General features: G+C 40.1%; 191 protein-coding genes, 1 tRNA gene, 8 pseudogenes and 1 CRISPR repeat array (1 of these 201 cut by a window edge). Of the genes and pseudogenes, 105 read left to right on the top strand and 95 right to left on the bottom strand.

The features are described 5' to 3' along the window. Window positions 1-838: direct repeats of the CRISPR family, unit length 37 nt; unit sequence GTTGCAACTTTTATTAATCCCTATTAGGGATTGAAAC; it reaches 2251 nt to the left of the window's first position. Window positions 839-1140: 302 nt separating this feature from the next. From RS893_RS01000 to cas6, 7 genes are all read right to left on the bottom strand, one after another. Then, window positions 1141-1716 (bottom strand): IS630 family transposase, encoded by a 576-nt coding sequence (locus RS893_RS01000; RefSeq protein ID WP_315785248.1) that lies wholly within the window; start codon window positions 1714-1716, stop codon window positions 1141-1143. Next, window positions 1707-2213, bottom strand: a complete 507-nt coding sequence (locus tag RS893_RS00995) for a helix-turn-helix domain-containing protein (RefSeq protein ID WP_315785251.1) — start codon at window positions 2211-2213, stop codon at window positions 1707-1709. The genes RS893_RS01000 and RS893_RS00995 overlap by 10 nt, the downstream gene beginning before the upstream one ends. A 31-nt stretch (window positions 2214-2244) precedes the next feature. Next, window positions 2245-3153, bottom strand: coding sequence for an IS4 family transposase (locus RS893_RS00990; RefSeq protein ID WP_315789398.1), 909 nt, complete (start codon window positions 3151-3153; stop codon window positions 2245-2247). A gap of 398 nt (window positions 3154-3551) precedes the next feature. After that, the gene (gene cas2, locus RS893_RS00985) at window positions 3552-3824 is read right to left on the bottom strand and encodes a CRISPR-associated endonuclease Cas2 (RefSeq protein ID WP_315789397.1); all 273 of its coding nucleotides are present in this window, start codon (window positions 3822-3824) and stop codon (window positions 3552-3554) included. A 108-nt stretch (window positions 3825-3932) separates the two neighbouring features. Further along, complete coding sequence (cas1d, locus tag RS893_RS00980; RefSeq protein ID WP_315789396.1) at window positions 3933-4937, bottom strand: type I-D CRISPR-associated endonuclease Cas1d; 1005 nt, start codon at window positions 4935-4937, stop codon at window positions 3933-3935. Between the two features lie 127 nt (window positions 4938-5064). After that, window positions 5065-5658: a CRISPR-associated protein Cas4 gene (cas4, locus tag RS893_RS00975; protein WP_315789395.1), complete on the bottom strand. Its 594-nt coding sequence runs from the start codon at window positions 5656-5658 to the stop codon at window positions 5065-5067. A gap of 74 nt (window positions 5659-5732) precedes the next feature. After that, a complete protein-coding gene (gene cas6 / locus RS893_RS00970; RefSeq protein WP_315789394.1) occupies window positions 5733-6590 on the bottom strand; it encodes a CRISPR-associated endoribonuclease Cas6 in 858 nt (285 codons plus the stop codon). 43 nt (window positions 6591-6633) lie between these two features. On the opposite strand from cas6, the gene RS893_RS00965 reads away from it, so the two are divergent. After that, the gene (locus RS893_RS00965; RefSeq protein WP_315789393.1) at window positions 6634-7038 is read left to right on the top strand and encodes a hypothetical protein; all 405 of its coding nucleotides are present in this window, start codon (window positions 6634-6636) and stop codon (window positions 7036-7038) included. A 7-nt stretch (window positions 7039-7045) separates the two neighbouring features. Here the strand turns inward: RS893_RS00965 and cas3 are convergent, their stop codons facing one another. From cas3 to RS893_RS00945, 4 genes are read right to left on the bottom strand one after another with little or no spacing between them, the layout of a single operon-like run. Further along, window positions 7046-9325 (bottom strand): type I-D CRISPR-associated helicase Cas3', encoded by a 2280-nt coding sequence (cas3, locus tag RS893_RS00960; RefSeq protein ID WP_315789392.1) that lies wholly within the window; start codon window positions 9323-9325, stop codon window positions 7046-7048. A 2-nt stretch (window positions 9326-9327) separates the two neighbouring features. Next, window positions 9328-10074, bottom strand: coding sequence for a type I-D CRISPR-associated protein Cas5/Csc1 (cas5d, locus tag RS893_RS00955; protein ID WP_315789391.1), 747 nt, complete (start codon window positions 10072-10074; stop codon window positions 9328-9330). A 3-nt stretch (window positions 10075-10077) separates the two neighbouring features. Then, window positions 10078-11097, bottom strand: a complete 1020-nt coding sequence (gene cas7d / locus RS893_RS00950; protein WP_315789389.1) for a type I-D CRISPR-associated protein Cas7/Csc2 — start codon at window positions 11095-11097, stop codon at window positions 10078-10080. Window positions 11098-11114: 17 nt separating this feature from the next. Then, entirely contained in the window at window positions 11115-13808 is a 2694-nt protein-coding gene (locus RS893_RS00945) for a CRISPR-associated protein Csc3 (protein WP_315789388.1), read from the bottom strand. Window positions 13809-13990: 182 nt separating this feature from the next. On the opposite strand from RS893_RS00945, the gene RS893_RS00940 reads away from it, so the two are divergent. From RS893_RS00940 to RS893_RS00915, 6 genes are all read left to right on the top strand, one after another. After that, entirely contained in the window at window positions 13991-14854 is an 864-nt protein-coding gene (locus tag RS893_RS00940) for a transcriptional regulator (protein WP_102152232.1), read from the top strand. A gap of 695 nt (window positions 14855-15549) precedes the next feature. Then, window positions 15550-16083, top strand: a complete 534-nt coding sequence (gene infC / locus RS893_RS00935) for a translation initiation factor IF-3 (RefSeq protein ID WP_009458803.1) — start codon at window positions 15550-15552, stop codon at window positions 16081-16083. 461 nt (window positions 16084-16544) lie between these two features. Further along, complete coding sequence (locus tag RS893_RS00930) at window positions 16545-19568, top strand: MFS transporter (protein ID WP_315789385.1); 3024 nt, start codon at window positions 16545-16547, stop codon at window positions 19566-19568. A 163-nt stretch (window positions 19569-19731) separates the two neighbouring features. Next, entirely contained in the window at window positions 19732-20016 is a 285-nt protein-coding gene (locus RS893_RS00925; protein ID WP_315789384.1) for a four helix bundle protein, read from the top strand. A gap of 26 nt (window positions 20017-20042) precedes the next feature. Then, the gene (locus RS893_RS00920) at window positions 20043-20471 is read left to right on the top strand and encodes a cyclic nucleotide-binding domain-containing protein (RefSeq protein WP_315789383.1); all 429 of its coding nucleotides are present in this window, start codon (window positions 20043-20045) and stop codon (window positions 20469-20471) included. Between the two features lie 289 nt (window positions 20472-20760). Beyond that, window positions 20761-23577: a hypothetical protein gene (locus RS893_RS00915; protein WP_315789382.1), complete on the top strand. Its 2817-nt coding sequence runs from the start codon at window positions 20761-20763 to the stop codon at window positions 23575-23577. Window positions 23578-23707: 130 nt separating this feature from the next. Here the strand turns inward: RS893_RS00915 and RS893_RS00910 are convergent, their stop codons facing one another. The 8 genes from RS893_RS00910 to nrdJ all read right to left on the bottom strand — a co-directional run bounded on the left by RS893_RS00910 (window position 23708) and on the right by nrdJ (window position 36052). Then, on the bottom strand, window positions 23708-25114 hold the full coding sequence (locus tag RS893_RS00910) for a cobyrinate a,c-diamide synthase (protein WP_315789381.1): 1407 nt from the start codon (window positions 25112-25114) through the stop codon (window positions 23708-23710). Between the two features lie 72 nt (window positions 25115-25186). Beyond that, complete coding sequence (opcA, locus tag RS893_RS00905) at window positions 25187-26557, bottom strand: glucose-6-phosphate dehydrogenase assembly protein OpcA (RefSeq protein ID WP_315789380.1); 1371 nt, start codon at window positions 26555-26557, stop codon at window positions 25187-25189. A 98-nt stretch (window positions 26558-26655) separates the two neighbouring features. Next, window positions 26656-28185 carry a glucose-6-phosphate dehydrogenase gene (gene zwf, locus RS893_RS00900; protein ID WP_315789379.1) on the bottom strand — a complete coding sequence of 510 codons (1530 nt, stop codon included), beginning with the start codon at window positions 28183-28185 and terminating at the stop codon, window positions 26656-26658. 112 nt (window positions 28186-28297) lie between these two features. Continuing rightward, on the bottom strand, window positions 28298-29443 hold the full coding sequence (gene tal / locus RS893_RS00895) for a transaldolase (RefSeq protein ID WP_315789377.1): 1146 nt from the start codon (window positions 29441-29443) through the stop codon (window positions 28298-28300). A gap of 120 nt (window positions 29444-29563) precedes the next feature. Next, on the bottom strand, window positions 29564-30616 hold the full coding sequence (fbp, locus tag RS893_RS00890; protein WP_315789376.1) for a class 1 fructose-bisphosphatase: 1053 nt from the start codon (window positions 30614-30616) through the stop codon (window positions 29564-29566). Window positions 30617-31056: 440 nt separating this feature from the next. Further along, window positions 31057-31332: an RNA-binding protein gene (locus tag RS893_RS00885; protein WP_315789375.1), complete on the bottom strand. Its 276-nt coding sequence runs from the start codon at window positions 31330-31332 to the stop codon at window positions 31057-31059. A gap of 664 nt (window positions 31333-31996) precedes the next feature. Then, window positions 31997-32215 carry a hypothetical protein gene (locus RS893_RS00880; RefSeq protein ID WP_315789374.1) on the bottom strand — a complete coding sequence of 73 codons (219 nt, stop codon included), beginning with the start codon at window positions 32213-32215 and terminating at the stop codon, window positions 31997-31999. 312 nt (window positions 32216-32527) lie between these two features. Next, window positions 32528-36052 carry a ribonucleoside-triphosphate reductase, adenosylcobalamin-dependent gene (gene nrdJ / locus RS893_RS00875; protein WP_315789373.1) on the bottom strand — a complete coding sequence of 1175 codons (3525 nt, stop codon included), beginning with the start codon at window positions 36050-36052 and terminating at the stop codon, window positions 32528-32530. A 1001-nt stretch (window positions 36053-37053) separates the two neighbouring features. Here nrdJ and RS893_RS00870 point away from each other — a divergent pair. Together RS893_RS00870 and RS893_RS00865 are read left to right on the top strand one after the other, a co-directional pair. Then, window positions 37054-37509 (top strand): pentapeptide repeat-containing protein, encoded by a 456-nt coding sequence (locus RS893_RS00870; RefSeq protein WP_315789372.1) that lies wholly within the window; start codon window positions 37054-37056, stop codon window positions 37507-37509. A 644-nt stretch (window positions 37510-38153) separates the two neighbouring features. After that, complete coding sequence (locus tag RS893_RS00865; RefSeq protein ID WP_315789371.1) at window positions 38154-38594, top strand: CAAD domain-containing protein; 441 nt, start codon at window positions 38154-38156, stop codon at window positions 38592-38594. A gap of 126 nt (window positions 38595-38720) precedes the next feature. Here RS893_RS00865 and RS893_RS00860 read toward each other — a convergent pair whose 3' ends face one another. From RS893_RS00860 to petH, 3 genes are all read right to left on the bottom strand, one after another. Beyond that, window positions 38721-39713 (bottom strand): S-layer homology domain-containing protein, encoded by a 993-nt coding sequence (locus RS893_RS00860; RefSeq protein ID WP_315789370.1) that lies wholly within the window; start codon window positions 39711-39713, stop codon window positions 38721-38723. A 384-nt stretch (window positions 39714-40097) separates the two neighbouring features. After that, a complete protein-coding gene (locus tag RS893_RS00855; RefSeq protein WP_396336479.1) occupies window positions 40098-41408 on the bottom strand; it encodes a homoserine dehydrogenase in 1311 nt (436 codons plus the stop codon). Between the two features lie 136 nt (window positions 41409-41544). Continuing rightward, window positions 41545-42828 (bottom strand): ferredoxin--NADP reductase, encoded by a 1284-nt coding sequence (petH, locus tag RS893_RS00850; RefSeq protein ID WP_315789368.1) that lies wholly within the window; start codon window positions 42826-42828, stop codon window positions 41545-41547. Window positions 42829-44373: 1545 nt separating this feature from the next. Here petH and RS893_RS00845 point away from each other — a divergent pair. From RS893_RS00845 to RS893_RS00820, 6 genes and pseudogenes are all read left to right on the top strand, one after another. Continuing rightward, a complete protein-coding gene (locus tag RS893_RS00845) occupies window positions 44374-45378 on the top strand; it encodes a phosphoribulokinase (RefSeq protein ID WP_315789367.1) in 1005 nt (334 codons plus the stop codon). 296 nt (window positions 45379-45674) lie between these two features. Further along, window positions 45675-46937: a methionine adenosyltransferase gene (metK, locus tag RS893_RS00840; protein WP_315789366.1), complete on the top strand. Its 1263-nt coding sequence runs from the start codon at window positions 45675-45677 to the stop codon at window positions 46935-46937. 360 nt (window positions 46938-47297) lie between these two features. Next, the gene (locus RS893_RS00835) at window positions 47298-49022 is read left to right on the top strand and encodes a HAMP domain-containing sensor histidine kinase (RefSeq protein WP_315789365.1); all 1725 of its coding nucleotides are present in this window, start codon (window positions 47298-47300) and stop codon (window positions 49020-49022) included. Between the two features lie 562 nt (window positions 49023-49584). Beyond that, a complete protein-coding gene (locus RS893_RS00830) occupies window positions 49585-50991 on the top strand; it encodes an ammonium transporter (protein WP_315789364.1) in 1407 nt (468 codons plus the stop codon). A 208-nt stretch (window positions 50992-51199) separates the two neighbouring features. Beyond that, complete coding sequence (locus RS893_RS00825; protein ID WP_315789362.1) at window positions 51200-52027, top strand: SGNH/GDSL hydrolase family protein; 828 nt, start codon at window positions 51200-51202, stop codon at window positions 52025-52027. A gap of 141 nt (window positions 52028-52168) precedes the next feature. Continuing rightward, a pseudogene (locus RS893_RS00820) lies at window positions 52169-53376 on the top strand (4-hydroxy-3-methylbut-2-enyl diphosphate reductase). Window positions 53377-53630: 254 nt separating this feature from the next. Here the strand turns inward: RS893_RS00820 and RS893_RS00815 are convergent. The 3 genes from RS893_RS00815 to purE all read right to left on the bottom strand — a co-directional run bounded on the left by RS893_RS00815 (window position 53631) and on the right by purE (window position 57565). Further along, window positions 53631-54167, bottom strand: coding sequence for a GAF domain-containing protein (locus RS893_RS00815; RefSeq protein WP_315789361.1), 537 nt, complete (start codon window positions 54165-54167; stop codon window positions 53631-53633). 216 nt (window positions 54168-54383) lie between these two features. Beyond that, window positions 54384-55988, bottom strand: a complete 1605-nt coding sequence (locus RS893_RS00810) for an ammonium transporter (RefSeq protein ID WP_315792149.1) — start codon at window positions 55986-55988, stop codon at window positions 54384-54386. Between the two features lie 1058 nt (window positions 55989-57046). Then, window positions 57047-57565, bottom strand: coding sequence for a 5-(carboxyamino)imidazole ribonucleotide mutase (gene purE, locus RS893_RS00805; RefSeq protein WP_315789360.1), 519 nt, complete (start codon window positions 57563-57565; stop codon window positions 57047-57049). A gap of 236 nt (window positions 57566-57801) precedes the next feature. On the opposite strand from purE, the gene nagA reads away from it, so the two are divergent. Beyond that, window positions 57802-59007 (top strand): N-acetylglucosamine-6-phosphate deacetylase, encoded by a 1206-nt coding sequence (nagA, locus tag RS893_RS00800; RefSeq protein WP_315789359.1) that lies wholly within the window; start codon window positions 57802-57804, stop codon window positions 59005-59007. 132 nt (window positions 59008-59139) lie between these two features. Here nagA and RS893_RS00795 read toward each other — a convergent pair whose 3' ends face one another. Beyond that, window positions 59140-60264, bottom strand: coding sequence for an LEVG family PEP-CTERM protein (locus RS893_RS00795; RefSeq protein WP_315789358.1), 1125 nt, complete (start codon window positions 60262-60264; stop codon window positions 59140-59142). A 419-nt stretch (window positions 60265-60683) separates the two neighbouring features. On the opposite strand from RS893_RS00795, the gene bchM reads away from it, so the two are divergent. The 5 genes and pseudogenes from bchM to RS893_RS00770 form a co-directional block, all read left to right on the top strand. Further along, window positions 60684-61370, top strand: a complete 687-nt coding sequence (gene bchM, locus RS893_RS00790) for a magnesium protoporphyrin IX methyltransferase (RefSeq protein ID WP_315789357.1) — start codon at window positions 60684-60686, stop codon at window positions 61368-61370. Between the two features lie 38 nt (window positions 61371-61408). Beyond that, entirely contained in the window at window positions 61409-61828 is a 420-nt protein-coding gene (locus RS893_RS00785) for a hypothetical protein (protein WP_315789356.1), read from the top strand. Window positions 61829-62057: 229 nt separating this feature from the next. Beyond that, on the top strand, window positions 62058-62543 hold the full coding sequence (locus RS893_RS00780; RefSeq protein WP_315789355.1) for a hypothetical protein: 486 nt from the start codon (window positions 62058-62060) through the stop codon (window positions 62541-62543). Window positions 62544-62563: 20 nt separating this feature from the next. Next, window positions 62564-62944: a DUF423 domain-containing protein gene (locus RS893_RS00775; RefSeq protein ID WP_315789354.1), complete on the top strand. Its 381-nt coding sequence runs from the start codon at window positions 62564-62566 to the stop codon at window positions 62942-62944. Window positions 62945-63529: 585 nt separating this feature from the next. After that, window positions 63530-63838, top strand: a pseudogene (locus RS893_RS00770) (AAA-like domain-containing protein); the annotation flags it as partial. On the opposite strand, the gene RS893_RS30170 reads toward RS893_RS00770, so the two are convergent. Both RS893_RS30170 and RS893_RS00765 read right to left on the bottom strand, forming a co-directional pair. Beyond that, the gene (locus RS893_RS30170) at window positions 63789-63911 is read right to left on the bottom strand and encodes a hypothetical protein (RefSeq protein ID WP_396336403.1); all 123 of its coding nucleotides are present in this window, start codon (window positions 63909-63911) and stop codon (window positions 63789-63791) included. The pseudogene RS893_RS00770 and the gene RS893_RS30170 overlap by 50 nt on opposite strands. Before the next feature lie 49 nt (window positions 63912-63960). Next, window positions 63961-64914 (bottom strand): annotated as a pseudogene (locus RS893_RS00765) (ammonium transporter); the annotation flags it as partial. Window positions 64915-65341: 427 nt separating this feature from the next. Between RS893_RS00765 and egtC the strand changes: the two are divergent. After that, window positions 65342-66130: an ergothioneine biosynthesis protein EgtC gene (gene egtC / locus RS893_RS00760; RefSeq protein ID WP_315789352.1), complete on the top strand. Its 789-nt coding sequence runs from the start codon at window positions 65342-65344 to the stop codon at window positions 66128-66130. After that, the gene (locus RS893_RS00755; RefSeq protein WP_315789351.1) at window positions 66105-67589 is read left to right on the top strand and encodes an ergothioneine biosynthesis protein EgtB; all 1485 of its coding nucleotides are present in this window, start codon (window positions 66105-66107) and stop codon (window positions 67587-67589) included. Before egtC ends, RS893_RS00755 begins: the two co-directional genes overlap by 26 nt. A gap of 386 nt (window positions 67590-67975) precedes the next feature. Here the strand turns inward: RS893_RS00755 and RS893_RS00750 are convergent, their stop codons facing one another. Both RS893_RS00750 and RS893_RS00745 read right to left on the bottom strand, forming a co-directional pair. Next, complete coding sequence (locus tag RS893_RS00750) at window positions 67976-68416, bottom strand: hypothetical protein (RefSeq protein ID WP_315789350.1); 441 nt, start codon at window positions 68414-68416, stop codon at window positions 67976-67978. 136 nt (window positions 68417-68552) lie between these two features. Further along, window positions 68553-69008, bottom strand: a complete 456-nt coding sequence (locus tag RS893_RS00745; RefSeq protein WP_315789349.1) for a Spy/CpxP family protein refolding chaperone — start codon at window positions 69006-69008, stop codon at window positions 68553-68555. Between the two features lie 260 nt (window positions 69009-69268). Between RS893_RS00745 and RS893_RS00740 the strand changes: the two genes are divergently transcribed. Together RS893_RS00740 and RS893_RS00735 are read left to right on the top strand one after the other, a co-directional pair. After that, window positions 69269-70489, top strand: a complete 1221-nt coding sequence (locus RS893_RS00740; RefSeq protein WP_315789348.1) for a sensor histidine kinase — start codon at window positions 69269-69271, stop codon at window positions 70487-70489. Beyond that, window positions 70486-71139, top strand: coding sequence for a response regulator transcription factor (locus RS893_RS00735; protein ID WP_315789347.1), 654 nt, complete (start codon window positions 70486-70488; stop codon window positions 71137-71139). The genes RS893_RS00740 and RS893_RS00735 overlap by 4 nt, the downstream gene beginning before the upstream one ends. A 13-nt stretch (window positions 71140-71152) precedes the next feature. On the opposite strand, the gene RS893_RS00730 is transcribed toward RS893_RS00735, so the two are convergent. Together RS893_RS00730 and RS893_RS00725 are read right to left on the bottom strand one after the other, a co-directional pair. Then, the gene (locus RS893_RS00730; protein ID WP_315789346.1) at window positions 71153-72025 is read right to left on the bottom strand and encodes a HEAT repeat domain-containing protein; all 873 of its coding nucleotides are present in this window, start codon (window positions 72023-72025) and stop codon (window positions 71153-71155) included. Window positions 72026-72419: 394 nt separating this feature from the next. Further along, a complete protein-coding gene (locus RS893_RS00725; protein WP_315789345.1) occupies window positions 72420-72845 on the bottom strand; it encodes a nucleoside deaminase in 426 nt (141 codons plus the stop codon). Between the two features lie 142 nt (window positions 72846-72987). Between RS893_RS00725 and RS893_RS00720 the strand changes: the two genes are divergently transcribed. The 3 genes from RS893_RS00720 (at window position 72988) to RS893_RS00710 (ending at window position 76259) form a co-directional block, all read left to right on the top strand. Beyond that, the gene (locus RS893_RS00720; protein WP_315792148.1) at window positions 72988-73785 is read left to right on the top strand and encodes an ion transporter; all 798 of its coding nucleotides are present in this window, start codon (window positions 72988-72990) and stop codon (window positions 73783-73785) included. Window positions 73786-73887: 102 nt separating this feature from the next. After that, window positions 73888-74541 (top strand): OmpA family protein, encoded by a 654-nt coding sequence (locus RS893_RS00715; protein WP_315789344.1) that lies wholly within the window; start codon window positions 73888-73890, stop codon window positions 74539-74541. A gap of 113 nt (window positions 74542-74654) precedes the next feature. Continuing rightward, the gene (locus RS893_RS00710) at window positions 74655-76259 is read left to right on the top strand and encodes a DUF1565 domain-containing protein (protein ID WP_315789342.1); all 1605 of its coding nucleotides are present in this window, start codon (window positions 74655-74657) and stop codon (window positions 76257-76259) included. A gap of 476 nt (window positions 76260-76735) precedes the next feature. Here RS893_RS00710 and RS893_RS00705 read toward each other — a convergent pair. The 3 genes and pseudogenes from RS893_RS00705 to hpf all read right to left on the bottom strand — a co-directional run. Then, window positions 76736-76936 (bottom strand): annotated as a pseudogene (locus RS893_RS00705) (PIN domain-containing protein); the annotation flags it as partial. Between the two features lie 13 nt (window positions 76937-76949). Further along, window positions 76950-77243, bottom strand: a complete 294-nt coding sequence (locus tag RS893_RS00700; RefSeq protein ID WP_315789341.1) for a hypothetical protein — start codon at window positions 77241-77243, stop codon at window positions 76950-76952. 223 nt (window positions 77244-77466) lie between these two features. Then, window positions 77467-78126, bottom strand: coding sequence for a ribosome hibernation-promoting factor, HPF/YfiA family (gene hpf / locus RS893_RS00695; RefSeq protein WP_315789340.1), 660 nt, complete (start codon window positions 78124-78126; stop codon window positions 77467-77469). Between the two features lie 555 nt (window positions 78127-78681). Here hpf and lipB point away from each other — a divergent pair. The 3 genes from lipB (at window position 78682) to RS893_RS00680 (ending at window position 82328) form a co-directional block, all read left to right on the top strand. Continuing rightward, entirely contained in the window at window positions 78682-79368 is a 687-nt protein-coding gene (gene lipB / locus RS893_RS00690; RefSeq protein WP_315789339.1) for a lipoyl(octanoyl) transferase LipB, read from the top strand. 90 nt (window positions 79369-79458) lie between these two features. Continuing rightward, window positions 79459-80649, top strand: a complete 1191-nt coding sequence (locus tag RS893_RS00685) for an MFS transporter (RefSeq protein ID WP_315789338.1) — start codon at window positions 79459-79461, stop codon at window positions 80647-80649. Between the two features lie 1229 nt (window positions 80650-81878). After that, window positions 81879-82328, top strand: a complete 450-nt coding sequence (locus tag RS893_RS00680; RefSeq protein ID WP_315789337.1) for a hypothetical protein — start codon at window positions 81879-81881, stop codon at window positions 82326-82328. A 134-nt stretch (window positions 82329-82462) separates the two neighbouring features. Here RS893_RS00680 and RS893_RS00675 read toward each other — a convergent pair whose 3' ends face one another. Then, window positions 82463-83971: a phenylacetate--CoA ligase family protein gene (locus tag RS893_RS00675; RefSeq protein ID WP_315789336.1), complete on the bottom strand. Its 1509-nt coding sequence runs from the start codon at window positions 83969-83971 to the stop codon at window positions 82463-82465. A gap of 146 nt (window positions 83972-84117) precedes the next feature. Between RS893_RS00675 and RS893_RS00670 the strand changes: the two are divergent. Together RS893_RS00670 and RS893_RS00665 are read left to right on the top strand one after the other, a co-directional pair. Further along, window positions 84118-85826: pseudogene (locus RS893_RS00670) on the top strand (protein kinase domain-containing protein). Window positions 85827-85901: 75 nt separating this feature from the next. Further along, window positions 85902-88037 (top strand): annotated as a pseudogene (locus RS893_RS00665) (protein kinase domain-containing protein). Window positions 88038-88118: 81 nt separating this feature from the next. Here RS893_RS00665 and RS893_RS00660 read toward each other — a convergent pair. Further along, window positions 88119-88757 (bottom strand): Uma2 family endonuclease, encoded by a 639-nt coding sequence (locus tag RS893_RS00660; protein ID WP_315789335.1) that lies wholly within the window; start codon window positions 88755-88757, stop codon window positions 88119-88121. A 369-nt stretch (window positions 88758-89126) separates the two neighbouring features. Here RS893_RS00660 and speD point away from each other — a divergent pair, with 369 nt between their 5' ends. The 5 genes from speD (at window position 89127) to RS893_RS00635 (ending at window position 96239) form a co-directional block, all read left to right on the top strand. Continuing rightward, complete coding sequence (gene speD / locus RS893_RS00655) at window positions 89127-89567, top strand: adenosylmethionine decarboxylase (protein WP_315789334.1); 441 nt, start codon at window positions 89127-89129, stop codon at window positions 89565-89567. A gap of 18 nt (window positions 89568-89585) precedes the next feature. Further along, on the top strand, window positions 89586-90533 hold the full coding sequence (locus RS893_RS00650; RefSeq protein ID WP_315789333.1) for a fused MFS/spermidine synthase: 948 nt from the start codon (window positions 89586-89588) through the stop codon (window positions 90531-90533). 1069 nt (window positions 90534-91602) lie between these two features. After that, window positions 91603-92586 carry an RNA polymerase sigma factor, RpoD/SigA family gene (locus RS893_RS00645; protein WP_315789332.1) on the top strand — a complete coding sequence of 328 codons (984 nt, stop codon included), beginning with the start codon at window positions 91603-91605 and terminating at the stop codon, window positions 92584-92586. A gap of 482 nt (window positions 92587-93068) precedes the next feature. Continuing rightward, a complete protein-coding gene (locus RS893_RS00640) occupies window positions 93069-93869 on the top strand; it encodes a hypothetical protein (RefSeq protein WP_315789331.1) in 801 nt (266 codons plus the stop codon). Between the two features lie 639 nt (window positions 93870-94508). After that, window positions 94509-96239 carry a bifunctional diguanylate cyclase/phosphodiesterase gene (locus RS893_RS00635; RefSeq protein WP_315792147.1) on the top strand — a complete coding sequence of 577 codons (1731 nt, stop codon included), beginning with the start codon at window positions 94509-94511 and terminating at the stop codon, window positions 96237-96239. Here RS893_RS00635 and RS893_RS00630 read toward each other — a convergent pair. Together RS893_RS00630 and shc are read right to left on the bottom strand one after the other, a co-directional pair. Further along, window positions 96234-97049, bottom strand: a complete 816-nt coding sequence (locus RS893_RS00630) for a phytoene/squalene synthase family protein (RefSeq protein WP_315792146.1) — start codon at window positions 97047-97049, stop codon at window positions 96234-96236. The genes RS893_RS00635 and RS893_RS00630 overlap by 6 nt on opposite strands. Before the next feature lie 284 nt (window positions 97050-97333). Further along, window positions 97334-99244 (bottom strand): squalene--hopene cyclase, encoded by a 1911-nt coding sequence (gene shc, locus RS893_RS00625; RefSeq protein ID WP_315789330.1) that lies wholly within the window; start codon window positions 99242-99244, stop codon window positions 97334-97336. 801 nt (window positions 99245-100045) lie between these two features. On the opposite strand from shc, the gene RS893_RS00620 reads away from it, so the two are divergent. Next, entirely contained in the window at window positions 100046-101254 is a 1209-nt protein-coding gene (locus RS893_RS00620; protein WP_315789329.1) for a NupC/NupG family nucleoside CNT transporter, read from the top strand. Window positions 101255-101321: 67 nt separating this feature from the next. Here RS893_RS00620 and RS893_RS00615 read toward each other — a convergent pair whose 3' ends face one another. The 4 genes from RS893_RS00615 to RS893_RS00600 form a co-directional block, all read right to left on the bottom strand. After that, complete coding sequence (locus RS893_RS00615) at window positions 101322-101777, bottom strand: hypothetical protein (protein ID WP_315789328.1); 456 nt, start codon at window positions 101775-101777, stop codon at window positions 101322-101324. A 183-nt stretch (window positions 101778-101960) separates the two neighbouring features. After that, on the bottom strand, window positions 101961-102515 hold the full coding sequence (locus RS893_RS00610; RefSeq protein ID WP_315789327.1) for a Rho termination factor N-terminal domain-containing protein: 555 nt from the start codon (window positions 102513-102515) through the stop codon (window positions 101961-101963). Window positions 102516-102752: 237 nt separating this feature from the next. Then, window positions 102753-103444, bottom strand: a protein-coding gene (locus RS893_RS00605; protein WP_315784082.1) for an IS1 family transposase whose coding sequence is annotated in 2 segments (ribosomal slippage) — window positions 102753-103120 and window positions 103120-103444 — 693 coding nt in all. Because the reading frame shifts where the segments join, the coding sequence is not laid out codon by codon here. Between the two features lie 28 nt (window positions 103445-103472). Then, window positions 103473-104780 (bottom strand): AAA family ATPase, encoded by a 1308-nt coding sequence (locus tag RS893_RS00600; protein WP_315789326.1) that lies wholly within the window; start codon window positions 104778-104780, stop codon window positions 103473-103475. Between the two features lie 306 nt (window positions 104781-105086). Between RS893_RS00600 and RS893_RS00595 the strand changes: the two genes are divergently transcribed. From RS893_RS00595 to RS893_RS00585, 3 genes are all read left to right on the top strand, one after another. After that, entirely contained in the window at window positions 105087-105227 is a 141-nt protein-coding gene (locus RS893_RS00595; RefSeq protein WP_315789325.1) for a hypothetical protein, read from the top strand. A gap of 150 nt (window positions 105228-105377) precedes the next feature. Further along, complete coding sequence (locus tag RS893_RS00590; protein ID WP_315789324.1) at window positions 105378-107393, top strand: glycoside hydrolase family 10 protein; 2016 nt, start codon at window positions 105378-105380, stop codon at window positions 107391-107393. Between the two features lie 248 nt (window positions 107394-107641). Then, on the top strand, window positions 107642-108349 hold the full coding sequence (locus tag RS893_RS00585; RefSeq protein ID WP_315789323.1) for a M15 family metallopeptidase: 708 nt from the start codon (window positions 107642-107644) through the stop codon (window positions 108347-108349). Between the two features lie 74 nt (window positions 108350-108423). Here RS893_RS00585 and RS893_RS00580 read toward each other — a convergent pair whose 3' ends face one another. The 7 genes from RS893_RS00580 to RS893_RS00550 form a co-directional block, all read right to left on the bottom strand. Then, window positions 108424-108897 carry a TspO/MBR family protein gene (locus RS893_RS00580; protein WP_315789322.1) on the bottom strand — a complete coding sequence of 158 codons (474 nt, stop codon included), beginning with the start codon at window positions 108895-108897 and terminating at the stop codon, window positions 108424-108426. A gap of 178 nt (window positions 108898-109075) precedes the next feature. After that, a complete protein-coding gene (locus RS893_RS00575) occupies window positions 109076-109549 on the bottom strand; it encodes a TspO/MBR family protein (protein WP_315789321.1) in 474 nt (157 codons plus the stop codon). A gap of 161 nt (window positions 109550-109710) precedes the next feature. Next, on the bottom strand, window positions 109711-110160 hold the full coding sequence (locus tag RS893_RS00570; protein ID WP_315789320.1) for a DoxX family protein: 450 nt from the start codon (window positions 110158-110160) through the stop codon (window positions 109711-109713). Window positions 110161-110349: 189 nt separating this feature from the next. Further along, window positions 110350-111090, bottom strand: a complete 741-nt coding sequence (locus tag RS893_RS00565; protein WP_315789319.1) for a cobalt-precorrin-6A reductase — start codon at window positions 111088-111090, stop codon at window positions 110350-110352. Window positions 111091-111292: 202 nt separating this feature from the next. Beyond that, window positions 111293-112372, bottom strand: a complete 1080-nt coding sequence (gene cbiD / locus RS893_RS00560) for a cobalt-precorrin-5B (C(1))-methyltransferase CbiD (protein WP_315789318.1) — start codon at window positions 112370-112372, stop codon at window positions 111293-111295. Between the two features lie 114 nt (window positions 112373-112486). After that, window positions 112487-113530, bottom strand: coding sequence for a 1,9-bis(guanidino)-5-aza-nonane synthase (locus tag RS893_RS00555; protein WP_315789316.1), 1044 nt, complete (start codon window positions 113528-113530; stop codon window positions 112487-112489). A 34-nt stretch (window positions 113531-113564) separates the two neighbouring features. Then, complete coding sequence (locus tag RS893_RS00550) at window positions 113565-113711, bottom strand: hypothetical protein (RefSeq protein ID WP_315789315.1); 147 nt, start codon at window positions 113709-113711, stop codon at window positions 113565-113567. A 269-nt stretch (window positions 113712-113980) separates the two neighbouring features. Between RS893_RS00550 and rpiA the strand changes: the two genes are divergently transcribed. The 6 genes from rpiA (at window position 113981) to RS893_RS00520 (ending at window position 118996) form a co-directional block, all read left to right on the top strand. Continuing rightward, the gene (gene rpiA / locus RS893_RS00545; protein WP_315789314.1) at window positions 113981-114691 is read left to right on the top strand and encodes a ribose-5-phosphate isomerase RpiA; all 711 of its coding nucleotides are present in this window, start codon (window positions 113981-113983) and stop codon (window positions 114689-114691) included. A 486-nt stretch (window positions 114692-115177) separates the two neighbouring features. Beyond that, entirely contained in the window at window positions 115178-115402 is a 225-nt protein-coding gene (locus RS893_RS00540; protein WP_315789313.1) for a ribbon-helix-helix domain-containing protein, read from the top strand. Continuing rightward, a complete protein-coding gene (locus RS893_RS00535; RefSeq protein ID WP_315789312.1) occupies window positions 115389-115694 on the top strand; it encodes a type II toxin-antitoxin system PemK/MazF family toxin in 306 nt (101 codons plus the stop codon). The genes RS893_RS00540 and RS893_RS00535 overlap by 14 nt, the downstream gene beginning before the upstream one ends. A 66-nt stretch (window positions 115695-115760) precedes the next feature. Continuing rightward, on the top strand, window positions 115761-117536 hold the full coding sequence (locus RS893_RS00530; protein WP_315789311.1) for a serine/threonine-protein kinase: 1776 nt from the start codon (window positions 115761-115763) through the stop codon (window positions 117534-117536). 784 nt (window positions 117537-118320) lie between these two features. Beyond that, window positions 118321-118554, top strand: a complete 234-nt coding sequence (locus RS893_RS00525; RefSeq protein ID WP_315789310.1) for a hypothetical protein — start codon at window positions 118321-118323, stop codon at window positions 118552-118554. A 106-nt stretch (window positions 118555-118660) separates the two neighbouring features. After that, a complete protein-coding gene (locus RS893_RS00520) occupies window positions 118661-118996 on the top strand; it encodes an HNH endonuclease signature motif containing protein (RefSeq protein ID WP_315789309.1) in 336 nt (111 codons plus the stop codon). Between the two features lie 81 nt (window positions 118997-119077). On the opposite strand, the gene RS893_RS00515 is transcribed toward RS893_RS00520, so the two are convergent. Beyond that, window positions 119078-119221 carry a hypothetical protein gene (locus RS893_RS00515; protein WP_315789308.1) on the bottom strand — a complete coding sequence of 48 codons (144 nt, stop codon included), beginning with the start codon at window positions 119219-119221 and terminating at the stop codon, window positions 119078-119080. A 146-nt stretch (window positions 119222-119367) separates the two neighbouring features. On the opposite strand from RS893_RS00515, the gene RS893_RS00510 reads away from it, so the two are divergent. After that, the gene (locus RS893_RS00510) at window positions 119368-119592 is read left to right on the top strand and encodes a hypothetical protein (RefSeq protein ID WP_315789307.1); all 225 of its coding nucleotides are present in this window, start codon (window positions 119368-119370) and stop codon (window positions 119590-119592) included. Beyond that, a complete protein-coding gene (locus tag RS893_RS00505) occupies window positions 119592-119771 on the top strand; it encodes a type II toxin-antitoxin system HicA family toxin (protein WP_315789306.1) in 180 nt (59 codons plus the stop codon). The genes RS893_RS00510 and RS893_RS00505 overlap by 1 nt, the downstream gene beginning before the upstream one ends. Window positions 119772-119889: 118 nt before the next feature. On the opposite strand, the gene RS893_RS00500 is transcribed toward RS893_RS00505, so the two are convergent. Continuing rightward, entirely contained in the window at window positions 119890-121287 is a 1398-nt protein-coding gene (locus RS893_RS00500; RefSeq protein ID WP_315789305.1) for an amidohydrolase, read from the bottom strand. Window positions 121288-121370: 83 nt separating this feature from the next. On the opposite strand from RS893_RS00500, the gene RS893_RS00495 reads away from it, so the two are divergent. Both RS893_RS00495 and RS893_RS00490 read left to right on the top strand, forming a co-directional pair. Then, the gene (locus RS893_RS00495; RefSeq protein ID WP_315792145.1) at window positions 121371-122141 is read left to right on the top strand and encodes an isochorismatase family cysteine hydrolase; all 771 of its coding nucleotides are present in this window, start codon (window positions 121371-121373) and stop codon (window positions 122139-122141) included. 74 nt (window positions 122142-122215) lie between these two features. Next, the gene (locus RS893_RS00490) at window positions 122216-122668 is read left to right on the top strand and encodes a cupin domain-containing protein (protein WP_315789304.1); all 453 of its coding nucleotides are present in this window, start codon (window positions 122216-122218) and stop codon (window positions 122666-122668) included. Window positions 122669-122948: 280 nt separating this feature from the next. Here the strand turns inward: RS893_RS00490 and RS893_RS00485 are convergent, their stop codons facing one another. After that, window positions 122949-123320: a GxxExxY protein gene (locus tag RS893_RS00485; RefSeq protein ID WP_315789303.1), complete on the bottom strand. Its 372-nt coding sequence runs from the start codon at window positions 123318-123320 to the stop codon at window positions 122949-122951. A 77-nt stretch (window positions 123321-123397) separates the two neighbouring features. Between RS893_RS00485 and RS893_RS00480 the strand changes: the two genes are divergently transcribed. Then, window positions 123398-124996, top strand: a complete 1599-nt coding sequence (locus RS893_RS00480; protein ID WP_315789302.1) for a CocE/NonD family hydrolase — start codon at window positions 123398-123400, stop codon at window positions 124994-124996. Window positions 124997-125099: 103 nt separating this feature from the next. Further along, the gene (locus tag RS893_RS00475) at window positions 125100-125582 is read left to right on the top strand and encodes a YcxB family protein (RefSeq protein ID WP_315789301.1); all 483 of its coding nucleotides are present in this window, start codon (window positions 125100-125102) and stop codon (window positions 125580-125582) included. Window positions 125583-125806: 224 nt separating this feature from the next. Here RS893_RS00475 and RS893_RS00470 read toward each other — a convergent pair whose 3' ends face one another. From RS893_RS00470 to RS893_RS00435, 8 genes are all read right to left on the bottom strand, one after another. Continuing rightward, window positions 125807-126148 (bottom strand): cupin domain-containing protein, encoded by a 342-nt coding sequence (locus RS893_RS00470; protein WP_315789300.1) that lies wholly within the window; start codon window positions 126146-126148, stop codon window positions 125807-125809. 50 nt (window positions 126149-126198) lie between these two features. Beyond that, window positions 126199-126777 carry an HdeD family acid-resistance protein gene (locus tag RS893_RS00465; RefSeq protein ID WP_315789299.1) on the bottom strand — a complete coding sequence of 193 codons (579 nt, stop codon included), beginning with the start codon at window positions 126775-126777 and terminating at the stop codon, window positions 126199-126201. After that, entirely contained in the window at window positions 126774-127943 is a 1170-nt protein-coding gene (locus RS893_RS00460; RefSeq protein WP_315789298.1) for a zinc-dependent alcohol dehydrogenase, read from the bottom strand. The genes RS893_RS00465 and RS893_RS00460 overlap by 4 nt, the downstream gene beginning before the upstream one ends. Before the next feature lie 83 nt (window positions 127944-128026). Continuing rightward, window positions 128027-128668, bottom strand: a complete 642-nt coding sequence (locus RS893_RS00455; protein WP_315789297.1) for a hypothetical protein — start codon at window positions 128666-128668, stop codon at window positions 128027-128029. Window positions 128669-128771: 103 nt separating this feature from the next. Continuing rightward, window positions 128772-129941 carry a zinc-dependent alcohol dehydrogenase gene (locus RS893_RS00450; RefSeq protein ID WP_315789296.1) on the bottom strand — a complete coding sequence of 390 codons (1170 nt, stop codon included), beginning with the start codon at window positions 129939-129941 and terminating at the stop codon, window positions 128772-128774. A gap of 75 nt (window positions 129942-130016) precedes the next feature. Continuing rightward, window positions 130017-130715, bottom strand: coding sequence for an SRPBCC family protein (locus RS893_RS00445; RefSeq protein ID WP_315789295.1), 699 nt, complete (start codon window positions 130713-130715; stop codon window positions 130017-130019). Window positions 130716-130873: 158 nt separating this feature from the next. After that, window positions 130874-131959, bottom strand: a complete 1086-nt coding sequence (locus RS893_RS00440; RefSeq protein WP_396336478.1) for a DJ-1/PfpI/YhbO family deglycase/protease — start codon at window positions 131957-131959, stop codon at window positions 130874-130876. A gap of 91 nt (window positions 131960-132050) precedes the next feature. Then, complete coding sequence (locus RS893_RS00435; protein WP_315792144.1) at window positions 132051-132452, bottom strand: DUF2267 domain-containing protein; 402 nt, start codon at window positions 132450-132452, stop codon at window positions 132051-132053. A 580-nt stretch (window positions 132453-133032) separates the two neighbouring features. Here RS893_RS00435 and RS893_RS00430 point away from each other — a divergent pair. Beyond that, window positions 133033-133509, top strand: coding sequence for a DUF6335 family protein (locus RS893_RS00430; protein WP_315789293.1), 477 nt, complete (start codon window positions 133033-133035; stop codon window positions 133507-133509). A gap of 152 nt (window positions 133510-133661) precedes the next feature. Here the strand turns inward: RS893_RS00430 and RS893_RS00425 are convergent, their stop codons facing one another. Further along, window positions 133662-134537, bottom strand: coding sequence for a glucose 1-dehydrogenase (locus RS893_RS00425; protein WP_315789292.1), 876 nt, complete (start codon window positions 134535-134537; stop codon window positions 133662-133664). Between the two features lie 213 nt (window positions 134538-134750). On the opposite strand from RS893_RS00425, the gene RS893_RS00420 reads away from it, so the two are divergent. The 9 genes from RS893_RS00420 (at window position 134751) to RS893_RS00380 (ending at window position 140558) form a co-directional block, all read left to right on the top strand. After that, complete coding sequence (locus RS893_RS00420; RefSeq protein WP_315789291.1) at window positions 134751-135242, top strand: orange carotenoid protein N-terminal domain-containing protein; 492 nt, start codon at window positions 134751-134753, stop codon at window positions 135240-135242. 171 nt (window positions 135243-135413) lie between these two features. Beyond that, window positions 135414-135641: a hypothetical protein gene (locus RS893_RS00415; RefSeq protein ID WP_315789290.1), complete on the top strand. Its 228-nt coding sequence runs from the start codon at window positions 135414-135416 to the stop codon at window positions 135639-135641. A 113-nt stretch (window positions 135642-135754) separates the two neighbouring features. After that, entirely contained in the window at window positions 135755-136267 is a 513-nt protein-coding gene (locus RS893_RS00410; RefSeq protein ID WP_315789289.1) for a hypothetical protein, read from the top strand. 369 nt (window positions 136268-136636) lie between these two features. Further along, window positions 136637-137077: a hypothetical protein gene (locus tag RS893_RS00405; RefSeq protein ID WP_315789288.1), complete on the top strand. Its 441-nt coding sequence runs from the start codon at window positions 136637-136639 to the stop codon at window positions 137075-137077. Next, complete coding sequence (locus tag RS893_RS00400) at window positions 137074-138288, top strand: Nramp family divalent metal transporter (protein ID WP_315789287.1); 1215 nt, start codon at window positions 137074-137076, stop codon at window positions 138286-138288. The genes RS893_RS00405 and RS893_RS00400 overlap by 4 nt, the downstream gene beginning before the upstream one ends. A gap of 6 nt (window positions 138289-138294) precedes the next feature. After that, a complete protein-coding gene (locus tag RS893_RS00395) occupies window positions 138295-138669 on the top strand; it encodes a hypothetical protein (RefSeq protein ID WP_315789286.1) in 375 nt (124 codons plus the stop codon). Then, the gene (locus RS893_RS00390) at window positions 138656-138991 is read left to right on the top strand and encodes a hypothetical protein (protein ID WP_315789285.1); all 336 of its coding nucleotides are present in this window, start codon (window positions 138656-138658) and stop codon (window positions 138989-138991) included. The genes RS893_RS00395 and RS893_RS00390 overlap by 14 nt, the downstream gene beginning before the upstream one ends. A 146-nt stretch (window positions 138992-139137) precedes the next feature. Further along, window positions 139138-139857 carry a 5'/3'-nucleotidase SurE gene (gene surE, locus RS893_RS00385; protein ID WP_315789284.1) on the top strand — a complete coding sequence of 240 codons (720 nt, stop codon included), beginning with the start codon at window positions 139138-139140 and terminating at the stop codon, window positions 139855-139857. A gap of 23 nt (window positions 139858-139880) precedes the next feature. Then, window positions 139881-140558, top strand: coding sequence for a YqiA/YcfP family alpha/beta fold hydrolase (locus RS893_RS00380; protein WP_315789283.1), 678 nt, complete (start codon window positions 139881-139883; stop codon window positions 140556-140558). Window positions 140559-140583: 25 nt separating this feature from the next. Here RS893_RS00380 and RS893_RS00375 read toward each other — a convergent pair whose 3' ends face one another. Together RS893_RS00375 and RS893_RS00370 are read right to left on the bottom strand one after the other, a co-directional pair. Then, window positions 140584-141138: a hypothetical protein gene (locus RS893_RS00375; protein ID WP_315789282.1), complete on the bottom strand. Its 555-nt coding sequence runs from the start codon at window positions 141136-141138 to the stop codon at window positions 140584-140586. Window positions 141139-141953: 815 nt separating this feature from the next. Next, on the bottom strand, window positions 141954-142574 hold the full coding sequence (locus RS893_RS00370) for a GNAT family N-acetyltransferase (protein WP_315789281.1): 621 nt from the start codon (window positions 142572-142574) through the stop codon (window positions 141954-141956). 757 nt (window positions 142575-143331) lie between these two features. On the opposite strand from RS893_RS00370, the gene RS893_RS00365 reads away from it, so the two are divergent. The 7 genes from RS893_RS00365 (at window position 143332) to RS893_RS00335 (ending at window position 153994) form a co-directional block, all read left to right on the top strand. Further along, window positions 143332-146808, top strand: coding sequence for a response regulator (locus RS893_RS00365; protein WP_315789280.1), 3477 nt, complete (start codon window positions 143332-143334; stop codon window positions 146806-146808). Between the two features lie 123 nt (window positions 146809-146931). Beyond that, on the top strand, window positions 146932-148161 hold the full coding sequence (locus RS893_RS00360; RefSeq protein ID WP_315789279.1) for a hypothetical protein: 1230 nt from the start codon (window positions 146932-146934) through the stop codon (window positions 148159-148161). A 52-nt stretch (window positions 148162-148213) separates the two neighbouring features. After that, window positions 148214-148284 (top strand) — tRNA-Gly (locus RS893_RS00355). A 434-nt stretch (window positions 148285-148718) separates the two neighbouring features. Continuing rightward, window positions 148719-150905: a glycine--tRNA ligase subunit beta gene (gene glyS / locus RS893_RS00350; protein WP_315789278.1), complete on the top strand. Its 2187-nt coding sequence runs from the start codon at window positions 148719-148721 to the stop codon at window positions 150903-150905. Window positions 150906-150989: 84 nt separating this feature from the next. Then, a complete protein-coding gene (murD, locus tag RS893_RS00345) occupies window positions 150990-152450 on the top strand; it encodes a UDP-N-acetylmuramoyl-L-alanine--D-glutamate ligase (RefSeq protein ID WP_315789277.1) in 1461 nt (486 codons plus the stop codon). A 230-nt stretch (window positions 152451-152680) separates the two neighbouring features. Then, window positions 152681-153550 (top strand): DUF5895 domain-containing protein, encoded by an 870-nt coding sequence (locus tag RS893_RS00340; RefSeq protein WP_315792143.1) that lies wholly within the window; start codon window positions 152681-152683, stop codon window positions 153548-153550. Window positions 153551-153826: 276 nt separating this feature from the next. Beyond that, complete coding sequence (locus RS893_RS00335; RefSeq protein ID WP_315789276.1) at window positions 153827-153994, top strand: hypothetical protein; 168 nt, start codon at window positions 153827-153829, stop codon at window positions 153992-153994. 699 nt (window positions 153995-154693) lie between these two features. Here the strand turns inward: RS893_RS00335 and RS893_RS00330 are convergent. The 3 genes from RS893_RS00330 to RS893_RS00320 all read right to left on the bottom strand — a co-directional run bounded on the left by RS893_RS00330 (window position 154694) and on the right by RS893_RS00320 (window position 157263). Next, complete coding sequence (locus RS893_RS00330; protein WP_315789275.1) at window positions 154694-155395, bottom strand: acyltransferase; 702 nt, start codon at window positions 155393-155395, stop codon at window positions 154694-154696. Window positions 155396-156155: 760 nt separating this feature from the next. After that, window positions 156156-156278, bottom strand: a complete 123-nt coding sequence (locus tag RS893_RS00325; RefSeq protein WP_016871480.1) for a hypothetical protein — start codon at window positions 156276-156278, stop codon at window positions 156156-156158. Between the two features lie 361 nt (window positions 156279-156639). After that, window positions 156640-157263: a hypothetical protein gene (locus tag RS893_RS00320; RefSeq protein ID WP_315792142.1), complete on the bottom strand. Its 624-nt coding sequence runs from the start codon at window positions 157261-157263 to the stop codon at window positions 156640-156642. Window positions 157264-157333: 70 nt separating this feature from the next. Between RS893_RS00320 and psbP the strand changes: the two genes are divergently transcribed. From psbP to RS893_RS00295, 5 genes are all read left to right on the top strand, one after another. Beyond that, entirely contained in the window at window positions 157334-157876 is a 543-nt protein-coding gene (gene psbP, locus RS893_RS00315; protein WP_315789274.1) for a photosystem II reaction center PsbP, read from the top strand. Window positions 157877-158033: 157 nt separating this feature from the next. After that, complete coding sequence (locus RS893_RS00310; protein WP_315789273.1) at window positions 158034-158636, top strand: nucleoside triphosphate pyrophosphatase; 603 nt, start codon at window positions 158034-158036, stop codon at window positions 158634-158636. Window positions 158637-158910: 274 nt separating this feature from the next. Next, window positions 158911-159567 (top strand): Npun_F0813 family protein, encoded by a 657-nt coding sequence (locus tag RS893_RS00305; RefSeq protein WP_315789272.1) that lies wholly within the window; start codon window positions 158911-158913, stop codon window positions 159565-159567. 135 nt (window positions 159568-159702) lie between these two features. Further along, on the top strand, window positions 159703-160629 hold the full coding sequence (locus RS893_RS00300) for a hypothetical protein (protein ID WP_315789271.1): 927 nt from the start codon (window positions 159703-159705) through the stop codon (window positions 160627-160629). 25 nt (window positions 160630-160654) lie between these two features. Then, on the top strand, window positions 160655-161623 hold the full coding sequence (locus RS893_RS00295) for a transposase (RefSeq protein ID WP_315789270.1): 969 nt from the start codon (window positions 160655-160657) through the stop codon (window positions 161621-161623). Between the two features lie 282 nt (window positions 161624-161905). Here the strand turns inward: RS893_RS00295 and RS893_RS00290 are convergent, their stop codons facing one another. Beyond that, the gene (locus RS893_RS00290) at window positions 161906-162463 is read right to left on the bottom strand and encodes a DUF721 domain-containing protein (protein WP_315789269.1); all 558 of its coding nucleotides are present in this window, start codon (window positions 162461-162463) and stop codon (window positions 161906-161908) included. 168 nt (window positions 162464-162631) lie between these two features. Between RS893_RS00290 and RS893_RS00285 the strand changes: the two genes are divergently transcribed. Both RS893_RS00285 and RS893_RS00280 read left to right on the top strand, forming a co-directional pair. Beyond that, window positions 162632-163843: a hypothetical protein gene (locus RS893_RS00285; RefSeq protein WP_315789268.1), complete on the top strand. Its 1212-nt coding sequence runs from the start codon at window positions 162632-162634 to the stop codon at window positions 163841-163843. Window positions 163844-163914: 71 nt separating this feature from the next. Beyond that, entirely contained in the window at window positions 163915-164619 is a 705-nt protein-coding gene (locus RS893_RS00280; RefSeq protein WP_315789267.1) for a PspA/IM30 family protein, read from the top strand. 49 nt (window positions 164620-164668) lie between these two features. Here the strand turns inward: RS893_RS00280 and RS893_RS00275 are convergent, their stop codons facing one another. Next, window positions 164669-164863, bottom strand: a complete 195-nt coding sequence (locus RS893_RS00275; protein ID WP_315789266.1) for a hypothetical protein — start codon at window positions 164861-164863, stop codon at window positions 164669-164671. 115 nt (window positions 164864-164978) lie between these two features. On the opposite strand from RS893_RS00275, the gene RS893_RS00270 reads away from it, so the two are divergent. From RS893_RS00270 to RS893_RS00260, 3 genes are all read left to right on the top strand, one after another. Beyond that, a complete protein-coding gene (locus RS893_RS00270) occupies window positions 164979-165773 on the top strand; it encodes a PspA/IM30 family protein (protein WP_315789265.1) in 795 nt (264 codons plus the stop codon). A gap of 380 nt (window positions 165774-166153) precedes the next feature. Next, the gene (locus tag RS893_RS00265; RefSeq protein ID WP_315789264.1) at window positions 166154-166483 is read left to right on the top strand and encodes a thioredoxin family protein; all 330 of its coding nucleotides are present in this window, start codon (window positions 166154-166156) and stop codon (window positions 166481-166483) included. A 68-nt stretch (window positions 166484-166551) separates the two neighbouring features. Next, the gene (locus RS893_RS00260; RefSeq protein WP_315789263.1) at window positions 166552-167787 is read left to right on the top strand and encodes an LL-diaminopimelate aminotransferase; all 1236 of its coding nucleotides are present in this window, start codon (window positions 166552-166554) and stop codon (window positions 167785-167787) included. Window positions 167788-167789: 2 nt separating this feature from the next. Here the strand turns inward: RS893_RS00260 and RS893_RS00255 are convergent, their stop codons facing one another. From RS893_RS00255 to RS893_RS00240, 4 genes are all read right to left on the bottom strand, one after another. Next, on the bottom strand, window positions 167790-168416 hold the full coding sequence (locus RS893_RS00255) for a TenA family protein (protein WP_315789262.1): 627 nt from the start codon (window positions 168414-168416) through the stop codon (window positions 167790-167792). A 175-nt stretch (window positions 168417-168591) separates the two neighbouring features. After that, a complete protein-coding gene (locus RS893_RS00250) occupies window positions 168592-169362 on the bottom strand; it encodes a pentapeptide repeat-containing protein (protein ID WP_315789261.1) in 771 nt (256 codons plus the stop codon). Between the two features lie 167 nt (window positions 169363-169529). Then, entirely contained in the window at window positions 169530-170657 is a 1128-nt protein-coding gene (locus RS893_RS00245) for a Gfo/Idh/MocA family oxidoreductase (protein WP_315789260.1), read from the bottom strand. A 528-nt stretch (window positions 170658-171185) separates the two neighbouring features. Beyond that, on the bottom strand, window positions 171186-171515 hold the full coding sequence (locus RS893_RS00240) for a hypothetical protein (RefSeq protein ID WP_315789259.1): 330 nt from the start codon (window positions 171513-171515) through the stop codon (window positions 171186-171188). Between the two features lie 418 nt (window positions 171516-171933). Here RS893_RS00240 and RS893_RS00235 point away from each other — a divergent pair, with 418 nt between their 5' ends. The 3 genes from RS893_RS00235 to RS893_RS00225 all read left to right on the top strand — a co-directional run bounded on the left by RS893_RS00235 (window position 171934) and on the right by RS893_RS00225 (window position 178709). Continuing rightward, window positions 171934-175437 carry a PAS domain-containing protein gene (locus RS893_RS00235; protein ID WP_315789258.1) on the top strand — a complete coding sequence of 1168 codons (3504 nt, stop codon included), beginning with the start codon at window positions 171934-171936 and terminating at the stop codon, window positions 175435-175437. 328 nt (window positions 175438-175765) lie between these two features. After that, the gene (locus RS893_RS00230; protein ID WP_315789257.1) at window positions 175766-176512 is read left to right on the top strand and encodes an ABC transporter permease; all 747 of its coding nucleotides are present in this window, start codon (window positions 175766-175768) and stop codon (window positions 176510-176512) included. A gap of 337 nt (window positions 176513-176849) precedes the next feature. Continuing rightward, window positions 176850-178709, top strand: a complete 1860-nt coding sequence (locus RS893_RS00225) for a bifunctional serine/threonine-protein kinase/formylglycine-generating enzyme family protein (protein ID WP_315789256.1) — start codon at window positions 176850-176852, stop codon at window positions 178707-178709. Between the two features lie 60 nt (window positions 178710-178769). Here the strand turns inward: RS893_RS00225 and RS893_RS00220 are convergent, their stop codons facing one another. Then, the gene (locus RS893_RS00220) at window positions 178770-178994 is read right to left on the bottom strand and encodes a helix-turn-helix transcriptional regulator (protein ID WP_315789255.1); all 225 of its coding nucleotides are present in this window, start codon (window positions 178992-178994) and stop codon (window positions 178770-178772) included. A gap of 178 nt (window positions 178995-179172) precedes the next feature. Here RS893_RS00220 and RS893_RS00215 point away from each other — a divergent pair, with 178 nt between their 5' ends. The 4 genes from RS893_RS00215 (at window position 179173) to RS893_RS00200 (ending at window position 181360) form a co-directional block, all read left to right on the top strand. Then, a complete protein-coding gene (locus RS893_RS00215; RefSeq protein ID WP_315788854.1) occupies window positions 179173-179382 on the top strand; it encodes a hypothetical protein in 210 nt (69 codons plus the stop codon). 88 nt (window positions 179383-179470) lie between these two features. Beyond that, window positions 179471-180136: a ComF family protein gene (locus tag RS893_RS00210; protein WP_315789254.1), complete on the top strand. Its 666-nt coding sequence runs from the start codon at window positions 179471-179473 to the stop codon at window positions 180134-180136. Between the two features lie 105 nt (window positions 180137-180241). Next, complete coding sequence (locus RS893_RS00205) at window positions 180242-180703, top strand: PPC domain-containing protein (RefSeq protein WP_102152886.1); 462 nt, start codon at window positions 180242-180244, stop codon at window positions 180701-180703. A gap of 210 nt (window positions 180704-180913) precedes the next feature. Beyond that, entirely contained in the window at window positions 180914-181360 is a 447-nt protein-coding gene (locus RS893_RS00200) for a thioesterase family protein (protein ID WP_315789253.1), read from the top strand. A 13-nt stretch (window positions 181361-181373) separates the two neighbouring features. On the opposite strand, the gene RS893_RS00195 is transcribed toward RS893_RS00200, so the two are convergent. The 3 genes from RS893_RS00195 to menA all read right to left on the bottom strand — a co-directional run bounded on the left by RS893_RS00195 (window position 181374) and on the right by menA (window position 184975). Further along, a complete protein-coding gene (locus tag RS893_RS00195; RefSeq protein WP_315789252.1) occupies window positions 181374-182768 on the bottom strand; it encodes a 2-succinylbenzoate--CoA ligase in 1395 nt (464 codons plus the stop codon). 94 nt (window positions 182769-182862) lie between these two features. Beyond that, window positions 182863-183918 (bottom strand): o-succinylbenzoate synthase, encoded by a 1056-nt coding sequence (locus RS893_RS00190; protein ID WP_315789251.1) that lies wholly within the window; start codon window positions 183916-183918, stop codon window positions 182863-182865. Window positions 183919-184066: 148 nt separating this feature from the next. Continuing rightward, entirely contained in the window at window positions 184067-184975 is a 909-nt protein-coding gene (menA, locus tag RS893_RS00185; RefSeq protein ID WP_315789250.1) for a 2-carboxy-1,4-naphthoquinone phytyltransferase, read from the bottom strand. Between the two features lie 298 nt (window positions 184976-185273). Between menA and RS893_RS00180 the strand changes: the two genes are divergently transcribed. Continuing rightward, on the top strand, window positions 185274-186689 hold the full coding sequence (locus RS893_RS00180) for an isochorismate synthase (RefSeq protein ID WP_315789249.1): 1416 nt from the start codon (window positions 185274-185276) through the stop codon (window positions 186687-186689). Between the two features lie 1201 nt (window positions 186690-187890). Here the strand turns inward: RS893_RS00180 and RS893_RS00175 are convergent. The 6 genes from RS893_RS00175 to RS893_RS00150 all read right to left on the bottom strand — a co-directional run bounded on the left by RS893_RS00175 (window position 187891) and on the right by RS893_RS00150 (window position 195027). Continuing rightward, window positions 187891-189201, bottom strand: coding sequence for a glutamate-5-semialdehyde dehydrogenase (locus tag RS893_RS00175; protein ID WP_315789248.1), 1311 nt, complete (start codon window positions 189199-189201; stop codon window positions 187891-187893). Between the two features lie 395 nt (window positions 189202-189596). Then, a complete protein-coding gene (locus RS893_RS00170) occupies window positions 189597-190034 on the bottom strand; it encodes a ubiquinol-cytochrome c reductase iron-sulfur subunit (protein WP_315789247.1) in 438 nt (145 codons plus the stop codon). Between the two features lie 514 nt (window positions 190035-190548). Next, a complete protein-coding gene (mazG, locus tag RS893_RS00165; protein ID WP_315789246.1) occupies window positions 190549-191394 on the bottom strand; it encodes a nucleoside triphosphate pyrophosphohydrolase in 846 nt (281 codons plus the stop codon). Window positions 191395-191465: 71 nt separating this feature from the next. After that, window positions 191466-191717, bottom strand: coding sequence for a hypothetical protein (locus RS893_RS00160; protein ID WP_315789245.1), 252 nt, complete (start codon window positions 191715-191717; stop codon window positions 191466-191468). A 6-nt stretch (window positions 191718-191723) separates the two neighbouring features. Next, window positions 191724-192026 (bottom strand): hypothetical protein, encoded by a 303-nt coding sequence (locus RS893_RS00155; RefSeq protein WP_315789244.1) that lies wholly within the window; start codon window positions 192024-192026, stop codon window positions 191724-191726. Window positions 192027-192102: 76 nt separating this feature from the next. Next, entirely contained in the window at window positions 192103-195027 is a 2925-nt protein-coding gene (locus RS893_RS00150) for a zinc-dependent metalloprotease (protein ID WP_315789243.1), read from the bottom strand. 616 nt (window positions 195028-195643) lie between these two features. On the opposite strand from RS893_RS00150, the gene RS893_RS00145 reads away from it, so the two are divergent. Continuing rightward, window positions 195644-197338, top strand: coding sequence for a pentapeptide repeat-containing protein (locus tag RS893_RS00145; protein ID WP_315789242.1), 1695 nt, complete (start codon window positions 195644-195646; stop codon window positions 197336-197338). Between the two features lie 236 nt (window positions 197339-197574). After that, a complete protein-coding gene (locus tag RS893_RS00140) occupies window positions 197575-197886 on the top strand; it encodes a hypothetical protein (protein ID WP_315789241.1) in 312 nt (103 codons plus the stop codon). A gap of 336 nt (window positions 197887-198222) precedes the next feature. Here the strand turns inward: RS893_RS00140 and mnmH are convergent, their stop codons facing one another. Further along, window positions 198223-199269: a tRNA 2-selenouridine(34) synthase MnmH gene (gene mnmH, locus RS893_RS00135; RefSeq protein ID WP_315789240.1), complete on the bottom strand. Its 1047-nt coding sequence runs from the start codon at window positions 199267-199269 to the stop codon at window positions 198223-198225. A 276-nt stretch (window positions 199270-199545) separates the two neighbouring features. Between mnmH and RS893_RS00130 the strand changes: the two genes are divergently transcribed. The 7 genes from RS893_RS00130 to RS893_RS00100 all read left to right on the top strand — a co-directional run bounded on the left by RS893_RS00130 (window position 199546) and on the right by RS893_RS00100 (window position 206625). Continuing rightward, on the top strand, window positions 199546-199902 hold the full coding sequence (locus RS893_RS00130) for a four helix bundle protein (RefSeq protein ID WP_315789239.1): 357 nt from the start codon (window positions 199546-199548) through the stop codon (window positions 199900-199902). Between the two features lie 144 nt (window positions 199903-200046). Beyond that, window positions 200047-200505: a M67 family metallopeptidase gene (locus RS893_RS00125; RefSeq protein WP_315789238.1), complete on the top strand. Its 459-nt coding sequence runs from the start codon at window positions 200047-200049 to the stop codon at window positions 200503-200505. A 78-nt stretch (window positions 200506-200583) separates the two neighbouring features. After that, window positions 200584-201756: a molybdopterin-synthase adenylyltransferase MoeB gene (moeB, locus tag RS893_RS00120; RefSeq protein ID WP_315789237.1), complete on the top strand. Its 1173-nt coding sequence runs from the start codon at window positions 200584-200586 to the stop codon at window positions 201754-201756. Window positions 201757-202127: 371 nt separating this feature from the next. Next, entirely contained in the window at window positions 202128-203195 is a 1068-nt protein-coding gene (locus RS893_RS00115; RefSeq protein WP_315789236.1) for a metal ABC transporter substrate-binding protein, read from the top strand. Window positions 203196-203213: 18 nt separating this feature from the next. Further along, the gene (locus RS893_RS00110) at window positions 203214-204056 is read left to right on the top strand and encodes a metal ABC transporter ATP-binding protein (protein ID WP_315789235.1); all 843 of its coding nucleotides are present in this window, start codon (window positions 203214-203216) and stop codon (window positions 204054-204056) included. A 25-nt stretch (window positions 204057-204081) separates the two neighbouring features. Beyond that, window positions 204082-204939 (top strand): metal ABC transporter permease, encoded by an 858-nt coding sequence (locus tag RS893_RS00105; RefSeq protein ID WP_315789234.1) that lies wholly within the window; start codon window positions 204082-204084, stop codon window positions 204937-204939. Between the two features lie 225 nt (window positions 204940-205164). Beyond that, a complete protein-coding gene (locus tag RS893_RS00100; protein ID WP_315789233.1) occupies window positions 205165-206625 on the top strand; it encodes a glycoside hydrolase family 13 protein in 1461 nt (486 codons plus the stop codon). 76 nt (window positions 206626-206701) lie between these two features. Here the strand turns inward: RS893_RS00100 and RS893_RS00095 are convergent, their stop codons facing one another. Together RS893_RS00095 and RS893_RS00090 are read right to left on the bottom strand one after the other, a co-directional pair. Next, window positions 206702-207121: a fasciclin domain-containing protein gene (locus RS893_RS00095; RefSeq protein WP_315789232.1), complete on the bottom strand. Its 420-nt coding sequence runs from the start codon at window positions 207119-207121 to the stop codon at window positions 206702-206704. A 471-nt stretch (window positions 207122-207592) separates the two neighbouring features. After that, the gene (locus RS893_RS00090) at window positions 207593-207865 is read right to left on the bottom strand and encodes a GlsB/YeaQ/YmgE family stress response membrane protein (protein ID WP_315789231.1); all 273 of its coding nucleotides are present in this window, start codon (window positions 207863-207865) and stop codon (window positions 207593-207595) included. A 245-nt stretch (window positions 207866-208110) separates the two neighbouring features. Between RS893_RS00090 and RS893_RS00085 the strand changes: the two genes are divergently transcribed. After that, the gene (locus tag RS893_RS00085; protein ID WP_315789230.1) at window positions 208111-208278 is read left to right on the top strand and encodes a hypothetical protein; all 168 of its coding nucleotides are present in this window, start codon (window positions 208111-208113) and stop codon (window positions 208276-208278) included. A 1-nt stretch (window position 208279) separates the two neighbouring features. Here RS893_RS00085 and hetF read toward each other — a convergent pair whose 3' ends face one another. Then, window positions 208280-210790: a cell division protein HetF gene (gene hetF, locus RS893_RS00080; protein WP_315789229.1), complete on the bottom strand. Its 2511-nt coding sequence runs from the start codon at window positions 210788-210790 to the stop codon at window positions 208280-208282. A 2035-nt stretch (window positions 210791-212825) separates the two neighbouring features. Here hetF and RS893_RS00075 point away from each other — a divergent pair. After that, window positions 212826-212996: pseudogene (locus RS893_RS00075) on the top strand (Uma2 family endonuclease); the annotation flags it as partial. A 28-nt stretch (window positions 212997-213024) separates the two neighbouring features. Here the strand turns inward: RS893_RS00075 and RS893_RS00070 are convergent. The 4 genes from RS893_RS00070 to RS893_RS00055 all read right to left on the bottom strand — a co-directional run bounded on the left by RS893_RS00070 (window position 213025) and on the right by RS893_RS00055 (window position 216360). Further along, window positions 213025-215070, bottom strand: a complete 2046-nt coding sequence (locus RS893_RS00070; protein ID WP_315789228.1) for a ribonuclease R — start codon at window positions 215068-215070, stop codon at window positions 213025-213027. Between the two features lie 284 nt (window positions 215071-215354). Then, the gene (gene rpsR / locus RS893_RS00065) at window positions 215355-215570 is read right to left on the bottom strand and encodes a 30S ribosomal protein S18 (protein ID WP_009453779.1); all 216 of its coding nucleotides are present in this window, start codon (window positions 215568-215570) and stop codon (window positions 215355-215357) included. A 6-nt stretch (window positions 215571-215576) separates the two neighbouring features. After that, complete coding sequence (gene rpmG, locus RS893_RS00060) at window positions 215577-215771, bottom strand: 50S ribosomal protein L33 (RefSeq protein ID WP_071589147.1); 195 nt, start codon at window positions 215769-215771, stop codon at window positions 215577-215579. 43 nt (window positions 215772-215814) lie between these two features. After that, window positions 215815-216360 carry an RDD family protein gene (locus tag RS893_RS00055; protein WP_315789227.1) on the bottom strand — a complete coding sequence of 182 codons (546 nt, stop codon included), beginning with the start codon at window positions 216358-216360 and terminating at the stop codon, window positions 215815-215817. A 190-nt stretch (window positions 216361-216550) separates the two neighbouring features. On the opposite strand from RS893_RS00055, the gene RS893_RS00050 reads away from it, so the two are divergent. The 5 genes and pseudogenes from RS893_RS00050 to RS893_RS00025 all read left to right on the top strand — a co-directional run bounded on the left by RS893_RS00050 (window position 216551) and on the right by RS893_RS00025 (window position 226435). Next, window positions 216551-217744, top strand: a complete 1194-nt coding sequence (locus RS893_RS00050) for an acyltransferase (RefSeq protein WP_315789226.1) — start codon at window positions 216551-216553, stop codon at window positions 217742-217744. Window positions 217745-217959: 215 nt separating this feature from the next. Further along, window positions 217960-218352, top strand: a complete 393-nt coding sequence (locus tag RS893_RS00045; RefSeq protein ID WP_315789225.1) for a DUF2358 domain-containing protein — start codon at window positions 217960-217962, stop codon at window positions 218350-218352. A gap of 38 nt (window positions 218353-218390) precedes the next feature. Next, window positions 218391-219578, top strand: coding sequence for a TRC40/GET3/ArsA family transport-energizing ATPase (locus RS893_RS00040; RefSeq protein WP_315789224.1), 1188 nt, complete (start codon window positions 218391-218393; stop codon window positions 219576-219578). 491 nt (window positions 219579-220069) lie between these two features. Further along, window positions 220070-222597: pseudogene (locus RS893_RS00035) on the top strand (GAF domain-containing protein); the annotation flags it as partial. A gap of 523 nt (window positions 222598-223120) precedes the next feature. Then, window positions 223121-226435 (top strand): GAF domain-containing protein, encoded by a 3315-nt coding sequence (locus RS893_RS00025; protein WP_315789222.1) that lies wholly within the window; start codon window positions 223121-223123, stop codon window positions 226433-226435. Between the two features lie 12 nt (window positions 226436-226447). Here RS893_RS00025 and RS893_RS00020 read toward each other — a convergent pair whose 3' ends face one another. The 4 genes from RS893_RS00020 to dnaA form a co-directional block, all read right to left on the bottom strand. Beyond that, window positions 226448-226987: a DUF6022 family protein gene (locus RS893_RS00020; RefSeq protein ID WP_315789221.1), complete on the bottom strand. Its 540-nt coding sequence runs from the start codon at window positions 226985-226987 to the stop codon at window positions 226448-226450. Between the two features lie 42 nt (window positions 226988-227029). Beyond that, window positions 227030-227473 (bottom strand): SRPBCC family protein, encoded by a 444-nt coding sequence (locus RS893_RS00015; protein WP_315789220.1) that lies wholly within the window; start codon window positions 227471-227473, stop codon window positions 227030-227032. Between the two features lie 74 nt (window positions 227474-227547). Beyond that, a complete protein-coding gene (dnaN, locus tag RS893_RS00010; protein ID WP_315789219.1) occupies window positions 227548-228714 on the bottom strand; it encodes a DNA polymerase III subunit beta in 1167 nt (388 codons plus the stop codon). A gap of 598 nt (window positions 228715-229312) precedes the next feature. Beyond that, window positions 229313-230686, bottom strand: a complete 1374-nt coding sequence (dnaA, locus tag RS893_RS00005) for a chromosomal replication initiator protein DnaA (RefSeq protein WP_315789218.1) — start codon at window positions 230684-230686, stop codon at window positions 229313-229315.

The raw sequence follows: 230686 nt of genomic DNA, 5'->3' as shown, positions 1-230686 counted from the left end.
TACGTTGCAACTTTTATTAATCCCTATTAGGGATTGAAACAATGCTGCTTCTGGCTTAACAATTGAGGAGATACGTTGCAACTTTTATTAATCCCTATTAGGGATTGAAACTTGGAACCCCTATGCGATCGCTCTATGTATTATGTTGCAACTTTTATTAATCCCTATTAGGGATTGAAACAAAACCTCCAGCCTGGTAGCTTTGGGATGCTGGTTAAGTTGCAACTTTTATTAATCCCTATTAGGGATTGAAACCGGTTTTAACGCCTGACCGATTCCACAGGTTAAGTTGCAACTTTTATTAATCCCTATTAGGGATTGAAACCGTTCACGCAAAGATTTTCATTACAAAACCGCTCGTTGCAACTTTTATTAATCCCTATTAGGGATTGAAACAGCAAAGCTTTAACGGCAAAAAACCAAGCAAGGAAGAGGTTGCAACTTTTATTAATCCCTATTAGGGATTGAAACCTGATGTTCGTGGGGAAGCTGAGGGCTGGTGGAGAAAAGTTGCAACTTTTATTAATCCCTATTAGGGATTGAAACTTTTACGAATCGTGGCGTAGAACGGCTATAAACTGGGTTGCAACTTTTATTAATCCCTATTAGGGATTGAAACCGGTTGTGTTTCTACCTTCCCAATTTTTGTAAGGTTGCAAGTTGCAACTTTTATTAATCCCTATTAGGGATTGAAACAAATATTCCCAATACAAACTTGTCTGTAAAAGTCGTTGCAACTTTTATTAATCCCTATTAGGGATTGAAACAGCGTGATTGGAGATACCTCTGGCATTGCCATCGGTTGCAACTTTTATTAATCCCTATTAGGGATTGAAACGGTTGACAATTACTTCTTTCCCTCATCGTACCATGTTGCAACTTTTACAGCAGATTTCATCTGAGTGAGGTACTTCAAGGGGCGACAAGCGAGCTAAAGTGCTTGCTGTATAAGTTTCATAGCCCTTAAACCTCGCTGATAATATGCTTGCTTATTGCGAATGGAACTAACCAGTTCCTCGACCCATGCTTGACCAAAATGCCAAGCAACTATCCAATTTTGACCATATAAACCTATCCAAAAATTACTGTGTCGTTTAGAGGTTCTACTTTTTTCTTGTGTGCGACAAATATAATACCAATTCAAAAAATGTTTGCGACAGATAAGGCATTGAGGATGAAGTCATAACCAGTCAAAGAAGCAGCAATTTGAGGAGTGAGGAGAGCTAGGAGTTGAGCAACCTTGGTTTGCAGATGCTCCAGGTGATCAAATAGCTCCCATTTCAAGTCTTGCTTGAGATATTCCCAAACGCGCTCTATGGGATTCAGTTCAGGAGAATGAGCAGGCTGGAACAAAAGAACAATATTCTCTGGAATTTGTAAACGTTTAGCTTTATGAAATAAGCCGTTATCAACTTGGAGAATGTTAAGTGATTTGGGATAACAGGCAGCGAACTCGTTCAAAAATTGTTGGTAGCATTCGGTATCAACATGAGAAAACTGCCAAAATAAACTTTCCCCAGTAAGTGGTTCAACTGCTCCATATAGCCAGAACGCTTTAAATTGCCACTGCCAATCACCAATAGGCTTAACTCCGGGAAGAGTAATTTTACGTCCTTCAATGGTTTTGAGTCCAAATCGACTCTCATCTTGTACAAAATAACGAATATTTTCGTACTGGGGCAAGATAATGGCACTGTATTGAGCAATTAATTGCAAGTCATCACCGAGTTTTTTTTAAAAGACTCTAGTTTTTCTTCGTCCTGTTTTCGGTTACGCGGACGTGGGACTTTCAGCTTGGCTTTGAGCCTGTAACGTGCCAGATGATGTACAGTTGCGTACTCAGCTTGCACACCCAAGGTTTTTTCTAACCAATGTTGTATTTGTGTGTACCGTTGAAACCCACCTTCTGGTTGTTCGAGTTGTTTTTTCAAACTCGATACAGCCCAATCTGGTATTGCTCTTTTTCGACCTGAACTCGTTCCAAATTCAACAACCGCCTCAATTCCTCCTTCTCGATAATCTGCCAACCATCGATGTACTGTAGCTCGATGTTTTCCCAAGATTTTAGCAATCTCACTTACACTCATTTCTTGCCCTTTAATCAGATATAGGGCTTGTATACGTTCTTTGCTCCGAGACTGTTTTTGATGTCTGAGCAACTTCTCTAGTTCCTCGACACTATCAACTATCTCGATCTGTGTTACCCCTACCATCACATACCCTGAATGCTACTTCTGTCTATTTTTACCATCTGTCGCATTCTTTTTTCAAATTGGTATAAGATTCTTGTTTTTGAAATTTAGTTCTTTGTCCATATAACCAAGCACTCGTCATGGCCAAAGCAATTAAGAAAATTAAACGCACAAGTCTATCAGGGTTGGCTTTAGAGCCTTCAAGATTATAACCCCCTGTTTTGCAATCACCGAACATAGCTTCAATACCAAAACGCTGTTTGTAAATTTTGATAGCAGTTTCACAATCGGGTAGATTAGTTAGTAAATACCAAGGTGATGATTCTTGTTTATTTCGATATTTTCGCCTCCAATAGACTGCTAAATTAAATCTAGCAAATCCTCGTTTTTGAGTGATACTGACTCCAGAATAAAACTGTTGGATTCCCGGATAAACTTCAATACTCTTTAACGGCTGAAAGGAGCGTCTTTTTTGGCGAAAAGTGGTATCCTGTTTTTGGCGGAATACAAAGCCTACATTCTGTTTGTGCAGCCAATTTGCTAGTTCTATACTGTGAAATTCTCTATCCCCAATAATAACTAATTTGTATTTTTTTAGGAGTCGAATTACTGGACGTAATACTTTTTGCTGTTCAGTGAGATTACTGCTACCATCTTTTTCTAGTAAGCACCAATATATTGGCCACGCTCTTTTTTGGTAAATCACACTCACCATTAACACGTTATTTTCTTTCCATTGTGTTCTGTCCAGTGCGACAATCACTTGTGAGCCAGCTTTAGAAAGCCTACTAATTATTTCTTTAATGATGGGAAACCATAGCAACACTACACTCAAGGTATTCAGCTTTAGAAACCTTTGTAAATACCGTCTACGACTGTTTTGTTGTATAGGTAAAGGTAGTGTGGCTGCTAGTCTTTCTATTCTTACTTGCTTTTGATTTTGTAGTAACCACACCAACATCGAGAGCGTAATTAACTGTGATTTATTTAGATTCTTTTCTAGGAACTCTTGATAAAATGAGGGGAACATTATAGTGACGGTCTTGTTTAATGGACGAGACCGTTCTTTTTTACCATCAAACTGTCCCCCATAGATAAGTGCTTAATAGCTGCACAGTTCATTGTCAATAAGCTACATTTTTTTGAGAGTGTCTGTTACTTCAAACCCTTTACCTATAGTACTTTAGCGGGTATTGTCGCCCCCTGAAGTGAGGTACAGAAGAACCCCACCCACGCTTAGGGTTAGGGAGGGGTGTACTCCATCTAGATACAAAGCGCTGTATCTTACTTCTTAAGGAGATCATTTATCTTAGTGCCATTCAGTTTCTTCTCTCAAACACCTAATTATCAACGCAAACTCTAAGCAAAAAACACTGTAGTATCCATTGGCATTTCGCCGCCAATGCGCTCAATCTTACCCTGACAGCAAGCACAAAGAAAATAGAAGCGGATGCTGTCTTCATCGGCTTTAATGAATTTTGCTAGCCGCGCCCTCAGTTTAGCATACTGGGTTTCAGTTAGGTTGCACTCAAACACAGAATACTGCATCCACTGTCCATAAGACTTGAGAACTTTGTGGATTTTGGTACGACGTTTATCTTCTGGGATATCGTAACTGACAACAATAAACATGGGAGGTGGGGAGGTGGGGAGTGTGAGGGGTGTGAGGAGTAGTAAACCACTAACTACTAATGTACAGACGCGATTAATCGCGTCTCTACTAACTACTAACCAGATTTATTACTTCATTACCAATGGCGGATATTTTTCAATTTCGCCCATGAGGTATTTTGCAAGTAATCTTGCTTGTATTTCAAAAGATTCTTGATAAGTGTATTGCTTTTGCATGACAGGATGTTTAAACTTTGTTTGCTTCTTTTCTTGATATAGTCGTAAAAATTTATGTAAGCCTTCTTTAGTAAGAGAAACAGCATTACTGACTGGTTCGGTAATAAAGTCTGTAGGTACAAGAATGCGACGATTGATTGCTGCTAATACTACTGCATCGACAATTACAGGACGAAATTCTTCCATTAAATCTAGTGCTAAAGATGGTCTGCCATAACGCTCTGTATGTAAATATCCTAAATATGGATCGAAGCCAACAATATTAATTGCACCCTGCACATCATGACGTAATAATGCATAGCCCAAACTTAACAAAGAGTTGACTGGATCAGTGGGAGGACGACGGTTGCGAGTGTGGAATTGAAAATTCTCAACGCGAATAAGTTGATTAAAACAACTAAAATACGCGGCACTACCTGCACCTTCTAAACCCCGAATAGAATCAATAGATGTAGCTTGAGCGAGATTTGCGATCGCACTTTCTAACTGAGTGATACCAGCACTTAAATTCAGTTCTGTATATCGGCGTTGTGCTTGTAATAAACTTTGGCGATAGTTCTTTAACTTTCCTCTCACAAATCCTTTGCTAACATGAATCGCTTGTGTTGATTCTCCCATAGCTTTCCACTGGGCAGAACGTAAGAAAATATTCTTACTCATTTCTGGTTCTAAACGAGCAATATATTTACCCTTATTTGTCAAGAAAGTTAGAGGAATTTTGTAATTAACTAATTCAGCAATCGTAGCAGGAGAAATACTTGCTCTTCCCATAACTACCAAACCATCAATTTTGATTAAAGGCACATCTAAAATTGTTTTTTTCTCATATTTAACGTTAAGCCTTTCATCAACTTTACCGATAAAAGCATCTTCTTGTGTAATATATACTGTACCCATGATTGATTTTAAAATTATGTGAAGGAATTAGAGGCGGGGAGATGGGGGGCTAGGGGTCCCCACTTTGTGGGGTTGGGGGGCGATGGGGAGTGTGAGGAGTGTGAGGAGTAAACTACTAACTACTAACTTAAATATCTTCTTGATACCGCCTGACTTTTTCTGCTACTTGTGGTAAACATTGGTTGTAAAAACTGCATCCTTGGCAACGTTTGCTATAGGTTGCTGTTGGCATGATGCCAGTTTCTAGGAGATTTTGTACTGATTTAATTGTGGCGATCGCACTTTGTCTTAATTCCTCAGAAATCTCCACTAATTGACGCTGATGGGAATGGGCATAATAAATATATCCTGTGGTGACAGATTTTCCTGTCATCTCTTCTAAACACAACGCTTGGGCGCATACTTGTAACTCATCGTTATCCCATTCACCTTTAAGTCCTTGCTTATATTCTATGGGATACCATTCACTATTTTCTAATTCAATTAAGTCTGATTTTCCAATGAGTTGATATTTTTCGGATTTCAAATAAATTGCTCGAATTTGCCAAGTATCTTCCCGATTGCTATCACCCAAAGTATGTACACGTTCATGTAAACTTGTACCTTCAATTGTATATTGGTTATCAATAAATTCTTCTGCACAAAACATCCGCCAGCAGCGATGCGGACAATAAGCATATTGATTTAATGCCGCAATCGGAATATATTCTGTATTATTCATAAGTATTAGGGATTGAGAAACGTGGAACTCGTGGCCCTTTGGGGATTAGGGACGAAGGGACTAACTACTAACTACTAACCATTAATCCTACGTGTCATACCCATACCCATCGTTGTTTTTCGTCCAACTCCAGCATATAAAGCAAAGTCAGCTAAAGTGTTAATTTGCTTGATTTGGATGGGTTCAGCTTCTCCCAAAATCCGATAATTAACTTCTCCAACAATGCCAATAAATTTACTGCGAGAGTCTGCTAAGATTTCTGTATGAATGTTGACAAAACTGGGAAATATAGGATCAAGAAAAAGATTTGCAAACTCAATACCACTATATTTATTCCAGCGCCCTAGTAAAGAATTAAATACGCATTCTCTCGTCGGGAGAGTGGTATCATACTTTCCTTGGCGGAAGGCGGTGGGTGTGGTGAAGGTAAGGGAAATTGTGCGATCGCTCTCACTTGCTTGCTCATATAATTGCTTGTAAGTACAAGCATTAGCCCAAGGTTGAGTTGATTGGGGAGTACCGAGAATACTAGTAATGTACAAATCCGCAGAACCCAAGTGCCAACCATGTTCGGGATTAATATTCAGCCAAAGTGGGGTGAGTTGGCTAAAAAGAGTGTCGTCTAATAGGGAGATACGCCACCAACAGGGAGTACCTGGGGGAATGGGTTTATCTTGTTGCCATTGCAGAGTGTAATTTTTTTGGTTTACATATCCTCGCTTGCCACTACCATTGCCTGTATAACTTGACTTCACTTGTAAAGGGGAAAGAGTAAAAGCTTTGTCGGCGGTGGAGTCGTGGAGTAAGTCACCCAAACTTCTATCAACCGAACTCACAAGATTTAAAAACAGTGCGTGGTAATGTCTACCAGTCAGATAATTAGGATAGATGGGAGACTTGGGAATGAGATTCAGAACAAGACTGTGTGGCATGAGATGCTTCTAAATTGGAAAAAATCACTAAAGGGGAAGACAAATGATTATTGACAATTATGATGCAGCAGTTGCCTTGACAGAAAAATTGCAAGCAAGCTTACCAATTAAAGCACGGGCGGGAAAAGAGTTTCTAAAAACCTTAAAACAACGAGGAGAAGCAACTGATCCGGATCAAGAGTTTTTGATTGACTCCGTGAACTATTCCGGCGATATGGGTGGGATTATGTGCGCCTTAGCATCCAATACAGAAGAAAAAGAACGTTATGTCGTCTCCATTACTCATCTCATTATTGATCCTAATCATCCCCTTGCTGCTGAAGTGCAGAAATACCAACGCCAGCGTACTCGCAAACTAATGCCGGAACATCAAGAAGGTTTTAGTGCAGAGTTGCTGGCGCAAGCATCAGCGAAGAAAAGAAAACGTACTTCGGGTTTTGGGAAGTGATTAATTTCTAACCAGCGATAAACACTTCATCATCTGGGAGACGTAGCTGTTTAAATTTCATAGCCATTGTTAAGATTCCTGACAAGCCTGAAAAAAATCTATATTCTTTCTCCGCGTCATTGCAAATAATTGCTATTAGGTAAGAAGTAATTCCTTGCCTGTTTAACTGAAAAATTACAGAAGCGTTTGTTCTTGGGCAAATAATTACGCCTGGTAAAAGATGTTTGTTTAAAGCTTTTATTAGGGGCGTTGGGTGTATTGCCCCTCCAGCGCTACGGATAATTTGACAATTTTTGAAGGCTGTTAATTTGTTAAGTTGTGTACTAATAAACTCTTGCCAAGTATCATGATAACGTAGTCTAAAACTCAATTGATAGGTTTCAGTAGCACGGCTGGTTACTTCAATATAGTCACCATTTTGGGCAAATTCGTAATAGCGCAATAGATGAAAAGGATCTAATTGAGTTACTTCCGATTCATCTAGCACTAAACCATGAGGATCACAAATGGGAAGGCTTTCAAAAAGACTATAGCGAAAACTAAATAATGGGGCATAGCTTGTACTAAAAACTTCAGCAAATTCTTTTAAATGCGCTAGTGCTTCATCATCTTCTTTAAACAGGTCTTCGTACGCGTCTAAAGTTGTACGTCCAGCTTGTAAATCATCCCAATCTTCAGGGAATTTAGTTTTAATAAATGTTCGGACAAAAGCCTGGCCACCTTTGATGTATTTCCAGTCTTTTTTTAATTTTTCTAGAGACTCTTTAGCTATAGTTTCAGCACCCCGTAAAACTTTCATTCTGTGGCGATAGTATTCCCAAGTACGATTTCCTCCCAAAACTGATTTTAAAGTCTCAAACAGTTTAGAAATTAATTCAGCACCTCCTAGATTTTCAAAAACTTCTTCCAATTCCAGTAAAGGACGGGCAATTTCTAGAAATGCTTCTGAACGCCAGTAAGCTGTTAAAAAAGGCTTATCCAGACAGGGAAGTGTATCAAGTACATCTTTTAGTGCTGTACGTCCTCTAGTGGTATTAAGAGAAGTTAAGCCTTCTTCCCAAGCGTTAGCAGGTAAGTAAGCAATAGCCTCTGAGTCAACGTTAGTTTCAGTTTTACCTAAAACACGCCCTACTCTACCAATTCTCTGCCAAAATGCGGCGCGATCGCGTGCCGAAAAAATTAACCAGTCTAAATTTTGTCTTGTTGGTTCAGGATTTCTTTCAAAGTTAAATCCTACATCTACAGTGCTAGTAGCCAATATTATTTGACATTGCATAGCCTTTTGTCTATCTGGTTTGGGTGCAGGGCCTGTAATGCGTCCGATATAATCAGTAAGTCCTTGATTGTCCAAAACTTTTTTGAGAAGATTAATATTATCGAGAGAATCAAGAATTACCGCACCATTCTCATTTGGTCTTTCTCGCAAACGATGGACAACTTCTGTTGCTAACTCTGCTATCCACTCTTCCTTACTATCTGGTTGGGGTCTTAATTCCAAATTCACTGCTGTTTGTGATGGTAAAAGATTATTATTACCTGCTTCTCCATCAATTCTCGCTATCTTCACACCAGCCTGTTTCAAATTTTCCAATGCTAATTCACAAGCTGGTTCTGGTGTTGCTGTCAGCAACACTACCTTACGTCCATTTTGAAAAAAGCGAAAAACGTGAGAATAGGCAAGATAAAACAGCATTCCTACTAGCTGTTTAGCATCGTAGAGATGAAATTCATCAAAAATGACTGTAGAAAATTTGGTGTAAAAGCCAGCAGCAATATTACCTTTATCTAGCTTGTGATATGCAAAGAAAGTTGCATAATAGAAAATATCAGGATTTGTGACCAAGAGAATTGGTGTGTTTGCCCCCACATCATCAAAAACTGTTGTGGGATTTCGCAAAACATTATATAGTTTTTCTCCTGAACGTCTGCCGACTTTCTCGTTAGGCCAGCTTTTAACATCTTTAGCCGAAGCAGCTTTCACAACATGAGGTAAATTAGCATCCTGTACAAACTGTTTTGCTGCTTCTGTTTGTTGTTCAATTAAAGCATTAGTTGGAGCAATGTAAACAGCACTTTTATTCGGCTGATGTTTTAATACTGCTAATCCTGCTTTGGTTTTACCTGTGCCAGTTGGTGCTAAATCAAGGATAATATCTGCATCTTTTGATTGTTCAAATACATCTAGTTGATGTTGTAGTGCATTCTTGATAAATGGTATTTTATCTGTTGATGCACAAGCTGAAATACTACGAGGTTCCAACCTAATAACTAATTTTTGATTACTCATTGCTACTCTCTACCGCAAAAATGTAATCCTGCTGGTACAATCATTTCTCCAACCTGCCAAGCAGCACCTCGAAAACGCAGATTTTTAATGATAGGTGCAGGTGGAATAGAAATTAAATCGAAAGCTAATGTTTCTATTTGCTGTGGTAAATCAGCAGCATTTAGATAATATTGACTTTGATATTCACCTTCTGGTAGTGAAGTTACTGGTAATTCATTTAGTACATTCACTTTGACTTTACTCATGAATTTACCAATGCGAATATAAGCAGGTAATTGATGATTTCCAAATACTAAAGTTTGGAATTTATTACCGCGTTCAATCATTCGCAATCTTCCAGTTTGGGGAAAATTACTTGGTCTGAAAGAATTTGGTTTTTTCCCTTGACGTTGTAATGGTAAATCTTCTCTTGCTGTCGCTACCCGGTTATTAGTCATTGCATACCAATAAGCATCAGAAAGAGCATTGAAACGTTCAAATCTAAATGTCACTCTGCCAATGGGTGAAGCTGGTAAAATATAAAAATCCTGTGCTATTGGTTGTAAATCTTCTTTGTAGGTTGGTCGTCCTGTAGCCTGCCCTTGGAGGCGATAGGGGGAATTTACTTTACCTAAAGCATAGGTAAGAGCATAATTCCCAATTACCCCCTCAGTGTAATAGGTATCAGACAACTCCCTAGAGGCAAAAAAGACTGGTTCAAGACAGTATAATTCAACAAGTTTTGCCTGCTGAAAAGGAATTGTTGACATAATCTAACTCTCTACTTCAACTGGTGTATTTTTGCCTTTACCTTTAGCTTTTTTCTTCTCCGCCGCTACCTGACGGAAAGGTTCATAAGATTGGCTTAAACATTTGAGGAAATTATCACGTTCTGCTTCTGACCAATGAGTTTCTACATCAGCAATTAAATCTGCTATTTCTGCTTCAGATAAATGCACAGATACGCCTCTCTTGTTTTGCCAATTGGTAATGACTTGTTTGCTGGCTGTAATTAATTGGTTAGTATTTAAAGGGTGTTCTAAGGGTTTGCCTAAAACATCATACGTAGCTTGTACAAGTTCCAAAGAACTAGGAAGTTCTGTAATACTGCCAAATATGCCTAATATTTGGTTTTCCATGCGTCCCACACGGCTGGACACTGCACCGTAACGACTGGTGAACAGAATATTTCCGATGATGTATCGTAGTTCATCAGATGTGACATCTTTTAAGGTGACAACATCTAGAAAATGCACACCTGGTTTGATATATTCGCTAGTATTTAAAGCGGTCGAAGCGTTACCTTTTTCATCGCGCATTGTGCCATTTTCATAGATGGCGTTAATTGTGCGATCGCCTACAACATCGGTAGCAGGTAAAATACTAAAAGCGTCCTCAGTCCAAATGCGGCTTTTTTGTGCGCCACCTCCACCAGCAGCGAAACCGTAGAGAAAACAGTCTACACACATTTCGCAAGGTGAATTAGTATTTAACGAACAAAGAGAACCATCTTTAATATTGGTGTATAAAAGCTCATGCGCTCTTAAATGTTCTCTTCCGTAACGTCTTTCTGGTGCAATTTGTTTACGTTTAGTCATTACCAAACGTTGAATAATATTGTCATTATTAACACCAGCTTGCACAAACTCACTACACATTGGTTCACCAGAACCTTCTGTGCGAAAGATAGTTTCAGAATGAGTTGTTCGTAAAACTACTAAGGTAATAAAACGCCCTTTTGGGAAGTTTTCATAAGTAGCTGCGAGAACTGATGAAAGCTTTTGAATGGACATAACAAACTCCTAATTAATTACACTGTTGTAGTTGTTTCAGTTGAATTATCTTCCGTTTGGCTTTTAAGCTGCTTACGCGCTTCTTCAAGGAAAAATAAATAAGCAGCTTCTAAAGTTTTTTGGTCAGATAATAACTTTTCAGGACGTGCTGAATAAATTTCCTCATATAGCTTTCGCAAAATATCGTAATAACGCTTGACTTGCTCTAGTTTTGTTGCACCTACCCCGTGTTCACGAATACGGTCTAAGCGGGTATGATATTGCTGTATTAAAGCCGCAAAAATAATCTCTAAATCTAAATGAGATTTTTGAGAACGAATTGCAGAAATAAAAGCTGTAAAAGGTTCTGTTTGAGCAGTTCTTTTAAAAGAACTACCCCAGATTTTTCCTTCTGCTGCAATTTGAGCAGCTTCTTTGAGATACTTAGTTAATAAAGAACTTTCATTTGGCATAAGGCTCTCCAATAAAGTATTTAATGGCTCACAAATCCGATTCCAAATAACGCTTAAGTTTGGTTCATCTTGTTCTCGTAAAATCCAACGTAGCAATACAAAATAAAGTTCAATTGGTCTAACACAAGCGCGAGCCAAATCATATAAACAATCATCGGCTTTTTGAATACTCACGACAGATGTTGCTAGTTTGCCAATGCAGCGCAGTCTCTCTAGAATTTTTTCTGCATCTTCACTCTGCTGATACTGTCCACTTCCGAATAAAGGTTGTAGTGCAGCAGGTATTCCCTCTACTCGTCCATAAACATCATCAAATAACTCAACTTCTAAGTTGCTACTAAGAGTAAAAGGAAAGCCAATATCTAAAGACAAAGATATTTCTAAACCTAGTCTCAGTGATTTTAGTAAAGCTAAAGAAGCATTAACATCCCCCCAAACTAAAGGAATAATAACTGTTGTATGTACAAACTCTGAACGTTTAGGTAACGCTGCACCAACTACTTTATTAGCTTTAAATTCAAGCTTGTTATCTCGATATAACTGAAGTTCATCAACAGTGACAGTACCACCGTCACCATTTGTTGCAGCAATTTGTCGCAGAAGTTCACGCCAAATTCTTAATAATTCCGGTGCGGAACCTTTAGGTAATGCTAAGTGTAAATAAAGTGGGTCTCGTTTTTTAACAGCCGGAAAATTTGCACCAACTGCTATCAATTGATAAGCTAAAGCTGCAATTGAATCTGCTTGTCTTTTAGGTTCTGCACTAATCCCCCCTGGTAAGCGGTTAGAAAAAGCTTGTACTTTTGTACCAGGAGGCATATTATCTGAAATTAGCTCATCTATATCAGTAGATGTAGAACCTAAAGAGCATCTTTGTTTAGGATTAGCTTCTACATAAGCATTTAAATCATTGACTCCATTTAACTGAATAGTGAAAGGTAAATTTACTATTCTGTTAACGGCTGCAACCATTTCCTCAGATACTTCTACTTCTTCGGAGGTTTGTGTACTTTCTTTTCTTAATTGGAAAGATTCTTTGAGAGCTTCTTTAATACCCTCAATCCCATTAACAGCAGCCTTAGCAGCAAATAAAGGTCGTCCATACTGACTGTTAAATGGCTCAATTGCTATACGTTGCTGTTCTGAAATCCCTGTATGATGAGCGATTTTATCCCAAACTTCTTTAGGGCTTAATCCAGCCTCACGGTAGCTGAGATAAACTGCTTTTAGTCCTTCAGATACAGCAAATTCTTCTGCATTACTTACAGGTATTAAATCAAGTTCAGATGCTTTTTGTAGTGCATCTGCACCAGCCGCATCACCCCACTTAGTTACATCTTTAGCAATCTTGTCTGATTTGTAACTAGCTTTTTTCTTTTCTAAAAGAGCCTCTATATTTACTAAAACTTCATCAATATTTTGTTGGATAGCTTGTTGAGTAACCTTAATACCATCCTTTGTAGGTCTAACAAGTCTTTCAATGTTATTCCCAAAAACTTGGTCAATTTTACTTTGCCAAACAGCAGCTATCTCTTTTGTCAAATCTGCATTTGGTAAAACTTCACCTTCAAATAATGCCCCATCAGGAAAGATAGCTAAACAATGTAAGCCATATTTTTGTAAAACTTCTTCGCAAGCACCCAGCAATAGGGCTGTTATATAACCTTTATCCTCAGAAAGGCTCACTCTCAACAGGTTACAGCTTCGCCCAAAAGCAACAGTTAATTCTGTTTCCAGTTTGCGAAAACGTTTTTCATCTGGAATTCCCAAATCAAACAAGTCAGCAGCTGTAAGCATCGCCGCCCAACGTTCAATATCTGGATCTTCTGGTAGAAATCTTGCTCCGTCGCTGACGTTGTGACCTGAATGACGTTCAATTAGCTTTCTAACTAACTCTAAATCATCTTCTGTTACCACAAAGCTAAGTACACAAGCCTTTTCTAGCTGTTCTCTTAAAAAGTCTTGATTTCTAGCTAAGGTTTTGACATTGCGCCCTTGAGTATCTAATTTATTGAGGTCATGAACAGCTGTTGCAGCTAGTAACAAAGGTCTTTTATCTTCAGATACTGCTGCTCTATGACTGACTGTTAAAATGAATTGACACGCAGAGTCAAGATGTTCTGCAAGGGTTGTCCCTTTCCTTACCCCATACTGATGATGATGTGCATGATTTTCGTATAGCTGGGGACGAATTTCGCTAAAATAACGCTCCTCCAGGCTTTTGGGAGGGCGATTTAAAAGCCTATTGCGCTTAATCATATACAGTTATTTCAATCCAAAATCGAGTCTATGTTACCAAGCAAACTTTTGAAATGAGTGTTTATACTGACACAGCCTTACAACTTCAGGCTATGTCACTGCACTTTTTTGCAGCAAGGCTATTTATAATTACATTTATGAATATGACACAAATAATTTAAAAGTGCAAGTACATTTTGTAAATGCCGAGAAAAAAAGAAACAATTACACTGTCAATTCCGCCTGGAACCAAGGAGCAATTAGAAGCGATCGCTCGCAATCTCAATATATATTGGGGCAAAGACCCCAGTATTTCTGGCTTAATAGTGGCGATCGCTCAACAATCTGTAGAAGTCGGAAAGCCTTTTACCCTAGACTCAAACCAAGTTAATGCCTTGCAGCAAGCTATCAAAGCCCTCAGTGATGCAGGTCGTATTGGCGAAGCTCAAACTGTAATTACACTTTTACTAGAACGAGGAAATTTAGATGCTGCAATCCGCCAATCTTTACTCAAACAAGCAAGTAAACTCGTACAAGCATGGCGACGTCAAATAGATGAATATAGGCAAAATCAACAGCCTTTTTACCTACTCTATGAAAATTCTCAAGGACAAGAACTACAGTATACAGTACGTTATGCAGAACCACGCTTCTTTGATAAACGCTTTTATTTAATGATTTGGTGTGAAGAAACAGAAGATGTAGAAAATTTGATTCCTGATTTGCCAGAACTTTGGCACAACCGCAGTTTAATCTTTGATAAAATCCGCTCAATTGTACCCGCAAGCGGCGAATGGCGAGAGGGATTAGACTATCTCAAAGTGTACTTACAATTTCGAGGGTGGATGGTAAAGTCTTATCAACGTAGGGAAGATGACTTAGAAGACGAAATAATTGGAGATGTACGTCAAGTAGTGCGAAGGGTTGTCAACGAGTTTTGGCTAATTCGAGAAGTTGCACGTTATTGGGACGAATGCGTAATCATCTCACCTGAACCCATACGTGATCGCTTAAAGCAAAAACTCCTTAGCCTCTGCATTTTATACGATATTGAAATCAGGAGCTAGATTTTTTAAAACCACTATATTGAGTCAAGGCTTGTGCGATCGCTCGTCCGTGAAAAACTCCAAACCCTGTGTCAGCGCTATGATTTGAACCTTAATTCCTAAGAATACAAGCGTAGAACAGTTATCAGTTTTTAACTGTTAACTGTTAACTGTTCACTGATTTCAGGGTGTAGGGTTTTTATTCCCCTTTACTCTTGCCCTTGCTTATCAAGGATTTTTCGCTGAAACCTCAGTAATAATACTGGAAATTACTACTCTAAAATTGTTTTCATTAACTCAAATCTATGATTCTCTGCTCAGTTCAAGACTACCTATGCCATTCTTCTGTTCTTTGCGTTCTTTGCGGTTCGTTATATACTTTCTGGACAAAAAGAGAATTATAAATTCTGAACCCTTAGATTTGGCATTTGTATCATTACCAAATATACTGAAACATTAAGGTGTCAATAATATGACAAACAAATGCTACAATAGTTAACAAATGCTGCGGATGTGTAATTTAGGTTAACTATTGGATAGAAATTCTCTCAGAATGAGTAGAATGACAGAACAGTTACAATTACTCAAGGGCTATCCTATGGATTAGCTACCCTAGATATAGACCATTATTTTAGTCCTCAGATATTTTTAATGTTCCTGAGGTAGATTACACAATACCAAACTCAATTCTTAACAAAGAGCTGCCACAAATCATAATGCCAGTGACTGAGAAAAAAAGAACTCGCGATTTGCCCCAAATTAATGAGAGAATTCGCTTTCCGAAAATTCGGGTCATCGATACCGATGGAGCCCAGTTGGGGATTCTGTCCCCACAGGAAGCGCTGCAACTAGCCGAGGAAAAAGAGCTAGACCTAGTGCTGCTCAGTGACAAGGCCGATCCGCCGGTTTGCCGGATTATGGATTATGGGAAGTACAAATTTGAGCAGGAGAAGAAAGCGCGGGAAGCCAGGAAGAAGCAGCACACAGCTGATGTGAAAGAAGTGAAAATGCGCTACAAGATAGAAGAACACGATTACAACGTCCGTGTTAAGCAAGCAGAACGTTTTCTCAAAGATGGCGATAAAGTGAAAGCCACCGTCATGTTCCGGGGTCGAGAAATACAACACAGCGATCTGGCAGAAGATTTGCTAAAACGGATGGCAACCGATTTAGAAGCAGTTGCAGAGGTGCAGCAAGCACCCAAAAAAGAAGGACGAAACATGATGATGCTTCTTTCTCCGAAGAAATAATTTAATTTTGTTGTTTGGTGTTTGTTGTTTGATGTTTGTAATCAGTCAACAACCAACAAGCAACAACTAACAAATTCACATAAATATTGATAGTCCTGAGTTCTGAGTGGGAAAAATAATACTCGGTTACTCAGGACTTTTGCTATGTACTCACTTTGAGGTTCAAGGGCAAAGGGAAAGGGTTTTTTAATTAACTCTTACCCCTACCCTACGGCAAAGCCTTACGGCGCATGGGCAGTCGTTTACGCGTCTACACCTTTTCCCGATTTTTGCAATAAGTCTAATACTGGTCATGCAGAACTGAGTAACTAAGGTTTTGTGTTGTGTGTTGTCTGGTGTTTGGAATACCAACAATCAACAACCAACCCTTCGGGTTCGCCAGTCCCCCATCGTGACGGGAACCGCCTTTTTGGGGGCTGGACTCACCACCAACCATCAACAACCAACTATTTTAAAACTGCATGGAACTGAAAAATTACTGGACTACTCCCAAAAAAGGCATTTTGTCGCAATTACTTAAGTGGGTAAATCTTCGACCAGAGGAAGGCGATCGCACTTGGTTAATGTTCGCTTTTTACACCAGCACATCAATAGGATTACGGTGGTCAGAAGACTCCACAGTAGCACTGTTTCTGGATCAGTACGGGGCTAAATCCTTACCTTGGATTTATATCGCCAGTGCCATTATGGGTGCAGTTTTGGTCATGTTATACTCCTGGTTGCAAAAGATTTTTCCCTTGCGGCGGGTAATTATAGCGATCGCCCCTTGCATGTTCTTGCCACTAGTTCTGTTTCGTATCGGTTTACACGTTTCCTATCTTTCGGTAGTTATCATATTTCTCCTACGGTTATGGGTGGATGCATTTTACGTAATCAACGACCTTAATACCTCGATTGCTGCTAACCAACTATTTAACATTCGGGAAATTAAACGCGCCTTTCCCCTGATCAGTAGCGGTATTTTAGTAGCTGATGTCATTAGTGGCTTTAGTTTGCCATTTCTATTGCTATTTGTAGGATTAGATAACGTAATTATGCCCATAGCTGGTGTATTCATCGGCTTAGGGGCCTTTATTCTTTTTTATCTCAGTAAAAATTATCCCCAGGCTTTTCCTGATACTCCCCAAATCGAAATAGAAGCAGCACAATACTCTCAAAAACGCCGCCTGTTTGGACCGATAAAGCGTTACGCCTGGTTGCTGTTTGCATTTTTCGCTCTTTTGCAAGCAATGGGAGTATTGATTGATTTTCAATATCTTACTCAGTTGAATTCAAATTTTCAGGGTAAAGATATTGCCAGCTTTTTGGGTTTATTAGGTGGGATTACGGGATTATGTGAGTTGGGAATGCAGTTATTTATTTCCAGTCGTGCCCTTGAGCGCTTTGGAGTATTTTACACTGCTGCAACTTTACCAGTCACCGTAGGTTTGTTAATGCCTTTAACTATACCCTTGTTAGGTTTATTGCCCTGGGGCAATTCCTATAATCTTTTATGGGGTCTAGTAATTCTGAAATTCCTAGACGAACTTCTACGTTACACCTTTGTTGTCAGTAGTGGACCTCTACTTTTCCAACCCATCCCAAATAAAATTCGTAGCCATGTTCAGTCATTAGCAGGAGGCTTTGCTGATACCTTTGGTGCAGGAACAGCAGGTTTTGTAATTTTATTTACCCTATGGTTAGGCAGAAAACTGCTACCTATACACGCTTCAATTTTGGTGTTAGAAACCGTACTTGTAGCTTTGTGCTGCTTGGTAGTAATTTGGTTTTTGCGATCGCGTTACGTTAACTTGTTAGTTTTAAGTGCAGGACAAGGGCAACTTAGTGCTACAAATGCAGACTTACGCGCATTCAAACAAGCAGTCGTTCAAACCTTGGGAGAAAAAGGTACTCAGACAGATAAACGCTCTTGTATTGAACTTTTATCTCAAATTGATCCCCAAGGTGTAGGTGAAGTCTTAGCTCCTTTACTAGTCAAGTTACCTCCTGGCTTGCAAAAACCTAGTTTGGAAGTAATGCTTGCAGCAGGTGTAAATCCTGCTTACTTGCCAGCAGTTCGTGCTTTATTGGAACTACCCCAAAATAGTGTTACTCCAGAGATATTTGCTCTTTCCCTACGCTACGTTTGGTTGGCTGAGTCAGATCCAGATGTCAATCAATTAGAAAAGTATCTTACAGAAGAACACTCTATCATCCGTGCTACAGCTGCTGCTCTATTGCTGCGCGAGGGAACACCCATGCAAAAATTAGCGGCGACCAAGACTTTGCGACGGATGCTGACTCATCACCAAGAAAAAGAACGGGTGAATGCAGTAAAAGCCTTGAGTGAAGCAGTTCATTTGCAAGCGCTGCGAATTTATATTCCCAATTTATTGCAAGATGAATCCCTACGAGTGCGTTTTGCTGTCATAGAAATGATTGCCGCAACTCATTTAGAGGAGTATTATCCAGCTTTATTGGGAGGACTTTATTACAAATCAACCCGCAATGCAGCAATGCAGGCTTTGGTAAAACTGGAAAATGAAGCCCTACCAATGTTGGTTGAGTTAGCTACTAATATCTATAAGCCAGAAATAGTGAGAATTTACGCTTGGCGTACCATTAGTCAAATCCCCAGTTTAGAAGCGATAGATACTTTATGGCAGTTTTTAGAAACCTCACGGGGTAATAGCAGAGATCATATTCTCCGTGCTTTACTCAAAAGGTTACAAAATGAAGGCATTCTTGGTTTAGTAGAACAGTTTTATGAAATCAAAGTCAAGGCATTAATTGAGCAAGAGCTATATTTTATTGGTGAACTTTATGCAGCTTACATAGACTTTGAAAATCAATTGGAAATCTATAATCAATATATAGATTTAAAAACACAAGAAACTATAGATACTTATCATTCTGGTATTAGAATTATTGCTGTTATATCTTTATTAAACCGTGCCATATTAGAATTAGAAGGTGATATTAAAGAAAGATTATTATTGCTACTACAGCTACTTTATCCCATCGAAAAAATCCAAGCAGCAGCTTTTAATTTACGTTCGGCATCAGCAGTAAATTTAGCACGAGGATTAGAAATTTTAGAACATACTATAAATTTGCCAAATAAATCCTTACTGCTTAATATTTTAGATCAGCGATCGCCAGCCGAAAAACTGCAATATCTTATAGCAGCAGAGATGGCAGAATACCAACAAATGGCAGTTAACGAACGTATTCGTAGTTTATTAATACATAAACATTTACTTTCTGACTGGTGCTTGGCTTGTTGTTTCCATTTTGCTCAAGTTGCTCGCATCCGTCTCACCACAGAACAAGTCTTAGAAAGCTTCAGCCATCCCACAGGTTTTGTCCGAGAAGCAGCGATCGCCTATTTAAGTGTAGTATCACCCCGCATCCTAATCAAAATATTACCCCAACTACAAAAAGATCCCCATCCGCTTGTCATTAATCAAGTCAAAGAGTTAATGAAGTTAGTGGTTAGTGGGTAGAGACGCGAGGAACATCGCGTCTGTACATTAGTGGTTAGTGGTGGAGATATAAAAATGCAAAAATCGAGTGTTGAGGATTTACAGGTTTTCCAATTAGCTGAGAAGCTGGCAGATATGATTTGGGATATTGTAATCAGTTGGAGTTACTTTGAAAAAGATACACTTGGCAAGCAAATTATCCGTTCTGTCGATAGTTATAGGTGCAAATATTGCAGAAGGAGCAGGACGTCATAATTATCAAGTTAATCAACGTTTTGTCAAAATTGCTAGAGGCTCTTTACATGAAACTAAATACTGGTTAAAACGGGCATCTTCTCGTAAATTAATGACAAATGAGCAATTAAATAGACTTGCTCCTATTATTAATGATCTATCACCAAAGCTAAACGCATATCTAAATTATCTTGATAAAGCTGCAAAAACCCAAAAACAAAATAATATCCACTAACCACTAACTACTAACCACTATTTATTATGCTAACTACCGTTGAACGTTTATTATTTGTCCGCAGAGTACCGATTTTTAAAGAACTACGCGATGATTTTATCGTCCGATTAGCTTCTGTCATGGATGAATTATCGTTTCCAGGACATTACACCATTTTTAACGAAGGAGACGAAGGGCGATCGCTTTATATTGTCGTTTCCGGTAAAGTCAAAGTCCATATTGGTAAACAACAACTAGCTATTTTCCCCAAAGGCGAATCCTTTGGCGAAATGGCAGTATTTGATGCTCAACCACGTTCTGCTTCCGCCACCACTTTAGAAGCTTGTGAATGCTTAGAATTAACTCAAGAACAGCTTTACGAAGCAATTGATGAAACTCCTGAAATTGCCGTGAATATTATTGGTATTCTCTCCCGACGAATTCGAGAACTCAACGACAAAATGAATGCAATATGATTTTCTTTTCTCCCTTTACCAAAAAATACCCTCTTCGTGTACTTTGCGTATTTGCGATACCCTGCGGGTAGACACGAAGTGGCTTCTGTTCCCTGAAATTCCCGAAGGGTAAGTAGCCTATGAGCGCGTCTATATGACTTTATTGCCATATTGTGCAACATCCAAAGCTGGATTAGCGATCGCAAAAAGGTAAATTTATTTTCTCTAAAAATTAAGTGCTTTTTTAACTAAGACTAAAATATGATAATAAATTAACTCATTTGCAATGAACAAGGTGCATTCACAAAATATGCAACACTTACCTGAGGTGGAACATAAGACAACTAATAAAACTTTATCCCAAGAAAAAAACTTCCTGAAACTAGCCCAAGATCATTACCTTTTAGCTGAAGTCGCTTTGGCAAAAAACAATTGGCATTATGCCAAAAGCCTAGCTCAAACAGCATTAGAATTTTTATCTACTTACCAGAACAGAGAACATTGGCAGCAAAACTCCCTCCCTACTCCTTCTTCTCTAACGGGTTTCTTATTTATTAAAAGTTCCTGTCTATTTATTCTGGCGGAAACCCAAGAGCAATTAAACGAAATTCTAGCAGCTATCAGCAATTTAGAAGCTGCTAAACAAATTGGTATCACTGACAATAATCCATATCTTTACATTAGTATTTTAAATAGTTTACAGAGACTATACAAACAGCAAAAACAATATCTGAAAGCCTTTTCTACCAAGTTTGAACAACGTGCAGTTGAACAAAAATATGGCTTACGGACGTTTATTGGTGCAGGTAGCTTAGCAGCTACACAGCAAGCAAAGTTGATTACAACTGTCAGGAAGCAACTTATCCCATCCCAAGAAGAGAATATAGCACCAGAAATCACTGCCTCTGGTCGCCAAAAGGATGTAGAACAGTTGCTTGAGCGCATTAGTAGTGAGGACTACAAATTAATAATTATTCATGGAAAATCTGGTGTTGGTAAAAGTTCGCTATTAAATGCAGGATTAATTCCAGCTTTAAAAAAGAAAGCGATCGCTAATCAAGATAACTTAGTTGTGCCAATACGAGTTTATGATTACTGGATAGAAGAGTTGGCACAGCAATTAGAACAGAGAGTAGGAGAATTAGAAATAAGAGAAGACACACACACCCAAGAATTTACAGATATAGAAAATAAAGACAATAGAAAAAATAACTATTTGAGTTCAGAACTCGAAACTTCTACTTTAGAATTTGAAATCTCGGCTGTAGAACTTGAAACTTCTATCTCAAAACTCGACACTTCGACTTTAGAGGTTAAAACTTTAGCCTTAGAACTTGCAACTTTGACTTCTGAACTCGAAATTTTGACTTCTGAGTTTGACACTTTAACCTCAGAACTCGAAATTATTCCAGAACCTCAAACTTTCCCTATCTCTTCCTCCCCCACTCTGCCAAAATTCCACTTCCTACTAGAGCAACTACACTATAATTACCAGCACAATCTTCGTACAGTACTGATTTTTGATCAATTTGAAGAATTTTTCCTGATTCACACACAACCAGAACAAAGGCGACAATTTTTTGAGTTTCTGGGAGAATGTCTAAATATTTTGTCTGTAAAAGTAATTCTGGCACTGCAAGAAAATTACTTACATCATTTGCTGGCGTATAATGATTTACCTAGCATGGAGATCATTAATAATGATATTCTCAGTAAAAATATTCTTTATAAATTGAGAAACCTTACACCTGCTAATGCGAAAACTCTTACCGAAAGTTTAACCGCAGGTACTCGTTTTCAACTTGAGCCTGCATTGATAGAACAATTGGTACAAGACTTAGCAGGAAAAGTGGGTGAGGTGCGCCCAATGGATTTGCAGATAGTCGGCGCGCAATTACAAAAAGAGAATATTACAACCTTGGCTGAATATCACCAGTATGGTGAAAAGGCAAAAGAAAAACTAATTCAGCATTATTTAAATGAAGTAATAGAAGACTGCGGTAGAGAAAATAAAAAAGTAGCAGAACTTGTACTGTATTTCCTCACAGATGCAGAAGGTAATTGTCCTCTCAAAACTCGTGCAGAATTAGAACGGGATTTACAGCAACACTTAATCACTAGTGTGGAAAGACAGCAATTATCACTTGATTTAGTGTTGCAGATATTAGTTACATCCGGCATAGTAATCTTATTGCGAGACAACTCTACTAATCGCTATCAACTAGCCTATGATCATTTAGTAGCTTATATTCGTCAGCAACAACAACCAAAGTTAACACAGCTAATCACACAACCCGAAAGAACAACAGAATTAAAAGAAGCTAGTAAAACTAGATTCAATCATTTTTTCAAACACATACTTGTCGGTTCACTTACAGCAGGATTTGTGTTAACTGTTATGGGAGTTGTAGGTTTTAAGGGAATCCGACTTCAAAAAAATGTCGAACTCAGCGAAATCTATCTGATGCAAGGTGAAAAGTTAGCCAGAGAAGGCGACTTTGAGAATGCTGTTAACAGCTTCCACAAAGCCCAGCAGTGGAATACTGACTTAAAGTTTGACTCTAAGGCAAAAGCACAAGAGTTTGTTAACAAAGGCAAAGCAGAACGCTTGCTTGTGGAAGGACAACAACGCCTACAAACACGTGAGTTGGAAGGCGCAGTCGCTAAGTTCCAAGAAGCATTGAAACTGGATACTCAAATTGGGCGGTTGGCGGCTCCAGTTTTAATGTATGAAGGAAACAAAATTATGAAACAGGGCAAGATTAAGCAAGCAGTGATAGCTTATACCAATGCCCAAAATTTAGATCCCAAAGTAGAAATTTCTGCTGATGCGTGGAGAGAACTTTGCCTACAAGGTAGCCTGAAAAAACAAGCAGCAGATGTCATGCCAGCTTGTGAAAAGGCTGTACAACTTGCTAATAATAATCAAAAAATTCGAGTTGTGCGTGGTGTTGCTAGAACATTAACTGGCAACAAGCAAGGAGCGATCGAAGACTTTGAGGCATACATCGCCGCAACCGATAGTAAAATAGGAAAATTAAAAGTACGACGTTGGATCAAAGATTTACGCACTGGTAAAAACCCGTTTACAGATAAAAAGTTGAAGAGGTTACTGGGGGAAAACTAAAGGGTAATAGTTTCTCACACAAAATTCGTAGAGTTCGTAGAGCGAATTATCTCTAAAAACTCTGCTACTTGGTGCGCTACCTCCGCGTTCCTCTGCGTTTAAAATCATACGATTTTAAGCAAAGCCATACTTACTTAAGTGCTAACTCCAAACAGCGTTTTAAAAACCTCTCGGGAATTTCTGTACATGCCCCCCAGTGCATATGAATATAAGAGGCGTGAAGATTGAGATATGGTAAATTAGTTCCCCATCCTTCATATCCTATATGTTCATCGGTATCAAAGCGACAAGTTTGAAATAGTGGCTGCTCAAAATTGGACATTAAATAGGAACGATGAAACTCATGCCCACAAACTGTTGTTCCTGCACTTACTAACAAACTATCTTCTAGAACAACAGCGCGACGATATCCTAAAGTTAAACGCCCACTCATAACTGCGGTTGTGGGTAAAACTCCCACCATCGACCAAGATTTACCTGCAAAATCGACAATTTGCTCACATAAATACATTAACCCGCCACACTCGGCAATTGTAGGCATTCCCGTCAAAATAGCTGTCTTAATTGCTGCTTTAGTAACAGTGTTTTCCGCAAGCTGCTGGGCAAATACCTCTGGAAACCCGCCGCCAAAATACATACCCTGTACTCCTTCTGGTAGCCCAGTATCTTCTAATGGACTCCAGAAAACCAACTCTGCACCTAGTTGTTGTAACAAATCGAGATTGTCTTGGTAGTAGAAATTAAAAGCGCGATCGCGTGCCACAGCAATTCTCACCTCTGTTCTTAGTAAGGGGAGGGGTTGGGGTGGGGTTTCTCCAGACACTTCTAACAAAGGTAACAGCCTCTCCCAGTCAAAGCAAAGCTCACCCAAATCAGCAAGTCGGTCAATCAAAGCATTGATTTGAGGGAGTTCGGCTGTGGGTACTAAGCCGAGATGGCGGTCAGGAATGGTAATGTTATCCTGGCGACGCAATACACCAAGAATCGGTAATTGTAGCGGTGCAAGAGCATCCTTGAGTAATTGCAAGTGGCGATCGCTACCTACACGATTTAAGATTACCCCAGCTATTTTAATTCTGGGGTCAAAGGAACTATAACCGTGAGCGATCGCCGCAACCGAACCAGACAAGCGACTGCAATCAATTACCAATACTACAGGTAGATCCAATAATCTTGCTATATGAGCAGTGCTGGCATAATCATTTACCCCTCCCCAACCCCTCCCCTTAGTAAAGGGAGGGGCAAGGGGTGGGGTTACACCATCAAACAACCCCATCACGCCCTCAACTAAGGCATATTTCACCCCTTGGCTGTGACGAGCAAAACACTGCTGTATGTAGCTTGGTGAAGTTAATATCGGGTCTAAATTTCGACAAGCACGCCCGGTTACATGCTGATGAAACATGGGATCTATATAATCCGGCCCGACTTTAAAAGATTGTACTTGGTGCGATCGCCGACACAAAGACGCCAGCAGGGTGAGTGTGACTGTTGTCTTACCCACCCCGCTACGTTCTCCTGCAATAATTAATGACATTGGTAATTGCTAATTGCTAATTGGTAATTGGTAACTGATTTTCTATCCTATTACCCATTACCCATTACCTATTTATCTATTACCTAATTTGAGAATTTGTCCTATTACTGCTAGGCTTTCTTCAAACAGTGCCTCATGGCCCCAGCGTTGTACCTGTTGACTCAGCAGCACTTCTGCTTTTTGTTCTGAGAGGGAAGTTACCTGTTGGAATAACCCAGTTGATTGGGCGCCACCTTGAGTTTCCATCCGCATACAACCGCCAGTTTCGGTACAGATCAAAGTACCGCAGTTAGCCTGGGGATTGGTAGAACTTAAGCGTAAAGCGATCAAGTCGCCTGGAACTTCACCCACATCAGCAACAGGGACTCCTGCTAATTCGGCTTCTATTTGCCGTTGGTTATCGGCAGTAAAACTAACGCGGATAATATCGTAATCTCCGCTTTCTATTTGATAAGAAATTGGATGCCAACTCAAGCGACTCGCCAACCAACCTAAGAATAGTAAGGCTTGGGCGGAGTTGCCTTTTTCATAATCAATATTAACTCTGTCAATTTCTACAAGAGCAGCACGACGCTGTGGTGGATCGTAAGCTTCTGCTGTCAATTCTTGCCATGCAGAGAGGCGACGCCAGTTCAAGTCAGCCAAAGGAATACCACTTTCTGCTAATGCTTGCAAGCTGAGCAAATCTGTTTCTGGCTTGTTGAAATTGCAAGAATCTACAATCACATTGTCACACACTGCTGCCAGTCTCTTAAAGAGACTATTGTTGGGGTCTGGTGTTGCTTTCCACCACAAAAACTTAGGTAAACCCCCAATCGTCAATGCTGGCACCATACCACCAATTCGTTCTAAAGCGGCGGGGGTTCCGGTAAGAGTTATGTATTCGCAACAAACCAGAGTACTTGATGAACCTTTTTGAATTGGGCAATAGGCGGAGACTTGTGCCTTAACGCCTTCGTCTTCTCCCACCACTGGTAAGAGAGTAATAATACGACAAGGGTTACGTAGAGCAATCTCATCAGCAATTCTGGGACTTTTTGCATCTAAACCATAGGATGCAGTCGCACCATTTTCTGTCGCCCCACCCTTGTGACGTTTGGCAACTTCTTCCCGTAACAGAGTTAAGGTTTCCTTTGTAGCTGTTCCAGTCTCTGTCAACCCATACTTTTTCTGTACTTCCCGCAGTGCTGCTTGTGTTTGCGGGCCAGGAATGCCATCAATTGGGCCGTTGTAAAATCCCAAAGCTGCTAATAGATACTGAGTTTCTTCTGGTTCATAAACCACCAAAGTAAATGTAGCTGCCCGTGTCGCCGCCGGTAGTGTACCATCCTCGCCGACCATACCATAACTTTGCCAAATTTGACTTAGTTCCGCTTCAATATCTGTCAGCGAAACATCTTTGGGAGCCTGTAGTGAAAAAATAGTAGGAGCTTGGGGAGTCATAGAGGTTGAATTATGAAGTATGAAGTGTGAAGTATGAAGTGTGAAGTATGAAGTGTGAAGTGTGAAGAAAAAAATTTCATCCTTCAGCCTTCATCCTTCTATAGTCTGCGCCAACGACGACCATCTCGGTTGATTAATAATTCTGCTTCCACGGGTTCCCAGGTTCCGGCTTCATACTGGGGAATAGTTGTTGGATCTGTAGGTGCATCCCAAACAGAAAGGGCTGGTGTTACCACCTGCCAAGCTGCTTCTACTTCGTCTCCCCGTGTGAATAATGTTTGATCACCCATCATGCAATCCAAAAATAGGCGATCATAAGCATCAGAAGTTGCTGCAATGCCAAAGGAACCATAACTAAAGTCCATATCAACCGAACGAGTACGGAAATCTGCCCCAGGCATTTTGACTTCAAACCGCAGAGAAATACCTTCGTTTGGTTGAATCCGCATTGCTAAAATATTGGCATTCATCTGTTGGGCTGCCGATTGAAACATCCGAGAAGGAACTTCCCGAAAGTGGATAGAAATCTCACTCACTTTTTTCGGCATTCGCTTACCAGTACGCAGGTAAAAAGGAACCCCTTGCCAGCGCCAGTTGTCTACGAGAAACTTCATCGCTACATAAGTAGGCGTGGTCGAGTTAGGATCAACTCCTGGTTCTTGTCGATACCCTGGTACTGGCTTTCCTTTCATCCAACCAGCGCTGTATTGCCCACGTACAGCCGAAAGGCTTAAATTATTGATATCTGCTAAACGTGTAGCCTGGAGTACTTTTACTTTTTCCGTGCGGATACTGTCAGCATCCATAGCGTTGGGAGGTTCCATTGCTGTTAAGCAATAAAGTTGCATTAGGTGGTTTTGCAACATGTCCCGCAGTGCGCCGGAACTTTCATAGTAACCGGCCCGGTCTTCTACTCCTACGGTTTCGGCAACGGTAATCTGGACGTGGTCAACAAAGCGGCGATTCCACAACGGTTCAAAAATCGCATTAGCAAAGCGAAATACTAGTAAATTTTGAACTGTGTCTTTGCCTAAGTAGTGGTCAATACGGTATACTTGTTGCTCTTTGCAATATTTTTGCACTACTAAGTTGAGACTCTTAGCAGAAGCTAAATCTCGACCAAAGGGTTTTTCGATGACCAGACGATGTTTGTAGGGATCATCCAGCATTCCCCCAGTTCCAAGTTGTTTGATTGCTTCTGCAAAGAAGTTGGGTGCAACCGAAAGGTAGAACATCCGATTTCCTCGGGTTCCCCGTTTTTCATCCAACTCTTGCAAAAAAGCCTTCAGTTTTTGGTAACTTTCAGGATTATCTATATTACCAGAACAGTAAAATAATCCTTGAGAAAAGTCCTGCCAGAGTTCCTCCGGACCAACACCGCCATGAACCTCTTCCATTCCTTTTCGCATTTGTTCACGGAAGTATTCATGAGTCCAGTCCCGACGTGCTACGCCAACGATGGTTGTCTCTGGTGGAATGCGTCTCTCGCGTCTTAATTTGTATAGTGATGGCACAAGTTTGCGCCAAGTAAGGTCTCCAGAAGCACCAAAGATGACTATAATCTGGGGTTCGGCCATTCCTTGCTGTTGGAGACCTACCCGCAAAGGATTTTCTAGCAGACTGACCATATGAATTTTAGATTTTAGGTTTGAGATGTTGGGATTTGTTAGTAGTTGGTAGTTAGTAGTTAGTGGTTGATTGTTGACTACTAACCACTAACCAATAACCACTAACTATTACTTACACTGGTGACAACTGCTTGACCTTTTTTTCTAAAGAATCCATTAAGGATTGGAAGGGCTTGACAAATTTGTCAATTCCTTCTGTCAGCAGTTCATCCATCACTGTGTTGATGTCGATGTTCACGTCTGGATCTTTGAGGCTTTCCATTAGGTTGTAAGCCTCCTCTACGTCTGTTTCTACTCGGTTAGCTACATCGCAGTGGTCGGCGCAAGCCTCGATGGTTGCTGGTGGTAAGGTGTTAACGGTGTCTGGACCAACCAACTCATCAACATACATGACGTCGCTGTAGTTGGGATCTTTAGTACTGGTACTAGCCCACAACAGGCGCTGTACTTTTGCACCTTTGGCCGCCAAAGCTTGCCAACGATCGCTTTGCACAATCTTTTTATATTCCTGATAAGCAATCTTTGCGTTAGCGATCGCTACTTTTCCTTTAATTGCTTTTAGCTTGGCTTCAACATTGAGATTGTCAACACCTTTAGCTAGTTTGGCATCGATTTTACCATCGATGTTGCTGTCAATCCGGCTCAGGAAGAAGCTAGCTACAGAAGCAATTTTGCTGATGTCCTTACCTTGGGCTGCCCGTTTTTCTAAGCCACGAATATAAGCCCAAGCAGTGTTGATATAGCTTTGTACCGAAAACAGCAGCGTGATATTAACATTAATACCCTCGGATATTACTTGCTCAACTGCTGGCAAACCAGAATCTGTACCGGGTATTTTAATCATGACATTTTCCCGGCCAATTTCTTGGAAGTAGCGGCGAGCCTCAGCAATTGTGGCTTCGGTGTCATGAGCAATTGTTGGTGGTACTTCAATGCTGACATAACCATCCAACCCATTCGAGGCTTCATAGACTGGGCGTAAAATATCACAAGCATCGCGGATATCTTGAAAAACCAGCGATTCGTAGATTTTGTAAGTTGGCAACCCAGCCTGAACTCCGGCTTCGATCTCGCGATCATATATGGCATTATTAGCGATCGCTTTTTCAAAAATCGTAGGATTAGAAGTAATCCCACAAATACCTTTATTTTCCACCAAGTCTTTCAATTCACCAGACTTTATAATGTCACGGCTCAAATTATCCATCCAGATACTCTGACCGTAATTTTTTATCTCTAATAAATGATTTGTTGTCATTATTTTTCCCTCCTGCTTGTTCTATTTTGGTGAGAAATTTGTCAAACCAAGTTAGTTGTTGATTGTTAGTTGTTGCTTTTTTCCCACTAACTACCAACTACTAACCACTAACCTTTACTACTAATGCCCGTTCTGAATAAAAGACTCTACCTTCGCAACATCCTCTCTACTACCAATAATCAGAGGTGTACGTTGATGCAGTTTATTTGGTATTACGTCCAAAATATTCTCATGTCCGGTTGTTGCTCGACCACCTGCTTGCTCAATCACATAAGCAAGCGGCGCAGTTTCATAAAGTAAGCGTAGTTTACCTTCTGGTTTTTGAACAGTTCCGGGATATAGAAACACACCGCCTTGGATTAGCACCCTGTGGATATCGCTAACCATTGCCCCACTATAACGAGCGGTGTAACCTTCTGTACGATGAACGTAGCGGATATACTCTCGAATTGATTCATCCCATTGCCAGAAGTTCCCCTCGTTTACGCTATATACTGGGCCGTGGCTAGGAATTTGGATATTCTCTTCTGTGAGAATAAACTCTCCTAAACTAGGGTCAAGGGTAAAAGAATGAACGCCTCTTCCTATAGTATAGACCAGCATCGTACTAGGACCATACAGGATGTATCCAGCAGCAATTTGCTTACGTCCTGATGCTAGTAAATCTTTTGCCGAACCATCAAGATCTTCCCCTTCCTGTTGACGAATCGAGAAGATAGAACCCAAACTTAAATTAATGTCAGTATTGGATGAGCCATCAATGGGATCATACAACAGAGTGTAGCGACCAATCGGACAGTTTTCGGGAATATAGTATGGATTTTCCATTTCTTCAGAAGCTAAGCGACACACTAACCCGCTTTGCTTGAATACCGCGATAAACACATCATTGGCGTAGACATCCATTTTTTTCACAGATTCACCTTGGACATTAGTCTCGCCTGTAAATCCGAGAACACCTTCCATGAGACCAGCCCGACTGAGGCGACGGGCAATGAGTTTCCCAGCCAAGGCAATCCGATTCATCAACGTACTTAAATCCTGTGCCTGTGGCGAAAAAGTTTGGAGTTGTTGCAGGACGTGACGGGATAAAGTAGTACAATCACGATCTAAGCCGCGCTCTGCTGTAGCGTCTTTGATAGACTGCTCTAAAGATTCTGCCGCTTTAGTCATTATTTTTATCCTCCATAGCAATTAGCTATTTGTTGGGTTGCTCCCGTGCCTTGCAACTTGTGGTTGCTGCCTCTATCTTAGAAAGGTAATTTGACAATTCAGATGTGACTTTAGACAAACTAAAGAAATCAACATTTTATCGCTCTCAACTAAGGTTATTTGCTTATTTGAGATGATAGTGTCAGGAAAATTTACCTAGTCTTACAAGTAATCTAAAATTTATTGGCCATGCACCAGTCATTGGTAAGAATGACCATGACTAGTCACAAAAAATAAAATAACCGACAGTCATGATCTTCTTCATAAATCACAACTAGTCAGTTATTTTGCTACTTTTCTGCTTGGGTCGGTTTACTGCTTTTTAGTTACTAGACGTAACTTAACACCTTGCCTAAAAAGTAAGCAATTTGCTATTATATTTTTCCATCAGTTTAAAAAAATTACCTTTTCGCCCAACTACCTCGTCGGTTATCCTCCCTTGGTCTTGCTTTGTTGACTTTGAGTTGACGACCCATCCATTCAGCGCCATCCAATTCTGTAATCGCTGCTTCTTCTTGGGCGTCTTCATTCATTTCTACAAACGCAAACCCGCGCAGTCTACCTGTATCGCGGTCGGTCGGTAACACAACTCTTTTAACCTGGCCGTATTCGGCAAAAACAGCTTTCAAGTCTTCTTCGGTAGCGCTGTAGGAGAGATTGCCAACGTAAATAGTCATTTGGATCACGTAAGTCTCAATTGGAGGCGGCAAATTCAGCTCAAAAGATAGTTAATAGAAACGAAAAGAATTCCGTTGGGTCTGATTAACAATGGTGGATACCGTTGCTGGTAGCTAACCAATCATTCAGGCTGAACTTTCGCATACGCTCATATGATAACCGATCTTGACATTTTTTAAAGTATGAGATTTTACAAACCCCTTTAATTTCAAATCAGTCTCTCTTATATGTGGAATTTAGCTTATGCAAAAGTGGATTCCGTTTGATATTTATTCATGCTTATCGGATTCAATATACCTATTTGTGCAGATGCGGAATTTAGCAATATATTAATGACATTGAATGCGGCAAAAGACAATAATACTTGTAGGCAAATTGTTCCTTAAACTACATTTAATACGTAATATCACTTGAATGAAAAGTATATTTAAATATTAACAATTATTAGTAATTTGTCTTTACTGATTAATTATTTTGTATTGTTAAAATTACAAATTAATACCATTTTCCAAAATTCTTGATACCAATCCTCTTCCTTGTCCTTCTTGTCTGGTTGACTTCAAATAGTATTAGACCCCTCCCTAACCTCCCCGATTTCGGGGAGGGTGGTATAGCGCAGGTAGGGTTCCTCTGTATCTCACGCTTCTTGAATGACTGTTTTATTTATTCAATCGCTATTGATTGAGGGCCACTGGGCTTACCGTTGTTTTGTTCAACTGTAGAAGTTGTGTGAATATTTGAGCCAGTTTGTTGATTCAGCCAGCTTTTAACAGGATCATCAGCAAGATTGAGTCGCAGCACTCCCGAGAAGAAGCCTCCCATAAATGATATTGGGTGCTGGGCGAATTGTTGAAAAATAGGCGTCAGTTCATCAACAAACATAGTTATAGTCTCCTAAATTGCCTGGATTATTCTCATAAAATGTAACTTTTACTTAATCGTAGCGTGTGAGATCAAACTTGTTAGGAAGTAGACAGAAAAAGTATAAATGCTAACTTGTTATTATTTTAGTGAAGTTGACTTGATAGAAATGCGATCGCATTCATACTTATTTTGAATTTGAGATTGAAAGCATTTGCTCAAAGACTGTTCCTTTGAAACCCTATTAAAATTAATCATCTCTCAAAATTACAAGAATAGGAAGAAGGCTAACAATATAAATTAGTCCTTCTTCCTAGTTACCAGACTAACTAATTAGTTAGGATTTTCCTCAGGCAACATGCACTTATCGGAATCACAACCTGCGGGGCCTACTTCCATTAATTCACCGAAATCATAACGACTTAATGCGGTGTGAAAATCATGCGTTTTCCGACGCATTTTTACTTCTTGCATCAGCTCCTCATACCGCACTTTTGTGATTGGTTCAAAAGGCAAACGTGGAAAAGTTTGATGGTCGTCAAACCGTGCTAAAAGAGCAGCACTAATGTATCCTTCATCATCACGAATAGTTTCGTATATACGAGTTCCCAAAGCTTCTATTTCTTGCTCTCGCAACTCAATTGTAGCAGAGGTGTTATGTGTTACATAAAATTTCTGCACTTGCATATAGAAATCCATCTGAGATAGGGCGCTATATTTACTAATGTCAATTTCATCAGCGCCTGGTAAATTTGCCCAAGATACAGCGACAGGAATTTCCACCAACCACTCACTTACCCTCGAATCAAAGGGATCATTTAACAAATTACCTTGTTCATCTTTGTCAGATTGAGAAGGTATGACACTATAACCATAGTCAATACATGCTAAGGCTACAGGGTCATTTTTGCGGAAGGTGATTCTGCGAATAAATCTTTGGGCTTTAGGAGGATGCCATCCTGGAGAAGCACCAGTCAACAAAGATTTGGTACCACTAGGTTGAACTGTAGTGCAACGATTTGGACGTTTAAGATTGTGCTTTGCACAATAATCCCAAACTACTCGATGCACAATCTCTTTCCACGTACTCAAATATTTTTCTTCTTGACGTTTAAACGCCAATCCTTGAGCAGTGTTTGGTCTTCCTTCAGCCCACCAATGTAACCAATCAACCCCAAAAGCATGAACAAAAAAATCAAATAAACCAGTGAAAGAAACGCCGACAATCGGGTCAAGTTCACGGGCTTCTTGATAGCGTGGTTCTTGGAATTTGTGATGCAAAAGAGCAGCTACAGATAACGCACCTGCGGTGAAAGCCTCTTCCTGTTCTTTATAGTTATGTGGGTCAATTTGATTGAGATGAACCTCTGACAAATTACAGTGGAAGTCACTACCAATAATTTCACCACACGGATTCAAACCAAATCGAGCCAAACGATGTTCCAGTTCACGCTCATCAAGATTAGGATAGTGTTCCTGCAACCACTGTTTGGCAGTACCTTGTTGATAAGCTTGTAAAAATTCAGTTTTCAAGCTAACGGTAGACAATAAATCACAGTTAGCTCTAGCTACAGCTTCACCAGCCCATTGAATTGCACCTTCACCACTGTAGTACTGTTTACGAACGGCATCAATACATTCTTCTAATGTTGGCTTACGGTGAAAAACTCTGGTATGGTTTGCCATTCGCAGTGAATCGCGTTCTGGATCAATACGCCAGTTCCCGTTTTCATCCTGCTGCCAAAGGTTTGCTTTCGCATCAGCAAACAAATTATCATCGTTGTTGCCTTGACGCATCCCAGCGCTGTTATGTGTCAGATAACCATCACAGTAGAAACAATGAGCTTCTTCGACTTCAATGTCGTAAGTTTGGACATAATCGTAACTGCCCAGTCCTTTGACTGTAACGGGAATATCCAGTGAAGTATCCGCCTCAGCAATGTAGCGTTCATAGTTGGCATCAACAGAACAAGAACCCTGAAATCCCATTTCCCGCATTTCACTGTAAGTGTAAGCTTCCCGCATAATTGTTCCTGGCACGGTGAAGCCATACATTTTCAGTCCTTGTTTGATTTCTCCTTTGACGCTGTGGGTAGCTATCAAAGCGTTGTAACGCTCTTTTAATGCTGGAATTTTGAGGTTGTATTTAGCTTGCCATCTCTTTTGTTGAGGATAAACAATGCTAATTCTACCGGCAATTCCTAGACTGGATAAAACTGCTGCAACTTGCCTAATAAATGAGCGGTAAACTGTAGTGATGAGGTGAGGTGGGCGGTTATTAACAGCACCGCCACTATCCATTAATCCTGCTAGGTAAGCAGCTCTAATATCTATTGAACCCTGCAAGATAAAACTAGGGACTTGCAAAGGAATATTAGGTTGCTTAATGTAGCGATAAAAATACTCTGCGAAGCGAATAGAAGAACAGATGGATTTAGCAGTATTTTCGCCTTTGACACAGGTGTGAGTTGCACTTAGTCCAAATAAAGCCAATGCTGCATCTATTTTTGTTTGAATTCTAGGTAGAAGTTCCACATCCAAGCCGTTCATTGCCCATTCTACGCGACCATAGGGCTTTCCATACTTGTTACGACCAAGAGCAACATAGCCATCTCCGTGGGTAAATCCAATCAACCAAGCGATTTCCGGTGTTAGATCAGGAATAATAAATGATTTGACATTTCGACTTTGAGTTGGTCTTTCTTGTGTAAAGTCAGGGGGTAGGTGAGTTACTGTACCGGGTAAGACTTGTGTATTGTGTAATAGACGATCGCCTTCCACAAGACTCGCTATTGGCTTCCAAGTAATTCCCCCTTTAGCACCTGTAAGAACTGCTTGTCTGTGGTTTAAAGTCCCTCTGGGATAAGTGGCATTGGTTTCTATCTCATAAACTTCCTGAAATCCTTGGTCAAATTTATCAACCACTCGTCTGAATCCCAAGGGGGTTTGTACTAAGTCACCTACCTGGATATCACGTATGGGAACCAGACCTTGGAAAGTATGAACCAAGGCATCTTCAGGTAAACAACGTCTGATATTACCAGCAACAATTGTTACGGCAGCCTCATCAATCAACAAACAGCATTCTACAGAATTTAATTGACGCCCTACAGCTTTATTGAGGATAGAAGCACAACGTTGATACAGTCCAGGCAATTTTATAGGATTGGCAACACCTCCAAAGCCGTTGAGAACTTCTCCAGCTTGGCGTACATCGCTGATATCAACAATTACTTGTATTTCTTGTGTAAATCTTTCATCAGTAGAGAGTTCCAGTAAACTTTGATATGATTGTACCCAGCCTTGGCGGCTGTCTCCTACATAGATGGTAACGTGGTGAGCATTTGTATCAATTTTGACTTCTGTAAATTCACGCCGTTCGAGAGGTGGAGTAAAACCAATTTCTCCTTTTATATTTACATTTAAGCGATTACGAATAAGGGGCAATTGGTTAATGTATTTTGGTTCTAAAACTGCTCCAGTACCGCAGCCCATCATAGCCAAATCCATCATTAAGCCGAAAGCAGTCCAATTCTGGAGGTTGGTAGAAGTACAGTTATAAGCACCAGAAAAATTCTGTGGCTTGGCTATCCAGTCTGTGCCACCAACCCACAACCAGCGCCCACTGGGTAAAGCTTTCAAGTTACGCTGCATCCGCTCAAGAATCTCAGCCTCTTGTGGTTGCAGTTTTCCCAAGTTAATTAAACCACCTAAAGTGCGATCGCATACCTGCTCCCATGTCTCCCTTGTTTGTGCTTCTCTACGGCGGCTGTAAGTTCTAAAAAACACTGGGTAGGCCGCTGGGGCTGTTTCTGGAAAGTTCGCCAAAAGGCGTTTTCGTTCAAGCTCTCGAACCATAAATCAAGCCTTGTTGCTCTCTCATCAGATTATGACTATACGTTAACTAGTCGCGGGGGTCAAAGGTTGAAAAAATTATCAATTTGCGGTAAGTTTATCCCCACGAGTAATTATCAATGTTGTAAGCTTTATTGTGTCTAATATCCCTAATCTAAAATAATTAATATTTTCAATATTAGCAGTATATTTAAGCCTTTAGTTATATTTATTTTTGCTTGGAAAAGCTATAAGAGATAGGGTTTTCATCTTTTGGTTATTCCTAGTCAATCACAACAGCTTGAAACCCTGATCTTAAAGATTTTTATTTTATTGATAAACTATTAAATAATTATTTTCTAAGTAAAAATATTGTAATTTTAGAAGAAAAGGGTCTTTAAAAATATTAATATTTGAATATCATGAATTATTCAATAACTCTTGAAATCAAAAAAACACTAATAATTTAATAAAACAGAATATACTTGAGTACAAAAATATGTTATTGAAATATGTTTGTTGATTTTTTATTAAAATTTCAAGACAAAATTTGAATTAAATCAAACAGTAATAATACTGAGTAACAACAAAGAAATATCTACTGAAGTATAGATATATTCAAGATGATTGATATTTGATGTAGCAGTATTTTTGCCTGCTTTCAGCAAAAATTCTTTTTTGCTAAAAATAATATTTTTGATAGATTGAAATAATTATATGTAATTCCTTATCTATAACTAATGGAACATATAGAAAAGGGGATATGTAACTTTTCTTCTGCCACCAGTGAGAAAAGAAAGTGTGTAGAGACTCTGACAATAGGTGTTTGTCAGATGCCAATAGTTAGACATATACTATGATTGAAAATACTTTACTGTCTTATAGCACTAGTATTTTTGCACTTGCATAAATCAGAGTGCGATCGCAAACAGTTTGTGAAACAAATATATTTTCACAACTTGTTTAGTGAGATAATTAGATTGTGAGGAAAAGAACGGAAATACGTTAATTGTAAAGGGGGAAATATGAAAACCAAAATTTTGGCTGCTCTAACTTTAGTAGCTCCCCTGTTTTTCACTGGCGCAGTTAGTGCCAATAATCCGCAGCAAATACAAAAGCTGTTATCAACTGGGGAATGTCAAGGGTGTAATCTATCAGGAGCAGACCTCAGTGGCGCTCACTTAATTGGTGCTGATCTCAGAGGCGCAAATCTCCAAGGCGCTAACCTAGAAGGAGCAAATCTTGAGGGTGCTGACCTTACGGGTGCAAACTTGGCAGGTGCTAACTTAGAGTCAGCTTTTGCCACCAATGTTAATTTCAAAAATGCCAATCTCAATGGTGTTAACTTTACCAGTGCCACAATTTTAGATTCCAATGTGCATGGCGCCTCAATGAATAACCTCAATATTACCAATGCTGAGATCTACAATACTGGGATAGGTATTGGTGGTGATAGTGCAGATATTCCAGATTGGGACTAAATAGGCATATATCCACGCATAAGGTTAGAAAGATTTTTTACCCCACCTCAACCCTTAGCGAAATCAGGGAAGGAGCTAACTAAGTCTTTCCCTCATCTGCGCTAGATTAAGGGGTTTTTAAAATTCATGCAACGGGTTTATTAATTAATCCTCCCATTTCTAAAGAAAAACTTTATAAGCGGGAGGATTTTTGCTCAAAATTTATTTTTAATATTATATTTTTGATTGAAAAAGTACTAGCTAATTTGCCTACATGGGTTTAGCCACTGCATACCACAAACAACTTTAAAAGTCTAGACCATATGAATACATAAAAATTTTTATTAAGTATTAATATCAATTCTACTCTCAGCATTGAGAATAACAGCTTAAGATTGCCTAAATATCAGGTAAAATCGGCATTTAGGCTTGTATAAATAAGGGATGAACTTATTGGTACATGATTTGTACTCCAATGAGTACGATCATAAACAGCTTACCTGTCTGATGTCAGTTCACCAGATGGGCAAAACTGGCAAGACCAAGACTTGAACTTTGGTTCAAGACACATGTCTGTATGTGTAAAGTGATGTGTTAGTGCATCGCCGACTCAACAGCCTTTTGGTTGTAATTGTCCCGATAAAAGTAACTCAACTGTCACAATCATGGGAGCGGAAATGCAAGAACCGGAAGTAGTAGAAACAAAGTCTCCAGAGGCAATAGTGCCAGATATGAACAACCAAACAGGAACCATTACTAAAATCCAACCCACTGTGCAATCTCAAGACCAATGGTTGAAGTATGGAGAGGTGGCTTCTAGCTTTTTAGCGACACTACCCGAATACCTGGGAAGCTTTTTTAATAAGTATAGACAGCCCCTGGTTACGATTGGTTTAATTGTGGGAGCCATTGTCGCTGTTAAAGTTGTCTTGGCGATCCTAGATGCTTTAAATGATATTCCTCTAGTGGCACCAACTTTTGAATTAATTGGTATTGGTTACTCTGCATGGTTTATTTACCGTTATTTACTCAAAGCCTCTACTAGGCAAGAGTTAACCAATGAAATTGCAACTCTCAAATCACAAGTGGTCGGTAAAGACGCCTAAAACTGAGTAAATTCAGTACCTAGAGCGATCGCAACGCTGGTACGCTGTGAATTACTGCTGGATCTCGCCTCCTCCCAAGTGGTCAAGTAGATTCTTAGCAACTCTTGACCACTTGTGTAACTTTATTTAATTAGGCGCTTTGACAATATATTCAGATTGAATTGCGTCTAACCTTCCCGTTCGCACCAAAGCTTGATAAACCATAGCCGCTACCTCAGCACGGGTAGCTTCTTTATTAGGATTGAGGGTTTGAGGATTTGGGTAGTTAACCACAAGGCCATTGGCTGTGGCAGCTGCTATTTTGTCAGTAGCATAATTAGGGATTTCTTGAGCATCCGTGTAAAAGCTTAAAATTCGAGTTTGAGAAGCAGGAACATTTAAATTCATTCCACTAGTCAAAGCAACTAATACCTGAACTCGCGGAATCTTTTGCTGTGGTCTAAAAACTTTGTTAGGGTAGCCTTTTAAAAACCCTGTACTAATGGCTTGGTCAATGGCTGAGTTTGCCCAAAACCGAGGTGCTACATCCTTAAAAGAGATTGTATTCTTGGTCTTGCTAAGTTCTTTTCCAAACGCTTGTTCCACAATGGCAGCAAATTCAGCACGGGTGACAGGCTGATTTGGTCTAAAGGTGTAATCTTGATAGCCCTTAATTATATTCCGAGAGGAAAGCACATCAATAAAACGACGCGCCCAAAAGTCACCAGGTACATCAGTAAATGCAATCGGTGGGGGAATTGTTGATTTTTGCTCAGGAATAACTAGTGGTAGGGTTCTGTTGGTAGTAGAGGGTGGAAAAGGTACTTGTTCTTGTGGCAAAACAGTCGGGTTAACACTGGCAGATGGTGTTACTCTACTCAAGTTCTCTTGGGCAGATGCAGATGGTATTTGACGAGATTCTAAATCTGGAGGAGTTGGTTTAGCTAAAGGTGTGGGGGAAGTAGTTGGAGTAGAAAAAGGTGACAACAAGCTGTTAAAATTCCAGCCAGACTCCTGACGGGAAAATGACCAAAACAAAATTGCCCCGATAGTGGCAAAGGCAACAAGAATGCCAATAAATTCATCAAAGCCAAGGGCATTTGTTTGAGATGACTTAGGATCGGGAGGCGTATTTGTCATCGGTGATTATCCTAATTATCCTAATTGTTGATTGTTGGTTGTTGGTTGATGGTTGTTGGTTGGTCTTGTTCTTATTACGCATTACTTACTAACCCCTAACCACTAACCCTACTCTTGTGAGAAGCGCTTGGGCGTCTACGGGTTCGTCAGTCGCTCATGGGGACCGGTAGTCCCCCATGAGCGATTGCCGTAGACGCGCTTTACTCGGCTTCTGTAAAGTAAGGGTCCCCCGGCATAAAGAAAGAGGCGTTGGGGATTGGGGGAGTGGGGTCCCCTTTGGGGTTGGGGGAGGGACCCCCTGCGTAAGAGTCGCTGACTTACCACTAATGTACAGACGCGAGGAACATCGCGTCTGTACTAACTACTAACCACTAACAAAGTTTCTTATAACACTCGTAACAAGCTGGGAATGCTGTCTATCGCTTCTAAGGTACGAATTTCTGCCAAAGCTTGGCGGAAATCTCCTTCTCGGACATCATGGGTAACAACAACAATCTCTGCTAATTCCCCCTGAAAGCCTGTTTGTACAACTGACTCTAAGCTTACACTGTATTTACCAAAGCAGGTTCCCAGTTTACCAATTACCCCTGGTTGGTCTTTGGTCAGAAAACGGGTATAGAATCTGGTAACAAGTTCTTCTAGTGGCGTAATTTGGCAGTAGTCTTGATGCCCACAAGATAATAAGGAGTTAGGTGTAGCTGTATTGGCTTGCAGTGCTGCTACCAAATTTAAGATGTCAGATGATACAGCGCTAGCAGTTGCCCCAGCACCAGCACCTGGGCCAAAAAACATCACCTGTCCAATCGGTTCTCCTTCTACAAGAATGGCATTATGAACACCGTTGATGCTGGCTAACGGGTGTGCTTTCGGAACCAGAGTAGGGTGAACTCTGACGGAGATGGGGTAATGGTGGGGTAATGGAGTAATGGAGGGAAGATTAACTGTTTTAGCTATTGCTAGTAGTTTAATGACAAACCCCAATTTCTCGGCATAGGCAATGTCTGTCTTGCTGACTTGTCGAATACCCTCACAATAGACATCTTGTAGTTTAATGCGTCCACCAAAGGCTAATGAGGCCAGAATAGCTATTTTGTCTGCGGCGTCTAAGCCATCAACATCAGCTGTAGGATCGGCTTCTGCGTAACCCAGCTTTTGGGCGTCAGCTAAGACATCATCGAAGTTAATGCCTTCAGCTTGCATCCGCGTCAAGATATAGTTAGTTGTACCGTTAACAATGCCTGTAACGGTATGAATGCGGTTGACACTTAAAGATTGCTTGAGGGGTTGAATCACTGGGATACCACCACCAACAGCAGCCTCTAGCATGACATATACACCAGCTTTATTGGCAGCAGTAAAAATTTCATGCCCAAAACGGGAAATTACCGCTTTATTAGCTGTAACGACATGTTTGCCATTTTCAATGGCTTTGAGAATTAGCGATCGCGCTGGTTCGAGTCCACCAATGACCTCAACGACTATATCTACCTGCGGCTCGTTGACTATTGCTGCTAAATCTGTTGTTAATACTGCATCCGGCAATTCTACCATCCGGGATTTGTCAAGCGATCGTACCCCCACGCGATATATTTCTACATCTCGCAACAACGGGTGACGCCCTGCATTATCTTGTAAAAGTTGCACTGTACCCGTGCCTACTGTACCCAAACCCAGTATTCCCAGCTTTACGCCCACGAATCTTACACCAAATTTCACCAACAACAATTGTAGGGTGGGCATTGCCCACCCTACTAGATCTTTATATAGTTAGTTGTTAGTTATTGATTGAAATAAACAACTACTAACTACTAACTACTAACTATCAACCAAATTAATATGTTTCAACGTGCCAGCGCCCAGCTTTCTTGAGTTCTTTTTGATAGTCGCTCCAGTTGATACCCTCTTTCGCTGCTGCTGCTGAAAGGGCTGCATCAATGCCATCTTCCATACCACGTAAACCGCAAATATAGGTGTGGGTTTTCTCGTTCTTAATCAAACTCCACAGTTCATCTGCGTGTTCAGCAACGCGGTCTTGAATGTACATTCTGCCGCCTTGGGGATTTTTCTGCTCACGGCTAATGGCATAAGTCAAGCGGAAATTATCAGGATACTTCGCTTGCATTTCTTCCAATTCTTCTTTGTAAAGAATATTTGGAGTTGTGGGAACACCAAAAATCAGCCATGAGAAGCCTTTAAACTGGTATTCTGGGTTAGCAGCTTTTTCAGCATCCTTGAACATCCGCCAGAGATAGGCACGCATGGGGGCAATACCTGTTCCTGTTGCCATCATAATCACGTTGGCATCTTCGTCTGGGGGTAGTAACATTTCCTTACCCACTGGACCTGTGATTTTGACTTCATCTCCAGGCTTGAGGTTACACAGGTAAGTCGAGCAGACACCGTAGACTGTTTCGCCAGTTTCTGGATGCTTGTACTCTAACTGACGGACGCACAGTGATACAGTCTTGTCATCTACATCATCGCCGTGACGAGTCGAAGCAATGGAGTATAGTCTCAATTTTTCTGGTTTGCCATTCTTGTCCAGTCCCGGCGGAATAATACCGATACTTTGACCTTCTATGTAACGCAAATTTCCGCCAGAGAGGTCGAACTTGATATGCTGAACAATACCGATACCGTTTTCTCCTACTAATGCTTCATTGGAAATGCATTTACCAATGTAAGGAGCATTAGGGCGGTAAATGTTGACAGGAACGTCAGCGTGGGCATCTTTTTTAGCTTTCGCTTGAGTCATGGTCTTGCCTTTCGTCTCATTCTTCTGGGGCTGTTGCTGGACTAGTGGTTCAGCATTTACAGGTGTGGCATTACCATTCCCTTCGTGAGCAGATTTAGCAGATGTGGCTTTACCATTAGTTTGCTGTAAAACACTGACTGGTTGTATGCTAACAATTCTGCCGCCCAGGCGAGTAATACGTCGCATTTCCTGATTCATGCGGCTGTAAGGCACTCTGATGAACACACTGCCACTGTTACGAATTTGATAGTTCGTCTGATCAGTTTCTTCACTCTGACGCAGACCAACCACCTCGTAAACAAAAACACGGCTACCTGATTCTGTGTTGGCAGCTCCTTCAACAGCACCTCTATAGTACATTCGTTCTACCACTCCGATATTTACTTAACCTTTTCTCAAAAAACCCTTTCACCACATATTCAGCTCTTCATACCAAATTTTTGGTGACAAAAAACTGATACTTGGAAAAGCGGCATTAGCCAATGCCTTTTTACGTACACTCACCAAAGACACTAAAGCATGGCAAAAGTCACACCTGTTCACCTTCTAAGGTAAAGGATAAGTTCTTTGGAGAATGTTAATAATGAGTCAATTTAATTTTTTTTTCGTGATATAGCATCGCTACAACATAGATAGCTCTCTGTAACCCAAAGTACACCCTGCTTTAGGTGTTTGACTTCAAAATGCCAGTTTCAGGAAGATATGCTTCCAGTTTGTTTCACTTGTATGTGAAGCCTCTAATCATAATGAAGGCAGCTATGCAGTTAGTGGCTTCGCAGAAAGCTGTCAGACCTATGTCGTAGGCTTTTCAACTTAATGGTTCTGCATATTTTATTGTTGCCAGACTGCAAAGCTTCATCGCTTAGAGGTTTTGGAACATTTCATTGCCACAAAAACGACTTTGTTATGCTTAATAACACAACAAGCATAATCATAGAATATGAAAGTATTCCGATACAGATTATAAATTAAGTTTTACTTGATGTGAAACATCTGTCAACCTCTACAAATACATAACCAAGCTGCTTGAGCGCTCTTTTGTACTTATCTGATCAATGTAGAGTTAATTGCCTTAGTATCTATTTTGTTACTTCTTTCTGAGGATAGGTCACAAAAGATAATTTTCAATCTTATCAATTTTTGCTTTTTGCTGAATAAAAATTTAGAAAAGGTAAAAAAGTACTTTAAAAATTAAATTATACCTTATAGACTTGAATTATATAGAGTCATAAGCTGCTACCCTCAATTACCATAATACTCCTGAAAGAGTTGTGAGACTTGAACTGAATGATTGTTAACAGTTTTTGGTGATTGGGTGTTTGTGATCTCAAACACCTAATAATTCAAGACTAACAATCTACTAGTTTGTCGCATTAGTTTTGTAATGTTTGTAGTGGGTGCTGCCCTAACGGTAGCTACTACAGCGTTCAAATCAGCACTAAAGTGCTGCTACAAACTATTCAAAGTTAGTGTGACACACTACAAGTAGCACTAATCTTAAGGTTAACTGCTTTGCTGCTATGGGAAAAAATATCCAAAACCTAGATTTTTGGGTTTGCGACTCAACTTAAGTAGCTGCACCGCAGGTTTTGAGGGAATTTTTGTGATTGCTAAACATTCACAACTATGATTCCAAAAACGCATTTTCTTGCTGATAGCAAGCCTTGTATAGAATAACCCCTTCTGTTAGAATCCAATATATCACTAGGATTAAATACTTACCAGCAACAACTTAGGCAACAAAAACGGGTAACAATTATGACTCTTTAGCTTACCCGTAATATGTCTATTGGTGCTGCTGAGTAGCAAGAACGCAGGATAAACCAAAGGGGTAAGCTCCTGGCTTCATGTCTGTAGGTGTGAAAAATTATTGATTAACTCATCTTTAGCATTTAGAGGAGATTTATGAGTAGTAAACCAGAACGTGTGGTACTAATCGGGGTAGCCGGAGACTCTGGGTGTGGTAAATCTACGTTTTTGCGTCGTCTGACGGATTTATTCGGTGAGGAGTTGATGACAGTTATCTGTTTGGATGACTATCATTCTCTCGATCGTAAGCAACGTAAAGAAACAGGGATAACTGCACTTGACCCTAGAGCCAACAATTTTGACCTGATGTATGAGCAAATCAAAGCGCTCAAAGAAGGTCAATCAATCATGAAGCCAATTTATAACCACGAAACTGGCACTATCGATCCACCCGAACTGGTAGAACCAAATCATATTTTAGTGATTGAGGGGCTACATCCTTTATATGATGAACGTGTGCGATCGCTAATTGACTTCAGCGTCTATTTTGATATTAGTGATGAAGTCAAAATTGCTTGGAAGATTCAGCGAGATATGGCTGAACGCGGTCACCGCTACGAAGATGTTTTGGCTCAAATCAATTCTCGTAAACCTGATTTTCAGAAGTACATTGAACCACAAAGAGAATTTGCTGATGTAGTTCTTCAGGTCTTACCTACCAATCTCATCAAAGAGGACAAAGAGCGTAAAGTTCTGCGGGTACGGATGTTGCAACGCGAGGGCAAAGAAGGCTTTGAACCAGTTTATCTGTTCGATGAAGGTTCTACAATCCACTGGACTCCTTGTGGACGCAAGCTGACTTGTTCCTATCCTGGTATGCAACTGTACTATGGTTCAGATGTATACTATGGTCGCTACGTCTCTGTTCTAGAGGTAGATGGTCAATTTGATAACCTCGAAGAAGTTATCTACATCGAAACTCATCTCAGCAACACATCCACCAAGTATCAAGGCGAGATGACTCATCTATTACTCCAGCACAGAGAGTATCCAGGTTCCAACAATGGTACAGGTTTATTCCAAGTGCTAACAGGATTAAAAATGCGCGCTACTTACGAGCGTTTGACAGCAAAGGAAGCCAAAATGGCGATTCAAGTTTAAGGCAACAGTGTTTGTGTCTAATATCTAAGGGATACTCTTCGTGTCCCTTTTTTTATGAATAATAGTCTTGAATAACACAGAACCCCAATTACCCTCTTATTGCCTTTTGCCTTTTACTTCCAGCATAGCTGCCTTCTTCAATTTTCAAGAATACAACAGTAAAGGGTGGATTTTATGAAATTACCAACTGCTTTATCTGCTGAATGTAAAAATATTGTTATGATTGCAGATTAAAGTAGCTAGATTAAATGGCAACATTTAGTCAGTTAATTCCCATTGTTTAGGAGGAATTTAATTTGTCTAAACGCTATCTATTTACCTCCGAGTCAGTAACCGAAGGTCATCCAGATAAAATCTGCGATCAAATTTCGGATGCAATTCTAGATACATTGCTTACACAAGACCCAACTAGTCGTGTTGCTGCTGAAGTTGTTGTTAATACTGGCTTGGTATTAATTACTGGTGAAATCACAAGTAAAGCCAGTGTCAATTATGTTAATATCGCCCGCAAAAAAATAGCGGAAATTGGCTATACCGATGCAGTCAATGGCTTCTGCTCAAACAGTTGTTCTGTGCTAGTAGCTTTAGATGAGCAATCACCCGACATCGCCCAGGGTGTAAATACAGCCCATGAAGCACGTCAGGATAGTGAGGAACAATTCGATAAAGTTGGTGCTGGCGACCAAGGTATTATGTTCGGTTTCGCTTGTAACGAAACACCGGAACTGATGCCTTTACCTATCAGCCTTGCTCACCGTATAGCCCGTCGGCTAGCAGCAGTCCGCAAGACAGGTCAATTAGCCTACCTGCGCCCTGATGGCAAAACTCAAGTCACTGTTGCTTACGAAGATGGACGCCCTGTTGGCATTGATACCATCCTAATTTCCACACAGCATACACCTACCATTGGTGATATTACTGATGAGGCAGAAGTGCAAGCCAAAATCAAAAAAGACCTGTGGTCAGCAGTGGTTGAACCTGTATTTGGCGACTTGGAAATTAAGCCTGATGGAAATACTCGCTTTTTAGTCAACCCCACTGGTAAATTTGTGATCGGCGGACCGCAAGGAGACTCCGGTCTAACTGGACGTAAAATTATTGTCGATACCTACGGTGGCTACTCCCGACATGGTGGTGGCGCTTTTTCTGGTAAAGACCCCACTAAGGTAGATCGCAGTGCCGCCTATGCTTGTCGCTATGCTGCAAAAAATATTGTTGCCGCAGGTTTGGCAGAAAAATGTGAAGTCCAGCTTAGCTATGCTATCGGTGTAGCGCGACCAGTGAGCATTATGGTGGATACCTTTGGTACGGGCAAAGTTGATGATCAAACCTTACTCCAATTAATTACAGATCATTTTGAACTGCGCCCAGCTGGAATTATCCATAGCTTTAACTTACGCAATCTGCCAAGCGAACGAGGCGGACGTTTTTATCAGGACGTCGCGGCTTACGGTCACTTCGGTCGGACAGATTTAGACCTGCCTTGGGAACGTACTGATAAGGCAGAGTTGTTAAAACAAGCACTCAATAAACAAGCTTCAACTGCTGCGATCGCTTAATTCATTTCAGCCCCGAATTAGGAGTCAAAAGTATAAACTTTAGCTCCTAACTCTTAATTGTCTGTCAATCAAAAAGGGATCGGGGATGGGGGACAAGAGGGACACAGAGGACAAGGGAGACAAGGAAGAATTTCTCGCTTGCATTTTCCCTATTCCTTATCCTTGATCCTTATATTTGTACAAAATTCACAAATATAAAAACTGCTTAAATACCATGAGAGTGATGCTAACTATAATAGTGAGCGAATATTTGTTCTTGTTATAAAGGAAGATAAGATTAGGTGAGAGTCACTGGTGTCAGTGATTTTATGCCTATGATTGATGTAATAACTTTGGCGGGAGGATAAGAAGATTTGAGGGATGCAAACTCACAAACCAACCGCTTTTGACAACAGTTCAGAAACAACAAAAGTGCCAGCCAACGACCCCTCAACCGACGAACTGCCAACTATCGAATTTCCCTCGCGAGGGAAACTTAAGGCTAGTTCGTGGCGCATCCATCAAAAAATAGGTTATGGTTACTTTCTGGCAATTGGGATTGGGTTTTTTGGTTCACTTGCTGGATTGTTTGTCGCCAACTTTTATCGAGGACAACAAATCAGGGAATTAGATCACGCCCATTACCAGACACAAATGCTGGTTAATTATAAAGATGCGATCGCAGATGCACAAATCCAAAGTACAAATTTGCCTGCTGTCGTCGAAGATCCAGAAAAGCTAACCTACAGAAGAGATAAATTTCTGGAAAATATCGAAAAAACTAAAAAAATAGAAAATCAAATCATGGCTTTTCTGGAAAGCAAGCCCAAGAACTTAGCAACCAGTGAAGCTTCTCTACAGACTTTATTACAAAATTACGCGACTAATTTAGACTCCTATGTTCAGGACATTGAGTCTATCTTAGAACCAATTAGTAACCAGCAAATATCACCACAGCAAGCATCTATAGTCCAAAAACAGTTACTAGCTGTTTTGCGTAGTGATACAGCCTCACGCCTAGACCAACTATATAAATATTTGAATGATCTCCTGCAAAGCGCCGAGCAAGTAGAGGAGAGGATGAAAAATGATGTTAGCCAGTCTAAAGGAATTGAAAGATTAATAGTCATGGCTAGTATGCTCTTGTCGGTGGGAGTTGCTGCTGTTGTGGCTTGGCGTACTTCTCGAGCGATCGCTGAACCAGTTATCACCGTCACTCAAGTTGCCGAACAAGTAGCACGGAAATCAAATTTTGACTTGCGCGCACCTGTCACTACTGAAGATGAAATAGGTTTATTAGCAAAATCTCTGAATCGTCTTATAGAACAAGTATCAAAACATACTAAGGAACTAGAACATGCCAAAGAATTGGCAGAAGGAGCCAACAAAGCCAAAAGTCAATTTTTGGCGAATATTAGTCACGAATTACGTACACCATTGAACGCCATTATTGGTTTGAGTCAGCTGCTCCAAGATGATGCTGCTGATACCAGCTTAGGAGGAGAGTTCATCAGTGATTTGGAATCAATTAATTCTGCTGGTAGGCATCTTTTGTTACTAATCAACGACATCCTCGACTTATCAAAAATTGAAGCAGGGAAAATGACTTTTTATCCAGAGACATTTGACCTGATGACATTAATTAATAGTGTTGTGCTAACGGTAAAGCCGCTAGTAGAAAAAAATGGCAATGTTTTAGAAGTGGATTATGAGCAAGAATTGGGCATCATGCACACCGATCAGACTAAGCTTAGGCAGGTGCTTTACAACTTGCTGAGTAATGCAGCTAAGTTTACTACTAATGGTAAAGTGACATTAAATGTCAAAAGAGAAAAAGTTTACTCATCAGACGAAGAACGCAGTGAAATCATCATTTTCACTGTGACAGATACAGGTATTGGCATGTCTTTACAGCAACAACAGCAGTTATTCCAACCCTTTACACAAGGGGACGCCTCAACAACGAAAAAGTATGGCGGTACTGGACTTGGGTTGGCAATTAGCCGTCACTTTTGTTTAATGATGGGTGGTGAAATTTTTGTTAAGAGCGAGCAGGGAATAGGGTCTGTTTTCACTGTACGTTTACCACTTGTTGCTCAAGGATAACTAGGGTAATTGTTCAGAAGGCAGAAGGCAGTCCCAATCAAACAAGTCTCAGCGTCAAGCATGAAAGTGGAATTTTTTTAAGAGTTCCCTATTCCCTATTCCCAACTTTCAAACTGGGCAACCTACCCAAAACTAAAGTTTTTTCACAGAGCAGGAAGTAAAATCCCTTCTGCCTTTTGCCCTCTGCCTTTCTTTGTAACTAGTCAAACCTACTTAAAGTTTATTTAAAAAATTTACTCTTAATCTTCTAGTCTTACTTACTGGTTAGATTTTATAAAACTATTTTATGTAAAATCGACATATTATGAATTGAGATAAAAATACTCAATTACTCCTCTATTCTCTTTATTTATCACTTTCTTTATCTATAAAAAACTATGCAAAAAATGCATAAATGCATAAAACTTTAATTTCTGCCAACTACTAAAAGAAGTATATTTTGAGGAATGTCTCAAAACTTACTAAATTTGGGTCAATTTTAATACAGAAAATCGTATTAAAAGTTACTCAAATGAATGTACGTAATAGTCTTGAAATGTTGGCGAAAAGGGACAAAAAACAAGTGTTGAAGAAAGTTGTGATGATTGGGGCGATCGCCCTAGTGCTTCTAGCAGGACCTCTCATAGGCAATGCTTTGGCTGCACCCGTTGATGTTAATGCAGCAATTTCTAATGCTCAAACTGCTGCGGATACAGCATTTATGCTGATATCCGCAGCTTTAGTATTGCTGATGACTCCTGGACTTGCCTTTTTTTATGGTGGATTTGTACGTTCTCGCAACGTTCTCAACACGTTGATGATGAGCTTCGTACTTATGGGAATTGTGGGAGTAACTTGGATTTTGTGGGGCTATAGCCTTGCCTTTGCGCCTGGAAATCCCTTTATTGGTGGTTTACAGTGGCTGGGTTTGAATGGTGTTGGCACAGAACTCACAGATTATCTCAAAGGGTCGAATCCCGCTGATTTCGTTTCTTATGCACCAACAATTCCACACCTGGCATTCATGATTTACCAAGCCATGTTTGCCATCATCACCCCAGCGTTAATCTCTGGGGCGATCGCTGAACGAATGAGCTTCACTGCTTATAGTTTATTTGTACTGCTATGGTCTACTTTTGTTTACTCTCCTCTGGCCCATATGGTGTGGGGAAAAGGTGGATTTATTGGCTTAGCAGGCGGCTTGGGCGCTCTCGACTTTGCAGGTGGTACAGTCGTTCATATTAGTTCTGGGGTTTCTGCCCTAGTAGCAGCGATCGTTCTTGGGCCTCGCAAAACCTTTCCTGATCGTCTTAGTCCTCCTCACAGCGTTCCCTTCATTTTGTTAGGTGCTGGGCTGTTATGGTTTGGCTGGTTTGGCTTTAATGCTGGTAGCGCTCTTGCTTCAGGTAGCTTAGCAACAATAGCCTTTGTTAACACAAATACAGCAGCAGCAGCAGCAGCATTAACTTGGTTGATTTTAGAAAAAGTTCTACGTGGTAAACCAACCGCAGTTGGTGCAGCTACAGGAGCAGTTGCTGGTTTAGTAGGTATTACTCCAGCCGCAGGCTTTGTCACACCACTAGCAGCAATTTTAATTGGTAGTATCACGACTTTTGTTTGCTTTTATGCTGTTAGCTTTAAGCACAAAATACAAATTGATGACGCCCTAGATACTTATCCTGTACATGGCGTGGGTGGAACGGTAGGTGCAATTTTAACAGCAGTTTTTGCTACTACCGCAGTGAACTCCGCCGGGAAAAATGGCTTACTGTATGGTAATCCCAGGGAATTACTAGTTGAACTAGCAGCAATTGCTATTGCTTATGTTGTTGCTGGTGTGGGAACCTTCGTTATTCTCAAGCTGATTGATGCTACAGTTGGTCTACGTGTGAAAGAAGTAGCAGAAATGCAAGGAATGGATATCAGCGAACACGGAGAAGAAGGTTATAACGAAGAATTTGGCGATCGCATTTCCGTTAGTAACAAGTAGTCATTATGGGGCGGGTACACCAACAACACTTAAGCTAGATTTTCAAGACAGCAATCACGAAAATATCTCTCTAAGTAACATGAAAACCTCTTCCCGATTCGTGTTCCCCATTCCCTGTTAAAAGTTCCCTATTTTCAAAATAGTGACATTTTGTGGACACCAGCATTATAAAATCTGGTACTAAAGATTTGGTATACTCCCCACAATCGTGTCCACTTCTGCAAAAACTTCTCCTACTTGGGCAATTCTATCGCTGATTACCAACGGCATACTCTTGCTAGCGGTCATCCTGCTAATCTGGCGACAGCAGAGGGTGACTGCTTTTTTCGCGGATATATTGCCAAATCACGCTAATGCGAATGCTTCATCACAACCCACACCAGAGTTGGGTAATCGTCATAAACTTAATTATCAACAGTGGGTAGATATTCTCAAACAAGAAGCGAAAGTCGCTGCTGAAAAATATCCAGATCATCTCACTGTAATTGCAGGAGATTCTTTAAGTTTATGGTTTCCTCCTGAACTATTACCTCTAAGGAGGAACTGGTTAAACCAAGGTATATCCGGAGAAAATAGCACTGGGTTATTAAAAAGATTAAAACTATTTGACCGCACCCAACCAGAAACAATTTTTGTGATGATTGGTATTAATGACCTAATTCAGGGCAAGGACGATGAGATAATTTTAGAAAACCATCGGCGAATCATGCGTTACCTGCGTCAGGTGCATCCCCAGACACAAATAGTTATTCAGTCAATTTTGCCACACGGAGGAGAAGAAGCAAATTGGGAAGGGCGAGAAAAATTACTAGCTATTTCTAATAGTCGCATTCGTCAGTTGAATCAGCAACTGCAAACCATAGCTAGAACAGAAGGCGTCAAATATTTAAACTTACATCCCCTATTTGTCAACAACCAGGGTAATCTCCGTCCCGAATTAAGCACCGACGGCTTGCATCTTAATTCTCAGGGTTATTTAGTTTGGAGTTCTGCTTTGCAATTATATAGCCAGATGGAACTAGAAGATGGGCGCTAGAAGAAGATGGGGTGATAGGGGGATGGGGTGATGGGGAGAACTTAATTCTATATTCTCCCCACCTCCCAATCTCCCTATCTCCCCACCACAACAGTGCCTCGGCGCGAGAAAATATGAAAGAGTGATTTTTGTTGAAAAAACATGGATACTAAAGCTTTTAAACGTTCACTTCAACATTCTGAAAATTATCATCGTAAAGGGTTTGGTCATCAAGAAGAAGTTGCCACCCAATTGCAGTCAGAATATCAAAGTCAGCTAATTCAGCAAATACGGAATAATAATTACACCCTCACGCGAGGTGACATACAATTCGACTCGCCGAAGCTTTTGGCTTTTGTTGGGGTGTAGAACGTGCTGTAGCCATGGCCTATGAAACTCGTAAGCACTTCCCCACAGAACGCATTTGGATTACTAATGAAATTATTCACAATCCTTCTGTTAACCAACGGATGCGAGAAATGAATGTAGAATTCATTCCGGTTACAGTAGGAAAAAAAGACTTTTCGATTGTGGAAACTGGTGACGTTGTGATATTGCCCGCTTTTGGTGCTAGCGTTCAAGAAATGCAGATACTTAACGATAAAGGCTGCAAAATAGTTGATACCACTTGTCCTTGGGTATCAAAAGTTTGGAATACAGTTGAGAAGCATAAAAAGCGTGAATATACCTCAATTATTCATGGTAAATATAAGCATGAAGAAACAATCGCTACTAGTTCTTTTGCAGGAAAATATCTCATTATTTTGAATTTAAAAGAGGCAGAATACGTAGCTAACTACATTTTGCATGGCGGAAATCGAGAAGAATTTCTTGCTAAATTCAGTAAAGCTTACTCACCAGGATTTGACCCCGACAAAGATTTAGAAATGATTGGCATTGCCAACCAAACTACAATGCTCAAAAGTGAAACTGAGCAAATTGGCAAGCTGTTTGAACATACTATGATGCAAAAGTATGGGCCAGCTAACTTAAATGACCATTTCCAAAGCTTTAATACTATCTGTGATGCTACTCAAGAACGGCAAGATGCTATGTTGGAATTGGTAGAACAAAAGCTAGATTTAATGATTGTCATTGGTGGGTTTAATTCATCAAACACTACCCAATTACAACAAATAGCTTTTGAGCGTGGAATTGCTTCTTACCATATTGATAGTGTTGATAGAATTATATCTGAAAATCGCATCGAACATCGATTATTAAATGGCAATTTGGAAATTACAAACAACTGGTTGCCTGATGGAAAAATTTTTATCGGTGTGACTTCTGGTGCTTCTACACCTGATAAGGTAGTAGAAGATGTAATTGAAAAGATATTTGAATTAAAATCAATAGTGGCTATTGCCTGAATTGATTTTTGAGATAAAGAACTGCGGCTAAATCCTAAAAAGTCGCAGTTCTTGTTTTTTAGCTCTTAATTTAGTAATTTAATTTGTGAAACTCTGCTTTTTCACAAATCTGATCGGAATGCTATGTAATGCCAGGGGGAAAGGTAAGCGAAAATAGCCTATAGTTCATAGGAAATAACTAATGGTACTAAAAAATTATGTTTTAAAAATCGACCACAGATGCACACAGATGTACACAGATAGACATAGATAGATTACTCGTTTACATCAAATTGAATATAGGCAACTGCCAAGGGTGGCAGTTTAGTTTCCAGTTGAGTGATAATGGCGCGGTCAAATGCTGACCAAACTCGCTTTTGACCAAAAATTTCTGGTTGTAAAATACCCCACAGTTGACCCTCTTGACATAAGTGAGCATGAATTAACGCTCGATGTCCAAAATTTTTATGCTCAAATTCTTTATTAACAACCTCTGGGCTGGCGGTTTCCACATCTTCGACATAAATAGAAGGATCGGTTCGTAAAGCGGCTGCGAATAAGGGGTCTTCTTTTGATAACGACTCTGGTTCTGATCTCCAGTTGGTGTCTGTTATCTCTGGTATCTGTTGATTACGCCGCCACCAATGGGCTATTTTACCTAACTTAGTTTGAGGATTTCTCAGATAAAGAAAACAGCGATCGCATTGCAAAACTTCCCCTAGTACCGGAAGTAAGGTAGCAAAGACATAATCTGGATCGCTATGTCTGTCTAGAACGCTTTTTATAGCTTTTGGCAAAATTAAATCAGTCATAGAAAAACAAATTATTTTTCTGCATATTTTGTCAATAACCTGTAATTCCAAACATCATCCTATCGACACAATACAAAACTTGTACTTAATTCATAACTTTGTATTCCTTGGCGTCTTAGCACTCTTGGCGGTTCGTTAATAAAAAACCAACCCCCTTCTCAAAAGCAAAGCTACTAGGGGTTGGCATGAATTAGCAAAAACTAAATAAATCGACAATTACAGGCTTGTAGGTAAATCTCCAGATTGTGATATTCCTCTGGGGCTGGTAGACTCAGTGAATCTACCAGCATCTGCCTCTTTCAGGAACCCACTGTAGGCTTCCATGCCGTGTTCGCCGATATCCAGACCTTCTATTTCTTCTTCGCGAGATACTCTGATACCCAAAGTAGCCTTGAGTACTAAGAAGAAGATGGTGCTGAGAAGAACAGTCATACCACCTACAGACAGAACACCAATTAACTGAGTGAAGAACTGCCCTAAGCCACCACCTGTAAATAAACCCCTGGCTGGGCCAAGACCTTCTGTGTACCAAGAAAAGTCTGCTACACCAGGACCGACAGCAAACAGACCAACTGCTAAAGTTCCCCAAATACCGCAGACTAGGTGTACTGAGACCGCTCCCACGGGGTCATCAATTTTGATTTTGTCAAAGAAGGTAACTGCGAAAACAACTATGACTCCGGCAATTAAACCAATAATGAAAGAACTGCCAATAGTGACATAAGCACAAGGCGCAGTGATTGCTACCAAGCCAGCCAAAATACCATTAATAACCATTGATAGGTCTGGCTTACCCAAATATAGCCAAGCTGTAATTGTGGCAGCGATACCACCAACAGCACCTGCCATGTTAGTAGTCAGAGCAATGTGGGTAATGGCGTTGGGGTCAGCAGCCATTACGGAACCAGGGTTAAATCCAAACCAACCCAACCACAAAATTAAACAGCCTAAGGTGGCTATGCTCATATTGTGACCGGGAATGGCAACTGTCTGTCCATCCTGATATTTACCAAGGCGAGGTCCAAGTAATGCAGCTCCCATCAAAGCTGCCCAACCACCTACGGAGTGAACTACCGTAGAACCAGCAAAATCAAAGAAACCAGCTTTGTAAAGCCAGCCACCGCCCCAAATCCAGTGTCCGGTTATGGCGTAGGAAATACCCACAAGTAAGAGGCTGAAAATGAGGAAGTCAACGAATTTAATACGTTCAGCAACAGCACCGGATACGATCGTTGCTGCTGTTCCGGCAAATACTAGCTGGAATAAAAATTTGGCAGCTAGGGGAACGCCAGTCCAGTTGAGAGCGCTAAAAACTCCTTTATAAGCATCTCCAGTTGCGGGACTGTTATCAGCCCCTTGCAAGAAAAATCCACTTAAGCCAATAAAGTCATTGCCATTGCCAAACATCAAGCCAAAACCGATCGCCCAAAAAGCAACGGTAGCCAAAGCAAATACAATGAGATTTTTGGCAAGAACATTCACAGCGTTTTTCTGACGACACAAGCCGGTTTCCAACATACAGAAACCAGCATTCATGAAAAACACTAAAAAAGCAGCGATCGCTACCCACAAAGTGTCAAGTGCAACCTTTAAGTCGGCTGTGGTTGGGCCAGCAGGAGCAGGAGTTTGAGCAACAGCTACATAACCCCAACTCAGCACAATTAGACAAGCTATGGGAATACAAGCTTGCCAGCTGGGAGACAAGCGTTGAATTACCCAAAAAATTTGATTGACAATTGAGTTGGATTGTGATTTGTAGACATTCCAGTTTGTAGACTGTCGCCTATGTTTTGCTTTCGATTTTTTTTTGTTCTTTAACATCATGCTCTAAAACGTCCTTAACAGAGAAAATACGTTAAGTAGAAAGAGCGCTCTCCCAAAGCTAAGCAAGTGGTTATTGATATTATTTATTACACAAGTTTGTTATTAAAACTCGCTGATTCTCAATTTTTAGCAAGGTGTTATTTGTAAATTTGAGAATCCAATAACCCAATTTGCATTCAAGAAGTAAGCATTAACTTTGGTGATACTACATACATTCTTAAGAAATTATTATTATGTAGTTTCATCAACAGTCAAGTACCCTTCACTGACTCTTTAATTTTTTACTTTCAAAGAAAATAAATTTTGTCTATGTAAGCATAATTTTGGCAAACAATTATAAGAAAAATAAGGTAGGGTAGCAAGTAAAAAAGTTTTTTGGGATTCACTCAAACTACCATAAAAAATAGCTAACCCGAATTTAAACTTTTTTAAATTTTTGTCTTACCCATAATGTAAATTGAACAAAATAGCAATAGTGGCAATTATTAACTTTGTCAAAGTTCTATCAACGATTACACATACTTTCTAGGAATACGCACTATGAACCTTATCTACGTTTATAATTGACCCTTTAATCGAAGAAAAATTTGGTATTGCCAATCTAGTGTGTTGTTTTTGCAATTAACAGACACCACAGATAAATATATTCACAGGCTTCATAATACCGAGGTCACGAAGTGTTTTTGTAAATCTACGAAAGATTTATTTGATTAGCTTGTATATTTTTGAACTTATACTTCTGGATTTCTGTAACTTTAAATACAGTTTTTCTTTATTTTTCTATCAATACATATCTTAATTTCAGCCGCAAGCTAGGATTTTTTAGCTGTATCAATCTTTATCTAAAGCTAGGTAAGAAAATTGAATAAATATTAAAAATATTTAAAGCTTTGATTACATTTGATACTATTTTTGGGTAGGTTTATGTTACTTTCAATACTTCCAATATTGATATTTCTTACATATATAGTGTTATTTAATACATGAATTTGTATCAAAAAAACTTTAATTTTAGTGTAGTAACGTATAAATTAAAACCAAAATATTACAAGTTCCTACATTTGTTTCAAATACTGTTCATAGCCTATTTGGTCTAATTTAGCTTGTTTTAACATTACTGATTCACATAAGTTTTGACGGTAATTTTGGATTTTTTTCAGTAATTCTATCTGTTGTGTAGCAATAATTTGTACAGCTAATAGTCCAGCATTTGTCGCATTACCAATCGCTACTGTAGCAACTGGAATCCCCGCAGGCATTTGTATAATAGAATACAAAGAATCAATACCTTGCAAATGACGGCTAGGCACAGGAACACCAATCACAGGTAGCGGAGTTAGAGATGCAACCATACCAGGGAGATGGGCAGCACCACCCGCACCAGCAATAATTACCTTAATACCCCGTTCGTGGGCAGACTTGGCATATTCCACCATTCGTTCTGGGGTACGATGAGCGCTGATGATCGCAACTTCAACAGCAACACCAAAATCTTCACAAACAGCGATCGCACCTTGCATGGTAGGTAAATCGGAATCGCTGCCCATAATAATACCAACAAGAGGTTGAGTCATAGATAGTAATGGGGAAGGTGGGGTCCCCTGGGAAGGGGGAAAGGGGAAAGGGTAAAGGCGAAGGGATAGAAGAGGAAAAAGACAAGCTTTCTATCAGAGATAATCATCTCATTGATCAGCTTTATTATTCTTGATTCACTACTGCTTCTTACATTTAAAATCAACTCAAGTGTACATCTGAAATTTGCTTTTTCCTCTAGCCCTTAACCTTTAGCCTTTTCCCTATTTTCAGTGTGATGACTCAAGCCACACAAAGTACTATCTCTTATCCCATAGACATTATTAATGCACGAGTACCGGGTTATAAAGATTTGCAAATGCTGCTTGTGAATCGCCAAGGTATGATTGAACAAATCTTGCCGATTTATACAGTCTTTAAAAGAGTTCCACCACCAGATTTACAAGTGTTAGATGTCAAAGGTGATTGGATTTCGCTGGGTGGTGTTGATTTGCAGATTAACGGTGCATTGGGGTTAGCATTCCCAGACTTGCAAGCTGAAAATGCTCATATGTTGCCAGAAATCTGTGGATTTTTGTGGAATGCGGGAGTAGACGCTTTTTTACCAACTTTAGTAACAACTAAGGTAGAAAACATTCAGCGATCGCTGGCTGTGATTGCCAAGTTTATGGCAAATGGCGAGAATTTACATCTGTGGCGATCACAAATTCTGGGAGTTCATCTTGAGGGGCCATTTTTAAATTTTCACAAACGCGGCGCCCACCCAGCTGAGTACTTATTGCCCTTAACAATAGATGAAGTCAAGCGGGTGTTAGGGGATGATGCTGATATTGTCAAAGTTGTAACCCTTGCCCCAGAGTTAGATGCAACAGGTGAAGTAATTTCTTACTTGTGTTCTTTAGGGGTCACTGTCAGTTTAGGACATTCGCAAGCGACAGCAGCACAAGCACAACAAGCTTTTGAGGTAGGTGCAACGATGGTAACTCATGCTTTTAATGCAATGCCACCACTACACCATCGTGAACCAGGATTATTAGGGGTAGCAATTACTCATCCGGAGGTAATGTGTGGTTTTATTGCTGATGGGCAACATGTCTCACCAATAATGCTAGATATATTGCTGCGTGCTAGTCATTATCAGAAAGGACTTTTTCTAGTTAGCGATGCTTTGTCACCTTTGGGGCTACCCGATGGTATCTATCCTTGGGATAATCGACAAATAGAAGTTAAAGGTGGTACTGCACGATTAGCGGATGGTACCTTATCAGGGACGACTTTACCTTTACTGGTAGGAGTGCAAAACTTAGTAAAGTGGGGAATATGTGATGTAGAAGTAGCGATCGCACTTGCTACAGATGCACCTAGAAAAGCGATCGGTTTGTCAGGAACTATAGTTGGTGCTTCTATTACCCAATTATTACGCTGGCACTTTGATGAATCTAGTAGACAATTAACTTGGCAGAGGTTAATAACGGGTAATTGATAGTTGGAGTACTAATGATTTTTCTTAATATTAGATCTCTTGCACAAATATTTTTACCCCACTCAACCCCCTCAATCTCCCCAATTACAAGGAGATTAAGGGAGTTTTTAGGATTCATGCAAGATATCTATATCAACAGCTAGTTTTTCGCTTCAATTGGCTACTACCTAAAATTCCCAGAATAGCTAAAGTTCCCAAACCAGCTAGATTACTGGGTTCTGGCACAGTTTCTAGCTGAAAGCCCACTCCATCGCCAGTTGAACTGAAAATACTTTTATAGCCATATTTTGTACCAGGATTACCTAGTTGCACTACAAAAGATTTTACATCCTTTAATGTTAAAGATTGGATAGTTCCATCTATAATCTTTCCTTTGCTATCAAGGAGTCCAGACAACATTTGTGGAACAGAAATATTTTTACCTTGAGAATTGGTATAGCTCAATATGCCAGTATAATTAAAATCTTCAACATCAAAAAAATTGAGTTTTATACCAGCCAAAGGATTATTGAATTCAAATTTGAATCTACCGACTTCTAATCTTCCATTTTCAACAGGCTTTCCTGGTGTAATTGTGGTTGTTTGAGTAGTCGTTTTAGTAGTAACATCTTGTACTAACTTAGGAACTTTTACAGTCACTGTTTTTGTCTCATATTTTTTTGTTTTTTCGTTATAAACAGTTTGAGTTGTTTTTTGATCAACCATAATTTGCCTAGTAGTTATGGTTGTTTCAATGATTTCTTCGGTAATTACTTGTGTGCCGTCAGATCGCGTTGTAGTAATTTCTTTTGGTGCTGTTGTATTAGTCCTGGTTCCTACAGTAGAATCCTCTGGCGCATTCAGATTTTTTTGTGTGGAAGTAGAGGTTTTGGTGTCTTTCTTAACTACAGGTGCAGTATATGCTACGGGACGTAACCAATACTCTCCCATAGATGGATTAGTGCCTTCATCTTCTGCCAAAAACTGAATACCAAACTTTGAGTAATCGTTGGTAGTGTTTCTTTGATCTACAAATAAACGACTCACAGAAAATTGTTTGTCAAATTCTAAACTAGTAACTTTGTAGCTGTTTGAACCTAAAGCTGTATATATACATTTAGGATTTTGATTGCTTAAACACGCTAAGTTTGTTAACTGAATTTCTCCTTCTTCTTTAGGAATTAAGCTAGACGCATGAGCTACCGATATCATAGATAAGAAGGTAGAAACGAGACTAGATGCCGCAATAAAATGTATAAAAAAATTTATTCTTGCCATAAATCAAATCTATTGATAAAACATTTGCTCATCTACAAATAACCTCAACAAAAAACTTAATCAATGAACTAAAAAAATATTTACTAACTCTTAAAGTAATTTATTCCGGAGCATTAAAATAACTATTATTTTTATAAAATTAGTATAAAAAATCACTTTTACTTTAAGTATAAACGCTAGAAAAGAATCAATTTTCTTGTAAAAACCAATAATTTTTATCAGGTTTAGATTAAAAATACAGTTACTCAACCTAAAGGCAGTACAGCAGTACCCAGTATTTTGATGCAAAGTGTTTCTTAGGAGTTAATAAGTGCAGATTCATTCTTGAGATAGTGAAGTACAAAAAAATCCCACACTCTCCTCCAAGTGGACAGACATGATACTTTTAAGCATTGGATACTCTTCGATAATTGAATTTCATGAACGCAGCCGACGATAAAACAATTGTTAAAGAATATTTCAATTCCACTGGTTTTGACCGTTGGAGACGTATATATGGCAATGGCGAAGTCAATAAAGTCCAGCTAGATATCCGCAATGGGCATCAGCAAACTGTAGATAAAGTACTCGGCTGGCTAAAAGCAGATGACAATCTAGCAGGGCTGTCTATCTGCGATGCTGGGTGTGGTGTGGGTAGTCTCAGCATCCCATTAGCAGAAGCAGGGGCAAAAGTCTATGCCAGCGACATTTCTGAAAAAATGGTAGAAGAAGGGAAACAAAGAGCTTCTCTAACCCTGAAAAATCCAGAAAATCTGACTTTTGCAATTCAAGATTTGGAAACTCTCAGTGGTAACTACCATACGGTGATTTGTTTGGATGTTCTCATCCACTATCCCCAAGAAAAAGCAGATACAATGATTTCTCACCTTTGTTCTTTAGCACAGTCGCGAATAATTCTCAGTTTTGCTCCTAAAACCTGTGCTTTGACAATTCTCAAGAAAATTGGGAGTTTCTTTCCAGGGCCAAGTAAAGCGACTCGTGCTTATTTACACCGGGAGGCTGATGTAGTCAAGATTTTAGAGAAAAATGGTTTTGTGGTGCAACGCCAATCAATGACACGTACTCGTTTTTATTTCTCCCGCTTACTGGAAGCTAACCGTAAGTAAGGCTAAGATCGCGACAAGATATTACATCTTGTCGTGTTATGAAATTTATTAAAAAAATATCTGCTGGCGTACTGTTGTCATTTGGATTTATGTTTGTATTTGCTGCGGCTGTAGAGATACTGACGTATGAACAAAAGCAAACTCCGCAGGAACAGCAAGAATCGGTAGATGGTATTATTGGCGGTTTAGCTTTCGGCTTACCAGCCATAGCATATGGAGGATGGCTGGTGTGGGGTATGCGTCAACAACACCAAAAGCTATTAAGCGATCGCTTGCAATCTACCTTTTATCGTCTGGTAGAAGAAAATAGCGGTACAATTTCCGTATTGTCTTTTGCCAAGCAAGCAGAAATCAGTGGCGAGGAAGCAAGACAGTATCTAGATGCGAAGGCAAAAGAATTTAATGCCACATTTGATATTAATCCCCAAGGAGGCGTTTATTATCACTTTCATGTTTAATGGGTTGGTTGTTGTTTGTTGGTTGTTCTTTTTAAATATCAACCACTAACACCATTTCACAGAATTATTGATACAAATACTCCCCCTTGTCCTCCTTGTCTCCCTAACTGCCAAATGTATCAAACTTATAGTGAAACGGTATAACCACTAACCACTAACCACTAACCACTAATGTACAGACGCGAGGAACATCGCGTCTCTACCCACTAACCACTAACCACTAACAACTATGAAGACTGGTGAAAAATTGGCTGCGGGTTGGCTGCTAACTCTGGGATTTATGTTTTTGACTTTATCAGTCTCAGCAGCAATCGAAAAACATAAGATGGTTCAATATATTTCTCCAGGAATAGACGCAGAAGCGCCAGATTTTCGTTCAACAGAAGCATATAACGCCCTTGATATTACCACCAAGCAAGGTCTGATATTTGGCATTCCAACGCTTGCTTTAGGAGGATGGTTAGCAATAGGCTTATATCGTCAAAGCCGACAAGATAGAAAGGCACTTGAACAGCAGATTAGCGAACATCTGCAATCTACTTTTTACCGGATGATTCAAGAAAATAACGGACGCATAACTCTTTTAGGTTTTGCGATGCAATCTCATATACCAGCACCAGCCGCTAGGCAATATCTTGATGAACAAGCTAAAGTATTTAATGCTAATTATAAGATAAGTGAAGAGGGGGGAATTTCCTATCATTTTGACCTTTAGAGAATTGATTGGGAAACTCTATGACGCAAATATTTTTGAGCTTAGCAGCAATTTTAGGTGGTTTATCTGTTGCTGCGGGGGCTTTTGCTTCTCATGCTCTTAGAGAAAGACTTAGTGAGCGATCGCTCTTAATTTTTGAGACAGGCGCCCGTTACCAAATGTATCATGCTTTGGCATTGTTGGCTGTAGCAATATTATTACTTCACATCAAATCTCCCCCACCTAGTTTAGTAGCTAGTGGGTGGTTGTTTATTATTGGGATTGCAATTTTCTCCGGTAGCTTGTATGCTCTGAGTTTAACTAATGTTAAATATTTAGGAGCAATTACACCGATAGGAGGAGCAGCTTTTATAGCTGGTTGGGGTGCTTTAGCTTTTGCAGCCTGGAATTTGAAGTACTAGAAAATGATGAATTATAAAGGATAAAAATTATTGTTTATAGTACATTATTCATAACGCAAAAATAGAGAAGTCTTGAAATAAGATATAGCAATCCTATCTGCAAAAGTGAGAATCGCAAAGCCCAGATCCTCGACTTCTTAAGAGTTGTCGGGGATATTGCTTTTCACAAATAATTTAGGAATACTATATGAAAATTTACATATTTGTATATACTAAATCTTCAAAAATGCGATCGCTTCAACACAATATAAGACTTTCCTGACATGTAGGTTTCCTCTCTTCCTCTGTGTTCTCTGTGTCTGTGCAGTTTTTTAAACCCAGGTGGTTTTGAGTGTGAAGTTGCGACTGACCGTCGCTTGGTGCAAGACAAGTATTAGCTTGATGCTGATTTGTCATTATAATATTCTTTTTTATTCAAACTTAAAATTAATTAAATTTGCAGCAATAATTAATACTGATAATATAGTTATGCCTGATGCAATCGATACTCTGCATACGTATGAAAGGTATAAACAGCCTGTAGGTAACAAAATGAATATAGAGCTAAACAATTATTATCAATAGGGAGGTTGTCTAAGAGTTGATGCACCTAGCTATGTTGAGCGAACCGCAGATCAAGAACTCTTGGAGAGATTGAAAAAAGGAGAGTATTGTTATGTATTAAATGCTAGCCAAATGGGTAAATCTAGCTTAATGGTTCGGACACAACAAAAGCTAGAAAAAGCAGGATTTGTGTGCGCTACTTTTAGTTTAAAAAATTTGAATCATAACCATGCTAATCCTGATGATTGGTATCAAGAATTATTTGAATATTTAGTAATAAAGCTTAAAATGTCTAAAAAAATTAATAGTGATATTTGGTGGAAACAGCAACAATGCTCACCTTTTGACTAAAAAGACCAACAGCAATAGTTCCCCACGCACCACAGAAAAGATGGACAGGAATTGCACCTAGCTGGATCGTCAATTTTTAGCCTTTCTAAAATTTTTCCTCCCATAACGACAACAAACCCACTAATAAAACCGATGAAAGCTCCTCTTGTCATATCTACATAAGCAGAAGAAGCTGTAACTCCTACCAAACCTCCTAAAATACCATTGATGATTGAAGACAAACTCGGTTTACCAACAATAGCTGGACTACAGATAATAGCTATCGTTCCACCTGTTGCGCCTGCAATTGTGGTTGTAGCGACAATGTAAGGAACATATTCTAAATTAGTTGTTGAGCCGACGTTAAAACCTAGCCACCCCATCCACAAAATAAGACAAGTCAGGGTTGCATAACCAAGGTTACTAGGACGAGTAAAAGCTTCTTGGGATATATTTGCTGAAGCCTGCTCTGGAGAAATTTGATTGAGTTCGATATCCTGACAAGGGTCGTAGTTGAAACGACCCCAGCGTGGTTTAAGTAACCAAGCTCCCACCAAAGCAGCTGTCCCACCCACACTGTGAACAACTGTTGAACCAGCAAAATCTCTAAATTTGAGAACTTCTTTCAGCCAGCCATAGTGTCCCCAAATCCAGTGATCGGTTAAAGGATACAAAAGTCCTACCAAGAAAAAGCTAAACAGAAAAAATGCCCAAAATTTGACACGTTCAGCGACTGCTCCTGAGACAATTGTTGCAGCAGTTCCAGCAAAAACTAACTGAAAGAAAAACACAGATGCGAAAGAGTGATTTGGCCAATCAGTTTGTAAACAGGTAAATCCATCTGGAAAAGCCAAATCATTAGAAGTTTGAGGAAATTTTAATTCAAGGGGAAGACCTATGCTACCAAAAAAACTAAACAAGTTTGTATTTTCTGCTCCAAGACACTCATAGTACCCGTCTCCATACATAAATCCAAAACCAAACAGCCAATAAGCTAATGTTGCTGCACAAAAAACAACGAGGTTTTTTGCTAAGACATTAGTGGCGTTGTTGTGTCTACAGAAGCCAGTTTCTAACAAAGCAAAGCCAGCATTCATAAAAAAGACTAAAGCACCTGCGATCAATAGCCATAGCGAACTTAATTCTTGTTTGATGCTGGGAATTTGTGCCATTGCAGCTTTCATCCAAACTAGCAAGATGATGGTTGCTAAAGGTAAGTTGAAGTAGAAAAACCTCAATAGTCGGCTTCTGTTGTACTCAAAGCCTAAAAGTTTTCTTTGAGACGTGAGATATTTTTTCGATTGCTAAAATTAATGGAAATTTGGTTATTTTATACAGTTTTTCAGATTGCAAAAATGATTACAGTCACTTTCTTTAACGAATTTTTACTGAGAAAAAGAGAAAATTTCTAATGATATAGGCAAAAGGGGCGATCGCTACAGCAGGAGAAATTTATATAATTTTCAGGTAATTCTCACCTCAATAGCTTAATTTCTAAAGTTATCGGGAGTCCATTCCTAAACAATGTGTCGTTTATTAGCCTACCTTGGTTCACCAGTTTCTCTAGAACCTCTGTTGTATGAACCAGAACACTCGCTCATAGTCCAGAGCTATCAACCCCGCGAAATGCTGTCTGGAGTGGTTAACGCCGATGGCTTCGGTATAGGTTGGTATCATGTGCAAAAAGATACTAAACCTTTTGTATATAAAAATACGCTACCGATTTGGAATGATATTAATCTACCCAATCTCAGCCGTTATGTGGAGTCAGGGTGTATTCTTTCCTATGTTCGCAGCGCTACTCTAGGTCAAGCACTTGATTTGAGTAATTGTCAGCCATGTCAGTATCAGCGTTTGTTATACATTCACAACGGTTACATTGAAAATTTTCGGCAGACACTATATGTACCGATTCGCAAGCAGCTAAATGATGAAATTTCTCAATGGGTGAGTGGAACTACTGATTCCGAGCATATCTTTGCTTTGCTGCTGTCTCTATGGCAGGAAAACTCAGGTAAAACTCTGGAACAGGCTCTACACACAACTCTGCTAAAACTTGCAGAGATGGCGCTCACTCATCAAACCCACGCCTCAGCCAACGTAATTATCAGTAATGGAAATCGTCTTGTTGCTTCTCGCTTTAGCACAAAATCACCTGCTCCCTCGCTTTACTGGACAGCTGACGATCCAACTTTCCCCGATGCCGTCATCTTAGCTTCAGAACCATTATTTGCAGGTAATTGGACTCCTTGTCCAGAAAATAGCATTATCAGTGTGGGAGAAGACTGTGATCTCAGAATTGAGCAAATCTAGTTTCAAACAGACAATTTTTCAGGCTTTTACTCAGTGTCGTACCAAAACTCTAACTTTGTTTGAGAATATAGACGAAGTTACCTTTTGCCATCAGGCTCATCCTGATTTTAGTCCTGTGGGTTGGCATTTGGGACATATTGCTTACACAGAATCTTTGTGGTTACTAGAACGAAGTGCAGGTTTACCCTGTATGTTTCCCCAATATCGCAAGCTGTTTGCTGCTGATGGCTTGCCTAAATGCGATCGCGTCAAATTACCCAATTTAGAGGAAATCCGTTACTACCTAGACATAGTCAGAGAAAGAGTCTTCGATTACTTAGAAGTAGCGGATTTAGAAACAGAAGCACCTTTGTGGCGCTTTTTACTTCAGCACGAAAGCCAACACAGCGAAATTATTTGTTTCATATTGGAAATGTGCAAGCTGGAAGATAGGAAAATGGGAAATTGTGGAGAATATAATTATAAGTCCTCCCCACCTCCCCCCCTCCCCATTGCCTCCAATCCCCAACGCCTCTTTCTTTATGCCGGGAAACCCTTACTTTACAGAAGCCGAGTAAAGCGCGTCTACGGCAATCGCTCATGGGGGAAACCCCCTGCGTTCCCGTCGTTGCCTCACCACCGCACTGGCTCCTCCAAGGGAGGAGTGGGGGCCCCGAGTTCCCCACCTCCTCATTTCCCCATCACTCCATCCCCCCATCCCCTCGAAGAGATGATCCAAATCCCAGCTGGCGAATTTGAGATGGGTAACGATTCACCAGATGCCTTGGATAACGAACGTCCTGCTCACATGGTATATCTAGACACATACTATATTGACCGTTTCCCTGTCACCTGTGGACAATATCGGGCATTTATGGCAGCAGGAGGTTATGAAAATCTGCGTTGGTGGTCAAAGGCTGGCTGGGAATGGTTGCAAGCGGCAAAAGTAACACGACCTCTGTACTGGTATGAAGATTTAACCTGGGAAAATCACCCAGTTTGTGGTGTTAGTTGGTACGAAGCAGAAGCCTACGCCCAGTTTGTCGGTAAGCGCTTACCTACAGAAGCCGAATGGGAAAAAGCAGCTAGCTGGGATGCGAGAACTAATCAGCGTCGCACTTATGCTTGGGGAGACGCACAACCAACACCAGAACATTGCAATCACAATCAGAAAATGGGCAAAACAACACCAGTAAATGCCTATCCTGCTGGACAAAGCCTTTATGGTTTGTATGATACTTTAGGCAATGTCTGGGAATGGACAGCTACCTGGTTTGATGGCTATAAAGGCTTCCAGTATTACCCTTATATTGGGTACTCCCAAGTTTATTTTGACCGTCAACATCGCGTTTTAAAAGGCGGTAGTTGGGCAACTCGTCCTTGGGCACTACGTTCTAGTTTTCGCAATTGGTATCATCCTGGCGTACAGCAAGTTTTGGCAGGATTTCGCTGTGCTAAAAGTGACAATATCCTAGCTTGAAAATGGGTATACGGGTATAGGGGTGTAGGGGTGTAGGAGGAGTCAATAACCTGTCAAGTTCATCAGCTTGACAGGTCTGTTTCTTTTAACTAAAACTTCTGAAGGAATAATTTATTGTATATTGGACAAGCGATCGCAGTTCAAAATGAAATTACTCATCTAGAGTGCGATCGCCCCTGACTTTTGCCAGCAGCAAAAAAGAGAGAGTGCGCTAGTGTAGCTAATTTAAGGTAGCATTTGCGCGATCGCTATCAGCCTCTTAAAGGAGGTAAATCCAACTTCTATGTACACGCTAGCCCCATAAACGGGAAGAGAATTAACTCTTCCTAGAGTAAATGTTGGGAATAAGGGGGGTTTTTAGGATTTATGCAAGAGGTTTAACCTATTTATCTGCGATAAGAACCAGGATTTATGTACGTACGATTAGGTGTTCGCAGGACAGTACCGTTAGGTCCTTTGTAAACATCATAACGAACACCGTTATAGAGAGTGCGACCATTGGGACCCTTTACTACGTTACGATTTACACCATTGTAAATAACAGTGCCATTTGATCCCTTATATACATTGCGGTTGACACCGTCAACAACAACACGACCATTGGGGCCTTTTACTACGTTACGATTTACACCGTCATAGATGACACCACCATTTGGGCCTTGGTAGAAATCACGTCTTTGGCCGTTGACATAGACAGCACCATTGGGGCTCTGATAAACTGTCGGTTCTGCATGAACCATAGTAGGAATAGCGGTTACGCCAAGGGCAAGGGCAGAAGCAAAAATTAGATATGAGCGTTTTAAATTCAACATAGTATCACTCCTCATTGATCAGTGAACATTTTGATTAAGTAGAGCAGCCTAAATAAACCTACTTTGCCATGATCATAGGTAGTATTTAGTAATTAGTAATTCAATACTACCTACTAGAATATACTATTTACTCAGTATACTTAATATTCGCTCAGCGATTAAATTGTTGACGACGTGAGCGTTTACTTTCACGCATTTGTTGTAGTTGCTGCCTTTGTTCAGGAGTCAAAACAGCATCTATTTGGGATTTTTGAGATTTCATAATTTGCCGCATTTGGGCTTTCTGGTCTTCAGTAAGATTGAGGGAGGCTTTTATGTTGCGTCTATCTTGACGGTTTGCTTGACGGTTTTGTCTTGCATTTGCAAGTTGTTCCCGTTGCTGTGGGGTGAGAACTGCATCCATTTTAGCCTTTGTATTGCGGCGAATTTCTGCAATTTGGGCTTTTTGTGCTTCTGTTAGCCCTAAATTTTGGAGTGGGCCTTTACCTTGAGGAACTTGCGCTACTAGAAAAGGAGATGAGGTTGTTTGTGCTTGAACTGCAAAGGGAAGAGCAGTTAAACTGAGGGCAACAGCACCAGCAAGCAGTGATAATTTTTTGAGTGTCATTTGTGGGTCTCTAGCTTTTTGTTGTGTTTCTTGATCTCCATATTACGAAGTGATATTTAACAGTCACATGAGGAGAAAGTCATGTGTAACCCATGACTTAAGTCATGTTTATTACGTGACAATTAATATAATGTGAACTCACATAAATCTATTTACAATTAGTTCTAGTTGAAGTCCAAACTAATAACATATAAAAAGATCTCTTGTCTTTTCCCCTATACCCCCACCCCTACACTCATTTTTATAGGAGGTATATTTTTGTGAGTAGACCAATTAATGTTAGCAATCATCCTTTTCGGTTTTTACTTTATTTGGAGTGGATATTACTAATTATTTCTGCATTTGCTGTTTTAATACCTTCTCATTTTCAACGTTTTAACAATCAGTCTATAGAGTTAACAATTCTTAGTTTGCTTATTTTTGGTTTAATGGGCTTGAGTTTACCTACCAATAATAAAAAAATTAAGGTATTTTACACGATTCTAGAAGTAATTTTAATTATATTTATTTCCTTTTACAACACTAAACCATCGGGAAGATTTTTCCCGTTTCTATACTTAGTTTTAGTAACTCGTAGCTGTTTTATTTTTCAAATCCAAGGTCGTTTAATTGTTACGGCTTTATCTTTTGTATTATTTATGATTTCTTTATCACAAAGGAAACCTCCTCGTTCACCAGTACAAATAGCACCATTTATCCAAGAGAGATTTTTATTTTATAACTTCGTTGTTGCTTTATTATTTGGATTAGCATTGGTGTTTGTATTAATGTTAATGAATACAATTTTATCTGAAAGAAAAAGTCGGGAGGAACTAGCTATTGCTAATGAAAAATTACGTCAATATGCTTTAAAAATAGAAAATCAAGCAACTTTGGAAGAACGTAATCGTATTGCCCGAGAAATTCATGATTCTTTAGGACATTCTTTGACTGCTTTAAATTTACAATTAGAAACCGCTCAGAAATTATGGCAATCTAATCCGGAAAAAGCGAAAACATTTTTAGCAAGAGCAAAAGAATTAGGTTCAAAAGCACTACAAGATGTCCGACAATCAGTTTCTACTATGCGTTCTCATCCATTACAAGAACAATCTTTAGAACAGGCGATCGCTAATCTGGCAGAAAATATGCAGCGTACAACTGGAATCTTACCAATTCTCAAAATTGATTTACCTTATCCTATTTCTGCTGAGATTAGCACACCTATTTATCGAATTATTCAAGAATCATTTACAAATATTTGTAAATACGCTCAAGCGACAAAAGTTAAACTGGAATTGATGACGACAGATACAACTTTATATTTACTAATTGAGGATAATGGTAAAGGTTTTGATTTAGGTCAAAATACAACAGGTTTTGGACAGCAAAGTATGCGCGATCGCACTTTAGCATTAGGTGGAAAATTTAATATTCACAGTACTCCTGGTTCTGGTTGTCAAATTCAAGTTGAGATCCCGTTACTGAGGTATAGGCAATGATTACAGTCTTGCTGGTAGATGATCAAAATTTAATTCGTCAAGGATTAAAAGCATTATTAGAACTAGAACCAGATTTAGAAATTGTTGGAGAAGCAGAAAACGGAGAGGCTGCTATTAATTTGATTGAAAATTTACATCCAGATGTGGTGTTAATGGATATTAGAATGCCAATTATGGATGGAGTTGCAGCCACACGAGAAATTCACAAGCGTTTCCCTAACATACAGACTTTAGTATTAACAACTTTTGATAATGATGAATATGTAACAGCAGCATTACAAAATGGTGCAATGGGCTATTTACTCAAAGACACTCCTTCCGAAGAATTAGCTGTTGCTATCCGTGCTGTGCATAAAGGATATACTCAATTAGGCCCAGGCATCGTTAAAAAACTTTTAACTCAATTTCCACCAGTTGTACCCAATAACTCCCCATCTCCGCCACCAAGTTTAGCTGATCTGACTCCCAGAGAAAAAGAGGTTTTGCGGCTAATCGCTACTGGTGCTACTAATAAAGAAATTGCCCAACAACTCTATATTTCCGAAGGCACAGTCAAAAATCATGTCACTAATATTTTAAATCGCTTAAATTTACGCGATCGCACCCAAGCAGCAATCTTTGCCAACTCATTTTTATCTTATTTAAACTAGGGTAAATTTATGATCATTTTACCCGCCTCATTTTCTCTTGCTTTAAAATCACAAGAGGATCTTTGACAGCAGTAATTGCTTCTGGGCGGAATTGTAATGAGGGATTTTGCAAAATTTTTAGCGCTTTTTCCAAATAAGAGATAGTTGTATTTATTTCTTTTATAGATAATTGACTAAGATTTTCTTGCCAACTCGAACTAATATCACCCAAAGCATAAGCTGCACTGTGACGAACAGTTTGATCGGTGTCTTGTAAACGAGTAACTAAAGCAGGTACAGCTGGTGTTGCTGCTTTACCGATACTACCTAAAGCAGAGATAACATTTACTCGCATCCAAGCATCTTTATCCTCTAACTTTTTCATCAGGGCAGGTACAGCAGATGCTGCATCTTTTCCCATAGCGCGTAAAATATGAGCTGCACCGTAACGTTCTTGTTGATTCTTGCTATCTAAACCAACTACTATGTAAGGCACATAGGCTTGTCTACCCATTTTAGCGATCGCTCGGACTGCATGGGAACGAACAGTCGCATCTTTATCATCAATTGCCCGCATCAAGGCAGGTATGGCTTGGGCTGCATTAGGGCCAATTTTAGCGATAATTACTAAAGCACTGGTACGTACTTGCGGATCACTATCTTGTAAAGCTGTAATTAAAGCGGGAACAGCAGGCTTACCCACTCTTGCTAAATAATCTATGACAGCAGTACGCTGTTGGGGGTTCTTTAAGCGTTGGATATAGGAGTTGATTTGCGTCTGGCTTTGTGACTGTGCTGAAGTTGTGTTGATAATTAGTAAAGGTGATGAAATACAGATGAAAGCGATCGCGATTTGGGAAGCTATGACTTTTAAGCGCAGTTTGTGAGTAAATCTAGTCACAAGCATGATTTTGGCAATTTAATTCTCAGATGAAACAGACAAAGCCCTGAAAAAATTGGTTCCACCTTCAAAGCAGAAAGTATAGTGTACGCCTGATGTGAATTGAGTAGAGAACAAAAATCATGTTTTAAAATCGAACACAGATGGACACCGATACACACCGATGAAAAAAAGACAGCCAACGCAAAAACGATCCGTATGCATCCGTGTTCATCGGTGTACCCTGCCTTAAGCCCTTCGGGTACTCTACCTTGAAGCCTATGAGCGCGTCTACGATAATTCTTACCTCTGCCACTTCGCCACAATCTCAAAAAACTCGACCACAGATGCACACCGATGCAGATAGATTTTGGTGATTGCTGGTTTTTTCTTCATTACTCATTGTCATCAATATATACTACTATTTAAACAACTCTAGACATTCTTCTCTCAAAAGTCCTTTTTTAACTTGAATTTTTCTAAAACTTTTAGCAATAATCTCTTCGCAAGATATTTCAATTTGTGATTGATTTACCGATATTAAATCTTGAATCGAAGCACCATAAATAATTTCTGATATACCAGTCCAAACACAAGCGGTTGCACACATTGGACAAGGTTCACCAGTTGTATATATACTATAGCCTTTCAAAGAATAATTCTGAAGTTTTGCAGTTAAACTGCGAATAACATTAATTTCTGCATGAGCGGATGGATCATTATCTCGCTTCACGGTGTTATGAGCAACAGCAACCACTTCTTTATCTTTAACAATTACAGCCCCATAAGGTGCATCTCCTTTCTTTGCTTCTGTTATGGCTAAACGCATCAAATCTTCTGGAGTCATATAATTGAGATATAATTTATGGGTTTGAAAGGGTATTTAATCAGTATATATCAATCTGATTGTAGTTGTTAATATGACTTTTTATACGAACCACAAAGGACACAAAGGACACGAAGAATTTAGGGCAAAAAGAAGAGTTTTTATGTTGTTGACGAAAGAGAAAACTGCTTTTTATCTTGCAGATTTGGAAACACCTGTAGGTAAAGTAATTAATTTAACTATTGCTGGATTGGTTTTATTATCTTCAGGAATTTTTGTAGCAGAAACTTATAATATACCTGATATTTTTAGGTTTAACTTAAACATATTAGATAATATTATTTTAGTTATTTTTGCTTTGGAATATTTTCTGCGTTTGTGGAGTGCTGAAGATAAAGTTAAGTATGTTTTGAGTTTTTATTCAATCATTGATTTAATCGCAATTTTACCCTCTTTTTTAGGCGCGATTGATATTAGTTTTCTGCGTTTATTACGTTGGTTCAGAATACTAAGGCTAATTAGGTTTATCGACAAAAAATATTTATTTGGTGTCAGCAATGAAGATGGTGTGATTTTTGCGAGAATTTTGTTTACTCTGTTTGCAATTATCTTTGTATATTCTGGCTTAATTTATCAAGTTGAGCATCCTGTCAACTCAAAAGTTTTTACTACTTTTTTAGATGCTTTTTATTTTTCAGTTGTGACGATGACGACTGTAGGTTTTGGCGATGTTACTCCCACTTCAGAGTTAGGCCGTTTGCTGACAGTTTTAATGATTTTAACAGGTATTGCGCTCATTCCTTGGCAAGTGGGTGATTTAATTAAACGCTTAGTAAAAACTGCTAATCAAGTAGAAACTGTTTGTCCTGGATGCGGTTTAGCTTTTCATGATGCTGATGCGGTATTTTGTAAAAGTTGCGGCACAAAATTGTATAAAAATTCACAATCTCAAATGAAATGAAAAAATATTTCTTTATAACCCGAGAAAGAAGTATTCTGAGTTGATTTAGCTTAGCCTAATTAAGAAACAACCGAATTTGTCAGTGAATACAGAATTCAAAAAATGCATCTACTCCGCCTTACCACTTATTTAATCAATGTTTTGATTTTTGGTGCTGCTGGCAATTTTGTACTCAGTTTTCCTGCTAACTTTCAAGTTAATTTCTCAAGTAATCAGGTATTGGCTAAGCAGTATCGGAAAATGCAAGGCTTAGAAAGAATAGTATTTTCTGAAATTCCAACGCCTTATGTCAATTTTCCGGAAGAGATATTTCCAGAGGTTAAATTTTCAGAAATTACATGTTCAAAAATCCGCGTTCAGGAAAATAAAGACTTAACGATAATTACTTTGCCAGTTGATATTTTATTCGTCTCTGGGAAAGATCAAGTTCGTCCAAAGGCAGATAAAGTACTCACTCAAGTTAGTCAGTTTATTACCAATCACTATCCTCATACTTGGTTGCAAGTCTTAGGACATACTGATTCTGTAGGTAGTGAAGGTGATAATCTCAAATTATCGGAACAACAAGCATTAGCAGTACAAAGTTGGTTAAGTCAAAAAGGTGGTATTGATATTTCTTTGATCACCAAACAAGGCTACGGTGAAACTCAACCGATCGCACCCAATAACAATTCTGATGGTTCTGATAACCCAGTGGGACGACGAAACAACCGCCGCATTGAAATTGTCATCCAGAAAAAGGCAGATCACGTCTAAAAAGCGATCATTATCTATTAACAAGAAATACTTTGACTTCCTTTAAGGAATTCACTGCTACAAAGTTGAAGTGTAAGCGGTAGGATGTCAATGGCTTATTTGACAGTATAAATATGTCTCAAGTTCTTTACGTAAATTCTCTTGTTGGCAATGATAGCGCTAGTGGTTTACCACAAGCACCTTTAAAAACTATTACACAAGCCCTCAAAAAAGCTACCTCCGGTACACAGATTCAACTAGCAGATGGTAGTTATAACGCTGCTGGGGGGGAAGTCTTTCCCTTGTCGGTTCCGGGTGGAGTCTCAATAGTAGGTAATGAAGCTAACAAAGGCAGTAGTATTTTAATTGAAGGCAGTGGACAGTACCTCAGTCGTACCTTTGCTGCTCAGAATGTCACATTTGTACTAGACAATAGTGCTGAACTCAAGGGTGTAACTGTAACTAATTCCGCTACCCGTGGTAGTGGCGTCTGGGTAGAATCTACCAGTCCTACTGTTGCCAACTGCACTTTTACAAAATGTAAGCGAGAAGGAGTGTTTGTAACTGGCGACGGGAACCCAGTAATCCGCAACAATCAATTTATAGAAAACGCTGCTAATGGGATTGCGATCGCCAAGAATGCCAAAGGTGAGATTCAAGGTAATACATGCATCAATACAGGTTTTGGCATTGCCATTAGTGATACGGCTTCTCCCAAACTAGTAGATAATAAAATTTCCGAAAATCGTTCTGGTATCGTCATCTCTGGTAGCGCCCGTCCGATACTACGTAATAATATCTGCGAAAGAAACACTCAAGATGGCTTGACGGTAATTGCCAATGCTTTACCAGATATTGGCAGTATCAATAACCCAGGGGGTAATATTTTTCGCAGTAACGGACAATTTGATCTCCAAAATGCCAGTTCCAACAAACTCACTTCTGCTGGAAATCAAATAGATCCATCAAAAACCAAGGGTTTAATTGAGTTTCTTGATAATCAAGTTCCTACGCCAATCCCAAATCCAACCCCCAATCCAACCCCAAATCCAACTCCCAATCCAACACCTACGCCGCAACCTGAACCTGAACCATTTCCTGATCCGACACCGACTCCACTACCAACTCCAACTCCAAATCCAACTCCAACACCTACTCCCAACGACTTAACTGATATTAACAATCATTGGGCAGTTGCCTTTATCCGGGAATTAGTGAAGTTGGAAATCATCAAGGGTTTTCCTGACCGCACATTTAGACCAGATGCGACAATGACAAGAGCGCAGTATGCCGCGTTAATAGTCAAAGCTTTTAACCCTAGTGCCAAACGCCAAGCAATCAAATTTAAGGATGTAGCGCAGGACTTTTGGGCAAATAAAGTCATTCAACAAGCTTATCAAGGACAATTTCTCTCCGGTTATCCCGATAATACTTTCCGTCCTAATGATAATATCCAGCGTGTACAAGTTATCGTTTCGCTGGTGAATGGACTAGGTTTAACCGCTAGTGGTAATAAAACTCTCAAACCCTACGATGATCAAACAAAAATTCCTGAATATGCCAAAGATGAGGTAATTGTCGCCAGCGAAAAACAAATTATTGTTAACTATCCCAAAGTTAAGCAACTCAATCCCACTCGCGAAGCTACACGCGCAGAGGTGGTGGCAATGGTGTATCAAGCGTTAGTTGATGCTGATCGTGTAGCAGAGATCGACTCGCCTTATATTGTGGTTGCTTAGCCTTAGACTTCCAATCTGAGGGCAATTATAGCGGTTTTCTATTGCGGAAAATACGGCTCTTTCGTAGGTTAGCACGATTGCGCTAACCTACTGTGTGTTGTATTTAAACGGGAACTCTATATATTTGAACGATTGCGATCGCTTTGAGGATTTGAGACTCAACTACAAGATTTTGATACTCATCAATGAAGTTTTGCAACTCGATTACGAGGTTCCAATACTCGTTAATGGAGTTTTAAGACTGGACGACTAAGTTCTGATACTCATTAATGAGACTGTGAGACTCAACTACGAGGTTCCAATACTCGTAAATAAAGTTCTCATACTCGTTAATGAGCATCTAATACTCAATAATGAGAATTTCATACTAATCAATGAAGTTTAGATACTTGTCGACTAAGTTTTGATGATCATCAACAGATTTTTTTACGTTAAATACTATGTCTTTAACATAATAAATATGTCTACAGCCAGTTTTATAAATAAATTTCTGGCACTCTCAGCAGATCGGAATCATTATAAACAAGAATTAAACCGCGTGTAATTCTCGTCGCTGCTATCAATATATCTGCTTATTGTATAGGAGTACCCTTCATTTTTAAATTTGCATGAATTTCACATGCCTTCTCGAGAATTTCTATTTCATCTAACAATAAAACTTTTTGGTATCTAGTAAATAAGTCACTTTTTCTATCTGTCTTCTACTGCTTCATCAAATATCTTGATTTGTTCGGGTGTTAAATCATTTAAAGTACCTGACACAGCTTCTAATACTAGAATACTATCTATCCTGTCTGTTAACTGATTGTCTGGAATTGCCATAAATTCATCCGGAGAAAACTGACTAAACAAGTCTACTAACATGTCTATCATTTCCTGTTTATTTAATTTTACTAAGTATAGACTATTACTTTGAAATAGCTTTTCTACTATTGGTGAGATGCGGTTAATAAGCTCTTGATTGTAACTAGTAATTTCTTGCATAGCTTCCCCCTCAATTTTTATTTCATTTTTCTACTCTAGCAATTACTTGTGTTTCATCCCTTCCATTAATAGAATAGGGCAGACGAAACGCCTACCCCAAAATTCAATATAATTATTCGCGGTTGGTTGGACAACCACCAACAAACAACAACCAACCACTAATTTACAGACGCGATTAATCGCGTCTCTACAACAATCAACAATCAACAACTAACCAATAGCTTTATTTATTTACGTGCGATGCCTCCGTAATGCCAGTGTTGGTATGAGCAGTTTTGCCGTTTTTACCATTGGTATGATTTATATGACCATTACTGTTACGAGGTTGAATTACACCGTAGCCACCGTGGTTGCGTTCATAAATCACGTTAATTTCGCCTGTTTCGCTGTTGCGGAACATGTAAAAATCGTGTCCCACCAGTTGCAGTTGTTCTAAAGCTTCTGTAACAGTCATGGGTGGCATGGCAAAATATTTTGTCCGAACCACTTCTTCTGGTAATTCAGGGGCGCGATTACCAATTAAATCTGTAACTACTGTCTGTTGTACTACTCCTTCAATGTTAGTTTGGGCATGAGTTTTCTTCTCATGACGCCGTTCTTTATATTTACGCAATTGACGGGCAATTTTGTCTGCTACCAAATCTATACTGGCGTACAAGTTCTCGCTACTCTCCTCGGCACGGATGACGTTTCCGTTGGCATAAATTGTAACTTCTGCCGCCTGCTTGGGATTAATTCGGGGATTGCGAGCTACGCTCAAGTGTACATCCACTTCATTTGTGATGTTTTGAAAATGACTCACCGCCTTTTCAATTTTTTGATGTACATATTCTCTAATCGCATCGGTGATTTCAATATTTTTGCCGTGGATGACAAGCTTCATGTAAACTCTCCCGCTCAAAGCTTTTGATGTGTATTTGGTTTGGAGAATAAGATATTGCGGTTAAGATCTATCACTGCCGCTGAAATTGGGAAATTCCTAACGCACTGCTGATGCGACTACCCTAAGCCAAATCTAGCTGAGTACTTGCTCATGTCTAGTGTCATCAATTTAGGAATCTCTGCAATAGCTCCAACTGCAAAAAAGGCTCATGGATATTCACGCAGATATCGTTAGCTTTGCTTTTCCAACACAGGCTGCATTCGCTTTTCATAGACAATAAGCGTCTTATTGTTAGTTTTATCCCTTTTTTCAACAGAAAACAATCGAGTTAGAATCCATCAGCCACTGCATTTATTCTTCTTTTTCTTGGCATGATGGTGATTGTAGAGAATTCCTCCCAACACCATTTGAGGTTATATATTCAAACTAGCATCTTGTATTTTACAAAACCGATTCCCTTTACTTTCCTTTATGATCCTTTGCATAGCTTGAGATTTAGGAGGCAAAGTTGTCATTTTATATACATTTTAATCAGTAACTTAGTGATTTTTTGGTATGAGCCGTAGTATTCCTTCACACAACCGCCGATGTCTACTATATGACCAAGGGCTATTACCATACTTGGATGTATTAGAATGGCAGCGATCGCTACTTCAAGAGCGGATCAAAGATCCCAGTCTAGACGATGTGTTAATCTTGCTAGAACATCCACCTGTATACACTTTGGGGCAAGGAGCTACCCCGGAATTTCTCAAATTTGACCTTAACAATAATACGTATGATGTGTATCGAGTTGAACGAGGCGGAGAGGTTACTTACCATTGTCCAGGTCAACTGGTAGGGTATCCAATTTTAAACTTGCATAGTTATCAAAAAGACTTGCATTGGTACTTGCGACAGTTAGAAGAAGTGTTAATTCGCGCGTTGGCGGTATATGGTTTAGTAGGAGAACGGATTTCTGGTTTTACTGGCGTTTGGGTGGAAGGACGCAAAGTAGCTGCGATCGGTATTAAAGTCAGCCGTTGGATTACTATGCATGGCTTTGCATTAAATGTTTGTCCTGACATGACAGGCTTTGAGCGAATTGTACCCTGTGGCATTGCTGATAAACCTGTGGCTTCTTTAGCCAATTGGATACCGAGTATAACTTGTGATCAATTACGCCACACTGTAGCACAGTCTTTTGCACAAGTATTTGATGTCGAGATAATTAGAGCGCCAGTTCGCCAAATTCCGGGTTAGTGTGGATAATGACGGTACGTTGTACGATATTGAGAAACAGTGACTGGCTTGTGTTAATTCCTGCTCCTCAGGCTAGCAACATCAAGATTTATGTCGTCTAAATTGCGATCGCTTTTCAAAAATCCAGCTTCGATTGGTATCGCTTTATCTTTCTACGCTTTTATTGCAATTGGCATTGCTGAGGGAGGGTTGGGTGTTCTCATCCCCTCTATCCAAGCAACATTCAATCTTACTTCTGCAACCATCACCTTAATTTTTCTCAGCCAAGTTTCTGGTTACGTATTTGCGGCATTAACTAGCAGTTTGCTTAGCAGTCGCATCGGCTTAGCACGATTGCTGTTGCTGGCATCTTTTTGCCTCACCTGCGCCCTTATTACCTATGCTGTTTCTCCGTACTGGTTATTAATGGTTGCAGCAGGCACATTCCTGGGTTTAGGAATTGGCTTGATTGATGCAGGTATTAATACGTACATTGCTAACCACCAAGGTAATGCTGATTTAATGGGTTTACTGCACGCTTTTTATGGCATTGGGGCGTTGCTAGGCCCTGCTGTAGCGACAACCCTGCTAGCAATGAATGTAAATTGGCGGGGTGTTTATTTGGTAATTGCTATTATTGTTGGTTTGACAGTGTTGAGTATGCTATGGGCTGTTGTGTCTAACTATAGACCACTTAATCAACGGACTAGTATTACAGACACGAGTGCAACAGCTAATTTAAGTCTTGCTTTGAGAACACCTACAGTATTATTGGCAGGGTTGTTATTGCTAGTCTATGTAGGTACGGAGGCCTCAGTTGGTAACTGGGCTTACAGCGTTCAGACAGTCAGCCGAGGTACGCCGGAAATACTTGCAGGCTACAGTGTCAGTGCCTATTGGCTGGGGCTAACTTTAGGACGTTTAGCTACAGGGCGTGTCGTGAGGTATTTGGGTGCTGCCCGTACTTTGGATAGTGCTTTGATGTTGCTAGGAGTAAGTTTAACTGCTTGGTGGTTGCTACCGAAACAATTACTTAGTTTACCGATGATTGGGTTTGCTTTGGCTCCCATTTTCCCCATGACAATTTGGTTAATGCCGCAACGAATACCTGCTGCAATTGTGCCAGCAGGAATTGGTTTTATGACAAGCGTTGCTAGTTTGGGGGCTGCGGGAATTCCGGCGGGTGTTGGCGCTGTTGCAGCGCGTGCCGGTTTAGGAATTATTCCAGTTTTGATGATTCCTCTGGTGGTGATCATGGTGATTTTGCACCGTTGGCTAGTGGGGCGATCGCCCGCGAACTAGAGTTGATGCGATTTACTTCTTCCAAGGAAGCTTAGTTCCCATTTCAGTCATGGCTGAGAAGATAAGATAGGCAACGAGTACACCCACGCCAAGTAGGAAAAGCACAAAGTCGTGATTCATATTTATGAAGAGTAATAGTCACAATTGTTAGATTACCTACATCTTAATGCGGATGCGATCGCTTATCTTCTCAAAACAACAACACCCAAAATTCTACTAGCTAAGTTATTTCCTCCCTTTGGTGATACTAATTAGGGTTGAACCGAGAATAATTACACACGCGCCATGCAATTCAAACCAGTTACATTACCCTCGACACTACTACTTTGAGGAAATGTTAGTGTTCGCTTTGGGTGTTGTTGTTACTTGACGAGACAGATGTTTAAACAGCGTTATTTACCTCTTAACTAAGTTGAACTTTTGAACTCAAGGCTGTTGTGGTCTGCCAGGGAAGCTTTACAGCTTCAATTATTAATCTATCATTCCTGATGATAGGTGAATCAGGTATGAAACTAAACTTTACTTTTTCCTCTAGTCAACCACATAAGTTTTGAGGGGTGGCGAGGGGTCAGATTCCCGACTTTTAAAAAAGTCGGGAATCTAGCAATCAATACATTTGTATCTAATTATTTTTTACATAAAAATAGAAATAAGGAGAGGAGATAAACTAAGTGTAAAACCTTAGTTATATCTACTCACCTTAGTTTTCAGGCTAACGCTCTTACTGTATATCTCTCTTCTTTTGTATACGCATAAATATACAAATAACACAGTAAAATTACTGGTATTTGTATGAAGTATATAAAAAGCAGTAACGATTATCCCTATGCCATGTGAAATGCACTTAGCACTTAATACCTATTCAGAAAATGTTTGTGACAGATAACCTGCAAGTCCGGAGTGTTGTGACTTGGTTGCAAACCCAATACTCATGCAGCCTCTGAGGTTATTCCCATACTACTTAAGTAAGCATTGGCAAAAAATAAACTTTATATCATCAGATAGTAGAACGATAAAGAAGCGATCGCTAAATTTTTAATACAATACTTAGTTTCATTAAGGATGACAATGGAAAATTTTTCAGAGCTACTGTGCTGCTTATGACTCCTGAATCTTGAGTTTTGCTGCTAGGCAGTTAAGTAGTTCAAAATTATTGGTAAGTGAGATTAACAGTATAAAATATCTACTAAGTAACTTATTTAGCCTCAGTAAATCTATCACGTAAAATCATGAATATTCGTAGTACTAGGTTATATCTCCAAAGATTTCTTTTATATGTTGGCATAGGGTGTGGAATATTGGGTGTAATAAACTCTGACACCGTATATTCCCAAACTAATTCTAGAACTTTTATACGAGTGACAGAAGCCGCAGGTACTTATTTCAAAAGACGGGTTAACTGGTTTAGGCAATCACCACAAATTACATCAAACCTACAGAGGTGTCGAGTTGAACTTAATGATGAAATTACGATCTCATCATACCGAAATCCAGTAGGTCTGCAACCGATTCGAGAGCGTAATACCAACTCTATTTATTTCGGTAACATTGAGTATCCTCAAGATTACTGGGAAGTAACTTTACAGAATCCCAATGGTTGCCGAAATCAGGAAAACGCAAGTACTGGTCCCTGGTTTGTTTATAAAAATCATGTACAAATATTACAAGCTCCTCAGTAGTGAAGTAGGGAGATGGGGTGATGGGGTGATGGGGAGTGTGAGGGATGTGTAGACGCGCACTGCGCGGCTTAAGGTAAGGGTGGAGTAAGTGTGAAACAACCACTAACCACAAACAACTAACAACCAACAACTAACTACTTACGTGTATACCGATGCTTCACTCCTACTGGGAAATACTCTGGATCGCCTGTTGGTATTAGTGTAATTTGTGGTGTTTGATACTCTGGGGGAACGTAGTTAGCAAATTCAGTGTTGAGGCGCAAAAGTTGGGTGAGAATCGAACCTGCTACGGTTTGCGTTCTTGCAACACTAGCTTCTTCTCCCGGTGCTAATTCTACCACCACAGACAAATATCGGTTCTTGTCTGTATCCTCTTTTACCTGCATAACAAATTTACCTGTTACCCAATCTTTAATTTCTGCCTGTTCTAATCCCACAGTTACATTTTCTGGGTAAATATTTGCACCAAAATAGGAAACTGTAAAGTTAGAGCGTCCGAAAACGTAAACAAAAGGCAAAGGACGCACACCTCTACTACCATGAGCTTGCAATTCAGTTACTGGGTGACAATTATACTGTGCCAAAAACTTGAGCATGGCATCGTAAGTAATTATGCCACCAGTATCCAAGATGTTGTAACGCACTAAGGGAATACCGTTATCTCCAGAAAACACTAATGCTCCTTCTTTGACTTCAAAAAAGCGGGTGATTGGGTCATACTGTACGAGGGTGGGTAAACGAGATTCCCCAAATAAAGTCCGCGCTGCTTCTGGATTTGCTGCTAAAAAACGACGAATACAGACACTTAAGGGTGTTTCGTTGCCTAATACACCTGCATCTGCTGTGCCGTAGAGTGATGCACAGTCATAGCAAAGATGTTGACAACCAACCCTTTCCCCTACCAAACTGCGCCATTCCTCACTAAATACTTCTCCTGCCATTACCAATTTAATTTGATACTGCTGCCATTCGATCCCACGAGCAATACCAGTATCAATTACATCTTTGAGAAAAGGTGGGTATCCCAATAGCACAACCTGATCAAAAGCATTACCAAGTGCCTGTACTACGCGAAGAATTTCTTCTTTATTATTACCTGGGGTAATTACCGTAATTGGATAACCTTTGCTAGCAAGATAGCGACAGCAATTGGTAGTATACATTCCACCTACCCAAGTTCCCAAAGTGAAACAAATCACAGCTAAGGTGCGTCTAGTGTCAGCAGCAAAACTATCGTGAAATATCTGTTCAAAGCGTATGGCAATTTGCAATTCATCTGTGAAAAAACGGGGCCAAAAAGTTGGTTTTCCCGTTGAACCAGAAGAAACTGCAATCATGTCACAGCTAGAAAGCTGTCCGTAACGGCATAAGTTAGCTAATGGATAACGCAGTAGATAATTTTCTTTAGTAATTAACGGCAGGGTTTGGAAATCTGTAAAACTTTGGATGGAATCAGGATTTATTGCTTGTTCTGCTAAGAAGTTTTTATATGCAGGTACACTAGTAGCTACATCATGAAATAATGACAAAACACTAGATTCGCCTTCAGTGTTGAGATGCTGTTGTATAAGTGTATCTAAAGGAGTATGTAAAAAATCTGCATATACCTTAACTGCTCGTTGCCGTTGTGATTCAGTATTCATAATATTTTGTTGATGATTGATTTTTCGCTTTCCTAATCTCTCTTCCCAATTTTTAATTTTTAATTTTTAATTGTTTTGTCTCCTCCGTAATCACGGCTATCCTTGTTGTAGCTAATAATAAAACCCTTTACCAATTCTTCAGCACCATGCAAGTCTATTGCAGTAAACAACACGCCAATAATAGGAGTAACCGTTTTTGTACTCAGTGTGGTGAACCTTTGCCTATTCATCAGGGAGAGATTATTGCTAATCGTTATAAAATTATCAAGTTACTTGGACAAGGGGGTTTTGGACGCACTTATTTGGCGGAGGATAGAAAACAATCTGCTAAAACGTGTGTGCTGAAAGAATTTGCTCCCCAAGTAGAAGAAGAGCAAAATTTAAAAAAAGCTAAAGAATTATTCGAGCGCGAAGCTAGTGTATTAAAAAAACTCCAGCATTCGCAAATTCCCCGTTTTCACGCTTCATTACAAGCCAAAATAGGCAATCATGATTTTTTCTTTTTAGTGCAAGACTATGTGGAGGGTGAAAATTACTTAGACTTGCTGGAAGAACGTCTTGCTAAAGGACAAAGTTTTAACGAAGAGGAAGTAATCACACTCCTACAACAAATTTTACCTGTGCTGTCCTACATTCACTCTCAAAATGTAGTTCATCGTGATATTTCTCCTGATAACTTAATTTGCCGACGTTCTGATCAACTGCCAGTTTTAATTGATTTTGGTGGTGTCAAACAATTACCAGCTTCTCAAGGTTTTTGGTTTACCCAAATGGGTGGTATCCGCACAATATTAGGTAAAAAAGGATATGCACCAGAAGAACAGCTACGGCAAGGAAAAGCTTTTCCTAGCAGCGATTTGTACTCATTAGCAGTGACGGCACTGGTATTATTGACGGGAAAAGAACCACAAAAACTTTATGACAGCTATCAGGGTAATTGGTACTGGGGAAAGGAAATCAAAGTCAGCCCCAAGCTAGAAGCTGTGTTAAAAAAAATGCTGGCTTATAAACCAAGCGATCGCTATCAAAACGCCAATCAAGCCCTGAAAGATTTACAATCCCCCGTTCCTATCCCATCTGTCAATCCTTACATCACCAAACTCAAAACAATGGTGGTTGCACCAGGGCGAAAAGGTGTCAAAGCGCTAGCTACGAGATTCCACAACAAAACTCAAGCAATCGCCCAAACCTTACCTATGCCCATTTGGTTGCGTCCTTTCGCTATGAGTATGATCGGCACAACTGTAGTTGCTTTGACTTTTGTCGGTTCTTGGGCGCTAGTCAGTGCCGTAATTCAAGGCGTATCATCAATTACTATTCCTACGATCACTCTCCCCAAATTACCTGATGGTTCCGATTCTCCTACTAAACCAGTGGGGACTCTAGTAACAAAGAAGGAACCCGCATTAGCCAAATTTTAGATCGCCGCACCCGACTACAAATACCAGAAGGATTTTTTATTCAAACAGTCGATCAAATTTTTTATACTAATAATCCAGAGCTTGTAGGACGTTCCCTCACCTCTAACTCTAAAGATGAAGCTTTGCGTCAACAGTGGTACTCTACAGCAGAAAATCTCTTAAAAAAAATAGAACAAGCTAAACTTAGTACCGATGCCCGTCGTCAATTAGGAACTTATAGCCGACGAAATTTACGAACTTGGCAGCAGCAAGCCCAAGACGGAGAGTTCGGTAATTATACAATCGAACAACTCCAGACAGAAACAAATCGAAAATTTGACCGATTATTTCCGGGACAACGACGTAGAAATGCGAAACTGGATGAGAATACATTTGGTCAGATATGGTACGCGATCGCAGCCGATCAAGTAAGTAAACTAGAATCTGCTAATTAGGTAATGGTTAGTGGTTAGTAGTTAGTGGTAAAAAACAACTACTAACTATGAACTACTAACTACTAACAAATGACTATGAACGTTTATTGCTCCAAAGGACATGAAAATCCGCCTGGTTGTCGCTTTTGTCTACATTGCGGCGAAAAGCTGGATGCTGCAAATCAGGGTATTCAACCGGGACAAACTTTGGGCGATCGCTATTTAGTTGTGCGTCAACTTGGTCAAGGGGGTTTGGACGTACTTATTTAGCTGAAGATATCAACCGCTTCCGAGAACTTTGTGTTTTAAAAGAATTTTCTCCCCAAGTCCAAACTGCCTACGTTTTAAAAAAAGCAGAAGAACTGTTTCAAAGAGAAGCTACCGTTCTCTATAAGCTGCAACATCCCCAAATTCCCCGTTTCCGCGAACTGTTTCGCAGTAATTTTGACGGCAAAGAGTACTTATTTTTAGTGCAGGACTATGTAGAAGGACAAACCTATAGTTCGCTACTAGATGAACGCCTCCAAAAAGGTTTACGCTTTACAGAATCAGAAGTCATTCAGCTATTGCTACAAATTTTACCAGTATTAGAGTATATCCATTCGCTAGGAGTCATTCACCGTGATATTTCTCCAGATAACTTGATGCTTCGTAAAACCCCCCACACTTCCCCTTACCAAGGGCGAACAGAGGAGGGATTACCAGTCTTGATCGATTTTGGCGGTGTCAAACAAGTAGCAGCAGTTGTCGTCTCCCAATATTACCAACCAGATACAGGTGCTGTGACACCACCAGCTACCTTACTGGGGAAATTTGGATATGCTCCCCCAGAACAGATGCAAACGGGATTGGTAGAACCTCACAGCGATCTCTATGCTTTAGCAGCAACAGCATTGGTTTTGTTAACAGGCAAGCAACCGTCAGAACTAATTGATGACTACACCCTGGCTTGGCAATGGCGACGAGAAATTAGCCTCAGTCCCACTTTGGGACAGTGTTAGATAAAATGCTCTCGCCAGTTCCACAACAACGCTATCAAAGCGCCCGCCAAGTCCTACAAGCCCTCAATCCGTCACCAGCAACTTATCCTCCTACTCAACTCCCTGCCCCCGTCCCCAATTCACCCACCATTGCAACCCTCGCCGTCGCCCCCTCCCCCACTCCTCACACTTCCCCACTTCCTCCACCTCCTCCCCTACCTGGTGGACACCGGAGAAAATCATCTTGGTATTTTTGTTACTAACAACATCTGCTGTTATCGCTGTGTGGGGAGCAAACACTTTGCTTTCATCGCGTTTTGATGATGATTCAAACAGTTCTACATCACAGTCAACACCAACATTTAGCCCCACCCAGCAACCCCTTGATCCCCTCGCCAAATATTCACCAGCAGAACGGGCGCGCAAGGAAAGATTACGCGATCGCCGTCAGCGTTTAGGTATTGATGAAAACTTTTATTTGAATTTGGTAAATCAAATATTTTGGGAGAATAATCCTAGTTTGCAACGACGCAGTCTCACAGATGAACCAGAGGATACACAATTACGGGCGCAGTGGGACAAAACTGCTGAACAATTATTGCAAAAACTGACACTGTTGAGTTCACAAAGCAGACAAAAATTGGGTACTTACGGAGGAGGCGATCGCGATCGTTGGAAAGTCGAAGTTAACAAACTGAATGTATCTAGCCGTGCTTTATATGATTTAGGAGATGCAGCATTCTTCCAGCAATTTCCAGAACAGGAAAGCAAAAATTTTATTGATCAGCCCATTGGACAAGTGTGGCACGCTTTTGTTGCTGATAAACTCAACGCCATTCTTGCTAGAAGTGCTTTCGGGAAGATTAATTTTGCTCCTAATACCACTACCAAAACCGTTAGCGGTAATCTCAAAAGTTCAGCAGGCAAAGTTTTCATCGCCGACTTGCGCCAGAATCAGTTAATGGAAGTGAAGTTAGCTGCAAATCCTCAAGTTTTGTGGTCTATTTATTCGCCTACCGGGAAGTATCTGTTTTTGGAAGATTCTCAAAAGCGATCGTGGTCTGGGGAACTGCCGGAAAGCGGATTTTACGAGTTTGTAGTTGTGTCACGCAGTTCGCAGCCCCTTTCATATCAACTGACTTTAAATGTAGAAAATCCTACTCCCACCCCATCTCCGACACCAACCGATACTCCCACATCTGAACCTACACCGACACCTACATCTATCGATACAGCCACACCTACACCGTAGGAAATGGGGAAGGTGGGGATACTCTGGGGATAAGGGGTAACGAAGATTGGAGATTAAGGAAGAGGTTTTTATTTCCTCGACTTATAAATTATTTTTCATCCAACTCTTAAAAGCTCTAATTGCTTGACTTCTACCAACATTGAGAGTTTGCTGGACATACTCATTAACTAATTCAATAATAGGAACATTAGGAAAATTAGGACTGAAATTAACTTCTATATATTTTCCTTGTTGCAGTAGATTAATTTGTAATCCATTCTGTGTATATCGCCAAAGTTCAGGAACTCCTAAAATTTCATAGTTATCAAAGTGAGTGCGGGAAGTAATATCAATTTCTATTGCCAAATCTGGTGGGGGAATTATATTTAAATCTATGCGCTTTTTACCAATCACAGCAGCATAATTTTTAATATAAAAACAAGCATCTGGTTCCACAGCTTGCTTCATGATTTCATTCTTGAGAGTCGTTGCACCTAAAGGCTCAAAATTAATTTCTAATTCTTCCAAAAGAATCTTTACTAAATCTCCTATAATTTCTTTATCTTTCTCATGTTCAGGCAAAGGAACCATAATTTCTAACCAACCGTTGCTATAAGAAATTCGTGCTGTACGTTTTTCTCCTAATTCTTCTAAGATATTTTCTAACTGCTGCCAACTAATATCTTTGAGCAACATTTGTTGACCTGGTTTGACAATAACTTGTTGTAGTTCTAAAAGCATAGAGTTTTAGAGAGCATATATCTCTACTACTACATTTCATGTATATCTAAATTGTAGTTTATGCTCTTTACTTGTTGATTTTTTGATCAATGATAAATAGTCAAAGGTCAATAATCATTATTTATTCTCCCTCTAGTCCCCTTTTCCTTGTCTCCCAGTGTCTCCCGCGTACTCTTCTTACAGCCCAAACCCTTATCCTGTGGCAATCTTAAAATTTTCTGCATTTATTTCTGTGTTTATGTAATAATTGTAGGTCTGTGCATAAAAGCATAAGAATCTCTAGTCTTGCAGCAAATTTAAATTCCAAGAAGTAGCAAAACCAATCTTGGAGGTTAATTTCTCGTTAGTTGTTGTATAAGGTGGAAAGAATTGGAAAAGCAATCTTACCTCCCCGAGGAATTATCTTCGGTTCCTGTTGGCAGACACTGTATTCTGGAACTTTATGGCTGTCCAATCAGTTTACTTAATGACATCGGGTTCATTAGAGAGGCTTTGCAAGCAGCTGCTAAGACAGCAAAGTCTACTCTGCTCAAAGAGATATCATATCAGTTTGAACCCTACGGAGTAACCGCATTGGCACTTTTAGCCGAATCTCACATATCGATTCATACTTGGCCAGAAAACGGTTACATAGCAGTAGATGTGTTTACCTGTGGTCAACATACAAAACCGGAGAAGGCTTGCGAATACCTGATAGAGGCTTTTCAAGCCACTAAGCATGTACTTATGACACTTCCTCGTGGTAGGTTTTCACCGACTATTCAACCAACAATTAAAGAGTTGGAACAGACCCTACTAGTGAATACATGATATTGGAAGTATAGTCTTATGCCAGGTAGCGAAGTAGGTGCAGATTTTTGGGTAAACGAGTACATAACTCCTTGGGATATCTATGCTCATGGAGTGACTGCGGTACTTGCTTACCAGAAAACTGAATATCAACAGATGTACATTGTGGAAACAGGAACCTACGGCAAAGCCCTAGTCCTAGACGGCAAGTGGCAATCTTGTACTGGGGATGAGTTTTTATACCATGAGCCCTTGGTTCACCCTGCGATGATTTTTCATGGCGCACCACGTAAGGTACTAATTCTTGGAGGCGGCGAAGGAGCTACAGCTAGAGAAGTTCTGCGATGGCAAACTGTAGACAAAGTCGTGATGATTGACATTGATGGCGAAGTGGTGGAAGCTTGCAAGCAACACCTAAGCGAAATGCATCAAAACGCCTTTGATGATCCACGTTTACATGTGATAATTGCGGATGCACTTGACTTTTTGGATACTACTGATGAGAAATGGGATGTAATCATCTCTGACCTTAGTGATCCGATTGAGTCAGGACCATCATTTCAACTGTTCACGAAAGAATACTTTGAAAAAGCTAGTCGCGTATTATCATCAAACGGGTTTTTTGTAGTCCAAGCAGGCCCGGTATCACCAGGAGAATTAAATCTCCATGCGAGATTGGCAAAAACCTTGAATGCGGTTTTTCCTAACGTGCAGTCCTACAGTAGCCATACTTGTACCTATGGTAGACCCTGGGGTTTTATCTTAGCTTCTCAGCTAGAGATCAACACCCGACCTGACCCAGAAAAGGTAGATTTGCTGTTGCAGACAAAAACTAGTGGTGGGTTCCGAATGTTTGATGGGATCGCGCTTTTGGGTATGCTGCATTTGCCACTGCATCTGAGAAAAGCGATCGCCACAGAAACTCAAGTCTATACTCTGGCTGAACCTCCCAAATTTTTTGGTCAGGGTCAGTTACAGGGAGTATGAGATAGGCGTATATAGATGTTAGGGATGTAGGGGTGTAGTTTCAGATTTTTTCTTTACACTCTTACATCCTTAGGCTATAAATATTAATTTTAAAAACTGAATAATTCTCTTATTTAATACAGGGGCTGTTGTGCCAATTAATCCTGAAACATAGGCTTTCAAAAACTAATTAAGATAATTATTAATGAAATTCAGTAACTAGAATCAATTGCGTAAATAAAAACACATTTCAAATACTTTTTCCTGGAACTCAATAATGACTTATAATAATAATATTAGTGTTGAAGCCTCCTCGTCATAATAGGATATAGAGGTTTCTGTTATGAGAGCGGGAAGATTTGGGTAAAAGACTGACTGCTTCAAAAATCATAGGCTTTTCAATAGCTTTTAACCTAATGGTGCTATTCCTACCTGAATAAAAATTTAGGTTGAGTTCTTAATGAAAGATAAACGCGCTACTGAGAAAGATATTGAAGATAAATCTCAAGCCAGGCAAGTATAAATGCTTATGAGAAGAGAGAAAATTTTTGGATGTAGAGTCTGAATACAGCCAAAAATATAAGTTTCGTAACATCCCCCAATATTACACCCAACTTAGTTCGGTTATCCGGCTACTAACGGCAACACCAACAAGGCTTTTTAGCGTCACTATATATGTAGTAACTATTGCAAAGGAATTTCAGCTATTTTTTTGGCAAAAACACAATATTAGACTATAATGGAAAGATTTGTCTAAACCTATTTACTCTCGAGTAAATTTATTGTAATATTGAATAAATAGAACTCATACTGACTTCGTATTGAAAGTGTCGTCGCCAACGACTTAAGGAAAAGAAGAATTGTTGAAGATAGCGAAAGTGTGTTTGTAGGGGTCTGAAAATTTAGGGATAGTAGGGGAACTCATTTAAGAGGCTAACCGTCTTGACAGGTTCTAAAAGCCTAAAAAAACTCAACCTTTTGTAGTAGTTTCCCAAGTCCTGCTAACGTCTGCTGATATATGCACAATCTTTTCTAATTAGCCATAACTATTAAGTATTCTTTTGTGTTTGGAGTAGAGGAAAACGCACCAATGCCCACCGTTAACACTGAACTAGAAAACACCAATGCCAAATTCACGGCTGATATGGTGCGAACCTATTTGCGCGAAATTGGTCGTGTCCCACTGCTAACCCGTGAGCAAGAAATTGTTTATGGGAAACAGGTACAGCAGATGATGACACTGCTGGATGCTAAGGAAGCTTTGGTGAAAAAACTGCGCCGCGAACCTAGCCTAGAAGAATGGGCTGCTCATGTGAAAAAATCTGAGTCAGAAGTGAAGCAGACTGTGCAGCAAGGTAAGCGGGCAAAGCAGAAAATGATAGAAGCGAACTTACGCTTGGTTGTTGCTATTGCCAAAAAGTACCAGAAACGCAACATGGAGTTTCTGGATTTGATTCAAGAAGGAACACTCGGATTAGAACGTGGTGTAGAGAAATTTGACCCAACACGAGGTTATAAGTTCTCAACCTATGCCTACTGGTGGATTCGTCAAGCAATCACCCGTGCGATCGCTCAACAAGGTCGTACAATTCGCTTACCCATCCATATCACCGAAAAGCTGAACAAAATCAAAAAAGTGCAGCGAGAACTCGCTCAAAAATTAGGGCGATCGCCATCTCCTACGGAAATTGCTCAGGAATTGGAATTAGAACCCGCCCAAATTCGCGAGTATCTCAATATGGCACGCCAACCAGTTTCTTTGGATGTGAAAGTAGGCGATAACCAAGATACAGAACTGCAAGAAATGCTGGAAGATGAAGGCCAGTCACCAGAGTATTACATGACTCAAGAATTCTTGCGCCAAGACTTGAATAACCTACTTTCAGAACTCACCCCCCAACAGCGAGAAGTACTAGCTTTACGCTTTGGTTTGGAAGATGGTAATGAAATGTCCTTGGCTAAAGTAGGTGAACGCTTGAATCTTAGCCGTGAGCGCGTCCGCCAATTGGAGCATCAAGCTCTGGCGCATTTGCGTCGTCGCCGCGCCAATGTGAAAGAGTACATAGCTAGCTAAATGGTTAGCTTAGCGATCAAGGGCGACGCGCCTCCTGAACTCAGGGGGCGATTTTTTTCAGTGATTTAGTAATCAGTGATCAGTAGACATAGAAATTTTAAAACTAACAACTGGTAACTGATAACTGTTCACTGTCATCGTCCGGAATCGAGAGATTATCTTTTGTAGTTGCAGATAGATGTACAAAAGCGAGGTACTGTCCCAAGAAAAGCGTCAATTATTTTAGAAGTTACAAAGCTCCTGCATAATTTAAATTTTTCCTGACATTCTTGCTATTGAATTATTCAATTCGGCGAAACTGTAATAGCTCCACCAATGGTACTCTAGGATTACGTTCAAAATTAAATAAAAAATTTCTTTGTTTCCAGAGTTTTTTATCCGACAATATAAATCGACCTTTTGATGGAGTCTCGCTCCTTTAATGTTTAGTTAAATATTAGGCAAAAGTTAAAAAAAGTATTTTTTGTTACAGGAGAAATAAGGTGCTTAACCACATAAATAAATTCCTTCCGCCCCGTCAGTATAGACTTCCTTTACTTGGATTATTACTTATTGTTGGTGTTGTTGGCGAGAGGGCTAAACCTGTGTTAAGTAACCAACTCGCTAGACTACATGCGCCTACAAGCCAGGAATTTGGTACTCAAATAACCACTCATACTTGGTTACAGGGTGCTTCTTCTCCTAAATTAACTGTTGCCAATAAAGAAATACGTCTACGCAGAGCGCTCACAACATCAAGCTCTACAACCAAAAAATCTAGTTTAGATAAAACAGCATCTACACAATTACTACAGAATCAAGCACAAACTTATACTTGGTTACAGGGAAATAATCATCTTAGCTCAGAACCATCAGCATCCTTACAGGAAAGCGCACCTAAAGCATCCTTAAAAACAACAGAAGTGGCATCAAAATCGAAATTTCCTCAACAAAATGGTATTTACCTTTACGGACAGTCACCTCAACCAGGACAGTTAGGACAAGGTTATATCATATTTGAGAAGCGCCAAAATCAAATCATTGGTGCTTTGTATATGCCAAGTTCTGAATATAGTTGTTTCAATGGTACACTCAATTCCTCAGGGGAATTGGCAATGACTGTTAGGGGTTATGCTGGTGAAATTAGTCCATCAGAAATAGCTACAATTAATGGTTTACCTAGAACCAGTGACGACGAACCTGATGTTTATGGTCATTCGGTAGAATTACAAGATTACTATCAACTACAGTCTATCAGTAGTAGCGATCGCCAAATTTTAAAGATGTGTAAAACTAATCAATAAAGCTATGGATGTTGCATATTTGTCAAATGTTTGATAAATATTTAAAGTTAAAATTTGTTTTTGAAACGTGCGATTTCTGTTATTCCATGATGATTGTGCAATACCCCTGTTATCAGTGTATTTATTATAGATATTAACCAGAAGAATTAATCATTTATTGATAGGAAACTCTTAACGGTAACCAGAAAATCCTTATCATTAAAATTAGGATATTTGAGTAATGATACTTTTTCTCACACTATAAGTGAGAAAAATTTAATTAATTTTATGAGTTATTCGCCACCCCAACTAAGAATTTGGGGTGATTTTTGTTTAAATGCGATCGCATTATCAAAGTTAGTGTTGCTAGTAATGGAATCTCAAGCTTCCTTCTGAGATACATCAAAATATAAAAACTTAATAATTATTACATTTATGCCAGTATTTTTACATATATTATTTTAATGCTTAAATTGCCCATAAAGCCTATTTTAATAAATATACATTAAATATATTTTCTGAAGAAAAAATAAATATAAGTATGCTATATAACTTAAAAATATTTATTTTCACTGAAATTATTTTTAACTAGTTGTGAATCAAAAACACATTACTACCAGGATATCTGCTCGCCAATTGACCAATCCTTGCCCAGAATCTATGCAGATTCATCGCCAGCTGTATCTGTATTCATTCCTGGCTCAGTTCAAATTGCTCAAAAAGAGCTACACCACCAAAATTATGTTGGTGGCATTTTTAGGTACTCATGTACCACTTTTGACCTTACTCTTCAGTTTCATCACTTCCAACTCCTATTCTTGGGAGATGACAGTGCGAGTTATGGTTATTGCTCTGATAGCTACCTTAGCGGGTACAGCAGCTACACTCTATGCATTACATCACCTGCTTGCTCCGGTAATTTTGACATCTGCTGCATTACAAAACTATCTGAAAACTAAAAAATTACCCCAATTACCAACACAATTTGCTGATGAAGTAGGAACACTGATGGCAGATACTTCACAAACTCTTCACAAATTAGATGAGTTAATTGATTATATTCGCAACTACGACGACCTAACTGGATTACCCAACCGAGATTTATTTCGCCATCGTATCTATCAGGCTTTCTCTCAGAATAGTCAGCGTCTAGTAGCTATTTTCTTAGTAAGTCTTGATGATTTTAGTGCCACAAGTCATGCTTTAGAGCATCAAAAATCAAGTTTACTATTGAGAGCAGTTGCCCAGCGTTTATCAAATTGTGTCGCTCAAACAGATATTCTGGCTCATTTAAATGGAGATGAGTTTGCGATCGCTCGAACTGAAATTCCTTCTTTTGAGAGTGTAATTAAGCTATCTCAGTTACTACAAAGTACCTTGGCAAAACCCTTTCTAATTGGAGGTAACACAATTCGGATTACAGCCAGCATCGGTATCACAATTAATGATTTGAGCGATCGCAATGGTGTAGATCAACTATTACAACAGGCTCATATAGCCTTGTATCAAGCAAAGCAGCAGGGACGGAGCCAATACAAGTTCTATTCATCAGAGATTAATTCTCAGTTGCAAGAACGACTGACAATCGAAAACGAATTGTATGGAGCGATCAAGCGTGGCGAAATGCAGGTTTATTACCAACCCATAATTGATTTGCACAGCCAACAAATCATGGCCACAGAAGCACTAATTCGCTGGTATCACCCAATTTTAGGTTCGGTTTCTCCTGCCAAATTTATTCCTCTTGCTGAAGCCAACGGTTTGATTGTGCCAATTGGTGAATGGGTTTTACAAACTGCCTGCGCTCAAAACCAAGCCTGGCAAATTGCTGGACTTCCCCCGGTTCGCATGTCGGTAAACCTGTCAGTACGGCAGTTTGAGCTACCTAATCTGGTAGAAGTCATTAACCAAATCTTAAAACAAACAGGGCTAGAAGCAACCTATTTAGAATTAGAAGTAACTGAAAGCTTCCTCATGGCTGACATCGAACGTTCTGTTCATACGCTCAAGCAGCTAAGAGAACTGGGCATATCTTTGGCATTGGATGACTTTGGGACTGGCTATTCCTCCCTCAACTACTTGAAGCGTTTTCCTGTGAACATGCTCAAGATTGATCAGTCATTTGTGCAGGATGTGACCTCAAATCCTGATAGTGCAGCCGTAACTGATGCGATTATTGCCCTGGCCAAAAGCCTACGGTTGAACATCACAGCTGAAGGTGTAGAAACTCAAGAACAACTTGAATACCTACAACAGCGTGGGTGTCATGAAGGTCAGGGGTTCTACTTCAGTCGTCCTGTTCCTGGTGATGCGATCGCCCAAATGCTGAAGAAAAATTCTTCACAAACTATGAATATGAATATTGAAAATCTCATAATTCATAATTCATAATTTTGTCACCTGCTCAATCAGTGCCAATACATCACTACGACTAAGTTTCTCTCTACCATCAGCAAGGGCATTGAGAGTACCATAAGCCAAACTAAGGGGAATTTGACAAAAATCTAAAGTCGGACCAGCACTTAGGGCTTTGGTATAAGCTTCTGCTAATACTAGATTACGACGAGCATACACTTGCATATTTTCTGCACTCCAACCATCTGGAAAAAAATTAACGTCACGGGTTAAATCTTCTTTATGATTACGGAGAATGTTAACTGCCTGTAAACCTCTACCAAATCCAACTGCATAAGTACGGTTAGTCTGCGTTCCATCGTACCAAGTCCACAAATCAGAGAGTAACAGACCAACCGCACCCGCAACCCCAAAAGTATAGCGATCTAAATCAGACTCTGTATGAATTGTCCAATTTCTTTCTGCCCAGTATGCCATCCTGTCTGCCATTGCCCCAGTTGCATCCCAAATTCGAGGAGCGATAGTTTCAGGTGCTAGTAGCGCCCATTCCCTGATTCTAATAGTTACCTCTGCTAATAACTTTTCGTGAGAACTAAGTTCCCGAGAGAAAGCATCGATAGTAAAACCATCAACTGCTGCCTGTAATGTTAAGCTAATTGATCGCAAAATATTGGCTTTGGTCTGGTTATCCAGTGTGGGATGATCTTCAATTTCATCGATGGCTCGCATACATAGATATGCTGATGCTACCGCTTCTTGTAAGCCTCGCGGTAAACGACTAATTGGAATATAAAAAGTCCGACTAGTTTCTTTTAAAATGTCTAAAGCATCTGTCATTAAATCCATTTCTACATACCTATGTTCGTGTTTTACCATACCGAAGTTTGTAAATCTTTGATGATTTGACTGATGGTTTTCACTAAAACTTAATATTTTTATTTGCAATTGTTTGTTTTAAAAAATTGGTTAGATTTGTGTAATTTATTGTTCATCATTTGCTCACAAATAAGTGTGTCTCGGATTTTATAGTAGGCACGTACGCTACAGGAGTTCCCGTAGCGTAGCATTTGGAAAACAATTTTTTCATTAAATCGAATAATTGTCACCCAAATTCTTGATCTCTAACAGAATCAAGCAAACAATTTTTGATATTGACTCAGAGCGATTAAAGGAAAGTATTGTTGATAGAGGTGATACTTCAGATAAAAATGGCTAGGAAAGCCAGTACCTGTAAAATCAGCTTCATTCCAAGTACCATTTGGCAGTTGAGTTACTAGTAAGTAATCAATTCCCCGCTCAATTGCTGGTTTGGCAAAGTTGCCACTTGCTCTACCTGCTGCCATTAGTCCGATTAAAGCCCAAGCTGTCTGAGACGCAGTACTACGTCCTTTCCCTTTCAGGCTGGGATCATCATAACTACGACAGGTCTCACCCCAACCGCCATCTGAGTTTTGACAGTTCATTAACCAAGCAGCACCCTGTTCTATGTTGTAGCGATGAGTTTGAGGAGCAACTAGAGATAAAGCAGCCAATACACCACTTGTCCCGTAGATGTAATTGACTCCCCAACGACCAAACCAACAACCTTCAGGTTCTTGCTCATTTAATAGATATTGAATCGCTCGCTGTTGGTTATACCTATCAATTGATAGATGGCAACTACCTAACATTTCTAGCACTCTGGCAGTAACATCAGCTGTGTTAGGGTCAATCATAGCTTTGAGATCACCATAGGGGATGAGATTCAGCCAATCGTGATCATTGTCTAAATCAAAAGCAGCCCAACCACCTGCTTTACACTGCATAGAAGCAATCCAGTCAACAGCACGGCGCATAGCTTGATGTTTCAACTTTTCATTGGGAAGCTGGACTTGATCTAGTGCCATCACTACAACAGCAGTATCATCTACATCAGGATAAAAACGATTGTCAAATTCAAATGCCCATGCACCCGGTTTACCTTGCCGATTTTTGACTGCCCAATCGCCGTAATGGAGAATTTGCTTATTTAACAACCATTCGGCTGCCTGTACTACAGCAGGATGGTCGGATGTTAAACCAGAATCAATAAGCGCTCTAATTGCCCAAGCTGTATCCCAAACTGGGGAAACACAGGGTTGAACTCGGTAGGTATCTGCTGTTTCAATGGCAAAGTTATCGACGGCTTGCAGTCCTCGTTCGACAATTGGATCGGCGGCGTCGTAATCCAAACAGCGTAAAGCCAGTAGCGAATTGAGCATAGCAGGAATAATACCGCCCCAGTCTCCTGTTGCTTCTTGCCGTTCTAATATCCATTTCTCGGCGGCTTTGATACCTTCTGTACGAAAAGGGACTAAATTCAGGTTTTCAGCCAATTTGAAACTAGAGTCGAGGGTAAGAAATATATCTGTCCAGTTACCGCTACGGGGTAATTCATACTTGACTTGTTCTATGCCTTCTGCATACAGTTCGTTCAAGTTGATGGCTGGATCGATGGCAAAAACTGGTTTGCGATCGCATACTATCAACAATGGCACGGTACTTGACCTAGCCCAGCTGGACATTTCGTAGATGTTAAAGAAAAAGTTCTCCGGCAGCAACATTACCCAGGGTGGTAGCGAAGGAATACCCTGCCAGCTATAGCAACCGATGAGTGCTAGGTGTAATTTTGTAAAAATGCGAGTCCGACTGATACCGCCTCGCTCTAAAATAAATCTTCTTGCTTTGAGCATGGCGGGGTCAGTTGGGAGTACACCCAAAAGCCTCAACGCCATGTACGCTTCCACGGAAGTACTAAGTTCTCCACCATCACCATAAAAAAGCTCCCAACCTCCATGTTCTCTTTGTCGAGAACGCAGATATGCCTCTACTTTCTGTAGGGGTCTAGATTTATCCGTTCCCCAAATTTTATGCAGTAGGACAACCTCAGCAGTGATAGTGACGTTGGATTCTAACTCAGCCCACCAATAACCTTGGGGATTTTGAATTGAAAGCAAGTAGTTCTGGCTAGCAGCGATCGCATCTGGGAGTTTTGATGCGGTCACTCTGTCTTGAGTTTGCATGAAACACTTCTCACACTACACTAAAGATTCACACTACACTAAAAATGTTTCGAGCTTTACTGAATTTATAGTAATAATTCTTGCTAAGTAAAAGATTTTTGTCTATGTACTAACTGTGCTTGAATATATACTGAAAATTGTTTGATTTTTAATTAATATCTACCAAAATCCACAAATTCTTGATTTTTACTCAGATTTTCTAGTCGAATTATCCTCAACTCCGTAAGTTTATGTTATATAAATTACCAATTTTATCTTTGCATAATTGTCATTTTCAAATACTAAATTTAAAAGTAAAAATGTATAATTAAAAATTTCCATAAACATATTACGGTTTTATAGCTTATTTGTAAATCATTCTCTACTCATTCCAAGATTAAATGAAGCATGACAGGTCTAATCATGAATTTACTCATGAAATTGTGGTAGATTTTTAAGCCTGGATATACGCACGTAGGCGTGTAGTAAGTTTCTATGAAAGTAGCAATGCTTACAGAATCTTCTTACTTTTGAGACTTAGTGATACACATTTTTAAAAATCTATCCGGAGACAGTTTTTTTATGCTCACAAATTATTTTTGTATCTTTCCTCGTTAAATATCTAGGAGACTCTGGGGAATAATCAACCAGCGATGGATACCGATGCACACAAATAGGTCATCGGTGTTTATCTGTATTCGATATCTATAAAAACTTAACAGTAAGCAATTTTATTCAGATGCGACCGCCTGTTGAAAACTATTAATTATTACTAAATTTAATGTATAATCTCTGCCTTAATCTTCTACAAGAGAAGCTATCATGGAGCGTGTTATTTCAGCCCTGGGGTTAATAGTTTTCCTTGGCATTTCCTACGCTTTATCTGTGCAAAGTCGTGCAGTACGTTGGCGAACGGTGGCGTGGGGATTAGGTTTAGAATTTATTGTGGCGCTGCTGATTCTCAAAACTCCTAGCGGGTTAACAGTTTTTAAGTCTTTAGGTGATGTCGTTAGTAATTTTTTAGCCTTTTCTGACGTGGGTGCTAAATTTGTTTTTGGAGACAATTACAAAGAGCATTTGTTTGCTTTCCAAGTTTTACCCACCATTATCTTTTTCTCTGCATTTATCAGTGTGTTGTATCACTACGGCATTTTACAGTGGGTAGTGAACGCTTTGGCGTGGGTAATGATGAAGACGATGAAAACTTCAGGGGCTGAGTCCTTATCAACTGCTGGTAATATTTTTCTGGGTCCGACTGAATCACCATTGATGGTGAAGCCTTATGTAGAGACAATGACGCAATCAGAACTATTTGCGGTAATGACAGGAGGTTTTGCTACAGTAGCAGGTGGAGTGCTGGGAGCATACCTGTCATTTGGTATACCAGCAGAACATCTAATTGCTGCTTTTTTCATGACTGCTCCTACGGCGTTAGTGGTAGCAAAATTACTTTATCCAGAAACAGAAGTACCTGACACAGTGGGTAAAGTTCAGATGAATGTCAAGACTAATTATGTCAATGCTATTGATGCTGCGACCACCGGAGCCCTGGATGGTGTAAAGTTAGCTGTAAATGTAGGAGTAATGATTATTGCCTTTTTGGGTTTGTTAGCAGTGGTAAATGCCCTGCTGGGATGGATTGGGGGATTAATAGGTTTACGCCAACTCTCATTAGAGTGGATCTTGTCTTTGGTTATGGCTCCTGTAGCCTGGTTGATGGGCGTACCTTGGAGCGATTGCGGTAAAATCGGAGCTTTGTTAGGTAAAAAGACAATCTTAAATGAGTTTATTGCTTACTTGGATTTGAAAACACTTATTGAGAAGCAAGAAATATCTCAACGCTCTATAATTATTGCTACCTATGCATTATGTAATTTTGCTAATATCGGTTCAATTGGTATTACTATTGGCGGCATTACTGGTATTGCACCCCAGCGACAACATGATTTAGCTCGTATGGGTGTCAGGTCAATGATTGGCGGATTACTTGCTGGTTTTATTACTGCTTGTATAGCTGGAATGTTAATTTGATATCTATATGAATGCAGATATAGGCTTAAGCGATCGCACAATTATCCATTACCAATTACCCATTACCCTAATATTGCTTCTTTGTATATCCTAATATCCAATTGTGTGACTGCTTTAATTGTTTGTACTTGCCTTGAATCATTAACCATAAAGCCATACGAGTTTGCAACCATCCTTTGCTTAGATAATACCCTGGCTTGGCATTAATACCCTCAGCGGAATTTTGACCTAGATAGGTCACAACTCCGCAGATACTATCCATTCCTTCTATTGTCACTTTTAAAAAATGGTCGTTGATGTATCCACTCGGAAGCATGAAGATAGCATACACATGATGCCGACCACGCCAAGGCTCAACTACGATTTTGTCTGGATGGATGTAAAATTTATTACTTGTTGATCTGGAAAGAAATTCAGATTGCTGACAACTAATGAGAGGCGATCGCTGTGAAACATAAGAAAACCCAAGAATACCCAATAAGACCAACATCAATAATAGATAGATTAGATTACGTTTTTGCACTGGCAATATCGATTTTCCTCTATCTGATTTACATCCGATAGGCTAACAAAGGGTCATAGAAGTAAAAGCTAAGCTGACTACAAAATTATAATTAAAAAAATATTTTGATTTAATAATTGAATTGTAGGAAAGCGATCGCTTTTACTGAAATTAACGTCACCTACGTATAAAATATTTATCAAATTAACTTGTCGATAGCAAAGCAACTAACTCTTGTTTTTTCTTCCTAGCAAATCCAGGAATTCCTTGCTTTTTTGCCATATCCTTAAGTTGGGTAAGTGTCAAAGTATTTAAATTGACCTCACTAGCTGCTTTTGGTGTTACAACTTCTGGTGTCGATTGAGGAGTGAGATAAAAGACTTCTTTAAGCGCATCCAGTTTCTTTCCTTTAGTTATGCCGCATTTTAATTTTGTGATCGGCTCAAAGTTTTTCCAATCTTGGCGTTGAGCTTCCTCAAGGCGATTGGTCGTGATCGCCAATTTTACCCCTGCTAATTCACTATTGGGTTTTTCAATAAGGTATTGCAAAGCCGCGTGGATTTCGTCCCTGCTTGCAGTTGACAAGTTAACTTTAGGTATTAAATCACCAGTTAGAATCCTAGTTAACTCAATTGTTTTCTCACTGGAATCTGTGACAACGCACCATACCTTTTCTAAACTAGCTTCCTCAGCGATGGCATAAACAAATGAATTACCAATGACTTCATACTGGTCTTCACCTGTTTCTTTAACAATCACTGGAACCCAGTTGCGACCCCCCGACTCAACTAGCACTCTCGCAGCTGCTTTGATCAGAAACTCTGATGCATCCGTGCCTATACCTGGATTAATTTCATGCCTGTAAAGACACATTAAGTTCCCAACGTTGCTTACACCCATATTTTTAAACCTCTTATTGCAAAAAGTATTCCTTCGTTAGTGCCAAATAATATTCATAAGCTGTCTTATTTTGGCGTTGCTGAATAAAGGTATGTTTTAGGCAGGTAAGGGAACAGAACGATATTTGAGGTAGTGCAATAACAATCGAACAGAGTATCTCAGCATTTCCTCGGTTTTGGAATAACATAAAGTTTTACGATGAAGACGAGCCAAATAATGTCTAAGCCTTGTGTTTTCATTTTCGACTCGTGTCATGTAGGTCTTACTCACAATTTGGTCACCATCAGGAACAAAACAAGGGTAAACAGGGTATCCATCTGTGACGTAAAAATAACTCTGCCAACACTGGACAATGTTCCATAACTGTTGGAAAGTAGTCGAACTACGATCACCTAAAACCCAAGCAAGAATACCTTGAGTAAAGTGATTTACCGCCGTCCACAACCAGATTTTATTTTTTTTGAACCAATAAATGTTTCTAATTCATCTAGTTCTCCCACCTGCGGAATTTCCTTTGAATTTGGTGTATCCGCCAATTGTGTACCCACTCGTTTAACCCAATGAATAATGGTAGTATGATGAACGTTTTTCACCCTTTCAATTCCACGAAATCCCATACCATTGACGTACATTTTTAGGCATTCTTGTTTGATTTCATCCGAGTAGCCCCTGGGTGGTTTATAGACATCAATGAATTGACGACCACAATCACAGCAAATGTGATTCTGTTTACCTCTTTTCTTTCCATTCTTACGGTTATGACAAGATCCACAGCGTGGACATTCCATGATTAATTGACCTCAATTCATACCGCTATTATGCAACGCCCTTTTTTTTATAAGCAGCAGGTATACGATCAAAGGCAGCACCTGCAATGTGTGCGTAACTTGGTATGGAAAAAATGTGGCGGTCTATGTTTGCTGGAGTGGATCTGGGATAAAAGTATGGTGTGAGATCAAAAGGATGAACTTTATCTTTTTTGGCTGTTCCAATGATTTTGTCTATTGCCTGTTCTGCGTTGAGTCTTGCTGCTTCTGTAATAGACTTACCATTGTAAAAGATGGGTAGAGCAATCGGCCCTCCGTCTTTCCTCTCGTTTTGAATTTGGGGGACAAAACGTCTAATGGCAGTCGCAGCATTTTCCAAAGAAAAGATGTTGTTATGTTTTGTGGGAATCAAAACTACATCTGCTGCATAAACCGCACTTTTACTAAAAAATCTCCAATTGGGCGGAGAGTCAATCAAAATATAGTCGTATTCAAATTTGAATGGTTCTAAGGCTTGTCGTAGTCTGCCATGATTTATATGTTGAAGCAGCTTGTCTTCTGGCAAATTTTGAAGTTTTTCATCACTAGCAATAATGTCAAACTGCCATACTGTACCTGTTTTTGGAGAAACTTTACATGGATTTACTAATCCATCAGGTGCGGGACTACTTTTATTTATCAACCAAGCAAATAAGCTATCTTCTTTTGATTTCAAACCAAGTGAGTTAGTTAGGTCTTGCTGATTAGGATCAAAGTCAACAATGAGCGATCGCTTTCCTAACATTGCCAAAATTGCTGCTAAGTTGACTGTAGTAATAGTTTTTCCTACTCCGCCTTTGTTATTATAGATTGCCACAGTTAACGCTTTTTGTGGACAATCAATCTTGTGCTTGATTGTTGAGACAACTTTATCTAGGTTGTCTGGAGTAACTTCCAAACAAGGAAGCGCAGGGTGGACAACCTTGCCATGTTTTCTAAACAACTGAATATGGTTGGCGTTGGTAATAATTCCCCATTGAGCTGATTTGCAGTTAGGGGCAAGTAGATAACGTTTTATCTGGAAAACAGCTGACTTGTAATGTGCCGAATTTGAGCTAAGGTTTATATTCCTGCCTTTTGCTTCCAACAATAGGTAGGGGTTGGATTGGGTTATGATGAAGCTATCGCCATCTGAGTTCTTGCGAACAGCGTAATCAACAGTATTTCCACCGTTCCCAGTATTAAACTGCCAAACAGTTTCCATTACATCAAAACCCAAAGTTTTTAGTAGCTCTGAGATAAATATGCTACAGACTGTTGATTCTTGTGCATTCTCTGGAACGTTTATTAGTGCTTGTTTTATTGGGGAATAATCCATAAAAATTAAGTTACCTTGGCAAACACAGAGCTACTCTCAAGAGTAGCTTGATACTTAGTATATTAAGTAACTTAAGATTTGCCATGTCTCCTGGGCGATCGCTCATTGCAAACAAAAACCACCCGCATATGCAGGTGGGCGCAGGAAAAGAGCATAATGTCCTACAAAATTTCTAGCAGTATGACGTAACAAAGATTTGTCGTTGGTGTGTTGATGTTGTGGCGATCAAAGAGCGATAGACTCATCTAAGGCTAGATCGCCAACAAAAACCACCCGCATGTGCAGGTGGACTCAGAAAATAGCACGATGTCTTACACAATTTGTAACAGTACAGCATCACAAAGTTTTGTCATTGGTGTGTTGATGTTATGGCGATCAAAGAGTAATCAAACTCAAAAAATTAACGATGGTGGCGCTTATAGTCACGCTGTTTGCTCGAAAGAATAGGCACTACCATATAATTGCGCCTTTGAATAGAGCGAATGGGAACCTTACGGTTGCGATCGCAGCAATTGAGATAAACCTAAAGAGTAATGGAAAAACCGTCCTAAAAATTACAAAGCTGACTAAAATCAATCTAGTTAGCTGGGGTTGGATATGGTATCTACTTCTACTCGCTTTTCGGATATTCAAAATCACTGGGCCCGCGCTTTTATTGAAGCTTTAGCCCAACGTAAAATTTTAAATGGGTATCCAAATGGCACGTTTCGTCCCGATAACTCAGTAACTCGTGCGGAGTTTGCTGCGATAATTGCCACAGTTTTTAACCAACCTGCCAAGCGGGAGTATGTGCCGTTTACTGATGTTCCTGCTAACCACTGGGCAGCAAATGCTATTAAAAAAGCTTACGAAATAGGATTTCTATCTGGCTATCCTGATCGCAGCTTTCGTCCTAATAATAGAATTGCTAGAGGCGATGTTTTGGTATCTTTAGTCAGTGGTTTAGGTCTAGCTACCAGTATTAAACCTGACTTGTTACCCACACTTCCCTTTATCTATAACGATGCAGCTAGTATTCCTGAATACGCCAAAAATGCAGTAGCAATAGCCACTCGTGCTGGTATAGTCGCTAATTTTCCTAACGTAAAAATACTTAACCCGAATGTAGCAGCAACCCGAGGTGATGTGGCAGCGATTGTATATCAAGCCCTAGTATATCAGGGTAACGCTGAAAAAATAGCCTCCAGCTATATTGTTGTTGCCCCAGAACCAGGAAATATACCGACCCCTGCTGCAATTGTCAGCCACAAACGAGAGTTCCGGGGGGCTTGGGTAGCTTGTGTGTGGAATAGTGACTGGCCTTCTAAACCAGGACTGAGTGTTGCCCAGCAAAAATCTGAGTTAATCAAGATTATTGAAAAATTAGATGCTCTCAATTTCAACGCCTTAATACTTCAGGTACGACCCGAGGGAGATGCAGTGTATGCTTCCCAACTAGAACCCTGGAGTGCTTGGTTAACAGGAACTCAGGGGAAAGCGCCAGATCCATTTTATGACCCTTTGGAGTTTGCGATCGCTGAATGTCACAAGCGCAATATTGAACTTCATGCTTGGTTTAACCCTTACCGGGCTAGTACTTCCACTAATCCAGCTAAAAATGTTCGCCCCCACCTCGCAGTTACCAATCCAGAATGCGTCTACCTGTGGAAAACTCAACGCTGGATGGACCCAGGAGTGAAAATAGTCCAGGATCGGGCTTACAACGTGATCATGGATGTGGTGAAACGCTACGATGTTGACGGCATTCACTTAGACGACTATTTCTATCCCTATCCCGTAGAGGGTCAATCTTTTCCCGATGACAAAACCTACGCTGCATATAAAGCAGTTGGTGGTACACTCAGTCTTGCTGATTGGCGCAGAGACAATGTTAACAAAATGGTACAGCGCCTTTGGCAAGGGATCAAAGCCACCAAACCCTACGTCAAATTTGGCATTAGTCCCTTTGGTATCTATCGCCCCGGACAGCCCCCAGGTATTACCGGATTAGATGCTTATAATGTCCTGTATGCCGACTCTAAAAAATGGCTAGAACAAGGTTGGATTGATTATATTGCTCCCCAGCTTTACTGGCGCACCGACCAAACCCAACAAAGTTATTCCGCCTTATTGAAGTGGTGGACACAGATTAACACTAAGCAAAGACACGTTTATGCAGGTAACAATCTCACAGAACCAAATAACAAGAGTCGCGAAAGTGGCGAAATTGAAAAGCAGGTAAAAATTAGTCGCAGCCAAGCTGAACAGTTGTCCTTGGGGAACATCTTCTTTAACGTGGGTGTTTTAATGGAAAATAGTCAGGGCATCGCTGATAAATTGCAACTGCTTTACAACAAACCTGCCTTACCTCCGACTTTATCTTGGCAGAATACCATACCACCAACACCCCCCACAGCGCTACAAGTTAGCAACCGTAAATTGACTTGGAAACCAGGTGATAACAGTCAGATTCGTTCTTGGACAGTTTACAGGTATAGTGGTGATACTTGGACATTGCAGCGAGTTTTGCCTGCTAGCACCACCTTTGCTACCGTTGAACCAGGAACCTATGCTATATGTGCAGTAGATCGGCTGGCAAATGAAAGTGCAGGAGCTGTAATAGGAGTTAGTTAAAGCTTGTATTATGTCCGCTAGCACACTTATACTATTTGCCTGTGTTGGTAATTGGTAATGGATAATTGGTAATTGGGGGATTACCTAATAATTGTGATCGTCAAAGACTGCTCCTTTAGAGCATCGCAGTAGCAATATAAAGTGATTCTCCAGACTTGATATTAGTAGAATTAGTCAGCTAAAAGCTGACTTAAGCTATTAGCAATGATTCCTAATCTAAAATCCAAAATCTAAAATCCAAAATTGGTATGAGACCTTATCATCAAGTTCCCATTCAAGAGTGTGGCGAACCGCTAATAGCTATTCCTTTGACAATGTTTGCAGTAGAGTCTCCTCATCCTTATGAAAAATTAGGTGCGCCTTATGGGGAACATTCTCCCTATTTTTTGCGCCAAAGTGTTGTTGAAAGCTTGATCACAGCCCAAAATCACTTACAGTTGCTGCATCCCGACTGGCGGATTCAAATTTTTGATGCTTATCGTCCCGTTGCTGTGCAACAGTTTATGGTAAATTACAGTTTTGCCGAAGCGGTAAGGAATAGAGGACTTGTTGAGGCAAATTTATCAGTAACTCAACGTCAAGAAATTTGGCAAGAAGTTTATCAAATCTGGGCTGAACCTAGTTTAGATATAAACACACCACCGCCTCATAGTACTGGTGCTGCTGTGGATGTAACGCTACTAGATGAAAACGGCGCAATTGTGGATATGGGTTCGCCGATAGATGAAATGTCAGAGCGATCGCTTCCTGATTATTATGCCAATAGTAAACAAAAAGTAGCACAACAATATCATGCTAACCGTCTGCTACTGCGAGATGTGATGGAGAAAGCCGATTTTAAACGCAACCCCCGCGAGTGGTGGCATTTTTCCATTGGTGATCAGATGTGGGCTTGGTTGCATAATCAAGCCAATCCGAGTCAAAATCTATTTGCACGTTACGGTAGGCTAATTTAGTTATTTGGTTATTGGTTGTTGCTAGTTAATTGTTAAGTACTTCCAAACAACAAACAACCAACAACCAACAACACCTACGCATCTTCGGGATTTAGCTGAATTAACTCCTCAGTCGTATAGGTTCCGACTGGACTCCAAACCAAATAAGGAACCAACAATAAGCTAGCTAGTCGAGAAATAGGCAAAACAGATAACGCTAGCACTATACCTAAAACAAGACCAACAGAACCAATCATTTCTCCGATTCTGAGGCTGCGAAACCTCAACATTAAGGGTATATAGGTGACAGTAATAATTTCCAGCAACAGATAGCAACCCATTAGCAACCAAGTTATTAAACTGCCTGGATTTTTTTGCCAAATAATATTAGCAGAAGCAGCACCGCAAATAAAAATTGCAGTCCAAATAAAAGGTATTAGCGGCTCAAATACTAGCCAACGCGGGCGACTTAGTTGGGCAAACCATTTCACATCACGTGGTGTAATAAAAAAACTACCAACTGCAACTAAAAAAGTTACAGCCCCAATTACCATCCAAGATTGAATCATTTTCCTACTCCTTACTGTGTATTTTGTCAAGACTTACACAGCAATTTTGACAATTTAGGATCTGAGTTTAATCAGTCGTTAGTCATATTGTTGATTGTTAGTAGTTAATAGTTAGTTGTTAGCGCTAAACTACCTATCTACTAATTACTAACTACTTACTGCTATTTACTAACTAATATTAAACATCTTGAGGATTGAGGCGTTCCATAACTTTAGTTGTATATGTACCGATAGGACTCCACAATAAATAAGGTATAAGTAACAGTGTTGCCCAACCAGAAATGGGATAAACTGCGATCGCTAATATCACCCCGATTACAACACCCGTTCCTCCTAGAATTGTACCTACTCTCAAATGGCGAGTCCTAAGCATTACAGGATTGTAGGCAATAGTAACAATTTCTAAAAGCAGATATAACCCCATTAATAACCAGGTTGTAGTTGTCCCTGGGTTTTTTTCCCAAACAATATAAGCAGACCAAGCGCCACAAATAAATACCACAGTCCAAATTACAGGAATCGCTGCTTCAAATGTGAGCCATCTTGGTCTTTGTAGACGTTTAAACCATTTGCGATCGCTAGGAGTGATGAAGTTAGCACATAAAGCAACTAAAAAAGCAACCCCACCAATTACCATCCAAGATTTAATCATGCATTATTGTCCTCACCCTTTGCGATCTAGTCAGATTTTGTCAATTTGTACGTTTCTTACTCATCCATCCTGAGTTTGAATCAGTGTAAAATCTGAATCTAGCTATAGAGATAAGCTGCCAAATATTTATTTTTATTGTTTGTGTCTTACTAACATCTTTACTAAACCAAAGAAGAATCCTCTAATTTTTTAGTAACTTTCGATGCTCCTAATTGTGTTTCTGGGTTGCGAGTGTACCAATATGCCCAGGCAATTAAAACTGCTTGAAAAGGTAGCCTTACTATATAAAGTAGTTGATTATGAGGAATTCCCTCAACTTTAATATTGTGCAAAGTCATATAAATATTGGCAGGAAATACAGCAATAAAGAGAGCTATTAATCCCCATGCTGCGGCGACACTCACAAATGGAATCATTAAACCAATACCACCTAAAATTTCAAAAAAACCACTAATATAAACCGATGCAAAAGGTGGAAATGGTGGTGGAACAATGCGGGCATATTGCTCCGGTCTAATAAAATGGGTAATACCAACAATGATAATACAAACAGCAAGAACTCCACGGAGAATTTCTTTACGACGATGCTCTAAATTAGGCAATAAAGACATAGTCAATATAACAAACAGTACTCAAATACTAAATATTGACTAGTGATCGTACTTCTATCCCAAGTTAGCTTTTCCTACAGCAATATCTATAAACTTATCCTTCAAAGCACGCCACAAACTATCTATTCTTATCTGTGTGCATCGGTGTGCATCGGTGTTCGACGTACAAAAAATAAGGAGGAAAATATATCACAACTGATTAATTAACCACTGCATCGTACTTTCCACATCGCTGACTTTTTCTCCTGGTGGAGTGGGTGGACGCTTCACCATTACCACCTTTACCCCCAACTCCCGCGCCGCAATGATTTTGGCATAAGTAGCATCGCCACCGCTATTCTTACTTACCAAAGTATCAATCTGATGTTTGATTAACAACCGACGTTCATTTTCTAAAGCAAAAGGGCCGCGATCGCACAATATCATTCCTGATGGTACTAATGCATCAGGCGCAGGTGGATCAATCAACCGCATCAAAAACCAAATACTGTCCAAGCTAGCAAAAGCAGCAAGTTGCTGTCTACCAATAGTCAAGAATACCCGTTTGGCAAATTCAGGTAACACACTAGCAGCAACTTCCACACTATCAACCTCTATCCACTCATCCCCAGAAACACGTTTCCACGCTGGACGAATAAACATTAAATAAGGGATATTACAGCTTGCAGCAGCAGTCGCCGCATTCCAAGAAATCTGTGCTGCAAAGGGATGAGTAGCATCAATTAGCAAATCTATTTTTGCGTCACGCAAATATGCAACTAAACCCGCTTCGCCACCAAAACCACCAAATCGCACCATTCTTGTAGGTACTAATGGATTACGAGTGCGACCTGCTAAAGATGTGATCACTTCTATTTGCTTAATCATCGAGGCTTTAGACGCTAACTCAGTAGCATCACCTGTTCCACCAAGAATAAGAAGACGTTTCATATAAATGGTTGGTTGTTAGTGGTTACAGACGCGATGTTCCTCGCGTCTGTACATTCACAGATTAATCGCGTCTTTACATTAGTGGTTAGTAGTTGTTTACTACTCCACCCTTACCTTAAGCCGCTACGCGTCTACACACCTCTCACACCCCACCCTACGGGAAGCCGCGCAAAGCGCGTCTACACACCCCTCACACTTCCCATCACCCCACCACTCTCCCCAGTAATTCCGTCGCTTGTGAATCTTGGCTGATAATTTCACCTTTACGATCAAACAATACAGTACCAACTTTTAAGGTGACATTTGCATACTTCTGCACATAAGCTGTGGCTTTTTGACTAATTTTTTCAGCTAATTTCCCAAATACTAATTCCGACAATCCCAGTTCGATCAATTTTTTGTGTGCAGCATCGGCGGTTTTGGCTTCTAAAACTGCACCAACAGCCTGTAAATCACCGCCAACAGCCACTACAGCTGCGCTGATGATTTCTAATTTGGCATCTGCCAAATGGCTAGAAGTATTGAAAATCCCCCCTGCCAGCTTAATTAGCTTGCCCTGATATCCCAACAACAAAACAGAGTTTGCATGGTACAGTCCAGCTTCTACAAGCATGGCACCAATCCAGTTACCAGTTTGTGCGATCGCTGACTCTGGTATGCCTAAACGTTGAGCTACTTGCATACCATTGCTACCTATACAAAATACTAAATCAGTATAATTTCTGATTTTAGTTTGCAATGACTGTCGAAATTCTTCTAGATAATCAGCCGCAGATAGAGGTTGAGAAATGCCACTAGTTCCCAATAATGAAAGTCCTTCCAAAATGCCAAAGGCCTCATTGGAGGTGCGTTGTGCCAACTGCCGACCTTCGGGAAGAATAATCGATACTGTCACTGTTTGCTCTGGAGGAATCAAAGGTAGTAAATTGGCATCAAATAGGCGACGAGCATAGCTGTAAATTGCTGCTTCCCCAGAAGCTGTTTTTCCCAAACCTTCACCTGCTTCCAAAACCAAAGCTTGAGATTGTCGCTGTGACAATTTTACCCAAGCCCAAATAGGTGTATTTCTGGTTAAATCTAGGTTATCACCAGGATCACTAAGGGTAATAGCTAGGGCGCTGTTTGGTTCTAACGTTGCTACCTGAGAAATAGGAATTTCTGCTATTCCAGGTAGTAGATCAATCTCAACGGATACCTGTAAGTCCTTGCTACTTAGATGCATGAAAGCAGCCTTAGCAGCAGCTACTGCAAATACTGGTAGAGTGTAACCTGTGCGAGCCATAGGGTAAAGTTAGAAGGCAGGAAAAGGCAGAAGTAAAAAAGGTTTTTATCCAGTTATTAGGCTCTAACCCTTTTCTTGGTGGGTTAAATAAACTACTAACCCACCTAATTACAATTAAACCGCTAAGGAACTGGTTTGAGGTTGATTAAACAATTTAGCTAACTGACGACCTGAGCGAGATTTCCAATTTCCTTTACCGTAGACATATCCAGCAATCAATGGTAAAGCCAAAGTTGCTTCAGCAAATACCATTTGTTCAGTAGTTTTATCTACCTTACCCCACGAATGAGCTTCTTTAAGGGTAGAACCTGACAAGCCACCATCACGCTCATCAGCTACAGTTACTTGAATTGTGTACTTGTGCATCGCGGTTTCAAAACCAAGTAACTCTGCGGCTACTACTGTATCTTGAGCAAAGTTTTTTGGTACTCCGCCACCAATCATTACCAAACCAGTATCACCTGCTGCTAGTTTACATTGCGTCAATTCCCGGAAATCACGCACAGAATCAATTGTCAGATGGGACTCTGGAGAGTGCCACTGGTGATGTACTAGACCAAATCCAGCAGAACAATCACTGAAAGCAGGCACAAAAATCGGTACTTGATGTTGATAAGCAGCCAGCACTACAGACTGAGTTGTTGTACCTCGATGCTCTAAGTAAGCACCCATGTGCTGGATAAACTCTCGTGAAGAGTAGGGTCGGGGTGATAAAGAACCTGCAATTTCTGCAATAGTCATATCACAAATTCGCAACTGATCTTCATCAATATATGTATCGTAAATGCGGTCAATCCGTTGTTGTCTGAGGAATTCATCATCTACAAAGGGGTCGCCAACATAGTGATGATAACCAAGTGCTTCAAAAAAGTCCTGGTCAACAATGTTCGCACCAGTAGACACTATGGCATCTACCATATTGTGTGTAATCAAGTCGTAGACAATTTCCTTTAGACCCGCACTAAACAAGGAGCCGGCGAGACAGAGAATAATTGTACAATTTGGGTCTTGCAGCATCTCATCATAAATTTTCGCTGCTCGTCCTAGATTTCTGCCCTGAAATGCTGTTTGACTCATTGCTTCAACCAGTTCAACTACATCAAAAAGTTTGATGTCTATGTGTTTAACGGTTTCTTGCAACAGTGTTTCCCGATTCATGGTACATTTCTCCGAATTTCAAAAGTTACACGACTTACGTAGCGACATCCAGAAAAGTCAAGTCTATACTAGGCGCTTCGTTCTTGTCGTACCATGACAAACCAGGGTCAGATTCTCGTTTTCTGCTTAATCTAACATTGAGTTCCCAGGTATTAGGATTTTGGGAAAGTTGACTGGTCAATTTGGGTACTAAAAATTTATGGAAACATAAATATATTATTACCAAGTTTACATTACTTAAAATTGTTTGTTGGTTGTTAGTGGTTAGTGGTTAGTAGTTGTTCACTACTCCACCCTTACCTTAAGCCGCTACGCGTCTACACACCCCTCACACCCTCATACTCCCCACCTCCCCACCTCCCCATCTCCCCACACTCCCCACACTTCCCCACTCTCCCCATCTCCCCTAATATTTACTTGTACGTTAAATCAGCTTTTCAGGAGTTGGGAATGACCGCAGCAACAGACCCCGTAAAATTGATGAAGCAACAAGTTGGTAAAGCCGCCGCCGACTTAGTCAAATCAGGTTCTATCGTCGGTTTAGGTACAGGTTCAACCACAGCCTATGCGATTCAATATATTGGAGAACGCCTCAAGTCGGGCGAACTCAAAGATATTGTTGGTGTTCCCACTTCTTTTCAAGCAGAAGTGCTGGCGAAAGAATACGGTATTCCCTTAACTACTTTAGATGCTATTGACCACATCGATATTGCCATTGACGGTGCTGATGAGGTCGATCTGCAGAAGAATTTAATTAAAGGTGGTGGTGCTGCACATACCCGCGAGAAAGTTGTAGATTATCTAGCAGATCAGTTTATTGTCGTTGTGGATGGTGGCAAGCTAGTTGATCGCTTGGGTTCAGTTTTCGCTGTGCCGGTGGAAGTCATACCAATGGCTATTACGCCTGTAATGCGTGCTGTTACACAACTTGGCGGTAAACCAGAACTGCGAATGGGTGTGAAAAAAGCAGGGCCTGTGATCACAGACCAAGGCAATATGGTGATAGACGTCAAATTTGACTCTATTGATGATCCAGTTAACCTCGAAAAAACATTGAATAACATTCCCGGTGTTTTGGAAAATGGCATCTTTGTTAATTGTGCAGATCGCGTTTTGATTGGCGAAGTCAAAGATGGTCAACCTGTAGTACGGGAAATGTAGAAAGTAGCCTAACATCAATATTTATCGTTGGGTTAAGGCAGAAGGCAGTCTTGATGAAACAAGTTTTACCGCCAAACATGAAAAAATCTCACCCCGTCCTATCGGACACCCCTCTTTGAACTCGCGGAGAGGGGAAGGGGGGTCCCCTCTGGGGAACTCGGGGGCCCCACTCCCCTAAGGAAGTGGGGATTAGGGGTGAAGGGGCTGTTCTTGTGAGGTTACTTTCAAGTCAGAGGGCAGAAGGGGTTCCCCACAAATTCCCTCTCCGAATCGCGAATTTGTAGGAACCCCGCAGAAGGCAGATTTCCTACTTAATTTAAAGTGACAGAGACGCTTTTGCGTCTCTACAATTTTGTTGAGTAGACCAATTATTCCTTGATGTTAAAAGCCCCTAGATAAATCTTGTGGAATCGATCCAAAATCTAAAATTCCAAAGCCTAAGCTACTATATTAGTAGGAATTTTATTACTACTATACAGTAGGAATATGAATGTCGAAAAACTATCCATTTCCTTGCCACCGTCCTTAGTGAAATTTATTGAAAATTACAAACTAAGTAAAGGATGCAAATCGCGATCGCAAGTTATAGAAGAAGCATTAGAATTACTGCGGAATCGAGAATTAAAGGAAGCTTACCGTCAAGCATCTGCTGAAATTGACAGTGATTGGGATATAACAGTTGCAGATGGATTGACAGATGAAACGTGGTGATATTTATTACGCAGACCTTAGTCCGGCGATAAGTTCTGAAATAGATAAACGTCGTCCAGTACTAATAGTCAGTAATGATGCGAATAATCGTGCTGCTACTACGGTAACAATTTTACCACTAACTTCTAATGTTAACCGTGTTTATCCCTTCGAGGTCTTGCTTAATGCAGATGATAGTGGTTTACCCAAACCTTCAAAAATACAAGCGCAGCAGGTAAGAACAATTTCCAAGCAACGAATTACTGGCGAAGTTGTAGGTAGTTTAAGCAAAGAGTTGATGGTATTATGTTGATGCTGCATTAAAACTGCATTTGGGCTTGGGTTGAGTTTATAGGATTAGATGAATTGAGTATTACTTATGGTGTGGAATCCAGGACAGTCGTTGTTTGGCGATCGCTATTTTATCGAAAGAAAGCTTGGTGAAGGTGGAATTGGCATTACTTACCTCGCTAAAAATCGACGTGGTGAATTGCGAGTAATTAAAACTTATAAAGAAGAAATTTTTAATAACCCTGTTTGGGTACCACACCGAAGTAAATTACGTCAAGATTTCTGTGAAGAAGCTTTGCGCCTTGCTTTGTGTCGTCATCCCCATGTAGTGCAGGTAGAAAACGTCTTTAACGAAGGCGAATTTCCTTGTATGGCGATGGAATACATTGAGGGTGAAGATTTAGGGAAGCTGATCACCAAAAAAGGGGTGTTATCAGAAGATGAAGCACTGCTATACATCCGGCAAATTGGCGATGCATTAACTGTAGTTCACGAACGCGGCTTGCTGCATAGGGATTTGAAGCCGAGTAATATTATGATGCGTGCAGGTAAATGGGAGGCTGTACTAATTGACTTTGGTATTGCTAGACAATTTATCCCTGGTACTATTCAGGAACATACAAATAGTGTAAGTCATGGTTTTGCCCCACCAGAACAGTATGAACTTAAAGCTGAACGGGGAGAATATACTGATGTCTATGCTTTAGCTGCTACATTATACGCTTTGCTGACTGCACAATTGCCAATGCCAGTGCCAGCTAGATTGCAAAACTTTACCCTGCAAGCACCAAAAGATTTTAATGCCAGCATTAGCGATAACGTAAATCAGGCAATTATGCGGGGGATGGCGTTAAATTACAGGTATCGTCCCCAGTCAGTGCAGAAGTGGTTGGATTTGTTGGGGTCTACTACTCAAACTTGGGGTAGTAATAGTAGAGAAATCCGTACCATCTCTGGTTCCGCAAAGATGAATTCTATTGCCATTAGTCCAGATGGAAAAACTATTGCTAGTGGTGGTGGCGAAGTTAAACTTTGGGATTTGCATTCAGGAGAATTACTGAGGAGTCTTAAAGGTTACGGTCACGTCACCTTTAACCCTGACGGTCAGACCCTTGCTACTAATCTCAGTTATTTTGACAATAAAATCGGAATTTGGCACTGTCTTACAGGAGAACTACTGCATACTCTGAAATGGCAAGGATACCTTTATTATCCAATCACTATAAGTCCAAATGGTCATTTTATAGCTACTAGTAGAGATTGGACAATATTATTTAATCCAGTCATTGGTTATCGTGATTTTCCCTTAATTGGTATTTGGAATCTAAAGACAGGAGAATTCATTTATGAGATAGCCGGTCATTTCGGTCTTGTTAACTCTATTGCTTTTAGTCCTGATAGTCAGATTCTCGCCAGTGGCAGCAATGATGCAACAATTAAACTATGGAGTGTGAAAACAGGAAAGTTAATTCGTACTCTGAATGAGAATGCACAAGAGTATAAATTCCCCGAAAATTATCAAGCTATTTTATCTGTTGCTTTTAGTCCTCAAGGTAATATTATTGCCAGTGGAAGTAGGGACAAAATAATCAATTTATGGAATCCAATTACTGGGCAACTTATTCGTACCTTATCCGGTCATTCTGAATTAATTAATTCCCTAGCCTTTAGCCCAGATGGAAAAATATTAGCCACTGCTAGTAAGGATAAGACTATCAAACTGTGGCAAATCGATATAGGCAATCAAATCTACACCTTCTCTAAGTATTCCCACTCGGTTAATTGTATCACTTTCAGTCCCGATGGGCAGACGTTAGCCAGTTGCGATGATAGTGGCAATATCAAAATTTGGCAACGGGGATAATTTTGGGACTAGTCAATTAGTGCTGTGTTAAAAGAAGGGATTGGGGACTGGGGCTAGAGAATAGACTTCTTGCAAAAGTCGAATTAACCCCCCTCAATCCCCCCCAACCCCAGAGGGGACCCCGAAGCCCCCCGAAGCGGGGGGAAGAAATCTTACTCCTCCCCGCTTCGCTTAGGGACGGGGAGGGGTTCTTTTTATTTTTGCAAGAGGTCTAATAAAGAAAGAGAAATTTTCATGTTTGGTTGTGGGATTGTCCAGTGTTAGCTGTACTGTAGTTTAGTATTTGCATAGATAGCCGTGTATCTAAATGCAACGTCTGGCAATGTTAATGTATCGACTTACATTGCGAATGTATTGGCTTGTATTGCGAATGTATTGGTTTACATTGTTAATGTATCGGCTTGTATTGTTAATAGACAACTCCAGAAATTAATTATGTGTTACCCAAAATCCTTATAGAGACGTGCCATGACGCATCTCTAAAAACCAATTTGTGGATGAACGAGGGATCAGACCCTCCATTCGCCAGCTGTATCCTTCAAGAAGTCGGGGATCTGGTTCTCTTAATTTTCACAACTCATTTAGGGTTGTTACATTATCAGGACTTACGCACAGGTAACGGAAAAACGAACCGCGTAGACACGAAGTGGCTTCCCGTAAGGGTAGACGCGAAGTACATGAAGGAATAAGAGTTTGAGAGAGTTTTTGCGTAAGTCCTAATTATATTGCTTGACTTAAAGAATTAGAATATAAGCACATATTATAAATTGCCTTGCGCTCTCATATGACGACTGTAATTGCTAGATCTTCATCCTTACTTGGAAGTATCAAAGTAGAAAAGTTGGATAGTTTTCATCTGTTCAAATTTAACGATGAACTGCAAGCACGAATGGAAGAACTTTTAGAACGTAAAAAGGCTGATTTACTAACTCCAGAAAAAGTTATCGAACTTGAAGAAATCGGAGAACTTGATAGGATTTTTACTCATATAAATGCGATGTTGGTAGCTCAAAAATGACGATTGATGATGCTACTAAAGAAATTGTGCGAAAACGCGCAAATTATCTGTGCGAGTATTGCCATTCTCCAGAACGCATTTCTACAAAAGATTTACAGTAGACCATTTGATACCAAAGTCTATTGGTGGTTCTGATGAACTTAATAATTTAGCTTTGGCTTGTCGTCGTTGCAATGAACGTCGCTACAATTTTGTCGCCGGATATGACTTAGAGACTAAAGCAATAGTACCCTTATTTAATCCCCGTCAACAAATTTGGTCTGAGCATTTTATATGGTCAGCAAATGGTAGGATAATTGTTGGAGTTACCCCACTGGTAGAGCAACCTGCAAGCGCCTTGATCTTAACGACGAACGTTATCCAGAAGATGATTCAATTCGGAGTGCGCTGGGTTTTTGGGTTCAAGCTGGTTTACATCCTCCGAATGAAGATCCCCAACTAAGTAATCAATCAAAACAATAACCATAAACTTTAAAAGAGAGTTGTCAAATTAGAAAAGACTCAGCGTCCCTCTGCGCTTTCCTCAGCGTCCCTCTGCGTTTAAAAACCCTACGAATTTACGCAAAGCTGTACTTAGTAAAGGACGTAAATATAGCTTACAAATTATAGAAATTGACAAGCGATCGCCTAAACTCAAATCATGCGATCGCTCTTTGCCTCTCGTCAAGACCCAGTCAGAACGATGATAAATATAAAATTCGCGTCGGCGATTACAGAATAGGCATTACTCTTGAGAAAGAGACAAATAAATACAGTAATTTGCCAGCAAATTGCTCATTGTAAAGATATTTACCAAATTTTTCCTTGATACCAATGAAACACATTAAAATCATTATCGAAAAACATCCAGATGGATATGTTGCCTATCCGTTAGGTATTAAAGGGGCTGTTGTTGGTCAAGGTGACACATTTGAAGAAGCGTTAGCTGATGTGAAATCAGCTATTAGATGCTATGTAGAAGTATTTGGTAAAGAAATGCTGGAAGATGATTCACCAGTGATTGATGCTTTTCTCACAGAAACTGAGGTAGCTGTTTAATGCCGAAGTTCCCTGTTGATGCGCCTAAAAAGAGAGTTATCAAAGCATTTGAGTTATTGGGTTTTTATATTGTTCGAGAACGTGAACATATTGTTATAACTAGAAAAAATGATGATGGTACAGAGACACCATTAGTAATGCCTAACCACTCGGAGATTAAATCCGGTACATTAAGATAAATTTGCACTCAGATAGGTATTTCACGTGAGGAATTTTTAGCTGCCTATGATCAAACTTAAATAATTTCAATCGAACAGCGATCGCTCAGACCACATAATACATGCGATCGCTCTCTCATCACAACCCCATCACTAACCGATAATGCGCTTCAATTTGAGCAACGGTTTGAGACTGGCGTTGAGTATCCCATTGACTGTGGTTAAATAATTCTTGCCGCAAATTATCAACATCAATAGTTGTAACTTTACCATCAGCAATTATTTGTTTACCATTTACCCACGCATCACTAACCACATTGCTAGGACGTCCTAAAACTAATAAACCAATTGGATCTGTACGTGGTAGTAGTGATAAATTGGTGAGATCATAAAGTACTAAATCTGCTTTTTTCCCAACACTTAAAGAACCAAGTTTATCTTGTGTATTTAATCCTTTTGCACCACCAAGAGATGCCATTTTTACTGCTTGTCTGGGTGTAATCCAGTGCTGATAATCTAAATCAGTGACGTTATGTAAAATAGAACCAATTTTGATTGCTTCTAATAAATCTTGGGAATCATTACTAGATGCACCATCACAACCAAAAGATACGTTTACCCCTGCTTGCCGATATTTTACAATTGGGGCGATGCCACTACCCAAACGCAAGTTACTTAGGGGGTTATGGACAACAGTAGATTGAGTTTGGGCGAGGATAGCTATGTCATTGTCAGTGAGATGAACGCAATGGGCTAAAGTTGTGCGATAGTCTAAAAAACCAATGCGTTTCAGGTGTGCAACGGCAGTACAACCGTATTTTTCTTGGGCAAGTTTTTCTTGGGCTTTAGTTTCCAGTAAATGGGAGTGACGACAAAGATTGTACTTTTCGCTTAACTGTCTACATCCATCAAATAGGGCATCAGAACACAGTTGAATACCAGTCGGGGCTACGAGAATATTAACACCCGCTTCTGGACGATGAAACTGTTTTACCGCTTCTTCGATAATTTCTAATGTTGCCTGTGTTGAGCGAAAATAAGGTTCATGGTTTTGTTGAGTTTCCCCGGATGGAATACCAGCAGTGATCGATTCATCTTGAATTAGGGGTGCGACAAAAGCCCGAATACCAACTTCTTTGTAAGCACTAACTGCTGTCGCGATCGTTTCTAGTTCTTTACCAGGTATCAATACTAAATGATCTACGACGCTCGTACCACCAGAAAGTAAAGTTTCGACTGCTGTTCCTAAAGCACTGAGGTAAACTTTTTCGGGATCGAGAGGCGCAAAATCATAGAGTTCTGCTAGCCATAATTCTAAGGGTAACATAGACATGATCCCCCGTTGCCACATTTCTGAGGAATGGGTATGGGCGTTGAAAAAACCTGGTAATAAAAGTTTATTTTCACCCTTTATTGGGGTTCCCACCACTTCTAGCCCAGGTGCGATCGCCCTAATAATTCCCTCGACAACTTGCACATCAACGGTAGTGTAACCATCCTCAACGGGAATTAAAGCATTCTCAATAGTAAAGTTCATTAATGTTTAACCTTAATTAAGTAATTAAACTCTCAAGCTAATTTCAAGTTACAAAGTAAACAATGATGTTGGATGTTGCTTTTATGGATCTGCCTCTTTGGAAATTAGGAGTTGCACCAAACGCTTGGGCAGTAAATCAGGCGATCGCAGATATCACTCGTCCTCCCCTTGACCCACAACCCGTTATCTTAGCAACAGAAACCAAAAGTCTGCGCCTTGATTTAGCAAAAGCTGCCATCCTCATCATCGATATGCAAAATGATTTTTGTCACCCTAACGGTTGGTTAGCACATATTGGTGTAGATGTCACCCCAGCGCGTCAACCAATCAAACCTTTGCAAAATCTCTTACCAACACTACGAGCGATTGGAGTTCCTATAGTATGGATAAATTGGGGAAATCGTCCTGACTTACTTAATATTAGTGCAAGCGTACATCACGTCTACAACCCTACAGGTGAAGGCGTGGGATTAGGCGATCCACTACCTAGCAACGGTGCTAAGGTACTAATGAAAGGTAGTTGGGCAGCCGCAGTGGTAGATGAACTTGAGCAATTACCCACAGATATTTGTATCGATAAATACCGGATGAGTGGGTTTTGGGATACTCCTTTAGATAGTATTCTAAAGAATTTGGGCAGAATGACACTATTTTTTGCTGGTGTCAATGCTGACCAATGTGTCATGGTTACTCTGCAAGATGCCAACTTTTTAGGATACGACTGCATACTTGTTAAAGATTGTACAGCTACAACTTCTCCCGAATATTGTTGGTTGGCAACACTATATAACGTTAAGCAGTGTTTTGGTTTTGTTACAGATTCAGAAGCAATTTCAAAAGCAATTAGTGGTTAGTGGTTAGTGGTTAATCACGAATGACAATTGACCATTGACAAATGACAAATAACAAATGACTAAGGATAAAACATATGATTAATTGCTGTGTAATTCCTGTTGTCAAATCTCCCAAAGATTATCAAGTTTATCGCATTAATCCCCAGGATACAAATCGTTTAGCGATCGTATTTGATCCGGCGATCGCTAATACTTCCCTGACTTGTTGTGTGGAAATTTTTGATGTTGGTGGCAAAACTCCCCCAAACCGTCACCAATTTGCTGTAGAGATGTTTTTTGTTCTCAAGGGGGAGGGTAGGGCGACTTGTGATGGTAAAAGTGTGGCAATTAAAGCTGGGGATAGTTTGTTAGTACCTCCTACTGGTACTCACGTGATTGAGAATACGGGTTCGGGACGTTTGTATACGTTGACTGTTATGGTTCCTAATGAAGATTTTGCCGAACTCATTCGCAGTGGTACGCCTATGGAATTTGATGCGGAAGATATGGCTGTGCTTGGTAGGTTTGATGCTTTTATTTCAAATTGAAGATATTATTATCTGTGTGTATCGGTGTGCATCTGTGGTCGATTTTTCCACAAGATTGTAACTAGGTTGTATAGGTGAGTGATGAACGAACACCGATAAACACAGATGAACACGGATGGTTTTTATCAGTGTGTATTGGTGTGTGTCTGTGTACCTTACGGAAGCCGCTTGCGCGCGTCTACGAGTTTTCCACGAGATTGTAACTAGGTTGCATAGGCGGGTAATTATCGAACACCGATGAACACTGATGAACACGGATGGTTTTCATCGGTGTTTAGATTTATCGCACAATCCGTTTAATTTCGACTCTGGGATGACCGAAATTAATGAGTAAACAGACTTTCAGGCGAGAGGCTTTTAAGTAACTCATGCATTGGGCAAAGTTACCATCATCCAAGTTTTTAACTGCTTTGAGTTCTACTAGTACGCACTCTTCTACTATCAAGTCAACAAAATACTCTCCAACTACAATACTGTCATATAGTATTTGTAAATTATATTGTTGTTTTAGCCGTAACCCTGCCTTGCGTAATTCATGAGCCAAAGCGTTTTCATACACTTTTTCTAAAAATCCAACGCCCAAAACGTTACTTACTGTGTACGCACAGCCTATAATTTTCTGCGTAATTCTATTTAGTTCATCTGGGTGCATCTGTATCTATTTGTGGTTAAATTCATAATCCCTCCATCATACCCATGCTCAAAGTCCTTCCTAAACAAACCGCATCCATGTACACTCGCGATGGAATTCGTCTGGATGCAGATATTTATCGCCCTGATGCTGAAGGGAAATTTCCGGTATTATTGATGCGCCAACCTTATGGTAGAGCGATCGCATCTACTGTTGTCTATGCCCATCCAAGTTGGTACGCTGCCCAAGGTTATATTGTGGTGATTCAAGATGTCCGGGGACGCGGTACATCAGCAGGTGAATTTAAATTGTTTGCCCATGAAATTGCTGATGGTGAAGATACAGTAAATTGGGCTGCAAATTTACCAGGTAGTAATGGGACTGTAGGGATGTATGGTTTTTCCTACCAGGGAATGACTCAGCTATATGCTGCTGCTGCTAAACCAGCAGCCCTGAAGGCGATTTGTCCAGCAATGATTAGTTATGATTTATACACAGACTGGGTTTATGAAGGTGGTGCTTTCTGTTTGCACACAAATCTAGCTTGGGCAATACAATTAGCGACAGAAACTGCCCGTTTACGAGGAGATAAACAAGCTTATCAAACGTTATTGACTGCATCGCGGAATTTACCTCTATACGATCCTATTCCCCTACGTCCTGAAGTTCTCAAAAATTTTGCCCCAGATTCTTTTTATCACGAGTGGGTAGAACATCCCCAACCCGATGCTTACTGGGAAAATCTGTCGCCCAAAACGCATTTGCAAAATATTGATTTGCCCATGTTTCATATCGGGGGATGGTTTGATACATATTTGCGTGGCACTCTAAATTTATATAAAGAGATGGCAGCCCGGAGTCAGTACCGCCAACAGCTTTTAGTGGGACCGTGGGTACATTTGCCTTGGGGTCGCAAAGTTGGTGAAGTGGACTTTGGTGTCAATGCTATTAGCCCTGTAGATCGAATGCAAATATGTTGGTTTGACCAGTTCCTCAAAGGTATAGACACTGGCTTAACCCATCAGTTACCTGTGTGGCTGTTCGAGATGGGCAGTAATACTTGGCAAGGATTTTCCAGCTTTCCAGAATTTGAACACAAACCCTACTTTTTGTCAAGTTATGGAATTGCTAGTATTCGCGAAGATGAAGGCATTCTCACCACAGTTTGCCCAGAAAATGGTGTAGATGATGTCTTAGTTCATGACCCGTGGCGACCTGTTCCTGCTTTGGGTGGTCATGCGGGCATACCTGCCGGTGTTTTTGAGCGATCGCATATTGACTGTCGTTCTGATGTGTTGACTTACACCAGTGATCCGCTTGATTTCGACTTGCATTTAGCAGGCGATGTGGTCGTAGCTATTTCTTGTAGTGCCGATAAACCTAACTTTGATTTATCTGTAGTGCTATCGCAAATATATCCTGATGGAAAAGTATATAACTTGACACAAGGCTATCTGCGTTGTCAAGATGGGATGAATCACACCACTAGAAAAATTCAATTACAAACTACTTGTGCGCGAATTGCTAAAGGTAATGCCTTGCGATTAAGTTTAAGTGCGGCTTGTTTTCCAGCCTATGCAATTAACCCTGGTAACAGTTCAATTATAGGTATGGAAGCAGAAATTATTACATTAACAATCAGTTGCGGAGGTGCTTCCCTTTCCCAAGTTTTACTTCCGGTAATTGCAGGATCTTAAAAATTAAGCAGAGGGCAGAAGGAAATTAGATTTTCATAAATTTATGTGTGATGAATTTAGATAATCGACCGTCTTCAAAATATAAATAAAATTAAAAAATAATATGCCAATTAAAACAAAAACTTTCAATCTCACAGTCAAAGAATTTCGTCGCATACTTAATATTGATCATCTCAAACGCATAAAGTTTGTGCTGATACTATTTTCTGCTTTAGCGCTAGTGAATTTATTATTAGCGTATATAGCAGGAGAATTTCCTTGGGCAGTAATATTGTGTTTACTTGTTATTGTCTATTATGTCTCTTTGCCTTTTATTGTGAGTATAAAAAGACAATCACAATTAAATTTTATAAATAGATATTGTGAATTTGATGAAAGCTTTTTTACCGTCTTCTATGAAGATGGTAGCATAGTAAAATTAAAATACGAACATTTTATGAAAGTAATTAAGCGTTCTGAATATTACTTTTTATATACATCATTAGCCCAGTTTCATTATCTACCAATATCAGCCTTTGAAACTGAAAAAGATATACACAGATTTGATTTACTCTTAGAAGGTAAACAACTTTTAAAATTGTGGTAGATTAAGTGAACGCCCAAAGGCAGCTTAAGAGAGGGTACACTCATGGCACACTGATAATCTATCTGCCTTCATCTGTGTTGATCTGTGTTCCATGAGTATAGCTTATGGTAGCCTAGGAGCGCGTCTACGACTTTAAAAATGATAAATTAGTTCATAGTCAGCAGCTTTAGCCCTCATAAATCCAGCATTAAAGTGCTGACTACAAACCTGACAAAAAATCCAAATTAATTTTCATCCCGTCCGTGTACTTGGGCAGGTGGACTAGTCGCCTCAACAGCAGTGAATGGTTCTAAAATTTTGTAAGTGTGAGATGCTCCTTTTGGTACTACCCAGGAACTTCCTGTTTCCAATAAAACCGTTTGATCTTCGATATGTAACTCAGCACTACCTTTAATTACATAACCCACGGTTTCATACTCCCGTGTTGTTGGTGGTTTTGGTTCTCCAGGTTGTTCATCTTCCCAAAGGCGCATGGAAACTGATTTGCCAGATGCGAGGTATTTTTCCCCGTGTTCACCTTTAGGAGAATAGGCAGAATCTACTTTTTTGACGCTTGTGTCAGGCATAGTTTTCTCCTTAATTAAGACTAAACTTGGATGGCTATAGCTATTTGCTTCTACATAACTGATGATCCTGGTGTATTCCAATTTCGCAATCGTAAGCCAAGAATCAATAACATGACACCAAAGATAATTGCATACGCAGCAATTACCCAGAGAATTGCCAAAGCACCAGCACCAGGTCTAATTGCCACTAAAATGCCAAAGAGTATAGAAGCAATACCAGCGATCGCTAACAGCCATTCATTTTCAATTTCCTTACGCAACTGGATAGCGGCAATAATTTCCAAAATGCCGGTAACAATAGCCCAAGCAGCAATGAAGTAAAGCAATATCAATGCAGTAATACCCGGCCAGATGAAGACTAGCACACCAGCAATAATGCCGATGATACCCTCAAATACCAGCAACCAGCGATTTTCTTCTGGCTGACGTCTGCTAAGTGCTGCTATTAAGGCTAAGATACCGCTAATCAATACAAACAAACCAAACAACCCCACCAGCACACCAACACTGATTCGTGGCCAGACAAAAACTGCCATACCGAAAAGTATTGCTATCACACCGCGCAGTACCAGTGTCCACCAGTTACGGGCTAGTAGAGTTGCTATTCTCCTATTGGAGGGTTGCCTCATGGTTTGAGTACGACTTTAATACAGTTATCTTTTTTATGCTTGAAAATCTCGTAGCCGTGGGGTGCTTGTTCTAGAGGTAGTTTGTGAGTAATCACAAATGATGGATCGATTTTGCCTTGTTGAATAAGTTTAAGTAAGGGGCGTAAGTATTTGTGGACGTGGGTTTGTCCCATGCGGAAGGATAAGCCTTTATTGAAAGCTGCACCCATAGGTATTTTATCCAGAAAACCACCGTATACACCAGGAATAGAAACATTACCGCCTTTACGACAAGCTAGTAACACCTGGCGTAGGGCGGTGGGGCGGTCTGTTTCTAGACGTACCGCTTGCTTGACTTTATCGTATAAACCCATCGCATCCATGCTGTGGGCTTCCATCCCCACTGCATCAACGACTGCATCAGGACCACGACCACCAGTCATTTCTTTAAGGACTTCGCCAGGATCGACCTCTTCGTAATTAATAGTTTCCGCGCCGCCATAACTTTCGGCTAAACGTAAACGTTCGGGAATACGGTCTATGGCAATGACACGTTCTGCTCCTAAAATAAAAGCACTCTTAATCGCAAATTGTCCAACAGGCCCGCAACCCCAAACTGCAACAATATCTCCTGGTTGGATACGGCAGTTTTCTGCTGCCATATAACCTGTTGGAAAAATGTCAGTCAAAAATAATACTTGTTCATCCGTTAATTCCTTGGGAACTTTAAACAGACCGACATCAGCAAACGGCACACGAGCGTACTCAGCCTGACCTCCTGCATAACCACCGAGCATATGCGAGTAGCCAAATAGACCAGCAGGTGAATGACCCATCAGCTTTTCAGCAATCCAACCGTTAGGGTTAGAGTTATCGCACAGTGACCACAAATCTCTGTTGCAAAAAAAGCAGTTACCGCAGGAAATAGTAAAGGGAACGACAACGCGATCGCCTACTTTTATATTATTTACTCTACTGCCAACTTCAACCACTTCTCCCATAAATTCGTGACCCAGAATATCACCCTTTTCCATCGTTGGGATGAAGCCGTCGTAAATATGGAGGTCAGAACCGCAAATTGCTGTCGAGGTAATCTTGACAATGGCATCACGAGGATTAAGAATTTTTGGGTCTGGCACTGTATCAACTCGGACATCATTGGCTCCGTGCCAGCAAACTGCTTTCATTTTTATTATTCCTTAGTTATTGGTCATTAGTCATTTGGACATAAACAAATGACTAATGACAAAGAACAAATTATTTTGGAAAATTATCTAGCTTGATAATAGCCTTCTCTATTTTTAGTAATTGGTTCAACTAAATCTTCTGTTTTTTGTTTAGTTGAATTTAATAAATCTTTTGTGCTTTTGGGTAGTGGCTCATCAAGATTGAGTTTTTCGCGAACATTCTCAGCAGTATTTTTCAAATTCCTTTTAGCATTTTCTGCCATTGACTTTTCGTTATTCATCAGATTTCGATTTTGATCAAAGTTGCCGTTAGCAACATTCTCGTCTGGTGTACCTTTATAATAATAACCGTACGGTGATTTCACTGTTTCACCACTTTGATTCGAGAAATTCGAGAAATTTTTTGTACTTTTTGGTTGCACCTCATCAAAATTTAGCTTTTCACGAACATTTTCAGCAGTATTTTTCAAATTCCTTTTAGCATTTTCTGCCATCGACTTTTCTTGATTCATCAAGTTTTGATTTTGATCAAAGTCGCGGTTAACAACGTTCTCATCTGGTGTGCCTTTATAATAGTAACCGTATGGTGATTTCACTGTTTCATCAGCTTGGGCTGGCAGAATATTACTGAAGGCTTGCATTACAAAAATTGACAATCCTGCTAGAAAAACTGTCATAATTTGACGCAGACGCAAACTTTTAGCCACAGAAAGTAATTTCTTCATAAGAATTCTCCTTCATCTTTTGTTTTTTTGTTTGTTATTAGTTAATGGTTAGTAGTTAGTTGTTATCCACTAACCACTATCTACTAACCACTAACCAAGCCTTTTACGGTTTCAGCAGAACTTTGATACAGTTATCTTTTTTGTGCTTGAAAATCTCAAAGCCCTGCTTCGCTTCTTCTAGGGGGAAGCGATGGGTAAAAACTTGAGAGGGGTCGATTTCACCTTCTAAAACGTAACCTAACAATCTGGGCATATACTTTTGACCGAACATTTGCCCCATTTTGAAAGTCAAGCCTTTGTTAAAGGCTGCGCCCATTGGAATTTTATCGACAAAGCCACCATACACCCCCATAATTGAGAGAGTACCGCCCTTACGGCAAGCAACCATCATTTGCCGCAATACGTGGGGGCGATCAGTTTCCAGTCGTACTGCTTGCTTGGCTTCGTCGTAAAGTCCTCCTAAACCCGTACCGTGGGCTTCCATTCCCACTGCATCTATACATGCATCAGGACCACGTCCACCTGTCATTTCTTTAAGGGTTTCGCCTGCATCTATTTCCTCGTAGTTGATAGTTTCTGCTTTGGCGAAGTCTCTAGCCATTTGCAAACGTTCGGGAACTCGGTCAATACCAATCACCCGTTCCGCACCCAACATATAGGCGCTTCGCATGGCAAACAATCCCACAGGTCCACAACCCCAAACAGCTACGATATCTCCGGGTTGGATATCACACATATCTGCCCCCATGTAACCAGTGGGAAAGGCATCAGAAATAGGGAGGAGTTTTTCATCGGGAATACCTTCTGGTACTTTGACAGCACCAAAATCAGCAAATGGTACGCGTACGTATTCAGCAAAAGCCCCTGCATAGCCACCAAAGGCGTGAGAATAACCAAAAATACCCGAAGTCCCAAACCCATATAGTTTGTCTTGCATCCAGGCGTTGGGGTTGGAGTTATCGCACAGCGACCACATTTGATGTTGACAGAAGTGACATTGACCGCAGCCAATAATTGAAGAGACTACAACGCGATCGCCTTTTTGCAATTGCTTGACTTCACTACCAACATCAACTATTTCTCCCATGAATTCGTGACCGATGATGTCACCCGGTTGCATCGTGGGGATGTATCCATCATAGATATGCAAGTCAGAACCGCAGATAGTCGCTGATGTGATTTTTAGAATGGCATCACGCGGATTGAGTATTTTCGGATCGGGAACGGTTTCTACCCGTACATCATTTGCACCGTGCCAACAAACTGCTTTCATAAAAATTTTGGTAATTGGTAGTTGGTAATTGGTAATAGGTAATTGGTAATTTTCTTTCCCATTACCTATTACCCATTAACCATTGCCTTTTGGTTGCCCTTGTGTGGTGGCGATTTCGCCTGCTTCCATCAGCATTTTGAAACGTCGTAGTTCATCGCCAATTTGTTGTTCTGGTTCTTCACCAAAGAGTTTAGCGATCGCTGCTCCCAATGCTCCCCCTGGTGGGTTATATTCCATAACTACTTTGACTTCGGTACCCCGATTCCCAGGTGCTTTCGTGAAGCGGACAAAACCAGAGTTATCTACATCTGCCCCTTCTGCGGAGGCCCAAGAAATAAATTCGTTTTCCCGGTCTTCTAGAATATATGCATCCCATTCCACACTTTGACCTAAAGGTGCATTAGCAATCCAGTGAGACTTTTTGTCGTCATACACCTTCACATTTTTGAGATGCTTCATGAACCTGGGCAGATTCTCAAAGTTATGCCAAAAGCGGTAAAGTTCATCTGCCGATTTATTTATAGTTACCGTCTTTTCGACTTTGATAGCTTGGTTCATGCCTATTGCTTCCTGTGCCTGCTGAATCGTGCTTTGTTTAGTTGCACCTTGATAAATTAAACCTCCACCTGCCAACGCCATCAAAACGCCTCTTAGAGAGCGTTGTCTCAAACCCATTAATACCATTGCACTACCACCAATCAAGGAAGCCCAACGTTCGGCTTCACTGGCTTCACTCTGGCTGCTACTGAGTCCCTCTCCTGATGTTGATGCCATTCTCCTTTTTCCTTATACGCCTGTATGATTGATTACACAAAGACCTACTACTCTACTGGTCTGTTTCATTAATTTTGAGAGGTTACGGGTGGTCAGATCCCCGACTTTTTGGAAAAGTCGGGGATCTTGCAACTTATCAGAACGAATGAAATAGACTACTACATAGATACGGCCGCACCTGTAGTAGGCTGAGCAGGTTTTATCTCTACATCTACTCGTGTGCGATACAACTCTACTAGACGCTGTTCATACTTTAAGAGGTCTTGATAGATTTCTGTGAAAATTCTGGTTGATACTGGATCGGTGAGTGCTGCCATCAAATTGCCGATGTCACCTATACCCGTTTGTAGATCACCCAAAGCGCAGCGTAACTGATAGATATCATCACTACCTGCGAGACTAGTTTTGACTTTGGCATACTTATCGGCGATATTGGCGGCTAAGGAAGGTTTTTCACCTAGTTCATCCAGCCGTGCTTCCAATCTTTCGATGTGCTGCTGTCTCAGTGGAATCATCTGTTGGAAAAGAGATTTGATTTGTGGGTCTGATTCTTTTTGGATGTAATTATCTAAAGCTTCTAGACTATAACGCTCACCAGCCAGAGCAGTATTTAAAGCTTTGACTATATCACCTTTAGTAGAACCACCCCAAGCATCAGCTAATTTCCACCATTGAGCTGTGTAGTCAGTTTCATCAGGTAATGCAGCTTCTTTGCCACCATAGCCCAGCCGACTCAAAATTGCTGTGGTAAATATTGCTAAGTCTCCAGGTTGACGGGATGTAATTAAATTCCCATCTATTACTAGGGGTTCGTCTATATAATTAGCACCAGCATTAATCATGTCTTTGCGAATTGCCATAAAGCCGGTAGCTTGTTTACCCCTAAGTAAGTCACCTTCAATTAATACTTGTGGCCCGTGACAAACCGCAGCTACTAATTTTCCTTGCTGCATGGCATCTTGTACAAAACCCACTGTATTGGGGTTCCGTCGCATTTTATCGGGAGCCATACCACCAGGGATGATTACGGCATCAAATGCAGAAGCCATTGCTTCTGTTGTCGTGCCATCAGGTTGCATGGAAACTTTACCTCTTTTCCCATGATATTTTTCATTCATCCGGGAACCGAGGACAACTACTTCCATCCCCGCTTGCTTGAGTGCATTATATGGTACTTGAAATTCTGAATCCTCTACGTCATTTTCTATGAGGATCGCGACTTTTTTATTTTTAATACTATTCATTGACATTTAATGTTTCCACTCTATTCAATCTAATTTTTCTTAAATCATCAAATGAATTATGAAATTAACTTAATTTCATAATTCATTATTTTTACGTCGACACTTCACTAGTTGGTGCAGTAGGAAATAGTTCTGCATAATCGGCAGAAAAATTACTCTGAAAATCGGCAAATTCCCCTGGTGTCACAGCATCTTGTAGAACTGTAAACACAGAACGAATATGTATTGCAGCAGCAGTTGGTTCTACTCCCTCTTTTTTACTCACCCGGGCAATAAACTCTTGCAGTGAGAATGGTTGACCGTTCTCACCTTCTCTTCCGTGTAGGCATTCTGCTAATTTCTCTGGCAATTGTGAAGCTAAATCTTTTGCTTCATCACCAACAATTCGTTCTTTAATTGTTTCCAGTGTGGCACGAGTAGCTCGTTCTGCTTCTTCTCGTGTATTTAACAGGGCAACACTTTGAACATGTGTAATAAATTCCTCATATTTCACTTTTTTTACCTCCATTCAAGATTAATTCAATTCAAAATACTTTTGTTTCTAATAAAATTAATAAAAATGAATTTAGTAAAAATAGTGATAAATCAGAACAATATTATTTTTTTAAGAAACAGTTAGGATTGAGACTTACTGCTTTTATTAAAAATAAAAATTAGTCAGTCTCAATTAAAACAATCCTAACTTTAATATTAAGTAACTTGATTAAGTAACTTGACCATGAACTCAATTTTGATGTTTTACTTTGTATATGCATTCATTCACAAGAACTATTTTGCGAAAAACTCAGGTACATCTTTGGAAATAGATTAATGAAATTGTGAGAAGTCCCATTTATAATTTTAAAAAAATAGTTATGAGCTATGAATTTATGATATTAACTAAAGTTCACAACTCATAACTTTGATGAAGTGGCTATAGCGTGGATTCACTCTTATAAGAGTATGCACAAATTCCCAATTGCTCTTCGCTCTAAAGGTTGAAATGATTTTCTTTCCGGAGGTATACATCGGTTGGAAGACAACCGTAAGAAAATAAAGCGTTATTGTGGGGATGCAATAAATAGCAAGTATTTATGGTAGATCCAGACATTCAACAAGATTATCAAGCTCCACAAGATTTAGAAGCTCAACTAAATCAAGTAGATCCGGATAAACAACCTCAACAGGAAAATTTACCACCGCAAATTTCTGACTTACCGGAGGAAATTACAGAGTCTTATGGTACTGGTGTGAAGGATGAGCCAGGGTATAACATAGGCGATCGCAGACTGCGCGATGAAGAACAGCGTTACAACTACACTAGTCCTGAGTTAACTGGTGGGGATGTGGATGCAGCTTGGGAAGAAGCTGCCGATGTCGGTGATGAGGCCCCAGGTGGTACCGCCCCAACTCCCGATCAGGATATCGTTGATGAAATTGGTGCTGCTGTTGGGATAGAGATGAACGATTTTGCATTTCTGCGGACAAACGATATGTTAGAGCAGCGTGACGACAGGCGTTGGGAGCTAGATCCTCTATCTAGCGAGGATTATGAGGAACGTAGGGAGTAAAGGAGATGGGGGATGAGGTGTGAGAGGTGTGTAGACGCGCTTTGCGCGGCTTCCCGTAGGGTGGGGTGTGAGGAGTGGGAATTGAACATTGGAAAAATAAACAATATTCTAATTACCTTTCCCTGTTCCCTGTTCCCCGTTTCCTATTTCATCTAAATCTTTGACTGGGTTTGTTTGTTCTCCAATCCTTCCTGAGAGTGATCGAGGCGTAGTTCGCCTTGGGGTTCAGAACGTAACCAAAATGGAGTGTCTTTACCAACTGCCCCCTTAGCAACAGTAACACCACCATCAGCTAGCCACAAAGCACCTGTTACATAGCTGGCTTCATCAGAAGCAAGGAAAGCGTAGATGTTAGCTATTTCCTCTGGTGTGCCGCGTCGTGCCAGTGGTGTGGCTTCAATCAGGGTTTTCTCCATTTTGGCATTCATTGGCCCTTCTTCTTTGTGTGTCCAAGCTGTATCAATTGCACCAGGGCAAACACAGTTAGCACGGATGCCATGTCTGGCTTGTTCTACAGCAACACCTTTCATAAAGGAATGCATCCAACCTTTAGTGCCTCCGTAAGGTGTATTATATGCCAAGCCATTGAAACCAGCCTCGGAACCAGCAGAAATAATATTACCCCGTGTTTTTTGTAGATGCGGCAGTGCGTATTTTGTCATTAAAAATGCTGAACGGAGGTTCATACGTATAGTTTCATCAAAAACTTCAATAGGGTAGTCTTGAGTTTCTGCGGTGGCAAGAAATACACCTGCGTTATTAACCAGAATATCCAACTTACCATAGGCATTAATTGCAGTTTGCACGCAGTTTTGAGCGTGAAACTCTTGGGAAACATCACCCGCGTAGGCGATCGCTTTGCCACCATAATGTTTAATTTTTTGTACCACGTCTTCAATTGGGTCATCTGCTAGCCCATTGACAACGACAGCAGCGCCTTCTTTGGCAAACTTATGGGCAATAGCTTCACCTATACCAGTTCCAGATCCTGTGATAATAGCCACTTTGCCTTCTAAACGTCTATCCATTTTTGCATCCTTCCTTTGGATTATTTAATGATTAGTTCAATTGATAATTGGTGATTAGTGCTTAAAATTTTTCCGATTATCCATTACCAATTACCCCTTTTAATTCTTCTGCAATTTGGTTGAGATACATCTGTCTTCAGTAGGGTTAAATACTCAATGATGCTTTGATAACTTTACTATTAGTATCTTAATTTCTGGCAAATCGGAGTTATCATGACATATACCCAAACTAACGATCCAACTATTCGTGAATATGTACAAGCATTTCAAAATTTACCTGTAGATGAACAGCTTGCTTTATTTTGGTTTATCTACAAAGAAATGGGTGATTCTATTACCCCTGCTGCACCCGATGCCAGCACTGTTTCTCCCAATGTTGCTGAAGGTTTGTTCAATCAAGTCAAGGAATTATCCCATGAAGAACAACTACAATTACAGCGAGATTTAATTAATCAAGCAGATAATAGATACACTCGCGAATACGGTTCAATGAGCGATACGACTAAATTGCTATTTTGGTATCGTTTAGCCCAAGGAATGGAAAATGCTACTATCATTCCTATGCCTCCTAACTATCAGCTTTCTTCTCAAGCAGAGGAACTCTTCAACAAAATTAAAGAGTTAGACTTTGGCCAACAAATCACTCTTTTCCGTGATTATGTTTCCCCTATGGGCGCTGAACCAAAAGCAGGTGCAGAAGTTTAAGAATTTTTCAATTGGTATAATGTAAAGTTATACCGACAAGCTTGAAATTTGTTAATTTTTATCTCCACTAGCCCTCTAGCTGAACAAGAAAGCTAGGGGGAAATTCCATTATTTATAAATCCAAAAATTCCTAAATATTTTTTTGAAATACAAATAAGTAATCAGGTATTTATGTTAAGACAAGACACAGTTGAAAGAAGAAATACGATCAAAAGAAAGCATCTTGTTTTTAGTTTGATTACTGGTTTAATTATCGGTACATTTTTAGGTACGCCTATCGGCTGGTTAGCTCATCGTTTTTATGAGCAACAACGTTTGGCTAAAGTTTTGTTGTGTCGAGAACAGAATAGAAATCAACCAGCAGTAGTTGTTGATTCTATCTGTGGTCGAGGATTTTAAAAGTTTTTTAACTTTGTTTGACTGCAAGTTATAATAAGTCTGGCTTTCAAGTTCTTATTTAGGTAATTTGGGCAACAGTCCTTGGTGGGATTTGGGTAATATTTTTATTAGAAATGTCTGAAATTTTTGGAGAGCGATCGCTACTGGAGAAAATTTCTTGGTCAAAGCTGCATAATATTAGTATTAATGTAGAATTCAATGTTGAAGCCAGATCTGATGTTGCTTTAGCTTCTGAAAATAGGTCAGTTAAAATATTATCCAAAAAACTCCTGGAGCAAAACATGGCTAATTACGATATCGATTTTGAAAAGCTGTTAGGTAGACAAGTTGTAGATCCAACAGGCAAAACCATAGGCAGAATTGAGGAAGTACGTGCTGAAAAGCAGGGAGAGGAATGGGTTATGCAAGTATATATAATCGGTACTATCGGAATGCTAGAACGATTACCAACTTCGGATATTGCCACAGAAATTTTATATCTCATAGGAGTGAAGAAAATTCATGGTGGCTACATTGTCCCTTGGGAAAAATTAGATCTAAGCGACCCCAAAAAGCCACGTTTGCTTTGTAGTATAGATGAATTAAAGATCTTATCCGAGCAACAGCAGGAATCAGAATATAATTAAACTATTGAAAAATTATATAGAAAACAAGATGTTGTGAAACCATATAGCAATATGGTTAAGTATACTTATGTTCTAGGTTGAACCCGGTAACGAAGGTTTGTAAGCTCCACCTTACCATACTGTAACTCGTGCAAGACTCCACGAACAATTATGCCCACAATGAGGGTAAAAAAATATGAGACTCTGACTACACATACGACTAATGAAAACATCTGTCTAAAGTTAGTAATTTTCCTATATTTTTTATGTAAATTTTCTGTCTATTTACAGTGTTAGAAATATACTTTAGAATTACTCAAAATTGAATGTATGAATTTTATTATTAAAAAGTAGAAGATATGATTATCAATGTTTAATAAGCATTAAGATATGCTAGGAACGAAAAAATATATATTTATCAGTAATTATTTATTATTACTGATATTATTTACGTGTTCATGTAGTAGTACAAAACCTACAGAGGAATTAAAAAAAGAATTAAACAGTGTATCTTCATGGGCTGCGACAGTGCATATGGTTGCTGATGCGTGGCAACGTCATGCTGTGCCTACAAGCTACGCTAAGGATACACTACAAAAAACTCAAAAAGAACTGCAAAAAGAAACAGATACACTCTTAAATTTATCAATAGTACCTTCACAACGGCATACCGCATTAGAACAGCTACAACAACTGCAAAAAACAATAGATAAAATATCAATCCTTATAGAACAGAAAAACCGCAACGCGATCGCTACCCAAATTAAACAATTATCAGCTACAGAGCAAAAAATCCATCAGCTTGCACAAGCAACAGGTGAAGCGCCATGAAGAAAATTTTTGAGATTGCTTTGGGAATCATTACCAGTATTGGCGGATTCCTTGATGTGGGCGCGATCGCTACAGCAGCAGAGGCTGGTTCTAAATTCGGTTTTCAACTGATTTGGGCAATAGTCCTTGGTACAATCTGTGTAATATTTTTGGTAGAAATGTCTGGACGTCTAGCAGCTGTGAGCAAGCATACCCTAGCTGCTGCTGTACGTGAACGTTTTGGATTTAATTTTTATGTGATCCCACTTTTAGCTGAAATTGCAGTTGATTTTTTAGTTTTAGCAGCAGAAATTGGTGGTGTTTGTATAGCTTTACAGCTATTAACTGGTATCAGTTTTCAATGGTATGCTCTACCAGTAGCATTTACCATATGGCTATTAATTTGGTTTGGCAACTTTAGTGTTATTGAAAATGGTATTTCCCTCTTGGGATTAATCACACTTGCCTTTGTATTTGCAACCTTTAAGCTGCATCCAGATTTGACAGAGATTGGTTCTGGTTTATTGCCGACTTTACCACGTGAAGATACACAAAATTATTTATTTATTGCTGTTAGTATTTTAGGTGCATTGATTAGCCCTTATCTATTTTATTTCTATTCTTCTGGTGCGGTAGAAGATAAGTGGGATGAAGGACATATTGGAGTTAATCGTGCTGTTGCCACCTTAGGAATGGGCTTTGGTAGTATTGTTTCTCTGGGAGTTTTAATTGTAGCAGCATTAGTTCTACGTCCTCAAGGTATTGAAGTTGATAGCTACGAACAAGCAGCATTAATGCTAACAAAACCTTTTGGTTATTGGGGTTTTATTTTATTTGCACTATCTCTGGGTATTGCTTGTTTTGGTGCGGCACTAGAAGTCACTCTAGATACAGCTTATATTGTGGCTCAAGCTTTCGGTTGGAATTGGGGTGAAAATCTCAAACCAAAGGATGCTGCAAGATTTAGTTTAGTTTACACTTTGTTTGTCTTTTTCGCTTCCTTACTCATGGCTATTGGTATAGATCCTCTACAGCTAACCTTGTTTTCAATGGCAATTACGGCTGTAATTTTGCCACCTGTAATTATACCATTTTTAGTATTAATGAATGATGAAAGATATGTAGGTAGATATCGTAATGGTTGGATTAGTAACAGCGTTGTGATCTTTACAATTGCCCTAGCATTTATTTTAGCGATCGCTGCTATTCCCTTAGAAATTCTTGGGAGTTAAATAAAAATGATAGACATAATTCGAGATGTACTTGATAATCAATTAATTGATCAAAACCAGCGCAATATGGGTAAAGTTGATGGTATTGTTATGGAATTACGTGAAGGACAACCACCAAAACTTACTTATATTGAAGTAGGAATGACTGTACTGGCACGAAGAATACATCCGCGTCTAGCAAATTGGGTAGCTGTAATAGAAAGTAAGTGGGGAGCAAAACACAGCCAGTCGTATAGAATTTCTTGGTCAAAGGTGCGTGATATTGGTATTAATGTAGAAGTCGATGTTGAAGCTGAAGCAACACCAGCTTTAGCTTATGAAAAATGGATTCGTGAACATATTATCCAAAAAGTTCCAGGAGCAGAACATGGCAACTCGTGAAATTAATTTGGAACTGCTGTTAGGCAAACAAGTAGTAGATTTAACAGGCAAAACTATAGGCAGAATTGAGGAAGTACGCGCTGAAAAACAAGGCGATGAATGGGTTGTGCAAGCATATCTAATCGGCACTATAGGCGTGCTAGAACGATTATCGGCTTGGAATATTGCAGTAGGACTTTTGCACCTCATGGGAGCGCATAAAATTCATGGTGGCTATACTATACCTTGGGATAAATTAGATTTAACTAACCCAAAAAAACCGCATTTGCTTTGTAGTATTGATGAATTAAAAAATTTTAATAATCCTCAATCTCAAAGATAAAAAACTACTGTTAAGTTCAATTTTTATTGACTATTTAATGAGTTTACCCTAAATAAATTATGTAATTATTCAGCATGTATATACATAAACAGCAATTAAAAAGGTAAAAAGGAGAAAATCAAAAAATTGGATATTGCCGAAATATTATGACCTTAATTCTTACTAATGACGATGGAATTGACGCTCCAGGTATTAAAGCACTTCGTGAAGCTGTAAACAGACTTGGTATTAATGGCAAATATCCAGCATCCAGTACTCACTTACCCGTGATTATAGCCGCTCCTAAAGATCATCTCTCTGGGTGTGGGCATCAAGTAACTACAACTCAACCGATACACGTTCATCATCGCTCAGATCATGAGTATGCCATTGCAGGCACTCCTGCTGATTGTGTGAGAATTGCCATTACACATATATGTGAAAATGTCAACTTTGTCATGTCTGGCATCAATGCTGGTGGTAATTTAGGAGTAGATGCCTATATTTCTGGTACTGTTGCTGCCGTCAGGGAAGCAGCGATGCATGGGATTCCGGGAGTTGCAATATCTCACTATCGCAAAGGTAAACTCAATGTTGATTGGCATGTAGCTGCACGCTGGACAGCGAATGTTCTATCTGACTTACTCAACCGTCCTTTGGAAACGGGAACTTTTTGGAATGTAAATTTACCTCATCTTTTACCAGGAGAACCCGACCCAGAAGTTGTATTTTGCCAACCTTGTACTAAACCATTGCCTATTAACTACCGAATAGAAGGTGATAAATTCTACTATGCTGGCGTATATCAACAGCGCGATCGCACTCCTGGCAGTGATGTTGATGTTTGCTTTTCAGGTAAAATAGCAGTCACCCAGTTAAAAGTATAAATAATTACTGATGTAAAAGCTTGATGCTTAACAAATTTATCTATCTTCACGGCTTTGCTTCTAGTCCTAATTCTGTCAAAGCTCGGTATATACGCGATCGCTTTGCTGAATTTAATATCAAGGTGAATATTCCTGATTTAAATTTTGGCGATTTTTCCCACTTGACAATTACTCGCCAAATTAATCAAGTAGCGTCAATCATTTCAGCAGATGGCAAAGAGGATACAGAACAATCTCCACCTCAACTTACACCAGTAACCCTCATTGGTTCCAGTCTCGGTGGTTTAACAGCTGCTTACATAGCACAGCAATACTCCCAGGTGCAGAAGCTGATTTTGTTAGCACCCGCCTTTGGCTTTTTAGCCCATTGGTTAAATCAGCTAGGAGATGCACAAGTACAGCTTTGGGAAAAAGAAAAGTATTTAATGGTTTATCACTATGGCGCAGGGCGATCGTTACCTTTAAGTTATGATTTCCTAACAGATGCGGCTCAATATCGAGAAGAAATATTACAGCGTCCGATTTCTACCCTCATCCTGCATGGAAAAAATGATGAGGTTATTCCAATCCAAGCCAGTCGTGCTTTTGCTAAATCCCGTCCTTGGGTAAATTTAGTAGAATTAGACAGTGATCACGCCTTAGACAATGTCTTAACAGAAATTTGGCAAGCAATCTACCAGTTTTGCCAGTTACTCCACTAAAACATAAATATAAAGTTAAATAAGCTTAATAAATTAGTCTACTATCTACATTACTGCCTAAACGGCGTACGATTGAAACTGTTTGTGGTAAAACACCTACTAATAGTGCAAATGCCTCATCTGGCAAATGTTCTACCGTCTCAAGCGGAAAGTACTGTTCAAATTGATCAAGAATCTTTTGAACTCGCTGAGTAGGAACAGGGTTTTCTGTAATCTGTTTGATTAACCGAATCCATTGTCGCCTAATTAAATAAGCTTTCTGCCGATCTTCATTGGTTTCAGGAGTTAATAAAGATAAATTTCCTATTGGTAATACTCCCTGACAATCACAATCATAATCACCACCTACAGCTGCTCCTGGACCAGCAAACTCTGTATGATAGCGTTTAAAGAGTATCAACCCATTTCGTCTTCGACTGTTAACAATGAAAACCTTTCTACTCAGCAAATTTGTTAGGATATCCGAGCCATAGGATTGCTCAGTTCCATCTGACATGACAATATAGTCAAGAAAACTTGTGTCTGGGTAATAAGTAGATACCATAGCAGTCTGATAGCGTTGATTTTTTTCGCTATCCATCTTCTTTCAAAACGAGGATGAATTTGGGAATAGTTTGTGCCTAATATAGATATATTGCTATTAAATCAAATTTTTTATTTTCTTATTAACAAGATGTATTTTGTGAATGTAACTTATGATGAAAATTAATAGAGACTGTGCTGTAATTGATTATCCATATTTTATGAGATTTAACATTGATTTGTCTGCTAGGATAATGGTATTTTTTTTAAAGTTTCTATAAAGATGAAGATTTTTAATACAAAGTTATTGTAAGGTTTTGACAGATTACTTATAGTATTTCCACTGAATATATTTAACATAACGAGATATTTTATATTTTACTCATAAATCATTACTAATGTTAGATATATTATTTTTTGCTCAATAAATTTAAACAGTATATAATAAAAAAACATATATTTTTGTTCTGACAAATTCATAATTACATTTTAACAAGACACTATAATGTTTTCCAAATTTTATATAAAAGTATTAGTTTTTAATTTATAGGAGATTTTATCAAAAATTAGCTTGGCCAGCATTATTCTAAATTTCACTAGAAAAGATATACATCTATTTAACTAATGTAATAAAAATTTATTAAAACCATCAAATTACAAAGTGATTAGAAATTAACTATATATGGCTAAGAGCAACCGAATACTCAGTCAAGCAAAGTTTTCCATGATTTAGCAAGGAATTAATTGCAATTATCAAATTGAGGATGAGTAGAAGACAAAAGATACAGTAAACAGGTAAAAAGACTTTTCTATGCTATTCCTAGTTATAAGTAAAGGAAAGTTGACATTTTTCGTCCACCCATCACTAAAAAATTAGCTAGTCGAATTGAGCATAAGATGCTTATGCAATAATATCTGTCTTGAGTTTCTAAAAAATAATATATTCCAATTAGATTCCACTTTATGCACCCGATATCCGAACTTGAGATAGAGTTGCCGTGCCTGATGGTTGTTTTCTAGGACATGGAGATATAAATCTTCAAATCCCCATTCTCTAACAAATTTTTCACTAGCTTGAAGTAATTGAGAGGCTGCACCCTGTCTACGGCACTTTGAGGAAACAGCTAAATTAGACAGGTAAGGAAAAACTTTGCCGACCTCTGTCCAAGAATCACTGAACCGCACACCTACCTCCAAAGTACCAACTAAGTTATTCGGTGTATTGGCTGCGGTGTCAACGACAACTAAACAGACGTGCTGGGACGTAGATGATACTAGTCGATGTCTTAAATCTTCATAAATACCCAAGCGTAGCAAAGGGAAAGCCCATGCCCAGATACCATTTTGGGAGTGAAAGCTTTCAGCAATAATTTGGGCAACGCTAGTCAAATCAGCAAGTGTAGCTGTACGGACTTGGAACCGATAGGAAGCTTGTTCAGCAGATGCTGCTGTGACTGGCGGTTGATGGGATTGTTGGAAAAACCAGGGTGTCAAGGCTAGTTATGTGGTGAATTAATAGAACAAAAATCCTTTCAAATATCGTAAAACACCATTCAATACTATGTGAAAAACTTAAAAAAGTTGGTGTAGGCGATAGAAGATAGAGGACAGGGGACAGGGGACAGGGGACTGAGCATGAATCAGTGAACAGTGACCATTTAATTTGATAACTGAATAACCGATTAGTTTCCTCCTTGTCCTCCTGGTCTGGTTTCCCTTACTTTCTCCCTACCCTATTATCTCTTCTGTTACTACTTGTCTAGTTGATAATCCTAATGGCTAAATTGTAAATAGCTATTTGTCTAATAGTATACTTTGCTCTTTAATCTTAGTTATTGTAGGATTGCTGACTTGAAAATGACTGTTATAAATAAAATTTACCAAAAAGTGTTAGTGTCGATGCTACGGCGGGAAAAATTAATATGCAGCTTCAGTTGGATTGTTCAACCAGCCTGGATTGCTGTATATGCTATAGAACAGTTCTCGTTGGAGGTGAGCAGAGATTTGGCTACAAAACAAAAATTCTGTCAAACTAATACTGAGCATCAAATTAATTGGGGTGCACCAAAGCAAACAGTAATCGGCATAATTTATTGAGACAGATGGCTGTGATCAAACCCTCTTCCAATCAGCACTCATATGGGCAAACGGCGTAGGTCATCAAAATGCTCTGCTCTTACCTGAGTCAGTTTCATCCTTATCTGATCAGATTATTGTTTATCCGACTGCCTTTGCAGCAGGAAAGCGGTGCATGAAATCCCAAGCAAACAATAAGCCTAAAATTTTAGTTGTCGACGACGAACCCGACAACTTAGACTTGCTTTACCGCACTTTTTATCGCGACTATAAGGTGTTAAGGGCAGGTTCCGGGCCAGCTGCGTTGGAGCTGCTGGCGCAGGAGGGAGATGTGTCAGTAATCATCTCCGATCAGCGAATGCCAATGATGAGTGGTACTGAATTTTTAAGCCTAACAGCAACTCAGTATCCAGATATTATTAGGATAATTTTGACTGGCTACACCGATGTCGAAGACCTAGTAGAAGCCATTAACTCTGGTAAAGTATTCAAATATGTCACTAAACCGTGGGAAGCAGAGGAACTCAAAGCAGTAGTCCGCCAAGCCTTAGATACCCACAACGTCCTTAAGGCCCGTACTCGTGAACTAACTCGTACACTCCGCCAGGAATCGCTGCTGAACACAGTTACCAATACTATTCGCAGCGCTTTAGACTATCGGCAGATTCTGCAAACAATTGTGGATACGGTAGGGCATATGCTGGAGGTGGATGTTTGCCTGTTGCGTCCTTTCCAAGAGAATCAATTGGTTGATGAAGGGTTTATTTATCAGAAGCCTTGCAATTCTGCTGGGGAGTTGGGGAATTGGGAGAGTGGGGAGAATTTAAATACCTCCTCATTAGCTCTGTTATCTCAAACAGTTTGGGAAACTCGGGAAGTACAAGTAATTCATGATGTAGCCAGTGACGAACGCATTCAAGGGGATGCTGTTGAGTTGCGATCGCGTGCTGCTGCTTTCACTGATGCGAATATTTGCTCTAGTCTAATTGTGCCACTGATTTGTCGGCAGGAACTAATGGCTGTGCTGGCGTTGCACCAGTGTCATGCACCTCGGATCTGGAGTGAGGACGAAGTGCAGTTGGTAATGATGGTGGCAGATCAAGCGGCTCTAGCTTTGTCTCAAGCCTATGCTTACGAGCAAGTACGTGCGCTGGCTCAAAGGGAAGCTTTGATTAATACAATTACCAGTGCGATTCGCTCTAGTTTAGATCCACAGGATATTTTTGCTGCTATTACCCAAAAATTAGGACAAGCTTTACAAGTGGACGGCTGTGTGCTGTCTTTGTGGACAGAAGATGATGAATTTGTTCGCTGCGTAGGTTTGTATGACAGTTCTGAAGATGTAAATACTCATAATCCCAAAAATATTGAGGATGTCAAAACTCATAATTTACCTCAGTCACAAGCACCGATCAAAGGAAATCCCATTCTGCAAGAAATGTTACGGACACAAGAACCGGTGATCGTCCCAGATATGAGCCAGTGTCCGCCAGAAACCAAAGGCTTTGATTTACATTTGCGAGTACCAGCGCGATCGCTAATGGTAGTCCCCCTCTTAGCTGATGGTAAAAGTATTGGTAGTATTACTTTAAAGCAAAGTAAAAAATCACGTCAGTGGTTGCCTTCAGAGATTGAATTAGCAAAAGCAGTAGCAGCACAAGCAGCGATCGCAGTCCAACAATCTCACTTGTACCAAAAAACCCGTGAACAAGCCGAACGCTTACTGGAATTAGACAAACAAAAAACCGAGTTTTTCCAAAATATTTCCCACGAATTTCGTACTCCGATCACCCTTATTCAAGGGCCACTAGAAACAGCAGTATCTGACAAAAAGGGTTTATCTTACGAACAAAGTGCGATCGCCTTACGTAACTCCCGTCGTTTGTTAAGGCTTGTCAACCAACTACTGGATCTGCAACGCTTAGATGCAGGTCGGATGCAACCTAGTTTTCGTCCCTGTGATTTAGTCGAATTTGTCAGCCAAATTGTTGAGTCGTTTCGTCCCTACTGTGAAAAAAAAGGACTACGTCTGACCACCAACATGGCTAAATGCCCAAAAGTATACTTAGACATGGAAAAATTCGATAAGGTGGTTTACAATCTCCTGTCTAATGCCATGAAGTTTACTCCTGAAGGTGGTATGATTACTGTTGCCATCCAGTCTCAAGATGATCATTGCATTTTGACAGTAGAAGATACTGGTATTGGCATTGTCCCAGAACAAATTCCCCTCCTATTTGAACGCTTCCGCCAAGCTGAAGGCTCTGACAACCGTTCCTATGAAGGCACAGGTTTGGGTTTGGCTTTAGTTAAAGAATTAGTAGAACTCCACGGTGGCAAGGTAACTGTAGAATCAGTTTATAGTCAAGGTACTACCTTTAGTGTCTGGCTAACTCCTGGTAATGCTCATTTACCCGCAAATCAAGTGTCAGAAGTGACGGTAGAAGTCAATCTTAGCCGTGCTGCTGTGGAATTGGCAGATTTAGAATTAATCGAAGAAGGAACTGGGGATTTGGGACTAGGGACTAGGGAAGAAGATTTTAGCACTTGCCCCGAGCCTCTAGCCACTAGCCCCTATATCCTAGTTGTAGATGACAACCCGGATCTACGAGCTTACGTATCTGGTATTCTTCGCGACCACGGCTATCAAGTACGGACAACTCATAATGGTTTAGAGGGGTTCCGACTAGCCAAGAAAACTTCACCTAGCTTGATTGTTAGTGATTTAATGATGCCTGTGGTATCGGGGCTAGAGATGATTCGGATGATCCGCAACGAAGAGCAATTAAAAGGAACACCAATCATTCTGCTGACAGCAAAAGTTGATGAAGAAACTCGCATCGAAGGCACAGAACTAGGTGCAGATGCTTATTTAGCCAAACCATTTAATGATCGCGAACTTTTGGCAGAGGTAAGGAATCTGTTAGCCTTGAAGGCTACTGAACGTAAAGTAGTAGAATTAAATACTTATTTAACTGAATCAGTACTGAAACGGTTTTTACCACCAGCTTTAGTACAAAAAGCCGCAGCTGGAGACTTAGTTCTGGATTTACGTCCGGAACCGCGCTTAATTACAGTTTTATTTAGTGATATTGTCGGTTTTACCCAATTAGCAAATACCCTCAGATCACGTCGAGTCGCTGAGTTGCTTAATCAATATTTAGAAGTAATGACAAAAGCGGTATTTGATAATGGTGGTACTGTAGATAAATTTATGGGAGACGCTATTTTAGCTTTGTTTGGAGCGCCAGAAGAGTTAACACCTAACGAACAGGTGCGACGTGCTGTGAATACAGCTAGGGCGATGCTGCGATCGCTAGAACAGTTAAACGCACATTGGCGAGAACATGGTGTTTTTGATACGACGGAACGTCAAAGTGTACAGTTTCGCTGTGGTATCCATCAAGGTACAGCTGTGGTAGGTATGTTTGGTAGCTCTGAACGTGCTGACTATACAGCTATTGGTCCGAGTGTGAATATTGCTGCAAGATTGCAGCAAGCAGCTGCCCCCGGTACTGTCTTAGTTTCGGCGGCGGTTGCAGATTATTTACAAGAGGAAGAAATTATTAAACGTAGTCCGCTAGAACTAAAAGGAGTAGACGAAACAGTTCTTACCTTCGCTCTAACGCCAGAGTTAATGGCTAATCGCTAAAATGGTCAATGGTCAGTGGTTAGTGGGTACAGACGTGATGTTCCTCGCGTCTGTACATTGGTTAATGGTTAACGGAACCAACAATCAACAACCAACAATCAACAACCAATAATTAGCAAAATTATGACAAAATCGGTTACTGATCAAAAACCAACTCCATCTCAAATTTACCGCCGACATAGCGATTCACCTGGTTTGTGGGTCGCTGTATTTACGGGTTCAGTAGCCATACATTTGCTTGCATTTTGGATGTTGCGCTCATACTTATATCAATTGAGCCTGAGACGACAGCAAAACTCAAGTAACAATATACCTATTGAAATCATAGAAATTTCCCCAACAGGATCTGCAAAAGTTCAATCACAAGCCAAAGTCAAACCAGTTTCACCTCAGTCATCAAATACTCAAAAATCCGCTTCTGTAACCGATGAGGATGCGATCGCTTTAATTGATCAAAAAACAGCGATCGCCTCTAACCCTAATTCTTCTCCACGTCAGCAACCCTCTCCAAAACCAACTGTTGCCAAGCAAGCAACCGCAACTGCAAAACCTCAACCAACTGTACAACCTAAATCTACACCCACAACCCCTACACCCACACCAGAGTTACCAGCAAATCAACAGCCTGAGACTACACCCACACCAGAGTCACCAGCAAATCAACAACCTGATACCATACCTCCCACACCGCCTCCTGATAATACAGACACATCTACCTCAGAATCGGAAAATCCCATACCCGATGAGCAAAATCAGGCTTCATTACCAGATACAAACCCTACAACTCCTCCAAAAGATAGTTTTCCCTCCACAAATGAGCAACTTCCAGAACAACCAAATGCTAATATCTCGCTAGGAGAATCAACGCCGCTACCAACAATAGATCCATCGGTGCAACCACCACCCCAATTACCACCAGAAGAAACTCAAACTAGTGGTGGATTGGTAGCAACCTGGGATGTTTTTTCTAGAGATGAAATGATTGATTTACGCCAAAAAGGGGTGGTCAGACAAGATATACCACCAGATATTTTGGCTCAACCTTTGGGAGACAATACAAAAGAATTGCCTGTAAGTTTTCTCAGCAGCGAACCGGATTTGAATAATGTAGATTTGGTTGTTTCCTTGGCAATTGATGAAAAAGGTAAGTTAATTGCTCGTGATGCCAATGGCAACCCAGAAGTTAAGATTATAGATATGACTCCCGAAGAACTAGCAACGAAAAAAACTAAATATCAGCAACTTCTGATAGATGTTTTTCAGAATGTGTTATTTAGTCCTGGTAAAAACCAAGATGGCAGCAAGCCGCCCCAAAGCAACTTAGTTGTGCGTGTCAAAATAGAACGTCGTTAGTTCTTGATTTTTAGCTAAGTTTATGTTATATTATTGAAGTTGAAAATTTTTTGCGGGCATAGTTTAGTGGTAAAACCATAGCCTTCCAAGCTATTGATGCGGGTTCGATTCCCGCTGCCCGCTTTTAGGTAAAATCTCTGAAAAACTAAGCACTTAGCCCTGGTGATTAGAAATCGTCCCTATACAAACAAAGTCCGCCAATGCGGACTAACCCAAAATCAAGAGTTTTAAACCCACGGAGGTGGGTTTTGTATGTGTAGCAGCGACTTCTAGTCGCCTAATACTAAGATATCAGTTAATCTTAGCAGCAAGCTCATAATCCATCGGTGTGCATCGGTGTGCATCTGTGTTCGCTCAATTTTTCATCCCTCATTGTGGGCAATTTCCCTGTCAGCCGTTACAGTACTGTCAATAATCCCAAGGGTGGTCAGATGATAAAATTCATAAAAGTCTAACCTATACAGAAAAATGTATAGCATTTATGTATCATTTTAGACTTAAAGCCAAAAACACAACACTTCATTAACCTACTATTTGTGTAGCAACTGTGTAGCATTATGCTTATAAAGCCTCAAAATATTGATAGAAAAGAGAACTTAGCATTTTTATTAGAAGTTGGTACAGAAGAATTACCTGCAAGCTTTTTGAGTCGCGCTGTTGCACAGTGGAAATCGCTGATTCCTCAAAGCCTCCAAGAAAATAACTTAAAGAGTGAATCTGTAGAACTTTATGGTACTCCCCGGCGTTTAGCAGTCCTAATTAAAGGTTTACCATCCCAGCAAGCCGACAGAGAAGAAGAAATAAAAGGCCCACCCGCACAAACTGCTTTTAAAAATGGCAAACCCACCCCAGCAGCACAAGGTTTTGCCAAAAAGCAAGGTGTAGAACTCGATGCTTTAGAAATTCGCAATACTGATAAAGGGGATTTTGTTTTTGTACGTAAGCTGATTCCTGGTCGTCAGATAACAGAGATCTTAACAGAACTTGTTCCTCAGTGGATTTTCGCCTTAGAAGGTAAGCGATTGATGCGCTGGGGTGATGGGGATTTGCGGTTTTCTCGTCCTATCCGTTGGTTGGTAAGTTTGTTAGATGATGCTGTTTTGCCAATAGAATTAGTGAATGGTTCCGAGACAATTAAAAGCGATCGCATTTCTCAAGGTCATCGAGTTTTACATCCTCAACCAGTTACAATTCCCCAAGCTACTGATTATGTAGCTAGGTTGCGTTTAGCTTCGGTTGTTGTGAAGATTGAGGAACGGACAAATATTATTGTTGAAGATGTGCAAAACTCTGCCAACAAGTTAAATGGTTCTGTAGAAATTTACCCAGATTTATTAGAAGAAGTCAAAAACCTAGTCGAATGGCCTTCTGCGGTAATTGGTGAATTTGAAAGTGAATTTTTGGATTTACCTACAGAAGTTATTACTACTGTAATGGTGCATCACCAGCGTTATTTTCCCGTATTCAAAGATAGTAATCAACAAGAATTACTGCCTTATTTTATCACTATTTCCAACGGTGATCCAGCAAAATCAGATATTGTCGCTGTTGGTAATGCCAGAGTGATTCGCGCTCGTTTAGCTGATGGTAAATTTTTCTATGAGGCTGATTTAAAAAATCCGTTAGATAGTTTTTTGCCCCAGCTAGCAAAAGTTACTTTTCAAGAAGATTTGGGTTCACTGTTAGATAAAGTTGGACGCATCTCAAAAATTGCTGCCCAGATTGCTGAACAATTACAATTAACTCCAGAACAAAGTCATAATATCCACCGTGCCGCTTTATTGTGCAAAGCTGATTTAGTCAGTCAAATGGTCTATGAATTTCCAGAGTTGCAGGGAATCATGGGACAAAAATATGCCTTAGCAAGCGGAGAAGGAGAAGCTGTAGCAACTGCAATTTTTGAACATTATTTGCCTCGAGGTGCAGATGATATTTTGCCACAAACAATTACAGGTCAAGTTGTGGGTTTGGCAGACAGATTAGATACTTTAGTCGGTATTTTTGGTTTAGGGATGATTCCCACAGGTTCTTCTGATCCTTTTGCCTTGCGACGGGCTGCAAATGCAGTTGTCAACATTACATGGTCAGCAGATTTAGCAATTAATTTACAGTGGTTATTGGAGCAAGTTGCCACAGATTTTGTTGCCAAACATAACAAAAATAAAGAAGAATTAGTTGGGAATTTACAAGAATTTTTCTTACAACGTATTCGCACTTTATTGCAAGAAGAAAAACAAATAGATTATGATTTGGTAAACGCTGTCTTGGGTGAAAATGACCCCGAATATACCCAAAGAGCATTACAAGATTTATTGGATATACGCGATCGCGCCTTATTCCTGCAACAAATTCGCACAGATGGAACTTTAGATAAAATCTACGAAACCGTCAACCGTTCTACCCGTTTGGCAGCGCAAGGAGATTTAGATACTAAACAGCTTGACCCCATCTCCATAGTTCAGCCAGAACTATTCCAAAAGTCCTGCGAGGCGGCATTTTATCATGCCTTAGTAGAATTAGTCCCGCAAACTCAAGCTGCACAAAAGTCGCGCAATTATCAACAGTTAGTAGCAGCACTAGAAAAGATAGCTCCCACCGTGAGTAATTTTTTTGATGGGCCAGAAAGTGTTTTGGTTATAGACCCAGATCCCAATATTAAGCGTAATCGATTGAATTTGCTGAGTTTGCTGCGTAATCACGCGCGAGTACTAGCAGATTTTGGTGCAGTCGTAAAAAATTTGTAGCTAAAGTCTATAAAAATATTGTGTAAATTGTGCCAAGAAACGTTAGGATAAGGTGTGCTTAACCAGGGATTTCTGCTACAGTCTATGCCCAAAGCCCATGTAATTGGATTAGGAAAGTCCGGTGTTGCAGCGGCGAGATTGTTGAAGCGGCAAGGTTGGGAGGTGGTGCTAAGCGATCGCAACACCTCTTTTAACCTCCGTACACAACAACAAGAACTCGCAGCCGAACAAATCACTGTTAAACTGGGTTATACCTTGGACTTAACTGATTCAGATTTACCCCAGCTAATAGTTGTTAGTCCTGGTGTTCCTTGGGATATTCCTGTACTAGTCCAAGCACGAGATTTGGGCATAGAAACCATCGGAGAGATGGAACTAGCGTGGCGGTACTTACGATCTATACCTTGGGTGGCCATTACTGGCACAAACGGTAAAACTACCACTACCTCTTTAATTGCCAGCATTTTCCAAACAGCAGGATTAAATGCTCCAGCTTGCGGTAATATTGGCTACGCTGCCTGTGAAGCTGCCCTCTCTTTCAGGGAGACACACGGAGATGGGGAGACGCAGGGACACGGTGAGAGAGAAATATCTATAATCCAAAATCCAAAATCCAAAATCCAAAATTCCCTTGATTGGGTAATTGCAGAGATTAGTAGTTACCAAATCGAATCATCTGCGACTTTAAAACCACGTATTGGTGTATGGACAACTTTTACACCCGATCACCTCAGTCGCCATAAAACCTTGGAGAATTATTACAACATCAAAGCTTGTCTTTTGCGTCAGAGTGAGATACAGATTTTTAATGGTGATGATGCGTACTTGCGTAAAGTTGGTTTGAGTGATTGGCCTGATGCTTATTGGACAAGTTTGCAAGGTAAAGATTTCCTGATAGGTGAAAAAGGCTTTTACATTCAAGATGGCTGGGTTTTCCAGACATGCCATGCTGGTTTTGAAGAAGATGAAGCGATTGTCGAAGTATCTGCATTGCGGATGGTAGGAAAACACAATCAGCAAAACCTACTGATGGCAGTAGCGGCGGCGCGGTTGGCAGGAATTGATCGAGATGCGATCGCTCGTGCCATTAGTGAGTTCCCCGGTGTACCCCATCGCTTAGAACATATTTGTACCTGGGAAGGTATTGATTTTATCAACGACAGCAAAGCTACTAATTATGATGCAGCTGAGGTTGGGTTAGCATCTGTGCAAAGTCCAGTTATCTTAATTGCTGGTGGCGAAGCAAAAGCTGGTAATGATACAGCCTGGTTAGCAAAAATTAAAGCCAAAGCTGCCGCAGTTTTACTGATTGGCACTGCTGCCAATGCCTTTGCTCAACGCTTGCAAGAGGTAGGCTACACTAATTACGAAGTCGTGGAAACAATGGATAAGGCAGTTTCGAGATCAGCAGAATTAGCTAAGCAATATCAAGCAGCTGTAGTGTTGCTATCACCTGCGTGTGCTAGTTTTGATCAGTACCCCAACTTTGAAGTGCGAGGTGAGCATTTCCGACAGTTGTGCTTGGAGTGGATGAGAAGTTGTTAAAATCTGCTGTAGTGAATGTGCGTGACTTCAATACACAAGGTATCATTGTTTAACTTACCTACCTTGGGTGCGATCGCCTATTTTTTGTCCTAGTTATACTAAGTTGCATTCAAAAACAGTAACTGAGGCATCGGGAGATGGAAAGAGAATTTCTCTCCATCTCCCCATCACATAGCATCCCACGAATTTCTTACACTAGATCTGCAAGACACTCGCAAATGCTCAAGACAATGAAAACCCCTGGAAATTTCGACTTTGAAGACGATAAGTTTAACGCACCGCCTTCTCAAGTTATCCCTTGGTGTCAGATGATTAATCCTCGCTATGGTCAAGATGGTATCCAGTCTTATGGCTTAGCAATCAAGTTAGATAATGCTCATGCTGTAGGGTTTCAGCCGGATGACAATTGGCAGCAGATGGAGCATGAATTTAGCTCTGGAGTGGAAACGGTGTATATTACTACCACTCCACGCATAGTAGTAGTGCGGCGCGGGCCCTTGTCTGTCAAAGACCGAGAAACTGGTGTCAAATTGGGTACACTTAGAGAGAATTATGATGCTTTTTTAGCAGACAAACTTAAATTTAAAACTTTTACACGCTATCTAATTTTTATAGTTGGAGAAAATAAAAAATTTTTACATGAATTACCATTGCAACTGACTTTAAATGGTGCAGCCGGAGCAAGTTTTAGTAAGGCTTATTGTGAATATCAACAAGGCAGAATTACAGGTGGATTTCTAGCAGAACTAGAAAGGGCTTATGCAGTTTACCGTAAGCTACCATTAACGCCAAAAGGGCCACTATTTCACGCTCACGGCATATTTTGCCCAATTATTGATTCGGAAGAAAGAGGTATTGAACCCAATACAGTTTTGGTTGCTTCAACTGTGGACTACAAACATCCGACGGTTTCGACTTTAACACAATATTTAATAGCTTCTGATGCTCCAGAGTCGGAGATAATTATCAGGAGTTACGAAGAACACAAAGAGTTTGGCAAGGAACCTATTAAGGCAGAAGCACCTAAGATGGTAGCAACAGGAGTTTCTAGTTCCTATATTTATCCCGATGAAGATGACTTTAGTTATCCGCCCTATTAAATTGGGGAAAGGTTAAAGGATGAAGAATGTGGTAGTAGACTGACACACCTAAAATGGTGCATTAATAAACTGATCGCTATTGACACTTTCTACAGTTTCAGTACTTTGGGAGTTTAATGGTATGTGTGACGATAAAAGTAATACCAATTTGAAAAAAGAATACAACACATGGATTATATAAGACCCCACCTCAACCCTCCCCTTAGCAAGGGGAGGGTGCTGTCGCAAACATTATTTGAATTGGTATAATTTTTACGACTTATTTGTAGCGAATTTATGGAACCTGTGACGCTGACAGCTATTGTGAGTGCGATCGCCACTATCCTTTTAACTAAACCACTTTATTTTAGAGCCGATGAAATAGTAGCGCAAATTGTCAAGTGGGGCTTTGGTTCTTTCTATACTAAAAAACAAAAGTTGGTACAATTTTTCGATGAAATTTGAGAGAAAGCTAGATCGGCACTCCAACAGACAGACTGTACAAAAGCGATCGCAGCACTAGTGGAACTGCTGCAATCATCTGACGTAGATAACTAGTTTTGCAGCAGCGACGTTAACAAATTAAGTTCCCGTGGTAACATCCTCTGGTTCATTCGTTACGAACACACAAGCGGACATCATAAAGAAAGTTGTTGTCGTTACGACAACTTATTTATTTGTGGCAAATGCTTATGTATTCATTACAAACGCTTCAGCGAAACTTATCAATCTAGAAGCTGTCGTTACAAATGCTTGAATTTTAGTCACAACGGCTTATTTATTTGTAGCAAATGCTTATGTCTTCGTGATCACGGCTTAAGCACAATTTATAAACGACTTACGCAGCAAGGCTTATGGCAATTCTCTAAGATAGCCCAGATCTCAGACTTTTCTAAAAAGTCTATGTCGGAAGATGTTCAAAAACAAATTGTTAATCCATTTTTTATAACCAAACCCCTTGGTAAAGGCACAGGAATTGGTATGTCAATTATTTATCAAATAATTAGTGAAAAACATGGTAGCTAGCTAGAATATTTTTCGATACTGAATAAAGGTACAAAGTTCGTGATTGAACTTCCTATCTAATAGAACAAATAAAAAGTAAAAAGCCAAAAGTTAAAAGGAACACTTTTAAACTTTTGACTTTATTACTTTAAATAATACTTACTCTTTAACGTTTTGCTGGTTCAATACCAATTCCTTCATACCTCGTTTTTTAATTACCTTGGCAGGTACTCCCACAGCTATAGAATAAGGAGGAATATCTTGATTAACAACCGCCCCTGCTCCAATAACACTGCCTTCACCAATAGTCACTCCATCTAATACTGTAACATTATGCCCTAGCCAGCAATCATCTTCTATAACTATTCCTTGGCGGGTAATACCTTGGTCTGCAATATATTTTGTCGGATCTGCAAAATTATGATTGTTTGCAAATATTCCCGCATGAGCAGCAATTAAACAGCGTTTGCCAATTGTGATATCTCCCGGGCCAGCAATACATACACCAGGGCCAATAAATGTACCTTCACCAATTTGTACGCAAGTGTTGTCTAAAGCACCAATCGTTACATCTTTTTCAAGAGCGACGCCTTTTTCTAAAGTAATCCTGCTATCTTCACCTTTAGCATCTATACGCACACCTTTAAAAATATGCACATCACTGCCAAGTTCAATTTTACTTGCACCTATAAATTCAACACCATTTTGAATATATACTGACTTATCTATCCGAGAGAAAATAAATCGATAAAACAGTTTTCTTAAACGAGGACCAAAAGCTATTGTTGGTATTTCTCCTAGCAGATTAATTAATAAAACTTCTTTCAAACGTTGCACTTTTGATAAAGATTTTTGATTCATAATTTGTCATTCCTTACGCTTAAGTTAATTAATCAATAGTTTTCTGTACTATGCACCACTATAGCTATTGTGATTCTGCCAAAAATCTCCCGTATATTAAAATTTGTTTGGCATATTACACAAAATTACTAATACTTTTGATAGATTTTATTGCCAGAAACAAAATTGCATCAAGAAATTAATGAAGAGAAATCACTTTTAGTCAGTGTTAGCAAACACAAAACTAAATCCCGCAAAAGTTAACTTGTTTAACCTACATTTAATATCAAGTTCAAGTTTCCTATTAGACAAAATTAATTTGTCAAATTAATACTTGGTAAAGCTTACATTTTTGTAACTACTAAATAGTAGTTAAACCTAACTTGATGTGTTGTTGTATTTTTTACAAGGAATTTTTGCACTTTCAATACTATTAGAATCAAAAGAGCATTACCTAAGTAATATTGATTAGCAAATAGCATATTCTTGCTTACACAATCATCAAACTAAATTCAGATGTAAAAGTTGATGATTGAAATAGGCTAATATTTGGTTTTTAGGTAAAACCAGGAGTTTATACAGCAGCAAGAATATAAGTGATGACCTATGGTTATCTTCTGCTAAACAGCTATAAGCTTCCCAACATTTTTAGTTAAACAAGCCTCTTTTGGACAAACTACATTCGTTGAGACTTCTGTGTTGTCAATGAAAGTTGGTATTTTTTATCAACGAAATGTAGGTTCTTTACTTTCTCTAAAAATTTCTCTACCTGAAACCACAACTAGGGTGGAAATTCTCCAACTTCAGCCATCACATTGAATCGGAGTGCAAACACATAAGCACTTCCTCGATTCCTATAACGGCTTTCTTGCAGCCAATTTTTGTAGTGTGCTGCTTTAATCATGATGGACGTAGATTGACCACAGATAAATTAAACTGGGTTTGTAAACTTACAATTTAAAATTACTAGCTTTACTTACGTATAACATAATTTCTTTACTAGTGATGAAATAAAAATATTAATTTAATTTTTCTGAGGTTTGATGAAATTTCAATTAAGTAATATTTAATTAACTGTGGTCTCTTTATTTAAAAAAAGCAAATATTACTTCCTGCTAAAGATAGATTTTTTGCAGAACAGACCTCTTGCACAAATATTTTTTTACCCTAACCCTAAGCGTTTATGGGGAAGGAACTAAATCTTTCCCCGTTTACGGGGAGATTGAGTGAGATTTTTAGGATTCATGCACAACGCACCTGTGCTGTTAACCAATTACTCGTGCTAACCAAGCTGGGTAAGCATAAGAATCAACAGCTAGTAACCTCCGTTCCCAATAACTACTGAATACCCAATTGGTTGTTGTTTGAAGATTCTCTAATATACGGGCATCATCACCAAAAGCTTCAAATGCAAGACTCCACCAACTATTTTCATGGATTGTCAAATGAGTCAATTCTATATGACAACCATTATTAATACTTTTATTTTCACAAACAGCTTGTAATGAAAAATCATCTAAAACTTCGTAAGCTTGAAAATAACGAACTTTTTGTACACTTACCCAAATAGGATTATTTGCAATCTGCTGTGCTTGAAAACTTTCTCCCGTTGCGTCATGACACTCCCATTTACTCCATTTTTCGACTTTTCCCTCTACAATTTCACCAAAACTCATGACACCTAATTCAGCTTGACGCCATTTAACTTCTAGTTGTTCTTGCCGTAGTTTGATACCTAAAAATTCACACTCAGGAGAGTAAAGATATAAATCTTCTCGTGGTTCTTGTGGTTGTGAAGACTGAACCAGACAATGTTGTTCAAACCAAAATTGAATGTTCTCTGGTATTGTACCAGGGTAAAACCAGCGCAGTTCGTAAGTTGTTAGCATCCGTGGGAGAATGAAAAACGACAAATGATACTTGCCTTGTGTTGCTTCCAAGCCAAAGGAATTGAAACAAATGTGGAAACGAATTGCAGTAATTTTGTTACTAGTGTTGAGTTTTAGCTTTACTAACTACGGTACAGCGTCTGCCGCCCTCAAAAGTTTTGTAGACACTAGTGATGGCTATCAATTTTTATATCCTAACGGCTGGGTGCAAGTTAGAGTTAACGATGGTCCGGATGTAGTCTTCCACGATTTAATCGAATTTAGCGAGAATGTTTCTGTAGTAATTAGTCCAGTACCGGAAGGCAAAAGTTTACCAGAATTAGGGACACCGAGTGAAGTAGGCTACAAGCTAGCCAAAAATGCCCTTGCTCCCGAAGGTTCAGGACGTACAGCAGAATTAGTCAATGCAGAGCAAGTAGCATCTGACGGCAGAATATATTACAAATTAGAATATTTAATTACGCTTCCCAATAAGCAACAAAGACATAACCTCGCCAGTATTGCCACCAGTCGAGGTAAGCTTTTTACATTTAATGCCTCAGTACCAGAAAAACGCTGGCGAAAAGTCAAAAATGCGATAGAGGAATCTGTTAATTCTTTTTCTGTATATTAGGTGTTGGTTAGTAGTGGTTAGTAGAGACGCGATGTTCCTCGCGTCTGTACATTAGTAGTTAGTGGTTAGTAGTTATTTTCCACTCCCCCATTGCCCCTAATCCCCACCCCCTTGGGGGAGTGGGGCCCCCGAGTTCCCCATTTCCCCCCTCTAAATTATGGGCATTCCAACCTTTGTACTAGCATCAGCTTCTGCGGCGCGACGCCGCTTGTTACAAACTGTTGGTATCGAACCAATAGTTTGCCCCAGTGATTTTGATGAGTCGCAAGTGAAAATCAACGATCCGGTGCAACTAGTAGAAATTCTGTCTCAACGAAAAGCGGAAACTGTAGCGCCTCGGTTTGAATCTGGTTTAGTAATGGGTTGTGATTCAGTTTTAGCTATTAACGGTGAGATTCACGGTAAACCAACAGATGCTGAGGAAGCGCGTCAACGTTGGCGGGTAATGCAGGGAAGTTTTGGTGATTTATATACTGGTCATACTTTGATTGACAGTTCACATAAAAATATTTTAGTCAAGCACCAAGTAACAAGAGTTTACTTTGCCCAACTCAGCGATCGCACCATTGACGCCTACATTGCTACGGGTGAACCCCTCAAGTGTGCTGGTGCCTTTGCCTTGGAAGGGCGTGGTGGTTTATTTGTGGAAAAAATCGAAGGTTGTCACAGTAATGTGATTGGACTAAGTTTACCTCTACTACGGCGGATGCTAAAGAAATTGGGGTATGAGGTAGCAGATTTTTGGGATGTAGGTAAATAGGCAGGGAAAAATGTTTTTCTCGTGGAGGTTGTTAGTAGTTAGTAGTTAGTAGATGCGTAGTTTACCACTAACCACTAAACTAGTACGCGATCACACTAGAGGCGTATTCTGCCCTAATAAGGTTATGATATCTGCCATATTAAATTTCAGTGAACAGGGAACAGTAAACAGTTATCAAATTTATGGTAGGAGACTTATACCCAGTCATAAAACTGATAACTGATAACTGATAACTGTTAATAAATGCCCCTGTGAGGAGTTATCTGCTATTGTCATGTTTATTCTTAAAAGGCAGGATGTTGAAATATCGACCATTCAGCACCCAAAACGGGATCAGCAAGTACCGATTCTCCATTATCAGGGGCAGACCTTCAGATTACTAAGTGTCTTTAAAGCCAGCCAAGAAGAAGAGGCTAAAGCTTTATGGAGAGATTTGACGGATAACAAAGGCAAAGCTTGTGTTCTGCTAGAAGAACCGGAACGTTTTAGCGTTTGGGGTAAAATTCGTTTAGATCAGCTTGGTAGTGACACAGGTAGTCATAGCAAAATTGGTATTTTTACCCAAGCTAGTATTTTGCTGTTACAAGCTGTGTACATGGACATTGAAGACTTTTTGGGTGCTAGACAAGCCGCCTTATTTCAGAAAGAAATGGGCGAAACTTTGCAACAGTGGCAGTTTCCCCAGGTGTCATCGCCGGAGGAAATTAAATACTTACTCGAAATAGATCCACTAAGTGTCCCAGTTCCTAATTGGCAAGAACATCATGTCATCACCTTGTTGCAAGATCTGCATCGGTTAGGAAAAGCCTATTTTGGCAATACCAATTTTGCCCATCCCGTAGCTGATAAACTACAAGATATGCCCGAAGGAGAGCGATCGCTATTCATCAGTTGGCTAAATCAGTCTCCACTGAGTAAACTGTGGCATTAATGTATATCAGTGTTTTTTGACGTTGGATTCTGGATAACTACACTGTTGAAGTGGCAAAATTCTTGCCCTATGGTGTTTATCCTGTAATTTAGCAAACCAAAAACATTGCAGAATACTCTGTCACGGTTAAGAATTATGAGTAGCGTTTACAACAAGTCTCAAGGTTATAAATCTTTATTCACCACTCAGAACATTATTTTGGCTAGCATAGGTTGGGGTGTACTGGCACTGTTGTATTTTTTATTGTTTAGTGCCAAGGTTCCTGTAGGAGCAGACTGTGTAGCAAAACTGAGTGCCAAAGCCCAGGAAGCAGCTACTTGCCTCAGGCGTGCTGATTGGTACGTTTTTGGCACAAATGTTTTTGAGGCAATGGCTTATCTATCTGCTAGTATTTTATGTCTAAGGAATTGGCGCAGTCAGCAAATTGTTAGCGATCGCAACGTTTGGCTGGCAATTGGTATTGGTATGCTTTCTTATTTCCTGGGAGGTATATTTTTTGGGTATACGGAAATCGTCTTAAAAGAAGAACCTTTTCCGTCATTAGGTGATGTATTTTTTGTAATAACATATCTGTTGCTGGGCGTAGGTATGCTTTTGGCAGTGGCTTCTAGGCGACTGAATTTGGAAACTTCACAGTGGATAATAGTATTGGCAATAGGAGCCTTTGGCAGTGCGTTGGCATGGCTAATTTCCAATCAACCACAGACCGCAGCAGTCCAAGCCCAATATTCTCCTGGGTTAGAAATTGTTGCTTCTGCTTTAAATTGGTTTTACGTGATCAGCGACGTATTGCTGTTAATTATCGCTACTACTCTACTGCTAGCTTTTTGGGGCGGACGAGTTTCTCTTTCTTGGCGTATGATTGCAGCTGCGGCATTTTCGCTCTACATTGCAGATATGTGGTATAAATACGCCACAAATTCGATTCCCAATTATCAAAGTGGAGAAATACTGGAAGTGTTTTGGGTCTGGAGTGGAGTTTTATTTGGTATGGGTGCTGTCTTGGAATATGACGCATCATTGAGCCGTTCCCGTCGAGAACGAGTCAGAAAACGTAGTTAAAAAATTTTTTGTTTGGTGTCCTGCCGTGAGAAAACTAACAGAATCTGATAAACAAGAAATCCTGAAATTATACCGTCAAACTGCTGAAACAACTTCTACTTTAGCAGAACGCTATGACGTGAGTAACTCGACTATTAGTCGCTTACTCAAAAGTACTCTACCAGAAGATGAGTACGAATACCTTGTTTCGTTAAAGCGTGCTGCGAGAACTCCTGAAGGCAAAGCCCAGGTAAGTTATGATCACCTGCCGTCCTTTATGCAGTCACAACTAGAGATTCAGGAACAACCACAACAGGAGGTAATTCCTCCCCCAGAGGAGCAACCTACTCCTGTTGTTGCAGCTGATTTGACTGATTCCACCTCCAATAGTAGAAGAGTTAAACGGCGTTCTTCAGCGCCAAAAGAGACTGCACCACCAGTCATCAAACAACTAGAACTTTTAGAACCTCAAGCTAAAGAAATCACAAATATCCCTAGTCCGCTAATTGAGGATATACATACAGATACCAAAGCGATCGCGGAAATGCTGGGCGAAGACTTGCTAGACGAGTCGGAAGAGTTAGAAGATTTAGATGAGGATCTAGAAGAAGACTTTGAAGATGAAGACTTCGAGGAGGAAGAAGAATATCGAGAACGACCACGTTTAGTAGCAAGAGCTAGAAGTGGCGACAGTTTTGTACGAGTCTTACCTTTATCAGCAGCTAATTTACCCAGAACGTGTTATTTAGTAATTGATCGCTCCTCGGAATTGATTACCAGACCACTGCGAGAATTTGGCGATTTGGGCTATATCCCTAATCCAGAAACCCAAGAAAGAACTTTGCCAGTGTTTGATAATCACCGAATTGCAAAGCGCTTTTCTACTAAACGCGATCGCGTGGTGAAAATTCCTGATAGCAGAATGTTGCATAAGGCCCGCTACCATCTCCAAGCCAAAGGCATCACCAGGCTGCTAATTGATGGTCAGGTTTATTCTTTGTCTTCGGTTCAATGAGTCATCAGTTAAAAAATGATAGACCTCTTGCAAAAATAAAAAGAACCCCTCCCCAACCCTCCCCGCGCGCGGGGAGGGAGTAAGATTTTTCTCCCCATTTCGGAGGGACATAAGGGGGGTGGTTTCATACAACCCAACAAAAATCACCAATCTTTATCACATTCTTCTTCTCTTTGTGTCCTTTGTGGTTCGCTAACACAAATATCTCTGGGTGACAAGGGACTAATATCAAGTCCGGCTAATTGCTTACAATAATTATGCTTCGCTGTTTGTCAATCGCCTTTATTCTCTTTGAGAAAACTTTTTGGCAGCACACAAACAACAAACCCCCCAACGCTGGAGTTCACCAGGAGGTGTAGGAGATTCGCACCCAGGACAAATAGGTAAACCCTGCAATCTTCCTTGTATTGCCACTGTCCAGTCTGCAAAAGCCTTATTCGCATCACTAACAGTAGACTTCACATCACTGTCCATACTAAATTCTTTACCAAGGAAACTGGGGTGTTGGGGCGGTGCAGATAACTTGGGTGGATCACCAACTTGTTTGGCACAGTGCCAGCCAGCAGTAGAAAAGCGAATATCTACCAACGGAGTCGGCAGTACTGCATTTAACTTTACAAGTAGTCGTTGGCGTTCAAAAGTTAAGTTTTGCGCCCAAGCTGCACTAGAAGTTGCCACCCGCAACACGTCACGTTGAAGAGACAATGGACGAGCATGAGCTGCTACTGCTGTTCCTACAACTTCAGACCAATACTTGAGCAAACGTTGAAATGGTTGCTCCTGTAGTTTTGTCTCTAATTGCAGAACACATAAAATATCATTAACAGATTTAAACGACATCCTAGTTAATGCGTGTCCCAACTCAATTTGATTGATGCATCAAATATATGCAAATTTACAATAGTGTTGGTACAACTATTTTAAAAAATAAAGCAATTAGCGATCGCAATTGGCTTTTTTAGTTTACTTTTGATTAATCTGGCAGTCTAGGTTTGAGGCAGATAGGCAATGAGTCAAAACCCTCTAGTAGATACGGGTGCAAAATCCTCCAAAACACCTCAATTAAAGCCAGTACTTGCAGCAGCACTGGCGAGTTTAGAAGTACAACTAGATCAAGAGTTGGCACGTTATCGGCGTACACGATTTACATACAAGACACTTAGTCAAACTCGTATGGGTGTTCCCATCAGTAGTAAATTCCAACAGATAACAGCCACCCCAACAACGGAAGTTGAAACCCCATCACCAATTACCAACAGTAGTGAGGAAATATCCTTACCACAGTTTTCCACCACCACACCGCCAACATCCGAGCCAGACACCCAACAGATTCCAGCGCCAACCAAGGAAGACTATGAACAACAGCATACTCCTAAAATACCCTCTCCACCTGCACCAAATTCTGCCAGTATTGTGCCTGCATTTATTAAAACAAATCAAAGTGACAACCTCGTCAAACCTGAAAGCAGCCCCAAACCACCTGATGACTATTTAGAATCATCAGAAGCGCTACTGCGGAGTTTGACAGAAGAACAATCACCAACCCAAAAGCGTAATAATTCCAATGACAGCCTGCTTTCACCTTTGGGTATAGGCTCAATGCTGTTGATGTTGATGGCGAGTCTTAGCCTTGGTTATGCAGTGTTTAATCCCAAAAGTTTGCCAAATTTAAATCTCGGCAGTTTATTTAAAAAAAATACCCCCAACAACCAACCAGCAACCACCACAGTTGCTGAACCAGAACTGACACCCATAGCCAAATTTCCCAATCTCGCCAGTAGCGAATTTCCAGAAGTCAAAAACCCTAATGATGTTGTTGCTTTAACACCAAAACCTAAGCCAACACCCATTGCTGTATCTACCCCAGTTGCTACTCAAAATCCGACAGTTGCACCTGAGACTACTACAGATGCACAGCCAATATTCTCCCCAACTCCATTACCGACTGTTGCTGCTAGTATCCCCACCACCCCCACTCCAACTCCAACTCTACAAAATATCGATGATCCAGGAATAAAACCATCGAGGGATGGATTTTTTCACATCTTTACAGATAATCAAGATGAAAAAAGCTTGGCCAAAGTACGGCAAGTAGTTCCTGATGCTTATTTATCTAAAGATAAAAAATCGATTTATTTAGGAGCTTTCAAAACCAAAGAACAAGTGAAAAAACAGATGCAATTTTTACAAAGCAAGGGAATTACAGCCAAAGTGGAGTAACCTGATTGAGGATAGGGTGTAGGAAAATAGGGGTGTAGGCAACCACACTGAGAATGTAGATGGAGGGCGAGATGGGACTAATTGACCGGATTGGGCGGGTAATTCGTGCTAACATCAACAGTCTAGTTGGGTCTGCGGAAGATCCAGAAAAAGTTCTGGAAAAAACCGTTTTGGAAATGCAGGATAATCTGGTGCAACTGCGTCAGGCAATAGCGGCCGCGATCGCTAGCCAAAAACGTACAGAAAGACAAGCAGCGCAAGCCCAATCCGCAGGTGAAGAATGGTATCGTCGCGCCCAATTAGCATTACAACAAGGTAACGAAACTTTAGCACGGGAAGCCCTCACCAAACGTCGCGCTTATCAAGAAACAGCCACAGCCCTTCTTCATCAAATAGAAGAGCAAAGTAGTGTTGTCGCTAGACTCAAAAAAGATATGCGATCGCTAGAGCTAAAAATTACCGAACTCAAAACTAAAAAAGATATGTATATTGCTCGCGCTCGTTCTGCTGAAGCTAGCGTTAAACTGCAAGAATTACTGGAAGGCGTTTCTGGAACAAGCAGCCTGAATGCTTTTGAGCGTATGGAAGAAAAAGTTCTACAACTAGAAGCACAAAAAGAAGCAATTGCCATTACGGGAACAGATGAATTAGAAAAACGATTTGCAGACCTAGAATCTGAAGTGGATGCCGAACTGTTACAGATGAAAGCACAATTACCTAGTAGTACGGAAAATACACAATTATCACCACAACAATTACCCCAAAGTGAGAGTTAAGCAAGATTGGGCAATTTGTCAGTTAAAAGCATATCTTAAGAATAAGGGTCTATTGAGGATGAAGGGTGTAGACGCGCTCATAGGCTTCTCGTAGAGTAGGATGAAGTGTGAAGTGTGAAGTATGAAGTATTAATTTTAATCTTTCTGCCTTCTGCCTTCTGCCTTCTGCCTTCTGCCTTCTGCCTTCTGCCTTTTGCCTTCTGCCTCTGTTTTTTAGGAGATGTGATGTGTAAAGCCCATACATATACTAATTAAAGAGGAGAACTGAATTATTCCGAAAAGATTAAATTTAAATAAGTAGAGTAAAAAAGCTAACTTCCCAAAGTCGCGCGTAAATCTTTCAAAGGAAAAACAAAGTTATGGGATTATTTGATCGCATTAGGCGAGTAGTCAGCGCCAACCTCAACGATTTAGTTAGTAAAGCCGAAGATCCCGAAAAAATGCTAGAACAAGCGATCCTGGAAATGCAGGAAGACTTAGTTCAGCTACGCCAGGGAGTAGCTCAGGCGATCGCGGCTCAAAAACGCACCGAGAAACAATATAATGACGCTCAAAATGAAATAAACAAGTGGCAACGTAACGCTCAACTCGCCCTGCAAAAAGGTGATGAAAATCTGGCGCGTCAAGCCCTAGAGCGTAAAAAGACTTTTACCGAGTCAGGAAATGCTCTCAAAGCCAGCTTAGAACAGCAAACTGCTCAAGTCGAAAACCTCAAGCGTAACCTCATCCAGCTGGAAAGCAAAATTTCTGAAGCTAAGACGAAAAAAGAAATGCTCAAAGCTCGGATCACTGCTGCTAAAGCTCAAGAGCAGCTCGAAGGTATGGTACGCGGTATGAATACCTCTTCAGCGATGGCAGCATTTGAGCGCATGGAAGAAAAAGTCTTGATGCAAGAAGCCCGCGCCCAATCAGCTTCTGAGTTGGCTGGTGCTGATTTAGAGCATCAATTTGCGGCTTTGGAATCTAGCAGCGACATTGACGATGAATTGGCTGCTTTGAAAGCTTCCCTTGCTCCTGCAAATCCTCCAAATCAACAAGCACTACCACCCCAAGAATCTACCACTAACACGCAGCAAGCAAACACTCCTGCATCTAACAATGAAGTAGTTGATGCTGAGTTAGATGCGCTACGCAAGCAAATAGACCAGATGTAACACGTTGATCATACTTTTGAAATTTATCCCACACCTTTTTGGATGTGGGATTTTGCATCAAAGTGTTATTTATAACGCAAAGGGACGCAAAGTGAAGCGCACAGAGAAGTTTGTAGACGCGCTTTGCGCGGCTTCCCGAAGGGTGCGGAGGTTTCCTCCGTTAGCGTAAGATCCTCGCGATAGCGAGGCTCAAAGCTTCGGTGGGAACGCAGAGAATAGGTTTCATATATTTGTGTATTTGTCAATATGGATTTATTAAGAAATATAAATAGTTAATTGTCAGGAATAACTATTAAATATTGGCTATGGATGATTGACTACTTTGGGATACAGTAATTTTGTGTGTCAACTGATAACGATAACACCATTAGGAGACTGGAATGAGTAAGGGTGTCAAAACCATAACTGATGCTGAGTTTGAAACCGAAGTTTTGCAAGCCGAGGAGCCAGTATTAGTTTACTTTTGGGCTTCTTGGTGTGGTCCTTGTCAATTGATGAGTCCACTAGTGAACCTTGCTGCCAATACTTATAGCGATCGCTTAAAAGTAGTAAAAATGGAAATCGATCCCAATCCACTTACTGTTAAGCAATATCAGGTAGAAGGAGTTCCAGCCCTCAGGCTTATTCAAGGTAACAATGTCTTGGCATCTGCTGAAGGAGTGATGGGTAAGGAGAAATTAATTAGTCTCCTAGATACTCACTTAAACTAGTCATTGGTCATTAGTCATTAGTCATTAGTATTTTAGACAAATGACGATGACAAAGGACAAAAACTTAGATGGAATTTGCAAAACGTTTACAACCCCTACAATCGAATGTATTCGCTGAGATGGATAAAGCTAAGGCTAAAGCTTTGGCTGCCGGACGGCAATTAATTGATTTATCTTTAGGATCTGCGGATCTGCCAGCCGCATCACATGTAGTAGATGCGATCGCCCAGTCTTTATATGATCACAGTACCCACGGCTACTTGTTATTTCATGGCACACAAGCCTTTCGTCAAGCTGCTGCCCAATGGTATGAGCAAAAATTTGGCATTGCTGTAGATCCAGAAACAGAAGTGCTACCACTGATCGGTTCTCAGGAAGGCACTGCCCATTTACCTTTGGCAGTCCTAAACCCAGGAGATTTTGCTCTGTTACTCGATCCGGGTTATCCTTCCCATGCTGGCGGAGTTTACTTAGCTAGTGGTCAAATTTACCCAATGCCGCTACGAGCAGAAAATGATTTTTTACCAGTATTTACTGACATTCCCGCGCCTGTGTTGGCACAAGCACGGATGATGGTGTTAAGCTATCCACACAATCCTACCAGCGCGATCGCCCCATTCTCTTTCTTTGAAGAAGCTGTCGCCTTTTGTCAGCAGCACAACCTCATCCTAGTTCACGATTTCCCCTACGTAGATTTAGTTTTCAATGAGACAGATAAAGAAAAGCAACAAAATAATTATTCTTCACACTCCCCCTACTCTCCCCACTCCCCCACTTCTTCCCTCGCCCCCTCTATTCTCCAAGCAGATCCACAAAAAACCGTCTCAATAGAATTTTTTACTCTTTCCAAGTCCTACAACATGGGTGGCTTTCGGATTGGCTATGCAATTGGCAATTCTGAGTTGATTAATGCTTTGCGTCAAGTGAAAGCAGCAGTTGATTTTAACCAATATCGTGGTATTTTAAACGGTGCGATCGCTGCTTTAGTTGGACCACAAGATATAGTTAAAACTTCTGTTGATAAATTTCGTCAGCGTCGGGATACTTTTGTTAATGCTTTACATCGCATTGATTGGCAGGTTCCTATACCCAAAGCCACAATGTACGTTTGGGCAAAGTTACCAAAAGTGTGGAGTCAAAATTCTATGGAATTTTGTACTCAACTAGTTGAAAAAACGGGAGTGGCAGTTTCTCCTGGTGCAGGTTTCGGCAAATTTGGAGAAGGCTATGTCCGGTTTGCCTTAGTACATGAACCACCTATATTAGAAACTGCTGTAAGTAGAATTATTGAATTCTCTAGCTAATTTTATTCTCCAAATTGCCATGCTGCTTGAAAAAACTCTTGCTCACACAACATAGCATAGCGATAAGTCGAGTGGACTCGAGTAGAAGTAGTTGCGAAACGATCTACTAGACTTTCTAACTGTTGCACTAATGGCTGAAAATCTGAGCTACTATAAGTACGAATCCAGTCTGCGTATTGATTTTCGCCAATGCCATCTTCAGCTAATTTTTCTCCCAAAAAAGCATATAGACGCATACAGGGAGACATAGCAGCCGCAGTTAAACCTACATCTCCACCCCAAGCAGTGGCTAGCAAAAAGTCTGTATAGTGACGTGTTGCTGCGCCTGGTTGTACAGAACGCAAATCAACTCCCCACTCAGCAGCATAGCCTTCATGCAGCCGTAATTCTTGCAGTATACCACCAGCTAAATCATGAAATGTCATAAATGCTTCCCAATCAGGTGCTTTCGCTGCAGCGATACTGTAAGCACGGGCAAAAGCTTCTAAGAAAAAAGCATCTTGCCCGATATAGTAGGCAAATTTCATTGATGGCAGCGTACCATAACCAATCCCTTCGACAAAAGGATGTAGTAAACAAGCTTGTGCTATATCTTGATTTGCTTCCCACAATTGGTTGGAAATAGTCATTTGTTGGTAGTTGGTAGTTAGTGGTTAGTAGGTAGAGACGCGAGGAACATCGCGTCTGTACATTAGTAGTTAGTGGTTAGTTGTTTACTACTCCTCACACCCCACCCTACGGGAAGCCGCGCAAAGCGCGTCTACACACCCCTCACACTCCCCATATCCCCACCTCCCTATCTACTTAAAAAGGCAGAAACTGAAGCAACAGTGAAGTCACACTTCCAAAAAAGTCCATAAAACTGGGTTTACCAGGATCTAACTTTGCTGTTTGGGGTGTTTGCAGTTGTTTAATAAAAGCTTGTGCTGTTTGTATTCCATCACCATTGTTTTGATTAGTAAACAATTTTTCTGCCGCTTGGGCGTCTTGAAAAGCACCTTGTCTATCAAAAAGTTGATAACGAGCAACAGCACGAGCCAAATAAGCAGCAGCATAATCTGATTGCAGTGCGATCGCTTGATTAAAATATTCTAACGCTCGTTGTTGATTACCTTTTTGCGCTTCTGCAACACCCCAAGCATAAAATTCCTCTGGTTTGGCAATTTGTAATGGAATACCATAAGCGCCTTGCAAGTTAGCGCCGTTGAAATTCACGCCAGTCAAATCTGCATTGACTAGATAAGTATTTCTTAAGTCTGCACCTATGAGAATTGCCCCTGTCAGCTTAGTGCCACTTAGATTCACACCAAATAAACTAGCACCGCTTAAGTCTGCACCAGCTAAATCCGCACCACTTAAGTTAGCACGGCTGAGATTAGCACCACTAAGATTAGCTCCTTGAAGATTTGCCTTGCTCAAATCAGCCATTATCAACCCTGCACCGCTAAGGTCACAGTTTTGACACTGCTTAGTGGCTAACAACTGTCTGATGTGTTCTGAATTTGCAGCTAATACAGTTTGATGAAAGGTGATTGAAGCTGTCAATGTGGCTATAGCTAGGATTTGGCTTTTCATACTGGTGTGCAATATTTGTTACTTATAATCAATACTCAACCTTACCGTAGATACATTTATACTTCAGGTGAGTTTTTCCGGCCAACCCTAGTTTTGGAATAAAACCTCACCCCGTCTTATCAGACACCCCTCTCTTTGCCAAGGAGAGGGGTTAGGGGTGAGGTTTTTCATGCATTACCCGATGGATCAGCAGCATGAACTAAATCTGGCTGTTCTTCACTGGCTGGAATTTGAATTACCTGTTCGCTTGTTGGTCTTGTTTGTTCTCTAAACTCGCGCAGTTCCACAGGTTTAGCTGTTTGTGCCGATGCGATAATAGCACGAATGATGCGAACATCTGCTAAACCTTCCTCTCCTGATGGTTCTGGATCTTTGTTATTCAGTATGCAGTCTGAGAAGTAAACAATTTCAGCAGCAAACTGATCACCAGCAGGATAAGATTGCTCTTGAGTCTGGTTATCTATAGTAATTTGTTGATTTAGTTCTCCTTGATAGGAGTATGCAGAATCCATCCGTAAATCGCCTTTTGTTCCTAATATCTGAAAAGTAGAGACTGGTGCAACACCAAAACTAGAAGTAAAAGATGCCAATTTATTGTTAGGAAAACGCATAATAGCGCTAGTCATTTCGTCAACTTCCTCAAAGCGCTTCTCACCGTTATTCGCACAAAAGGCAACTACTTCTGTAGGTTCATCCTGGAACAAATAACGAGCAGCATTTATGCAATAAACACCCATGTCATAGACTGTACCGCCACCATTAGAAATTGGCTCTAAGCGTACATTACCTTCAGCTACTTGCTGAGAAAAAACAGAGTTAAAAATGCGCGGTTCACCTATTTTCCCAGAATTAACAATTTCTACTGCCTGCATATTGGCTTTATCAAAGTGCAAGCGATAGGCAATCATTAGCTTGACATTATTATGACGACAAGCACGAATCATTTCTTCACATTCTAGTTCTGTTACTGCCATCGGCTTTTCGCAAAGTACATGTACTCCGGCATTGGCTGCTTTGACAGTATATTCACAATGCAGATGATTAGGTAGAGCAATGTAAACTGCATCTGCTGCACCACTTCTGAGAAATGCTTCGTATTCTTCGTAGGTAAAAACGGGAACATTATACTTTTCACCTAGTTCGTGACGCTTGACTAAGTCGTCGGAAAATAATGCTATTAATTCCGAATTATCTGCATTTGCAAAAGCAGGTAAGACTGTTTCTTGAGCAATCCAACCTAGTCCAATTACTGCATAACGTACTTTACTGTTTTTCTGGTTTTGAACAGATGTCATTATCCTTTCCTCCGCTTGAATAGCTTTATTAATAGGTAGTGAAATTTCTATAAAAACACTCAGCATGCCTCTGCGTTTAAAAACGCTACTATTCTACGCAAATGTATTCTGATTTAACAGGATACTTATTTTGTAGAGTTTTACATATTCACAAAGACATAGTAATTCTTAAATTTGTAGGGTGCGTTAAACCAGGGCATCATGCATTAAAAATATATAATGCAAGTGCATTTTCATTTATTTTTTTCCTTTCAATACCAATATAGTGCCGCTACACAACGGTAGTAAAACGGGAGGAACATCCATTACTCTTTTTACCTCCCCATTAATACTTTATTTATAAATAGCCTTTAACTGAATTGAATGAGAACAGCTTTAGATAAAGACTCAAAATAATCTTACTCTTCCTCTCCTTTGGAAACAGTGAGGAAGAGAGACATTGATAATATCTAAAGCTGTTTTTATGTTTAGTTAATATTTGTTTATACCCAACCATCAACAATGAATTTATCGTTGATGCTAAACAAACTACCACCAAACTCTATTACCTTCTTCGTCTACTCTTGCTTGCCGAATCACATCAGAAATTTCTTCTGCATCCTTAACATGGTGAAGTGCCTTTTTTTCACCATCTGGTTCTTCGACTACAAAGTAGGTAGGTACTGTAATGTGGTCTCCTGTGATGTCAGGAGAATCTACAGCCACCTGTTGACTTTTTTCTTCGATTGTTTGAGGTTCATCGGCAATGCGATCGCCTGGATTTGCTGTTAAATTTCTTTCCTTGACGTTTGGCTCTTCCTGGGAATGCCAATCTTCACTTACTGGTTGATTGATTTGATTTTCTTGTTGGTCTTTCATAGTAAAATTTTTTGTGTTTTTTATTGATTTCGTTACTATGACCACTCTAGTCAATCAAAATCTTGATTTGCTCCTTCGCCAGGAGTAATCTCAGTTTATGTACATTGATATAAATATTGGAGTCTGTAGTTAATAGATAATGACTTGTTGCTCTTTATTGCTGGATTTTTTTCAACAAGTATAAACTACTCACTACTACACAGACTAATTTAGCTTATGATAGTTAGAGACTGGGATCATGAAATATTTAGCAAAACCAGTCCCTACTAACCAGTAATTACTAATCTAGTTTTGAATACACATCAATAATAAAGAATATCTATCATCCTTCTTAGGATAGAAGATTTTGTCATAAAATCTAATTCATTAAGAGATAAATTTAGTTAAAATTTTGTATATTTTTCCAATTGGATAAAAAATGCCAGATTTTGAGCAGTCTCTACAACCATTGGCTGATGGCAAGCTGTCTTGGCAGCAGCAAGTTTCGCAACAATTCACGCCTGCGATGACCACAGATCAAGAACAAGCAATGGTGCTTCAGCTTGCGGATGGTCGCATCCAGGCTTGTAATCCGGAGTCGGAGCGGATTTTGGGACTAACGGCAGAGCAGTTCATTGGGCGTAATTGGCTGGATGCACCTTGGCAAGCCATTAGTGTAGATGGTTCTCCTTTTTCTAAGGAAAATCATCCATTTATGGTTGCCCTAACCACAGGTAAAGCCTGTTTGGATATTGTGATGGGATTGTATCAGCCGCATGGTAAGCTTGTCTGGCTACTTGTGAACTCACAACCTTTGTTCTTACCAGGAGCAACTAAACCTTATAGTATTGTCACAACTTTTAGTGAGATTACAGTCATATCAAATCTAGAATCGGTTTTTGATGTGAATGAAGTTGCTTTAGCAACAGCCTTAAGAGACAGTCCAAATTTAATTCAAAGAATTGTTAGTAGTAGCTCAGGTGCGCTGTATCTTTATGATTTAGTTGAGCAGCGTGTCATCTATATTAATCATCAAGTTACTCAAATTCTTGGTTACACCCAACAAGAAATTCAATCAACAGGGCTGCAATCACTTTTGCAACGAATGTACCCTGAAGATATTGCTCGACTTCCTGCTCATTATCATCGCCTCAACTCTGTTCCTGATGGTGAAGTAGTTAGCTTTGAATTTCAATATCGACATGCAAACGGTGAATGGCGTTGGTTACGTTGTCATGATACGGTATTACGGAGAACAGCCGCAGGTTTATCGCAGCGCATATTGGGTTTCTGTGAAGATTTTACAGAGCGACGGCGTACAGAGACTGCCTTACGGCAAAGTAATGAACGGTTTGAACTCGCTGCTGCTGCTGCGAATTGCCTAATTTACGATTGGGATAGAAAAAGTGATTCTGTAAACAGAACTCAAGGTTTAACTGAGCTTTTAGGTTACACGTTAGACGAAGTTGAACCAACCTCAGCATGGTGGCGATCGCATATTCATCCTGATGATCTCCAACAAGTGGAACAGGAGCTTACAGAAAGTCTAGCCCAAGGAGACCGTTTTTGCACTCAGTATCGAGTCCGTCATCAGGATGGTCATTATCTGTGGGTAGAAGATCGAGGATTAGGAGTACGAGACCATAATCATCAGATTATTAGAGTAGTTGGCATCACTACTGATATCAGCGATCGCAAACAAACAGAAGCAGACTTACGTGAAGGTGAAGAACGCATTCGCCTAGCCACCGCAGCAGCAGAGTTAGGAATGTGGTTTTGGGATCTCACCACCGACGAAGTAATTTGGACTGCCAAATGTAAGCAACTGTTTGGACTACCTGCCAATACAGAAATGAGCTATGAAGTGTTTTTGAATTGTCTGCATCCAGATGATCGCCAACCTACCCATGAAGCAATTAGACAAACTCTTCAAGGTAAGGTTGATTATGATGTCGAGTTCCGTGTAATTTGGCCTAACAATAGTATACATTGGATTGCAGCCAAAGGTCGCTGCTTGTACGATTACACAGGTAAAGCAGTGCAGATGATGGGTACTACCCAAGATATTACCGAGCGCAAACACACAGAAGAAGCCTTGCGTCAAAGCGAAGAACGCTACAGAATGCTGAGTGAAGGCATTCCCGAAATGGTTTGGACAACTAATGCTCAAGGTTTGAATGATTATACAAATCAGCGCTGGTGTGAATATTCAGGGTTAACTCTAGAAGAAACTGTGGGAACTGGTTGGCAGCAAGTACTACATCCAGATGACTTAGAATCTACTAACCAACGCTGGCAGGAATCTTTGCAAACAGGAATTCCCTTTGAGAACGAACAGCGCTTCAAAAGAGCTAGTGACGGTACCTATCGTTGGCATTTAGTTAGAGCTTATCCCCTCACAGACAATCAAGGAAACATTATTAAATGGTTTGGCACTTGTACCGATATTCACGACCAAAAACAAATAGAACAACAACGCGCTTACCTGTTAGAGTTGGAACAAGCAGCCCGTGCAGAAGCAGAAGCTGCTAACCGTGTCAAAGATCAGTTTCTAGCCATTCTTTCTCACGAATTGCGATCGCCCCTCAACCCTATTCTTGGTTGGACAAAATTACTCAGAAATCGCAAGTTAGATCCAACAGCCACAGATCGTGCCTTAGATACGATTGAACGCAATGCCAAGTTACAAATTCAACTAATTGATGACTTACTAGATGTTTCTCGCATTCTCCGAGGGAAACTCAGCCTCAATTTAGCCATAGTCAATTTGACAACAGTAATTGATGCGGCATTAGAAACTGTGCAACTAGCTGCACAAACCAAAAAAATTCAACTTGAGTATATACCTCCAGAAGGAGAGGAGACGGGGACACAGGGGACAAGGGAGATAAGGGAGACAAAGGGGAATGTAGGTAAAAATTTCTCCGCCTCTTCCATACTCGTTCAAGGTGACTCAAATCGCTTGCAGCAAGTCGTTGGCAATTTACTTTCCAATGCGATTAAATTTACACCTAGTGGCGGTAGGGTAGAAGTGCGCCTAGAAGTAGTCAAAGATGGGGAACTCGGGGCCCCCACGACCGACAGGGAGTGGGGATTAGGGGCAATGGGGAGATTGGGAACTCGGGGCCCCCATGAGCGATTGCCGAAAGGGTCCCCTGGCATAAAGAAAGAGGCGTTGGGGATTAGGGGCAATGGGGAGAAAGTAGAATCAAACTCTCCCCACCACCCCACCACCCCACCACCCCATCACAAAAACCGCTACGCCCAAATCACAGTCACAGACACAGGTATGGGTATTTCTTCAGAATTTCTACCCCACGTATTTGAATACTTTCGCCAAGCAGATAGCAGTACCACCAGAAAATTTGGTGGATTAGGATTAGGACTAGCAATAGTCCGCCATTTAGTGGAATTGCATGGCGGTGTCGTCACTGCTGATAGCCCAGGAGAAGGACAAGGAGCCACATTTACTGTAAGATTGCCCCTCATAGAACAACAAGGGGAAGGTGGGGAGAAAGACACAGAACAACAATCAGATAAATTTACCTCCTCCTACCTGGCGGGACTACGGATACTAGTAGTTGATGATGATCTAGATACACGCAATTTTCTTGACTATTGTTTAAAAGAGTATGGAGCAACAGTAACTGTTGTCAGTTCAGCAAACCAAGCTCTCACAGCCTTAGCACAATCGCAGCATGACTTATTAATTAGTGATATCGGGATGCCTGAGGTAGACGGCTACACTTTGATAGAGCAAATTAGAACTGTGGCTTCTGAACAGGGCGGAAATATCCCAGCGATCGCTTTAACTGCCTATGCTGGAGATAGCGATCGCTCCCGACTATTAGCAGCAGGTTTCCAAACCCACATTGCCAAACCAGTCGATACAGATCAATTATTGTTAGCGATCGCAGATTTATGTGGCAAAAGAAATAATTAAGTAACACTCATGAACTGCATAAACCAAAATGAACGAAAAACCTCACCCCTAGCTCCTCTCCTTGCAAAGGAGAGGGGTAGTCTTTCTGGATAGGATGAGGTTACTTTCAAGTCAGCTATTCATGAGAAAATATCACAACAAAGGATGAAAATTGTTTCTGCCTTCTGCTCCCTGCGTTTATTCTTGACTTTTATGCTTAACTGTGCTAGCTTTACGCTGATCAGATAAATAAAATATCAAAGTCATAAGCGTGAACATATCTCATTTACAAAAAAAACCGCGTGTCTTATCTTGGCAAGCGGTTTTCTCGCTATTAATGTTTGTGTTCATGTACCTACCAATCTTAGTATTGGCTTTTTATAGCTTCAATAAATCACCTTACAGTGCCACCTGGCAAGGCTTCACCCTAGATTGGTATCGCCAACTATTTAATGATCAGCGAATTATATTGGCTTTAAAAAATAGTTTAATAGTTGCCTTCAGTGCTGTAGGTATATCAGCAGTACTGGGAACTTTAATGGCGGTGGGGTTAGCACGCTATCAATTTCCAGGGAAAGCCTTGTATCGCGGTATTTCTTACCTACCATTGATTATTCCCGATATTGCGATCGCAGTTGCGACTTTGGTGTTTCTCGCAGCAGTTGCGATTCCCCTACTTGGCATTTCTTTGAGTATATGGACTATTGTCGCAGCTCACGTAGTATTTTGTCTGGCTTACATTAGTCTAGTTGTTTCAGCGAGATTGACTAACTTAGATCCCCATTTAGAAGAAGCCGCCTTAGATTTAGGAGCAACACCAGCGCAGGCTTTTATCAAAGTGTTATTACCTCAATTAATGCCTGGTATTATCGCAGGTTGTTTGTTAGCATTTGTCTTGAGTTTGGATGACTTTCTCATCGCCACATTTACTGCTGGTAGTGGTTCCAACACTCTACCAATGGAAATTTTCAGTCGTATTAGAACAGGAGTAAAACCCGATATTAACGCTCTCAGCGTCATTCTAATTGTAATCTCTGCAACAGTCGCTTTAATCGCCGAATTAATCCGTGCTTCTTCACAAAGAAAGAGCCAATAGTCAATGGTCAATTGTCATTAGTCACTATTTATTCTCCTCACACTCCTCACCTCCCCATCCCCCACTCCCCACCTCCCCAACACTGGCGCTTGACAAGAGCGATCGCTTCCGCTATTATCCTCTTCAGAATGGAAAACTGTGCGCTCATATTTATTTATATTTAAAAAGTTCTAAAGTACAGGTAAACAAATAAATAAAGGATTTCTTCATCTGTATCATCTTCTGTACGAGCAATATTACAGATGAACTAATACTCATGCTTATTTGTCCACATATCTGTTTTCGATATAGATAGTATTGGGCCTGCTCTCGAAAAGATGTAATCCCTGGCTCGGCTATGCAAATCTGCCAAAATCCCAATTGCTCAAATCCCTTCAATGCTGATGAAAATAGGTTTTGCATTAGTTGCGGACAAAGCAACTTTGGTGAATTATTACGTAACCGCTACCACGTATCGAGATTATTAGGCGAAGGCGGGTTTAGCAGAACTTATGCAGCAGAAGACATTGATAGACTCAATGCTCCCTGCGTTATCAAGCAATTTTTTCCACAAGTTCATGGTACATCTGAACGCACTAAAGCAGCAGAATTATTCAAAGAAGAAGCTTTCCGACTATATGAACTAGGAGAAAATCATCTACAAATTCCAAGATTATTGGCTTACTTTGAACAAGGTACAAGCTTGTATTTAGTACAAGAATTTATTCAAGGACAGACTCTTTTTACAGAAGTTATTCAACAATCTTTTACCGAAGAAAAAATCCGAGAACTTTTAGCTGACTTATTACCAGTTTTAGAATTTATCCATTCACGTAACGTCATTCATCGTGATATCAAGCCAGAAAATATTATTCGCCGTCAAAGCGATGGCAAACTAGTATTAATTGATTTTGGTGGCGCTAAACAAGTTACACAAACAAGCTTAGCTAGACAAGCTACAGTTCTTTATACACTGGGTTATGCACCTAGTGAACAAATGGCAGGCTTTGCTTGTCATGCCAGTGATTTGTATGCTTTAGGAGTGACTTGTGCGCGCCTAATCACTGGATGTTTACCTATACGAGATGCTTATGGTCAAATTCATGACCGCCTCTTTGATCCTATGAGTTGTAAATGGTTATGGCGGCAAATTCTCGAAGAAAAAGGGATTACTGTCAGCGAAGATTTAGGAAATATTTTAGATAAATTACTGAAACATTTAGCCTCAGAAAGATATCAATCAGCAGCAGAAGTTCTCAAAGATTTAAATCCCCAAAAATCATCTTTCTCATTACCTGTTGTATCTACAACATCACCAACTTTCACGCCACACCAAACCCAATTATTGACAACAATACCACAATCAGTAACACCAGGATTTCCTACTTTAGAAGTTTTTGAATTTGATACAGTAACGGTAGACTCTACAGGCAGGGAAATTAAGCGTGATTATCGCACCGCCAACTACTATACAGAAGATTTGGGTAATGGGGTAACAATGGAAATGGTAGCTATCCCAGGCGGTTATTTCTTAATGGGTGCAACTGAAGAAGAAGGAGATGCTGATGAACGTCCGCAACATCAAGTTACCGTCGAACCCTTTTTTATAGGGAAATATCCTGTCACACAAGCACAGTGGAAAGCAGTTGCAGCTTTACCTAAAGTCAAACAATCTTTAAATCCTTACCCATCAAAATTCAAGGGTGCTAATCGACCAGTAGAAAATGTATCATGGCACGAAGCAGTAGAATTTTGTGCGCGCTTGTGGAAAAAAACAAGGCGACATTATCGCTTACCCAGCGAAGCCGAATGGGAATATGCTTGTCGTGCAGGTACAACAACACCTTTCCATTTTGGTGAAACAATTACCTCTGAGTTAGCTAATTGCAGTAGCGGCGAATCTTCAGAAATCAAAAGTAAATATCGCAAAGAAACAACACCAGTGGGTAGTTTTGGTGTGGCAAATGCCTTTGGCCTATACGATATGCATGGGCTAGTCTGGGAATGGTGTGCTGATCCTTGGCATAAAAATTATGATGGCGCTCCTACAGATGGAACAGTATGGGAAGTCGGTGGAGATATGCACCGTCGAGTGTTGCGGGGTGGTTCTTGGAGTTTTAGTCCAGAACTTTGCCGTAGCGCCAGTCGCAGCTGGAACGAAGCAGATGGGGGATTACGGATATGTGGTTTTCGGGTTGTAGCAACTTCTTTTGGATAGATTCCTTAAAAGCGCACCACTAGCAGTAATCACCATCTGCTAACTGATAACTGTTAACTGTTAACTGATTTCATCAGCCTCCTCTACGTAATTCAAAAAATCACCTGGTTGGGCGTTTAATTTTTTACAAATAACTTCAACGCTTCCTCTATCTGGATAAATACTTCTATCCCTCCAAAGCCTAAATGCAGTTGCTCTTGGCAGTCCAGTGATTTGCCAAAACTTGTTGGCGCTAGGAATGCCTTTTTCTTTGCCAAATTCTTGAATTCTGTTGATTAGTCCCATTTCAAAAGACTACTCCAAATACAATATTTTTTTAATAGAAGCTAATGATACGTGTTATTAAATGGGATTAAATAGTAATAGAGAAGGGCGATCGCACGACCAAGTACCCTCGCCCCCCTCTGTTCCTAAACATACACTCAGGACATTTCCATCAACATACATTTAGGACACTTCCATAATGCCACAACTTATTCTCTGTCAAACATTTACCAAAGGATTAATAAATCTAGCTTACATTCGTCAAGTTGATTTTCGCAATTTATCTAGTCAAAATCGCTCTCAGTATACCTGCTTTATCACTTGGAGTAACGGCGAAAAAGAAATCTTTATTGACAAACATGCTCAAGCGATCGCCCAAACACTAAGAAAAGTCACAAAACGAATTTAAATCTTTATCCAGGGTGGGCATTGCCCACCCTACATAATATTAGAGAAATATTTGTTACAAATGACCAATGACCAATGACAATTGACCCATGATCAATTGGAAAAACCTACTCGACCTCTTTCTCCAATCTAATTGTCCTTTGTGCCAACGTTCCACCTCCCAAGAACTATGTCCTAACTGTATTCGTCAACTGGAAAAATGTCATAATCCCAACACCCACTCTCTGCCGATATTTGCTTGGGGTACATATAGCGGTATCCTCAAACGAGCGATCGCTACAATGAAATACGAGAATCACCCGGAAATAGCTCGTGTGTTGGGTCAATTATTAGCACAAGCATGGCTATCACATCACGAGTGCGATCATACTTTAGTAGTTGTCCCAATCCCACTTCACGCCCACAAGCTCAAGCAACGCGGCTATAATCAAGCTGCACTTATAGCTCAAAGCTTTTGCGAAGTAACCGGATTACAATTAAAAAAACATGGCTTAGAAAGAATTAAACTAACTCAAGCACAGTTTGACTTATCTGCATCAGAACGAGAAGACAATTTAAATGAAGCCTTTGGATTAGGGAAAGACCTTTGTCTGCGTCCAAAAACTCCAGTGCTACTAATAGATGATATTTACACTACAGGTGCAACTGCCAGGTCTGCTATGCAAACACTTCATGAAAGTGGGATAGCTGTTTATGGTTTATTAGCAGTTGCAATCACTGTGAAATCAGTAAACAACAAACATTTATCACCCTGATAACTGATAACTGATAACTGATAATTGAATCATACGTGGGCAAGCTGTGCCAGAGACAACTATAATTGAGCCAATCACGCTTAGTTTGTGGGAAAACTTTTAGGGATGAGAAGTCAGGCTTTTGTAGTAAGTTTAAAACAGATCGCTTTCATTCCTGCCTCTTTGCTGGTAATTGGTGTAAGTTCAACAGCAGCTTTTGCTCAACTTAATAAGTTGTATAACCCAATTCCTCTACCTGGCAGTTATGAAGTTTCCGATACGCTGTCAGAAAAAGATATTCCCACAGGTCAAGGTGGATTTGCCCGTGATTATATGGTGACTCTGAAAAAGGGTGATAATCTAGCGGTTGATCTTAGTTCTGAAAGCTTTGACAGTATTGTCACTTTACTGGCTCCAGACGGCACGACAGTAGCAGAAAATGATGACGGGCCTGATGGTAGCAGTAATTCCTTGTTATTTACTCGCATTACAGAACCTGGAACGTACATTGTTCGCGTCCGGTCTTTTGGCGAAACTGGAGTAGGGGCTTTTAAACTCAAAGTAACGCGATTGCAACCAGTCAAATAATTTAGGATTTCGATTTCAGCCTCTAACTAGTAATCTACGTCATTAGTTCTTAGGGATTGCGAGGGGCCAGATCCCTGACTTTTTAAAAAAAGTCGGGGATCTCGTGGGTCATCATAATTCATGCAATAGACCACTAGCGTCACTCGCGCCAGCAAAATATATAACAAAAATTTACTTGATTTGTGTCTACCGTTATTTTGGTTGCTACAAATGACTTTTACTTATCATCGCACTGTTCGCTTTCAAGATACTGATGCTGCTGGAGTAGTTTATTTTGCCAACGTTTTAAGTATTTGTCACGAAGCTTATGAAGAATCTTTAGAAGCATCTGGTATTAATCTTAAGGAGTTTTTTAGTAATCCACCAGTAGCTTTTCCGATTGTTCATGCTAATGTTGACTTTTTTCGTCCAATGTTTTGTGGTGATAAATTAATCGTTAGTTTAATGCCACAAAAACTGAGTGTTGAAAAATTTGAAATCAATTACGAAATTGCAGTAGCAGATGTAATGGTAGCGAAGGCGTTTACTAGGCATGTTTGCATTGATGTCAGCAGCAGACAAAAAACAGATTTACCTCAGCAGATGATTGAATGGTTGGAAGTAAATGCGCCAGACGCACAGAAGGCAGAGAGAAGAAAATCCAGAGAAGCGATTTGAAAAATTAAAATCCTCACGTAGAAAAACTCTGCGTCCCTCTGCGTTTAAAAATCCTATCTAAAGCTATTTCCTGTAACTGCTGGCGGTTGATTTTACCCTGAGAGTTGCGAGGTAAATTTTCCACAGAAATCCAGTGTTTAGGAAGTTTATATTTGCTAAGTTTATCTTTGAGGAAATTTTGAATTTCTGTTACAGAGTAATTTAAATTTTTAGGAACATAAATAGCTGTTACAGCTTGTCCCCAATATTGATCTGGAATACCCACGACGCAAACATCACTTACCATTGCAGTTGCTTTGATTGCTGATTCTATTTCTGTGGGGTAGACATTTTCTCCACCTGTAATGATTTTGTCGCTGTTACGTCCTACTATATTTAAATAACCTTTGTTATCTATAAAACCGATATCATCTGTAGTAAAACTATTGGCTAGAGGCTGGTGGTTAGCAGTTAGGGGATAATAACCAAGGGCTAAAGATTCTGCTTTAATAGTGATATTTCCTGTTTGGTTAGTATTTAAAATATCACCTTTGTCATTGCAAATTATAACTTTAGCATGAGGAAGAATTTGGCCACTATTAACTTTACCATTGAGAAAATCATCTGGTTTGAGTGTGGCAATTTGAGAAGCAGTTTCTGTCATACCATAGGTAAGAGCTAAGCGGATTTGATAATATCTCGCTTTTTCTAAAATTTCATCCCAAGCTGGCGCACCCCCTAAAAGGACAGTTTGAAATTGAGACAGCCATGTTGTTAAATCTGAGTTTTGCAGCAAGCTTTGTAGCTGAGTTGGTACTAAAGATATAAAAAATTCTGCTGCTTCAAATTGATTGAATTGATACTCTGCTAATTCTTTAAAAGGCGAAATTACCAATTTACCACCAGTGGTAAAACAACGCATAAATTGCATTAAACCACTGACATGATATAAAGGTAATACACAAAAGGAATTGACTTTTGGTAGCTGAAAATATTCTGTAAATCCGCGTACAGAAGCTGTTAGAGTTTCCCAGGTATGAACTGCAAATTTAATCTTACCTGATGAACCTCCGGTGGGAACCATGATAGTTGGGTAATTGGTAATTGGTAATTGGTAATTGCTTTTATTATTATCTGTTACCACTTCCCTATTACTTATTCCCCAAATAATATCTGACTGGACTAAATCAAATACTTGTTGCCATTCCTGTTTTACCCAATTAGGATTACAAAGAAAAACAGGACACCTAGCAGTAACAGCAGCGATCAAACCGGCTAAAAATCGTACGGGTTCGCGTTCAGCTAAAATGATTTTTGGCTGTGTTTGGCATTGGGAAAATTGCGTTAATTCTATATAACATTGTTCAGTTAACTGTGCAAGTTCATCACAGCGATCGCACACCAAAGTAAAATTTCCTAAAAACTCCATTTGTGGTTGGTTGTTGATGGTTGGTTGTTGATGGCTGGTTGTTAGTAGTTAGTGGTTAGTAGTTGGTTATTCGTTAATACTCCTCACACTCCCCCTACTCCTTACACTCCCCCCACCTCCCCACCTCCCCAATCCCCTCTTCCTCAACAAAATAATGATCAATACCAAAACCCATCGCCCGGTTGTGTCTGGATAATTCTACTGCTATTTGCAGGGCTGCTTTTCTGCCAATTGCAGTTTCAAATACAGAAGAAAATACCATATCAATTTCATGCTGCTGGCAAAATTGACGTAGGCGAAATGGAGAACCGACAATTCCTGGCTTAATGACGAAAATCCCTCGCCAACCTTGTTGAAAGCAGTACTTTAGCTGTAGGAGTGTAGCAACAGACTCATCTAAAGCGATCGCTGTTTGATAGCGTTGACTCAACTCCAGCATTAGCGGAAATTGATCTACAGATAAGGGTTGTTCGAGAAATTCAATATTGACTTTGCGGCGATCACAACTCTCCAACCACAACTTTGCTTCCTCTTGGTTCAATCCACCATTAGCATCTAATCGCAGTTTCACAGAGGCTGGTAAATTTTGCGTGAGTAAATCTAAAATTTTGAGTTCAACAGGCGTAGGATAAACCCCGATTTTCCACTTAAAAGTAGAGTACCCTTGCTGCCACAAATTTTCCCACGCTTGTAGTGCTGCTTCTCCTGCGGGTAGTAAGGCGCTGTAGGTGAGGGGAGTGGGGGGATGGGGGGATGGGGTGTAGACGCGCCTTCTTCGGCTTCCCGTAGGGTAGGGGTGATGGGGAGAAAGAAGAATTCTTTTATCTCCCACTATCCTACTTTTCCACTCTTTCATTTCCCAAAGTGCTGATTCAAATCCAAATTGACAAGCTGGTAGTTGATCGGGGATGGAAAAAATTGTTTCCTGTGTAATTTCTTTTGGTAGGTGACAACAAAAATCCCAAGCCTGTGCTAAGGATTCGGAACCAAACCAGCTAATCGGCGCTATTTCTCCCCAACCTACTTTGTTGGTTTCATTTATGAGGCGAAGAATAATACCTTCACGGATCTCCCAGATACCGTGACTGGTAGCAACTGGGCGTACAAATTTTCGTTGGTAAGGACGAAAGTCAAATTGATAATTTGTCATTTGTCATTTGTCATGGTCATTTGTCATTGCAAATGACCGTGATTTAAACCCCCAGATTCATCTGTGGTATCAATCCAAAATCCAAAATCCTGTTAGAGGATGACTAAGGACAATCACCACGAGTCCGTTTCAAACTCAAATCGCGTTGTCAAAGCACAAATCCCACACCAAACAGCAAGCAACACCAAAAATGCACGGCGACGGCGATAAATTTACAGTTACTAACTTGTTCTGGGTTGTGATGATTTTGTTGAACGTGGCGACATAACTTGATCGCGAAGGGTAAACTCACCCAACTCAGTAATGTCCATGCGGGAAAAACTGCTGCAAGTACAAATACCAAGGTGAAGATGTAAATGCTAGCAGTAAACCAGCTAAGGAGTTGTGCGCCTCTTTGAGTTCCCAGACGAACAATAGGCGATCGCTTCCCTGCGGCTAAATCGTCTTTCACCTGGTGAAAGTGCGAACAGTACAAAATTAAAGTTGTGGCGATACCAACAATTGCTGAAGCTGCTAAATTCTGTATTGACCAACTTTGAGTTTGGCTGTAGTATACTGCCGCCATGCCGATTGGCCCAAAGGCAAAAAAGCATAGGATTTCCCCCAAACCCTGGTATCCTAAACGAAAGGGAGGCCCTTGGTAAACGTAGCCCAAAGCACAACAGACCAGAATTAACCCAATTACAGTCCAGTCATGTTGCCACCAAGCGATCGCTAGTATTCCCAGCAAGCCTAAACATAAAAATATATTTCCTAACCAAAATATTAATAGTTTGTTACCTGTTAAGTTCACTAAAGAATGATGTTTATTTTGATCAATTCCTGTCTCAGAATCAAAGACATCATTGCTGAGGTTTTCCCATGCCAAAATTAAAATTGCCGCAGCTAAGAAAACAGAAAAAACAGTCCAATTCCAAATTTTAGTTTCCGCAAATGCAACAGCCGTTCCTACCCAGATAGGCATAATTGCAACACTGTACATCGGCGGTTTTATTGCTGCCATCCATAATTTATTTTTGGCATTATTTTTGGGATATGAAATCAGATTTGTAGTCATCAGTCGCAGTTAATTATATTGTTAGCACTTTCTTCTGTCCAATATTTCTGGTTTTATCCAGGCTATCTACAGGTAACACCTCAAGAAAGATTTTTCTACGTTTGCGATTAATTCTTGCTAATGGCCACAATCTGCACCACAAAGCTAGACTATGCCACACATGGTATTGCAAAACCATAATTTGGCAGAGCCAACACGCTGGTGAAACAGCGACTGTTTGTGTTACCTGTAGAAATACGACCATGATTTATCACTGTTTAGGAAGATTACTTCAAAAAAATTTACTATTTTTAGATCCATGACAGTTTCACCATGTGCCGCTGACTTTTGTGTATATAATAGGGAACTATACCAATTTCTTGTTGCTGCTCAGCGGAAGAGTATCAAAAATAATTCCACTCAAATTGCCAGTATTTCGCTAGAAATTAACTTGGTTGACCCCTTAGTAGTACTTAATAAACTGGCACAACCACATCAATTAAATTTTTATTGGGAAAACCAGGGCAAAAAAGAAGCGATCGCTGCAATTGGTGCTGTAGCAAAATTACAAATAGAAGGAAAGGAAAGGTTTAGCAAATCTGAAGGATTTATCAAGTATTGTTTAAAAAATATAATTAATTTTGGCAACACAGAAAGAAGTTTTTCCAAACCACTATTTTTCTGTGGTTTTAGTTTTTTTGATATAAATAACCAAGAAAATTATCCATTTCCAGCAGCTACAGTTTTTCTTCCTCGTTGGCAAATATCTGTGAAAGAAGAATGCTGTATATTAGTTGCTAATTTTATCATCCATGCTGACGTTAATATTGAAAAAATCTTACAGAGTCTCTGGAGAAAAATTGAAATTATTCACTCTTGGGAATTTTATTCTCTTCACCAAGATTTTCAAGAGCCAAAGTTTAGTAAAAAATCCGTTGCTAATCCAGAAAAATTTAAACGTTCGGTATTGTCAGCATTAGAAACGATTCGCTCTACCCATATCAGTAAAATTGTGCTAGCAGATGCACTAGACGTTAGATCCAATACCCCATTTAATTTGTTTAATTCCTTGCATAACTTGCGACAGCTACATCCGAATTGTTATATTTTCTCAACAAGTAACGGCAAAGGACAAAACTTTATTGGTGCAAGTCCAGAACGTTTAATCTGTATTCACAACCAACAACTCATCACCGATGCTTTAGCGGGTAGCGCAGCACGGGGTAAAACACCTGCGGAAGATGCTACCAATGCTGATCGCCTACTCAACAGTGAAAAAGAAAGACACGAACATTCCCTAGTAATTGATTTTATTACTCAACGCCTCTCACAACTCGGTTTATTACCGCAAATATTACCGCCCCGGTTGCGACAATTATCTAATATTCAGCATTTATGGACACCAATTAGTGCCATAGTTCCTAATGAAGTGCATCCTTTAAAGATAGTTTCCCAACTGCATCCTACACCAGCAGTTGCAGGTACTGCACCAGATGCAGCTTGTGTAGAAATTCGTCGTTACGAAAGTTTTGAAAGGGGTTTATATGCTGCACCCTTGGGATGGATAGACGCAGATGGTAACTGTGAGTTTATTGTTGGGATTCGTTCCGCACTCATAAATGGCGATCGCGCTAGGCTTTACGCTGGTGCTGGTATCGTTGCAGGTTCTGACCCTGAAAAAGAACTCACAGAAATTCAACTCAAGCTGCAAGCTTTACTAAAAGCATTAGTTTAATAGGACTCACACACCAAGTTTATCCCTTAAGAATGGGTATAAAAGGGTAGGGGTGTAAGGGAAAGAACTTGGTTGGAACTCAAAATATAAGTAAGTCAATAGGTGTTTACTTTTCCCTACACTCTTACACCCCTAATACCAAATTGGGATAGGTAGTATTGTTTGAAATTACCAAGCAAGGCAGAAGTACGAAGGCAGAGGGCAGAAGGAAAGAAGTATTAATAAAAACTTCAGTTGTGGGTAGGCTGCCCACTTAAAAGAAAGAATTATACTGAGACTGCTTGCAGCGAGGTATAAAGCGTCCTTGTTTCAATCCCACGTTTTTAAGCGTGGGTGCCTTCTGCCTTCTGCCTCCTGCCCTCTGCCTTCTGAAAGAAACAGCTTTGCAATAAAGACTTTCAATCTAAAATCCGTCTTGAAAAGTTTTGAGCCTCGCTATCGCTTTCGGAACTTACGCTAACGGAGGAAACCTCCGCACCCTAGCCTTAAGCTACTCCGTGTCTACAAACTTTTCGCAAAATCCAAAATCCAAAATTGGTATAAGCCCCTATACCCCTACTTTGAAAATTTGAAGCGATCGCACCGTACTTATTTTTTATCCTGTGTTTTTTAGGTGTGAGTATACAACACAAATTTGCAATCTAACATATCTATATATTAGTAAAATATATCATAAGTATTTATCTTCTTCTCCACAACTAAAATTGCCAAACTGGCAACTAAGACTACTTTTTTTTATTTATTATCTCAGGTAATATATTGAATAAGCTTAACCAGCGGTGCAATAACCACTACCTACCATTTACCGAGCTAAATTTAAAGTTACGTAACAACTTAGGAAGCACAATCATATTAAGTAACCAATCTATGCTGTTTCAAAATTAATTGTGCTTTCCTTATTTTCTCGTGCAACTCACACATATTTGAACAACACTTTTCTTCGTGTCTTTGTGTTTTTGTGGTGAAAAAAGAAATTTTATTGAACCACTAAGGCATTAAAAGATGATTTATAAAGTAAACCTTGAATTGTAGTAGCGTGACCAGACTAAAATAGTGCAATAAATCTCTTCTTCTACCTCTGTGTTCTCTGTACCTGGTGCGGTTTATTAATGCACTATTTTAAGGCAGTCGCGCCACTACCAATTACCAATTACCTATTACCAGCCCACGCGACAGTATAAATATTCAAGCGAACATGATATTATGCCAAATCCTTGTGAGTAAAAGATTTGGCATTAGCACCAGTGTAATTGGCAGCAATATGACCATCACCTGTTAACTGGTACTTGTATGTAACTAATCCTTCTAAACCAACAGGCCCACGAGGTGGCATTTGTTGGGTGCTAATTCCGACTTCAGCACCGAAACCATAACGGAAACCATCTGCGAAGCGAGTAGAACAGTTGTGGTAAACTCCTGCGGCATTTACTAGTGCGAGGAAAGTTTCAGCCGCCTTTGCATCTTCAGTGACGATCGCATCGGTATGCTTAGAACCATAATCATTAATGTGAGCGATCGCTGCTTCTAAAGAATCTACAATTTTAATTGCCAAAATCAAATCGCTGTATTCAGTTTCCCAGTCTATTTTTGTGGCTAATGTGAGACTTGGTAGAATCTCGCGACTGCGTTCATCGCCTCTTAATTCTACATTTTGGGTTTGCAAAGCCTCAGCAATTTTTGGTAGAAAATCTGGGGCAATTTCAGCATGAATTAGTAAAGTTTCGATGGCATTACATGCAGCCGGATAGTGGGTTTTGGCATCAACAGTGATAGTGATTGCTTTGTTGAAATCAGCTGCTTTATCTATATAGAGATGACAGATGCCATCAGCATGTCCTAGTACGGGAATACGGGTATTTTCCTGCACAAACTGCACAAAAGCATTAGAACCTCGAGGAATAATTAAATCTACATACTTATCTAATTTTAAAAGTTCCAAAGTTTCTTCTCTTGTTGTCAGTAACTGTACCACATCTGGGTGAACAGCAGTTGTAGATAATCCCTGTTTAACTGCTTTGACAATGGCTTCACAAGAACGAATGGCTTCTTTACCACCTTTGAGAATCACACCATTCCCGGACTTGATTGCCAAAGCTACAATTTGAATTGCCGCTTCTGGACGCGCTTCAAAAATCACACCCAAAACACCTAAAGGACAAGTGATGCGTTTGAGAATTAAACCTGTATCAAGTTCGCGGTGAATTTGCACTGCACCCACAGGATCAGCTAGTTTGCCGACATCTGTTACTCCTGCGATCGCATCTTTTAACTTATACTCATCTAACTGCAAGCGTTTATAAAGTGGTTTTGCTATACCTTCAGCAGCAGCAGTTTGACAATCAGCAACATTCGCTTGCAAAACTTCATCTTTTGCTGATTCTAAAGCTTGAGCGATCGCTTCGAGCGCTTGATTTTTTGCCTCCGTTGATAAAACTGAAAGCTTGAGTGCTGCCAAGCGTGTTTTTTTCGCTATTGCAACTAGGTTTGATGAGTTATCACCAGAAATATTCATGCCACACAACAACCTAAATCTTATGCCGTTTTCCAATCGTATCAACTCATGGGAGGGGAAAAGCACAAACTGAAATCCGCTAGCTATCAAATTATTAAAAATGGAAACACCATCTACTGAGTAAAAATCAATGAGTTAGATCACTAACATTATGTGAGTTTTTGGATCAGTATAAATCACTTACTTGCTTGATAATTAATGTATATAGTCTCAAAGAACAAAAGCCTAAAAAAGGTTGCACAGCATCTTCTATCTCAGGCAGTCCAAGAATCTCTCTTAGCTGAACTTGGATGAGTAACAAAGAGCTTATACCAAACCATTGGCTGGATCAAAAAGCGTTATTTGTTGATCATTAGGGTGTATTCACTTTTTATCTCAAAGCAGATGCAGTGTGATTAGCTTCCTTTGACCAAAACTTCATTGCCTTCCACCTTAGCTGTGTAGGTAGAAAGAGGTTTTTCTGCTGGGCCATTTGTCACTTTGCCATCACTGGCATATTTAGAACCATGACAGGGACATACAAAGGAACTTTGGTCTTGATTCCATCCCACAACACAACCTTTATGGGTGCAAGTAGGGTTAACGGCAATTATCTTGCTAGTGTTACTGGGATCTTTAATGACCAACACCTTACCAACAGCAGTTTCCTCCCTGAAGAGTTGACCGTTTTTGTCTAAATCTGCTACTGTGCCAACTACTTGAAAACCATCAGCACGCACAGGAGTGTTAGTCGATTGGGATTTGGTTTGAGAAGAACAAGCTGCAATGACTACAGGTAGAGAACTAGCCAAACTCCCCACACCTACCCAAGCGATAAATTCACGACGATTCATAAGCTGTTTCTACAATTCGGAAAATTGAGCTAAATCCAGTTTATGGTTAATTGCTGTAGCTTTTTATGTTAATAGCATGTAAAAAAATCAGAACTTATATAAATAACATCACACCATTTCCTGTATACAGAGCAGCGTATTAATAGATTACTTAGCGTCTAAAGATATTACCAAAGCCTATGCTATAGCCAACAACGTCCGTGCTAGTATTGTGTGGGTCAATTGCTACCACGTCTTTGGCACTGCTGCACCCTGCGGCGGCCTCAGTGAGTATTGTCTAGAACATTACACTGAAGTCAAGACAATCACAATTAAGTTGTAAGTGGTCAATTGTCCATAGTCCATAGTCAATAGTTGTTAATTAATTTCCTTGTCTCCCCACACCCCCCATACTCCACCCTACGGGAAGCCTATGAGCGCACGGCAGATGACGCCACGTGCTTTATGCCGGGAGAAGAGTCCACCGCACTGCCTCGTCTACACACTCCCCGACCTCCCTGGTTCTCCTTGTCTCCTATCCCCTATCCCTTTTTATTTGTGCCTTCGCCTCCTGCCAAAGTGCTTCTAATTCTTCGAGAGTGTAATCAGACAGGGGGCGATCAGCAAATCCTTCTATTTTTTGGAAGCGCTGAATAAAACGTTGATTTGTTCCTTGTAAAGCTTCACTGGGATTGAGATTATACCAACGGGCAAGCTGGAGAATAGAAAATAATAAATCCCCTAATTCAGCTTGTTGTCGTTCTGGTGTTTCGTGAGCTAAAGCTTCCTGAAACTCTTGCAATTCTTCGTGGAATTTGTCCCATACTCCATCAATATTTTCCCACTCAAACCCAATAGCAGCAGCTTTTTGAGAAATTTTCATCGTCGCCATTAAGGGTGGAAGCTTACGGGCATAACTACTGAGTTTTGTACTCAGTTTTTGATTTTCTGGAGATGGTTCTCCCTTTTCTGTTGCTTTGATTTGTTCCCAATTTTGCCGCACTTCATCTACGCTTTGCACCAACACATCCCCAAAAACATGAGGATGACGCCGAATTAGCTTTTGGGAAATACCTTGTGCTACTTCTTGTAAAGAAAATTGCCCATATTCCTTGGCGATTTGTGCTTGCAGGACAACTTGTAACAACAAATCCCCTAATTCTTCAGCGATCGCTTCTTTATCCCCACTGTTAATCGCATCTATCACCTCATAAGCTTCTTCAATGACATACGGTGTCAATGTTTCGGGAGTTTGCGCTAAATCCCAGGGACAACCACCATCAGGCGATCGCAACTTTGCCACCACATCTATTAATTCTTGTAACGCTGCCAAAGTATCAGCATCAGATTGTGTTTGATTCTTTTTTTGAAGATTAGACATAATAGGTAATCGGTAATTGGTAATTGACGCCTAATGTGAATTAAAGAGGTTGAGATTGGAAAGTGAGAACATTAATGCAAACGTCGGCGAAGCAAAAAACGTAGTGTGTCAGATGCAATCTTGGCAGCAATATGTACACAAAAACCATCAACGGTTTTGTTGAGTAGGCGGTCGGGATTACGGGCAGCGTTTCCGGCAAAGTCACTATATCGCTTGTCACGCTTGAGTCCTAATACTGGTAATGGTTTAGTGTCAACAATGAAATATTTTTCACTTTCCCCAAGCAATTGCTCTACCCAACTGCGACGTAATTTTTCTAACATTCCATCTCATTTGCGTAACCGACGATGAAATTGAGTTTGGTCAAGTAAATTTGGAAACCATTCTTTGTAATTACCTCGGATAAAACCCAGAAACTGTGTTTCTCCTGGAAATGGTAGATAATCCATGACTAGTGCCAGTGTCATGATTTCACTTTCGCTCATACTTGCTTTCACTCCTGGCTTTAGGAGAGTTGTATTTTTTACTTGCTTTTCATAGCAATCATCTACTACAAAGATTGTCGTTAATAGTGTTCCAAAGTCTATGCTAGTCATGGGGGGAGTCTGAAGTGAAAAGCTGGTAACTTTCATCTTCTTACTTCTCCCACCTTTTTTTCTAATTCACATTAGGCATAACTGATAACTGATAACTGATAACTGAATTTTTCTAATTCCCCTGCAAAGGTGCATCCAAAACTTTCTTGATGCGATCGCGTGTCTCTAGTAAATGTGCTTTGGTATATTCATCACCACCACGAACGTTATCTAGTTTTTCAGATAGCTGTTTCAGTTTATACCAAGCTAGAGTCCGAGCATCTTCTGGAACTTCTTGTTTTCGCAAGACCATTTCATTGAGAGTTTCCACGTATCGGCGCTGTAAGCCTCGACGTAAGCTAGAAATCTCGATGGTTTTGCCTTGGGGTTTTAATACTTCTGTCCAAATACCATTTTGTAGAGTATCAAATAATTCAGGCAATGTCAGGGAATTTTCGGCTTTGTTTTTGAATTCCATGTCTTTGAGACGGGAGAGGCGATCGCCTGAAAGCAAATCCCACAACACCAAACTCTGCATGAACAGTACCAAGTCATGAATCGGATAGTCTAAGCGACCGATGCGGGGGCTACTACCCCAATGTCGCCAACGCGATGGCGCTAATTTGTTCAGTAAATCTGGTGAGAAGTTAAAAGCGTCTTCAGCGAAAATATACTTTTGCAAAAGCGCTAATGCTTGCCGTTGTTTTTCTACTGGCACTGCTTTAAACGGTAATTTTTGTTGTTTCTCACTAGGATGAACTCTGTAAAAAGACTGTCCACCAATGTATTTTGTCGCGTAGTAAATGTTTTGGAAATAATTTCCCAGTACTGTACCAAACTGTTCTCTCATATCGCTATAACTATCGCCATCCATAGGAGGGCGTTTGTTGAGGCGATCCCACATGATCCGGGCATTTTCCAATTGCCACCGAGAATAAAGCAAGACATTATTGCTGTTATCCCAAGCGTCGGCAGTGGGATCTAGGTCATACATATCTTCATCTGTGGCATAAGTCAATTCTGGCTGGTCAGATTTTTCGGCAATTTTATTCAAAAAGGGTTTCTCAGCTACGGGAGTTGTTGCTGGAAATTGGGTGTAGCCGTATTGAATTGCCCAATCATCATAAGGCCCCACCATCTGAGGAAAATAATCTCCTTGTTTTTGATCTTGGGGCGCAATGTTGGGTGGAATGTAGTCCATTACAGAGGAAACTAGGCCTCTATTACGGGTGATATCTGTATTGTTGAGTTGTTCTGGTGTCAGCATGGTACTACCACGGAAGTTGTGGCGTAACCCCAGAGTATGTCCGACTTCGTGAGCAATAATTAACCTTAAATATTGATGGATATAATTTTTTATCTGTTCACTGCTAGGAGGTGCTGGTTGCAGGAGTCTCATTGCTAGCGAACCAAAAGCAAATTGGTTAGCAGCTTCCATTCCATAACAAAGGTCATACTCTCCAGCTAGTTTCGATAAATGTTTGGCGAATAGCTTTCGCTTGGTTTGGTTTTTGTTCGCTTCTAAACCGTTGGCACAAAGCAAGCGATTTTGCATAAAGGCTGTGAGGGAAGTCCTGGTTTGTCGTTCGTTTTCGTTGGGTTGGATAATTTGGCGATATTCACTTTTGAGGGCGCGGATAAAACTAGCATCTACTAAAATGCTGGCGTTCAAAATTTCTCCGGTCAGGGGATTAACGCGGGAAGGCCCCATTGCAAAATATCCATCGATGGTGTTGATCCAGCGAATTGTGTTGTAACGAATGTCCGCAGGGTCCCATTTGGCGTTATCTGGCATTTGTTTGACTTGGATGGCATCTTTAAAACCAGCCGCCTCAAAGGCTTTGTTCCACATCAAGACACCTTCAGTAATGGCAGAGCGGTATTCTAGGGGAACGGCGTTATCTATCCAAAATACTATCGGTTTTTTGGGAGGAGAGATGGGGGCGTTAGGGTCTTGTTTTTCCAGATGCCAACGGTTGATGTAGCGGACAAAGGGTTCTTTACGCTCGTCGTTGGATAGGTCTTGGTAGGCGGTGATAAAATAGCCGATGCGATCATCTGCTAGCCGGGGTTGGTAATTATTATTTGGGAGTTGAGAAAGACTGTAGTGGACTCGCAAGGTAAAGCCACGGCTATCAGGTACGGTGATGAAATTTTGCGTTTCCTCACTGTCTTCTTCGTCGCTACTACTGCCAGAGAAATTCATCACCGACTCAATTTCGACATTTTGCGGGAAAACTTTGGCATTGCCAAAATAAGACTCATCGGCGCTTCCCGGTAATCCCAAACTGGAGGTTAATCCTGCTATATCTGTTAGTAGCAAATCACTGAGGTCGATCAAAATAGATTTGCGTTGGGGATGAATGCTTTTAATTTCTATGGAGTAGAGAACTGAATCACTAAAGGATCGGGCAAGCGATCGCGCCTGTGGATCTCCTTCACGGGTACGAAAATTGACATTGCGAACAACAAAATTTAATTTTTTATCTACCTGCTGGAAATAAAACAAGAAATCCTGCAAAGGCATACCACTGTAGATGCCAGCTTCACCAATCCCTGATTCTAAGGTTGCTGTGGCGAGAAAGTTTTTATTTAGTTGTTCTGGTTTGATCTCTAGATATATCTTATTTTCGTCTTTGTTGCGGTACAGAGTAAATAAACCTTGCTGCTTTTGAGTATCTTTGATGACTTCGTTAAAGTCTTCCAAATCATCTTTTTTTGATGGTTTGGAAGTAGAATCAGGTTTTTCGTCTGGCTTTTCTGGCTTATCCTTATGGGGCTTTTGTGAGTCTTTCGCTAGCAGTAAAAAAGGCTGCTGTCCAGTTTTTTTAGTATCTTGTACCCAAATAAAAGACTGGCGTTGGGATTTTTGATTGTTGATCACCCAAACTTTGGACAAGGGTAGACCAGAAGACAGGGGGACGGAAACATTAGGGAATACGGAGGCTGTTTCCCTCTTCTGCTTCCCTGCTTCTACAGCCAGTGTCTTGGCGTTAGCGATTACTATTCCTAAAAACAAAGTATGTAAAGCAACAACATAAAAAGTTAGTCTCTTCATCAGAAATGTCCCTGGCTGCGTTCATTATCTAATTTTTAATACTTGCAAGGCAAAGCTGCTGTGATTTAACTGTTGTTCTTACTATTGGCTGAGTGTCAAGGCATGTCAAAGATCTTCTCCCGTACAAACTTAGACTATTGGCAGATGAAACATATTTAACCGCCTGATATCAAGCAAAAAACTTTTATGTTAGCTGTCATTGACATTTTTTCGCTTTATTGCAATGTTTTACTGTAGTATTTTTGCTAACAACTATGTCTGTAGCAAACTGTACTTATTATTTTTAGATTTGACCAAATTAAAAATGCTGCGAGAATAGTGTCACAGCTCAATCAGATAGCTGGAGGTTAGTGAAAAACAAAAAACTTTTTAAGCAGACATTTTTGGGGAAATTGGAGGAGAAAGTTGAGTCATACCATTTTGGATTGGGACACTCTATCTGGTTATAGATTTTGTAAATCTATTGTCGCAATTATTTGTCAAATTGGTGTCAGACTTAAATCAACAAATGTATTAATTAATACATTTGTTGGAGAATCGACAACTGTTTAGCTGGAAAAACTCCTGTAAATCAAACTAAATCATCAGTTGGTGAGTAGTATTAACAGATACATATATGGCACTATTATATAAAGTCTGGAAGCGTTTGATAACTTATATTAGAAGAACAGAAGAACAAGAGATATCAAATCTAACGGGTCTTGAACTACAAGGGGTTTTCCCTTTAGTAAAAATTAATAATCATCAAAATAATTTAAGAGAATTGCTATCACCTGAACAATTGCAGCAAAGCTTGGAAGAATGGACAAAAAACAACGATTTATTGAATATTAAAATCAGCGATCGCCAATTAGATGAGAACATTTATGATTTATTAGGAAATACTGCATTAACAATTGAAGTTGTGCAAGCAGTAATGCAGAGGTTGGTTGCTAGTAATGATTTTCGACCTGTGCTGTTATTTCAGCGTTTAGAAGATTTTTATCGGCGTTGGTGTGAGGGGGTATTTATAGATGCAGCACCCAGTGAAAATTTACCCCAAAAAAAGATGTTGCAGTTGCAGGCGCAAAATATTGCGATCGGACTACGACAGGTAGACATCAATACAGGACTAAATGTGTTGATTTTACTATTGGAGTTGCATCGCTATGCCCAACAGCGAGATGACCTTAAAGCCCAAATAATTTTCTATCCTTCTGGTGAACGACATCAAGATAATTTTTTTACATCCCAACTCCTACGTGTCATAAATTATAGCGATGCGATCGAAATTGGTAATTTTTGTAGTGTTGTTGGGGAATTCCTCCAAAGCAATAACTTTAGTGGCGCTTATCTTGGGGACGCAAACCTAACTGGTGTTAACTTCAGCGCTGCTAACCTCACTAGTGCTTATCTTGGGGATGCAAACCTGACTGGTGTTAACTTCAGTGGTGCTAATCTTAGCACTGCTAACCTTGGTGATGCTAACCTCAGTGGTGCTAACTTAGCTGGTGCTAATCTCAGGTGTACTGATCTTAGCAGTACCAACCTCAGTGGTGCTAACCTGGCTGGTGCGGATCTTTACCGTGCCGACCTCAGTCACGCCGACCTCAGCAGTGCTAATCTCAGTGGTGCTGATCTTAGCCATGCTAACTTGACTAGTGGCAATCTTAGGGATGCAAAACTCAGCAGTAGCTATCTTAGTCACGCGATTCTCTTCGGTGCTAATCTTAGTGATGCGAACCTCAACGGTGCTAACCTCAGCTATGCCGACCTTTGCCGCGCCGACCTCAGCGGTACAGACCTCAATCATGCTGATCTTAAAGGCAGTAACCTCAGCGACACTATTCTCTTTAGCACAAACTTGAGAAATGCTATTCTCATCGCCGCCGATCTCAGCTACGCCAAACTAAACGGTGCTAAACTCAATGGTGCTAACCTCAGAAGTGCAATTCTTTTGGGTGCAGATCTAGGTGGTGTAGACCTCACTGATGTAATTCTCAACGAAGCTGATCTTAGTGGCGTGCTTCTCAACGAAGCTGATCTCAGTGGTGCAGACATCAGCGATGCTATTCTCTTTGGTACTGACCTTAGTTACGCCAACCTCAGCAGCGCTAACCTGAGTGGTAGTAATTTGAGTGGTGCAATTCTCAGTGGCGCAGACCTCAGTTATACAAACCTGAGTTATGCGATTTTAGGCGGCGCAGATCTTAGCGACGCCAACCTAGAAAAAATGACTTGGAATGAAAATTTAGAGTGGGAAGATGTACGTGGTTTAGATAAAACAGTAAATATGCCAGAAGCTTTAAAGCAGCAGTTGGGATTGGTCTAAATAGGAGGCAGAGGGCAGGAGGAAATAAAATTTTTTCAGGGGTTATGTTAACTAGATTATTTCTTTTTGGCAAAGAATCACAATTTAAAAGCCAAAGTAGCTTAACCTATGAAAAATGATTTCTCCTCAGTACTTTTGCGTATTTCAGATAGTTTATGATTTAGATATAGCATAGAAGAATTACTGTCTGTCACACCCAAATTTTTTAAAATCAATATCAAATAAGTATTAGCGAATTGGTATCTAAGCATTTCCCTAGTAAAAGAGCAAGAGAAATTTTTATCAACTATCCTAATGAATTTGTCATTCATCAAATTGATGAAAAATCTGAGTTATATGTAGCGCTATTTGAAATTGGTGACAGCCCAGAATTAGATAGTATTGAGACAGTACAAGAAAATAGTGTTTCTTCATGTTTAGTGTCTAATATTAAATCTCAGGCTGATTTAGAAGAGGCACTTAAACAGATTATCATCAATTTAACTATTAAATCTCCTGGAAGTTACATTGATATTAGGACTTTGGGTAGTAAGTTTAATCAGCAATAAGGTAAACCAGTTACTGAACAAATTAAAAGTTTACAGTTTAGTGGTGGTTTTATTAAATTTTTAAAGTCGAGTACAATTTTTGTACTCAAGCAGACAGAAAAAACATGGTAAGTAGCTGTTAGGTAAGTAAACATTAAATTGTAGTGGCGCGACACAGCTAAATTTTTGCATTAAACTAGGTTAGCTTGACACAAAGCAACCCAACTTATCCTGATGATGTTGAGTGTTGTAAACTTGACCCGACCTACTAGCGTAGTAAAGTTAAAATGATGCATTAATAAACTGCATGAAGCAAGAGACAACACAGAAATAGAAGAAGAGATTGATTGTATTCATTTACAAACTTAAATCTAATAAAGCATTTATACTTTCATTAGATAAATCGTATAGATATCTCACCTGTTTAATATTACTAAAATTGCGTTGAATAGATTTGCGGTAGGTTGGATCGTAGTGAATATGTAAAATATCTTTGATAAATACTTCCCACTTTTCAGCATCAATCAATTGATACCATTGTTGTATTTTTTCCCACCCATAACGGTATTTAAGTGTTTCCAATTTTAATTTTAAAATATCAGGATATTCTATGAAATGGGAATATTTTTGTAATAGAAATTTAATTCTGACAGTAATTGGTAGTTGAATTTCTATACAACAGGCTTGTTTCATTTTCTCCCACAAAGACTTGGGTAAATAAATTTTACCGATTTTTATACTTTCTGACTCTATCCAAATGGGTTGATTAGGATTAAAGCTTTGTAGTTGTTGTAAAAGTAATGATTCAAAGTACTTTTGTGAAGGCTGAGGTGAAAGTTTATCTTGCCATTCCTCACCTAATAGAGAACCACGATGTTGAGCTAAATTTTCTAAATCTAATACTTGAGCGCCCCGTTCACGCATTTGCTGTAAAATATGGGTTTTACCACTACCAGTAAAACCACACAGTATTTTGTAGGTAAATTTTTTGGGCAATTCTTCTATTTGCTGACGCACATAAGCACGATAAGTTTTGTAGCCGCCTTCAAGTAGTGTTACCCGCCAACCGATTTGGCTAAGTACCAAAGCCATACTTAAAGAACGCTGTCCACCGCGCCAGCAATATATTAAAGGATGATATTTCTTTTCTTTATTGGCAAAATGTTGAGTAATATGCTCAGAGAGATTTTTTGCTACCAAAGCTGCACCTAATTTCCTCGCTTGAAACGGGTTAATTTGTTTGTATGTTCTTCCTACTTCTACGCGTTCAGAATCATATAATACAGGTAAATTAATTGCGCCAGGAATGTGATCTTCAGTAAATTCTTGAGGAGAGCGAACGTCAATAATTTCACTGTAGGTTTCTGTCCAAGGTTGTTGAGTGTATGTAGGTAAAGGTGGCATGTGATTTCGATATTAGAAATAAATAATTGTTGGAAAACAAGGTTTATTTTCCTGATTTTATAAATGGGATCAGGCTCCTATCAACACCTTAGCGTAGCTATAGCATTCTTAAATCATTTGTGAGAGCTAAGATTCCCGACTTCTCCAATGAAGTCGGGGATGTGGGCTTTGGAATTTTCTCAAATTAGAAATAATAAACACTAAACACTCATCGAGTGGCATAGTAGTAAGGTGGGTAGTACCCACCCTACTATTTTTCAGGGGTATACAATCAAAATGACAGACTTCCGAGAACTCAGAGAATGGGAAAAAGCCCATGAGTTAACAGTTGCAGTCTATGAAGCTACACAGTCTTTCCCAGAAGAGGAATTACTGGGGTTAACACAACAAATACGTTTAGCCTGTTCTGCAATCCCCGTGAAAATAGCCCAGGGATGCAATCGCGAAGACAGAGAAGATCAAGTTAATTTTCTGGAAATGGCAATGGATGCAGCGATTGAGGTAGAGTATTATCTCTTGCTGTGTTATGAATTGGATATGCTTGATTCTACTGATTACGATCGCCTAGTCAGCAAGACAGTGGAAGCAAAAGAATTATTGGAATTGTTCATTGATAAGCTGAGCCATAGATAGTTAGTAGTTAGTGGTTAGTAGGGGCGAAGCATTTGTATGGGTATCTTGAATTAAAAACGAAATGTTTTCTTACGAATGCTTCGCCCGTACAGTGGTTAAAAACCAACTATTAACTACTATCTCCTAACCACTAACAGTCGTTCTATGATTAAACTCACTCCCCAACATTTGCAAATTATCTGTAGTCACGCCGAAGCAACTTATCCGGAGGAGTGCTGCGGTATTATCTTTGGTGATTTAGGTGATGATGGCAAAACTGTAATTGAAATTATGCCCACGGAAAATGCTTGGAGTGCAGCAGCTGCGGCAGATTTTCCTGGTGATGAAATCATACACGAGAAGCAGCGCAGGTATGCGATCGCGCCCCAAGTAATGTTAAAAGCACAAAAAGCAGCACGGGTAAGCTCTATCGATATAATAGGTATTTATCACTCTCATCCTGACTATCCAGCAATTCCCTCAGAATTTGACCGACTCTGTGCTTGGCAAGCATACTCTTACATAATAATTTCTGTGCAAAATGGCAAAGCTGGTGAAATTAATAGCTGGTGTCTTGATGATCACCACCAGTTTCAACCAGAGACAATTGAAAAGTTACTTTAAAAACCACTAAGACACCAAGATACAAAGGGTATCGTTTTTGGGTAGGATATAAAGTCCGCGCTTCCTCATCTAACTGCTATGCTAAATCCGAATTTGGATGAAATCCAGCTAACAAAAGACGATTACGAACGCTACTCCCGACACCTAATTTTGCCGGAAGTAGGTGTAGAAGGGCAAAAGCGCCTTAAGGCTGCTAGCGTACTATGTATCGGTACAGGTGGACTGGGTTCACCGTTACTTTTATATCTGGCGGCGGCGGGTATTGGACGCATCGGTATTGTTGATTTCGATGTTGTCGATACTTCTAACCTACAGCGCCAGGTGATTCATGGTACTTCTTGGGTGGGTAAACCCAAGATTGAATCAGCTAAGAATCGCATTCTCGAAATTAATCCCTATTGTCAGGTTGATCTTTACGAAACTCGTCTTAGTTCCGAAAATGCCCTCGACATTATTAGACCTTATGATGTTGTAGTTGATGGAACTGATAATTTCCCGACACGCTATCTGGTTAATGATGCTTGCGTGTTGTTGGATAAACCCAACGTTTACGGTTCTATTTTCCGCTTTGAAGGACAAGCAACGGTATTTAACTACGAGGGTGGGCCAAATTATCGTGATTTGTACCCAGAACCCCCACCACCAGGGATGGTTCCTTCCTGTGCAGAAGGCGGTGTCTTGGGGATTTTACCAGGAATTATTGGTGTTATCCAGGCAACAGAAACTGTCAAAATTATCATGGGTCAGGGTAATACTTTAAGTGGACGCTTACTGCTGTACAATGCCTTAGAAATGAAATTCCGCGAATTGAAGTTGCGTCCCAACCCGGTACGTCCAGTAATTGAAAAGTTGATAGATTACGAACAATTCTGCGGTATTCCACAAGCGCAAGCAGAGGAGGCTAAACAGCAAATGGAACTTTCCGAAATGACTGTGCAAGAATTGAAGCAGTTGTTGGATAGCGGTGCTGACAATTTTGTACTACTGGATGTTCGCAACCCAAATGAATATGAAATTGCCAAGATTCCTGGTTCTGTATTAGTACCTTTACCTGATATTGAAAATGGTGATGGTGTTAACAAAGTCCAGGAACTAGTGAACGGTCATCGCTTGATTGTTCATTGTAAGTCGGGTATGCGTTCTGCAAAAGCTTTGGGAATCCTCAAGCAAGCAGGAATTGATGGTACAAACGTCAAGGGTGGAATTCTGGCTTGGAGTAAGGAAGTTGATCCATCTGTGCCTACATATTAGATATTAAATTTTAAGAGATTTATTAATGCATACAGGTAAGTTTTATCTGTGTGCATTTAATTATTAGTAAAGTGATTAGGGCAATTTTGGACATTGACTGAAGGATAGAAATAAGGATAATTGTTAACAACAAGTTTCTCATAAGCAATGTACAGTAACATAAGGAACGGCTTTGATTTCATTAAATTACATCTATCTTGAGAAATAACTTAATTAATAGTCAGAAAAAGAGAGTTAATTCTCAAAGGGGATTTATCTTAAAAAAATCTAAAAAGTACTTTAATATCCCCTAGTAGGGCATTGCATTAATTATTAGAAAAAAGGTGTACTGAGAAAGAAATTAACAATTATGAATTTATTACTATTAAGTAATGAAAATCCCTGCTTTGCTATTAGCACTTGGTCTAGCACTGAGCGCTTGTAATGCATCTCAAAAAACAGCAGTATCACCTAGTCCCTCCGAAACTGCTACGACTGTACAGCCTGTACAAAACCAAAATAAAAGTAAAACTTTGGTTGTAACAACGGTAGCTCCGTTAACAAATATTGTCAGTAATATTGCAGGCGATCGCGTTGAAGTCAAAGGCATCATTCCCGAAGGTACTGACTCCCACACTTTTGAACCACGTCCTAGCGATGCTGATTTGCTATCCAAAGCTAATTTAATTATTGTCAATGGACTTCACTTGGAAAGTCCAACCGAAAAACTAGCAAAAGCTTCTAAACCTAAACAAACAAACATTTATGAGCTAGGTAGCAACACAATCACCGAAAGTCAGTGGATTTATGACTTTAGCTTTCCTAAAGAAAAGGGAGATCCGAATCCGCATTTATGGGTAAACCCTAAGTACGCTGAAGCTTACGCCAAACTAGCTGCTCAACAATTAACCCAATTAGATCCACAGAGTAAAGAATACTACGCCAAAAATTTAAATAACTACTTGCAACGCCTCGACGCGCTGGACAAAGTAACACGAGAAGTCGTGGCTAGTATCCCAGCAAAAAATCGTAAACTTCTGACATATCACGACTCTTGGGCTTACTGGGCAAGAGAGTACGGCTTTGAAGTGATTGGTGCTATCCAACCCTCAGATTTTAAAGAACCTTCTGCTCAAGACGTTGCCAAACTCATCGAACAGATTCGTAAGCTGGGCGTACCTGCTATTTTTGGTTCTGAGGTATACCCCAGCAAAGTAGAAGAGCAAATTGCCCGTGAAGCGAAAGTAAAAACAGCTAACACAGCTGATGACGAATTACCAGGCACGGGTTTGGCTAATGCCATTGAAAATACCAATCCCCAACACACCTACATTGGCATGATGGCAAATAATCTACGAATCATTGCCGAAAATCTGGGGGGCAATCCCAAGCTGGTTGACAAGCTGAACACTACCAACGTCGTTGGCCCAACCGCAACTGCTACTCAAACGACTCAGTAGTACTCACCAAACTAGGGCATGGAACCAATACTAGAAATTAGAAATCTCACTTGTGGTTTCCAAACTCAACCAGTTTTGACAAACGTTGATTTACTCCTATATCCTGGGCAATTGTCTGGCTTAGTCGGGCCTTCAGGCAGTGGCAAAACCACTCTGATGAAAGCAATATTAGGGTTGGTTCATCCTTGGGCTGGTGAAATTTGGTTTCAGGGAAAGCGCTTAAAGTCAGGAACAGCACCGCCAAAAGTCGGGTATGTGCCACAGGTAGAAACAGTAGATTGGAATTTTCCAGTCACAGCAATAGAAGTAGTAATGATGGGACGTTACCGCAAAAAACAATTTCTGCCTTGGTCTTCACGACGCGATCGCATAGCAGCAAAGGCACTTCTGGAGCGAGTAGGAGTAGCTCATGTCGCCCATCGCCCGATCGGTGAGTTATCTGGCGGACAACAACAACGAGTATTCATTGCCCGCGCATTAGTAGGAGAACCAGAAATTGTCCTTTTAGACGAACCCACCAGTAGTTCAGACTTGCGCGTTCAGCACGAACTGTTACACCTGTTAGCTGAACTAAATCAGCAGGGTTTGACGATTCTGCTTTCTACCCATGACCTCAACTCTGTGGCAACTCATCTACCTTGGGTAGTGTGTTTCAATCATGGCATCATTGCTCAAGGTCAGCCTAGTGATATTTTTACTCCTGCTACCTTGAAAAAGACCTTTGGTGCAGAAATGGTAGTCTTTCACCAAAGCGATCGCATTTTGATTGCTAATGAAGGTACTTCTTTGCGCCATCAGATGCAAGACAATTTGCCGCCCATTTTGCGACAATCTCACTCCAACCACAACACGCACAATTGAAAATCCTCAATCTCTAATCAAAGTAATGGAATTTCTGCTCAAACCTTTTCAGTATGAATTTTTCAGCCGTGCTATTGCTGTTGGGGTGATGGCGGGGCTATTGTGCGGCGTCATGGGAGTGTACATTATTACTCGCCGCATGAGTTACATTGCTCACGGTCTTTCCCATGCAATTTTAGGAGGAGCAGTACTAAGCTACGTTTTGGGACTGAATTTTTATATTGGTTCTGGAATTTGGGGATTTGCAGCTGCCTTGCTCATCCAATATTTAACAGGGCGCAAAGTTTACTCAGATGCAGCTATTGGAATAGTGACAACTGCTAGCTTTGCTTTGGGCGTAGCCGTAATCAGCACTTATCGGAAATTCAGTCAAAACTTTGAGGCGGCTTTATTTGGTAATGTCCTGGGCGTTTCTCCTAGTGATTTGTGGTTTGTTACAGGTGTGACAGTTGTAATTTTAAGCTTAGTTTTTTTGTTTTATCGCCCTTTGCTATTTTGGTGTTTTGACAGAGAAGTGGCTCAAGTTCATGGAGTACCTGTAGTCGCAATGGATACATTATTTGCTTTAATGCTAGCGACATTACTGGTGGCAACACTTAACGTTCTGGGAGTGACATTAATTATCTCTGCGGTGGTGATTCCCGCTTCCATTGCTCGATTATTGAGCGATCGCTTCGGTTATGTAATAGTAATTTCAGGAATTTTAGGAGCTGGGATCGCATTTATAGGTATTTATCTAAGCTACTACTTAGATATAGCTTCTGGAGCTAGTGTTGTCCTGCTGTCAACCTTAATTTTCGGCTGCGTATTACTTTGGAAAAGTGTTCAAAGTCGGCGTAAACGCTATATACCACCCCTTTCTTCACAACATTACCAAGGTTAGTGAGGTTCTTGTTTTACTCCAGGCAGAACTAATACCGTTTCACTACTTTCCTACGTAAATAATCAAGTTTTAAACTCGTCAATTAGCAATTAAGTAGGTCTGTTGAAGAGGGCAGAAGGCGTAAGAAAGCGCGATCGCAGCCAATAACCTAATTTTTCTACCACAGGTGTGAGACACAATTAACCTAGTTTCTGCAACGATCGCGATGGAGAAATAGAGGAATACATGGAAATTCGCACGCCAGACTGGGTTAAACATGCTGTTTTCTATCAAATTTTTCCTGATCGCTTTGCTAGAAGCAAGCAACCACGTAAACGATTGTTGCGTAACGCTAGTTGGGAAGATTGGGATGCTATGCCTACACTCCAAGGTTACAAGGGAGGGGATCTATGGGGTGTACTGGAACAGTTAGATTACATTCAGGATTTGGGATTTAATGCTATTTACTTTACGCCCATTTTCCAATCTGCAAGTAATCACCGCTACCATACCCATGATTATTATCAGGTTGATCCGATGTTGGGGGGCAATCCGGCTTTCAAAGAATTGCTAGACGCAGCCCACGCCCGTAATATTAAAGTTGTTTTAGATGGAGTGTTTAATCATTCCAGTCGGGGCTTTTTCTTTTTCCACGATGTTTTAGAGAATGGCCCCCATTCGCCTTGGGTAAATTGGTTCAAAATCGAAGATTGGCCTCTTTCCCCTTACAATGGTGAGTTTCCGGCGAACTATGTAGGTTGGGCTGACAATCGCGCCCTACCAGTATTCAACCACGATAACCCAGAAGTACGAGAGTACATTATGGAAATCGCCGAATACTGGATTAAATTTGGCATCGATGGTTGGCGGTTGGATGTACCATTTGAAATTAAAACTCCTGGTTTTTGGCAAGAGTTTCGCGATCGCGTCAAAGCGATCAATCCGGAAGCTTATATTGTGGGTGAAGTGTGGGGAGATTCTCGCGAATGGTTGGATGGTACGCAGTTTGATGGCGTGATGAATTATTTATTTGCTGCACCAACAATTGCATTTACCGCAGGCGATCGCGTTGATATTGAACAAGTACAAGATCGTTCCTATCATCCTTACCCACCGTTATTTGCGGCGGAGTACGCCACCAAAATGCAGGAACTACTGCAACTTTATCCCTGGGAAATTCAACTCACACAGTTAAATTTGCTGGCGAGTCACGACACCGCTAGGTTGATTTCGATTGCTGGGGGCGATACTCCTAGTGTGGAACTAGCAACTCTGCTGCTACTAACTTTTCCTGGCGCGCCTAGTATCTATTACGGTGATGAAGTGGGTTTACCTGGTCGTCTTGATCCAGATTCTCGGCGTGGTTTTCCTCTAGAAGCAAGCTGGAATCAAGAAATTCTCAACACCCACCGCCAATTAATTGCCCTCCGTCATGCTTATCCTTGCTTGCGTACAGGAAATTATCAAGTTTTATATGCCCAAGCAGAACTTTTTGTTTTTACCCGCACTTTAGCTAACGAAAAATTAATCATTGCAGTCAATGCTGGTACTGCATCGGCAAAAGCAAATATAAATATTAACTGCCATAGCCAACTCAACAAGCTTTTATATGGCAATGCTGAGATCGAGTGGTACGGTGAAGGTGAAACTAAAAAATTAAGTTTAAATCTTCCTCCCCGCAGTGGTTGTATTTTGGGTATGGGTTAGAAGTTAGTGGATAGTGGTTAGTAGTAAATAACTAACAATTAACAATTAACTACTAACTACTAACCACCAACACTTCCTACTCCGCAACAACTAGCGCAGGCATCAAAACTTGATCAATAACGTGGATAACGCCGTTGTCAGCCAAAATATCAGTTTTGAGAACATTGGCATCATTTACCTGAACTTTACCATCAACGGATGCGATCGCGATCACCGATCCTTCAACTGTCTGCGCCTCATCAATTTGCGCCAAATCATCTGATCTAACATCCCCAAAAGCAACATGATAGGCAACAATTCTCTTTAACTTTGGGGTATTTGCTAGTAAATCATCTAATGTCCCCTCTGGTAGCTTAGCAAAAGCATCATCAGTGGGTGCAAACAGTGTATAAGGGCCTTCACTTTTAATAGTTTCTAATAGTCCGCTGGCTTCAACAGCTTTGATTAGGGTATTGAAATTACCTGTATTAACAGCAGTTTCTACAATATCAGTCATGAGGTTTTTACTTTGTTTAGGTTGTGCTATGTGTCACTTATAGAGTAGGTAAATAGCTATCAACCTCTATCAACGGGTATGTAGTTACGTGTTGCATCAAATGTTTGACATTTTTGTGTCATTCTGATCGATCACAATAAAAATAATCTTTTTCATGCACGCGTTTTAAATTATAAAATACAGGTTAAGCCTGAAGTTATTTCAACATATAGTTTTGGGCTTAGACCTATTTTTTTATAATTTTATTGTCAAAAAATTATCTTAATTCAAAAAATATTTCAGGACAGATAACCCCACCGCCTAACGACATCCTCACCGATTTCGGGGATCTTGTTGTTCACGAATGATTTAGAAATGCTATAGCGCCAACCCAATTATAAGCAGGCGCTACTGTGTTTAGATAAATTCAGGGAGAAAATATAGTGTGATGAGTTCCCTGAGTTTTACTATAAATTGAGTGTAATTGATTTATTACACAGCACTACGGCGAGTTAATAAGTTCCACACAAAAACAGCAACAATTGCACCGATAACCGCTACTAAAATACCAGGAATACTCAGACTAGAAGCTGCTAGTGCAAAGCGTCCAGTAGTGAAGAATACGCCCAAACTACCACCAACAAATGCACCAATAATTCCTAAAAGAATTGTTCCTAAAATACCACCGCCTTGATGACCAGGGTAGATAGCTTTGGCAATAGCACCAGCAATTAAACCTAAAACAATCCAAGCAAGAATGTTCATTGTTTTATACGTGGTAAACTTTTTTCACTAACAATTACAGAATAACAGTCACAACATTGACATCCAATCTACCAACAGAACGAATTACAAATTAGCCGGAAGTAATAGTTAAATTGCTGCCATTACTTTTGATATACGCCTGATTTGAAATAGATAGTCAATTAAAAAAAGCTTATAGTGGGACATTTCAATACTTTCGCACCTACTTTGAAGGCTTTCCGTACCGCAGTATAATTTCGCTTTCTATGCCAATATGCATTATCAATGTATTTGCTGCTCACAAAGCTAAGTCTGGCAATGTTTATGCTTATACCGCTAGCTATCTCAGTCAAAATAGCAAGAAAAATAAATTAGCGAATTTATTTAACTATAAACTCATGCGATCGCTGCAAGTAGCAGTGCTGTGTAAGTAGATTATTGAGATCCAATCTTGATTTGTAAGAGAGATTCCCAATCTTTAATTGCTTCTTCTGACCACATCCAATTGTTAGCTAATTGATTTTTTTGAAAACTGATAGGATCATCTTTGACTACCATTTGCCGCAGTTTTACTGCTTCATTAAGATATTGCTCTCGTTTAGAATCTGGCTGATTACGTGCAGATTTGTATAATCCAATGGCTAAGCCTGCATAGGCTGTTAAAGTATCCTGAGATTCTTGTTTTGGTTTGGCTACAATGTTACTGGCTGATGTATTGTGTTTGACAGCAGTGTCCAATGCTTTAAACCAAGAGTCGTTGGCACGATTGAGATTGCCTTCTGCGTAGTAAGCAAAACCTAAAGCATTAGAATATAAAAGCGAATTGGGTTCTGTTTTTACAGCATTTTCCCAAAAACGGCGGGCATCATCAACGCTATATCTAGTGTCTTTGATTTGGACAAACTGCCATGCTAAGCGTCCTTTTAAAAAGTTGACAAATGGATTATCTAACTGATTGGTAGGAACAAGATCAAGGGCTGTTTTGGCATTATCAAGAGCATTACGATCCAGAAGTGCCTCTACAGCTAATAGTCCATTTTGTAAGTCACCATTGCTCAGTTTCTCGGTAGCATAGGCGGTGACAATTCCGGTTGCTTCTGTTTTTATACTAGTCGGTGACAGATTTTGGCTAGATTTAGAATCGGTAGAAATTGCTGGTATGTCAGATAGGGTTGAGTTTCGTTGCTGCCACCAATTTATGCCAAAAAATACTGCGATCGCACTAATTCCCACAAATCCAACTATAGACAACAACTGACCTCGAGCGCGTCGTCTATAGGCAGCTTTCTCAGATGGGGTAATGTAAGAAGAAGCAAAAGTACTTTGCCAATCTCCACCTAAGCTATCATCAACAGCTACTTCATCACTTGCTGGTGCTATTTGTCTATTTGGCGCTATTTGTGGTGCAAATTCTCCCCACAATGCAGCGAGATTTTCACTATCGTCAGCGTCATCAATACTATCTTCTCTATCCTGCCCTATAAGTTCGGCTTTCATGGAAGTTTGCTCGTTAGCATCTGTGGAATTGCCTAGTTCACCAAATATACCTGCGACTACAGATGAATCCTGGGCATAGGTTGGATCGTCATACTCGATTTCATCTACCAAATCACCCCAGGTTTCTTCGCCTAGCCAGTCTAACTCAGAAGACTCTTGTGTCAGACCAGAAGCAACCATATTATCCATCGGCAAAGACAGATCGGTATTATCTGCTGTAGCTGGGTAGAGTGTTGGTGTTCCCCCTAAGGCCGGATCATACTCGTTGAGCAATTTTGGCGTTTGGGGTACATCAATTTCCGGTCCGAGATAACCATTAAAATCTTTATCAAGATACAAAATAGGCAAAGCCCAGTACATCTGATGCGATCCATAGGCAGAGATTAACCCCTGTCGTACTCGGCTCACACACAAATCTACAGGATATCCTTGAGCAAGGTTACGGTAAAATAACTGTGTCAATGTCAACGCGACTTCATCAGGAATGCGTTCTGACATTGCTAAAACACTCCTAATACCCCGTTTAACTAAGCTTTCGGTAAGATTACGTTCGCCTGTTTCTTGTGTGGGGTCAGAAGTAGCTGCGTATGCGCCCAAGCAGGAGTTAAACACAGCCATTTGAATATTGTTATTGACGAGTAAGCCTGCTAAGTCGTCTCCACTTAGTGTCTCGGTGAGGCCTGTTCTACCACTGACAAGATAAATTTCGCCGCCGTTAGGGCCTAAGTTACTGTGACCGGAGTAGTGCAGGATGTGATAACGTCTTTGTTCCAGGGCTTGTGTTAATTCTTCTCTACCTGGCTGTTCTAACAAAGTTAGTTCGATACCTGGCAGATAAGCCCCTGTTTCCGAGAAGCGTGGTGATTGGCGATGTAGTTCTGCTTGTAGTTCTTCAGCTTCTTGTTTAAGTAAATTCAAACGGGTTCGATCATTGGGAGAAGCAATTACCATCAATACTCTGATACCACCTTCTTCCGGCGGTGTAGGCATTGATGGTAGGCGAGATGCCCCATTTATTCCTGAGTGGAAGCGAGAAAAAGCAATATATGGGCCTGTGGCTATGGGACGATCACCTGCGTGCATCACTTCCCAAGGCAAACGCGCTAACCGATGATCTTTTAACCCCAAACGTAGGCGCAATACACCTTGGCGATTTTGGGCGATACCTTGGGCAGCCATCCAACTATCTCTGAGAGTGCCTTTAAACAATTTATCGTAAAACTCCCGACCCAATGCTGCTAAGTTGACAGAGTTTCTGGCGATCGCATCTCCCTGTAACACTAACTTCAATGGGTCATTCATCAAATGTCCAGCAGCTGTCAACCAATCAGCTACAGGCCAAGTCACCAGTTCTTCTGCCAACGGAACTCCCTGCGCGACTCTTTCCGTTCGCACCAAGTAGTCGTTTTGCCCTACAGGGGTTACGGAAATTTGAAATTCCTGGGTCACAACTTCTCCTGTTTGCCTCCTACGAGCCGATTTGAAACGCAATTCATTTTCAAGTGATGTTTCGTTTCTGATACATTTAGATGCATCTTGTCACCGAGATGTTTCTGATTGCAGTTGTTTTGCTGCTCTTGCAACTTCTACAACTTTAATCCGGATTTTATCGGCTGTGCCTAGAACATTTTTATTGGTAGATGCACCTTGATCTTTAACTCCCCTGCTTGGCTAATACACGCTGGGGGGTTTTTCTATGCTTACCAGAAAAACGTCCCCAATGCACCAAAAATTTATCCTTACTTTTCACGGAATATCTTGAAGGGGGCAGGGATGTAAGGGTGTAAGGGATTTGAACACTTATACCTTTATACCCCCAACTGAACAGCACTCCTTGCTTAAAGACTTGATTTTTTGTCTTTATGGGTAAGTACGATTACAGCTATTTTTACCCCTGCTTATGATCTCCAGCCTCAATCAGAGTAGAGATCACAAGTTTCTCTTTAACTATTTGACATTCATAAGGTTTTTACACAGCGTGAAAAGTCAAATAAATTCTCCTGATGACAAGATTGACAACCAGAATTTTGAATTGGTAGATATACCCTGGTAACTCGGCTTCCCTAGTTGGCTATCAAGCACTAGGGTTTTTGATTTTGATCACCCAGTTTCCTACAAAATCAGGGTAGGTGAGTATGGGTTTAACTAAAAAAGTGGAAGATCTTAGCCTTAGTCCCATATCTTTATACCCCCTAGAATCATTGATAAATGCATCCAAACTATACTAACTGTTTTGCTCTAAAACACAAAGACTGGTAGATGCCTGGCAATACAGTTCGGATGAGCATACTCTTGCCTAAGAGTGCTGATCAGGAAAAATTTACTGGGATTGGGTCAAAGGACATAGAGAAACGCATAAATTCCCCTTACCCCTTGCCCGAGATATATTGAGATGCTGGTAGATGGAATCTGATAACTCACTCCCCTTGTTGGTAATTGGCTACTGAGGGATTTTTTGTTGTTTTTCATAACCTTTTAATCCCATTTTCGCAAAATTATCCGGAGCATACTGGTTTATCTCAGAACATAGTAATGGTAGATGCACCCTGATAACAAACTCCCCTTGCTAGCTGTCGGCTATCGGGGGATTTTTTTATGTGCAAAAACAAACATGTAGCCAAGAATTTGCACAAAATTATCCGGAGTATACTGGTTTATCTCAGAACATAGTAATGGTAGATGCACCCTGATAACAAACTCCCCTTGCTAGCTGTCGGCTATCGGGGGATTTTTTTATGTGCAAAAACAAACATGTAGCCAAGAATTTGCACAAAATTATCCGGAGTATACTGGTTTATCTCAGAACATAGTAATGGTAGATGCACCCTGATAACAAACTCCCCTAGTTGACTGTCGGTTGCTAGGGGATTTTTTTATGTGCAAAAACAAACATGTAGCCAAGAATTTGCACAAAATTATCCGGAGCATACTGGTTTATCTCAGAACATAGTAATGGTAGATGCACCCTGATAACAAACTCCCCTAGTTGACTGTCGGTTGCTAGGGGATTTTTTTATGTGCAAAAACAAACATGTAGCCAAGAATTTGCACAAAATTATCCGGAGCATACTGGTTTATCTCAGAACATAGTAATGGTAGATGCACCCTGATAACAAACTCCCCTAGTTGACTGTCGGTTGCTAGGGGATTTTTTCGTAGAAAAACAAATGATAACGCATCTTTGCAAAAATTGCTCAGATGTATTAAAACTTTATTGTTTGTTTGTACTCTCCATCAACTTTTTTATTCGTTAATTGTAAACTCATTTATTTTATTATTTTTAGGAATTACGCAAAACTAAACGCTTTAGGGGCAATTCATGAGTTACCCTTACCTGAAAATTAGAGTTTCGGCTATTGTTTGCGTGAGTCCTGATTTTGATTGTCTTTTTTTAAGTTCATTTGTATTACTCATGCAGTAATATGCAATTATTTAGAAGTTTTTCCAAACAAGATATCTACTGATTGTTGCTTTGAGGAAAGCTATGACTCAAGCCTCACGCAAACTACTTACATTCAATGAATTCGTTGCTTGGTATCCCGAAAACTCCCAAAGCCGATATGAACTGCATGACGGAGTAATTATTGAGATGTCCCCACCTACAGGCGACCATGAAGAGGTAGTTGGATTTTTAGCTACAAAATTCACTTTAGAATCTAATTGATACTCAAGTGTGTGTGACTTCACGCTTCTTGATAAATTACTTCCTGAAATTGAATCACGTCTTTTTGTGGATCGACGTGGAAGACTTTCACTAAAACCTGTTCACCTAACTTCAAAGCACGCCGGAAAGACATTGGTAACTGCAAACCCAAATCTTCCAAAAGAATTAATGCTAAACCACTATCTTCTCTCAACCACATTAATACTGTTGCCTGCCAAACTTTATCCGTGCAGCGGCGCAAGTACTCTAATGCCCAATATCGGTTTGTCTGCCGTTCTACCATTGTCACTTCTTGGGTGATGGTACTAACGGTCATCATCACTTCTTTGAGTTGTTCGGCGGAAAAGGGTGGAACATCGCCCCGCAGATGTGCTTTGAGCTGAAAGTGGGTAAGCAAGTCACTGTAGCGGCGGATAGGAGAAGTAGCCTGAGTGTAGGTATCCAAACCTAAACCAGCATGGCGTACTGGTGTAATGCTCATTTCACTCTTAGGCATACAGCGACGCATGGCACAGGCACGAACGAAACCTGCTGGTAGCTGGAGTAATTCTTGTTCGGGGGGTAATTCTGGCTGGGGCTGACCACGAAAAGGCAGAGGAATTTGATGAGTTTGACCATAACGGGCAGCAACTTCACCAGCAAGTATCATCATCTCCGCTACTAGTTGCCTGGAGGGGGAGTCGTCTAAAACATAGATGTTGATGTCATCTTCTTTGACTTTAATCATTGCCTCTGGCATATTGATGCTGATGGCTCCTTGGGCGTATCGCCAAGCTTTGCGCTTGTTTGCCCATCTGGCTATAGCGGCAATTTCTGGTTCCGCTTGCACGTCCAAGTCCAGCATTTCGTCTACGTCTTCGTAGGTAAGGCGATAGGTAGGTTTAATAAAACTGGCATGAATGCTGTAATCTTCTACTGCACCAGACGCATCTAATATAATTCCAAAGCTGAGGGCGCAACAAACCTGTCCTTGCACCAAACTCATGGGTCCAGTTGCCAATATTTCTGGAAACATGGGAACCATTCCTGTTGGCAAATAAACTGTACTACCCCGTTTTCTGGCTTCTAGGTCTAACTCATCTTCTGGGAGCAAAAATCGTGTTGGATCAGCGATATGCACCCATAATCTTTCTCGCCCATCTGCAAGCTGTTCCCAACTCAAACCATCGTCTATCTCGGTAGTACTTTCATCATCAATCGTGTACACTTTGAGGTAGGTCAAATCCAGGCGGTTAACATCTGGATCAGGCAGTGGTGATTGTAATCGCTGTTGCGACACTTCTAGTACCTTTGTAGGAAATTGAACTGGAATTGAGGAACGACGCAGAAATAAGTTTTCGTGAGGACTCCACCAACCCAAGTCTACCAATAATTGAAAGGTTCCTTGGGGGGTTGCAGAACGTCCTAGCATGTTCATCGTTTCCAGGACTGGCGCTGGCGGCGGATAGGCACGAGCCAGAGAGTCATAATTTAGCCCTACACGCACAATGTCGGCAAGCAGTGTTGCATATTTTTCTAAAGCTTCTAAACGGTGGCGGTCATGTCTTTGCCACTCGACTGCTTCACCTTTGAGTGCTTGCTCTACACGAGCCAAAAATTCTTGTTGTCCTTTTGCTTTAAGTGCCTCTATTTCTATTTGGTGTTTGCGTTCTGCTACTTGGGCGGCTGTGCGGGGTTCGTAAGAGTCTCCCTTTTGCTTGAAATAAATTTTATCTTCTGATAGCAACCAGTAAGCAGCATAACACTGAGGTGGTTGTGATTCCGAAAACAGTAAGCTTGCCATTACTTGTGGTGTCACTGCTTCCCCATCCTCTACTAGTAATTCCCAAGCTACTTCTAAGCTTGATGGATCTAAGTAAGGGTTTACTTCTTCTAAAAAACTAGAAATTTGTGAAGATTTATAAGTTTGTCCAGTAACTATATATGTGATTTGTCTAGGCGCGAGACTGTGAGATTGACCCCGTTCATCGACTATGAACCAACGGGTTTTGCCGTCTGGGCGATCTATCACACCCAAGCGGCGATCGCCTTGAAGTCTAAATTCAACTAGCGTCCCCTTCTCCACAAGCCTCGCATCTTTATTAAAATTTTAGATTTTAGTTTCTAGATTTTGGATGAAATAACTTGTTATTAAATCCTAAATCTAAATGATTCTAAGCTCGAATCAGCCTATTTTAAACCTAACTTTCTTAGATTTTAGATTTTGGATTCACAAACGCCAAGTGCAATGCTACATAAACTTAGCTTATTCATCTAAAATCCGTCTTAAAAAGCTTTGAGGTTCCCTCCGGGAAGCTGCGCGAACGCCGGAAGCCGGCGCTCAAACTTTTCGCAACATCCAAAATCTAGTTAGCCTTCTGCGTTGATAAATGGCAACAAAGCCAAAATTCTAGCGCGTTTAATCGCTAATGTTAACGCTCGCTGTTGCTGAGAAGTCAGCCCGGTAATCCGACGGGGCAATATTTTACCGCGCTCAGTGATAAATTTACGCAGCAAGTCTACATCTTTATAGTCAATTGGTTCTCCCGGCTTAATCGGAGACAAACGACGGCGGTAATAACTCATGGTTGTCTATTTAATTTCCTTGTGGACAGTATGTTTATTGCAGTGAGTGCAGAACTTTTTGAGTTCTAGACGATTGGTGGTGTTACGACGATTCTTCGTCGAGGTATAACGTGAAACACCTGGAGAGCGCTTATCTGGATTTGTACGACATTCCGTACATTCCAGTGTCACTATAATTCGGACACCTTTAGCCTTAGCCATAACTTTACAAACAATTAAGCCTGAGAATAATTAACACAAATATCTATCTTCGCACATTTCGCTGCAAAGTTTCAAGCATTCGCTTGACTTTTATATCTAGCGAATAGCCACGTCTTGCCGAGACGATTATAGTCTTAGCATAGCGATCATGCAAAGCTTGCCGTAGTTGGGTATCAGATACAGCTGTACCACAATCAATGGCTAGAGGAAGTATCAGCAGTATAGCAGTGGGATTGCGAATAATATTGCTCAAGGCGATCGCAAGTAAAAGCGCACCCAAACCAATGAGCGACTCTCGTTGTAAAAGAGCCTGTAAATCTGGCACTCTTCCCCTGTCGACTGCCAGTACTCTCATGTCTAGAGCATAACGCCCCAAACTTTGTCCTTGGTTGTTATAGACTACCACTACTCGTAATATCAACCAAGCGATCGCAAAAACTAATATCTGGAGAAATTGAATACCAAGCGCATTAGTTCCCAATAGAGAACTAACTAACCAAACAATCAAAAAATCAATCCCAAATGCCATAATTCGTCGTCCAAATTCAACTCTGGGGTAGTTTGGTGGGGGTATGCGTTCAATGGTCATAATTATTAATTTGCTTGTGTTATTTATTACTTATTCTCTTGATTTTTATATACTTCATTTCTCGCGGTGGATATAGCGATCGCTATTTAACCAATTCTTAGTTGAATATAAGTATTTATTATTAGTTAAATAGAACAAAAGTAAGTAGGATTGAGTCAACCTCGAAATCACTAAAAGTAAAGTGGATTAAATGAATAAAATTCTAGATAGTAACAACGACAAGAGAGTACATCTCTATTATCTAGACGGTTTACGTGGTTTAGCAGCTTTGTACGTTGTTTTTTCCCATCTCTGGGAATTACAAGGACATGATTTACCAAATATATGGCTGAACTTTAGCAAAATTTTTAGATATGGACTTTTTAGTGTAGCTATATTTATTGTTCTTTCAGGATACTGTTTAATGCTACCAGTATCTCGTTCTCAAACAGGCTATATCTCCGGAGGATTGTTTAATTATTTGAAGCGGCGATCGCGTCGAATATTGCCACCATATTATTCGGCTTTGATATTGTCATTGACAGTAGGTATCTTAATCACAATTTTAATTAATCTTCATTTTATATATTGGAATAATAATCTATGGGGACATTTTGATCACAACTTTTCATTTTTTGATATTGTCTGTCATCTATTTTTAATCCACAACCTCATTCCCAACAATGAAATTTATACAATTAATGGACCAATGTGGAGTGTAGCTACTGAATGGCAAATATACTTTTTATTTCCCATAATTTTACTACCAATATGGCGACATTTAGGCTGGTTGGTAGTAATTATTGTTTCTTTCTTGTTAGGATTATTACCTTATTATTTATCGCATGGACTCATCGGTAGAGCGCATACATGGTATTTGGGTTTGTTTGCTTTAGGGATGATGGCGGCAGATATCGGATTTTCTCAAAAACACTATTTGCAAAAAATTAGAAAATTACTACCCTGGGGTTTGCTAGCCCCAATATTTTTTGGCATGGCTTTATTAACTGATATGTTGCAAAAGTTTGGTTTAGAAATATGGGTAAATGAATTATTTGTTGGTTTAGCGACTGCATGTTTGTTAGTCTACTGTACTAACTGTATAGTTGATGATCAAACACCGCCTTTAGTATTAAAAATACTGCAATCTCCTTGGGCGATCGCACTAGGTACATTTTCTTATAGCTTATATCTACTGCACTCTATAGTCTTAACTGTACTCAATCAATATCTACATACCTTACAATTTTCTCCTCTCAACAGAGAGATTATCTTCTATACAACTGGTTTGTCACTATCATTGTTGATTGCCTATATTTTCTATTTAATATTTGAGCGTCCATTTATGTCTGGCTTCTTAAAAAAACGGAAAGTCAAAGACGCCATCAAAATAGATGGAAATTAATTAAGTTGTAAATACTGGAGACAGATAGATTCCCAACTTCTACCCTTTAGAAAGCCATCCGGAGGATGTCTACAAGAAGTTGGGGATCTTGTTGTTTACGAATGATTTAGGAATACTATATGTTGGATATTTATTTTGTTTGATGAGCATGAAGTATTTGACAATTTGAGGTAATCTCAAAATAAAGAGATTGTCACTTCAGGGGTGGATTTTCTATGGATATTATGCAAATCCTTAAAGAGGACTATCAAAGATTTCCAGCAAATCAAACTTACAGCATCTACGCTGAAGACGTTTATTTTCAAGACCAAGTATTTAGATTTAGGGGTATTCAGCTATACAAGCTGATGATCAAATTTATTGAGACTTTTTTTTTAAATCCCAAGATGGATTTGCACGATCTCCAAAAAGAAGGAGACACTATTAAAACTAAGTGGACACTCAGTTGGAATAGTCCCCTGCCCTGGAAACCACGTATTTCTATCCCTGGTTGGAGTGAATTGCGCCTCAACTGTGACGGTTTGATCATTTCTCACATAGATTATTGGAATTGTTCGCGTCTAGATGTAATCAAACAGCATTTCTCTGCCAAACAATCGATAATGTAAATAAATATAAATACTTCTCATACAAGACAGAACCATTCATGCGCGTAATTTTGATGACCGGAAAAGGCGGTGTAGGTAAAACTTCCGTGGCCGCCGCCACTGGACTGCGTTGTGCAGAACTTGGTTATCGTACTCTGGTTTTGAGTACAGACCCCGCCCACTCTTTGGCAGATAGTTTTGATCTGGAACTAGAACACGCCCCTCGCCTAATTCGTCCGAACTTGTGGGGTGCGGAACTGGATGCACTACAAGAATTAGAAGGAAATTGGGGTGCTGTCAAGCGCTATATTACCCAAGTTTTGCAGGCGCGAGGTTTGGATGGGGTACAAGCGGAAGAATTGGCAGTTTTACCAGGCATGGATGAGATTTTTGGCTTGGTACGAATGAAACGCCATTACGACGAAGGCGATTTTGATGTTTTGATTATCGATTCCGCCCCGACTGGTACAGCATTACGGCTGCTGAGTTTACCAGAGGTCAGTGGTTGGTATATGCGCCGCTTTTACAAACCGTTTCAAAATATTTCTGTGGCCCTTAGACCTTTGGTTGAACCTCTGTTTAAACCGATCGCGGGTTTTTCTTTACCAGATAAAGAGGTAATGGATGCACCTTATGAGTTCTACCAACAAATTGAAGCATTAGAAAAAGTCTTAACTGACAATAATCAAACCTCAGTGCGTCTGGTCACCAACCCAGAAAAAATGGTAATTAAAGAATCTCTCCGTGCCCATGCCTATCTTAGTTTATATAATGTCGCCACAGATTTAGTTGTTGCTAATCGCATTATTCCTAACGAAGTCCAGGACTCATTTTTCCAGCGATGGAAAGAGAATCAACAGCAATATCGTCAGGAAATTCACGAAAACTTCCATCCCTTACCTGTGAAAGAAGTACCTCTTTTCTCGGAAGAAATGTGCGGTCTAGCAGCACTAGAACGTCTCAAAGAAACACTTTACCAAGATGAAGATCCAACTCAGGTTTACTATAAGGAGAACACAATCAAAGTCGTGCAAGATAAAAATCAATACAGTTTGGAATTGTATTTACCTGGTATTCCTAAAAACCAAATTCAACTCAGTAAAACGGGCGATGAGTTAAATATTACTATCGGTAATCATCGCCGTAATTTGGTCTTACCGCAAGCATTAGCAGCACTACAACCAGCCGGAGCAAAAATGGAAGAAGATTATTTAAAAATTCGCTTTGCTGAGGCTGGTAATACTTAATTTTTGGAGGTGGGTACTGCCCACCTTATACCCTAATTTGGATTTTAGATTTTGGATTGACCCCATTGTTTCTTTATTGCAAGAGTGCCTATTGCTTACCTCCAGCAATGAATTTAATTTTGTCTGACGACTTATCGATAATTTCCAAGTAGCAAGCAAATAACATACTATTTATAGGTTGCTTAGTTAGTAGCTATTAGCTGGTATATAGTTGGTAGTTAATATTTGCAAATCACACAGCACTAATCACTAGTGCATGTCGCCTTTTTGTGGTAGATGGCGTGACAAGCAGCAAAAAGGTTAAGTATTATTTCATACGTTTTCCTGTTTACTATTTTTGCTGAGCAATTAAATAACATAGTGAAGAAATTACCAAGTTATATTCCCCACAAATCGCATAAATAAAAACTTAAATTAATTAATGTAATTATATTCCGAAATGTGATACATAATCTTATCTTAACTATAAGTAATCTCACCTTTTTTGGAATATATGCAGGTAACTATCAAGCCAGAAACTCTGCGACTTCGCATCGCCAACCGTATTCGTTTATCGTCAACACTACAAGACGTTTTCACAACAACGGTGGCAGAATTACGTTCGTTTCTTGGGAGCGATCGCGTCAAGATTTATAAATTTCATCCGGATCAAAGCGGACAAGTCGTAGCTGAATCTGTGGATAGTAACAAGTTACCTTCGCTACTTGGACTCAATTTTCCCGCAGATGACATTCCGCCTGAAGCCCGAGAACTTTTCATCAAGTCACGGGTACGTTCGATCGTGAATGTTGACACTCAACAGATCGGCCGCATTCCTCTATCTGAGGATTTAGAAGACGAAGAAACATCTTCGCCAGAGAACTACTATCGTCCAGTAGATCCCTGTCACGTGGAATATTTGACTGCAATGGGGGTTAAGTCCTCTCTTGTAGTACCGATTATGCATCACGATCAACTTTGGGGACTGTTGGTATCTCACCACTCGGAATCTCATTCAATTCCAGAATCAGAACTAGAAGTGGTGCAGATGGTGTCCGATCAGCTTTCCTTAGCGATCGCCCAAAGTACTCTCCTCACTCAAGCTAATGAAAAAGCTAAACAGGAAGCCACTATTAAACGTATCGCTACCCTGCTGCATTCATTGCCCACAATTGAGTATCAGTCAGCTTTAGCAGAAACCATCGCTGCCTTTGGTGGTTCTGGTGGTAGGCTTTGCATTAAAAATCAACCCGTAATGGAAAGTTTTACAGATTGCTTGCAACTTGATAGCGAGCATATCAAGGTTTATGCCTACGGCAAACAACCTGTGATCCCAGATCAGGCAAAGTACAAACTGATCGAGCAATATAGTGTTTGGCAGGAGCGGTACAAATCTGGTAAATACAATATTTGGGCAATTTCAGATGTGTATAAAATTCCTGGTTTGCGAAATCTACAAGTTGCTTTTCGACCAACTAAAATTCGCAGCATGTTAATGATTCCACTCCATTATCGTCAAGAATTGCTGGGGTATTTAAGTATTTTTCGGGATGAAGTTGAAACAAAAATTCTCTGGGCTGGTGAATTTGACCCTGATGGGCGACAACTTTATCCTCGTCTATCGTTTGAAGTCTGGCAAGAATCAAAAGCAGCACAAGCTTGGGAGTGGAATGTCGACGAAATAGAATTAGCACGAGAATTAGGTCAACAATTTGCCTTTGCAATTCACGAAAACGAGCAATCTCAGCAGATACGGATGCTCGTTAACAATGCCAGAACTCAAGTCCAACAAGACACTACCAAGTTAGAACAGTCAACAAAAAAACAACAGGCGCTTTCGGAGGTGATTGCCAAAATCCGAGATTCTCTCGATATAGAGACAATTTTTCAAACCACTAGTCAAGAAGTTTGTCAATTACTGCAAGCGGATCGCGTCAGTGTTTATCGTTTCAACAGTGATTGGGGTGGTGAATTTGTCGGTGATTTTGAGGTAGCTAATCCAGAGTGGTCACATTTATCCAAACTCGGTGTCAATACCTTTTGGCACGACACTTATTTACAAGAAACACAAGGGGGACACTATCGCCACAATCAAACCTTCGCCGTCGATGACATTTATCAAATGGAATTTGCTCCCTGTCATATCGACATCTTAGAGCAATTTCACATCAAAGCTTTTGCGATCGCTCCTATTTTTGTCGGCGAAAAACTCTGGGGTTTGCTAGCTGCTTATCAACATTCAGAACCCCGCCATTGGGATGCATCTGACATGGAATTCCTAACTCAGACAGCAGCACAACTTGGGGTAGCACTTCAACAAGCTGAATTACTGGCAAAAACAAAACACCAAGCTGTTAAATTACAAAAGTAGCAGAACAACAGCAGTTATTGTTTGATGTGGTTACAAAATCCGCGCCTCTCTCGAACTACAGACGATCTTTCAAACAACTACTAAAGAAGTTTGTCAATTACTGCAAACGGATCGCGTCAGTGTTTATCGTTTCAACAGTGATTGGGGTGGTGAATTTGTCGGTGATTTTGAGGTAGCTAATCCAGAGTGGTCACATTTATCCAAACTCGGCGTCAATACCTTTTGGCACGACACTTATCTACAAGAAACACAAGGGGACGTTACCGCCACAATCAAACCTTCACCGTCGATGACATTTATCAAATGGAATTTGCTCCCTGTCATATCGACATCTTAGAGCAATTTCACATCAAAGCTTTTGCGATCGCTCCTATTTTTGTTGGTCAAAAACTCTGGGGTTTGCTAGCTGCTTATCAACACTCAGCGCCCCGCCATTGGGATGCATCTGATATTAAATTTCTTAGTCAGATCGCAGCCCAACTTGGGGTAGCACTTCAGCAAGTTGAATTGCTAGCAAAAACGCAACAGCAAGCAGCTGATTTGCGAAAGGCACTGGATGATTTGCAAGCTACAGGACAACAGAAGCAATTCTTGATCAAAGTTGTTGAAAAGATGCGGAAGTCATTGACATTCACCGGATACGATCACGATCTCGAAGAAAGACCATAACCCAAGTAGAAATTTGAACTGTAACCATGCTTGACTCTGGAAAACTGAAAAATTTACTACTTTGACAGTTTTTGAGATTAGATAGTACCAAATTTCAGCAAGGTACATGAATATAAATGTCACAACTAGCATCTACCATAAAAATTTATTTCTTATAGTGTTATTTACCACATACTTAAATTGAGTTTCTTTACAGTTGTTAAATTAGATAAATTAAACTATATAGATTATTTAATCAACTTACTAGTACTTTTACTGAAGACAAAATTATTAAATAAATCGAAAAATAGTTTATATTTACTGCTTATGCATGAGAACAAACATGCAAAAAGCAGAAAATCATGCTTATCAAACAAGCATTTTGGCTGCTTTTTTACTCTCTACTTATTTTCGCCGTACAGCAGTACTGCATGTGAGTTGAAATAAAAAGCTTTAAACAAAAGCACTTTTAATTTTTGCATACCGATCGCCACCCTTTTAGGTAATGGCGTAAATTATTCTGCTGATATTTTTTGATAAAAAAATGACTTTATCTCAGGAACAAAACCTGCCAACAAATCTTCAGCAAAAAGACTTGTTGCGTCGCCTTACTAACCGCATTCGTCGATCATTAGAATTACAAGAAATTCTGACAACAACAGTGGCGGAGGTACGCTCATTTATTGGTACAGAGCGAGTGATGATTTACAAGTTTGATGATGATGATAGTGGTCAGGTGATTGCTGAGTCAATAAATGATCATAAGTTGCCATCACTGCTGGGATTAAACTTTCCTGCGGATGATATTCCGCCCCATGCTCGTGAGTTGTTTATCAAGTCACGGGTACGTTCAGTTGTTGATCTGGATAATCAGCAGATTGGTCAAAGTATAGTGCGTGACTTGGATACTGGTGAGATTGTATCCGAAGATATCCATTACCGTCCTTTAGATCCCTGTCATATCGAATATTTAAGAGCAATGGGGGTGAAATCGACTATTGTAGTGCCAATTATCCATCAAGATAAACTTTGGGGTTTATTAGTTTCTCATCATTCCTTATCAAGGTCGGTAAGTGAATATGAAATTGAAGTGTTGCAAATGGTGGTTGAACAACTGTCAGTAGCGATCGCTCACAGTGATCTGCTGACTCAAGCTCGTGCTTTAGCCGAAAGGGAAACAGTTGTCAACCGTATTGCTACCTTATTGCATTCACTACCTGCGATCGCATTACAGCCAGCCTTAGAAACAGCAGTTACTGCCTTTGGTGGTGCTGGTGGTAGGCTTTGTGTCAGAGATGATCCCTCAATTTTTTACAATAGCAACACCAGAAGCTTAAGCGAGTGTTTAATACCTGGAAATGATTGTGTCAAGCTTTATATCTATGGACAACAGCCTGCGATTCCAGAACAAACGGTATACCCATTCCTAGAACAGTATAGTGTCTGGCAAGAATATTACAAGTCTGCTGAATATGATGTATGGGCAATTTCAGACATTTATGAAACTCCAGGCTTACGTACCTTGCAACCAGCTTTTGCAGCAACTAAAATTCGTAGCATGTTGATGATACCGCTTCCATATCGTCAGCAGTTACTAGGTTATTTAAGTATTTTCCGCAATGAAATAGACATAGAAAAACTTTGGGCAGGACAGTTTGATCCTGATCGTCGGCAACTGTATCCTCGCCTCTCGTTTGAAGTTTGGCGCGAGTCTAAAAAGGCACAAGCTCGCAAGTGGACATTGGCAGAGATTGAATTAGCTAGGGAAATTGGTAAACAATTTGCTTCAGCGATTCAACAGTACAGGTTATACCAACAGATACAAAGTTTCAATACCAACCTAGAAAAGCAAGTCCAGCAGCGCACGCAGCAGCTGGAACAAGCAACTGAACAACAACAAGCTGTTTTTGGTGTCATTACTAAGATTCGTGAGTCCCTCGAAGCCAACACTATTTTTCAAACTACTACTAAAGAAGCTTGTGAACTGTTGCAAGCTGAACGTGTTTCAGTTTATCGCTTCGATTCTGAATGGGGTGGTGAATTTGTTGGTGATTTCGAGGCAATTAATCCCAACTGGTTAAATGTCTCTAAACTAGGCGTGAACCAAGTTTGGAACGACACCTATCTACAAGATACCCAAGGTGGACGCTACCGCTACAATGAAACATTTGCTGTCGATGACATATATCAAATGGGTTTTGATCAGTGTCATTTGGAAAATTTAGAGCATTACCAGATTAGAGCTTTTATACTTGCTCCCATTTTTGTTGGGGACAAACTTTGGGGTTTACTCGCAGCTTATCAGCATACCAAACCCCGCCATTGGCAAACCTATGAAATTAACTTTCTTAGCCAAATTGCTGTCCAATTAGGGGTAGCACTCCAGCAAGCAGAATTACTTGCACAAACACGGCAGCAAGCTTTAGACTTGCAACAGTCCGCAGAACAACAACGAATTTTGTTTGAAGTTGTTGCAAAAATGCGGGAATCGCTGGATTTAGATAATATTTTTGCTGCCAGTGTGCGGGAAGTACGGCGTTCTTTGAATGCTGATCGAGTAGGGATATTTCGCTTTGCTTTTGATTCCAATTTTAATGATGGCGAGTTCGTTTCAGAAGACGTTTTGCCACATTTTCCTTCTGCTTTGGGTGTCAAAATTCACGATCACTGCTTCGGCGAACAGTATGCCATTGATTACGCCCAAGGACGAATTCAAGCTGTAGCTGACATCTACAATGCTGGATTACAAGAGTGTCACCTTCAAGTTCTGGCACAATTTCAGATTAGAGCTAACTTAGTTGTACCACTATCCAAAGGCGATCAACTTTGGGGCTTACTCTGCATTCATCAGTGTACTCAACCTCGGCAATGGCACCCATCAGAAATTCAGTTTACTACTCAAGTTGCAGCCCAACTGAGTGTAGCAATTGAGCAAGCTGATTTACTTACTCAAACCAGGTTACAAGCAGAACAACTAGCTGAAGCACTACATGACTTACAACAAATGCAAACTCAGTTGATTCAGAGTGAAAAAATGTCTTCGCTTGGTCAACTAGTGGCGGGTGTGGCCCACGAAATCAACAACCCTGTTAATTTCATACACGGCAATCTCAACTATGTTAATGATTACGCCAGAGATTTACTAGATATGCTGGCTCTTTACCAGCAGCACTACCATCATCTCAATCCAGAAATTCGGGAACGAGCACAAGAAATTGACTTAGATTTTATAATTGACGATTTGCCGAAAATGCTAACTTCTATGCAGATAGGCACTGAACGCATCCGTCAAATTGTCCTGTCTTTACGTAATTTTTCCAGGCTTGACCAAGCGGATATGAAGCTTGTTGATATTCACGAGGGTATTGACAATACACTGCTGATTTTACAATATCGCCTCAAGGCTAAACCAGAGGGCTGTGCTATTCAGGTAATTAAACAATACAGTGATTTACCCTTGGTTGAGTGCTATGCCGGGCAAATGAATCAAGTTTTTATGAATGTTTTAAGTAATGCGATCGATGCCCTAGAGCAGCAAAGGCAGTCTATCTCAGAAACTCATATCCCAACAATTACAATCACAACAGCTGTTGGTAAAATTTCTGGCAATATATCCAGTGTTGTCATTAGAATTGCTGATAATGGCCCTGGTATATTACAAGAAAATATTAATCGTATCTTCGATCCTTTTTTCACCACCAAGCCAGTGGGTAAAGGTACTGGCTTAGGACTATCGATTAGTTACCAAATAATTGTGGATAAACACGGTGGTGTTTTTAAATGTGACTCCCGCCCAGGGTTAGGTACAGAGTTCTGGATTGAAATTCCCATGCGCCAGCAGGAGTACACAGATAAGTAGTTAGACAAAGCTTCAATCTTGGCTCTTTGAGGTTCGTAGGTACTCTTCGTATTCAATCTTAAATTCGAGTGCGTTTCTAAAGTTTGCACAACGATGCGACAGTGCCTCTACAACAGCCTCTTTGCTTGTTTCTGTTAAGGCAATAATTTGAGGCTTTTGAGGGACACGAAACTGAGTGTGGTCATGAAAAGTAATGGTGACAATAGTTCCTAGTGACTCTCCTTTGGTTGACTTGATGGTACTCCACATCCAACGCTGTTGGTCTGTTTCTTCCTGATTTCCCCATTCTCTCGATATGCTAAAGTCACCAGGAAATCTAGGTTGAGCGCGTAATCCAACTTGTTTAAGCTGCTTGTGAATAGGTAAAAACAGCCAACCTAAATACATTCCATAAGCCATATCACCGGCTCTATTAAATACATTTACCAACTTATCAATATTTTTCTGGATTAAGATTTGCCAGTTTTCTGTAATATGCTCCTCAACGTATTGAGCGATCGTAAAAATATCTCTTTTGTTATTTTCTATGAGAAATTCCCGTAACGATTCCATCGAAAGCTACCTTCTGATAATACCGCCTTGGATTGTGGCACATTAAGGATACGGGAGGATTGTAATTTCAACAAAATTTTTTAGGTTCGATAATAGAAAATCCCAAACATTAAGCATTTCAAAATACATTTTTTCAGATTTAAAGTTTTTGTGTTCTAGTTCCAGATTCGTTCTATTATCAACTTCATGAAGTGTATAACAAATAGTTAAATAGTTTTCTGGTACTCTATCTGTATTGTGGTTATCGCTCCAATAAGTATACTGAAATTTCTGATTAGGCGATAAAATTTCAATTTTTCCGTAATCAATAAAATCTCTCCCTTCATGACTTCCCTTGAAAAGAATCTCACTACCGACTTCCCAAGTAGATACGACTTCTTTCAGAGGAAAATATTGAATAATCTTATCTGATTTCGTCAATGCATCAAATAGTACACTCGGCGATGCATTGATCAATAAATTTTTCCTAATTGCAAATGTTGTCACAATTACTCTGTTTTGATTCGGTTGGCAAGAATCATTGCAAATGAACGAAAAGACTACTTTATCAACTTTTGATTTCAATTACGCAGCTGGACTGGCATAGCTAAATAAGTCATTTTCAAACCGCCCAAAGGACTAAAAATTACCGGAGTAAGGTTTGTATTCATCTGCATGAGAATTTCCGAAGCTGGCAAGGCTTTTAAGCCTTCCATTAAATATTTAATATTAAAAGCTATATCTATATCTTCTCCTGATATCTGGGCTGGTATGGTTTCCGTAGCACTACCCACATCCTGAGATTCCACAGATAAGGTAATTTCTTGAGCATCCCCATTGAGGCTGACTTTCACCAGATTATTTTTTTGGTCTGTGAGTACAGCAATTCGTTCTAAAGAACTCAACAATTGCTTTCTTTCTAATGTCAATTCTCTTTGAAATTGTTTGGGAATGAGGAGATGGTAAGCCGGATACTGCCCTTCTAGAGTACGGCTAGTCAAGCGTTGATTACCAAATTCAAATACTACTTGACCTTGATCGAAATACAACGCTACAGGTTCTTCAGATTCAGAACTATGAGTCAACATTCGCTCTAATTCACGCAAGGCTCTTGCTGGTACTGTTACCTCTAAATTATCTTCGTTATTAGCATCTGGACTTTCATTGGTTGTTTCTACCACCGCGAGGCGATGTCCGTCAGTAGCGGCAAATTCTAGAGTGTCTTGCTTAATTGTTAAATGCACCCCAGTCAATACTTGCTTGGTTTCATCAGCACTAGTAGCAAATAATGAACCCCGTAAACCCTCAATCAATGTAGTAGCACTGAACTGCATCGGTTGAGCATTTTCAATTACGGGTAGTTCTGGAAACTCTTCGCCTCCCATTGCTCGTACCTGATAACGTCCGCTCTTAGGTGTGAGTGTAACAATTAAGCCGTTATAGTCTGGTAAATTATCAGTAGCTGATGATTCATCGTCCAGGGTAATTTCTCCCTCTGGTAAACGAGAGACTATATCATTGAGCAGTTTCGCAGGCACAGCGATCGCTCCTGATTGTACTACCTCAGCGCTAAAACTGGTGCGGATACCCAAACTCAAATCAAATGCTGTCAGGCTAACTTGGCTAGTTTCAGCATCAGCCTGCAACAGGACATTCGCCAAAACTGGATGAGTGGGACGAGAAGGCACAGCACGGCTGGTTAATGAGAGGTGAGTACTGAGATCGCTTTGAGTACAAACAAGTTTCATATATCAGTTATCAGTTGTCAGTTATCTAATTCTATTACTTGCTGCGGCTGGTACTGTAGCCTGCGACAAGCCCTACTCTACGAGAAGCCGCTACCTGCCTACGGGTACTCTACGGGAACGTCTTTCTTCAGCATACGGGGGTTCGCATACTCTTACCTTAAGCCGCGCAAAGCGCGTCTACGTGACGGGAAGCCAGCCAGTGCGGTGGACTCTTCTCCCGGCATAATGCACCTGGCGTCCAAGACTGCAACTTCCTCACCGCTACGCGTCTACACTGATTCCTGACCACTAACTACAAGATGTGGAAATTGTGGAAAATCTGTGGAAAATCTATCTAGTTTTTCCACAGAGTAATTATACTTACTTATCAAGTTTTCCACAGGATTTTCAGAGGAGTTTTCCACAATTAATTAGGAATTTTCCACAATCTAATTTATTCTTAATAATTTTTTATAGTTTACTTAATAATTTAGTTGATAGTTGGTTGTTAGTAAATAGTAGTTATTTACTCCTCACACTCCCCACACTCCTTACACTCCACCCTACGGGAAGCCACTTGCGTGTCTACACACTCCCCATCACCCCATCACCCCACCTCCTACTTAGGGCGGCTTGTCATATTAATGCGATCGCTCAGTTGACGTAGTGTTTGTGCTAAGTTTTGATCTGTTTGTTTTAATTGAGTAATTTTTTCACAACTATACATAACCGTTGTGTGGTCTTTACCACCAAATTCCTCTCCTATTCTAGGCAAACTTAAATCCGTATGCTGCCGCATTAGATACATTCCTATCTGACGAGCCCAACTAATTTCTCGCCGTCGTGAGTTGCCTTTAAGGTCATCAATCGTCACATTAAACTCATCGGAGATGATGGTTAAAATTGTTTCTGGGGTTGCTTCTACCTTTTGAGTAGGAGGTTCCAGTACAGGTGCAATATTTTCTACCGTCATGGATAAACCCCAAATAGAAACATATGCCAGCGCCCGAATAAATGCTCCTTCCAGTTCTCTAATATTTGAAGTGTAATTAGAGGCAATATATTCAATTACATTCTCTGGGAGACGGATATTCTCATATTCGGCTTTTTTTTGGAGAATAGCCATTCTAGTTTCTAAATCTGGTGGTTGGATATCAGCAATCAAACCCATTGCAAACCGAGAACTTAGGCGTTCTTGCAGACGAGGAATTTGGTTAGGAGGGCGATCAGAAGCAATCACAACTTGTTTGCCAGCTTCATGTAAAGTATTAAATGTATGAAAAAACTCTTCTTGGGTATATTCTTTACCCTCAATAAACTGAATATCATCAACTAAAATCAAATCTGCTGCTCGGTAGTGTTCGCGAAAACTTTGCATACTGTCTTTGCGAATAGCAGTAATTAAATCATTCGTAAACTGTTCAGTCGAAACATAAAATATTTTTGAATTCGGGCAAATTTCTAAACGATAATGCCCGATCGCCTGCATCAGGTGAGTTTTACCTAAACCTACACCACCACATAAAAACAAGGGGTTGAATTCTCTACCAGGTGATTCAGCAACTGCCAAAGCCGCAGCATGAGCCATGCGATTGTTGGCTCCCACTACAAAGCGTGAAAATACGTATTTTGGATTTAATTCAGTGGTTTTGGGCGGATTTTTAGCAGCATTATCTGGAATGATGCTCGGAGATGGTAATGATAAAGTTCCTTCTTTGTCTGTTAACTGAGACACATCATCACCCTGAGCAACAGTAATATAAATTTCTACAGGATGACCCAGAATATCCTGAACAACATTAGTAATTGTCTTAATGTAATATTTTTGCAGCCAATTACGGGCAAAGGGATTTGGAGTACGAATGACTAAATAGTTATTTTCCAGTCGTTCAGCGCTAGCAGTTTTGATCCAAGTTTCAAAGGTGGGACGAGATAGCTCTAGCTGCAAGCGTTCCAGAACCTGACTCCACAGATTATCTATGGGAATTGCCAT

This window comes from Fischerella sp. JS2, from assembly GCF_032393985.1.
In the GTDB taxonomy this organism is placed as follows: Bacteria; Cyanobacteriota; Cyanobacteriia; order Cyanobacteriales; family Nostocaceae; genus Fischerella.
Note: the sequence above shows the minus strand (reverse complement) of the source record. Positions and strands in the feature narration are given on the sequence as shown.

What these genes read in the sequence shown, in the direction of transcription:
- RS893_RS00785 (WP_315789356.1), top strand. Translation starts at nt 61,409, where the DNA reads ATGAAATTTATTAAAAAAATATCTGCTGGCGTACTGTTGTCATTTGGA.
- RS893_RS00525 (WP_315789310.1), top strand. Translation starts at nt 118,321, where the DNA reads ATGACGACTGTAATTGCTAGATCTTCATCCTTACTTGGAAGTATCAAA.
- RS893_RS00730 (WP_315789346.1), bottom strand. Translation starts at nt 72,025, where the DNA reads ATGCTTGTGACTAGATTTACTCACAAACTGCGCTTAAAAGTCATAGCT.
- RS893_RS00275 (WP_315789266.1), bottom strand. Translation starts at nt 164,863, where the DNA reads ATGTATGGGCTTTACACATCACATCTCCTAAAAAACAGAGGCAGAAGG.
- RS893_RS00750 (WP_315789350.1), bottom strand. Translation starts at nt 68,416, where the DNA reads ATGAGGAGTGATACTATGTTGAATTTAAAACGCTCATATCTAATTTTT.
- RS893_RS00505 (WP_315789306.1), top strand. Translation starts at nt 119,592, where the DNA reads ATGCCGAAGTTCCCTGTTGATGCGCCTAAAAAGAGAGTTATCAAAGCA.
- RS893_RS00445 (WP_315789295.1), bottom strand. Translation starts at nt 130,715, where the DNA reads ATGGCATCAACATCAGGAGAGGGACTCAGTAGCAGCCAGAGTGAAGCC.
- RS893_RS00810 (WP_315792149.1), bottom strand. Translation starts at nt 55,988, where the DNA reads ATGTTAAAGAACAAAAAAAAATCGAAAGCAAAACATAGGCGACAGTCT.
- RS893_RS00375 (WP_315789282.1), bottom strand. Translation starts at nt 141,138, where the DNA reads ATGGATAGCGAAAAAAATCAACGCTATCAGACTGCTATGGTATCTACT.
- rpsR (WP_009453779.1), bottom strand. Translation starts at nt 215,570, where the DNA reads ATGAGTTATTACCGCCGTCGTTTGTCTCCGATTAAGCCGGGAGAACCA.
- RS893_RS00305 (WP_315789272.1), top strand. Translation starts at nt 158,911, where the DNA reads ATGTTTATTCTTAAAAGGCAGGATGTTGAAATATCGACCATTCAGCAC.
- RS893_RS00735 (WP_315789347.1), top strand. Translation starts at nt 70,486, where the DNA reads ATGATTACAGTCTTGCTGGTAGATGATCAAAATTTAATTCGTCAAGGA.
- cbiD (WP_315789318.1), bottom strand. Translation starts at nt 112,372, where the DNA reads ATGGCTCGCACAGGTTACACTCTACCAGTATTTGCAGTAGCTGCTGCT.
- RS893_RS00145 (WP_315789242.1), top strand. Translation starts at nt 195,644, where the DNA reads ATGGCACTATTATATAAAGTCTGGAAGCGTTTGATAACTTATATTAGA.
- cas2 (WP_315789397.1), bottom strand. Translation starts at nt 3,824, where the DNA reads ATGTTTATTGTTGTCAGTTACGATATCCCAGAAGATAAACGTCGTACC.
- RS893_RS00265 (WP_315789264.1), top strand. Translation starts at nt 166,154, where the DNA reads ATGAGTAAGGGTGTCAAAACCATAACTGATGCTGAGTTTGAAACCGAA.
- RS893_RS00915 (WP_315789382.1), top strand. Translation starts at nt 20,761, where the DNA reads ATGCAACACTTACCTGAGGTGGAACATAAGACAACTAATAAAACTTTA.
- RS893_RS00865 (WP_315789371.1), top strand. Translation starts at nt 38,154, where the DNA reads ATGGGAGCGGAAATGCAAGAACCGGAAGTAGTAGAAACAAAGTCTCCA.
- RS893_RS00540 (WP_315789313.1), top strand. Translation starts at nt 115,178, where the DNA reads ATGAATGTCGAAAAACTATCCATTTCCTTGCCACCGTCCTTAGTGAAA.
- RS893_RS00020 (WP_315789221.1), bottom strand. Translation starts at nt 226,987, where the DNA reads ATGGAATCGTTACGGGAATTTCTCATAGAAAATAACAAAAGAGATATT.
- RS893_RS00170 (WP_315789247.1), bottom strand. Translation starts at nt 190,034, where the DNA reads ATGAATCGTCGTGAATTTATCGCTTGGGTAGGTGTGGGGAGTTTGGCT.
- RS893_RS00250 (WP_315789261.1), bottom strand. Translation starts at nt 169,362, where the DNA reads ATGAAAAGCCAAATCCTAGCTATAGCCACATTGACAGCTTCAATCACC.
- RS893_RS00500 (WP_315789305.1), bottom strand. Translation starts at nt 121,287, where the DNA reads ATGAACTTTACTATTGAGAATGCTTTAATTCCCGTTGAGGATGGTTAC.
- RS893_RS00280 (WP_315789267.1), top strand. Translation starts at nt 163,915, where the DNA reads ATGGGACTAATTGACCGGATTGGGCGGGTAATTCGTGCTAACATCAAC.
- cas5d (WP_315789391.1), bottom strand. Translation starts at nt 10,074, where the DNA reads ATGTCAACAATTCCTTTTCAGCAGGCAAAACTTGTTGAATTATACTGT.
- RS893_RS00565 (WP_315789319.1), bottom strand. Translation starts at nt 111,090, where the DNA reads ATGAAACGTCTTCTTATTCTTGGTGGAACAGGTGATGCTACTGAGTTA.
- dnaA (WP_315789218.1), bottom strand. Translation starts at nt 230,686, where the DNA reads ATGGCAATTCCCATAGATAATCTGTGGAGTCAGGTTCTGGAACGCTTG.
- psbP (WP_315789274.1), top strand. Translation starts at nt 157,334, where the DNA reads ATGTGGAAACGAATTGCAGTAATTTTGTTACTAGTGTTGAGTTTTAGC.
- RS893_RS00380 (WP_315789283.1), top strand. Translation starts at nt 139,881, where the DNA reads ATGCTTAACAAATTTATCTATCTTCACGGCTTTGCTTCTAGTCCTAAT.
- RS893_RS00995 (WP_315785251.1), bottom strand. Translation starts at nt 2,213, where the DNA reads ATGGTAGGGGTAACACAGATCGAGATAGTTGATAGTGTCGAGGAACTA.
- RS893_RS00100 (WP_315789233.1), top strand. Translation starts at nt 205,165, where the DNA reads ATGGAAATTCGCACGCCAGACTGGGTTAAACATGCTGTTTTCTATCAA.
- RS893_RS00360 (WP_315789279.1), top strand. Translation starts at nt 146,932, where the DNA reads ATGACAAAATCGGTTACTGATCAAAAACCAACTCCATCTCAAATTTAC.
- RS893_RS00325 (WP_016871480.1), bottom strand. Translation starts at nt 156,278, where the DNA reads ATGATTAAAGCAGCACACTACAAAAATTGGCTGCAAGAAAGCCGTTAT.
- rpmG (WP_071589147.1), bottom strand. Translation starts at nt 215,771, where the DNA reads ATGGCTAAGGCTAAAGGTGTCCGAATTATAGTGACACTGGAATGTACG.
- RS893_RS00490 (WP_315789304.1), top strand. Translation starts at nt 122,216, where the DNA reads ATGATTAATTGCTGTGTAATTCCTGTTGTCAAATCTCCCAAAGATTAT.
- RS893_RS00685 (WP_315789338.1), top strand. Translation starts at nt 79,459, where the DNA reads ATGTCGTCTAAATTGCGATCGCTTTTCAAAAATCCAGCTTCGATTGGT.
- RS893_RS00745 (WP_315789349.1), bottom strand. Translation starts at nt 69,008, where the DNA reads ATGACACTCAAAAAATTATCACTGCTTGCTGGTGCTGTTGCCCTCAGT.
- RS893_RS00055 (WP_315789227.1), bottom strand. Translation starts at nt 216,360, where the DNA reads ATGACCATTGAACGCATACCCCCACCAAACTACCCCAGAGTTGAATTT.
- mnmH (WP_315789240.1), bottom strand. Translation starts at nt 199,269, where the DNA reads ATGCCACCTTTACCTACATACACTCAACAACCTTGGACAGAAACCTAC.
- RS893_RS00585 (WP_315789323.1), top strand. Translation starts at nt 107,642, where the DNA reads ATGAGACCTTATCATCAAGTTCCCATTCAAGAGTGTGGCGAACCGCTA.
- RS893_RS00470 (WP_315789300.1), bottom strand. Translation starts at nt 126,148, where the DNA reads ATGCCTGACACAAGCGTCAAAAAAGTAGATTCTGCCTATTCTCCTAAA.
- RS893_RS00680 (WP_315789337.1), top strand. Translation starts at nt 81,879, where the DNA reads ATGAATATTCGTAGTACTAGGTTATATCTCCAAAGATTTCTTTTATAT.
- shc (WP_315789330.1), bottom strand. Translation starts at nt 99,244, where the DNA reads ATGCAAACTCAAGACAGAGTGACCGCATCAAAACTCCCAGATGCGATC.
- RS893_RS00320 (WP_315792142.1), bottom strand. Translation starts at nt 157,263, where the DNA reads ATGCTAACAACTTACGAACTGCGCTGGTTTTACCCTGGTACAATACCA.
- RS893_RS00595 (WP_315789325.1), top strand. Translation starts at nt 105,087, where the DNA reads ATGTCTTACACAATTTGTAACAGTACAGCATCACAAAGTTTTGTCATT.
- RS893_RS00400 (WP_315789287.1), top strand. Translation starts at nt 137,074, where the DNA reads ATGAAGAAAATTTTTGAGATTGCTTTGGGAATCATTACCAGTATTGGC.
- RS893_RS00105 (WP_315789234.1), top strand. Translation starts at nt 204,082, where the DNA reads ATGGAATTTCTGCTCAAACCTTTTCAGTATGAATTTTTCAGCCGTGCT.
- RS893_RS00150 (WP_315789243.1), bottom strand. Translation starts at nt 195,027, where the DNA reads ATGAAGAGACTAACTTTTTATGTTGTTGCTTTACATACTTTGTTTTTA.
- RS893_RS00245 (WP_315789260.1), bottom strand. Translation starts at nt 170,657, where the DNA reads ATGACATCTGTTCAAAACCAGAAAAACAGTAAAGTACGTTATGCAGTA.
- RS893_RS00040 (WP_315789224.1), top strand. Translation starts at nt 218,391, where the DNA reads ATGCGCGTAATTTTGATGACCGGAAAAGGCGGTGTAGGTAAAACTTCC.
- lipB (WP_315789339.1), top strand. Translation starts at nt 78,682, where the DNA reads ATGAGCCGTAGTATTCCTTCACACAACCGCCGATGTCTACTATATGAC.
- RS893_RS00510 (WP_315789307.1), top strand. Translation starts at nt 119,368, where the DNA reads ATGAAACACATTAAAATCATTATCGAAAAACATCCAGATGGATATGTT.
- RS893_RS00255 (WP_315789262.1), bottom strand. Translation starts at nt 168,416, where the DNA reads ATGACTATTTCCAACCAATTGTGGGAAGCAAATCAAGATATAGCACAA.
- RS893_RS00965 (WP_315789393.1), top strand. Translation starts at nt 6,634, where the DNA reads ATGATTATTGACAATTATGATGCAGCAGTTGCCTTGACAGAAAAATTG.
- RS893_RS00180 (WP_315789249.1), top strand. Translation starts at nt 185,274, where the DNA reads ATGACAGTTTCACCATGTGCCGCTGACTTTTGTGTATATAATAGGGAA.
- nrdJ (WP_315789373.1), bottom strand. Translation starts at nt 36,052, where the DNA reads ATGGTTCGAGAGCTTGAACGAAAACGCCTTTTGGCGAACTTTCCAGAA.
- RS893_RS00425 (WP_315789292.1), bottom strand. Translation starts at nt 134,537, where the DNA reads ATGGATAGACGTTTAGAAGGCAAAGTGGCTATTATCACAGGATCTGGA.
- RS893_RS00645 (WP_315789332.1), top strand. Translation starts at nt 91,603, where the DNA reads ATGCCCACCGTTAACACTGAACTAGAAAACACCAATGCCAAATTCACG.
- RS893_RS00450 (WP_315789296.1), bottom strand. Translation starts at nt 129,941, where the DNA reads ATGAAAGCAGTTTGTTGGCACGGTGCAAATGATGTACGGGTAGAAACC.
- infC (WP_009458803.1), top strand. Translation starts at nt 15,550, where the DNA reads ATGCCAGTGACTGAGAAAAAAAGAACTCGCGATTTGCCCCAAATTAAT.
- RS893_RS00780 (WP_315789355.1), top strand. Translation starts at nt 62,058, where the DNA reads ATGAAGACTGGTGAAAAATTGGCTGCGGGTTGGCTGCTAACTCTGGGA.
- cas6 (WP_315789394.1), bottom strand. Translation starts at nt 6,590, where the DNA reads ATGCCACACAGTCTTGTTCTGAATCTCATTCCCAAGTCTCCCATCTAT.
- RS893_RS00845 (WP_315789367.1), top strand. Translation starts at nt 44,374, where the DNA reads ATGAGTAGTAAACCAGAACGTGTGGTACTAATCGGGGTAGCCGGAGAC.
- RS893_RS00300 (WP_315789271.1), top strand. Translation starts at nt 159,703, where the DNA reads ATGAGTAGCGTTTACAACAAGTCTCAAGGTTATAAATCTTTATTCACC.
- rpiA (WP_315789314.1), top strand. Translation starts at nt 113,981, where the DNA reads ATGACCGCAGCAACAGACCCCGTAAAATTGATGAAGCAACAAGTTGGT.
- RS893_RS00630 (WP_315792146.1), bottom strand. Translation starts at nt 97,049, where the DNA reads ATGGATTTAATGACAGATGCTTTAGACATTTTAAAAGAAACTAGTCGG.
- RS893_RS00050 (WP_315789226.1), top strand. Translation starts at nt 216,551, where the DNA reads ATGAATAAAATTCTAGATAGTAACAACGACAAGAGAGTACATCTCTAT.
- RS893_RS00860 (WP_315789370.1), bottom strand. Translation starts at nt 39,713, where the DNA reads ATGACAAATACGCCTCCCGATCCTAAGTCATCTCAAACAAATGCCCTT.
- RS893_RS00025 (WP_315789222.1), top strand. Translation starts at nt 223,121, where the DNA reads ATGACTTTATCTCAGGAACAAAACCTGCCAACAAATCTTCAGCAAAAA.
- RS893_RS00390 (WP_315789285.1), top strand. Translation starts at nt 138,656, where the DNA reads ATGGCAACTCGTGAAATTAATTTGGAACTGCTGTTAGGCAAACAAGTA.
- RS893_RS00225 (WP_315789256.1), top strand. Translation starts at nt 176,850, where the DNA reads ATGCAAATCTGCCAAAATCCCAATTGCTCAAATCCCTTCAATGCTGAT.
- RS893_RS00620 (WP_315789329.1), top strand. Translation starts at nt 100,046, where the DNA reads ATGGAGCGTGTTATTTCAGCCCTGGGGTTAATAGTTTTCCTTGGCATT.
- RS893_RS00815 (WP_315789361.1), bottom strand. Translation starts at nt 54,167, where the DNA reads ATGACTGATTTAATTTTGCCAAAAGCTATAAAAAGCGTTCTAGACAGA.
- RS893_RS00930 (WP_315789385.1), top strand. Translation starts at nt 16,545, where the DNA reads ATGGAACTGAAAAATTACTGGACTACTCCCAAAAAAGGCATTTTGTCG.
- RS893_RS00570 (WP_315789320.1), bottom strand. Translation starts at nt 110,160, where the DNA reads ATGTCTTTATTGCCTAATTTAGAGCATCGTCGTAAAGAAATTCTCCGT.
- mazG (WP_315789246.1), bottom strand. Translation starts at nt 191,394, where the DNA reads ATGTCTAATCTTCAAAAAAAGAATCAAACACAATCTGATGCTGATACT.
- RS893_RS00235 (WP_315789258.1), top strand. Translation starts at nt 171,934, where the DNA reads ATGCCAGATTTTGAGCAGTCTCTACAACCATTGGCTGATGGCAAGCTG.
- RS893_RS00455 (WP_315789297.1), bottom strand. Translation starts at nt 128,668, where the DNA reads ATGAAGAAATTACTTTCTGTGGCTAAAAGTTTGCGTCTGCGTCAAATT.
- RS893_RS00335 (WP_315789276.1), top strand. Translation starts at nt 153,827, where the DNA reads ATGGAACCTGTGACGCTGACAGCTATTGTGAGTGCGATCGCCACTATC.
- cas1d (WP_315789396.1), bottom strand. Translation starts at nt 4,937, where the DNA reads ATGGGTACAGTATATATTACACAAGAAGATGCTTTTATCGGTAAAGTT.
- RS893_RS00210 (WP_315789254.1), top strand. Translation starts at nt 179,471, where the DNA reads ATGATCAATTGGAAAAACCTACTCGACCTCTTTCTCCAATCTAATTGT.
- RS893_RS00415 (WP_315789290.1), top strand. Translation starts at nt 135,414, where the DNA reads ATGTTAAGACAAGACACAGTTGAAAGAAGAAATACGATCAAAAGAAAG.
- surE (WP_315789284.1), top strand. Translation starts at nt 139,138, where the DNA reads ATGACCTTAATTCTTACTAATGACGATGGAATTGACGCTCCAGGTATT.
- RS893_RS00990 (WP_315789398.1), bottom strand. Translation starts at nt 3,153, where the DNA reads ATGTTGGTGTGGTTACTACAAAATCAAAAGCAAGTAAGAATAGAAAGA.
- RS893_RS00555 (WP_315789316.1), bottom strand. Translation starts at nt 113,530, where the DNA reads ATGAATCGGGAAACACTGTTGCAAGAAACCGTTAAACACATAGACATC.
- RS893_RS00575 (WP_315789321.1), bottom strand. Translation starts at nt 109,549, where the DNA reads ATGATTAAATCTTGGATGGTAATTGGTGGGGTTGCTTTTTTAGTTGCT.
- RS893_RS00085 (WP_315789230.1), top strand. Translation starts at nt 208,111, where the DNA reads ATGCCAATATGCATTATCAATGTATTTGCTGCTCACAAAGCTAAGTCT.
- tal (WP_315789377.1), bottom strand. Translation starts at nt 29,443, where the DNA reads ATGACAACAAATCATTTATTAGAGATAAAAAATTACGGTCAGAGTATC.
- RS893_RS00160 (WP_315789245.1), bottom strand. Translation starts at nt 191,717, where the DNA reads ATGTTAGAAAAATTACGTCGCAGTTGGGTAGAGCAATTGCTTGGGGAA.
- RS893_RS00430 (WP_315789293.1), top strand. Translation starts at nt 133,033, where the DNA reads ATGGTAGATCCAGACATTCAACAAGATTATCAAGCTCCACAAGATTTA.
- RS893_RS00535 (WP_315789312.1), top strand. Translation starts at nt 115,389, where the DNA reads ATGAAACGTGGTGATATTTATTACGCAGACCTTAGTCCGGCGATAAGT.
- opcA (WP_315789380.1), bottom strand. Translation starts at nt 26,557, where the DNA reads ATGACTCCCCAAGCTCCTACTATTTTTTCACTACAGGCTCCCAAAGAT.
- RS893_RS00870 (WP_315789372.1), top strand. Translation starts at nt 37,054, where the DNA reads ATGAAAACCAAAATTTTGGCTGCTCTAACTTTAGTAGCTCCCCTGTTT.
- RS893_RS00480 (WP_315789302.1), top strand. Translation starts at nt 123,398, where the DNA reads ATGTACACTCGCGATGGAATTCGTCTGGATGCAGATATTTATCGCCCT.
- petH (WP_315789368.1), bottom strand. Translation starts at nt 42,828, where the DNA reads ATGTACTATAGAGGTGCTGTTGAAGGAGCTGCCAACACAGAATCAGGT.
- RS893_RS00835 (WP_315789365.1), top strand. Translation starts at nt 47,298, where the DNA reads ATGCAAACTCACAAACCAACCGCTTTTGACAACAGTTCAGAAACAACA.
- RS893_RS00200 (WP_315789253.1), top strand. Translation starts at nt 180,914, where the DNA reads ATGACTTTTACTTATCATCGCACTGTTCGCTTTCAAGATACTGATGCT.
- dnaN (WP_315789219.1), bottom strand. Translation starts at nt 228,714, where the DNA reads ATGAAACTTGTTTGTACTCAAAGCGATCTCAGTACTCACCTCTCATTA.
- RS893_RS00190 (WP_315789251.1), bottom strand. Translation starts at nt 183,918, where the DNA reads ATGACAAATTATCAATTTGACTTTCGTCCTTACCAACGAAAATTTGTA.
- RS893_RS00175 (WP_315789248.1), bottom strand. Translation starts at nt 189,201, where the DNA reads ATGAATATTTCTGGTGATAACTCATCAAACCTAGTTGCAATAGCGAAA.
- RS893_RS00475 (WP_315789301.1), top strand. Translation starts at nt 125,100, where the DNA reads ATGCCAATTAAAACAAAAACTTTCAATCTCACAGTCAAAGAATTTCGT.
- RS893_RS00720 (WP_315792148.1), top strand. Translation starts at nt 72,988, where the DNA reads ATGTTGTTGACGAAAGAGAAAACTGCTTTTTATCTTGCAGATTTGGAA.
- cas4 (WP_315789395.1), bottom strand. Translation starts at nt 5,658, where the DNA reads ATGAATAATACAGAATATATTCCGATTGCGGCATTAAATCAATATGCT.
- nagA (WP_315789359.1), top strand. Translation starts at nt 57,802, where the DNA reads ATGACTCAAGCCACACAAAGTACTATCTCTTATCCCATAGACATTATT.
- RS893_RS00485 (WP_315789303.1), bottom strand. Translation starts at nt 123,320, where the DNA reads ATGCACCCAGATGAACTAAATAGAATTACGCAGAAAATTATAGGCTGT.
- RS893_RS00725 (WP_315789345.1), bottom strand. Translation starts at nt 72,845, where the DNA reads ATGACTCCAGAAGATTTGATGCGTTTAGCCATAACAGAAGCAAAGAAA.
- RS893_RS00130 (WP_315789239.1), top strand. Translation starts at nt 199,546, where the DNA reads ATGACAGACTTCCGAGAACTCAGAGAATGGGAAAAAGCCCATGAGTTA.
- RS893_RS00220 (WP_315789255.1), bottom strand. Translation starts at nt 178,994, where the DNA reads ATGGGACTAATCAACAGAATTCAAGAATTTGGCAAAGAAAAAGGCATT.
- RS893_RS00885 (WP_315789375.1), bottom strand. Translation starts at nt 31,332, where the DNA reads ATGACTATTTACGTTGGCAATCTCTCCTACAGCGCTACCGAAGAAGAC.
- RS893_RS00635 (WP_315792147.1), top strand. Translation starts at nt 94,509, where the DNA reads ATGCAGATTCATCGCCAGCTGTATCTGTATTCATTCCTGGCTCAGTTC.
- RS893_RS00330 (WP_315789275.1), bottom strand. Translation starts at nt 155,395, where the DNA reads ATGAATCAAAAATCTTTATCAAAAGTGCAACGTTTGAAAGAAGTTTTA.
- RS893_RS00110 (WP_315789235.1), top strand. Translation starts at nt 203,214, where the DNA reads ATGGAACCAATACTAGAAATTAGAAATCTCACTTGTGGTTTCCAAACT.
- RS893_RS00910 (WP_315789381.1), bottom strand. Translation starts at nt 25,114, where the DNA reads ATGTCATTAATTATTGCAGGAGAACGTAGCGGGGTGGGTAAGACAACA.
- RS893_RS00285 (WP_315789268.1), top strand. Translation starts at nt 162,632, where the DNA reads ATGAGTCAAAACCCTCTAGTAGATACGGGTGCAAAATCCTCCAAAACA.
- moeB (WP_315789237.1), top strand. Translation starts at nt 200,584, where the DNA reads ATGCTAAATCCGAATTTGGATGAAATCCAGCTAACAAAAGACGATTAC.
- hpf (WP_315789340.1), bottom strand. Translation starts at nt 78,126, where the DNA reads ATGAAGCTTGTCATCCACGGCAAAAATATTGAAATCACCGATGCGATT.
- RS893_RS00775 (WP_315789354.1), top strand. Translation starts at nt 62,564, where the DNA reads ATGACGCAAATATTTTTGAGCTTAGCAGCAATTTTAGGTGGTTTATCT.
- RS893_RS00460 (WP_315789298.1), bottom strand. Translation starts at nt 127,943, where the DNA reads ATGAAAGCAGTTTGCTGGCACGGAGCCAATGATGTCCGAGTTGATACA.
- RS893_RS00660 (WP_315789335.1), bottom strand. Translation starts at nt 88,757, where the DNA reads ATGCTTTTAGAACTACAACAAGTTATTGTCAAACCAGGTCAACAAATG.
- cas3 (WP_315789392.1), bottom strand. Translation starts at nt 9,325, where the DNA reads ATGAGTAATCAAAAATTAGTTATTAGGTTGGAACCTCGTAGTATTTCA.
- RS893_RS00290 (WP_315789269.1), bottom strand. Translation starts at nt 162,463, where the DNA reads ATGTCGTTTAAATCTGTTAATGATATTTTATGTGTTCTGCAATTAGAG.
- RS893_RS00700 (WP_315789341.1), bottom strand. Translation starts at nt 77,243, where the DNA reads ATGCAAGAAATTACTAGTTACAATCAAGAGCTTATTAACCGCATCTCA.
- RS893_RS00215 (WP_315788854.1), top strand. Translation starts at nt 179,173, where the DNA reads ATGCCACAACTTATTCTCTGTCAAACATTTACCAAAGGATTAATAAAT.
- RS893_RS00465 (WP_315789299.1), bottom strand. Translation starts at nt 126,777, where the DNA reads ATGAGGCAACCCTCCAATAGGAGAATAGCAACTCTACTAGCCCGTAAC.
- RS893_RS00090 (WP_315789231.1), bottom strand. Translation starts at nt 207,865, where the DNA reads ATGAACATTCTTGCTTGGATTGTTTTAGGTTTAATTGCTGGTGCTATT.
- egtC (WP_315789352.1), top strand. Translation starts at nt 65,342, where the DNA reads ATGTGTCGTTTATTAGCCTACCTTGGTTCACCAGTTTCTCTAGAACCT.
- RS893_RS00420 (WP_315789291.1), top strand. Translation starts at nt 134,751, where the DNA reads ATGACATATACCCAAACTAACGATCCAACTATTCGTGAATATGTACAA.
- RS893_RS00230 (WP_315789257.1), top strand. Translation starts at nt 175,766, where the DNA reads ATGTACCTACCAATCTTAGTATTGGCTTTTTATAGCTTCAATAAATCA.
- RS893_RS00675 (WP_315789336.1), bottom strand. Translation starts at nt 83,971, where the DNA reads ATGAATACTGAATCACAACGGCAACGAGCAGTTAAGGTATATGCAGAT.
- fbp (WP_315789376.1), bottom strand. Translation starts at nt 30,616, where the DNA reads ATGACTAAAGCGGCAGAATCTTTAGAGCAGTCTATCAAAGACGCTACA.
- RS893_RS00580 (WP_315789322.1), bottom strand. Translation starts at nt 108,897, where the DNA reads ATGATTCAATCTTGGATGGTAATTGGGGCTGTAACTTTTTTAGTTGCA.
- RS893_RS00920 (WP_315789383.1), top strand. Translation starts at nt 20,043, where the DNA reads ATGCTAACTACCGTTGAACGTTTATTATTTGTCCGCAGAGTACCGATT.
- RS893_RS00945 (WP_315789388.1), bottom strand. Translation starts at nt 13,808, where the DNA reads ATGATTAAGCGCAATAGGCTTTTAAATCGCCCTCCCAAAAGCCTGGAG.
- RS893_RS00240 (WP_315789259.1), bottom strand. Translation starts at nt 171,515, where the DNA reads ATGAAAGACCAACAAGAAAATCAAATCAATCAACCAGTAAGTGAAGAT.
- RS893_RS00155 (WP_315789244.1), bottom strand. Translation starts at nt 192,026, where the DNA reads ATGAAAGTTACCAGCTTTTCACTTCAGACTCCCCCCATGACTAGCATA.
- cas7d (WP_315789389.1), bottom strand. Translation starts at nt 11,097, where the DNA reads ATGTCCATTCAAAAGCTTTCATCAGTTCTCGCAGCTACTTATGAAAAC.
- menA (WP_315789250.1), bottom strand. Translation starts at nt 184,975, where the DNA reads ATGACTACAAATCTGATTTCATATCCCAAAAATAATGCCAAAAATAAA.
- RS893_RS00195 (WP_315789252.1), bottom strand. Translation starts at nt 182,768, where the DNA reads ATGGAGTTTTTAGGAAATTTTACTTTGGTGTGCGATCGCTGTGATGAA.
- RS893_RS00590 (WP_315789324.1), top strand. Translation starts at nt 105,378, where the DNA reads ATGGTATCTACTTCTACTCGCTTTTCGGATATTCAAAATCACTGGGCC.
- RS893_RS00310 (WP_315789273.1), top strand. Translation starts at nt 158,034, where the DNA reads ATGGGCATTCCAACCTTTGTACTAGCATCAGCTTCTGCGGCGCGACGC.
- RS893_RS00495 (WP_315792145.1), top strand. Translation starts at nt 121,371, where the DNA reads ATGGATCTGCCTCTTTGGAAATTAGGAGTTGCACCAAACGCTTGGGCA.
- RS893_RS00530 (WP_315789311.1), top strand. Translation starts at nt 115,761, where the DNA reads ATGGTGTGGAATCCAGGACAGTCGTTGTTTGGCGATCGCTATTTTATC.
- purE (WP_315789360.1), bottom strand. Translation starts at nt 57,565, where the DNA reads ATGACTCAACCTCTTGTTGGTATTATTATGGGCAGCGATTCCGATTTA.
- bchM (WP_315789357.1), top strand. Translation starts at nt 60,684, where the DNA reads ATGAACGCAGCCGACGATAAAACAATTGTTAAAGAATATTTCAATTCC.
- RS893_RS00600 (WP_315789326.1), bottom strand. Translation starts at nt 104,780, where the DNA reads ATGGATTATTCCCCAATAAAACAAGCACTAATAAACGTTCCAGAGAAT.
- glyS (WP_315789278.1), top strand. Translation starts at nt 148,719, where the DNA reads ATGCTTATAAAGCCTCAAAATATTGATAGAAAAGAGAACTTAGCATTT.
- RS893_RS00045 (WP_315789225.1), top strand. Translation starts at nt 217,960, where the DNA reads ATGGATATTATGCAAATCCTTAAAGAGGACTATCAAAGATTTCCAGCA.
- murD (WP_315789277.1), top strand. Translation starts at nt 150,990, where the DNA reads ATGCCCAAAGCCCATGTAATTGGATTAGGAAAGTCCGGTGTTGCAGCG.
- RS893_RS00270 (WP_315789265.1), top strand. Translation starts at nt 164,979, where the DNA reads ATGGGATTATTTGATCGCATTAGGCGAGTAGTCAGCGCCAACCTCAAC.
- RS893_RS00880 (WP_315789374.1), bottom strand. Translation starts at nt 32,215, where the DNA reads ATGTTTGTTGATGAACTGACGCCTATTTTTCAACAATTCGCCCAGCAC.
- RS893_RS00095 (WP_315789232.1), bottom strand. Translation starts at nt 207,121, where the DNA reads ATGACTGATATTGTAGAAACTGCTGTTAATACAGGTAATTTCAATACC.
- RS893_RS00650 (WP_315789333.1), top strand. Translation starts at nt 89,586, where the DNA reads ATGCCAGGTAGCGAAGTAGGTGCAGATTTTTGGGTAAACGAGTACATA.
- RS893_RS00410 (WP_315789289.1), top strand. Translation starts at nt 135,755, where the DNA reads ATGTCTGAAATTTTTGGAGAGCGATCGCTACTGGAGAAAATTTCTTGG.
- RS893_RS00340 (WP_315792143.1), top strand. Translation starts at nt 152,681, where the DNA reads ATGAAAACCCCTGGAAATTTCGACTTTGAAGACGATAAGTTTAACGCA.
- zwf (WP_315789379.1), bottom strand. Translation starts at nt 28,185, where the DNA reads ATGGTCAGTCTGCTAGAAAATCCTTTGCGGGTAGGTCTCCAACAGCAA.
- RS893_RS00795 (WP_315789358.1), bottom strand. Translation starts at nt 60,264, where the DNA reads ATGGCAAGAATAAATTTTTTTATACATTTTATTGCGGCATCTAGTCTC.
- RS893_RS00260 (WP_315789263.1), top strand. Translation starts at nt 166,552, where the DNA reads ATGGAATTTGCAAAACGTTTACAACCCCTACAATCGAATGTATTCGCT.
- RS893_RS00365 (WP_315789280.1), top strand. Translation starts at nt 143,332, where the DNA reads ATGAAATCCCAAGCAAACAATAAGCCTAAAATTTTAGTTGTCGACGAC.
- RS893_RS00715 (WP_315789344.1), top strand. Translation starts at nt 73,888, where the DNA reads ATGCATCTACTCCGCCTTACCACTTATTTAATCAATGTTTTGATTTTT.
- RS893_RS00405 (WP_315789288.1), top strand. Translation starts at nt 136,637, where the DNA reads ATGCTAGGAACGAAAAAATATATATTTATCAGTAATTATTTATTATTA.
- RS893_RS00940 (WP_102152232.1), top strand. Translation starts at nt 13,991, where the DNA reads ATGCCGAGAAAAAAAGAAACAATTACACTGTCAATTCCGCCTGGAACC.
- RS893_RS00440 (WP_396336478.1), bottom strand. Translation starts at nt 131,959, where the DNA reads ATGAATAGTATTAAAAATAAAAAAGTCGCGATCCTCATAGAAAATGAC.
- RS893_RS00395 (WP_315789286.1), top strand. Translation starts at nt 138,295, where the DNA reads ATGATAGACATAATTCGAGATGTACTTGATAATCAATTAATTGATCAA.
- RS893_RS00710 (WP_315789342.1), top strand. Translation starts at nt 74,655, where the DNA reads ATGTCTCAAGTTCTTTACGTAAATTCTCTTGTTGGCAATGATAGCGCT.
- RS893_RS00125 (WP_315789238.1), top strand. Translation starts at nt 200,047, where the DNA reads ATGATTAAACTCACTCCCCAACATTTGCAAATTATCTGTAGTCACGCC.
- RS893_RS00205 (WP_102152886.1), top strand. Translation starts at nt 180,242, where the DNA reads ATGAGAAGTCAGGCTTTTGTAGTAAGTTTAAAACAGATCGCTTTCATT.
- RS893_RS00115 (WP_315789236.1), top strand. Translation starts at nt 202,128, where the DNA reads ATGAAAATCCCTGCTTTGCTATTAGCACTTGGTCTAGCACTGAGCGCT.